Annotated in this window: 196 protein-coding genes, 3 tRNA genes, 1 rRNA gene, 14 pseudogenes and 1 other annotated feature (1 of these 215 cut by a window edge); of the genes and pseudogenes, 114 read left to right on the top strand and 100 right to left on the bottom strand. The window is 65.4% G+C overall.

Annotated features, from left to right (window positions below):
• Positions 1-34: 34 nt before the first annotated feature.
• From RSPPHO_RS10065 to RSPPHO_RS10055, 3 genes are all read right to left on the bottom strand, one after another.
• Positions 35-1501 (bottom strand): sigma-54-dependent transcriptional regulator, encoded by a 1467-nt coding sequence (locus tag RSPPHO_RS10065; RefSeq protein WP_157879349.1) that lies wholly within the window; start codon positions 1499-1501, stop codon positions 35-37.
• 93 nt (positions 1502-1594) lie between these two features.
• Positions 1595-2077: a M67 family metallopeptidase gene (locus RSPPHO_RS10060; protein WP_069187574.1), complete on the bottom strand. Its 483-nt coding sequence runs from the start codon at positions 2075-2077 to the stop codon at positions 1595-1597.
• A complete protein-coding gene (locus RSPPHO_RS10055; RefSeq protein ID WP_051013813.1) occupies positions 2067-2552 on the bottom strand; it encodes a hypothetical protein in 486 nt (161 codons plus the stop codon). Before RSPPHO_RS10055 ends, RSPPHO_RS10060 begins: the two co-directional genes overlap by 11 nt.
• A 48-nt stretch (positions 2553-2600) precedes the next feature.
• Here RSPPHO_RS10055 and RSPPHO_RS10050 point away from each other — a divergent pair, with 48 nt between their 5' ends.
• Both RSPPHO_RS10050 and rpoH read left to right on the top strand, forming a co-directional pair.
• On the top strand, positions 2601-3596 hold the full coding sequence (locus RSPPHO_RS10050; protein WP_041795014.1) for an RluA family pseudouridine synthase: 996 nt from the start codon (positions 2601-2603) through the stop codon (positions 3594-3596).
• A gap of 183 nt (positions 3597-3779) precedes the next feature.
• Positions 3780-4652, top strand: a complete 873-nt coding sequence (gene rpoH, locus RSPPHO_RS10045) for an RNA polymerase sigma factor RpoH (RefSeq protein ID WP_041795012.1) — start codon at positions 3780-3782, stop codon at positions 4650-4652.
• Positions 4653-4754: 102 nt separating this feature from the next.
• Here the strand turns inward: rpoH and RSPPHO_RS10040 are convergent, their stop codons facing one another.
• The 12 genes and pseudogenes from RSPPHO_RS10040 to RSPPHO_RS09990 form a co-directional block, all read right to left on the bottom strand.
• A complete protein-coding gene (locus tag RSPPHO_RS10040) occupies positions 4755-5321 on the bottom strand; it encodes a hypothetical protein (RefSeq protein ID WP_014415135.1) in 567 nt (188 codons plus the stop codon).
• A gap of 7 nt (positions 5322-5328) precedes the next feature.
• Positions 5329-7356 carry a protein kinase family protein gene (locus RSPPHO_RS10035; RefSeq protein WP_014415134.1) on the bottom strand — a complete coding sequence of 676 codons (2028 nt, stop codon included), beginning with the start codon at positions 7354-7356 and terminating at the stop codon, positions 5329-5331.
• Positions 7357-7487: 131 nt separating this feature from the next.
• Positions 7488-8777 (bottom strand): adenylosuccinate synthase, encoded by a 1290-nt coding sequence (locus RSPPHO_RS10030; RefSeq protein WP_014415133.1) that lies wholly within the window; start codon positions 8775-8777, stop codon positions 7488-7490.
• Positions 8778-8844: 67 nt separating this feature from the next.
• Complete coding sequence (locus RSPPHO_RS10025; protein WP_014415132.1) at positions 8845-10008, bottom strand: ATP phosphoribosyltransferase regulatory subunit; 1164 nt, start codon at positions 10006-10008, stop codon at positions 8845-8847.
• Positions 10009-10295: 287 nt separating this feature from the next.
• A complete protein-coding gene (locus tag RSPPHO_RS10020; RefSeq protein ID WP_014415131.1) occupies positions 10296-13001 on the bottom strand; it encodes a glycosyltransferase family 2 protein in 2706 nt (901 codons plus the stop codon).
• A 320-nt stretch (positions 13002-13321) separates the two neighbouring features.
• Positions 13322-13732, bottom strand: coding sequence for a hypothetical protein (locus RSPPHO_RS10015; RefSeq protein WP_157879175.1), 411 nt, complete (start codon positions 13730-13732; stop codon positions 13322-13324).
• A gap of 15 nt (positions 13733-13747) precedes the next feature.
• Positions 13748-14458, bottom strand: a complete 711-nt coding sequence (locus RSPPHO_RS10010) for an ABC transporter ATP-binding protein (protein WP_014415129.1) — start codon at positions 14456-14458, stop codon at positions 13748-13750.
• Complete coding sequence (locus tag RSPPHO_RS10005; RefSeq protein ID WP_014415128.1) at positions 14442-15251, bottom strand: ABC transporter ATP-binding protein; 810 nt, start codon at positions 15249-15251, stop codon at positions 14442-14444. The genes RSPPHO_RS10010 and RSPPHO_RS10005 overlap by 17 nt, the downstream gene beginning before the upstream one ends.
• On the bottom strand, positions 15248-15679 hold the full coding sequence (locus RSPPHO_RS21540) for a branched-chain amino acid ABC transporter permease (protein ID WP_277905199.1): 432 nt from the start codon (positions 15677-15679) through the stop codon (positions 15248-15250). Before RSPPHO_RS21540 ends, RSPPHO_RS10005 begins: the two co-directional genes overlap by 4 nt.
• 154 nt (positions 15680-15833) lie before the next feature.
• Positions 15834-16058 (bottom strand): annotated as a pseudogene (locus RSPPHO_RS21535) (ABC transporter permease subunit); the annotation flags it as partial.
• A 161-nt stretch (positions 16059-16219) separates the two neighbouring features.
• Positions 16220-17092, bottom strand: coding sequence for a branched-chain amino acid ABC transporter permease (locus RSPPHO_RS09995; RefSeq protein WP_014415125.1), 873 nt, complete (start codon positions 17090-17092; stop codon positions 16220-16222).
• A 250-nt stretch (positions 17093-17342) separates the two neighbouring features.
• Positions 17343-18491 (bottom strand): ABC transporter substrate-binding protein, encoded by a 1149-nt coding sequence (locus tag RSPPHO_RS09990; protein ID WP_051013812.1) that lies wholly within the window; start codon positions 18489-18491, stop codon positions 17343-17345.
• Between the two features lie 364 nt (positions 18492-18855).
• Here RSPPHO_RS09990 and RSPPHO_RS21965 point away from each other — a divergent pair.
• A pseudogene (locus tag RSPPHO_RS21965) lies at positions 18856-19548 on the top strand (response regulator); the annotation flags it as partial.
• A gap of 214 nt (positions 19549-19762) precedes the next feature.
• The gene (locus RSPPHO_RS21020; RefSeq protein ID WP_014415123.1) at positions 19763-20359 is read left to right on the top strand and encodes an Hpt domain-containing protein; all 597 of its coding nucleotides are present in this window, start codon (positions 19763-19765) and stop codon (positions 20357-20359) included.
• 6 nt (positions 20360-20365) lie between these two features.
• Here the strand turns inward: RSPPHO_RS21020 and RSPPHO_RS09975 are convergent, their stop codons facing one another.
• From RSPPHO_RS09975 to RSPPHO_RS09965, 4 genes and pseudogenes are all read right to left on the bottom strand, one after another.
• Positions 20366-21145, bottom strand: coding sequence for an undecaprenyl-diphosphate phosphatase (locus RSPPHO_RS09975; protein ID WP_041797112.1), 780 nt, complete (start codon positions 21143-21145; stop codon positions 20366-20368).
• 143 nt (positions 21146-21288) lie between these two features.
• Positions 21289-21474 (bottom strand): hypothetical protein, encoded by a 186-nt coding sequence (locus RSPPHO_RS21015; protein ID WP_242390470.1) that lies wholly within the window; start codon positions 21472-21474, stop codon positions 21289-21291.
• Positions 21455-23179, bottom strand: a complete 1725-nt coding sequence (locus RSPPHO_RS21010; RefSeq protein WP_051013811.1) for a HAMP domain-containing protein — start codon at positions 23177-23179, stop codon at positions 21455-21457. The genes RSPPHO_RS21015 and RSPPHO_RS21010 overlap by 20 nt, the downstream gene beginning before the upstream one ends.
• A 312-nt stretch (positions 23180-23491) precedes the next feature.
• Positions 23492-25085 (bottom strand): annotated as a pseudogene (locus RSPPHO_RS09965) (peptide chain release factor 3).
• Positions 25086-25344: 259 nt separating this feature from the next.
• On the opposite strand from RSPPHO_RS09965, the gene RSPPHO_RS09960 reads away from it, so the two are divergent.
• The 4 genes from RSPPHO_RS09960 to RSPPHO_RS09945 are packed head-to-tail and all read left to right on the top strand — an operon-like array spanning position 25345 to position 29854.
• A complete protein-coding gene (locus tag RSPPHO_RS09960; RefSeq protein WP_014415119.1) occupies positions 25345-26304 on the top strand; it encodes an ABC transporter ATP-binding protein in 960 nt (319 codons plus the stop codon).
• Positions 26301-27125, top strand: coding sequence for an ABC transporter permease (locus RSPPHO_RS09955; RefSeq protein WP_014415118.1), 825 nt, complete (start codon positions 26301-26303; stop codon positions 27123-27125). Before RSPPHO_RS09960 ends, RSPPHO_RS09955 begins: the two co-directional genes overlap by 4 nt.
• 42 nt (positions 27126-27167) lie before the next feature.
• Positions 27168-28541 (top strand): glutamine synthetase family protein, encoded by a 1374-nt coding sequence (locus RSPPHO_RS09950; protein WP_051013810.1) that lies wholly within the window; start codon positions 27168-27170, stop codon positions 28539-28541.
• 8 nt (positions 28542-28549) lie between these two features.
• Positions 28550-29854, top strand: coding sequence for an NAD(P)/FAD-dependent oxidoreductase (locus RSPPHO_RS09945; protein WP_041795009.1), 1305 nt, complete (start codon positions 28550-28552; stop codon positions 29852-29854).
• A gap of 41 nt (positions 29855-29895) precedes the next feature.
• On the opposite strand, the gene RSPPHO_RS09940 is transcribed toward RSPPHO_RS09945, so the two are convergent.
• The 5 genes from RSPPHO_RS09940 to aspS form a co-directional block, all read right to left on the bottom strand.
• Positions 29896-30369, bottom strand: a complete 474-nt coding sequence (locus RSPPHO_RS09940) for a diheme cytochrome c (protein WP_014415115.1) — start codon at positions 30367-30369, stop codon at positions 29896-29898.
• 16 nt (positions 30370-30385) lie between these two features.
• Complete coding sequence (locus RSPPHO_RS09935) at positions 30386-31297, bottom strand: DUF1924 domain-containing protein (RefSeq protein WP_014415114.1); 912 nt, start codon at positions 31295-31297, stop codon at positions 30386-30388.
• Positions 31294-31659, bottom strand: coding sequence for a hypothetical protein (locus tag RSPPHO_RS09930; RefSeq protein ID WP_051013809.1), 366 nt, complete (start codon positions 31657-31659; stop codon positions 31294-31296). The genes RSPPHO_RS09935 and RSPPHO_RS09930 overlap by 4 nt, the downstream gene beginning before the upstream one ends.
• Before the next feature lie 363 nt (positions 31660-32022).
• Complete coding sequence (locus RSPPHO_RS09925) at positions 32023-32679, bottom strand: HAD-IA family hydrolase (protein WP_014415113.1); 657 nt, start codon at positions 32677-32679, stop codon at positions 32023-32025.
• A 3-nt stretch (positions 32680-32682) separates the two neighbouring features.
• Positions 32683-34485 carry an aspartate--tRNA ligase gene (gene aspS / locus RSPPHO_RS09920; protein ID WP_041795007.1) on the bottom strand — a complete coding sequence of 601 codons (1803 nt, stop codon included), beginning with the start codon at positions 34483-34485 and terminating at the stop codon, positions 32683-32685.
• A gap of 499 nt (positions 34486-34984) precedes the next feature.
• Here aspS and RSPPHO_RS09915 point away from each other — a divergent pair, with 499 nt between their 5' ends.
• From RSPPHO_RS09915 to RSPPHO_RS17850, 3 genes are all read left to right on the top strand, one after another.
• A complete protein-coding gene (locus RSPPHO_RS09915) occupies positions 34985-36055 on the top strand; it encodes a cysteine protease StiP domain-containing protein (RefSeq protein ID WP_014415110.1) in 1071 nt (356 codons plus the stop codon).
• Positions 36052-36972 (top strand): HpcH/HpaI aldolase/citrate lyase family protein, encoded by a 921-nt coding sequence (locus tag RSPPHO_RS09910; RefSeq protein ID WP_051013808.1) that lies wholly within the window; start codon positions 36052-36054, stop codon positions 36970-36972. The genes RSPPHO_RS09915 and RSPPHO_RS09910 overlap by 4 nt, the downstream gene beginning before the upstream one ends.
• Before the next feature lie 164 nt (positions 36973-37136).
• Positions 37137-38186, top strand: a complete 1050-nt coding sequence (locus RSPPHO_RS17850) for a hypothetical protein (RefSeq protein ID WP_014415108.1) — start codon at positions 37137-37139, stop codon at positions 38184-38186.
• 81 nt (positions 38187-38267) lie between these two features.
• Here RSPPHO_RS17850 and RSPPHO_RS09900 read toward each other — a convergent pair whose 3' ends face one another.
• Positions 38268-39104 carry an OmpA family protein gene (locus RSPPHO_RS09900; RefSeq protein ID WP_041795004.1) on the bottom strand — a complete coding sequence of 279 codons (837 nt, stop codon included), beginning with the start codon at positions 39102-39104 and terminating at the stop codon, positions 38268-38270.
• A gap of 231 nt (positions 39105-39335) precedes the next feature.
• Between RSPPHO_RS09900 and rlmN the strand changes: the two genes are divergently transcribed.
• On the top strand, positions 39336-40514 hold the full coding sequence (rlmN, locus tag RSPPHO_RS09895; RefSeq protein ID WP_051013807.1) for a dual-specificity RNA methyltransferase RlmN: 1179 nt from the start codon (positions 39336-39338) through the stop codon (positions 40512-40514).
• A gap of 47 nt (positions 40515-40561) precedes the next feature.
• Here rlmN and RSPPHO_RS09890 read toward each other — a convergent pair whose 3' ends face one another.
• The 3 genes from RSPPHO_RS09890 to RSPPHO_RS09880 form a co-directional block, all read right to left on the bottom strand.
• Complete coding sequence (locus RSPPHO_RS09890; protein ID WP_157879173.1) at positions 40562-41932, bottom strand: glycosyltransferase family 39 protein; 1371 nt, start codon at positions 41930-41932, stop codon at positions 40562-40564.
• 223 nt (positions 41933-42155) lie between these two features.
• Entirely contained in the window at positions 42156-42584 is a 429-nt protein-coding gene (locus RSPPHO_RS09885) for a GtrA family protein (protein ID WP_051013805.1), read from the bottom strand.
• On the bottom strand, positions 42581-43636 hold the full coding sequence (locus tag RSPPHO_RS09880; RefSeq protein ID WP_242390469.1) for a glycosyltransferase family 2 protein: 1056 nt from the start codon (positions 43634-43636) through the stop codon (positions 42581-42583). Before RSPPHO_RS09880 ends, RSPPHO_RS09885 begins: the two co-directional genes overlap by 4 nt.
• A gap of 241 nt (positions 43637-43877) precedes the next feature.
• Here RSPPHO_RS09880 and RSPPHO_RS09875 point away from each other — a divergent pair, with 241 nt between their 5' ends.
• From RSPPHO_RS09875 to RSPPHO_RS09865, 3 genes are all read left to right on the top strand, one after another.
• Entirely contained in the window at positions 43878-44825 is a 948-nt protein-coding gene (locus tag RSPPHO_RS09875) for a ChbG/HpnK family deacetylase (RefSeq protein ID WP_014415102.1), read from the top strand.
• Between the two features lie 35 nt (positions 44826-44860).
• Positions 44861-46504 carry an AMP-binding protein gene (locus tag RSPPHO_RS09870; RefSeq protein ID WP_014415101.1) on the top strand — a complete coding sequence of 548 codons (1644 nt, stop codon included), beginning with the start codon at positions 44861-44863 and terminating at the stop codon, positions 46502-46504.
• A 199-nt stretch (positions 46505-46703) separates the two neighbouring features.
• Positions 46704-47240, top strand: coding sequence for a cytochrome b/b6 domain-containing protein (locus tag RSPPHO_RS09865; protein ID WP_014415100.1), 537 nt, complete (start codon positions 46704-46706; stop codon positions 47238-47240).
• Here the strand turns inward: RSPPHO_RS09865 and RSPPHO_RS09860 are convergent.
• Positions 47218-47772, bottom strand: coding sequence for a YchJ family protein (locus RSPPHO_RS09860; protein ID WP_339325379.1), 555 nt, complete (start codon positions 47770-47772; stop codon positions 47218-47220). The genes RSPPHO_RS09865 and RSPPHO_RS09860 overlap by 23 nt on opposite strands.
• Positions 47773-47971: 199 nt before the next feature.
• On the opposite strand from RSPPHO_RS09860, the gene RSPPHO_RS17845 reads away from it, so the two are divergent.
• The 4 genes from RSPPHO_RS17845 (at position 47972) to RSPPHO_RS09835 (ending at position 52894) form a co-directional block, all read left to right on the top strand.
• Positions 47972-50062, top strand: a complete 2091-nt coding sequence (locus RSPPHO_RS17845) for an ATP-binding protein (RefSeq protein ID WP_051013804.1) — start codon at positions 47972-47974, stop codon at positions 50060-50062.
• Positions 50063-50347: 285 nt separating this feature from the next.
• On the top strand, positions 50348-51700 hold the full coding sequence (locus RSPPHO_RS09850; RefSeq protein ID WP_014415098.1) for a hypothetical protein: 1353 nt from the start codon (positions 50348-50350) through the stop codon (positions 51698-51700).
• 170 nt (positions 51701-51870) lie between these two features.
• Positions 51871-52431, top strand: a complete 561-nt coding sequence (locus RSPPHO_RS19915) for a hypothetical protein (protein ID WP_157879171.1) — start codon at positions 51871-51873, stop codon at positions 52429-52431.
• A 205-nt stretch (positions 52432-52636) separates the two neighbouring features.
• Positions 52637-52894 carry a YjhX family toxin gene (locus RSPPHO_RS09835; protein WP_014415095.1) on the top strand — a complete coding sequence of 86 codons (258 nt, stop codon included), beginning with the start codon at positions 52637-52639 and terminating at the stop codon, positions 52892-52894.
• A gap of 42 nt (positions 52895-52936) precedes the next feature.
• Here the strand turns inward: RSPPHO_RS09835 and RSPPHO_RS09830 are convergent, their stop codons facing one another.
• Entirely contained in the window at positions 52937-53809 is an 873-nt protein-coding gene (locus RSPPHO_RS09830; RefSeq protein WP_041794990.1) for a LysR family transcriptional regulator, read from the bottom strand.
• Between the two features lie 148 nt (positions 53810-53957).
• Between RSPPHO_RS09830 and RSPPHO_RS09825 the strand changes: the two genes are divergently transcribed.
• The 3 genes from RSPPHO_RS09825 to RSPPHO_RS09815 all read left to right on the top strand — a co-directional run bounded on the left by RSPPHO_RS09825 (position 53958) and on the right by RSPPHO_RS09815 (position 56356).
• Entirely contained in the window at positions 53958-55046 is a 1089-nt protein-coding gene (locus RSPPHO_RS09825; RefSeq protein WP_014415093.1) for a TDT family transporter, read from the top strand.
• Between the two features lie 363 nt (positions 55047-55409).
• Positions 55410-55898: a GNAT family N-acetyltransferase gene (locus RSPPHO_RS09820; RefSeq protein ID WP_242390468.1), complete on the top strand. Its 489-nt coding sequence runs from the start codon at positions 55410-55412 to the stop codon at positions 55896-55898.
• On the top strand, positions 55895-56356 hold the full coding sequence (locus tag RSPPHO_RS09815; RefSeq protein ID WP_051013802.1) for an Rrf2 family transcriptional regulator: 462 nt from the start codon (positions 55895-55897) through the stop codon (positions 56354-56356). The genes RSPPHO_RS09820 and RSPPHO_RS09815 overlap by 4 nt, the downstream gene beginning before the upstream one ends.
• A gap of 131 nt (positions 56357-56487) precedes the next feature.
• Here RSPPHO_RS09815 and RSPPHO_RS09810 read toward each other — a convergent pair whose 3' ends face one another.
• Together RSPPHO_RS09810 and RSPPHO_RS09805 are read right to left on the bottom strand one after the other, a co-directional pair.
• Positions 56488-57090: a LysE/ArgO family amino acid transporter gene (locus RSPPHO_RS09810; protein WP_041794983.1), complete on the bottom strand. Its 603-nt coding sequence runs from the start codon at positions 57088-57090 to the stop codon at positions 56488-56490.
• A gap of 89 nt (positions 57091-57179) precedes the next feature.
• Positions 57180-58736, bottom strand: coding sequence for a CYTH and CHAD domain-containing protein (locus RSPPHO_RS09805; protein ID WP_051013801.1), 1557 nt, complete (start codon positions 58734-58736; stop codon positions 57180-57182).
• A gap of 228 nt (positions 58737-58964) precedes the next feature.
• Between RSPPHO_RS09805 and RSPPHO_RS17835 the strand changes: the two genes are divergently transcribed.
• From RSPPHO_RS17835 to RSPPHO_RS09785, 4 genes are all read left to right on the top strand, one after another.
• Positions 58965-60800: a PAS domain-containing sensor histidine kinase gene (locus RSPPHO_RS17835; protein WP_051013800.1), complete on the top strand. Its 1836-nt coding sequence runs from the start codon at positions 58965-58967 to the stop codon at positions 60798-60800.
• Positions 60801-60981: 181 nt separating this feature from the next.
• Complete coding sequence (locus RSPPHO_RS09795; RefSeq protein ID WP_014415086.1) at positions 60982-61272, top strand: YggT family protein; 291 nt, start codon at positions 60982-60984, stop codon at positions 61270-61272.
• A 32-nt stretch (positions 61273-61304) separates the two neighbouring features.
• The gene (locus tag RSPPHO_RS09790; RefSeq protein ID WP_041797075.1) at positions 61305-61613 is read left to right on the top strand and encodes a DUF167 domain-containing protein; all 309 of its coding nucleotides are present in this window, start codon (positions 61305-61307) and stop codon (positions 61611-61613) included.
• 69 nt (positions 61614-61682) lie between these two features.
• Entirely contained in the window at positions 61683-62312 is a 630-nt protein-coding gene (locus RSPPHO_RS09785; protein WP_041794981.1) for a hypothetical protein, read from the top strand.
• Between the two features lie 56 nt (positions 62313-62368).
• Here RSPPHO_RS09785 and RSPPHO_RS09780 read toward each other — a convergent pair whose 3' ends face one another.
• Complete coding sequence (locus RSPPHO_RS09780) at positions 62369-63418, bottom strand: hypothetical protein (protein ID WP_014415083.1); 1050 nt, start codon at positions 63416-63418, stop codon at positions 62369-62371.
• 265 nt (positions 63419-63683) lie between these two features.
• On the opposite strand from RSPPHO_RS09780, the gene RSPPHO_RS09775 reads away from it, so the two are divergent.
• From RSPPHO_RS09775 to RSPPHO_RS09765, 3 genes are all read left to right on the top strand, one after another.
• Positions 63684-65459 carry an ABC transporter ATP-binding protein gene (locus RSPPHO_RS09775; RefSeq protein WP_014415082.1) on the top strand — a complete coding sequence of 592 codons (1776 nt, stop codon included), beginning with the start codon at positions 63684-63686 and terminating at the stop codon, positions 65457-65459.
• Positions 65460-65612: 153 nt separating this feature from the next.
• Positions 65613-68489, top strand: coding sequence for an EAL domain-containing protein (locus RSPPHO_RS09770; RefSeq protein ID WP_157879170.1), 2877 nt, complete (start codon positions 65613-65615; stop codon positions 68487-68489).
• A 19-nt stretch (positions 68490-68508) separates the two neighbouring features.
• Positions 68509-69222 carry a molecular chaperone DnaJ gene (locus tag RSPPHO_RS09765; RefSeq protein WP_041794978.1) on the top strand — a complete coding sequence of 238 codons (714 nt, stop codon included), beginning with the start codon at positions 68509-68511 and terminating at the stop codon, positions 69220-69222.
• Positions 69223-69252: 30 nt separating this feature from the next.
• Here the strand turns inward: RSPPHO_RS09765 and RSPPHO_RS09760 are convergent, their stop codons facing one another.
• On the bottom strand, positions 69253-69699 hold the full coding sequence (locus tag RSPPHO_RS09760) for an RrF2 family transcriptional regulator (RefSeq protein ID WP_014415079.1): 447 nt from the start codon (positions 69697-69699) through the stop codon (positions 69253-69255).
• 81 nt (positions 69700-69780) lie between these two features.
• On the bottom strand, positions 69781-70713 hold the full coding sequence (locus tag RSPPHO_RS09755; protein WP_041794972.1) for an SDR family oxidoreductase: 933 nt from the start codon (positions 70711-70713) through the stop codon (positions 69781-69783).
• Positions 70714-70815: 102 nt separating this feature from the next.
• Here RSPPHO_RS09755 and RSPPHO_RS19910 point away from each other — a divergent pair, with 102 nt between their 5' ends.
• Positions 70816-71757 (top strand): lipid-binding SYLF domain-containing protein, encoded by a 942-nt coding sequence (locus RSPPHO_RS19910; protein ID WP_157879169.1) that lies wholly within the window; start codon positions 70816-70818, stop codon positions 71755-71757.
• 8 nt (positions 71758-71765) lie between these two features.
• Positions 71766-73268, top strand: coding sequence for a cobyric acid synthase (locus RSPPHO_RS19905; RefSeq protein WP_157879348.1), 1503 nt, complete (start codon positions 71766-71768; stop codon positions 73266-73268).
• On the opposite strand, the gene RSPPHO_RS09740 is transcribed toward RSPPHO_RS19905, so the two are convergent.
• Positions 73243-73986, bottom strand: a complete 744-nt coding sequence (locus tag RSPPHO_RS09740) for a DsbA family protein (protein WP_014415076.1) — start codon at positions 73984-73986, stop codon at positions 73243-73245. The two genes, RSPPHO_RS19905 and RSPPHO_RS09740, sit on opposite strands and share 26 nt — an antisense overlap.
• Positions 73987-74133: 147 nt before the next feature.
• On the opposite strand from RSPPHO_RS09740, the gene RSPPHO_RS09735 reads away from it, so the two are divergent.
• Positions 74134-74325, top strand: coding sequence for a DUF4169 family protein (locus RSPPHO_RS09735; protein WP_014415075.1), 192 nt, complete (start codon positions 74134-74136; stop codon positions 74323-74325).
• A gap of 47 nt (positions 74326-74372) precedes the next feature.
• Here the strand turns inward: RSPPHO_RS09735 and RSPPHO_RS09730 are convergent, their stop codons facing one another.
• The 9 genes from RSPPHO_RS09730 to RSPPHO_RS21960 form a co-directional block, all read right to left on the bottom strand.
• Positions 74373-75044 (bottom strand): pyrimidine 5'-nucleotidase, encoded by a 672-nt coding sequence (locus tag RSPPHO_RS09730; protein ID WP_014415074.1) that lies wholly within the window; start codon positions 75042-75044, stop codon positions 74373-74375.
• Between the two features lie 96 nt (positions 75045-75140).
• Complete coding sequence (gene argB / locus RSPPHO_RS09725) at positions 75141-76070, bottom strand: acetylglutamate kinase (protein ID WP_014415073.1); 930 nt, start codon at positions 76068-76070, stop codon at positions 75141-75143.
• 27 nt (positions 76071-76097) lie between these two features.
• Entirely contained in the window at positions 76098-76790 is a 693-nt protein-coding gene (yihA, locus tag RSPPHO_RS09720) for a ribosome biogenesis GTP-binding protein YihA/YsxC (RefSeq protein ID WP_041797063.1), read from the bottom strand.
• Between the two features lie 32 nt (positions 76791-76822).
• The gene (gene yidC / locus RSPPHO_RS09715; protein WP_014415071.1) at positions 76823-78574 is read right to left on the bottom strand and encodes a membrane protein insertase YidC; all 1752 of its coding nucleotides are present in this window, start codon (positions 78572-78574) and stop codon (positions 76823-76825) included.
• Positions 78575-78630: 56 nt separating this feature from the next.
• A complete protein-coding gene (yidD, locus tag RSPPHO_RS09710; protein ID WP_014415070.1) occupies positions 78631-78966 on the bottom strand; it encodes a membrane protein insertion efficiency factor YidD in 336 nt (111 codons plus the stop codon).
• Entirely contained in the window at positions 78963-79439 is a 477-nt protein-coding gene (locus RSPPHO_RS09705; protein ID WP_157879168.1) for a ribonuclease P protein component, read from the bottom strand. Before RSPPHO_RS09705 ends, yidD begins: the two co-directional genes overlap by 4 nt.
• A gap of 66 nt (positions 79440-79505) precedes the next feature.
• The gene (gene rpmH, locus RSPPHO_RS09700) at positions 79506-79640 is read right to left on the bottom strand and encodes a 50S ribosomal protein L34 (RefSeq protein WP_014415068.1); all 135 of its coding nucleotides are present in this window, start codon (positions 79638-79640) and stop codon (positions 79506-79508) included.
• Between the two features lie 129 nt (positions 79641-79769).
• Entirely contained in the window at positions 79770-80654 is an 885-nt protein-coding gene (locus RSPPHO_RS09695; RefSeq protein WP_014415067.1) for a leucyl aminopeptidase, read from the bottom strand.
• Positions 80608-80994, bottom strand: coding sequence for a M17 family peptidase N-terminal domain-containing protein (locus tag RSPPHO_RS21960; protein ID WP_014415066.1), 387 nt, complete (start codon positions 80992-80994; stop codon positions 80608-80610). Before RSPPHO_RS21960 ends, RSPPHO_RS09695 begins: the two co-directional genes overlap by 47 nt.
• A gap of 14 nt (positions 80995-81008) precedes the next feature.
• On the opposite strand from RSPPHO_RS21960, the gene RSPPHO_RS21955 reads away from it, so the two are divergent.
• A complete protein-coding gene (locus RSPPHO_RS21955) occupies positions 81009-81257 on the top strand; it encodes a winged helix-turn-helix domain-containing protein (protein WP_041794970.1) in 249 nt (82 codons plus the stop codon).
• 38 nt (positions 81258-81295) lie between these two features.
• On the opposite strand, the gene RSPPHO_RS09685 is transcribed toward RSPPHO_RS21955, so the two are convergent.
• Positions 81296-82711, bottom strand: a complete 1416-nt coding sequence (locus RSPPHO_RS09685; RefSeq protein WP_157879167.1) for a hypothetical protein — start codon at positions 82709-82711, stop codon at positions 81296-81298.
• Between the two features lie 149 nt (positions 82712-82860).
• Entirely contained in the window at positions 82861-85959 is a 3099-nt protein-coding gene (locus RSPPHO_RS09680) for an ATP-binding protein (RefSeq protein WP_081581713.1), read from the bottom strand.
• Between the two features lie 177 nt (positions 85960-86136).
• Between RSPPHO_RS09680 and RSPPHO_RS09675 the strand changes: the two genes are divergently transcribed.
• A complete protein-coding gene (locus RSPPHO_RS09675; protein ID WP_051013798.1) occupies positions 86137-88482 on the top strand; it encodes an ATP-binding protein in 2346 nt (781 codons plus the stop codon).
• Between the two features lie 61 nt (positions 88483-88543).
• Here RSPPHO_RS09675 and RSPPHO_RS09670 read toward each other — a convergent pair whose 3' ends face one another.
• Entirely contained in the window at positions 88544-89080 is a 537-nt protein-coding gene (locus RSPPHO_RS09670; protein ID WP_081581711.1) for a DUF4159 domain-containing protein, read from the bottom strand.
• Between RSPPHO_RS09670 and RSPPHO_RS09665 the strand changes: the two genes are divergently transcribed.
• The 9 genes from RSPPHO_RS09665 (at position 89052) to RSPPHO_RS17825 (ending at position 102933) form a co-directional block, all read left to right on the top strand.
• The gene (locus RSPPHO_RS09665; RefSeq protein ID WP_041794969.1) at positions 89052-89570 is read left to right on the top strand and encodes a hypothetical protein; all 519 of its coding nucleotides are present in this window, start codon (positions 89052-89054) and stop codon (positions 89568-89570) included. The two genes, RSPPHO_RS09670 and RSPPHO_RS09665, sit on opposite strands and share 29 nt — an antisense overlap.
• Positions 89571-89581: 11 nt before the next feature.
• Positions 89582-90016, top strand: a complete 435-nt coding sequence (locus RSPPHO_RS09660; protein WP_014415060.1) for a hypothetical protein — start codon at positions 89582-89584, stop codon at positions 90014-90016.
• Between the two features lie 119 nt (positions 90017-90135).
• The gene (locus RSPPHO_RS09655) at positions 90136-90354 is read left to right on the top strand and encodes a hypothetical protein (protein ID WP_157879166.1); all 219 of its coding nucleotides are present in this window, start codon (positions 90136-90138) and stop codon (positions 90352-90354) included.
• Positions 90344-94834, top strand: coding sequence for a phage tail tape measure protein (locus RSPPHO_RS09650; RefSeq protein ID WP_041794966.1), 4491 nt, complete (start codon positions 90344-90346; stop codon positions 94832-94834). The genes RSPPHO_RS09655 and RSPPHO_RS09650 overlap by 11 nt, the downstream gene beginning before the upstream one ends.
• Positions 94770-98654 (top strand): hypothetical protein, encoded by a 3885-nt coding sequence (locus RSPPHO_RS09645; protein WP_162138093.1) that lies wholly within the window; start codon positions 94770-94772, stop codon positions 98652-98654. The genes RSPPHO_RS09650 and RSPPHO_RS09645 overlap by 65 nt, the downstream gene beginning before the upstream one ends.
• A 1-nt stretch (position 98655) precedes the next feature.
• A complete protein-coding gene (locus RSPPHO_RS09640; protein WP_041794964.1) occupies positions 98656-100200 on the top strand; it encodes a hypothetical protein in 1545 nt (514 codons plus the stop codon).
• A gap of 391 nt (positions 100201-100591) precedes the next feature.
• Complete coding sequence (locus tag RSPPHO_RS09635; RefSeq protein ID WP_041794962.1) at positions 100592-101074, top strand: hypothetical protein; 483 nt, start codon at positions 100592-100594, stop codon at positions 101072-101074.
• Positions 101071-102477, top strand: coding sequence for a hypothetical protein (locus RSPPHO_RS09630; RefSeq protein ID WP_014415053.1), 1407 nt, complete (start codon positions 101071-101073; stop codon positions 102475-102477). Before RSPPHO_RS09635 ends, RSPPHO_RS09630 begins: the two co-directional genes overlap by 4 nt.
• A gap of 9 nt (positions 102478-102486) precedes the next feature.
• Positions 102487-102933, top strand: coding sequence for a hypothetical protein (locus tag RSPPHO_RS17825; RefSeq protein WP_014415052.1), 447 nt, complete (start codon positions 102487-102489; stop codon positions 102931-102933).
• 645 nt (positions 102934-103578) lie between these two features.
• Here the strand turns inward: RSPPHO_RS17825 and RSPPHO_RS09620 are convergent.
• Both RSPPHO_RS09620 and rrf read right to left on the bottom strand, forming a co-directional pair.
• Positions 103579-103655, bottom strand: a tRNA-Met gene (locus RSPPHO_RS09620).
• Between the two features lie 52 nt (positions 103656-103707).
• Positions 103708-103822, bottom strand: a 5S ribosomal RNA gene (gene rrf, locus RSPPHO_RS09615).
• 69 nt (positions 103823-103891) lie between these two features.
• Positions 103892-104677 (bottom strand) — a sequence feature (23S ribosomal RNA rRNA prediction is too short).
• A 185-nt stretch (positions 104678-104862) separates the two neighbouring features.
• Here rrf and RSPPHO_RS09610 point away from each other — a divergent pair.
• The gene (locus tag RSPPHO_RS09610) at positions 104863-107109 is read left to right on the top strand and encodes a methyl-accepting chemotaxis protein (RefSeq protein WP_014415051.1); all 2247 of its coding nucleotides are present in this window, start codon (positions 104863-104865) and stop codon (positions 107107-107109) included.
• Positions 107110-107165: 56 nt separating this feature from the next.
• On the opposite strand, the gene RSPPHO_RS09605 is transcribed toward RSPPHO_RS09610, so the two are convergent.
• From RSPPHO_RS09605 to RSPPHO_RS09595, 3 genes are all read right to left on the bottom strand, one after another.
• Positions 107166-107618 (bottom strand): hypothetical protein, encoded by a 453-nt coding sequence (locus RSPPHO_RS09605; RefSeq protein ID WP_014415050.1) that lies wholly within the window; start codon positions 107616-107618, stop codon positions 107166-107168.
• Between the two features lie 160 nt (positions 107619-107778).
• The gene (locus tag RSPPHO_RS17820; RefSeq protein ID WP_014415049.1) at positions 107779-108669 is read right to left on the bottom strand and encodes an OmpA family protein; all 891 of its coding nucleotides are present in this window, start codon (positions 108667-108669) and stop codon (positions 107779-107781) included.
• Between the two features lie 260 nt (positions 108670-108929).
• On the bottom strand, positions 108930-109343 hold the full coding sequence (locus RSPPHO_RS09595) for an acyl-CoA thioesterase (protein ID WP_014415048.1): 414 nt from the start codon (positions 109341-109343) through the stop codon (positions 108930-108932).
• Positions 109344-109440: 97 nt separating this feature from the next.
• On the opposite strand from RSPPHO_RS09595, the gene parE reads away from it, so the two are divergent.
• Both parE and RSPPHO_RS09585 read left to right on the top strand, forming a co-directional pair.
• Positions 109441-111432, top strand: coding sequence for a DNA topoisomerase IV subunit B (gene parE / locus RSPPHO_RS09590; RefSeq protein WP_041797052.1), 1992 nt, complete (start codon positions 109441-109443; stop codon positions 111430-111432).
• Positions 111432-111872 carry an SRPBCC domain-containing protein gene (locus RSPPHO_RS09585; protein WP_014415046.1) on the top strand — a complete coding sequence of 147 codons (441 nt, stop codon included), beginning with the start codon at positions 111432-111434 and terminating at the stop codon, positions 111870-111872. The genes parE and RSPPHO_RS09585 overlap by 1 nt, the downstream gene beginning before the upstream one ends.
• Before the next feature lie 86 nt (positions 111873-111958).
• Here the strand turns inward: RSPPHO_RS09585 and RSPPHO_RS19895 are convergent, their stop codons facing one another.
• Positions 111959-112594 (bottom strand): DUF4167 domain-containing protein, encoded by a 636-nt coding sequence (locus RSPPHO_RS19895; protein WP_051013795.1) that lies wholly within the window; start codon positions 112592-112594, stop codon positions 111959-111961.
• A gap of 702 nt (positions 112595-113296) precedes the next feature.
• Positions 113297-114244, bottom strand: a pseudogene (locus RSPPHO_RS09575) (primosomal protein N' family DNA-binding protein); the annotation flags it as partial.
• A gap of 113 nt (positions 114245-114357) precedes the next feature.
• Between RSPPHO_RS09575 and fsa the strand changes: the two are divergent.
• The 13 genes from fsa to RSPPHO_RS09510 all read left to right on the top strand — a co-directional run bounded on the left by fsa (position 114358) and on the right by RSPPHO_RS09510 (position 125320).
• The gene (gene fsa, locus RSPPHO_RS09570) at positions 114358-115014 is read left to right on the top strand and encodes a fructose-6-phosphate aldolase (RefSeq protein WP_014415043.1); all 657 of its coding nucleotides are present in this window, start codon (positions 114358-114360) and stop codon (positions 115012-115014) included.
• A gap of 28 nt (positions 115015-115042) precedes the next feature.
• Complete coding sequence (locus RSPPHO_RS09565) at positions 115043-115756, top strand: DUF484 family protein (protein WP_157879165.1); 714 nt, start codon at positions 115043-115045, stop codon at positions 115754-115756.
• Complete coding sequence (locus tag RSPPHO_RS09560) at positions 115726-116742, top strand: tyrosine recombinase XerC (RefSeq protein WP_014415041.1); 1017 nt, start codon at positions 115726-115728, stop codon at positions 116740-116742. Before RSPPHO_RS09565 ends, RSPPHO_RS09560 begins: the two co-directional genes overlap by 31 nt.
• A gap of 148 nt (positions 116743-116890) precedes the next feature.
• Positions 116891-117637 (top strand): YebC/PmpR family DNA-binding transcriptional regulator, encoded by a 747-nt coding sequence (locus RSPPHO_RS09555; RefSeq protein ID WP_014415039.1) that lies wholly within the window; start codon positions 116891-116893, stop codon positions 117635-117637.
• Positions 117637-118140 carry a crossover junction endodeoxyribonuclease RuvC gene (ruvC, locus tag RSPPHO_RS09550; RefSeq protein ID WP_014415038.1) on the top strand — a complete coding sequence of 168 codons (504 nt, stop codon included), beginning with the start codon at positions 117637-117639 and terminating at the stop codon, positions 118138-118140. The genes RSPPHO_RS09555 and ruvC overlap by 1 nt, the downstream gene beginning before the upstream one ends.
• A complete protein-coding gene (ruvA, locus tag RSPPHO_RS09545; RefSeq protein WP_041794958.1) occupies positions 118137-118778 on the top strand; it encodes a Holliday junction branch migration protein RuvA in 642 nt (213 codons plus the stop codon). Before ruvC ends, ruvA begins: the two co-directional genes overlap by 4 nt.
• Positions 118779-118781: 3 nt before the next feature.
• The gene (ruvB, locus tag RSPPHO_RS09540; RefSeq protein WP_014415036.1) at positions 118782-119813 is read left to right on the top strand and encodes a Holliday junction branch migration DNA helicase RuvB; all 1032 of its coding nucleotides are present in this window, start codon (positions 118782-118784) and stop codon (positions 119811-119813) included.
• A 64-nt stretch (positions 119814-119877) separates the two neighbouring features.
• Positions 119878-120309: a YbgC/FadM family acyl-CoA thioesterase gene (locus tag RSPPHO_RS09535; RefSeq protein ID WP_242390466.1), complete on the top strand. Its 432-nt coding sequence runs from the start codon at positions 119878-119880 to the stop codon at positions 120307-120309.
• Positions 120290-121312: a protein TolQ gene (gene tolQ, locus RSPPHO_RS21000; protein WP_014415034.1), complete on the top strand. Its 1023-nt coding sequence runs from the start codon at positions 120290-120292 to the stop codon at positions 121310-121312. Before RSPPHO_RS09535 ends, tolQ begins: the two co-directional genes overlap by 20 nt.
• 5 nt (positions 121313-121317) lie before the next feature.
• Positions 121318-121785, top strand: a complete 468-nt coding sequence (gene tolR, locus RSPPHO_RS09525; RefSeq protein ID WP_014415033.1) for a protein TolR — start codon at positions 121318-121320, stop codon at positions 121783-121785.
• 19 nt (positions 121786-121804) lie between these two features.
• On the top strand, positions 121805-123283 hold the full coding sequence (locus RSPPHO_RS09520; RefSeq protein WP_041794956.1) for a YhdP family protein: 1479 nt from the start codon (positions 121805-121807) through the stop codon (positions 123281-123283).
• Position 123284: 1 nt separating this feature from the next.
• Positions 123285-124700, top strand: a complete 1416-nt coding sequence (locus tag RSPPHO_RS09515; protein WP_157879164.1) for an AsmA-like C-terminal domain-containing protein — start codon at positions 123285-123287, stop codon at positions 124698-124700.
• The gene (locus RSPPHO_RS09510) at positions 124697-125320 is read left to right on the top strand and encodes a c-type heme family protein (protein WP_014415030.1); all 624 of its coding nucleotides are present in this window, start codon (positions 124697-124699) and stop codon (positions 125318-125320) included. The genes RSPPHO_RS09515 and RSPPHO_RS09510 overlap by 4 nt, the downstream gene beginning before the upstream one ends.
• A gap of 172 nt (positions 125321-125492) precedes the next feature.
• Here RSPPHO_RS09510 and RSPPHO_RS19890 read toward each other — a convergent pair whose 3' ends face one another.
• The 6 genes from RSPPHO_RS19890 to RSPPHO_RS19885 form a co-directional block, all read right to left on the bottom strand.
• Positions 125493-125669, bottom strand: coding sequence for a hypothetical protein (locus RSPPHO_RS19890; protein ID WP_157879163.1), 177 nt, complete (start codon positions 125667-125669; stop codon positions 125493-125495).
• A 20-nt stretch (positions 125670-125689) separates the two neighbouring features.
• Positions 125690-126367, bottom strand: coding sequence for a tRNA lysidine(34) synthetase TilS (tilS, locus tag RSPPHO_RS09505; protein ID WP_051013792.1), 678 nt, complete (start codon positions 126365-126367; stop codon positions 125690-125692).
• Positions 126357-127199 carry a tol-pal system protein YbgF gene (gene ybgF / locus RSPPHO_RS09500; protein WP_014415028.1) on the bottom strand — a complete coding sequence of 281 codons (843 nt, stop codon included), beginning with the start codon at positions 127197-127199 and terminating at the stop codon, positions 126357-126359. Before ybgF ends, tilS begins: the two co-directional genes overlap by 11 nt.
• Positions 127200-127365: 166 nt before the next feature.
• Positions 127366-127854, bottom strand: a complete 489-nt coding sequence (pal, locus tag RSPPHO_RS09495; RefSeq protein ID WP_173391173.1) for a peptidoglycan-associated lipoprotein Pal — start codon at positions 127852-127854, stop codon at positions 127366-127368.
• Positions 127855-128031: 177 nt separating this feature from the next.
• Complete coding sequence (tolB, locus tag RSPPHO_RS09490) at positions 128032-129321, bottom strand: Tol-Pal system beta propeller repeat protein TolB (protein WP_422610594.1); 1290 nt, start codon at positions 129319-129321, stop codon at positions 128032-128034.
• Between the two features lie 222 nt (positions 129322-129543).
• Positions 129544-130299, bottom strand: coding sequence for an energy transducer TonB (locus RSPPHO_RS19885; RefSeq protein WP_014415025.1), 756 nt, complete (start codon positions 130297-130299; stop codon positions 129544-129546).
• 270 nt (positions 130300-130569) lie between these two features.
• Between RSPPHO_RS19885 and cimA the strand changes: the two genes are divergently transcribed.
• Together cimA and RSPPHO_RS09475 are read left to right on the top strand one after the other, a co-directional pair.
• Positions 130570-132168 (top strand): citramalate synthase, encoded by a 1599-nt coding sequence (gene cimA / locus RSPPHO_RS09480; RefSeq protein WP_041794947.1) that lies wholly within the window; start codon positions 130570-130572, stop codon positions 132166-132168.
• A gap of 20 nt (positions 132169-132188) precedes the next feature.
• Positions 132189-133004, top strand: coding sequence for an RNA methyltransferase (locus RSPPHO_RS09475; protein WP_014415023.1), 816 nt, complete (start codon positions 132189-132191; stop codon positions 133002-133004).
• On the opposite strand, the gene RSPPHO_RS09470 is transcribed toward RSPPHO_RS09475, so the two are convergent.
• The 4 genes from RSPPHO_RS09470 to RSPPHO_RS20540 are packed head-to-tail and all read right to left on the bottom strand — an operon-like array spanning position 132931 to position 134916.
• The gene (locus RSPPHO_RS09470; protein ID WP_014415022.1) at positions 132931-133461 is read right to left on the bottom strand and encodes a biopolymer transporter ExbD; all 531 of its coding nucleotides are present in this window, start codon (positions 133459-133461) and stop codon (positions 132931-132933) included. The two genes, RSPPHO_RS09475 and RSPPHO_RS09470, sit on opposite strands and share 74 nt — an antisense overlap.
• On the bottom strand, positions 133458-133877 hold the full coding sequence (locus RSPPHO_RS09465; RefSeq protein WP_041797033.1) for an ExbD/TolR family protein: 420 nt from the start codon (positions 133875-133877) through the stop codon (positions 133458-133460). Before RSPPHO_RS09465 ends, RSPPHO_RS09470 begins: the two co-directional genes overlap by 4 nt.
• On the bottom strand, positions 133874-134611 hold the full coding sequence (locus tag RSPPHO_RS09460) for a MotA/TolQ/ExbB proton channel family protein (protein WP_051013788.1): 738 nt from the start codon (positions 134609-134611) through the stop codon (positions 133874-133876). The genes RSPPHO_RS09465 and RSPPHO_RS09460 overlap by 4 nt, the downstream gene beginning before the upstream one ends.
• Before the next feature lie 47 nt (positions 134612-134658).
• On the bottom strand, positions 134659-134916 hold the full coding sequence (locus tag RSPPHO_RS20540) for an energy transducer TonB (protein WP_014415019.1): 258 nt from the start codon (positions 134914-134916) through the stop codon (positions 134659-134661).
• A gap of 193 nt (positions 134917-135109) precedes the next feature.
• On the opposite strand from RSPPHO_RS20540, the gene RSPPHO_RS09450 reads away from it, so the two are divergent.
• The 5 genes from RSPPHO_RS09450 to RSPPHO_RS19875 all read left to right on the top strand — a co-directional run bounded on the left by RSPPHO_RS09450 (position 135110) and on the right by RSPPHO_RS19875 (position 137903).
• On the top strand, positions 135110-135490 hold the full coding sequence (locus RSPPHO_RS09450; protein ID WP_014415018.1) for a 3TM-type holin: 381 nt from the start codon (positions 135110-135112) through the stop codon (positions 135488-135490).
• A gap of 261 nt (positions 135491-135751) precedes the next feature.
• A tRNA-Pro gene (locus tag RSPPHO_RS09445) sits at positions 135752-135828 on the top strand.
• A 71-nt stretch (positions 135829-135899) separates the two neighbouring features.
• Positions 135900-136196, top strand: a complete 297-nt coding sequence (locus RSPPHO_RS09440; protein ID WP_014415017.1) for an ETC complex I subunit — start codon at positions 135900-135902, stop codon at positions 136194-136196.
• A 55-nt stretch (positions 136197-136251) separates the two neighbouring features.
• Positions 136252-136328: transfer RNA gene (locus RSPPHO_RS09435), tRNA-Arg, on the top strand.
• Between the two features lie 219 nt (positions 136329-136547).
• Positions 136548-137903, top strand: coding sequence for a hypothetical protein (locus tag RSPPHO_RS19875; protein WP_157879160.1), 1356 nt, complete (start codon positions 136548-136550; stop codon positions 137901-137903).
• A 57-nt stretch (positions 137904-137960) separates the two neighbouring features.
• Here RSPPHO_RS19875 and RSPPHO_RS09430 read toward each other — a convergent pair whose 3' ends face one another.
• The 3 genes from RSPPHO_RS09430 to RSPPHO_RS09420 all read right to left on the bottom strand — a co-directional run bounded on the left by RSPPHO_RS09430 (position 137961) and on the right by RSPPHO_RS09420 (position 139065).
• Positions 137961-138284, bottom strand: a complete 324-nt coding sequence (locus tag RSPPHO_RS09430; RefSeq protein ID WP_014415016.1) for a type II toxin-antitoxin system PemK/MazF family toxin — start codon at positions 138282-138284, stop codon at positions 137961-137963.
• Positions 138281-138502, bottom strand: a complete 222-nt coding sequence (locus RSPPHO_RS09425; protein WP_041794943.1) for an antitoxin MazE family protein — start codon at positions 138500-138502, stop codon at positions 138281-138283. Before RSPPHO_RS09425 ends, RSPPHO_RS09430 begins: the two co-directional genes overlap by 4 nt.
• A 233-nt stretch (positions 138503-138735) precedes the next feature.
• Entirely contained in the window at positions 138736-139065 is a 330-nt protein-coding gene (locus tag RSPPHO_RS09420; protein ID WP_014415014.1) for a DMT family transporter, read from the bottom strand.
• 254 nt (positions 139066-139319) lie between these two features.
• Here RSPPHO_RS09420 and RSPPHO_RS09415 point away from each other — a divergent pair, with 254 nt between their 5' ends.
• Both RSPPHO_RS09415 and glmS read left to right on the top strand, forming a co-directional pair.
• Positions 139320-140432, top strand: coding sequence for a THUMP domain-containing class I SAM-dependent RNA methyltransferase (locus RSPPHO_RS09415; RefSeq protein WP_041794941.1), 1113 nt, complete (start codon positions 139320-139322; stop codon positions 140430-140432).
• A 174-nt stretch (positions 140433-140606) separates the two neighbouring features.
• Entirely contained in the window at positions 140607-142430 is a 1824-nt protein-coding gene (gene glmS / locus RSPPHO_RS09410) for a glutamine--fructose-6-phosphate transaminase (isomerizing) (RefSeq protein ID WP_041794939.1), read from the top strand.
• A 58-nt stretch (positions 142431-142488) separates the two neighbouring features.
• Here glmS and RSPPHO_RS09405 read toward each other — a convergent pair whose 3' ends face one another.
• Positions 142489-142746, bottom strand: coding sequence for a helix-turn-helix domain-containing protein (locus RSPPHO_RS09405; RefSeq protein WP_051013786.1), 258 nt, complete (start codon positions 142744-142746; stop codon positions 142489-142491).
• 326 nt (positions 142747-143072) lie between these two features.
• Between RSPPHO_RS09405 and RSPPHO_RS17805 the strand changes: the two genes are divergently transcribed.
• Together RSPPHO_RS17805 and RSPPHO_RS09390 are read left to right on the top strand one after the other, a co-directional pair.
• Entirely contained in the window at positions 143073-144218 is a 1146-nt protein-coding gene (locus tag RSPPHO_RS17805; RefSeq protein ID WP_051013785.1) for a pentapeptide repeat-containing protein, read from the top strand.
• Positions 144219-144223: 5 nt separating this feature from the next.
• A complete protein-coding gene (locus RSPPHO_RS09390; RefSeq protein WP_041794937.1) occupies positions 144224-144820 on the top strand; it encodes a chemotaxis protein CheD in 597 nt (198 codons plus the stop codon).
• 66 nt (positions 144821-144886) lie between these two features.
• Here the strand turns inward: RSPPHO_RS09390 and RSPPHO_RS09385 are convergent, their stop codons facing one another.
• A complete protein-coding gene (locus RSPPHO_RS09385; RefSeq protein WP_014415009.1) occupies positions 144887-145651 on the bottom strand; it encodes a TSUP family transporter in 765 nt (254 codons plus the stop codon).
• A gap of 255 nt (positions 145652-145906) precedes the next feature.
• On the opposite strand from RSPPHO_RS09385, the gene RSPPHO_RS09380 reads away from it, so the two are divergent.
• Complete coding sequence (locus RSPPHO_RS09380; RefSeq protein ID WP_014415008.1) at positions 145907-146239, top strand: PadR family transcriptional regulator; 333 nt, start codon at positions 145907-145909, stop codon at positions 146237-146239.
• A 58-nt stretch (positions 146240-146297) separates the two neighbouring features.
• On the opposite strand, the gene RSPPHO_RS09375 is transcribed toward RSPPHO_RS09380, so the two are convergent.
• Genes RSPPHO_RS09375 through RSPPHO_RS09365 form a run of 3 tightly spaced genes read right to left on the bottom strand, consistent with a single transcriptional unit; the run spans position 146298 to position 150554 of the window.
• Complete coding sequence (locus RSPPHO_RS09375; RefSeq protein WP_014415007.1) at positions 146298-149102, bottom strand: AsmA family protein; 2805 nt, start codon at positions 149100-149102, stop codon at positions 146298-146300.
• The gene (locus RSPPHO_RS17800; RefSeq protein ID WP_014415006.1) at positions 149074-149589 is read right to left on the bottom strand and encodes an AsmA family protein; all 516 of its coding nucleotides are present in this window, start codon (positions 149587-149589) and stop codon (positions 149074-149076) included. Before RSPPHO_RS17800 ends, RSPPHO_RS09375 begins: the two co-directional genes overlap by 29 nt.
• A 32-nt stretch (positions 149590-149621) precedes the next feature.
• Complete coding sequence (locus RSPPHO_RS09365; RefSeq protein ID WP_014415005.1) at positions 149622-150554, bottom strand: alpha/beta hydrolase; 933 nt, start codon at positions 150552-150554, stop codon at positions 149622-149624.
• A gap of 101 nt (positions 150555-150655) precedes the next feature.
• Here RSPPHO_RS09365 and cysQ point away from each other — a divergent pair, with 101 nt between their 5' ends.
• From cysQ to RSPPHO_RS19870, 5 genes are all read left to right on the top strand, one after another.
• Positions 150656-151477, top strand: a complete 822-nt coding sequence (cysQ, locus tag RSPPHO_RS09360; protein ID WP_051013784.1) for a 3'(2'),5'-bisphosphate nucleotidase CysQ — start codon at positions 150656-150658, stop codon at positions 151475-151477.
• Positions 151474-152412 (top strand): L-threonylcarbamoyladenylate synthase, encoded by a 939-nt coding sequence (locus tag RSPPHO_RS09355; RefSeq protein WP_041794933.1) that lies wholly within the window; start codon positions 151474-151476, stop codon positions 152410-152412. Before cysQ ends, RSPPHO_RS09355 begins: the two co-directional genes overlap by 4 nt.
• Before the next feature lie 160 nt (positions 152413-152572).
• Positions 152573-153817, top strand: a complete 1245-nt coding sequence (locus RSPPHO_RS09350) for an ABC transporter substrate-binding protein (RefSeq protein WP_041794931.1) — start codon at positions 152573-152575, stop codon at positions 153815-153817.
• Positions 153814-154803, top strand: coding sequence for a trypsin-like serine peptidase (locus RSPPHO_RS09345; RefSeq protein WP_014415001.1), 990 nt, complete (start codon positions 153814-153816; stop codon positions 154801-154803). Before RSPPHO_RS09350 ends, RSPPHO_RS09345 begins: the two co-directional genes overlap by 4 nt.
• A gap of 857 nt (positions 154804-155660) precedes the next feature.
• Complete coding sequence (locus tag RSPPHO_RS19870; protein ID WP_157879159.1) at positions 155661-156107, top strand: hypothetical protein; 447 nt, start codon at positions 155661-155663, stop codon at positions 156105-156107.
• A gap of 77 nt (positions 156108-156184) precedes the next feature.
• Here RSPPHO_RS19870 and RSPPHO_RS09335 read toward each other — a convergent pair whose 3' ends face one another.
• The 3 genes from RSPPHO_RS09335 to RSPPHO_RS09325 are packed head-to-tail and all read right to left on the bottom strand — an operon-like array spanning position 156185 to position 159317.
• Entirely contained in the window at positions 156185-157618 is a 1434-nt protein-coding gene (locus tag RSPPHO_RS09335; RefSeq protein ID WP_041794927.1) for a hypothetical protein, read from the bottom strand.
• Positions 157615-158907 carry a KGGVGR-motif variant AAA ATPase gene (locus tag RSPPHO_RS09330; RefSeq protein ID WP_014414999.1) on the bottom strand — a complete coding sequence of 431 codons (1293 nt, stop codon included), beginning with the start codon at positions 158905-158907 and terminating at the stop codon, positions 157615-157617. Before RSPPHO_RS09330 ends, RSPPHO_RS09335 begins: the two co-directional genes overlap by 4 nt.
• The gene (locus RSPPHO_RS09325; protein WP_041794922.1) at positions 158904-159317 is read right to left on the bottom strand and encodes a hypothetical protein; all 414 of its coding nucleotides are present in this window, start codon (positions 159315-159317) and stop codon (positions 158904-158906) included. Before RSPPHO_RS09325 ends, RSPPHO_RS09330 begins: the two co-directional genes overlap by 4 nt.
• Positions 159318-160212: 895 nt before the next feature.
• Here RSPPHO_RS09325 and RSPPHO_RS09320 point away from each other — a divergent pair.
• The 3 genes from RSPPHO_RS09320 to RSPPHO_RS09310 are packed head-to-tail and all read left to right on the top strand — an operon-like array spanning position 160213 to position 165826.
• Positions 160213-163455: a PAS domain-containing protein gene (locus tag RSPPHO_RS09320; protein WP_014414998.1), complete on the top strand. Its 3243-nt coding sequence runs from the start codon at positions 160213-160215 to the stop codon at positions 163453-163455.
• The gene (locus RSPPHO_RS09315; protein WP_041794920.1) at positions 163452-164672 is read left to right on the top strand and encodes a response regulator; all 1221 of its coding nucleotides are present in this window, start codon (positions 163452-163454) and stop codon (positions 164670-164672) included. The genes RSPPHO_RS09320 and RSPPHO_RS09315 overlap by 4 nt, the downstream gene beginning before the upstream one ends.
• The gene (locus tag RSPPHO_RS09310) at positions 164672-165826 is read left to right on the top strand and encodes an HD domain-containing phosphohydrolase (RefSeq protein WP_014414996.1); all 1155 of its coding nucleotides are present in this window, start codon (positions 164672-164674) and stop codon (positions 165824-165826) included. Before RSPPHO_RS09315 ends, RSPPHO_RS09310 begins: the two co-directional genes overlap by 1 nt.
• A 48-nt stretch (positions 165827-165874) precedes the next feature.
• On the opposite strand, the gene RSPPHO_RS09305 is transcribed toward RSPPHO_RS09310, so the two are convergent.
• Positions 165875-166588: a DUF6901 family protein gene (locus RSPPHO_RS09305; RefSeq protein WP_014414995.1), complete on the bottom strand. Its 714-nt coding sequence runs from the start codon at positions 166586-166588 to the stop codon at positions 165875-165877.
• Positions 166589-166782: 194 nt separating this feature from the next.
• On the opposite strand from RSPPHO_RS09305, the gene RSPPHO_RS09300 reads away from it, so the two are divergent.
• Positions 166783-167211 carry a cupin domain-containing protein gene (locus tag RSPPHO_RS09300; RefSeq protein WP_041794916.1) on the top strand — a complete coding sequence of 143 codons (429 nt, stop codon included), beginning with the start codon at positions 166783-166785 and terminating at the stop codon, positions 167209-167211.
• A gap of 44 nt (positions 167212-167255) precedes the next feature.
• Here the strand turns inward: RSPPHO_RS09300 and ftsY are convergent.
• The 4 genes and pseudogenes from ftsY to RSPPHO_RS09280 all read right to left on the bottom strand — a co-directional run bounded on the left by ftsY (position 167256) and on the right by RSPPHO_RS09280 (position 172240).
• Positions 167256-168652, bottom strand: a pseudogene (gene ftsY, locus RSPPHO_RS09295) (signal recognition particle-docking protein FtsY).
• Between the two features lie 113 nt (positions 168653-168765).
• A complete protein-coding gene (gene mtaB, locus RSPPHO_RS09290) occupies positions 168766-170049 on the bottom strand; it encodes a tRNA (N(6)-L-threonylcarbamoyladenosine(37)-C(2))-methylthiotransferase MtaB (protein ID WP_041794914.1) in 1284 nt (427 codons plus the stop codon).
• A complete protein-coding gene (gene dapF, locus RSPPHO_RS09285) occupies positions 170046-170888 on the bottom strand; it encodes a diaminopimelate epimerase (RefSeq protein WP_041797015.1) in 843 nt (280 codons plus the stop codon). Before dapF ends, mtaB begins: the two co-directional genes overlap by 4 nt.
• Positions 170889-171091: 203 nt before the next feature.
• Entirely contained in the window at positions 171092-172240 is a 1149-nt protein-coding gene (locus RSPPHO_RS09280; protein ID WP_051013783.1) for an adenosylcobinamide amidohydrolase, read from the bottom strand.
• A gap of 279 nt (positions 172241-172519) precedes the next feature.
• Between RSPPHO_RS09280 and RSPPHO_RS09275 the strand changes: the two genes are divergently transcribed.
• The 5 genes from RSPPHO_RS09275 to RSPPHO_RS09255 all read left to right on the top strand — a co-directional run bounded on the left by RSPPHO_RS09275 (position 172520) and on the right by RSPPHO_RS09255 (position 177583).
• The gene (locus tag RSPPHO_RS09275) at positions 172520-173581 is read left to right on the top strand and encodes a methionine ABC transporter ATP-binding protein (protein ID WP_041794909.1); all 1062 of its coding nucleotides are present in this window, start codon (positions 172520-172522) and stop codon (positions 173579-173581) included.
• Positions 173550-174227 carry a methionine ABC transporter permease gene (locus tag RSPPHO_RS09270; protein ID WP_041794907.1) on the top strand — a complete coding sequence of 226 codons (678 nt, stop codon included), beginning with the start codon at positions 173550-173552 and terminating at the stop codon, positions 174225-174227. Before RSPPHO_RS09275 ends, RSPPHO_RS09270 begins: the two co-directional genes overlap by 32 nt.
• Before the next feature lie 237 nt (positions 174228-174464).
• A complete protein-coding gene (locus RSPPHO_RS17795; protein ID WP_051013782.1) occupies positions 174465-175019 on the top strand; it encodes a prepilin peptidase in 555 nt (184 codons plus the stop codon).
• A 73-nt stretch (positions 175020-175092) separates the two neighbouring features.
• Entirely contained in the window at positions 175093-176844 is a 1752-nt protein-coding gene (locus tag RSPPHO_RS18925) for a type II and III secretion system protein (RefSeq protein ID WP_081581703.1), read from the top strand.
• A gap of 22 nt (positions 176845-176866) precedes the next feature.
• Positions 176867-177583: a prepilin-type N-terminal cleavage/methylation domain-containing protein gene (locus RSPPHO_RS09255; protein WP_041794903.1), complete on the top strand. Its 717-nt coding sequence runs from the start codon at positions 176867-176869 to the stop codon at positions 177581-177583.
• 56 nt (positions 177584-177639) lie between these two features.
• On the opposite strand, the gene RSPPHO_RS09250 is transcribed toward RSPPHO_RS09255, so the two are convergent.
• The gene (locus RSPPHO_RS09250; RefSeq protein WP_157879158.1) at positions 177640-177888 is read right to left on the bottom strand and encodes a sulfurtransferase TusA family protein; all 249 of its coding nucleotides are present in this window, start codon (positions 177886-177888) and stop codon (positions 177640-177642) included.
• Between the two features lie 135 nt (positions 177889-178023).
• On the opposite strand from RSPPHO_RS09250, the gene RSPPHO_RS09245 reads away from it, so the two are divergent.
• On the top strand, positions 178024-178365 hold the full coding sequence (locus RSPPHO_RS09245; protein WP_041794898.1) for a rhodanese-like domain-containing protein: 342 nt from the start codon (positions 178024-178026) through the stop codon (positions 178363-178365).
• Positions 178366-178478: 113 nt separating this feature from the next.
• Positions 178479-178994, top strand: a complete 516-nt coding sequence (locus tag RSPPHO_RS09240) for a universal stress protein (protein ID WP_041794896.1) — start codon at positions 178479-178481, stop codon at positions 178992-178994.
• 624 nt (positions 178995-179618) lie between these two features.
• On the opposite strand, the pseudogene RSPPHO_RS09235 reads toward RSPPHO_RS09240, so the two are convergent.
• Positions 179619-180002, bottom strand: a pseudogene (locus tag RSPPHO_RS09235) (IS5/IS1182 family transposase); the annotation flags it as partial.
• 74 nt (positions 180003-180076) lie between these two features.
• Between RSPPHO_RS09235 and RSPPHO_RS09230 the strand changes: the two are divergent.
• Positions 180077-180688 (top strand): annotated as a pseudogene (locus tag RSPPHO_RS09230) (IS256 family transposase); the annotation flags it as partial.
• Here the strand turns inward: RSPPHO_RS09230 and RSPPHO_RS09225 are convergent.
• The 5 genes and pseudogenes from RSPPHO_RS09225 to RSPPHO_RS09205 all read right to left on the bottom strand — a co-directional run bounded on the left by RSPPHO_RS09225 (position 180675) and on the right by RSPPHO_RS09205 (position 185983).
• Positions 180675-181244, bottom strand: a complete 570-nt coding sequence (locus RSPPHO_RS09225) for an IS5/IS1182 family transposase (protein ID WP_014414979.1) — start codon at positions 181242-181244, stop codon at positions 180675-180677. The pseudogene RSPPHO_RS09230 and the gene RSPPHO_RS09225 overlap by 14 nt on opposite strands.
• 124 nt (positions 181245-181368) lie before the next feature.
• Positions 181369-182331: a glycosyltransferase family 2 protein gene (locus RSPPHO_RS09220; RefSeq protein ID WP_041794894.1), complete on the bottom strand. Its 963-nt coding sequence runs from the start codon at positions 182329-182331 to the stop codon at positions 181369-181371.
• A 296-nt stretch (positions 182332-182627) separates the two neighbouring features.
• Positions 182628-183340, bottom strand: a pseudogene (locus tag RSPPHO_RS18365) (transposase).
• A gap of 849 nt (positions 183341-184189) precedes the next feature.
• Positions 184190-184345: pseudogene (locus RSPPHO_RS18920) on the bottom strand (IS481 family transposase); the annotation flags it as partial.
• 294 nt (positions 184346-184639) lie between these two features.
• Positions 184640-185983: pseudogene (locus tag RSPPHO_RS09205) on the bottom strand (IS1380 family transposase).
• 162 nt (positions 185984-186145) lie between these two features.
• On the opposite strand from RSPPHO_RS09205, the pseudogene RSPPHO_RS09200 reads away from it, so the two are divergent.
• From RSPPHO_RS09200 to RSPPHO_RS21950, 5 genes and pseudogenes are all read left to right on the top strand, one after another.
• Positions 186146-187415: pseudogene (locus RSPPHO_RS09200) on the top strand (IS256 family transposase).
• A 176-nt stretch (positions 187416-187591) separates the two neighbouring features.
• Positions 187592-188554 carry an ABC-three component system protein gene (locus RSPPHO_RS09195; protein ID WP_041794892.1) on the top strand — a complete coding sequence of 321 codons (963 nt, stop codon included), beginning with the start codon at positions 187592-187594 and terminating at the stop codon, positions 188552-188554.
• The gene (locus tag RSPPHO_RS09190; RefSeq protein ID WP_041794890.1) at positions 188541-188789 is read left to right on the top strand and encodes an ABC-three component system middle component 8; all 249 of its coding nucleotides are present in this window, start codon (positions 188541-188543) and stop codon (positions 188787-188789) included. Before RSPPHO_RS09195 ends, RSPPHO_RS09190 begins: the two co-directional genes overlap by 14 nt.
• Positions 188776-190569, top strand: a complete 1794-nt coding sequence (locus tag RSPPHO_RS09185) for a DUF2326 domain-containing protein (protein ID WP_014414973.1) — start codon at positions 188776-188778, stop codon at positions 190567-190569. Before RSPPHO_RS09190 ends, RSPPHO_RS09185 begins: the two co-directional genes overlap by 14 nt.
• Positions 190570-190791: 222 nt before the next feature.
• Entirely contained in the window at positions 190792-192555 is a 1764-nt protein-coding gene (locus tag RSPPHO_RS21950; protein ID WP_422610573.1) for an IS5 family transposase, read from the top strand.
• Between the two features lie 66 nt (positions 192556-192621).
• On the opposite strand, the pseudogene RSPPHO_RS21945 reads toward RSPPHO_RS21950, so the two are convergent.
• From RSPPHO_RS21945 to RSPPHO_RS09165, 3 genes and pseudogenes are all read right to left on the bottom strand, one after another.
• A pseudogene (locus tag RSPPHO_RS21945) lies at positions 192622-192852 on the bottom strand (IS5-like element ISRhru5 family transposase); the annotation flags it as partial.
• Positions 192853-192982: 130 nt separating this feature from the next.
• The gene (locus RSPPHO_RS18910) at positions 192983-193276 is read right to left on the bottom strand and encodes a type II toxin-antitoxin system RelE/ParE family toxin (protein ID WP_081581701.1); all 294 of its coding nucleotides are present in this window, start codon (positions 193274-193276) and stop codon (positions 192983-192985) included.
• On the bottom strand, positions 193264-193542 hold the full coding sequence (locus RSPPHO_RS09165; RefSeq protein ID WP_041794886.1) for a CopG family ribbon-helix-helix protein: 279 nt from the start codon (positions 193540-193542) through the stop codon (positions 193264-193266). The genes RSPPHO_RS18910 and RSPPHO_RS09165 overlap by 13 nt, the downstream gene beginning before the upstream one ends.
• A 262-nt stretch (positions 193543-193804) precedes the next feature.
• Between RSPPHO_RS09165 and RSPPHO_RS09160 the strand changes: the two are divergent.
• Positions 193805-193987 (top strand): annotated as a pseudogene (locus RSPPHO_RS09160) (IS481 family transposase); the annotation flags it as partial.
• On the opposite strand, the gene RSPPHO_RS09155 reads toward RSPPHO_RS09160, so the two are convergent.
• From RSPPHO_RS09155 to ptsP, 6 genes are all read right to left on the bottom strand, one after another.
• Positions 193984-194586, bottom strand: coding sequence for a FecR family protein (locus tag RSPPHO_RS09155; RefSeq protein WP_041794882.1), 603 nt, complete (start codon positions 194584-194586; stop codon positions 193984-193986). The pseudogene RSPPHO_RS09160 and the gene RSPPHO_RS09155 overlap by 4 nt on opposite strands.
• A 135-nt stretch (positions 194587-194721) precedes the next feature.
• Positions 194722-195543, bottom strand: a complete 822-nt coding sequence (locus RSPPHO_RS09150; protein WP_041794880.1) for an amino acid kinase family protein — start codon at positions 195541-195543, stop codon at positions 194722-194724.
• Between the two features lie 13 nt (positions 195544-195556).
• On the bottom strand, positions 195557-196369 hold the full coding sequence (locus tag RSPPHO_RS09145) for an amino acid kinase family protein (RefSeq protein WP_041794878.1): 813 nt from the start codon (positions 196367-196369) through the stop codon (positions 195557-195559).
• Between the two features lie 299 nt (positions 196370-196668).
• Entirely contained in the window at positions 196669-198393 is a 1725-nt protein-coding gene (locus RSPPHO_RS09140; protein WP_014414967.1) for a PTS fructose-like transporter subunit IIB, read from the bottom strand.
• Between the two features lie 105 nt (positions 198394-198498).
• Positions 198499-199440, bottom strand: a complete 942-nt coding sequence (gene pfkB, locus RSPPHO_RS09135) for a 1-phosphofructokinase (RefSeq protein ID WP_014414966.1) — start codon at positions 199438-199440, stop codon at positions 198499-198501.
• An 11-nt stretch (positions 199441-199451) separates the two neighbouring features.
• Positions 199452-201914 carry a phosphoenolpyruvate--protein phosphotransferase gene (ptsP, locus tag RSPPHO_RS09130; RefSeq protein ID WP_014414965.1) on the bottom strand — a complete coding sequence of 821 codons (2463 nt, stop codon included), beginning with the start codon at positions 201912-201914 and terminating at the stop codon, positions 199452-199454.
• A gap of 108 nt (positions 201915-202022) precedes the next feature.
• Between ptsP and RSPPHO_RS09125 the strand changes: the two genes are divergently transcribed.
• Both RSPPHO_RS09125 and RSPPHO_RS21530 read left to right on the top strand, forming a co-directional pair.
• Positions 202023-203423 carry an ABC transporter substrate-binding protein gene (locus RSPPHO_RS09125; protein WP_197535597.1) on the top strand — a complete coding sequence of 467 codons (1401 nt, stop codon included), beginning with the start codon at positions 202023-202025 and terminating at the stop codon, positions 203421-203423.
• Complete coding sequence (locus RSPPHO_RS21530; protein WP_014414963.1) at positions 203420-206083, top strand: PAS-domain containing protein; 2664 nt, start codon at positions 203420-203422, stop codon at positions 206081-206083. Before RSPPHO_RS09125 ends, RSPPHO_RS21530 begins: the two co-directional genes overlap by 4 nt.
• Positions 206084-206149: 66 nt before the next feature.
• Here the strand turns inward: RSPPHO_RS21530 and RSPPHO_RS09115 are convergent, their stop codons facing one another.
• On the bottom strand, positions 206150-206857 hold the full coding sequence (locus RSPPHO_RS09115) for a response regulator (RefSeq protein ID WP_041794866.1): 708 nt from the start codon (positions 206855-206857) through the stop codon (positions 206150-206152).
• 335 nt (positions 206858-207192) lie between these two features.
• On the opposite strand from RSPPHO_RS09115, the gene RSPPHO_RS09110 reads away from it, so the two are divergent.
• The 5 genes from RSPPHO_RS09110 (at position 207193) to RSPPHO_RS09090 (ending at position 213711) form a co-directional block, all read left to right on the top strand.
• Positions 207193-207669, top strand: coding sequence for a hypothetical protein (locus RSPPHO_RS09110; protein ID WP_157879157.1), 477 nt, complete (start codon positions 207193-207195; stop codon positions 207667-207669).
• Positions 207670-207744: 75 nt separating this feature from the next.
• A complete protein-coding gene (locus RSPPHO_RS09105; RefSeq protein WP_051013781.1) occupies positions 207745-209445 on the top strand; it encodes a methyl-accepting chemotaxis protein in 1701 nt (566 codons plus the stop codon).
• A gap of 274 nt (positions 209446-209719) precedes the next feature.
• Positions 209720-210850, top strand: coding sequence for a phosphatidylserine decarboxylase (locus tag RSPPHO_RS09100; RefSeq protein WP_014414959.1), 1131 nt, complete (start codon positions 209720-209722; stop codon positions 210848-210850).
• A 246-nt stretch (positions 210851-211096) separates the two neighbouring features.
• Positions 211097-213178: a methyl-accepting chemotaxis protein gene (locus tag RSPPHO_RS09095; protein WP_014414958.1), complete on the top strand. Its 2082-nt coding sequence runs from the start codon at positions 211097-211099 to the stop codon at positions 213176-213178.
• Between the two features lie 185 nt (positions 213179-213363).
• Positions 213364-213711 (top strand): hypothetical protein, encoded by a 348-nt coding sequence (locus RSPPHO_RS09090; protein WP_014414957.1) that lies wholly within the window; start codon positions 213364-213366, stop codon positions 213709-213711.
• Positions 213712-213759: 48 nt separating this feature from the next.
• Here the strand turns inward: RSPPHO_RS09090 and msrB are convergent, their stop codons facing one another.
• Positions 213760-214164, bottom strand: coding sequence for a peptide-methionine (R)-S-oxide reductase MsrB (gene msrB, locus RSPPHO_RS09085; protein WP_051013780.1), 405 nt, complete (start codon positions 214162-214164; stop codon positions 213760-213762).
• A gap of 228 nt (positions 214165-214392) precedes the next feature.
• On the opposite strand from msrB, the gene RSPPHO_RS09080 reads away from it, so the two are divergent.
• The 6 genes from RSPPHO_RS09080 (at position 214393) to RSPPHO_RS09055 (ending at position 221342) form a co-directional block, all read left to right on the top strand.
• Positions 214393-215967 (top strand): ABC transporter ATP-binding protein, encoded by a 1575-nt coding sequence (locus RSPPHO_RS09080; RefSeq protein WP_014414955.1) that lies wholly within the window; start codon positions 214393-214395, stop codon positions 215965-215967.
• Positions 215964-217046 carry an ABC transporter permease gene (locus RSPPHO_RS09075; protein ID WP_014414954.1) on the top strand — a complete coding sequence of 361 codons (1083 nt, stop codon included), beginning with the start codon at positions 215964-215966 and terminating at the stop codon, positions 217044-217046. Before RSPPHO_RS09080 ends, RSPPHO_RS09075 begins: the two co-directional genes overlap by 4 nt.
• A gap of 1 nt (position 217047) precedes the next feature.
• Complete coding sequence (locus RSPPHO_RS09070; RefSeq protein WP_041794863.1) at positions 217048-217974, top strand: ABC transporter permease; 927 nt, start codon at positions 217048-217050, stop codon at positions 217972-217974.
• Between the two features lie 37 nt (positions 217975-218011).
• Positions 218012-219088: a BMP family ABC transporter substrate-binding protein gene (locus RSPPHO_RS09065; RefSeq protein ID WP_014414952.1), complete on the top strand. Its 1077-nt coding sequence runs from the start codon at positions 218012-218014 to the stop codon at positions 219086-219088.
• A gap of 277 nt (positions 219089-219365) precedes the next feature.
• Positions 219366-220379, top strand: coding sequence for an NAD-dependent epimerase/dehydratase family protein (locus tag RSPPHO_RS17785; RefSeq protein ID WP_051013779.1), 1014 nt, complete (start codon positions 219366-219368; stop codon positions 220377-220379).
• Positions 220380-220532: 153 nt separating this feature from the next.
• Positions 220533-221342, top strand: a complete 810-nt coding sequence (locus RSPPHO_RS09055; protein WP_051013778.1) for a Gfo/Idh/MocA family protein — start codon at positions 220533-220535, stop codon at positions 221340-221342.
• Between the two features lie 16 nt (positions 221343-221358).
• Here the strand turns inward: RSPPHO_RS09055 and RSPPHO_RS21940 are convergent.
• Positions 221359-221757: pseudogene (locus RSPPHO_RS21940) on the bottom strand (AMIN domain-containing protein); the annotation flags it as partial.
• A gap of 782 nt (positions 221758-222539) precedes the next feature.
• On the opposite strand from RSPPHO_RS21940, the gene RSPPHO_RS09050 reads away from it, so the two are divergent.
• The 7 genes from RSPPHO_RS09050 to RSPPHO_RS09020 form a co-directional block, all read left to right on the top strand.
• On the top strand, positions 222540-225134 hold the full coding sequence (locus RSPPHO_RS09050) for an Rne/Rng family ribonuclease (protein ID WP_242390465.1): 2595 nt from the start codon (positions 222540-222542) through the stop codon (positions 225132-225134).
• Between the two features lie 64 nt (positions 225135-225198).
• Entirely contained in the window at positions 225199-225897 is a 699-nt protein-coding gene (gene ccmA / locus RSPPHO_RS09045) for a heme ABC exporter ATP-binding protein CcmA (RefSeq protein ID WP_014414949.1), read from the top strand.
• A complete protein-coding gene (gene ccmB, locus RSPPHO_RS09040) occupies positions 225897-226562 on the top strand; it encodes a heme exporter protein CcmB (protein WP_041794861.1) in 666 nt (221 codons plus the stop codon). Before ccmA ends, ccmB begins: the two co-directional genes overlap by 1 nt.
• Before the next feature lie 71 nt (positions 226563-226633).
• Positions 226634-227353 carry a heme ABC transporter permease gene (locus RSPPHO_RS09035; RefSeq protein WP_014414947.1) on the top strand — a complete coding sequence of 240 codons (720 nt, stop codon included), beginning with the start codon at positions 226634-226636 and terminating at the stop codon, positions 227351-227353.
• Between the two features lie 13 nt (positions 227354-227366).
• Complete coding sequence (ccmD, locus tag RSPPHO_RS09030) at positions 227367-227546, top strand: heme exporter protein CcmD (RefSeq protein WP_041794856.1); 180 nt, start codon at positions 227367-227369, stop codon at positions 227544-227546.
• A 38-nt stretch (positions 227547-227584) separates the two neighbouring features.
• Entirely contained in the window at positions 227585-228034 is a 450-nt protein-coding gene (ccmE, locus tag RSPPHO_RS09025; protein ID WP_014414945.1) for a cytochrome c maturation protein CcmE, read from the top strand.
• Between the two features lie 68 nt (positions 228035-228102).
• On the top strand, positions 228103-229099 hold the 5' portion of the coding sequence (locus tag RSPPHO_RS09020) for a heme lyase CcmF/NrfE family subunit (RefSeq protein WP_041794854.1). It continues 995 nt past the right edge of the window; only the first 997 of its 1992 coding nucleotides appear in the window; it begins with the start codon at positions 228103-228105; the stop codon falls past the right edge of the window.

Raw genomic sequence — 229099 nt, 5'->3', positions numbered from 1 at the left:
GGCAGCCCCCGCGTTACCCCGGCCGACAACCTCCTTATCGCCCGCCCTCTTCCCACATCTGCTTTTTGCGATAGAGGGTGGAGGGACTGACGCGCAGGAGGGCGGCGGCGCGCGGCACGTTCCCGCCGCAGGCCAGAATCGCCCGTTCAATGGCGCGGCGCTCGACTTGCCAGAGCGGTTCGATGTCTTCTTGGCGGGGAATCGCCTCTTCTTCGCGCTCGGGCGGCGGCACGGCGCGGGGCGGGGCGGGGGACTCGACGGACTCGCCCGACAGGTTGAGGGGGGCGGGCAGCATGGTCAGGGTAATTTCGCTGCCCTGATTTAAAACGACGATATTACGCAACACATTGACCAACTCACGCACATTGCCCGGCCAGGAATGGGCCAGCATGGCCTGGGCGGCATCGGGGGTGAACCCGCGAAAGTTTTTGTGCTCCTCGGCGTTGATACGCGCCAGATAGTGGTCGGCCAGTTCCAGGACATCGCCGCCGCGCTCGCGCAGGGCCGGCATCCGCAAGGGAATGACATGCAAGCGGTAATACAGGTCTTCCCGAAAACGCCCGGCCCGCACCTCGGCCAGAGGATCGCGGTTGGTGGCGCAGACGATGCGCACGTCCACCGGGCGCGGTCGATCATCCCCAACCCGCTGCACGACGCCGGACTGCAAGAAGCGAAGGAGCTTGGACTGGAGATTGAAATCCATTTCGCAGATTTCATCCAGAAACAAGGTCCCGCCATCGGCCTGGGTAGCGGCGCCGTCGCGATCGGCAATGGCGCCGGTGAAGGCCCCCTTCACGTGGCCAAAGATCTCGCTTTCCATGAGGTCGCGCGGGATGGCGCCGCAATTGAGTGCGACAAAACGGCCCTTGGCGCGGGGACTGTTGCGGTGCAAGGCCTCGGCAGCCAGTTCTTTTCCGGTGCCGCTTTCGCCGGTGATGAACACGGTAGCGCCGCTGGCCGACGATGCCTCGATGCGGCGATAAACGCGCTGCATGGCCGCCGACGATCCGACGAAGCCCTGGAAGGCGGCAATCCCCAGGTTTTCGCGTAAGGATTCGACCTCGCGAGAAAGGTGTTGATGATCAATGACGTTGCGCAAGGTAACGAGCAAGCGCTCGCGGCTGAAGGGCTTCACCAGGAAATCATCGGCGCCGGCCCGCATGGCATCGACCGCCAGGGCCACCGAACCGTTGGACGTGATGACCACCACTCCGATGGCCGCCGCTTCTGCCCGTATCTTGCGCAAGATGTCCATCCCGCTCATGTCGGGCAGCATGATATCGAGCAAGAGCACGTCAGGCAGGGGCGGCTCGCCGAGACGGCGCAAGGCCTCGGCGCCGGTCTCGACATGGTCCACACGCCACGCCCCGCCGCTTAAATGATCCAGCAGCAACCGGGCTTGCACCGGCGTATCCTCGACCAACAGGATCCGGGGGGGGGGCAGACGCACGCATGAAACGGCCCGAGCCTCCTGGTTCAGGGGGTGACCAAAGGGGGGCATAAACACCCCACGCCCCGCCCTCGACGGCGCGCGGCGAGTATGCCGGGCTCGATCGCCCGGCCCAAGCCCTCATTTCCTTGTAGGGACAGCCTATCACAAATAGGGCGGGAAAGGACAGGCTGGGGAGGCAGGCCCAGGCCCCGATAAAACAATCTCCAAAGCCAGGAAAGCCCCCTGCCCCGCCCCGCAAACTGCAACAAAGGCCGCGACCTCCGCCACGTGGGGGGCCACGATCAGCCAGACCAGCCCCCCCTCGGTGGCCTGGGCCGCATCGCGAGCCGAGGGCCGGGCCTCGCCGCTGGGGTGGGAATGCCAAGATCCCAGCACCCCCCACCCCTCGGCCCGCGCCGCGCGCTGCACGGCCAAGCGGTCGTAAGGGTTAATGGCAAAGCCTGTCTCGGGCCGGGGATCGGTGTTGGCCACCGCCACCCCGGCCTCGACCACCGCCGCGTCGCCCACACGGCGACCGACGAGCAGGCCACAGACCTCGCACGGCAGGGCCTCGCGGGCCCCGGCGACCAAGGCCTCGGCCAAGGTCTTGGGAAGGATCAGGCGCCGCAGCGGATCAGCCGCCACCACCGACCACCACCCGGCCCAACACGGCGCCGGTGGCAAGATCGACGATCACGAGGCGCGACGGCCCGTCGCCGATTCCGACCTCCACCACCAGCCGCGTCCCGCTGACTTCATAAGAGCGCAGCTCGGTCTCCACGGGCTCGGTCAACACCACCGTGCCAAAAGCGCCGGCCGGCCCTGGGAGCGGAGCCGTGGACGGGGCAGCGGGCGACGCGACAAGACCAGACCACGACCCGGCGATCTGCCCGGGCGCCGCCGGCTGGGTCGCGGGGCCCGGCCAGGGCGTCGCCGGCGGCGCGGCGGAAACGGGGGCAGGCGCGGCAGGCGCAAGGCCGGGCTCCGGCGCCGGCACCCCGGACGCGCTTTCCTTGGCCGGACGGTGCCAGTCATGGACCAGCCCGTAGCCCAGCAGACCGAGGCCGCCTACAATAAAAAGTCCCATGATCGCGACCAGGGCCTTGACCGCCTGGACCATCCGCATCCTCCCTTGATTTCCATCCCGGGTCCGGGCCACGCTTGGCCCATGTCCGACACACACTCTCTTCCAGAGTCCGGGACCGCTCCCGGACCAACCGACACCGTTCACGAACGCATCGCCCAGGCGGACGACGCGGGCAAACGCGTGGACAAATGGCTGGCCGAGGCCGATACGGGCCTCTCGCGCGCTAGGCTGCAAGCCTTGATTGCCGAGGGCCGCGTCACCTTAGACGGGGTCATCCTAGGCGACGCGGCCCGCAGGGTCAAACCAGGGCAAGTCGCGCGTATTGAGGAACCGCCGCCCGTTGACGCCCTCCCCGTGCCACAGGCCATCGCCCTTGACGTGGTGTACGAAGACGAAGACCTGATCATCCTCAACAAGCCCCCTGGCTTGGTCGTGCATCCGGCGGCGGGCAACCCGGACGGAACCTTGGTCAATGCCCTGCTCGCCCACTGTGGGGACTCCTTGTCGGGCATTGGTGGCACGCGCCGGCCGGGCATCGTGCACCGGCTCGACAAAGACACCAGCGGCCTGATGGTCGCCGCCAAAACCGATCTTGCCCACCAGGGCTTGGCCGCCCAATTCGCGGCCCACTCCCTGACCCGGGCGTACAAGGCCTTGGTGTGGGGCCTGCCCCGGCCGCCTCACGGTCAGGTGGAGGGGGCCATTGGCCGCCACCCTACCCACCGCCAGAAAATGGCCGTGGTTTCCAAGGGCGGCAAGCACGCCCTCACCCATTATCGAGTCCTGCGGACACTGGCTKGGGCTGTCTCTTTGATCGAGTGTCGGCTTGCCACCGGCCGGACCCATCAGGTGCGGGTCCATATGGCCCATCTCGGCCATCCCCTGCTTGGCGATCCTCTCTATGGTCGTAAGTCGCTGCCCAAAGGCCTGGACCCCCGGCTGGCAAACTTCGGGCGTCAGGCCCTGCATGCCTATCAAATCGGCTTTCGCCACCCGCGCGATGGCCGGGAAATTCTGTTCGAGTCCGAACTTCCTGCAGATATGACAGCCCTCCTTACTCTCTTGGAGAGTATTTAACACCCAAAGCTTCTTGACCCACCCCCGTCCTGGCCCTATCCTAAGGTCTAGGGGAAAGGAGAAAAAACCAACCGGCCGCGTGATCCCGACAGCGCCCCCGATCGTAAGGAGCCATGAAGAGCCCGACGGGGGCACCGGTCACGCGCCAACAACAAAAACCGGAACGGCACAGGAGGAGTGGTCATGGCGAGCGCTACAGTCGGACTGATCAGGGGCCCCGAAGGCAACCTCACCCGCTACTTGCAAGAAATTCGCAAGTACCCCATGCTGACCCCCGAGGAAGAATACTCCCTCGCAACCCGCCTGCGCGACAGTGGCAACACGGAAGCGGCGCATCGGCTGGTGACCAGCCATTTGCGTTTGGTCGCGAAAATTGCCATGGGTTATCGGGGCTACGGCCTCCCCATGGCTGAAGTCATCAGTGAAGGTAACGTGGGGTTGATGCAGGCCGTCAAGCGCTTCGACCCGGAGCGGGGCTTCCGCTTGGCGACCTATGCCATGTGGTGGATCCGGGCCTCGATCCAGGAATACATCCTCCACTCGTGGTCCCTGGTCAAAATGGGGACGACCGCCGCGCAAAAGAAGCTGTTTTTCAACCTTCGCAAGATGAAGGGCAAGCTTCAGTTGATGGAAGACGGCGATATGAGCCCGGAAAACGTCAGCTTCATCGCCACCGCCCTCGGCGTCCCGGAAAACGACGTGATCTCCATGAACCGGCGGCTCGGCAGCCCCGACCACTCCCTCAATGCCCCCGTGCGCGCCGACGCCGAGGGGGAGTGGCAGGACTGGCTGGTCGATGAAACCGACAGCCAGGAAACCCGTCTTGCCCAATCCGAGGAAATGCAGCAGCGCCACGGCCTGCTGACCCAGGCGATGACCCATCTCAACGACCGCGAGCGCGCCATCTTGAGCGAGCGGCGCCTGCGCGACGAGCCGACGACCCTGGAGGATCTGTCTCACCGCTACGGCATCTCCCGCGAGCGCGTGCGCCAAATCGAGGTGCGGGCGTTTGAGAAGCTTCAGTCGTTCATGCAAGCGCACGCGGCGCCGGCGTGAGCCCTGGGAGCGAGGGATCTGGGGAGGCTGCGACTCCCCAGCCTTGCCTTTCCCGAAGATTAAGGCCGGGGAGGCGCGGCCTCCCCAGACCCCTCGGTTCCTTTATTTTTTGGGCGACGGCGGTTTGACAGCGCCAGAAGTTTCCCCTTCGCCGGGCGGGCCGAAGTCACTCACCCGGCCACGGCGCATGAACTCGGCCACCGCGTGGTCGGCGCCCTCCTTGACCTCCGGGCCCCAGTCCTCAATCAGCTTGACCTGCTGGGCCTTCAGCGCCTCGATCCGGCGGTTGGCCGTGAGGGCCATGAAGGTGCCAAGAAGCTGGGGAATGGACGAATACAGCAGCCAGCCAATCCCCGCCGCCCCATAAATCACCATGATGGCAAAGACATCGGTGATGATCTCCAGGGCACGGGGAATGGTGTGTCCCGTGGTCCACAGCTCGGCAATAAAGGGAACCGTGCCGGCCAGATTGACGCCGCCCACCGCCAGCCAACTCAAGCGGGCAATGGAGCGATCGACAATCCACGCCACCCCGGTGGGCAGCATGGCCACCGCCAACAGCACCACGGTCGGGATGGAAATCAGGACGAGGGGCGCGAGGGCCACAAGGACCCCCAGTTTGCCACCCAGACCGAAGCCCTTGTCTTCCGGTTGCGCCGTCTCGTTCATGATCGACCTACACCAAAGAGATGATGGTAACGATGATGATGCTCAAGGCGGCGATGGCCACCGAAACGGTGGCGGCGGTTTGCTGCCCCAGCTTTTCGGACTTTTCGCTCACCCGATAATTGCCACTCTCCAGGGCCGCCACCTGTTGCGCCGCCTGGGCATATTGGCGCCGGGCCACGGCAAACCCATCGAAGTCGGCTTGGCGCTCCTCGGGGTTGTCGAGAAGGTGATACAACTCCACAAGGCTGCCCTTGCGCACCACCTTGGGCATCTCCTTTTCCAGCCGCTTGCGGCGCTCGCGGCTATGGTAGCCCTCAAGGACCGGCGCCATCAGGCCGGCAATCCACTCGGTGAGGCTCGGCAAGGATTCCGGGCCCAGCTTCCACTGCAAAACCGCCAGCAGACTGAGGCCCCCCAGGGCGGCCTTGCGGGGATCGGGATCGTTATAGGAATGAATCTGCGCCATGGTGTCGCGGGGATAGCGCGCGGCAATATAGGCGGTGATGTGACGGTCGGCCGGCCATTGCTTGCGGTCGGCCTTGACCGCAGCCCGCTCCAGGGCCGGTAGCAGATCTTTGATCTCGACCACACACTGGTCAAGCAGCAAGGCGCTGCGGCAGGCCAGGGCCTCGTTGAGTTCATACAAACAGCGCTCAACCCCGCCGCCCTTGGAGGTCTGCACCAAATAACTGCGCAGGTCGCGAAACTCGCCGTCGAACCGGGTGTAGTCGAGTTGGAAGTCGTCTTGTGCCGCGACCCAGGTCTTGGCAAAGTCGCGCATGATCATATCGACATAAGGCCGCACATCGCCCCGCAGGGCCAAGGTACAGGCCAAAGCGGTTCCCAGAGCCTCCATGTGCATGCGTATCTTGTTGCAGCGCACCGGCGCGACCGGGTCCATCAAGGTCAGCACCGCCGCCATGGCCAGATCACGAATCGGCCCCGCTTCCTTGGCCGTGGCATTGGAGGCACGCACGATGTTGGACACCGAATCGGCAAGCTCGGTCATTTCCAGACCACGGCGCAACCACGTCTCGACCTTGTTCTCCATGATGGGAACCGCGCCCGCTTCCCAGTCGCGCGCCAGCGCGTGGGCCAGGGAGCGACAGGTGAAATACTCATCCCCGCGAAAGGAAAACGGCCGCTGCGAACGCTTGTCCTGCTTGGTCTGCAAGGGCATGGTTCGCCGGCCGTTGAGCCACAAGTCGATGGCGTCCAGGGTCCAGCGCTGCGCCGGATCGTCCACCAGCAGGCCTCGGGCCAGTTCGATGACGGCCAGCGGCACGCGCTCCTCGCCCACCACCGAGGCATAGGAGCCGTTGCTGATCTTGCTGGTGAGGATTTCGTCGTCGGTGAGGTCCGAGCGCGTGTTGTGGCCCACCGACAAGGTCACCAACGTGGCGCCCAGGGCATACATGTCGGCGGGATAGTAGCCGGCCCCGCGCCCCTCGGGGTTGGCCATGCCCCCCTCGATGGTTTCGCAGATCATCGGCTGGTCATAGCCCGGGGGCGAGGTGGCGCAGTCGCCCAGGGCAATGCGGGTCTGCTCGCGGTCCATCCAATACAGGTTAGTCGGGCGGATGGCCCGGTGCACCACCGAATGCAAGCGCAGTTCGCCCAAGGCGGCCACCAGGGGCTTGAGCACCAGCTTGATGAAGTGCTGGTCGGGGACAGGCTGGAACACCTCGCCCATGTCGCGCATGACCCGCCCGCCCATGGGCCGTTCGTAGACCACGGCCATCACGCGGCCATCGAGGGCGGGCCAGTCCACCACCCCCCACTCCATCAGCGGCAGCAGGCCGGTCGCCGAGACGCCACGCAAGGTCCGCATCACGCCCACACGCGGCGGCAAGGGACCGTCAACGATCAGGGCATACACGGGACGTTGGGGGTTGCGCCGATCGCTACAGGCAAAGGCCCGGGCATTGGGCATGTCGAGAGCGGCCAGCGGCTTCGAGGGATCAATCTCGAAGCGCTCGCGCAACACGACGGGCCCGGATTTTACATTGTTTGTCGCCTTGGGTTCCTGCGCCATGGTCTCTCCCGGGGTGTTGCGCGCGTGGACGCCGCGGCCCCTACAGTAGCGGAGGGGAGGCCCTCAAGGGAAGACCTGTCCAGTCTCCCCAGCTCCCCCCGCGCGACTTTGGCTTTACAGACCCCAAGGCCTCAGGCCAGGAACGGATCTTGGACGAGAATGGTATCCTCGCGTTCGGGACTGGTGGACAGCAAGGCCACCGGCGCCCCGATCAACTCCTCCAGGCGCCGGATATACTTGACGGCCGCCGCCGGCAGATCGGCCCACGAGCGCGCGCCTCGGGTGCTCTCCTGCCAGCCGGGCAACGACTCGTATACCGGCGTCACCGCCGCCTGGGCCTTCATCGAGGCCGGCAGGTAGTCGAGCAGCACACCGTTCAGGGTATAGCCCACGCACACCTTGAGCGTCTCCAGGCCGTCGAGCACATCGAGCTTGGTCAGGGCGATGCCGCGAATGCCGCCCACCTGAATGGACTGGCGCACCAGCACCGCATCGAACCAGCCGCAGCGCCGCGGCCGTCCGGTGACGGTCCCGAACTCGTGGCCCCGCTCGCCCAGCAGGCGGCCCACCTCATCGGTCAGTTCGGTCGGGAAGGGACCGGCCCCCACCCGGGTGGTGTAGGCCTTGGTGATGCCCAGCACATAGCCGACCGCCCCGGGACCGACGCCGCAGCCGGTAGCCGCGTTGGGCGCCACGGTATTGGAGGAGGTCACGTAGGGGTAGGTGCCGTGATCGACGTCCAAAAGCGCGCCTTGAGCCCCCTCGAACAGAATCTTGCGCCCGGCGCGCCGCGCCGCCTCCAGGTCACGCCACACCGGCCCGGCAAAGGGCAGCAGACGGGGCGCGATCTCCAACAGCGCCGCCATCAGGCTTTCCGGTTCCAGTTCCGGCTCGCCTAACCCCCGCAGCAAGGCATTGTGATGGGTCAGCAACCGGTCCACCTTAAAGCGCAGCACATCGGCATCGGCCAGATCGCAGACTCGAATCGCCCGGCGCGCCACCTTGTCCTCGTAAGCCGGACCGATGCCCCGCCCGGTGGTGCCAATGCGCGCCTCACCGGCCGCCGCCTCGCGCGCGCGATCCAAGTTGCCATGCAGCGGCAGGATCAGCACAGCATTCTCGGCCACCCGCAAGACTTCGGGCGTGATGCTCACCCCCTGGGCGCTCAGGCGTTCGATCTCGGCAAACAAGGCCCAGGGATCGATCACCACCCCGTTGCCAATGATGGACGGTTTACCGCGCACCACACCGGACGGCAGCAGGCTCAGTTTATAGGTCATGCCGTCCACGACCAGGGTGTGCCCGGCGTTGTGACCGCCCTGAAAGCGCACCACCATGTCGGCGCGCTCGGACAGCCAGTCCACCACCTTGCCCTTGCCCTCGTCCCCCCACTGGGAGCCGACCACGGCCACGTTCGTCATTGCTTGCGATCCTGTCTTTCAAAGGGGGGAGCCGTGCGGGCCTCCCCTGTTCCGTCTGTCGTCGCGATCAGGGCGCGAGCGGCACCGGCCGGCCATCGGGCCCCAGAAAATGCGTGCAGTGGAGGCGCCGGGCCTCCTCGGGGCTGGCCGGACCCGCCAGGGTCGGCACGGTCACAAAGCCCTCGGCCTGCAAGGCGCGGCGCGCCTCTCGTGGCAGGTCGTTCTCCACCAGCACTCGCGGCGGGACCGGCGCACGGCGGGCCACATCCAGCACCGCGTCCAAATACAAAGTGGCGCCGCAGCAGGCTTCGTCCCGATCGGCCAAAACACTGTGGTACGCTCCGCCCCGGCCCAGTTCTCCCCGGGCGCCCCGGGCAAACAACGCAAAGGCGCTGCCCGTTTGATACTCGAAGCCGTGATGCTCCAGGGGATCCAAGGTCAGGTCATGAGTCGGCAACGCCTCTTGCACCTGACGAACGAGGCGCACCAGAGAATCGCGCAAGGCCGCCGCTTCGGGCGGCAGGGCCAGGGCGGCCAGGGGCGCGAGGCTGCGCTCGGCCGGCCCGACACAGGCCGCCAAATCGACCAAAAGGCGAGCCTTCTCGGCTCCCACCGTCTGGCTCACGGCCACCAGATCCTTCTGCTCCAACAGGTCGCGCACCTCGGCGGCCTCAGCGTCCGACAGTCCTAGGGCCCGGGTCAGGGCGGGGACCAGCGGCGGGCAGATCAGATCAATGGCAACCGACGTGACCTCGGCTTGGTCCAGGGCCTCGACCGCCAGCAACAACACCTCGGCCACCGCCGCCTCGTCGGCAGCGCCAATCAGCTCGAAGCCGGCCTGGGTGAACTGGCGCTCGGGCCGCAGTTGCGAACCGCGCACGCGCAGCACCTGCCCGACATAAGCCAGCCGCAAGGGCCGGGGCGCGCCCGCCAGACGGGTCCCGGCGATGCGGGCCACCTGGGTGGTCATGTCCGAGCGCAAGCCCATCATCCGCTGGGTGATGGGATCCATCACGCGGAAGGTTTGGGCGGCAGCGGTCCGCCCGGCTCCCGAGAGCAGGCTTTCCTCGAACTCGATCAGCGGCGGTTTGACCCGCTGATAGCCGTTGGCCAGGAAGGTGGCGACCAGCCGCTGGGCGGTTTGGGCCTCGTCCTGGGCATCGGGCGGGAGAAGATCGCGCAGGCCGTTGGGCAGCAGCGCATGGGCGGCAGGCAGGGGAAGAACGGTCATGGCGCGCTGTGATGGGAGGAGGGATCAATCGGAGAAGCCGTTGGCTTCTCTATTCCTTAGCGCGGATCCGACCCCGGGTGCAAGCAAACCCGGCACGGACAAGGGCGATCGGGGGACAGGGGCGTCTGCCCGGGAAAGATAAAAGGGAAGGCTGGGGAGGCTTGCCTCCCCAGACCCCACATTCCCGCTGGCCCTTCGCCTTGGGAGAAACCCCAGGAACGGAGGGGTCTGGGGAGGCAAGCCTCCCCAGCCTTCCCTCACATGCCCGGGCACGGTCAACGAAGCGCTCAACCGGCCTCGTTGACAGGGTCAGCCTGTTGCGCCTCGGTTTTCTTGCGGGCGTAGTTCTCCAGCAGGCCCATGAAGGGGGCGGCCAGATAGGGCATGCTCATCACCGCCAGGGCGATGGCATACACGAACACCTCGTCCACCTGATTGAAGTTGGTGAACCACAAGATCGCCGCCGAGATCACCAAGGCCACGCCCAGAGCCGTCTCGGCCCGGTTGATGGACCGGGCCTTGGCTTTAGCCTTATGCTTGGCCGCGCCGCCCTTGTCGGTGCGCTGGAACGGCAGGTTATCGCCGATCAACGCCTTGAACACCGCGCTGGCCACCGTGAACTGCAAGCTCATCGCGGCGACGGCGGCGCGCATGGAGCGCACCGGCGAGATCTTGACCCGCAGGCGATAGAGCAGCACGGCGTGGGCCACGTGCACCACCACGGCAGCGATGGCCGGAGCCATCAGGGCGGTGATCGGCAGGTGTGCGCCAATGAACAAAATCACCGGCACCCACAGCAGGCTGAAAATCGCCACCGCCACGCCCAAGGCATCCGACAACCAGACGGCCCAGCCGGTGACAAAGCGCATCTTCTGGGCCGGGGTCAGGCCAGGGACACCGGGCAGCATGTAGCGCCAGTGCTTGCGGATGATCTGCACCGCGCCATAGGCCCAGCGGTTGCGCTGGGTTTTGTAGGCCTTGTAATCGTCGGGCAGCACGCCCCAGCCATAGCGGCGGTTGGTGTAATGGGCGAGGTAGCCGGCCTCCAGCAGACGCAGGCCGAGCTCGGTGTCCTCGACGATGGTATCAGTGGCCCACGACCCCACCGCCTCGAACGCCGAGCGCCGGATCAGCAGCATGGTGCCATGGGTGATGATGGCATTGTCCTCGTTGCGTTGGACCATGCCGATATCGAAAAAGCCGGCATATTCGTCGTTGAGGAAGGCCTTAAAGGCGTTCTCGTCGCCGTCGCGATGGTCTTGCGGCGCCTGCACAATAGCCACCTTGGGATCGGCAAAGGTGGGGATCAGGTCCTTGAGCCAGTCCGGGTGCACCATGTAGTCGGCGTCGATCAGGCCAATAACCTCGGCGTCCTCGGCCATGGAGGGCAGCGCGGCATTGAGCGCCCCGGCCTTGAACCCCGCAACCTTGGGAATAAACACAAACTTGAAGTGCGGCCCCAACTCTTCGCAGCGCGCCTTCACGCTCTCCCAATAATAGGGTTCGGGCGTGTTGTTGATGATCACCAGCGCCTCAAAGTTGGGGTAGTCCAAGGCGGCAACGCTCTCCAGGGTCTTGATCAGCATATCCGGCTCCTCGCGGTAGGCCGGAATGTGAATGGACACCTTRSGGAAGGTGTGGGCGGCCAGGGCGGCGGGAATATCATCGACCACCAGACCATTTTCGTCGGTCTTCAAGGCCCGCGCCCGTCGCCCGTGGAGCCCGGCCTCGCCGCCCACACCGCCCGTAGAGAGCGGGTTGAGCAACCGCATGGGCCGGTGCCCCAGGGCGACCTCGCCCATCTCGGCGACCTTGGTCAAGACCACCACGGCCAGGATCAGCATGAGGATCAGACCGGTGGCCCAGCCAAACGCCGCCCCCACATTGAGGTAGGTATCGAGCGGGAAGACCAAGGCGAGGCCGGCGGCCACCCCCATGGCGTTGGCCACCAAGGCGAAGGTGAAGGCCTCACGAAACCGCGCCCGGCCTCGGCGCAGCCCCAAAAGCGACAACAAGGCGCCGGCGATCAGGGCGGCGATGGCCGCCGGACGGTAGTTCTCCTCAACCAAGCCCTGGAGCGGGAACTTGGGAGAGCGGTCGGCCTTGAATAGGCCCCAGTAGGGACCGACCGAGCCCTCGTTGGTCTTCCAGGGCTGGTCAAAAGCCTCGACGATATTATAGGCGACGCCCAGGCGTTCGGCCTCGTTGATGAAGTCGCGCAGTACCTTGGCCTGGGTCACGGGATCAGGCTCGGCGGCGCGGTCGTTGTAACCGCGCGACGGCCAGCCGAACTCGGCAATCACCACTCGCTTGCCCGGAAACGCCTTGCGCAGTTCATCGTAGCGCTTGAACGCATACTCTACAGCATAGCTGGCCGGGATCCCTTCCCAGTAGGGCAGGATGTGGGCGGCAATGAAATCAACGTTGCTTGCCAGTTCCGGGTGGGCCAGCCAGATATCCCAGGTTTCACCCGTCGAGATATCGACCTGCCCCCGGGTCCGGCGTTTCATGTCGCGGATGTGGCCGATCAACTCATCAACGGTGAATTCTTTGCGCAAGATGGTTTCGTTGCCAACGATCACCGCCTTGACCGAGTGGCTGGAGCGCACCGCCTCGACGGCCGCGTCCATTTCCCGGACATTGAGGTCGTCCTGGGCCGAGACCCAGGCGCCCACCGTCACCTGGAGGCCCTCGTCGGCCGCTACCTGCGGCAACAACGCCTCGGCAACCCCAAGTGCCGAATACGTGCGGATCTGGCGCGACACGCTGGCCAGCAAGGCGAGGTCCACCTTCATGCGGTCAACAGTGCTAGGATCGTTCAACTCGGTCTTGGGGTCGTTGCGGTACGGCGTATAGGACACCGAGCGCAAAAGGCCGACCACATCGGCCGGCGTAACCACTTGGCGCACGGCCAGCCAGCCGGCCGCGTGGATCGCGGACGCCAGCATGACCGCGACAACGACCTTCACGGTCGGGATGAAAAAACGATTCATGGCCGTTTCGGCTCCCCAACGACGTCGGTCCCGCCGACGTCCGATTCATCTTTGTTCTTACCTCAGGCCCTCTTGAAGGATCGCTAATGCGCGAGCCCCAACGGCGAGGGCGAGCTTTTTTGGAAAAGACGGGGGAAACGGTCTGCCCTGCAAGAGGAGGCGCACGACGCTCTCGACCCTTCCAGCGGACCCTTGGGAACCCTCCCCCGGGAGGGCCTCCCGGGGAAGAAAGGAAGTCGCCCCCCTGGAGCGACTCCTTATCCCTTCCCGACTGGTTCTCGCGACCGAGTGCGGCCGGTTTGGTCGCGCGAACCAGCGAGTTACTGCTGCTGCATGGGGGTGACGGGGGTCGGCGTCTCCCCTGCGGCCGGGGGCTCGGCGGCGGGCGGGGTGAATTCCTGGGCGGGATCAACCCAGCACGCGCTGGCGACCTCCGCCAACGAGGCCCCCTCGGTCGCACGAGCGGTGGTTTGAGCCACCGGCGAGCGCGCCACGCAGGAGAAGGCCTCGCCCAAGCGGTACATGGGGCAGCCAAAGCGATCGTAGAAGGCGACGAATCGCTCGGCCATGTCGGCGTCATCGCGCGCGAGCAAGGAAATGACCCGTTCCCCCGTCCAGACACATTCGGCGCTCAACGCCTTGTCGGCGGGGCGCACCGGCACCGGGGGGCTGGGGCATCGCCCCAGGTGGGGTCCGGGGCGACAGCCCCGCGTTCCCCGACGGCGCAGCACCCCGCCCCTCCCCTCTCAAAGCCCGAGGTAGGCGGCGCGCATGCGGTCGTCTTGGATGAGGTCGGCGGCGGGGCCGGCCAGGGTGACGTGGCCGCTTTCGAGAACGTAGGCGCGGTCGGCGATGGACAAGGCGCCGAAGGCGTTTTGTTCGACCAGCAAAACGGTCATGCCGCGGTCGCGCAAGCGGGTGATGACGTCGAAGATCTCGTCGATCAAGGCGGGGGCGAGGCCCATGGTCGGTTCATCGAGCAGCAGGCAGACCGGCTCGGCCATCAGGGCGCGGGCGATGGCCAGCATCTGTTGCTGTCCCCCCGAGAGACTGCCGGCCGGCAGGGCGCGTTTTTCCCGAAGCATGGGAAAGAGCGCGAACGCTTCCTCCATGCCCTGACTCATACGGCGGCGATCGGTGGACCAAGCACCGAGGCGCAGGTTGTCGTCCACACTGAGTTCGCCGAAGATCTGCCGCCCCTCGGGCGACTGCGACAGTCCCAGCCCGGCCCGGCGGTGTCCGGGAACCCGGCTCAGGGACTGGCCGCGAAACACGACCTCGCCGCCGGTGACGGGCTGCACGCCGGAGAGACAGCGCATCAAGGTAGTCTTACCGGCACCGTTGGCCCCGACCAGGGCGACGATCTCGCCCTCGGTCACGTGCAGGTCGATGCCGTGCAGGACCTCGATGCGGCCATAGGCCGAGCGCAGGGCCCGGGTTTCAAGCAGAGGCGCCATAGCGAGCCTCCCGTTCGATGCGGCCGTGACCGCCCAGGTAGGCGGCGATCACCTCGGGATGGTTGATGATGGTCTCGGGCGGCCCCTCGGCGATGCGAGTGCCGCGATCAAGCACCACGATATGGTTGGACAGCCGCATGACCATTTTCATGTCGTGCTCCACCAGCAAGATGGCCAAGCCCTCGCCGGCCAGCGCCAAGATCAGGTCGTCGATCTCTTGGGTCTCCACCGCATTGCAGCCCGCGGCCGGTTCGTCGAGCAGCAGGAGGCGCGGGGTGGTGGCCAAGGCGCGGGCGATCTCCAGGCGCTTGAGCTGGCCATACGACAGCGCCCCGGCATCCCGCCCGGCCAGATCGGCCAGCCCGACCCGCTCCAACAAAGCCAGCGAGCGCTCGCGCGAGGCCCGCGTCACGGCGCGCGAGGCCGGCAGGTGCAACAAGTCGGCCAGCCAGCCGCCCAAGGTACCGCCGCCCTCGGCCAGATGGCAGCCGGTCATGACGTTTTCCAAGACGGTCATCTGCTGGAAGACTTGCAGGTTTTGAAAGGTCCGCGACAAGCCGCGCCGCGCCAGGGCCTCGGGCGGTGCCCCGGTCACCTCCTGGCCGTCGAGCAGCACCCGCCCGGCCGAGGGGCGATACAAGCCGGAGACCATGTTGAACAAGGTGGTCTTGCCGGCACCATTGGGGCCGATGATGGAAACGATCTCGCCCGCCTCGACGGCAAACGACACCGCATTGACCGCCGCGATGCCGCCAAAGTGAATGGACAGGCCGTCAACCTGCAACAAGCTCATCGCGGGATCCTCCCGAAGCGGGCTACCAGCCCCGGCACCAATCCCTGGCGCAAAAAGATCATGACCAGCATCATGACGAGGCCGAGCACCGTCATTTCGTAATCGCGAAACACGCTGAGAGTCTGGGGCAAGATGGTGAGCAGGGCCGCCCCGACCACGCCGCCGACCACGCTGCCCGCCCCACCGAGAACGGTCATGGTCACCAGTTCAATGGAGTGCATAAAGCCCGCCATGCCCGGGTTGACGAAGCCGTTGAACAAGGCGGTGAGCGAGCCGGCCACCGAGGCATACACGGCCGACAAGGCAAAGGCCCGGCCCTTGGCGCGCGCCACATCGATCCCCATCACCCGGGCCGCCACCTCGCTGTCGTGCAAGGCTCGCAAGGCGCGCCCGGTAGCGCTCTCGCGCAGGTTCAGCGCCCCCCACACTCCCAGCAGCAACACGGCTGCGGCCAAAAATGTACCAGCCCTGAGCCGGGGTCAGGGGCAGGCCCCAGGCCTTGAACCACGCCCGCAAGGGCAAGGTGGGGGCGGTCATGCCATCGGGCCCCCCGGTCAGCCAGCCCTCGTTGGTCAGGACCATGCCGATCAGAATGCCAAGCCCCAAGGTCGCCACCGCCAGATAGTGCCCCTTGAGCCGCAGGATCGGCCGACCGACCACCAGAGCCAGCGTCCCCGACACCCCAGCCCCGAGAACGATCCCGCCCAGCGGCCCAATCCCCAAGCTGGCACTGCCCACCGCGCAGGCGTAAGCGCCCAGGCCAAAGAATCCGGCATGGCCCAGGCTCACCTGCCCGGCGTAGCCCATCAGCACCACCAAGCCGGTTACGGTCAGGCCGTTGAGAAAGACTTGGGTGGCAATGCGGTAATAATAGGCCGAGGGAAAAAACAGCGGCGCCACGGCCATCAACAGCAGCAAAATACCCAGGATGCGGACCTGGGGCGACAGAGCATCAAACCAGGCCCGCATTACACGCGCTCCACGGTCTTGGGGCCAAACAGGCCGCGCGGCATCAGGAACAGGACCACCAAGATCACCAGAAAGGCGGTGGCGTCCTTGTAGGCCGAACTGACATAGCCGGCGGCAAAGGCCTCGATCAGCCCCAAGCTCAAGCCGCCGACGATCGCCCCCACCGGAATGCCCATGCCGCCCAACATGGCGGCGGCAAAGCCCTTGAGCGCCACACTCACCCCCATGTCGGCGGTGGTCATGGTGATCGGGGTGATCAGCACCCCGGCCAGCGCGCCAATCGCCGCCGACAGGCCAAAGCTCAACAGCAAGGTCGCGCTGGTGTTGATCCCCACCAACTGGGCGGCCAAGCGGTTGCTCGCCGTGGCCAGCACCGCCTTGCCCGGCAAAGTCCGGGTCAAAAAGGCGTGCAGCACCGCGAAGATCACCGCCGCCCCCCCAAGCACCCACAGGCTTTGCGGCAGCAGCGCCGCCCCGCCGATCAACAGCGGATCCTCGCCGGTAAAGGCGGGAAAGCGGTGGATTTGCTTGTCAAACACCGCCTGGGCCGTGCCGCGCAGGAAAATCGAGGCGCCCATGGTGATGATGATGATCGACACCACCGAGGCCCCTCGCGCCGGCTCGATGGCCAAGCGGTAGAGCAGCACCCCCAACAGAGCCGTCGCCCCCACCGCCACCCCCGCCGCCGCCGCCAGGGGCAAGCCGGCTTGAGCGGCAAACACGGTGATCATACCGCCCAGCATCACAAATTCACCCTGGGCAAAATTAACAACCCCAGAGGCGTTATGAATCAAGGTAAACCCCAGAGCCACCAAGGCATAAACCGCCCCAACCGTGAGCCCCGAAAAGAGAAACTGCAAAAATTCGGCCATTCATCGTGCCCTTTACAGGAGGGGTCTCCCTTGATCCAAGGTGACGCGGGGCTGCCGCCCCGTGCCCCGCCTGGGGCGATGCCCCAGACCCCCTTTTTCTTCTGTCCATGCCCCTCCACCCTCCCCTCCTCTTGAAAAGCGCGCTTTTCAAGAGGAGGGGAGGGTGGAGGGGCAATAAATAAAAGAAAGCGGAGGTCTGGAGGCTCTCGCCCCAGGGGGGGGCCGGGGCGACAGCCCCGCGTTCCCCGGTTCAGGGAACCAACACCCAATCACCGCCCTTAATCTCAAGCAACCGGAAGGCGGTTTCATCCAGACCCATGTGGTCGGTCGGCGACAAGGTGACGCGCCCGGCGGTGCCGATGAAGTCGCGGGTTTTTTCAATCTCGTCGCGCAGCGCCGCCGGCTCGGTGCTGCCGGCCCGCTCCAGGGCGGCGACCAGCATCTTGTAGGCGTCGTAGGCATGGCCGCCGAAGGTCGAAACCGGCTGGCCCGTGGCCTTTTCGTAGGCGGTCTTGTAGCCCAGAACCACCGGCTTTTGCGGGTCCGCCTCGGGCAGCTTCTCGGCCACCAGCAGCGCGGCGGCCGGCAGGCGCACGCCCTCGGCCGCCGGGCCAGCCAGTTCGATAAACGACTTGGAGGCCACGCCGTGCGACTGATACAGCGGCACCTCAATCCCGACCTGACGGTAGTTCCGCGTCACGATGGCCGGGCCCTGGCCAAAGCCCGGGTTCAACACCGCCTGAATCCCGGCCGTGTTCTTGATGTTGGTCAACTGCGGCGTCATGTCGGCGTCTTTGGGGCCATAGGTCTCGTTGGCCGCAATCTCGATGCCAAACCTGCCGACCACCGCGAGGCACTGCTCTTGCATCGACTTGCCAAAGCCATCGGTGCCCGAGATCATGGCGATCTTGGTGAAGCCCCGGGCCTTCATGTCGGTAAAGACCTTTTCGCAGGCCATGCGGTCGGTGTGGGGCGTCTTGAACACCCACTTCTTGACCGGATCAATGATCACCACGGCGCCGGCCAGCGAGATAAAAGGAATCTCGGCCTGCTCAAACAACGGCACCACCGCCATGGTGGTTCCCGTGGTCGAACCGCCGATCACCGCCACCACCTGATCGTCCTCAATCAAGCGCGTGGCATTGGTGCGGGCCTTGTCGGGGTCGCTCGCGTCGTCGTAGTGAACCAGAACAACCTTTTCGCCCTTGATGCCGCCGTTGGCGTTGGTCTCGGCGACCAGCATCTCCAAGGTCCGGGCCTCGGGGTCGCCCAGGAACGAGCCCGGGCCGGTCACGGATAAGGTCGCCCCAATCTTGATGTCGGCCCAAGCCGGGGCCTGCCCCCCGAAAACCGCCGCCGCCGCCAGGCAGCACAAAAGGGGCGCGTGTCGCAGACGCATGCTGTCCTCCCCTCGCACCAAGGCCCGCGCGGGTCTCTCGATGCGGTTTTTTCCTTGTTGGCTCCAAGCCCCGAAGGAAGCCGCCCCGGACCCCGGCAGCCGCCCCGCCCCAGGGACGTCGCATGATAGGGATGCCCTAGGCGCATAACAATACCCCGAGACGGCGCCGGGTTTTTTGGTGCACACGCGAAAGCGCCCTCGCCTCCTCCCGGCCAAAGGTACTCAAGGACGCCCCCCTCCCCCGCCGCAGAAGGATTGCGGCCCCAAGGCGATTGAGCTAAGGGATCCTGCCGCCCCAAAACGGTCATGAAGCTTTGCCCTGTGCGTGAAGATCATCGACGATCATCCAGATGCCCGCGAGGCCATGGCCTGCGCGGCCCTGACCCTGGGCTGGCGGGCCGAAACCGCAGCCTCGGGGAGCCAAGCCCTCGCCGATCTCGCGGTCCGGCCAACGTCACGGCCCGGCCTTGACGCCATCGTAATTGATGCCCGGATCACCACGCCCGATGCCCTCACCACCGCGCGCGCCTTGCGCTCGCAAAAAGGGCTGGCCTCGACCGCTTTGATCTTTACCACCACGAGCTGCACCCGCGAAGCCGTCTTGCTGGCCCCGGGCGCCGAGATGATCGACGCCCTCCTGACCAAGCCGGTCACGGCCTCCGCCTTGCGTAACGCCGTTTTGGAAGGCCGAGCCCGACGCCAGGGCCATCTGCCCTCGCGCCTGCCCTTTGGGGGACCCGGCCCCGAGGAAGGACCGCGTCTGGCGGGGATCCGCGTCCTGGTGGCCGAGGACAACGCCCTCAATCGCGAGGTCGCGCGGCGGGTCCTGGAACTGGAAGGCGCCCTTGTCACCTTGGTGGAAAACGGGCGCGAAGCCCTGAGCCGGCTCTCGGCCGTGCCTGGCGCCTTCGACGTGGTGCTGATGGACATCCAGATGCCGGTCATGGATGGCCACGAGGCCACGCGCCGCCTGCGCCATACCCGCGAGATTGCCTCGGTGCCCGTGGTCGCCCTGACCGCCGGGGCTCTCGATACCGAGCGAAATACCGCCTACGAAGCCGGGGTGGACGATTTCATCGCCAAACCCTTCGACATTGACCAGATGGTGGCGGTGATCCGCCGCCTCGTCCCCCCATCGGCCCAGGCGCGCAGAGAAAGCGGGGCCGTCCCCAAACGGCGGGGCCTGTTGCCGCTCGCCCCTCCCCTGCCCGGCATCGACGCGCTCCAAGCCGCCCTGCGCCTGGGGGGGAGACCAGGGCCTGTTCGTCACCTTGCTGCGCCATCTGGCCCAGGATTTCGCCGAGGTTCCAGCCCAAGCCCGCGCGGCCCTGGCGGTGGGCGATCCGGCCCAAGCGGCTCGTCTGCTGCATGGCCTGCGTGGTGCCGCCGGGACCCTTGCAGCCATCGAGATCGCTACCGTGGCCTCGGCGCTGGAGGCCCAGATCCGCGACGGCCACACCGCCGAGACCGAGACCGACTTCCTGCGCCTGGAAATTGCCCTGACCCGCTTGATCGAGGCCATCCGAACCCATGGGCTGGACCAGAGCGGAACCGATCCCCGGGCCCGGGGACAGGCTTTGACGGAATCCCTACTCGACGCCCTTGACACCCAGTCCCTGAGTGCCCTGCCCCAGGCCGAGGCCCTGCGGACGGACCTCGCGACGGTGCTGCCGCCGGGGGTGTGGGAGAGCCTCATGCGCGCGATTGAGGGCTTACGCTTTGCCGAGGCGGCCGCTTTGCTGCGCCGGTCACTGGATCCGGGGAGGAAGGAAGGCTGGCCAGACCCCTCGGCGCAGGAGACGCATCACGTAACCGAGGGGTCTGGGGAGGCCGAGTCTCCCCAGCCTTCCCGTCCCCCCTCGCCCTAAGACGGGTTACAGCAACAACACACCGATCATAACGCTGCCCAGCACGATGCGATACCAAGCAAACGGCGCGAAGCCATAGCGCCCGATAAAGGCAACCGCCGCTTTGACCACTACCAAGGCCGTGACAAACGCCAAGCTAAATCCGGTGGCGATCAAGCCCAGATCATCAAAACTCAAAACATCGCGATTTTTATAAAGCGAATACACCGTCGCGGCGACCATGGTGGGGATGGCCAGAAAAAACGAAAACTCCGCCGCCGTTTTGCGCTCCACGCCCATGAGAAGGGCCCCCATGATGGTCGCCCCCGAGCGCGAGACGCCGGGAATCATGGCGATCACCTGGAAAAAGCCGATTCGCGTGGCCAGACTGGGGGAAAAGTCCTCAATGGCAAACACCCGGGGCCGCCGGACCAGCCGCTCGATGGCCAAAATGGCCACGCCCCCGACCAGCAGGGCCACCGCCACCACCAAGGGGGTATCGAGCAGCTTTTTGACAAAGGGATAGGCGACGGCACCGATGAACAGAGCCGGGAGAAAGGCCAGGAACAAGGTCCGCACGAAGGCCCGCTCGCGCCGATCACTCCACAGGCCCACGGCGGCGCGGCCCAGACGCCGGGCATAGACCACGCACACGGCCAAAATCGCCCCCAACTGGATGACGATTTCAAAGGTCTTGCCCGGTGGGGCCGGGAAGTGGAGGAGGTCCACCAGCAAAACGAGATGGCCGGTGGAAGAGATGGGCAGAAACTCGGTCAGGCCCTCGACGATACCGAGGAGGGCTGCCATGAGAAAAGCATCCAAGGGTTTGAACTCCGACAAGACAAAGGCCGGAGAGGCGCAGCCCCCCAGACCCCTCGTTGCCAGGAACCATACCCTTTCGCGCGGGGTCTGGGGAGGCCGCGCCTCCCCGGCCTTTCTTCTTTTTCCGCCTACCGCCCCAGCTCTTCGCGCAGCAGCTCCAACTCAAGCCACGCATCCTCGGCGGCCGCCAACTCGGCCTGGGCGGCGACATGGCGATCGGCCTTGGTTTGGTGGCCCTTGGGATCGCGGGCATAAAGGGCCGGGTCGGCCAGGGCCTTTTCCAAGGCCGTCAACTCAACACGGAGTTTTTCCATCTCGCCCGGCAACTGCTCCAACTGGCGCTGCTGCTTGTAGGACAGCCGCCCCGGCTTGGCCGGACCGGCGGGTTTTTCCCCCTTGGGGGCCGACGCCTTGACAACGGGGCTGCTGGCCTTGCGCGCCCACGGCGCCCCCCCTCCGTCCGGCCGCTTCCTCCAGGGTGTGGAGCTTTTCCGCCGTGCCCTCGGTTTCGCCCACGGCGCGGCGCGCGACCTGCGACGCCTGGGCCACCTGGCGCCCGATCTCGGCAATCGAACTGGAGAGTTCCTCGGCAGCACTCGCCACCGCTTCCACGTTGGCGGTCACATGCTCGGCGGAGGCCGAGACCTGGCCCGCCTCGTGTCGAGTGGCGTCGGCGCCCCGGGTCATGTTTTCCGCGGTCATTTTCATGGAGGAATCCGCCTCGCCCAGGCTTTCGAGGATCCCGATCATGGTGAGGTCGAAATCGCGCAATAGCTGTTCTAGGCGTCGGGTGTTCTCGGCCTTTTGCGCTTGGTCGCGCCGTTCGGCTTCCTTCAACTCCTCGGCGTGGAGCAAGCCGTTGCGGAAGACCTCCAAGGCGCCGGCCATGTGGCCGATTTCATCCCCGCGCTCTAGACCCGGCACCGTCACGCCCAGATCGCCATCCGACATCTGACGCATGGTCCCCGTGATGGCCCGCACCGGGCGCACCATGCGATAATATTGAATCCAAACAACCAAGGCGATCATCACCGTGCTCGACAGCAGCGCGACCCCAATGATGGCATAGGACAGGAGCTTGGCTTCTTGAAGGTTGTGAGACACCACGTCGCGTTCTTCGTTGAACCGGGCAAACAAAGAGCGCTCCAGGGTGATGAAGGCCTCCAGTGCCGGCGCGTCGTCGATCAGCATGGCGTCGTTGATCGCTTCGGCGCTGGCGCCGCGTTCGAACAGGCCGGAGATCCCGCTTACTTTTTCTTCGTAGTGGGCGACCACCGTTTCGATGGCGGCCAACGCTTCTTCCTCGCGCGGGGTGACGCCGAGGGTCCGGTAGGCTTCCAGACCGTCGCGGCCCATGGCGATGGCCACCAAGATGTCGGTGACCTTGTTGTCGTCACGGTTGAGGATGCAATCACGCATCAGGTGGATTAACCCGCCGAAGCCCAGGGAGGCCCGGATCTGCGCCAGAATTTCCGTGCGGCTGCGCTGGCCCGCCGCCCCGTGCTTGTCGCCCAGCACCGCCGACTGCAATCGGGCAATGGCCGCCAGGGCCGGGGCATCATCAATGGGCAGCGTTTGGTGGATGGACTGGGCATCGGCCCCTTGGGCGATCAGAGTCGGAATCCGGGCTGTCGATCGGCGGTACTGCTGGATCACCGCCTGCAACTCATCCAGGGCCTGGGCTTCCTCGGGGGAGGGGCCGGCGGCTCGATAGTCGTGAATCGCCCCCAAGACGGCGCCCGCCGCGGCCTGGATGTCTGCGCGCAGTCCCTCTTCCTTGCGCAAGACATAGGCCTTGTAAAAGTCAATCATTCCGCCATACCCCAACGAGGCAATGGCTTTTTCCAGGGCGACCCCTTTGGGGGCGGTGGCATCCTGATACGCTCGCCAGAATTTGTCGGTATTACTGACCTTGCTCTGGATTCCCACGGCAAAGACCCAGAACAGGGCCCCGACCAGCACCAAAATCGCGACCATGAAGCCGCTTAACGCTCGAAAACTAACCTTGGAAAGAATCATGGTGAGGGAGTCCTCGCCGCGTAGGGGTCCGAGAAAGGGGACCCGGGGAGACGGAAAAACCTCAAGGCCTATCGTTATGACGGAGGCTTGGTTTTTCGATCAGCCGGCGCTTCCGGCCTGTCATCGTTTTGTCTTTAGACAGACTACTCTTATTGCACCGCATTTCAATAAAAACTAAAGTCACAGTCCGGCAGTCGTCACGGATTCAGAATGGATTATATCTAAAGAGAGGGGGAGGGGGGCTTTCCGGGGGGGGGGAATCCCCGGAAAGCGGTGTTCAACAAATCCAAGAAGTGAGTCCAGTTCTTGGCTTCAGGCGACGTATTCTTTGGTCTTGTGGAAGCGAATCTTGGGATAATCCTCGCTGGCCCGGTCAAGATGCCAAGCATTGCGTGCGAGAAACACCGGGTCCCCATCGTGATCTTCGGCCAACGACCCTTGGTTGGCGTCGAGAAAGATCTTGAGGGTTTGTGAATCTTCCGCAGTAACCCAACGCGCGGTGTAGAGTGTTGTGGCTTCAAACATCACGGGCACGTCATATTCCGTGCGGATGCGATCGGCCAGAACGTCGAACTGCAACGCTCCCACCACGCCGACGATCCAGTCGGTGCCGATCAAGGGCCGGAACACCCGGGCCGCCCCTTCCTCGGCCAGTTGTTGCAGGGCCCGGCCCAGGTGCTTGGCCCGCAAGGGGTCGAGCGGACGGGCCTTTTGCAGCAGTTCGGGGGCAAAGCTGGGGATGCCGGTAAAGCGCAGGGCCTCGCCCTCGGTCAAGGCGTCGCCAATGCGCAGTTGGCCATGGTTGGGCACGCCGATGATGTCCCCGGCAAAGGCCTCTTCCGCCAGTTCCCGGTCCTGGGCCAGAAACAGCGTGGGATTGTGCATGGTCATCTGCTTGCCCGAGCGCACGTGGGTCAGTTTCATGCCCCGCTTGAAATGGCCCGAGCACATCCGCACAAAGGCAATGCGATCACGGTGTTTGGGGTCCATGTTCGCCTGGATTTTGAACACGAAGCCCGACACCTTGCTCTCGGTCGGGTGGATAGATCGCGACGCCGTCGGCTGGGGGCGCGGCGAGGGCGCCATCTCGGCCAGCCCCTCCAGGAGTTCGCGCACCCCGAAGTTGTTCACGGCCGAGCCAAAAAATACTGGCGACAGGTGACCCGCGCGATAGGCGTCGATGTCAAGGGGCGAACACAGGGCGCGGGCCATCTCGACGCTCTCGCGCAGTCCGGCCAGCGCGTCGGCGGGCAGCAAAGCGCTGAGTTTGGGGTCGTCCAGGCTGTCGCAAGCCTCGCCCTCGCGCGGCAGGGCGCCCTTGCTGCCTTTTTCCATCAGCACCAAGCGGTCTTGCAGCAGGTTGTAGCAGCCCAGAAAATCCCGGCCCATGCCGATTGGCCAACTGGCCGGGGTCACGTCGAGGGCTAGGGTCTGCTCGATCTCATCTAGAAGGGTGAAGGGGTCCTGGCCGTCACGGTCGAGCTTGTTGATGAAGGTAATGATCGGCACGTCGCGCAGGCGGCACACCTCGAACAGCTTGCGCGTCTGCTCTTCAATGCCCTTGGCCGCGTCAATCACCATGACCGCGCTGTCCACGGCGGTCAGCGTGCGATAGGTGTCCTCGCTGAAGTCCTCGTGGCCCGGGGTGTCGAGCAGGTTGAAGGCGTGGCCAGCGTAGTCGAAGCTCATCACCGAGGACGCCACGGAAATGCCGCGCTCCTGCTCGACCTTCATCCAGTCCGATCGGGCCCGGCGTGCTTCGCCCCGCGCCTTGACCGCGCCGGCCAACTGGATCGCCCCCCCGAACAGCAACAGCTTTTCGGTGAGGGTGGTTTTTACCCGCGTCGGGGTGGGAGATGATGGCGAAGGTACGGCGGCGCGAAATCTCGTCGGCGATGGCGTTCATGGAGGTCCGCAATGACTTGGGGCAGGGACGGAAGACGGGGGGCCGGGCGCGTGGGCGTCGCAACACGACACCCGGGGCCTCGGGGCGCCAGAGTCTGGCAAGCTGGCGTTTAGAAGACCAGCCCTTTTTTCCGCGCCGCTTCCAGAGTAGGCTGCGGGCCAACGATCAGGTCGAAACGGATCATCATGGCTCGCTCTCCTGCTCCTACCCTGTCTCGCCTTGCCTGCCCAGGTCCTCTTGCGCGTGAGGGAGGCCTTCAATGATACGTCTGGAGGGGCTAACCCACGCCTATCCCGGCCGCAAAGGCGCGCCACCCCGTCTGGCGCTGAGCGCCTTGTCCTTGCACGTGCCAGCGGGCACCTTGACCATTCTGGCCGGGCCCAACGGCAGCGGCAAATCCACCTTGTTTCGCATTTTGTGCGGTCTCGCCCTGCCCAGCGCCGGACGGGTGCTGGTGGGGGGCCGCGACTTGTTTGCCGAGCCCGGCCCGGCTCGCGCCCTCATGGGGGTGGTGTTCCAGTCGCCGGCCGTGGATAAACATCTCAGCGTGGCCGAAAACTTGGCCATGCATGGCCGCCTTTATGGCCTTTCGGGCGCCACGCTGGGCGAGCGCGCCGCCGAGGCCCTGACCTGGACCGGGCTGGAAAAGCGTCTGGACGACAAGGTTGGCACCCTCTCGGGCGGCTTGGCCCGGCAGGTGGAACTGGCCAAATGCCTGATGAGCCATCCCGCCGTGTTGTTGCTCGACGAGCCGACCACGGGCCTCGATCCCGCTGCCCGGCGCGCGTTTTTGGATGTGCTGCTGCGCATCCAGCGCGAGCGCGGCATGACCGTGCTGATGACCAGCCACGTCTTCTCCGAGGCCGAGGACGCCGACCGCGTCGCCATCTTGCGCAACGGTCACCTTTTGGCGCACGACAGCCCGGCTGCTTTGCGCCGGCAGTTGGGCCGCGACATGCTGGTGGTCAACGCGCCCGCCGCCGCCGCCTTGGCGCCCCGGCTGGAGGCGGCCCTGGGGGTGGCGTGTGTGCGCTACGGCGACGAGCTGCGCATCGAGACCTTGCCGCCCGGCGGGCCGGTGCCCTTGATCGACCGCATTCTCTCGCACTTCCGCGACGAGATCAGCGCCGTGGCCGTGCGTCAGCCGACCTTGGAAGACGTTTTTATCCACATCACCCGTCAGCCCGGGGATGATCTCCCCACGGAGGCCTGCGCATGAGCGTCGTTCTTGCTGAAGCCGCCGAGCCGGCCCGTCCCTTGACCGGCTTATGGGGGGCGTCCCTGGCCCTGGCGTGGCGTGAGGTGGCCCGCTTCTTGCGCCAGCCGTCGCGCTTGGCGGGTACGGTCGGCCAGCCCCTGGTGTTCTGGCTGGCGCTGGGCACCGGCTTGTCGCCGTCGTTCCAGGCCGCCGGGCAGCAAGGTGTCAGTTACACCGAGTATTTTTATCCCGGCATGCTCATGATGATGGTGCTTTTCGCCGGGGTGTTTTCGACCATCACCGTCATTGAGGACCGCGATCAGGGGTTCTTGCAAGGCGTGTTGGCGGCGCCGGTCTCGCGCTTGTCCATCGTGTTGGGCAAGGTCGGCGGGGCCGGGGCCATCGCCTTGATGCAGACGTGTTTGTTGCTGCTGGCCGCCCCGTTGGTTGGCTTTCCGGCCGGTCCGGTCTCGTATCTCATGATTCTCCTGACCCTGATGGTGCTGTCGCTGGGGTGCACCGGCTTGGGGTTTTTGGTGGCCTGGGGCATGAGTTCGACGTCGGGCTATCACGCCGTCATGATGCTGGTCATGATGCCCTTGTGGTTCCTCTCGGGCGCCTTGTTCCCCATGGAGGGCGTGCCGGCGGTGTTGGAAGGCCTGATGTGGGTCAATCCGTTTACCCACGGCATGATCATCTTGCGGGCGCCATTCTATCATGAGCCTTTGCAGGTGCTGACTGATCCGCTTTACTGGCGTTCGGCTGCGGTGGTTCTGGTAACCGTGACTTTGGTGCTGGCAGGGGCGGCTCGGCGGGTGGGCCGGCGCGACCGCGGTGTGTAGGCGGGCCTTGTGTCCGTTGGAGAAAACAACAAAGGAGCCATCATGCTGCCGATCGGTTTTTCTCCCGCTCATGTCGCCGCTTTTTTTCACCGTCACCCCGACATCGAAATTCTTGAAGCCTTTGTCGTCGATGTAAACGGCGTGCCGCGCGGGAAGTGGATCCCGCGCGACCGCGCCGAGGATGTGCTGGTCTCGGGCATCAACCTGCCGCGCTCCATTTTGGTACTGGATGTCTGGGGCCGCGATGTGGATCGGGCCGGGTTGGCCCATGGCACCGGGGATCCCGACGGTCTGTGCCTGCCGGTCGAGGGGTCCTTGTGCCCCATGCCCTGGGTCGAACGCCCCATGGCCCAGGTCATGCTCACCATGTCGGATGATGATGGCCTGCCGTTTTTTGCCGATTCCCGGCAGTTGCTCGACCGGGTGCTGGATCGCTACCGCGCCTTGAATCTGACCCCAGTGGTTGCAACTGAGCTTGAATTCTACCTAATAGACCGCCACCGCACGCCTTTGGATCCGGTGCGTCCGCCGAAGTCCGAGCACGGGCGTTGGCAGGCTTGGCAAACCCAGGTGCTCTCCATTGCCGAGTTGCACGACAACGGGCCCTTGCTGTCGGACATTGCCGATGCCTGCCGGGCGATGGCTGTGCCTGCGGACTCGACCTTGCGGGAAAACGGCCCCGGCCAGTTCGAGATCAACCTGAAACATGTTGCCGATGCCTTGGCCGCCGCCGACCATGCGGTGATGCTCAAGCGCATCGTGCGCGGCGTGGCCGCCCGCCACGGCCTGGATGCCACCTTCATGGCCAAGCCCTACGGCGACCACGAGGGCAGCGGCATGCACATCCATTTCAGCTTGCTTGATGCCGAGGGCAAGCCGGTGTTCGCCGGCCCGCCCGACCAAGCTAATCTCTCCTTGCGCCACGCCGTGGGGGGCGTCCTCAAACACATGGGGGACTGCATGGTGCTGTTTGCCCCCCACAATAACTCCTATCGCCGCTTGTGGCTCTCGGAGCACTCGCCGACCGTGGCAAGCTGGGGCTATGATAACCGCAATGCTGCCGTGCGGGTGGTCACCTCTTCGCCCAACGCCAGCCGGTTGGAAAACCGGGTGCCCGGGGCCGACGTCAACCCCTATCTGGCCATCGCCGGCCTGCTGGCCAGTGCCCACCATGGGCTGGTGGCCGAGATCGAGCCGCCGCCCCCGGCTCGGCCCAGCGATCCGGTGCCTGATTCCCAACGGCTGCCGGTCATCTGGGAACGGACGATCGAGCGCTTTGCCAGTTCGTCGTTCATTGCCGACTATCTGGGGGAGTCCTTCCGCTCGGTGTTCGCCGCCACCAAGCGCCAGGAACTCGACGAGTACCGCCTGCGCGTGACTGATGTGGAATACGACGCTTACCTTCGCACTGTGTGAGGTTTCCGATGCGTCCCTTGCCGCCGCCCGCCCCGCATGCGCCCTCCTGGTATGCCGCCACCGCGACCTTGGCCCCGGAACGCCCAGCGTTGCGCGGCGGGACGCGGGCGGATGTGTGTATCGTCGGCGCCGGCTTCACCGGCTTGTCGGCGGCTCTCGACTTGGTGGGCAAGGGCCACGAGGTGGTGCTGCTGGAAGCGGCCCAGGTCGGCTGGGGTGCCTCGGGGCGTAATGGCGGGCAGCTCGTCAATGGCTATTCCCGCGATCTCGACACCATTCGCGCCCGCTATGGGGTCGATGCCGAGCGCGCCTTGGCCGGCATGGCCCAAGAAGGCGCGGCGATCATCCGCGAACGCATCGCCCGCCACGGCATTCCCTGCGACTTGGTGGACGGGGGCTTTCATGCCGCCTTCACACCGCGCCAGATGAAGGGGCTGGAGGCTTTCAAGAAAACCTGGGAGCGTCATGGCCTGGGCGGCCTCGACATGGTGGACCGGGCCGGGGTTGGGCAGTACGTGGCCAGCGATCGCTATGTGGGCGGCATGATCGACCACCTCGGCGGCCATTTCCACCCCCTCAACTACTGCCTGGGGGTGGCCCGCGCCTTTGAGGCGGGGGGAGGGCGGCTCTACGAGGCCTCGCCGGTCATCGACATTTCGCCGCTGGCGGCGGGTGGGGTCGAGGTTCGGACCAGTGCCGGCACCGTGCGCGCGGACATCGTGCTCGTCTGCGGCAATGCCTACCTCAAAAACGTTCTGCCGGCCCTGGAGGGTGTGGTCATGCCGGTGAGCAGTCAGGTTGTGGTCACCGCGCCCTTGACTCCCGGCACCGTCGAAGCCCTGATGCCGGCCAACGCCTGCGTCGAGGATTGCAACTATGTCCTTGATTACTATCGCCGCACCCCCGATGACCGGATCTTGTACGGCGGGGGCATCCACTACGGAGGCGGCGACCCCGATGATATTGCCGCCGATTTGCGCCCCCGTCTCGCCAGCACCTTCCCGAGCCTTGCCGAGGTCCCCCTTGAGTACGCCTGGAGCGGGACCTTTGCCCTAACCCTGACCCGGATTCCGCACATCGGCCGCCTTTCGCCCTCGATCTGGTTCAGTCACGGCGACAGCGGCCATGGGGTGACGACCACTCAACTTTTGGGACGGCTCCTGGCCGAGGGGGTCCATGGCCAGCGCGACCGCTTTGATGCCTTTGCCCGACTGCCGGCCCTGCCATTTCCGGGGGGGCGAACCTTCCGGGTGCCTTTGACCCGCCTCGGGGCTTGGTACTATTCCTGGCGGGATCGCTTGGGGATCTCATGAAGGGAGGGGTCTGGGGAGGCGAGCCTCCCCAGCCTTCCTTCCTAATCATCCTCATACCATCCCTCGGCCGCCCGCTTGTGACAGGCCGGGCAATTGATCAAGGTCATGGCCTGGGTCTGTTTCAGGCGCTCTGGCGTAATCCGTCGGTGCTCGCGCACGAACTCCGGGTTCTCGCTGATCCGCTGCGGCATGCCGCCGGGCTTAACCCAGGACAAGAACTCCCGCGACAGGCCCGCAGGGCGGGTATCACCAGCGTTGGCCGTCAAGTAGGCGCGAATGGCGGCAACCGATTCCGGCGGCAGGGAGGCGTTATCCCCAAAATGGTCGTCCAGGGTGTCCATCATCTTGTCCCAGGACCGGGCCGGCAGGAACCCAGCCTGGAAAGCCATGTGACACTCGCCGCATTCCTTCAGGGTCAGGGGGTCAGTGACCGGGGGGACCCAGTCATCGCCGCCGGCCCACAGGGTCCCGGGCAGCAGACTCAACACCAGGGCTCCTGCAAATACCATGCGCATTCGTCTTCTCCCTCGGTCAGCGGTTGATCATGAAGGTGGCGAAGTCGCCCTGTTCTTGTGCGGTGCAAGAGCGCCCCATCACCGTGTCGCAGTCCCGCGAGAAGCGCTTGTCGAACTGCTTGAGATCGGTGAACCGCTCCGGGTTGGCCGAGACCGCCATGGGGTCGATGGCCCGGCCGGTCTTAGCATGCTTGCCCGAGGTGCGTGGATCGCTGGTGTGGCAGGACGTGCATGAGGGCAACTCGGGATTAGTGGTGTGGCGCGCCGTGAACAGGGCTTCGCCGCGCTTGGCATCAAAGCCGCTGAAGCTCGGGTTTTCGGCCTTAGCCCGCTTGGTCAGTTCGGCAAGCAGACTTTGGTGGGCCTCGCCTGCCTGAGCGCCTGGGGCAAAGCCGGCAATTCCGAGGGCCAGCGCGCCGATCACCCCGACGCTGGCCGCCCCTTTGGCCACTCCCTTGGCCGAACGCCGGGCCAGCAGGCCAACAACGATGACCAGATGGGCGAGGACCACCCAGGGCATGATTTCACCCAACCACTCATGCGGCTTTTCCATCACCTTCAGCCAGTCGGCACCGATGCCGCTGAGGCCAGCCAGCCCCAAGGCTGCCACCAAGGCGACCGCCATCCACGGCCGCAGCAGGGTGTACACACTGGGACGGGTCCAGCGCTGGGCCTTGAGCTTCGCCAAGGGCGGCAGAGCCGGGCGACGCAAGGTGAGGGGACCCTTGGCCCACGGGCTGAGGGCTACGGCGAGGCGGGCAACTGCCAAGCCGGCGAACAGGTAGCCGGAAAACTGGTGCAAGGTGTAGGTATCCTCATCGGCGCTGAGGTAGGCGACCACCCCGGAGCCCAGAAGCCCGGCGTGCCAGACGCGCCAAACCTGAACGGGCCAGTTAGACGGAAGAAGACGCTGCATCAACGGGCTCATCGGACGTTCTCCTGACGGGGGGGGGAGGAGGGGGAGGAGGGCTGGAAGGGAACCGCAGACCAGGACCGGCCCCGATCGTCGTCATCATCGTCATGATCGCGATCCCGGTGGTGGTCGCGGCCCTCGCGACGCTCGTGCTCATCCCGACCCTTCCCGAACCGGTCCCCTTGGGCGGGGGCGCCGCTGCTTGGTGCGAGGTATCCGGTGTCCTGAGAGGCGGCGGCGGGGGCGGCCACAGGAGCGGGGGCGCTGGGCGTCTGGGCGTTGGCCGGGGTCACGAGGCTGGACCACGCCAGCGCGGCGGCGCCAATCACGGCGGTGGCTCCAACGCCTTGCAGGAAGATCTTGGTGAGCATCATCATCTCTCCGGGGTGTCTCTTGATGTCAGGGATCCTGCCATCCTCCCCGTGAACCCGTCGTGAGCCCCCCGTTCATTCTCGGTTCATGGACCCGAGCCCTAGTCTCCCTCTCAAGCGGCCCCCCCTTTTCCTAAGGACGGAGGGCCTGGGAGCCCGCCTCCCAGCCTCCCTGCTCTCAGGTCCCCCCCCCTTTTTTCTTCTGTTCATGAGCCATCCCCCACCCCCCCCTTTTTTKKAAAAGACGCGCTTTTCTAAAAAAGGGGGGGGATGGCTCAATCAATAAAAAGAAAGCGGAGGTCTGGAGGCGTCAGCCTCCAGGCGGGGCCCGGGGCGGCAGCCCCGTGTTGCCGAAGCAAAACACCCCCTCTACTCGGCGAGGAAGGCCCCGACGTCGGTGAAGGAGTCGGCCACTTTCCAGGCTCCGGCGGCGGTGAGGGCTTCGACCGGGTGGCTGCCCCAGGACACGCCGATGGGGCGCACGCCGGCGCGGCGCGCCATTTCGATGTCGTAGGTGGTATCCCCGATCATGACGGCGTGTTCGGCGTCTTGGCCCAGGGTGGCTAGGGTGTCTTGGATCATCCAGGGATCGGGCTTGCCCGGGCCGTCGTCGGCGGTGCGCACGCTCAGGAAGCGGGGGCCCAAGCCGTGGCGTTCGAGAAAGGCCAGCGCGCCCCGGCGTGACTTGCCGGTGGCGAGGGCCAGCAAGACGCCCTGCCGGTCGAGGCTGTCGAGAAGGTCGAGGGCGCCCGGGAACAAGGGCTCCTCGAAATCCGGCCGGGCGCGTCGCGTGAAAAAGGCCTCGCGATACGCCTCGGCCAGCCGGGCATGGCGCGCCGCGTCCGCGTCGGGCAGCAGGCGCTCCATGGTTTCCAGCAAGGACAAGCCAATGACGCCGCGCACCGCCGCCGCCGATGGGGCGGGAAGCCCCTCGGCGGCAAAGGCGTCGGTCATGGCGTTGATGATGTTGTGCTGGCTGTTGGCCAGCGTCCCATCGACGTCAAAAATGACCAGACGAACGGCCATCCCTCAGCCCTGCCGCTCGACCGCGACGGCCTTGACCGGCGGCGGGGCCAGACGGATGTGCAGTTCCTTGAGCTGCTTCTCGCTCACCGTGTTGGGGGCTTGCATCAAGAGGTCCTGGGCCTGCCCGTTCATCGGGAACAAGATGACCTCGCGGATGTTGGGTTCGTCGGCCAGCAGCATGACAATGCGGTCGATGCCCGGGGCCGAGCCACCATGCGGCGGGGCGCCAAACTTGAAGGCTCGCAGCATGCCACCAAAGCGCGCCTCGACTTCTTCTTGCGAATACCCGGCGATTTCAAAAGCCTTGTACATGATATCGGGCCGGTGGTTCCGAATGGCGCCCGAGGACAGCTCGATGCCATTGCACACGATGTCGTACTGGTAGGCCTTGATGTCGAGCGGGTTCATGGTCTCCAGGGCTTCCATTTCGCCCTGGGGCATGGAGAACGGGTTGTGGCTGAACTCGATCTGCCCGGTGTCTTCGTTCAGCTCGTACATCGGGAAGTCGATGGTCCAGCAGAAGCGGAACACCCCGGTCTCGCGCAGGCCCAGGTCGTCGCACAGGCGCTCGCGCACCTGACCGGCAAACTTGGCGGCCTTGGTGACCTTGTCGCAGGCAAAGAACACGGCATCGCCGGCCTTGAGGCCCAAGGCGGCACGGATGGCTTCGACCCGGTCGGCCTCCAGGTTCTTGGCGATCGGCCCCTTGGGACCGGCTTCCTCGTAGACCACGTAGCCCAGGCCACCGGCCCCGGTCTCGCGAGCCCACTCGTTCAGCTTATCGTACCAGCCGCGCGGCCGGCCGGCTGCGCCCGGCGCCGGAATGGCCCGCACCACGGCGCCGGCCTCGATCTGCCGCGCAAACAGGCCAAAGCCGCCAGCCCGGAAGGCCTCGGTCACGTCGGCGATGCGCAAGGGATTGCGCAGGTCGGGCTTGTCCGAGCCAAACTCCAGCATGGCTTGGTCGTAGGGAATGCGCGGGAACGGCGGCGGCGTCACCGCCCGGTCCTGGCCAAATTCCTCGAACACCCCGGCCAAGACAGGCTCAATGGCGGCGAAAACATCTTCCTGGGTGACAAAGCTCATCTCGAAATCGAGCTGATAAAACTCACCCGGCGAGCGGTCGGCGCGGCTGTCCTCGTCGCGGAAACACGGCGCGACCTGGAAGTATTTGTCGAAGCCGCTGACCATCAACAGCTGCTTGAACTGCTGCGGCGCCTGCGGCAGCGCATAGAACTTGCCCGGATGCAGGCGCGACGGCACCAGGAAGTCGCGTGCGCCCTCGGGGCTCGACGCCGTGAGAATCGGAGTTTGGTATTCCAGGAAGCCCTGGTCAGTCATGCGCCGGCGCAACGAGGAAATCACCTTGGAGCGCAACACCATGTTGGCGTGCACCTTCTCGCGGCGCAGGTCGAGGAAGCGATAGGTCAGGCGCAGGTCTTCCGGGAACTCCTGGTCGCCGGCCACCAGAATCGGCAGAACCTCGGCGGTCGAGAGCACCTCGGCCTCGCGGGCCCGCACCTCGACGGCGCCGGTGGCCAGCGTCGGGTTCACGGTTTCCGGCGTGCGCGCTACCACCACACCGGTGATGCTCACCACGCTTTCGACCCGCACCGCTTCGAGGGTGGGAAACACCAAGTCGGCGCTGTCGCACACCACCTGGGTGATGCCGTAGTGGTCGCGCAGGTCGATGAACAGCAGGCTGCCGTGGTCCCGCTTGCGGTGGACCCAGCCGGACAGCCGCACGGTCTCGCCCACCAACGCGGGGGCAGCCTGGGCACAGGTGTGGGAACGATAACGATGCATGGCTGGGGCCTTCCTGAAGTCCTGATTTGGTGCGGGAGGGGACACCCTTGCATGGCGTTTGTCAAGGGAACCGGGGGTCGGGAACGGAGGCATCGGGGCGGGGGGCGGGAGAAAGAAAAGAGGAAGGCTGGGGAGGCGAGCCTCCCCAGACCCCTCCAATCCCTTACCGCGACGGGCCAGCGGGAACGAGGGGTCTGGGGAGGCTCGCCTCCCCAGCCTTATTTTTCTCAGGCCACGGCCGCCAAGCGGTTGTAACGCGACCAGCGCAAGGTCATAAGCACGGCCACGACGCCAAGGCCGCTGGCTAAACCGATCCACACCCCCGGNGCCCCCCAGCCCACGCTGAAGGCTAGCACAGCCTGCCCGAGCCCCATCTGACCATCGGGGTGGGCGATGCACTAACCGATGTCGGCTTCCTCGCCCTGTGCGACATGGCCATGATGCCTAAGGACTCGCAGGTCCTGGCGTTTCTGCGGGCCGCCCTGGCGCGGGGGACACCATGAGCCGAGGGTTCAGCGGGAGTTACGACCCGGCCGATGTCACCTTCTTGCTCACACCGCTCCAGCCCCGTCTCGTGGACGTGGCCACCAAAGAAGCCTTGATCCAAGGCGGCGGCCATTATTCGGAGATGCTCTCGCCCGAAGCCCCGCCGACCCCCGCCCACCGGGAGGCCTTTCACGCCGCCTTGGCTCTGACCCGGGAGCGGGTGGGCCGCGATGTCGCGCGTCTGGCCCGGGCCCTGGCCGAGCGGCCTGGGAACGAGGTCGTGCTGGTCAGTCTGGCCCGCGCCGGCACCCCCCTTGGCATCTTGCTGCGCCGCGCCCTGGCCGCCCTGGACCGGCCGGTGGTCCACTACTCGGTCTCGATCCTGCGCGACCGAGGCCTGGACGCGGTGGCTCTGCGCCATATCCTGGCCCACCACCGCGCCCCGGATGTGGTGTTTGTCGATGGCTGGACGGGCAAGGGCACCATGGCGGGCGAACTGACGCGTGCGCTGGCCCGGGATCTGCCTTCCTTGGTTGGCGCCCCCCTGGCCGTGGTCTCGGACTTGGCCGGCGTGGCCGATCTGGCGGCCGGGGCCGATGACTATGTCATCCCCTGGGCGGTGCTTAATGGCATCGTCTCGGGGCTGGTCAGTCGCACGGTGCTCGACCCCAGCCTGGGGCCCGATGACTTCCACGGCTGCCTGCGCCTGGACGCGCTGGCGGCGGATGATCTATCGCGCTGGGTGGTGGATACCTTGACGCAAGACGTCCGGGCTGCCCTGCCCCACACCCCCAGCGCCGTCTGGCCCGAGACGGAGCGCCAACGGCTGGCCCTGGTCGCGGCGGCATTCCTGGCCCGCTGGCCCGAGCGCGATCGTCTGTTGATCAAGCCCGGGATCGGCGAGGCAACCCGGGCGCTGTTGCGCCGTGTGCCCGAGCGTTTGCTCGTCCAGGACCCGGCGCTCCCCGATACCCGCCACCTGATTGCCTTGGCTGAGGCACAGGGGGTGGCGGTGGAGGTCGAGAAAGCGATGCCTTATCGCGCTTGCGTTTTTGTCAAACCCCTGGGAGGCGGCGCCCCATGAGCCTTTCCCCCCTGGCGCTTGGAGCCAGCCTGTATGCCCCCGCCACTCGCCCGGACCTGCTGGCCGTTGCCAGCGGCCAGCGCCTGCCCGGCGTGCGCTCGGTGATTTTGTGCACCGAGGACAGCGTGCGCGAGGAGCATGTGGAAGCGGCCCTCGACACACTGGCCGCCACCTTGCGTCGGCTTGGTCCCGAGGGCCCCTTGCTGTTCATTCGCCCCCGCACCCTCGAGGTGTTGGCCCGCCTGCTGGCCCTGCCCGGGATCGAGCGGGTGCGCGGCTTCGTGCTGCCCAAGGCCACGCCTTCATTGGTGCAGGCCGCTGTTGCCTTGCTGCGTCCGGGCAGCGCCCACGTCTTGATGCCCACCTTGGAAACGGCCGAGGTGTTTGATCCCCAGGCGATGATTGCCCTGCGCCGCCTGTTGTCCCAGCCGGACTTGCGCCCGCGCATTCTGGCATTACGCATCGGCGGCAACGACTTGTTGAACCTGCTGGCCCTGCGCCGCCGCCCGGGGCGAACCCTGTATGACACGGCGCTGGGCCCGGTGGTGGCGTCGCTTGTCACCACCTTTCGGCCCCATGGCTTTGCCCTGACCGCCCCGGTGTTCGAGGACTTCGGCGACGTGGACACCTTGCGCGCCGAGGTCCGCCGCGACCTGGAGCATGGCCTGATCGGCAAAACGGCGATCCACCCCGCCCAGGTCGCCCTCATTGAGCGGGAGTACCGGGTGACGCGCTCCGAGGTAGCGATGGCACGTCGGGTTCTCGACGAAAATGCTCTGGCGGTCTTCCAGATCGAACGCGTGATGTGCGAACCTGCCACCCATACCGCCTGGGCCCGGCAGATTCTCGCGCAGGAAGCCCTCTATGGTCTGGTGGACATGCCGATGGTAGAGGGATCAGACCCGGTCTTGGGATAATGAAGAGAAGGCTGGGGAGGCGAGGCCTCCCCAGATCCCTCCATTCCTGGGACCTCCCCAGCCTTCCCTTTCCTTCAAGGACCCTATCCCTAGGCCTACTTGTGTTTTACGCGACGCCTCGCATACAAAGAGCTTCTTGATCAGCGCACAGAAGGAGCGGCGTCATGACGGCGGGAGCGGCACGGCCCACACGCACGGGCCAGGACACCGGGTCGGGCCTGCCCCTGGAACGCGAGCCCCAGGACGACACCTCTCTCCCCCAAGACCCCTCGCTGGACACCGACAAGGAAAACGAAGGGCAAACCGAGCCCTTCCCCGATCGCGATTTCGACCCCGGCTCGCCCTGGGCCGACACCCCGGAAGATCTGGTGATCTCGGGGCCGCAGGTCAGGTCGCAAACCCCGCCCCCGGCCGCCAAGAGACCACGGGGCTCGTTCCTGCGGCGCCCCATCGATCCCCTCCCGCTCGACGATCCCCCCGCCGCCCCGCCCCCCGAGGCCAAGCCGGCCAAAAACGCCAAACCGGCCGCCAAGGCCAACAAGGGACCGGTCAAGTTCCGTGAGGCCGATGACAACCGGGAGGCCAAGGGCTGCGCCACGGTCTTGGTGCTGATTTTGGTGGGCGTCGGCGGGTGGTTTTTGCTCAAGGACCACCTGGATTTTTCCGCCAAGTCCCTCCCCACACGCGACGAACCGCCCCCCCTGACCCACGTCGAGGCGCTTAAGAACAAGACGGCGGTGGACTACGAAGCCCAATCCAAAATGGTGCTGGGCCGCAAGCTCACCGCCCCACCGGAAGAGCCGCCGGCCGCCGCCCCTCCCCACGAACCGCGCGACCCCGGCCTCAAGGCCAGCGTGGCCGAGATGACCGCTGCGCCAGAGGCCACCAGCCTGGATGCAGTGATGAGCGCTCTTGCCGCGCAGGAAGTCTGTTACGAGGGGCGCAAGGCCCGGCGCGAACCGAGTTTGTATGGATTGGCGGGCGGGTTTGGCGTGTCCTTTGCCGACCCTGCGACCCCGGCCGGCCCGCCCCGTCTGGAGTTCATGCCGCCGACCGATGGCACCGCCGCCGTGCTGTATTACGCCAGCTTCAGCGAGGCGCCGATCAAGGGGTTTGAGGGCCGCGAAGCGCGCAGCGTGGCCAACGCGCCCCAGGCCATTTCCCGGGTCATCTTGTCGTGGGTGTCCGAAGTGGCCACCGGGACGTGTCGCTGACCAAGAGAAAGGCTGGGGAGGTGCGGCCTCCCCAGCCCCCTCGGGGCGGTTTTACTTTTCGCCAGCCCCATCGGGGCGGTTTTACTTTTCGAAGGAGATTTCAACCCGGCGGTTTTGGGCCTCGGCCACACCGCGCGGCGTGTTGACCGCCAAGCGCTCCTCGCCATAGGCCTCCAGGGTCATGACCTCGGCGGCGATGCCCCGCCGCACGAGGCTGCGGGCGACGGCTTCGGCGCGGCGCTGGGACAACAAAATGTTGGCCTCGGCCGAGCCGGTGGTGTCGGTGTGCCCCACGATCAGCAGGCGGGCCGGCCGTTCCTTGCGGAAGGCCTGGGCCACGCTATCCAAGAGCCGCTCGGACTCTTCCGACAAGACCACGCCGCCCTTGTCAAAATGAACCAGGGTCAGACCGGGCGCCTCCCCAGCCGGAGCTGCGGCCAGCGGAGCCGAGGTCTTGGGCAGGGCCCCAAGGGCGATCTGGAAATTCTGCTTGCACTCGTTGATGCGTTCGGGCTGGCGACCTTCCTCGGCCTCCTCTGCCCAGCAATCAAAGCTCACCTGCGCCTTGGCCGCCAGGGCGGGGGCCTGCTTGGCGCCCTCGGCCAAGACGGCGATCAGCTCGGCCCGGGCTTTTTCCAACTCGGCGTGATAAGCTTTCAGGTCGCGTTCGGCCAGTCGGGTGGGCTCGGGGGTTCGGCCGAGAGCGGCGGCGCGCGCCTTGCCGGTATAGTAGGCCACGGAGGACCAATCGCCGCCGCCTTGTTCGTACTCGGCGAGAGCCACATAGCCTTTCTGCAACTCAGCATCGAACGGACCACCCGCCGGGGCCAGCTTCGCCACACCCGCGTAATCCCAGGTCTCTGCGCAGGCGGTCAGGAGACCGACGGCAACGACGCTGACCGCAACCTTCCTCAGCATGCTCTCTCTTCCTTCCTTTCCGGGTGTCAGACACGCACCCCAAAAAAAAGCGTGGGACGCCAACGCCACCACGTTTTTCCCAACGACATTCTCCTGGCCGCCGTTTTCCTTCGTCAGGAACGGTGATGCAAGAGACCGAGATCCCCCCGTGCGTCGGGTTGAGGGAGCGTGCCTCCTCCTCCCCCAGGGAAAGGACTTCCCCCCCGGGCTAAACGGTCCTATATCGATGTCATGACACTTCTCGAGCCGCAAGGCCTTATACAGCAAAACGACACGCGGGTGAACCTTATCGGTCTGTCGCGGGAAGATTTAGGCGCCCTGTTGGCGCGCTGGGGCGAGAAGCCCTTTCGCGTCAAGCAGCTTTGGCACTGGATCTATCACCGTGGCGAGACCGATTTCGCCCGCATGACCAGCCTGGGCGGGGTTCTGCGCGAGCGCTTGCAGGCCGAATGCACGCTGACGCGCCCTACCATCGTGCGCACCCAACGCTCCCAGGACGGCACCATCAAGTGGCTGCTCCGCTTCACCGATGGCCAGGAAGCGGAGATGGTTTACATTCCCGAGGACGATCGGGGCGCGCTGTGCATCTCCTCGCAGGTGGGCTGCACCCTCACTTGCCGCTTTTGCCACACCGGGACCCAGCTTTTGGTGCGCAACCTCACCGCCGCCGAGGTGGTGGGCCAGGTGATGGTGGCGCGCGACACCTTCGACGAATGGCCCTCCCCCATTGACGAGTCACGCATGCTCTCCAACGTGGTCGTCATGGGCATGGGGGAACCGCTGTACAATTACGACGCTGTGGCCACGGCCTTGCGCATTATCATGGATGGCGAGGGCATTGCCCTGTCGCGCCGGCGCATCACCTTGTCCACCGCCGGGGTGGTGCCGTTGATCGCGCGCTGCGGCGATGAGTTGGGGATCAAACTGGCGGTCAGTCTCCATGCGCCGACCGATGCCCAGCGCAACGAGATCATGCCCATCAACCGCAAATACCCCCTGGCCGAGCTGATGGCGGCCTGCCGCGCCTATCCGGGGGCCAGTAATGCCCGGCGCATCACGTTTGAATATCTGATGCTCAAGGACTTCAACGATTCGGACGAGGATGCCCGGACCTTGATCGACTTGGTCGAGGGCGTGCCGTGCAAGTTCAACCTCATCGCCTTCAACCCCTGGCCCGGCGCCCCTTACCAAACGCCCTCGGTGGCGCGATTGGAGCGCTTTGCCGCGCTGTTGAACGATGCCGGCTACTCGGCCCCCATCCGCCTGCCGCGCGGGCGCGACATTCTGGCGGCGTGCGGCCAGTTGCGCAGTGACTCGCAGCGCGAGCGTCTAAGCCGCCACAAGGCTCGGCTCGCGGCTGGGCTGGCGGATGACCACGGGCTGGCTGATGACGACGCGGCTGCCACGTAGGAAAAGAAGGCTGGGGAGGCTTGCCTCCCCAGACCCCTCCCTTCCTTCTAGGGGGTGGGGCGTTGGTCGAGGGCAAAGGCCAGCGGCGTGCCCCAGCGCTCCAAGCGCACCACGGTGTGGTTGTTGGGGGTTGGCTGGGGGCAATAGAACTGGCTGGTGCCCAAGGTGAAGTCCGCTTCCTCGTCGCGGTCGATAGCGACGAGATACGGCGGGAAATAGTGATCGGCCGACGTGGGTTCGCCACACACCCACACTTTCCAGGGCTCCTTGGGATGATCCAGGCCCCGACGCTCCATTTCTTGGACAAACAAGGCGGTCAGTTCGCGCAAGGACGTGCCCCAGTATTCCAGCTCGAACTTTTGATAGGCACCCCGGACTCCCCCGGCGAACAGATTAAAGTCGATGTACTGATAGGGGTGCAGTCCCACCATGCGGCCGACCGGCAGCGAGAGCCCAAGGGACAGCACCGCGACCCCGGCCCAAACCGCCCGTCGCCCCCAGCCCCGTACCAACACCTCCAATCCCCGGTCCAGCACCAGAGCCGCCAAAACGGTAAGCGGCGGCACCATGAACAGGAAATGGCGGATGCCGTTATAGGCCACCGGCCGGGCGAGCATGGCGTAGAGCAGCGGCACCAAAACACACAGCGCCAGGAGAAGGCGCTGGCTCCCGCCGATGCTGCCCAGACTGCGCGGCTGCTGGACGGCATAGCCCACGCCCCACACGGCGGCGACCATAGCGGCAATGACGGTGATCTCGGGCAGCTTCAGCGCCAGCAAGGTGGGAAGATACGAGGCGGGCAAATCGGTGGTGGGGACAAGCAGGCCGTGAAACGGCAGGAGGGCGTAAAAGGGAAAGCGGGAAAAGACGTCCATCGCCTCAATGAGATGGGTCGGCCCCAAGGCAACCCAGGGCCACACCACGGCCATGACCAACGCAGCCACCGGCAGGGCCAGCAGCAACCGCCCAGCCATGCCCACGGCCTGCCCGAGGGCCCTGCCCCAGCGCCCCGGCCCGGCGTCACCCAGCGCCCGGGCGACCAAGGCGAGGACAAGGGGAGGCCCTAGAATCAAGCCGCCAATCCGGGTCCCCAGCATCAGCCCGAGCGCCAGTCCCAGCCCCCCGATCAACACAAAGGATGGGCGCGGCCAGTCGCGCAGAACGGCGCACATCGCCCAGACCACGGCGGCGGCGGCGGCGGCAAAGGGGATGTCTTTTGGATTGGCGAACATGTCGCCATACCAAGCCGGTGTGCAGGCCAGCAGGCCCAGGGCGATCAAGCCAACCCGCGCCCCCCCGACAAGGCGGGCCAGCCGCCACGTCACCGCCAGCCCGATCACGCCGACCCCCGCCCCCAACGCATGGCGCAGATCATAGACATCGCCGGGCACAAGACGGGACAGCAGGGCAGCCAGCATATCGAAGGCCCCGCCGTAATAATGAAGATTGGAAAAGAGGAAGGCACTATGATCCTTAAATCCGGATTCATAGTATCGCAACAAGTAAAACCCATACGCTTTTTGGACAGGTTCGTCCCAGGAGATGCCGTACTGCCCCGAGGTTGCCAGGGCAAGACAGAGAAGGCCAGTCAACAGAAGAAGCGCACCCCTGTCCAACCAGCGCTCGACAACAGGACCCATATCAGGTTTCACATCCCACAAACAACCGGCGCGATACGGTGTAGTTCCAGAAGAAGCCGGCAAGAATAGCCAGTCCCTTGGCGGCCAGCACGGGCAGCACCAAGGAGGCGGCCATCAACACCACGGTGCTGATCCCCAGCCCCCCGCCATTGGCCAGGACAAAAATCATGGCCTGACGCCACGACGGCGTGAAGCCCCCCGACCGACCGGCGCCGCGAAAGGTCCAAAGGCCATTGAGAAAGTAGCTGTTGGTCACGCCGACCGCAAACCCGGCGACATTCGCCAAGGGCAAGGACACCCCAGCTTGAGAGTGGAGCGTCAGGAAGACCGCAAGGTCCAAGCCAGTATTCACAACGCCGACGAGGCCAAACCGGATGAGGTCGAGCCAGCGCCCGGGAATCACCGGGATCCCCCCGCGGCCCCGGGTCACGAAACGGCCACTCCCCGGCGCTCGGCGTTGTCGCGCTCCGCGTCCCCCGGCGAGACCTCCCCGGCAGCGGCCCACCGTCCGCTTAAGACAGCGGCACCGGGATCGCGCCCTTTCTCGTCCTCGGTGGGGGGCGCCAGGGGATCGAGGTCCTCGGCCACCAGGAACAAGGGACGCTGTTTGACCTCGGTAAAGACCCGTCCCAGATACTCGCCAATGATGCCAAGGCCGATCAGTTGGACGCCGGCAAAAAAGGTGATGGCGATGATCAGGGAAGGAAAGCCCGGAAGATCCACCCCATACAGCAAGGTGCGGATGAGAAAATGGGCCGCATAAATCAGGGCGCACAGCGAAACGGCAGTCCCGACATACGTCCACATGCGCAAGGGCAGCGTACTGAATGCCGTAATGGCATCAACGGCAAAGCGCCATAGCGCCCCCAGCCGCCAGCCCGAGGTCCCGCCAGCCCGTTCCCCGACCTCGAACGGCACAGCCAAGGAGCGAAAGCCGATCCAGGCATACAGCCCTTTGGTAAAACGCGTGCGTTCCACCAAGGTGTTGAGGGCATCGACGGCGCGGCGGTCCATCAACCGGAAGTCCCCCGCCCCGGCCGGCAAGTGGGTTTGGGAAATCGCCGCGAACACGCGATAAAAGCTGCGCGCCGCCCAACGCCGCAGCCACGTGTCAGTCTTTCGGCTGGTCCGCTGCCCGAAAACCACCGGCCAGCCCTCCCGCCAGTGCTGAACGAAGGCTTCGATCAGCTCAGGTGGATGTTGCAAGTCCGCATCCATCAAGACGACCGCCTGACCGCGCGCACGCTGCAAGCCGGCAGCCAGCGCCGCTTCCTTGCCAAAGTTGCGCGAGAGGGCAACAACGCGCACCCGTGGCTCCCGCAGGCGCAAGGCCTTGAGGCGTTCCAAGGTGTCATCGGTGCTCCCATCATCGACACACACGATCTCGGCCGGTTCTCCCACACGATCGAGAACGGGGGAGAGGCGGGCGAACAGGGCTTCCAGGGAAAGAGACTCGTTGTGCATGGGCACAACGACCGACACGACGCAGGCTCTTGTCATGATGGTCCCACGGACGAGAAGCACAACCAAAGTCCCAAGCCCTCTTCGTACCTTGCGCCGCCTCGGGGGACAAGATAAATGCGGGAGCACCGCCGGAAGCCCCCCCCATGCTTTCGCCCCATGACTCGGGGGACCTTGGGAGGCCGCCCCTGCGCGGCTTTTCCTCCCCCCTCGCCCCTGACAAGGGCACGCCCGACGCCCGCATCATGAAAGGAGGCCGGTCATGCCTACCGCACGCCATCTTGTTGTATCCGCGGACGACTACGGGCTGGCCGACAGCGTCAGCGACACCATCCGGGCCCTGATCGCCGACGGACGCCTGAGCGCCACCGGCTGCATGTGCGTGTTTCCCGACTGGCCGCGCCACGCCCGCGCCCTCGACGGCTTCGACCGATGGGCCGACCTGGGCTTGCATCTGACCCTGACCGATCACACGCCCCTGACCAAGTGCCCCCGACTCGCGCCGGGCGGGCGCTTCCCCCCCTTGACACAGTTGGTACGGGCCTGCCTGACGGGACAGCTTCCCCAAAACGAGGTCCAAGGCGAGATCCAAGCCCAGATCGACGCTTTCGCCCAGGCACGCGGCCATCTGCCCCACTTCATCGATGGACACCACCACGTTCATGGCTTCCCGGGGGTGGCTCGGGCCCTTTTGACGGTGGCCGGGGCCGATCTAGCGGCGGGACGGCTGTGGATCCGCGATTGCTGGGAGCAAACCAACCGAATAATCCGCCGGCGCGTGGCGCTGCCCCGGGCCCTGATGATCCGGGGGCTCACGACGCCCCTGCACCAAGCGATTGTCCGGCAGGCCTTGCCGGCCAACCAGGGTTTTACAGGGGTCCATGGGTTTCGTCCCGAGACCGACTATGGCGGGCTATTTCGCCGATTTTTGATCGGGGCAGACTCGGGGACCCTGATCGGCTGCCACCCGGGGCGGGTGGATGCGAGCCTGCGGGCACGCGACTCCTTGACCACGGCCCGCGAACAGGAAGCGGCGTACTTCGCCAGTTCCCAGTATCTCCAGGATCTGGCGACGGCGGGGGTCCGCTTGGCCCGTCCCCGTGCGTGTTGGGGGCCGGCAGAGGGCGCGCCGACGGCGGAGCAGCGGGGAGAAAAAGGGGAAGCCCCCCCGGCTGCCCCTGGACAGCGGGCCAAGGCTCCCCCATCTTGAATGGGTCTTAAATAAGGCGCGCGGGAGGGGCTGGCATGGCGCTCGACAGGACCGCGACAACCTACACGGACCTTGTTCGCGGGTTCGCCTGGACCATCCCCGAATATTACAACATCGGCGTGGATGTCTGCGACCGCCACGCCCTCAGTCCCGCCCGCGCCAACAATCCGGCCGTGATCGCCGAAAACGATCGGGGCCAGATAACCACCATGACCTTTGCCCGCCTTAAAACAGGCTCGGATCGCTTGGCCAACGCCCTGCGCGGCCTGGGCATCAACAAGGGCGACCGGGTGGCCGTGCTCCTCCCCCAGCGCCCCGAGACCCTTCTCACGCTGATCGCCCTTTTCAAGGTGGGGGCGGTGGCGGTCCCTTTGTACTCCCTGTTCGGGGCCGAAGCGTTGGCTTGGCGTCTCATTGACGCCGGCGCCGAAGTGGTGGTGACTGACAGCGTCGGCGCCCAACGGGTCTTGGATCTCGCCCTCCCCACAACGCCCGCCGTCATCTCGGTCGATGCCGACGCGCCGGCCGGCGTGCGTCGTCTCGACGAGTTGTTGACCCGGGCCACCGAGTACGCCGCAGCCGCCGACACCTTGGCCGATGACCCCGCCTTGCTCCTGTACACCTCCGGGACCACCGGTACCCCGCGGGGCGCCTTGCTGGCGCAACGCACCCTTCTTGCCCATCTCCCCGGGGTCGAACTTCCTCACGGGTTCCTACCCCACCCCGATGACCTGTTCTGGACTCCCACGGACTGGGCGTGGATCGGCGGTCTTCTCAACCTGATTTTGCCAGCCTTGTACCATGGCATTCCTGTTCTCGCCTGCCGGGGCAACCGCTTTGACCCCGAGGCCGCCCTGGCCCTGATGGCTCGCCATCGGGTCCGCAATGCCTTCCTGCCGCCCACGGCCTTACGGCTTTTGCGCCAGCTTCCCCCCGAGCGGGTACGCGGGGTGTGCACGCTGCGTTCGATCGCTGCCGGAGGCGAGCCCCTGGGGCCTTCCCTGCTCGACTGGGGCCGCGACACGTTGGGCGTGACCATCAACGAAGTCTACGGCCAAACCGAGTGCAACATCGTCATCTGCAATTCCCACGGACTCTTTCCGGTCCGGCCAGGATCCATGGGACGAACCGTCCCTGGCCATCGCGTGGCCATCATTGATGAGCACGGCCAGGAACTCCCCCCGGGCCACCTGGGCAAAATTGCCATCCATCGTCCCGACCCGGCCATGTTCCTAGGGTACTGGAACAATCCTGAGGCGACCGCCGAAAAGTTTGTGGGGGATTGGATGATCACGGGCGACGTCGGACGTCAGGACGCGGATGGGTACTTCTGGTTTGTGGCCCGTGAAGACGACGTGATTATTTCTTCGGGCTATCGCATCAGCCCGGCCGAACTCGAGGATGTGCTGGGACGCCATCCGGCGGTGGCCCAGGTTGCCGTCATCGGGGTCCCGGATACCGCCCGAGGCTCGGTGGTCAAGGCTTTCGTCGTTCCGCGCGACCTCTCCATCCTGGACACCCCTCTTGGCCGGGCCGGCCTCGCCCGCGACATTCAAGACCACGCGCGCAGCCGCTATGCCGCCCACGCCTATCCCCGTCAGGTGGAGTTTCTGGAAGCCTTGCCCACCTCGGCCACCGGCAAAATCCGCCGGCGTGAGTTGCGGCAGCAGGGGGGATGAACCGGAGATGAACGGTGCTCTCACAAAGGGTTCATGCCCCGCGTCCTAGGGTGAGCCGGTGGTTCCCCTTCATAGGAGGCTTGCATGACCTCATCCTCTTCCACCGACACTCTCACCGTCTGGGATCCGGTGGTCCGTCTGGGCCATTGGATGCTGGTGGCCTGTTTTTGCCGCCGCCTATCTCACCGAAGACGATGCCTTGAAACTGCACACCATGGCGGGCTATCTGATCGCCACGGTCGTGATCTTTCGCGTGGTCTGGGGGTTCATCGGCCCGCAGCACGCCCGCTTCAGCGATTTCGTGAAGGGGCCGGGCGCCGTGTTAGGCTACCTGGGGGGCTTGACCCAGGGCAAGAGCCCTCGGTACGTGGGTCACAACCCGGCCGGGGGCGCCATGGCCGTGGCGCTGCTGGCCTGTCTCGCCGCCACGGTTTACACCGGGATGGTGGTGCTGGCCGAGGAAAAGCACCAAGGCCCCCTCGCCCCCTTCTATGCCCAGCCGGCGGCGGCCAGCGTGTCGATCATTCCCGAGGCCCGGGCCGACGATGACGACCATCGAAGCAAGGACAGCCGGGGCAAGCACGGCAAGGAAAGCGCGATGGAAGAGACGCACGAGTTTTTTGCCAACCTCACCTTGGTGCTCATCGGGTTTCACCTGATCGGGGTTGTCAGTTCCAGCCTCGCCCACCGGGAAAACTTGGTGCAAGCCATGATTACTGGGACGAAAAAGCCCTAAAACAAAGAAAGGCTGGGGAGGCGAGCCTCCCCACGACCCCTCGGATCCTTAAGCGCCGCAGCACTTTTTGTATTTTTTTCCTTGAGCCGCAGGGACAAGGGTCGTTGCGCCCGACGCTGGCGACCCGGCGCGGTGGTGCCTTGGGATTGACCTCGCCGCCGCTCACCCGCCACTGGCCGTCCACCCGAGTGAAAAAAGCGCGCTCGTGGTGCAGGCAGGTCTGACCATTTAAGCGAAAACGCGCCACATACTCGACCACACCGTCGTCATCGTCGGGGCCGCCGGCCTCGGTGGCACGGACATCCAGGCCGTCCCAGCGGGCCTGGGCCGAGACGGTCCGCGCTTCCTCGGGGTCGATGTCCTGGCGGGCCTCCTCGGTCATGGTGCGCAGCAGATAGTCAATATCCCCGCGACAATATGCCGTATAGCGCGACCGCATCAAAGCCTCGGCGGTCGGCGCGGGAGCGCCCGCCAGCAACGCCCCGCAACATGCCTGATCCGTCAGGCCCGATCCGCATGGGCAATGGGTCATGGGTGCCCTCCTCTTCCCGGTATCGGTGTGTTCCGAAAGGGGGTGCCATACGCTCTTGGCGCCCCGAAGGAAAGCAAAAGCATGCCGTTTTCCCACGAAAATCGACAGAGCGCCCCCACCCGGCCTTTCGTTGGCCCTCCCTTTGGCTTACCTTAGAGGGTGGGATCCGGCGGGTTTGTTGGTCCCCGGGAAGACGCTCATGGATACCACGCGCGGACGGTCGTCGTCCCCTCTCCTTAGCTATTTCAGCGCCGCCACCATCGGTATTGTCGTGGTCCTTGGGCTGGGCGAAATCCTTTACGACTACACCCAAACCCGCCAGCATGCCTTCCAGGATCTCGACACCTTGGCCCATATCGCCGCCGAAAGCGTGGGCGACCATGTGCGGGCCATCGACACCATGCTGATCGACGTCGATCGCCAAGCCCTGGACGCCGCGACCACCGGCCGCGAGCAGGCGTTCTTGTCCTACATGATGGCCCGGGCCGAGCAGCAAGGCGAAGTGCGCACCTTGTCGGTCACCGATGCCAACGGCCTGTTTCGTTTCACCACCCGGCCTGAGCTCCAGGCCTTCGACGCCAGCCAGCGCCCCTACTACACCGCCCCTCGCGACGCGGCCAACCGCGGCGGATTGTTTCTGCAAGGGCCGCTCGTCACCTCGACCGGCGCGGTAGTGGTGTTTGCCTCGCGGGCCCGCACCGCCCCGGGCGCATCGGGAACGTGGGCGGGGGTGGTGGTGGCCTCCCTGCCGCCGCCCATTTTTACCGATATCCTGACAACCGTCGCCAAGCCTGGTGGTTTTTCCCTCCTGATGGGCCAGGATGGCACCATGATCTCCCACGTGCCCGATCAGGCCGGCCATGTGGGCAAGCGGCTGCCGTGGCCCGACACACTCAGCACCCATCTCGCGTCGCACGGCGGCCCCACCCATGCCACGGTCCCCCTGGAGGATGGGACAATGGCGCTGTTGAGCCTGGAAACCACCCCTTACTCGGCATTGGTGGTGGCGGCAGGTATCAGGGAAGACGACGTGTTCCGGCCCTGGGTGCACGAGAGCATCATCAAGGCCGGCGCACTGGGGTTGCTGGCCCTGCTGGCGATCTTGACCTTGCGGCGCATCTCCCACCACGAAGTCGCCCTGGTCAACGAGCGCAACTTTGCCCGGCAGGTGGTCGAGAGCGCCAACGTCTTGGTGGTGGGAATCGACCGGGACGCCCGGGTCCGCCTGTTCAACGAGGCGGCGGAAAAACTCACCGGGTACTGCCGTGCCGACGTGCAGGGGCAGCCCTGGTTCGACCGCGTGCTGCCTCCCGACAGCGCCGCCGTGGCCCATGCCCGGTTCCAGGCCTACTTGGCGGGAACAGCCCCCCTGCCGCGTCAAGTCGATGCCCCCCTCATCACCCGCAAGGGAGAAGAGCGCCTGCTGTCGTGGAGCATCAGCGCCATCGACGGCCAGACAATTGTAGCCCTGGCCTTTGGCATGGACATGACCGACCGGCTGCGCGCCGAGGCGGCCTTGTCCCTGGCGCGCCAGGCTGCCGAGAGCGCCAGCCGGGCCAAGAGCGCGTTCCTGGCCAACATGAGTCACGAGATCCGCACCCCCCTTAATGCCATTTTAGGCTTTGCCCACCTGCTGGAGCGCTCGGCTCTAGATTCCGACCAGCGCGAGGGGGTGGCCCGCATCACCCAGGCGGGCCGGACCTTGTTGTCCATTGTCAATGACATCTTGGATTTCTCCCGGGCCGAGTCGGGACGCCTCACCTTAGAACATATCCCCTTCGCCCTGGAGGAGGTCCTGGATGCGGTCGGCACCTTGATGTCGGTCAACGCCGGCACCAAGGACCTGGAACTGGTGATCGCCACCGCCCCCGATGTCCCCACGGCCTTGATCGGCGACCCCTTGCGCTTGCAACAAATCCTCATCAACCTGACCGGCAACGCCCTCAAGTTCACCGACCACGGCGACGTGACCTTGCGGGTCGAACGCTCGGGCCAGACCGAAACCCGGGTTCGCCTGCGTCTTAGCGTCCGTGACACGGGCATTGGCATCCCGGCCGATGCCCTGCCCACCCTCTTTAACGCCTTCACCCAAGCCGACACCTCAACGACACGACGTTTTGGCGGCTCGGGCCTGGGGCTCGCCATCACGCGGCGTCTGGTCGAACTCATGGAGGGTACCTTGGGGGTGGAAAGCCAGTCGGGCCGGGGCAGCCTGTTTTGGGTCGATCTGCCCTTCGAGGTCCGCCGTCAACCCGTCTTATGGCGCGTCGTACAACTGGACCGATCCTAGCGAGGTAGAGAAGACACTTGGCGGCGCCGCTGTAGTTGATGAGAGGCCAGCGTACCGCGAACATAGCGTGACGTTCGAGGCGCTAACTGACGCAGAAGCTTTTGGTAAAATCGAAGAAATTCAACGCCGGCTAGGTGTTAGTGGAGAGCTGGTTCTGCTTCCAGACGTAGACGATATTGCCAGGGCGCATAAACGCAACATTTTTTGTCGGTTAAAACCGTCTCCTGTCGAATTTAATATTTACGGCCGCCAAAAAACGTCTTTTACATTTGAGGAGGTAGTTGGATGAGTATAAATCAAGCAGATATTGACCGCCTAAAAGACCGCACCGGTGCTGACTACACAAACGGTCTCCACCGGCAAAATTTTATTCCAGACTTGCAAGCTGCCGCTCGCCTGGGGCAAGGCGTGGCGGAGGCCGCCGTCAGCGTGGCTACGTCGGCCTCGACCGCTACTACCAAAGCGGCCGAGGCCGCAGCGTCCGCTCAAGCCGCCGCTGCGTCGGTTGCAGCGGCAGGGCTCCCCCCCACGCTTGGTCCAGCCGGATCAGTCCTGACCAGCACGGGCACCGGCGCCGTGTGGCGCTACGATCCAGAGGATGACCCGGCCGCCCAAGTGATCGGCGTCGCCCTTGTGGCGACGGGCGGCGGCACCGGTACTTGGGCACGGGTGGACAAGGGCGGCAACACTCTGTCGGGCAGCGATTACGCCCAGGGGGGCGCGGCATTCAACGCGCATCCCGTGTGGGGTGGGATGGTCCCTGCGACCCTGGACGGCCAGCTCATGGTCCGCGTCCCCGCGTTCTACTATCGCGTGGCCCCGGCCCCAACGGGCAGCGCACAGGCCGGGAAGACCTGTTGGTGGATCAGCGATCGCCCCCTGGATGGCTTTGTGCTCCATCCGGCTTTTTACAAGGATGGCGCGCCGGTCAATCAGTTTTGGGTTGGCAAGTATCAAGGCAGCGACAGCGGCGGCACCAAAGTGGCTTCTGTGGCTGGGGTTATGCCACTAACCAATATCTCCTTCACCGATTACCAAGCCCGATGCGCTGCCCGCAACACGGGGGGTGTGACGGGTTTCATGCTGTGGTCGGTCTACCAGTGGGCGGCCCTGCAGATGTTGGCCGTTGTCGAAATGGCCAGCACGGAAAGTCAAGGCCTCTTGGGCTCCGGCCGGGTGGCCGAGGGGGGTGTCGCCGCTGTGGACGCCGCCGACGTCGCGAGCGCGACCTATCGGGGCATCGTCGGGCTGTGGGGAAATGTGTGGCAGTACTGCGACGGTATACGCGTTCAGGCATCGTCGGGTGTCCTCTCTGTGTGGGACCGTCAGGGCAACAAAGCGTGGGTGGACACCGGGACGGCGCGGGCCGCCTCAGGGTACCCCGTCAGCTTTTTTTCCCACGCCGGCGCAGCCCACAATTTTCGCGACCTATTTTTGCCCGCTACAGTGACCGATACCGCCAACCTCGCGAGCGTGCCCGATTACACCCTGAGCACGTCAAGTGCGGCCCTGGAACGGATCGCAGCGTGTGGCGGCACCTATAGCACCGGGTCCGCCGCTGGGTTGTGGGCGGTGGCCCTCACTGAGTCCGACACCACCTTCTACGCCAACACCGGCGGCCGCCTGGCCAAGGTGTGAGGAGGACACATGTACGCGACTGCTAAAGGCGCCATTATCGAAGCTTTACCGCCCGATTTGGCTGACTCCAGCGACGACACCCTAGCCGGCCACGGAATCTACCACGTGCGCGAAAGCACCCTGGCGTCTTTCGATTCGGCCACGCAGGCCCTGACCATGGACGGCGCCGCTTGGGGATATCTGATCTTCAAGCCGATGCCGCAAAACGGCCCGACCGTCTCGATGTCCGAAGCCATGGCCGAGATCAACGGGCCTCCTTGCCCTCGGTGCCCGACTTCGGTGGGGTCGGAGCCTCGCTGCGCACCCGCCTGCGCGCGCTCGGCGACAAGATGGCCCAGTCCGACCAGGAAAAGGCCGCGCGGCGCGCCGAGGCCGACGCCCAAACCGAAGCCCAGCAAGAAACCGACGCCGCCGCCACCAGCCTGTCGGGCAAACTGTTCCCCTCACACCTGATCTTCAAGCCGATGCCCGAGAACGGCCCGACCGTCTCGGTCTCCCAGACCATGGCCGAAATTCGCCAAAGCCTGGGCGGCAAGGTCGATGCCGAGGGCCAGCCCCTGGCCCTGGCCATCGCCCGCAAGGCGTTCCCGGCCCACATCATCTTCAAGAAGCAGGTCGAGCAACTGCGCAAGCTGAAGGAAGACGACACCCCGGCCCAGGACACCAAGGCACCGGACGCGGTAACAGACCGAGGGGTCTGGGGAGGCCGAGCCTCCCCAGCCTTTCCTTGACAGACACCCCCGCAGGGTTTTACCTGGGCCTTGATTCCCGATCATCGGGATCCCTGAAGTCTCGAGGGTTTATGTTGGAGTCGGCGGGAACGCGCTGACGGTTTCGCTTCGGCGAAGCCGGTCATGGCCTAGAAGGATCAACCGTGTTCAGCAAGGACACGGGCATCTCTAGGCTTGTGCGTTTTTTGCTCAGGCTTTCGCCATCATGAACCTTTCCAAAAACGAGCAGCGCGTGCTGCACGTCCTGGCCCAGGGCGGGCTTATCCAAATCGTGCGTGATGATGACGGGACCCTTCTCGCGGTCGATTGCGTGACTCGGGATGGTCTGTTGTTGGGTAATTGCACCGTCGAGGTGTTTCGGGCCCTCAAGCGCAAGCGCCTGATCGGCTCCCACAACGGCGGCCCCTACCGCCTTTTGCGCTCCGGCCGCGTCGCGGTACGGTCCCAGCCCGATAATCGGTAGGAAAGGCTGGGGAGGCGCGACCTCCCCAGACCCCTCGATTCCTTAAGTGCCGATCCCGTTGAGCAAGGCCCGGGCGGCGTGGCTGAGGGTGCGGGCCGGGTGGTGGAGGCTGGAGAAGGCGCGGTCGGGAAGGGTGTAGCGGGCGCGGACCAGTAAGCCAGCCTCGAGACCGGCAGCGGCGACCGAGGCCGAAAGGGCGGTGGCGCCGAAACCGGCTTCGACGGCGGCGCGCACGGCCTCGTTGGACGGCAAGACCATCCCCACGGTCGGCGCCGTGATTCCAAGATCGGTGAGCGCCGCCTCAAACACCGCGCGGGTGCCGGAGCCGGATTCGCGCAAGACCCACACGGCGTCGCGCAGGTCGGTGGGGGTCAGGGAGCGGCCGTCGGCCCAGGGGTGGCAAGGCGCGACAACGATGACCAATTGGTCGCGAGCCACCGGGGTGGCCACAAGGTCGGTACGCTCCAACGCGCCCTCGATAAAGCCAAGATCGGCCGCGCCCTCGGCGACGGCGGCGGCGACACCGGCGGTGTTGGCGACGGTCAGCGCAAGGGTCAGGCCGGGCGAGGCCAGCCGCAAGGCCACCAGATGGCGGGGCAGCCAGTAACCGGCAATGGTCTGACTGGCGGCGATCCGCAGGGTCCCGCGCCGCAGCCCGGCGAGTTCGGCCAGGGCCCGATCGGCGGCGTCGGCCTGGGCGAGGACCTGCCGGGCCTCGATTAAAAACACGCGCCCCGCCTCGGTCAACACCACGCGCCGCCCCAGCCGATCAAACAACCGCACCCCGTGACGCGCCTCCAAGGTGGCGATGGCATGGCTGGCCGCCGACTGGGCCAGATTGAGTGCGGCCGCCCCCTGGGTGACGTTCTGCCGCTCGGCCACCGCCACAAACACCCGCAACTGATCGAGCGTCATCCCCCTCTCCTTATGAATAAAACCGATCACCCTTACCACAAACCCCCATTGGATCGATCACCCCTCCCCCGGCTAAACCCAGGGAAGGAAGGCTGGGGAGGCCCCGCCTCCCCAGCCTTCCTTTTCCTTCCTTTCCCTGGAGCCCCCCATGCCCTCCCTCACCCGCTCCTTCACCCCCAACTGGTTCGCCGTAACCATGGGAACCGGCGTCCTCGCCCTGGTCTGGCCGCAACTGCCCTGGCCGCTGCCCGATGCCTTTGCCGTGGGCCGGGTCCTATGGGGCGTGGCCCTTGTCTTGTTCTGCGTGTTCAGCCTGCTCTACGCCGCCCGTTGGCTGCTGTACCGGCGCGAGGCCCGCGCCGTGTTGCACGATCCCGTGGGCTCCTTGTTCCTGGGAACCATCCCGATGGGCCTGGCAACGGTGGTCAACGGCTTTTTGGTGTTTGGCGTGCCGCTGTGGGGCGAGACGGCGGTGGCGGTGGCGCGAGTCTTGTGGGGGCTCGATGTGCTCCTGGCCCTGGCCTGCGGCCTGGGGGTGCCTTACCTGATGTTCACCCGCCAGCAGCACCGCTTGGAGGTGATGACCGCTGCGTGGCTGCTGCCGATCGTGGCGGCCGAGGTGGCGGCGGCCAGCGGCGGCTTGCTGGCGCCGTTTCTGACGCCCGAGGCGGGGACGGCGGTTTTGGTGGGCTGCTATGTGTTGTGGGCGTTTTCGGTGCCGCTGGCCTTGTCGGTGCTGGTGATCTTGGTGCTGCGGCTGGTGCTGCACAAGCTGCCGGAACGGACCATGGCGGCGACGGGGTGGCTGGCGCTGGGGCCGATTGGCACGGGGGCGTTGGGACTGCTGGTGCTGGGCAACGCGGCGCCCTCGGTGTGCCAGACGACCTTGCCGATGCTGGCCGAGGTGGCGCCGGGCCTGGGTTTGGTGGGCGGCTTGGTGTTGTGGGGCTATGGGGCGTGGTGGCTGCTGCTGGCGATGCTGAAGACCGGGCATTATTTGCGCCAGGGCCTGCCGTTCACCATGGGCTGGTGGGGCTTTACCTTTCCGCTCGGGGTTTACACCCTGGCGACCCTGGCTCTGGCCCGGGCGACCGACCTTGCGGGATTCGCCTGGGCCGGCCAGGGCCTGGGGCTGATGCTGGCGGGGATCTGGGCGGTAGTGAGCGGTGCCACGCTCCTGGATGTTGCACGCAAGGTGAGAGCGGCGCGCCCCTCGGTGGCGGTGCTTGCCCCGTAGAGCCTCGGGGACGCCGCAAAGAGAGGGCAGAATCGGAGGAGACCCCGCCTCCCCGGCCTTCTCTTTGCGGTTCCTTATATGCTACTTTATGAAACTACCCGCCTTTGCCCGCCGTCAACTGTCGCAAAACGAGAAAAACCACAAGAACAGCCTCCTGATCCATGCCTTTCCGGGCCAAAACGCCGGAAAGTCACGGCACACCCGTTGACCCGAGGGCAAACTGCGTATACCTCACCAGCGCAATTCCGGGCACGACGCCTCGCGGCGTCGCCTTTTTCGCGCCCCACCGTGGGGGCGACCGGGCCTTTGTCCCGCACGGCGCCGGCGTGCCCCCCCCTCTTTGCCCCGTGGAGACAACGGCGCGTGGATACATCTGCCTATAAACGCATGGGGTCGGGTGGTACCCCGACCTTGACCATCCGCCCGGCGACGGCGGGGGACATCGAGCCGGTCGTGAGTCTCGATGCCCAGATTACCGCTGTTTCCAAACCCGAGTATTGGCGTGATCTTTTTGGGCGCTATGGCACCCAGGAGGCCGGCCGGCATTTCCTGGTCGCCATGCTCGACAACACCTTGGCCGGTTTTATCATCGGCGAGGTCCGCGCCTGGGAGTTCGGCTCGCCGCCGTGCGGCTGGGTTTTTGCACTGACCGTGGATCCCGAGGGCCGGCTGCGCGGCGTGGGCACCAACTTGTTCGAGGCCATCTGCGGGCGCTTTCGCGACGAAGGCGTGACCAAGATCCGCACGATGGTTTCCAAGAACGGCGACGCCAAGACCTTGATGTCTTTCTTTCGCAGCCAGGGCATGATGGCCGGGCCCTTCATCGAGTTGGAGAAGGACCTCGCCCCATGAAACTCCAGATGTCGACCCGCTACGCCTTGTATGCGGTGATGGAACTGGCGGCGCGCCCCGAGCAGCAGGTCTCGGCCGCCGAGATCGCCGAGAAATACGGCATCTCCTCCAATCACTTGGCGAAGGTGCTGCGGACCTTGGGCCGCGCCGGTCTGGTGGAGGCGGTGCGCGGCATGGGCGGGGGCTACCGGTTGGCCAGCGACGCCAAGCGAATTACCTTGCTCGACATCATCGCGCTGTTCGAGCCGATCGGCTCGAAAACCTCCGGGACCCGGGAAGCCGGGGACACCACGGCCGAGGGGCAGGCTTTGCGCCGCGTGCTGTGGGAGATTGAGGACATGGAGCGCGCGACCTTGGAGTCGATTTCGCTCACTACCATGCTGAAGCTGGTGCGGCCTGTCGAAGTGCTCGATCCGCCGCCGCCGCCGTTGCGCCGGCCTGGGGTGGTCGTCGCCTGACGACGTGAAAGCAAGGCTGGGGAGGCTGGCCTCCCCAGACCCCTCCGTTCCTGGGATATACCTCGCCCGATGGGCCTGCAGGACTGTGGGGTCTGAGGAGGCCAGCCTCCCCAGCCTTCCCTTTAGTTTTTTCACTCCAAAACCAGCAGCTTGATCGCAATGCTGGCCATAATAACGGCAATCACCGCCTCCAAGCCACGCCAGCACGCCGGCGAGGCCAGCCAGCGGCGCAGGAAGCGCGCCCCAAATCCCAGCGCAAAAAAGAACACAAACGACGCCGTGACCGCCCCGGCGCCAAACCACGGCTCGTCTCCGGGAAAACGGGTCGAGAGCGTACCCAGCAAAACCACGGTGTCGAGATAGACATGCGGGTTGAGCCAGGTCAGGGCGAGGCAGGTGGCCAGGGTTCGCCCCAGTGGCGCCGGCGTGTCGGACGCCAAAGCCAACGCCGCCGCCGGCCCGAGGGCGCGGCGCAGACTGAGCGCGCCATACCACAGCAAGAACGCCGCGCCGCCGTAACGCAGCACCGGATCCAGCCAGGGCAGACTTTGGATCAGGGTTTGGAAGCCGCCGACGCCCAGGGCAATCAGCAGGGCATCGGACAGGGCACAGGCCAGCACTACCGCCAGCACATGCTCGCCCCGCACCCCCTGGCGCAGGACGAAGGCGTTTTGGGCGCCGATGGCGACGATGAGGCTGAAGCCCATCGCCAAGCCGGTGAGATAGGAGTCCATGATGGAGGAGAGGGTCCTGATCGGGGGGAGGAAGACAAAAAATAAGGCTGGGGAGGCGGCGGCCGCCCCAGACCCCTTGGTTTTTGGGGTTAGTCGTCCCACGGGGGGGTGAGGCGGCGCACGGTGGCCCAGGTCTCGCGGGCTCGTAGGTCCACGCTGTCGCGTTGGCCTTCCAGCAGGCCGGCGATCCGCCCAGCGCCAAAGGCCAGCACCGGGTCGCCCGAGAGCAAAGCGAGGTGGCCCAGGCGATGGCGCGCCACGGCGGCATCGTTGGCCTGCCCCAAGGCCTCCTGGGCGTCCTTGAGGGCCCGCAGAGTGTCGCGCACCGGGCGCTCGGCATAGAGCGGGGCCAGGACCTCCAGGGCGTAGCGGATTTTTTTGATGCGCACCCGCAGGGCATGACGGGCCGGATCGGGCAAGGTGTCGAAGCCACGTCCGGCCCGACGCATGCGCCGCCAGCGCCGCTCCAAGGCCGCTTCGGCCAAAGCCCCCAGAGCCGGGGCGGACGGCAGCGGCCCCGGAGCGTCGAGCCAGTGCGACAGCCGCAAAATCAAGGTGGTGAAGCGCGGGCCGCACACCGCCGCTTGGGCCGCCGCGCGCAAGGCGTGTTGCTCGCGCCGGCCCTGCTCCAGCAAGGAGGCGAGACCGGGATCCCCCTCCAGACGGGCGGCCAGGGGGGGCAGGATCTCGGTCAGGAAAACATCCAGGTCGCGGGCTGGCCCCAACACCCCCATCACCCAGCGCAAGTCGGCGACCAGAGCGGCGGGGGCCGGACGGGCCGGGCCGAACAGGGTGAGCACCGAGCGCAGACGGCGCAGGGCGACCCGGGTTTGGTGGACGCCGGCCACCGCCTCGACCTCGTCATCGGACAAAAGACGGGGCGCCTGGGCCAAAAGCTGCCCCAGGGCGTTGGCGCCAATGCGCCGGGCCGCCTCGGCCGCGCCCAAGCCGGCGCCAAGAGGGCCGACCGGCGGCGGCGGCGGAGCCGGCACCCGGCGGGGCGGCTGGCCGGTGAGCAAGGCAGCACCGCGGTCGGCCTTGGTATGGGGCGACACGGTGAGGGGAGCCACCTCGCACAAGGCCAGGGCCAGGGGAAAGAGGCCGGAGGGCGGCCCGGCCTTGACCTCCAGTTCCACTTCCAGCAAGGGCTCGCAGCGCCCGCCGGCCCGGATTTCTCCCACGTCCAGGGCCAGTTCCACCAAGGTGGTACCTGACCTCACCGTTTTGAGGGTTCGCTGAAAATCGGTCACCACCAGGGGGAGCAGAGGGGCATCGGCGATCAAGGCCGTCACCGCCGCCGTGGGCGCACCCGGCGGCAAGCACGCGAGATCGGGGGTCTCGCCGCTGACCGGCCCCTCCCATTCGCCCCGCACGTGCACACCGGCCACGGCATGTCCCTGGGTTTTTATCGCCTGCCAGCGCTGGCCCTCTTCCTCTCGCACCCGCAGGGCATAGCCCGCCCGCCCCAGGGCCCCCGCCGGGGTGTCGAAATAGCGCGTCACCAAGCGTCGGGTGGCGACCGGCGCGTCGGGCTCAGGGGAAAACAGGGGGTGGGCAAGAAGGGCGGCAAGATAATCGGGGGGACAGCAAAGTTTCAGTTCTGTTTCAGTCGTGGCGGTCGTAGGGGAAGCAAGCGGGGCATCCATTGTCGGGCGGGGCTCCTGTTCTTCGGGCTGGGGGACAAAGAATTGTCCTGTCCCGGCCCAGGGACGATGACTTGTCACGCCCCCAGGATCAAGGGGTTGACGTCGATCGAGGTCGGAGGGAAAACGGCATATGGGACAAATTTCCCTTTTTCATCGCCCCAGGCCACCACGTCGCCGGGTGGGAGGAAGAGGGCGATGTTCCTGATCCCAGGGATAAGGATCCCCCCGATGGCTGACGACAAGGAGAGCGAGCGGGCCCGGCGTGCCGCGCTGGCCGTGCAGGGGACCGACCTTGAAATCTACTGGTTCAAGCCCGATGGCACCCTCCTGGATGCCAACCAAGCGGCCTGTCTGGCGACCGGCTATAGCGAAGCGGAACTCCGAGAGATCACGGTCTTTGACCTGGACCCGCGCTGCGCCCCGGATCGGTTGCATCAGGCCTTGGCCAAACTTACCCATGGACCGGTGGTGGTACTGGAAACCCTCCACCGCCGCAAGGATGGCAGCACCTATCCGGTAGACGTGACCCTGGTATGCCTCGACGCCAAGGAGGAACTGTACTGCGGCTTTGCCAAGGATGTTTCAGAGCGTCGCTTGGCGCATGACCAGATCTCCATGTACAAAGACATTCTGGACTTTGCGGGCGAGGCGATCTTCTGGGTCAATGAAGAGGGGCGCATCGTTTATGTCAACGAGGCTGCCTGTACCTTGTTGGGCTATGATCGCCTCGACCTGCTCGCCTTGAATGTGCGCGATCTCAACATCGCCATGACCCCGCAGATCTGGCGCGACCACTGGATGTCGATGAAAATCCGCCGGCGCGCTGTCTTTGAAATCTGCCTGCGCCGGGCCGATGGGCATGGGATCAATGTCGAGATCTCGTCCAATTTTTTCGTGGGCCCCATGGGCGAGGTCAGCGTGTCCTTCGTGCGCGATGTCACTGAGCGCAACGAAAACCTGCGCAAAATCAAGGAAACAGCCAACCTGCTAGGCGAGATCCAGAAAATCGCCGACATCGGTCACTACGAAGCCGATTTCATCAACGATATCATTCGGACTTCGGACTCGGTGCACAGCATGTTCGGCACGCCGGCCACCCCGTTCACCACCTTGGGGCGCTGGCTCGATCTGGTCCACCCCGAAGACCGCGAGGCCCTGCGCCACATGGTGGTGCACGAGGTCATAGAGCACGGCCGCCCCTTCGAGGCCCAGTATCGCATCATCCGCCCCTCGGACGGCCAAGTCCGCTGGATGTACAGCCGGGGTGAGGTGCTGCGCGATGCGACGGGCAAGCCCCAGCGCATGATCGGCCCCATCCAGGACATCACCGAGCGCAAGCAAGCTCAAGACCAGATCCAGCAGACCGTGGACGCCCTGACCCGCTCTAACGTTGAGTTGGAGCGCTTCGCCTATGTCGCCTCCCACGATCTGCAAGAGCCCATTCGCAACATCGTCGCCTACTCCCAACTTCTGGCCCAGCGCTACCGGGGGCGTCTGGATGCCGACGCCGACGAGTTCCTGGGCTATATCGTGGGCGGCGCGAAACGCATGCACGCGCTGGTACTCGACCTCCTGGCCTACTCCCGGCTGTCGGCGGCCGGGCAGCCGTTTCGCATGGTCAACCTAGGGCGGGTGGTCAACGCCGTGTGCGATGATCTGCGCATGGCGATTCGCGACAGCGGCGCGCGCATCACCACCGGCCCCCTGCCCTTGGTGTATGGCGACGAGATCCAATTGGTGGCCCTGTTCCAAAACCTGATCGGCAACGCCATCAAGTTTCGCCGCCCCGACACCCTCCCCGCCATTTACGTGGGCGCCCAGCGCGAGGAACGGGCCTGGGTTCTGGAGGTGATCGACAACGGTATTGGCATGGACCCGGCCTTCCTCGACAAGATTTTCGTGATCTTCAAGCGCCTGCATACGGCCCAAGCCTATCCCGGCACCGGGATCGGGTTGGCGGTGGCCAAGCGCATCGTCGAGCGGCACGGCGGGGCCATCTCGGTGGAGAGCACCCCCGGCCAGGGCAGCCGCTTTTGCGTGACCTTGCCCGATCCAGTGACGTGAAGGGAGGCCCCCAGGATCGGAGGGGCCGGGAGAGGCAAGCCTCCCCAGCCTGCCTTTTTTCCAGCCCCCCCCGATTGCCCTGTTGGACAAAGAAGGCGCCCTTGCGTCACTCCTTGGGCCAGATTATGGTCGCCCTGCCTTTTTTGCATTTATCCCGTGACCTCAACCGGAACCCGCGCTCATGGAAATCGTTCTTTTTGCTTTGCTCCAGGCCATCTCCTTCCTGATTGTCACGTATATCTGGACCCTGATCGCCGCCGCCGTGCTGAGTTGGCTGACGGCCTTCAATATCGTCAAGGCAACCAACCCGACCGTGGTGTCCTTCATCCGCTTCCTGGATCTGCTGACCGAGCCGGTCTTGCGTCCCCTGCGGCGCGTGCTGCCCACCATCGGCCCCGTGGACCTGTCGCCGATGGTGGTCATCTTGGTTCTGGTGGTGGTCGAGAGCTTGATCCAGGCCATTTTGCGGTGATCCCCCCCGCCTCCGGCGCGCTTCCGTGGAGCGTGCACGAGGACGGTGTGTGGATCGCGGTTCGCGTGACGCCCAAGGCCCGCCGGGTCGGCGTCACCGGACTGGCCCGCGAGGCCGACGGGACCCTGGTGCTCAAAGCCGGGGTCTCGGCACCGCCGGAAGACGGCAAGGCCAACGCCGCCCTGGTGGAGCTGTTGGCCAAGAGTTGGGGTGTCCCCAAACGCGATGTCACGGTCATTCAGGGGCTGACGGATCGCCGCAAGGTCGTGCGTCTGGCCGGGGCGGTGCCGCAGGTGCTTGAGCGGCTGGGGCCCTGGTTCGAGGCGCTACCGCGCCTGTGAGAGACAGTGCGTTGGCAGAAGAAAAGGCCGGGGAGGCGGGGCCTCCCCCAGACCCCTCCTGTCACAGGCATGATCCTGCGGGAGCGTCCGGGGATTGCCACCGTGCTGGTCGCGGTGCTTTTGGTCGGCCTGGGGGCTCTCCTGGCGGTGCCGGGGTCCCGGCCGTTTCACGCGTTGGAGCGCCAGCGTCAGGCCCAGCAGCGCCTTGCCGCCGCCGAGCGGGCGCTGGTGGCGTTTGCCGTGCGCGAAGGGCGCCTGCCGCGTCCGGCCACGCCGGGCCGCCGCGACGAAGGGCCCGAAGGCACGACGGCCGTCCTGGTTGGGGTCCTGCCCCTTGATGCCCTGGATCCCGTTGAGGGCGTTGATCCCTGGGGCCGCACCCTGACCTATGCCGTAACGGCGGCCTTGACCCGGCCGGGCGCCTGGAGTGCCGGGACGTCGGGTCTGTTAGCGGTGGAAAGCGATCACGCCCCGCCTCGCACCACCTTGGATTGGGTTTTGGTCAGTCACGGCGCCAATGGGCACGGTGCTTGGCGCCCCCCTGGCCCCCGCGACCCCCTGCCGGACGGCCCACTCGAACGCGACAACCTGGGCCAAGCCCCAGATGCGGACCCTGCCCACTTTCAGGAGCGGCGCCACGACCGAGGACAAGCGGAAGGATTTGACGATGTCCTGCGGGCCGGCACCCTGCCCCGCTGAAGGAAGGCGCGAGGGGTCTGGGGAGCCCCCGGCTCCCCGGCCTTTTTGCCGTGGCGTTAGCCGAGGGCGGCCAGCATGGGGGCGCTGTCTTCGATGCGCTTGATGTTGTCGAGGCCCTGGCGCATTTCGCTCATGATGAACTCGGCGCGCTTGATGGGCCCGCCCGAATTTTGCTTGGGGAACAGACGGATCCAAGCGTTCATCTTCACGGTCAAGCCGCACAGAACGCCTCCGATGGTGGTGTGATACGCCTCGATCAAGGCCTTGACCTTGTGGAAGCGCTCGGCGGTCAGGTCGTCCCACATGGACTTGGTAGAGCGGTCGAAATTCTCGAAGCGGCCGGTGATCCCCGCCGACAGCTCGTTCATGGTGCTTTCCATCATCGACAGGGTGTTGAGCAGATTGGGGTCCTGGCGAAGCTGGTAGTTATTACGCAACTGGTACATTGAGCTGATAAAGTTCTCGAGCAACGGCGCCAGCAGGTCAAGGCAGTTGCGGTAGTAGGAAAGGGAAAGAAAGATATCGCCATAGTCCTCCAGGAATTTTGGCACTTCCTGAATGGTAATGCCTAACTTGTCGGCCATTTGCTGGAGGCGCTGCTTGGCTTTTTTGATGTCAGGATCGCGAAACAGCTTCACCACGTCATCGAAGCTATTGATGACCAAGTTGTCGTCCCCATAGATTTGCATGATCAGGGGATAGGTGAACTTGGTCATGTAGCTGGTGAGCTGCTGGCTCTTTTCCTCGGAGAGCTTGAGGGCTTCCTGATTGCTGATGGGAATCCCCGCTTCGCGCAGGAGAATACGCAGCGAGTAAACATCGTAGCTTTCCAGGGCGCCTAGCTTGGAGAGCATGATCATGTCGGGATGAACGCCCTGCTCCGGGTCCCAGCCGAAGAGTTTGGGCAAATCCCGAATCTCGATCTGGCCACTGCCCGTCTCGATATCGCCGAACATTTCGATCACGCTGCGCAGGCGCGCGTTTTTGATCATGCGCGCGCGCCTCAGGGCGGGCGTTTCCAGCGGAATGATATCCAAAGGCAGCGCAAAGAGGGAATCCATGTCGCTGTCTTCGATCGGATTCAGCTTACGTTCTTCGACGATCATGTCGGAGTATCCATGTCAAGGGCAGGTCATGACTTTAACCAAACGTCGAGCTTCTGTCTTGGGCAAAACAGGGCCTTGCCAAGAAACCGCAGAGAACGGGGCTCCGCGGTCGGTGATAGCAAAAAAAGACAGGCCGGGGAGGCAGGGCCTCCCCAGACCCCTCGCGTCCTCTCGCGGGCTGCTCAGGACGCCGGGGCCTGGGTGGACGTGATGCCTGGGCGCTGGTAAGGTCCGGTCCTTTCCTCTCGCCAAGGAAGACCCGCCCGTGGTTTTCGACCGCCTTGTTTCCCCTTCGTCGGCTGCGTTGCTTGCGCGTCTTGCGCGAGATTTTGTAAAACCCCGGAGCGTCCTGATCGCCTGGGCGGTGGCTTGGATGCTGGTGCTGGCCGGCGCCACGGTCTTTGTCGCTCACATGCTGGAGCCGGCCATCGACGGGGTGGTCAAGGGCGGCGAGCCCAACGCCTTGTGGGGCATCGGGCTCACCATTGTGGGCGCGTTTGTCGTCAAGGCCGTTTCCAATTACTTTGCCACCGTTTTGGTGGCGCGCGCTGGTCTCGAGGCGGTGGCGGACGCGCGACGCCGTCTCTACGCGCATCTTGCCGGTCTGGATCTCGGTTTTTTTCAGGCTCACCCGGTTCCCAGCCTCGCAGCCCGCTTTACTGTGGATCTTTTTCAACTGCGCTATGCGGTATCGGACGGGCTGACCAGCCTGGGGCGTGATCTGATGACCTTGGTGGGGCTGGTCGCCTACACCTTCTGGCTCGATCCGGTGATGGCGGCCCTCGCTTATGGGGCGCTGCCGCTGGCCATCGTGCCGATTGGCCGGCTGGGCCGGCGGGTGCGCCGGGCGGCGGGGCGGACCCAGGCCGAACTGGGCCGGCTCAACGCCCGCCTGACCGAGACGCTGCGCGGCATTCGCATGGTCAAGCTCTATGGCGCCGAGGCTGTCGAGCGCGAGCGGGTGCACGGCCTGATTGGCACCGTGCGCAAACTGACCTTCCGCGCCGAGCGCACCCGGGCTCTGGTGACGCCGATCATGGAATTGTTCGTGGGCATCGCGGCCGGCGCGGCGGTGCTCTATGGCGGCGAGCAAGTGTTGGCGGGCCGGGTCAGTGCCGGCGCGCTGGCCTCGTTCCTGGGCGCCTTGATGCTGGCCTATCAGCCGGCCAAGCGGCTCGCCAACCTGCACACCTCGTTGCAAGAGGGGCTGGCGGCGGCCGAGCGGCTTTATGAGATTTTGGACCGGGCCCCCCTGGTGCAAGAGGCGCCCGAGGCCCGCCCGCTGGTTCCGGGATCCGGGACCGTGCGCCTGGAGACGGTCTCGTTTTCCTATCCGGCGCGCGGCGAGGCGGGCGGGCCGGCCGCGTTGGACGACGTCTCCTTGACCCTGGCGCCGGGGCAGGTGGTGGCCCTGGTCGGCCCCTCGGGAGCGGGCAAATCGACGGTGCTCACCCTCATCGCCCGCTTTTATGACCCAAGCGCCGGGCGGGTACTGGTGGATGACCAGGATGTGCGCACCGTCACCTTGGCCTCGCTGTGGGAGCGCCTAGCCCTGGTGGGGCAAGACGTGGTGTTGTTTGACGACACGGTGCGCGCCAACATCGCCTATGGCCGACCCGATGTGCCCCTGGCGGCGATTGAAGCGGCGGCGCGTCAGGCGGGCGCCCACGACTTCATCATGGACCTGCCCCAGGGCTACGACACGCCGCTGGGCGAGCGTGGGGCCCGGCTGTCCGGGGGGCAGCGCCAGCGGTTGTCGATCGCGCGCGCGTTCCTCAAGGACGCCCCCATCCTCCTGCTCGACGAACCGACCTCGGCCCTGGACGCAGCCTCCGAACAGGTGGTGCAGGAGGCCCTGGCCCGCCTGACCCAGGGCCGCGCCACCTTGATCATTGCCCATCGCCTGGAAACCATCGCCCACGCTGACCGGATCCTTGTGATGCAAGACGGGCGGATCGTCGAACAGGGATCCCACACCGATCTCGCCGCCCGTGGTGGCCTCTATACCCGCCTGCTCACCGCCACCCGCACCGGCGCTTAGGGAGGAAGGGGGCTGGGGAGGTTCGGCTCCCTCGCCTTCTTCTCTCCCCCTAACCCCTGGTTTCCGGTGTAAAAAGACGAAATGCCCCGGAAAAAGCCGTCGCCTCGCTCGGGGGCTTGGCCTATCTTGGGCACGAGGGAAAAGACGCGGGGGATGTCATCCGTGAGAGTTGGTCTGGTGGACGGCGAGCAAGTCTGGGCAGCGGCCGCCGAGGCCGTGCCAGAGGGCCTTTTGGTTCTTGATGACACCGCGCGCATCGTGGTCTTCAATCAAGCTGCCGAGCGTTTGTTCGGTCGCCCCCGCGCCAGTGTCCTGGGGCAAGGCTTGGCCACCGTGCTGGGGGATAAGACCCCCTCCCTGACCGCGCTGGTGGGACGTGATCCTGCCCAGTTGATCCCGGGCCAGCCCAGCGACAAACGCTATTTTAGCGTACATGGCATCGACGACACCCTCCTGACCCTGGAAATGACCTTCAGCGTCCTCGACCTTGACGGTCGGCGCCACGTGGTGGCCCTGGCGCGCGAGGCTCCTTTGCTGCCCAGCGGGCCCGACACGTGGCTGGAAACCGAGGAACGCCTGGGGAACTTTGCCTCCAACATGCCGGGTATTGTTTTTCAGCGGGTCATGCGCCCGGATGGCACCTTGTATTACCCTTTTTTTTCCACAGGGCTCGTGGACATCTTGGGTTTCCAGCCCGAGGAAATGACCCTGGCCCGCGACGGCTGCCTGGATGCCATCCACTGGGCCGACCGCGAGACGTATCTGGAGACCTTGCGCCGCTCGGCCGCCACCTTGACCCAATGCAGCGAGGAGTTCAGGGCCATTGCCCGCTCCGGCGAGGTCAAATGGCTGTCTGGCACCGCCCAACCCCAGGTCATGCCCAACGGTGACGTGCTGTGGGACGGCGTGCTGATCGACATCACCGACCGCAAGCGGGCCGAGTTATGGCTTGAGATGATCATGAACCATGCCGCCGATGGGATCGTGACCATCAGCGAGGATGGCCTGATCGAGTCGGCCAACGCCGCCGCCGGGTCGGTTTTCGGTACCCCGGCCGCGGAGCTGATCGGGCGCTCGGTGGGGATCCTCATGGCCGACACCGAGCCGGCCTGGAGCGAGAGCCTCTTGCAGCGCTACGTCCTGACCGGCGAGGGGTCCTTGATCGGCGCCGGCCCGCGCGAGCTGCGAGGCCAGCGTCGCGATGGCAGCGTGTTCCCTCTGGAAATGGCGCTTTCCGAAGTCCTGACCGAGGGACGGCGCATTTTCATTGCGGTCATTCGCGACATCACCCAGCGCAAGGAAACAGAAAACGCCCTGATTGCCACCCAGGAACGCTTGCAAAACATTGCCGACAACGTTCCCGGTCTGGTGTTTCAGCGCTTGCTGACCCCCGAGGGCGAGCTGCGTTTTTTGTATCTTAGTAATGGGGCGCGCGAAGTACTGGGCTTCGAGCCACAGGAACTGTTGGAAGATGGCCGCTTGTTGCTCGACGCCATGGCGCCCGACGATCGCGAGGTGTTCTTGGAGGCGCTCAAGCAGTCGGCGACGCGTCTGGAGCCCATGGAAGATGATATCAAGGTCCTGAGCCGCACCGGCGAAGAGCGCTGGTTACGGGGCTGGTCCCGGCCCTACCGCCTGCCCGATGGCGCCGTGGTGTGGGAAGGTGTCAGTCTTGACGTCACCGACCGCAAGCGGGCCGAGGGTCGGCTCACCTTCCTCGCCTATTATGATCCCTTGACCGGCCTGGGCAACCGCTCGCTCTTCGTCGAGCGCTTCGAACGTGCCCGGCTTTTTGCCCAGAACATGGGCACCTCGGTGGCCGTGCTGTCGCTTGGCCTCGACCGCTTCAGCATCATCAACGCCACCATCGGTCACACCATGGGTGACAAGGTGCTGATCGCCGTGGCGCGCCGCTTGCAACAGGGGCTTGATGCCGGGGCCATTGTCTGTCGCGCCGGCGGCGATCGCTTCTTGGTGCTGCTGACCGGCATTGGCGCCCTGGCCGATCTCCACGAGGCTGTGGAGAACATTCAAGCCTCGTTTGAGACCCCAATCGAGGTCGGCGGCCAGCAGTTTGATCTGACCGTGTCCATCGGCGCCGCTGTCCACCCCCGCGACGGCCAAGAGGCCGAAACCCTGATCATGCACGCCGACGCCGCCTTACACCGCGCCAAGGAAGACGGGGGGCGCGGCTTCTTGCTCTTTACCGAGGAAATGGGCACCCGCGCCGCCAAGCTGATGACCATGCAGCACAAGCTGCGCCGCGCCCTCGACCGCCAGGAATTCGTCGCCTTTTTCCAGGCCCAGGTCGATGTCGCCTCCGGGGAAATCATCGGCTGCGAGGCCCTGGCCCGCTGGAACAGTCCCGACGACGGGATGGTCTCCCCCGGCGTGTTCATTCCGGTGGCCGAGGAATGCGGCCTGATCGACGCGATCTGCTTGCACATCCTCACCGACTCCTGCCGCTGGCTGGCCGAGTGGAGCAAGCGCGGCCTGCCCGAGATCCCGGTCGCCGTCAACATTTCCGGCCGGCAGTTCCACAACTCCCGCCAACTCCTGACCATCGTCGATCAAACCCTGGCCGAAACCAGCGTGCGCCCCAGCCTGCTGGAGTTGGAACTGACCGAAAGTTCGGCCATGAACGATCCCGAGAACGCCATCAACGTGGTGCGCATGTTCCGCGACCGCGGCGTCTCGTGCTCTATCGACGACTTCGGCACCGGCTATTCCTCACTGTCGGTGCTCAAGCGCTTCCCCATCCGCAAGCTCAAGATCGACCGCAGCTTTATCATGGACGTGACCAAGGACCCGAACGACGCGGCCATCGTCCAGGCCATTGTCGCCCTCGCCCATGCCCTCAAGCTCAAGGTGGTGGCTGAGGGGGTCGAAACCCTGGAACAACTGGCCTTCCTGCGCTCCATCAAGTGCGATGCGATCCAGGGCTACTTGTTCTCGCGGCCCCTGCCCGGCGAGGCCATGGCCGACCTGCTGGCGCGCGGCAAGCCCCATCCGCAGCCCGTTGTGTCCTAGGGCGGGTGTCGGCACGACCATGGCAGCCGAGGTCAAGCATTCCTACACGATTCCCTGCCCCTCGACCTTTCGCGACGCGGCCCTGGCCCTGGCCGACCAGCGTCGCGTCAACGTGGCCGACTTGGCCCGCTCGGTCATGCTGGTGGTGCCGGCCCCCGAGATCGAGGCGTTTCCCGATCCCGGGGAGCCGCCGCCTGGCGATCGGGAAATCGTTGTGCTCAAGTCCGGGCCATCAGCCGGGCGCCCCTGGCGGCGCAAGCCTCGGCTCCAAGTCCGCATGGCCACCGGCTACACCGTGCCGTTCGTGCGCCAAGCCCTGGCGATTGCCTTGGCCCTGGCTACCGGCGATGTCGTGGTCTCCGTTGGCAATGGCGCCCCTTTGGAGCGCCCTCCCCCGCCGCCCCGGCCCGACCCGGCCCTGGTCGCCGAGATCGAACTCCTGCGCACCGAGGTCGAGGTCCTGCGCCGCGAACGGGACAAACTGGCCAGCATGGTGCCGCTGCTGGTCGGCGACCCTTTGCCCGGCGGCGTCGGCACCCGCCAGGACGCCCTCTATGTCATGGGCTTCGCCCCGGGGTCGTGGCCGGACGCCGCGCAGGTCCGCAGCCGCTTTCGCCACCTCGCCACCATCCTCCACCCCGACAGCGGACTGGGCGATCACGACCGGATGAGCCAGTTAAACCAAGCCATGAGCGTGTTGCGCGAGCAGGGGGAGCGCCCCCGCGTCACCTGATCTGACGGCCGTTCCTCGGTTGCGGATTTCTTAGATATAATAAACGAAGTCGTGCGTTTCGCCGCGGCGGGCGAGGAGGCCGGTCAAGGTGGTATTGTCGAGGATCTCGGCCATGGCGTCGCGCACGTCGAGCATCAGGGCGCGGATGGCGCAGGCCTGAACGTCGCCGCAGTCGTCGCAGGGGCGAAAGGCGGTGCGGCTGGCGCAGGGGATGGGGGCGATCGGGCCATCCAGCACGCGGATCACGGTGCCGATCATGATCTCATCGGGATTTTTGGCGAGAAAATATCCGCCACCGCGTCCCTTCTTGCTGCCAACCAGCCCGGCGTTGCGCAGTTCCAGCAAAATGGCATCAAGAAATTTCTTGGAGATTTCTTCTTTTTCCGCGATCTCGGCGATGAGCACGGGACCTTGGGCCGCGTTGTCGGCCAGGTACATCAGGGCCTTAAGGCCATATTTGGCTTTGTTGCTGAGCATGAGGGCTTCCCAGGAGAAGAAGCCCTTTCATGGCCCAAATTACCTATAATGTCAATAGCAATTATAGACAAAAGCCGCGCGTCACAAACACTCTGGCGTGCGCAGCGGCGGCGGCCCCGGCGGCACCCCCCCGGTTTCCTCGCGCAAGATCGCCTCCAGCCCCTGACGGAACGTGGGATACAGCAAGCGCAGGCGTAAGTCATCCCAAAGGCGTTCGTTTTGTACCCGGCGATGATCGGCCCAGAAACTCAGGGCCATGGGCGACAAGGAGGGGGCCACGCTCTCGAAGGGCTCGGCCGGCAGGAGCGGGCGGCCCAGGAGTTGGCAGGCATAATCCAGCACTTCGGAGGGCTCGCAAGGCTCGTCGTCGCACAGATTGTAAATCGCCCCGGGGTCGCCATCAGCCATGCTCGCGCGCACAATCAGGCCGATGTCATCGACGTGGATGCGCGAAAAGACGTGGCCGGGGCGGGTGAGGCGCCGGGCGCTGCCAGCGCGCAACTGGTCGAAAACCGAACGGCCCGGGCCATAGATGCCGGCCAGCCGCAGAACATGAACGGGCACGTCGGCCTCGCGCCAGAGATCAAGCCACGCCTCCTCGGCGGCCACGCGCCAGCGGCTGCGCTCCTGGGTGGGACGGGGCGGGGAGCCCTCATCGACCCAGCCGCCACCCGTGTCGCCATAGACCCCGGTGGTGGAAAAATAGCCGACCCATTCCGGGCGCTGCTTAACCAGGGCATGGGCATGGTGACGCAATACGGGATCGCCCTGGGCGTCGGGGGGCACCGAGATCAACACATGGGTGACGCCGTCCCACGCCTCGTCGGGCAGAGGCGCTTGGCCGTCGAACCGCCACAGGCGCGCCCCGGGCAGGACCTGGGCGCGGGCGGCTTGCATGTCGGACGAGCGCGAGGTTCCGCTGACCCGCCAGCCGTCGCGCAACAGTCCTCGGGCCAGACGGGTGGCCGCGTAGCCCAGACCAAAACACAACACATGACCCGGAAATGCTGTCATTGTCTCATCCTCTTCGTCCCTGGCGGGACGCTTGCACCCTGTGCCGCGACGGGCGACTGTAGCCACGCAAGCCTGTGGACAGCAAGAGAGCAGAGGTCAGCCATGCGATTGGTCGTTTTTTCCTGCCGCCTCCTGTTGGGTCTGATGCTGGCCCTGCCGGGGGGGAGGGCATGGAGCCAGTCCCAAGGACCGATTCCCCTCGTCGGGTCGGGCGGATCCCCGGCCTATGGCCAGGAGTTCGGTACCGCCCCGGCGCCGGCGTCCGAGGCCCTGCCCGAGCGGGAAGTGGGGCGGGCGCCGACGCCCTTGACCCCCGAGCCGGCCGGCGACGGCGCAACAACCAGCGGCAGCTTCTCCTATTCGACCGACACCCCAGCGGCGGCGCCGCGTGCCACCGAGGCCCCAGGAACCGGCGCCCCCCTGTCATCGGCCGCGCAGGAGGAAGCGCAGGCCCTGATGAGTGCCGCACAAGCCACTATCGAACGCCTGACCCGCGACAGCGGCTTTCAAGACACCCTCAAGGACTTGCTGCGCCGGGCCCGCGGTGTGCTGATCGTTCCGGCCTTTTACAAGGCGGGCTTTTTCCTGGGGGCGGCCTACGGCAACGGGGTTCTCATGGCCCGCCTGCCCGATGGCTCGTTATCGGACCCGGCGTTCTACCGGCTGACGGCCGGGTCGTTTGGCTTTCAGATCGGCATGCAGAGCAACGAGATCGTCATGGTCTTGATGACCGAGGCCGGCTTGCGCGCCGTCATGGAAGACCGCTTCAAGGGCGGCGCCACGGCCAGCGCTACGTTTTTCCTGATTGGCGGCGGGGCCGATGCCTCGACCACCACGGCGCTGGGGCAGGACATTTATGCCTTTTCCCATTCGGTGGGCCTGTTTGGCGGGGCCGGCCTGGAGGGAACGGCGATCGAGCCGCGCCCGGTGTGGAACGAGGCGGTGTACGGCGGAGGCGCCACCCCGGCGGCGATCGTGCTGCAAGGCGTGGCCCGGACCCCCCGGGCGGCGGCGCTGCGCCAAGCCGTGCCGGGGTTCCCGTGAGCGCCTTGATGCTGCAAGGCACCGGCTCGGATGTCGGCAAGTCCTTGCTGGTGGCCGGGCTGGCCCGGGCCTTGACGCGGCGCGGTCTGCGGGTGCGGCCGTTCAAGCCGCAGAACATGAGCAACAATGCGGCCGCCACCCCCGACGGCGGCGAAATCGGCCGGGCCCAGGCCCTTCAGGCCCGGGCGTGCGGTGTGCCGCCCAGCGTGCACATGAACCCGGTGCTGCTCAAGCCCCAGAGCGAGACCGGCGCCCAGATCATCGTCCAAGGGCAGGTGTGGGGCAGTAGCGCGGCGCGGCAGTATCGCAGCCTGACCCCCTCCTTGCTGCCCGCCGTGCTGGAGAGCTTCGCCCGGATGCAGGCCGAGGCCGATGTGGTGCTGGTGGAAGGGGCGGGCAGCCCGGCCGAGGCCAACCTGAGGGCCGGGGATATCGCCAACATGGGCTTTGCCGAGGCCGCCGACGTGCCGGTGATTCTGGCGGTGGACGCCAGCCGGGGCGGCGCGGCGGCCCAGGCGATTGGCACCCATGCCCTGCTCTCGGCTTCCGAGCAAGCCCGGGTGCGCGGCGTGGTGCTCAACAAAACCACCGGAGCGGCGCCGGAGGCCTTGGCGCTGATTGCCACGCAAACGGGGTGGGCCGGGCTGGGGGCGGTGCCGTGGTTTGCCCAGGCGGCCACCCTGCCGGCCGAGGACAGCGCCAGCTTGCGTCCCGACAGCGGCGCCGACAATCCGCTTCAGGTGGTGGTGCCGCGCCTGCCGTGGCTGGCCAACTTCGATGATCTCGACCCGTTGCGGGCCGAGCCCGATGTCCACCTGCGCTTTATCCCACCAGGATACCCCCTGCCGGCCGATGCCGATTTGATCGTGCTGGCCGGCAGCAAGGCGACCCTGGCCGATCTAGAGGCCCTGCGCGCCCAGGGCTGGGATGTGGATCTGCGGGCTCATCATCGGGCGGGGGGGCGGATCTTGGGGCTGTGCGGCGGCTATCAAATGCTGGGGCGCTCGGTGGCCGATCCTCAAGGGGTTGAAGGGGCCCGGCAGGCGGCCGAGGGGCTGGGGCTGCTGGCGGTCGAGACGGTGCTGGAGGGGCCCAAGACCGTGCGCCCGGTGCGGCTGCGCGATCGCCTCTGGGGGTGCCCGGTGACGGGCTATGAAATCCACCTGGGGCGCACCCAGGGGCCCGATACCGCCCGGGCCTGGCTGGGCGAGGGCAGCGCGCGCTCGGCCGAGGGGCGGGTGATGGGGACGTATGTCCATGGCTTGCTGGCCGCCGATGATTTTCGCGCGGCTTTGCTGCGCTGGGTCCGCCCCGGCCGGCGGGCGCAGCATCATGACTGGGAGGGGCGGGTCGAGGCGACGTTGGAGGCCTTGGCCGATCATGTGGAGCGGGGGATGCGGATGGATCGGATTTTTGGCTTTGGTGGGGGGGTGAGGGGGAAAAAGGAAGGTTGGGGAGGCGGGCCTCCCCAAACCCCTCTGTTCCTTATTTTTGGCGGGCGGAGGCGATGAACTCTTTGAGGGCTTCGGGGGACAGGGCGCCGGGCACCAGATGGGAGCCGATCACGAAGGCTGGCGTGCCGGAGATGCCCAGGGACTGGGCCATCTGGAAGCTGTTGGCCAGCAGCAGGTCCACTGCCGGGCTCTTCATGTCCTTTTTGAGTTTGTCCACGTCCAGGCCCTGGGTCTTGGCGATCTGGAGGACGCTCTCCTCGGTCATCTTGCCCTTGGCCTCCATCAGGGCCTTGTGCAGGACCTCGTACTTGTTTTGGGGAATGGCGGCCAAGGCGGCGCGGGCGGCGGTCACCGACTCGGGGCCGAGGATCGGCAGTTCCAGCACCACGAGGCGCACCTTGCCATCGGCCTGGAGGGTCTGCCAAAGATCGGGGAACACCCGCTTGCAGTAGCCGCAATTGTAATCGGAGAACTCGACCACCGTGACATCGCCCTGGGCGTTGAGCAGATCCGGCAGGCCCTCGGGGTGGGTCAGGGCCTTGCCCAGGTCGCGGATCACGGCAGAGGAGCGGTCCATCTCGGCGCGCTGTTCCCGGTCTTGCAAGGCCTGGACGGCGTCCTTGAGCAAGGTGGGATCGTTGACCAGGGTGTCCCGGATCAGCGCCTTGACCGCGTCTTGCTGCTCGGGGGAGAGGGGGGACTGGGCACCGGCGGCGGCGCTCCAGAGCACGGCGGCCGCCAACACGGCACCGGCGAGGCGAACGGAAGACTGCATGGCAGACGAGTCACCTTATCTTGAGGAAAAACCAGCCGGCAGTGTGCGGCAACCCCCTGCGGCCCACAAGGTCCGAGGGGTCTGGGGAGGCCTCGCCTCCCCCAGCCTTCTTTTTCACCACACTCGCGAGCAAACCAGGGAGACATCATGGCCGAGATCATCAACCTGCGCCGCGCCCGCAAGGCCCAAGCCCGTACCGCCGCCGACCGCGAGGCCGAGGCCAACCGGGCCTTGTTTGGCCGCACCAAGGCAGAGCGCGTCCAGACCACCAAGGAGCGCGAGCGCGATGACCGGGCTTTTGCCGGGCATCGTCGCGATGAGCCTGAAGAAAAAGGCTAACAGGAAGGCTGGGGAGGCGGGGCCTCCCCAGACCCCTCACTCACAGCCTAGTCGGCCCAGGCGGTTAGCCAAGCGGCCAAGTCGTCGGTGACGTGGTGGCAGTGGGGGAGGGTTTCGGGGGTGGTGGACTGGCCTTCCCAGGACGACCAGTGGACCGTATTGCGGACCAAGACGGTGGTCATGCCCAGGGCATGGGCGGGGGCGAGGTTCTTTTCCAGGTCCTCGACCATGATCGCCCGGGCGGGGTCGATGCCGAGCTGGTCGATCAGCCGCGCATAGGTCTCGGGGTGGGGTTTGGGGATGTAGTCGGAGGCCACGATATCGAAAATGGCCTCGAACAGGTCACGCAAGCCCAGGGCGCACAGCACCCGGTCGGCATGAAAGACGCTGCCATTGGTGAACACCACCTTGCGCCCCGGCAAGCGCTCCAAGGCACGGCGCAGCACCGGGTCGGGGGCCAGCACCGAGTGGTCGATGGCATGCACGTCGGCGAGAAAAGCCTGGGGATCAACTCCGTGCTCCAGCATCAAGCCGCGCAGCGAGGTGCCATACTGGTGGTAATACTGCTTTTGCAGCCGAAAGGCCTCGTCGGGTCCAAGGTCGAGGGTGCGGCTGATATAGGCCTTCATCCGCGTGTCGATCTGGGTGAACAGATCGACGCTGGCCGGATACAAGGTGTTGTCGAGGTCAAAGACCCAGGTGTCAAACGTCCGCCCCATGGTGTCTCCTTGGTCTGAGCGAAGCCCCTCGGGTCGAGGGGTCTGGGGAGGCCCCGCCTCCCCAGCCTTTCCCTTTTCCCTTGCGGCGGCCCCGCGTCAGGGAACCGCCCGGATCAAGGTGCCGGCCCCCTGGGGCGTGAAGATTTCCAGCAGCACGGCGTGGGGCACCCGGCCATCGACGATCACCGAGGCGTTGACCCCGGCTTCGACCGTCGCGATGCAGGTCTCGACCTTGGGGATCATGCCGCCCTTGATGGTGCCATCGGCCATCAGCAGGCGGGCCCGTTCGATCGACAGATCTTGGATCAGCTTTTTGTCGCCATCCAGCACGCCGGCCACGTCGGTGAGCATCAGAAGGTGCGACGCCTTGAGCTCGGCGGCGATGGCGCCGGCCGCCGTGTCCGCATTGATATTGTACGTCTCGCCGCGCTCGCCAATGCCGATGGGGGCGATGACCGGAATAATATCGGACTGGCGGAATTGCTCTAGCACATGGGGGTTGACCGCCATCGGCTCGCCGACAAAGCCCAGATCCAGCTGGCGCTCGATGCTGGAATCGGGGTCACGCACCGAGCGGGTGAGCTTGCGCGCTTGGATCAAGCGGCCGTCCTTGCCCGACAGGCCCACGGCAAAGCCGCCGGCTTGATTGATGTTGGTGACGATGGCCTTATTGATCGAGCCGGCTAGGACCATCTCGACCACGTCCACGGTCGCGGCGTCGGTCACCCGCAGGCCGTCGATGAAGGTGCTCTGGATGCGCAGGGTATCGAGCATGCGCCCGATCTGCGGACCGCCGCCGTGCACCACCACCGGGTGCATGCCCACCTGCTTCAGCAGCACCACGTCGCGGGCGAAGATCCGGGCCAGCGCCGGGTCGCCCATGGCATGGCCGCCGTACTTAATAACAATCGTCTGGCCGGCGAACTTGTGCATGTAAGGCAGAGCCTCGGACAGCACGCGGGCTTTTTGCGGCCAGGACAGGTCATCGGGCAAGGCGACGGGATCGTCGGGGAGAGGGCTGGACATGGACGGTCTCCTCCGTTGTCAGGAACCTCAGGCGGGAAGGGCCAAGGCGGCGAGCTGGGCCCGCAGCTCAGGAATGCCGGCTCCCGTCTCGGAACTGGTCAACAGCACGTCGGGATGCGCGGCCACGTGGCGGGCCACGGCGGCGGCCACCGTAGCATGGGTGGCGCGGGCCACGGTGGGGCCGAGCTTGTCGGCCTTGGTCAGCACCACCTGATAGTTGACGGCGGCGCTGTCGAGCATGCCCATGACCTCGAGGTCGTTGGCCTTGAGGCCGTGGCGGGCATCAATCAGCAAGCACACCCGGCGCAGGGCCGAGCGGCCGCGCAGATAGGCCATGACCAAACGGGTCCAGCGCTCGACCTGGGCCTGGGGAGCACGGGCAAAGCCATAGCCCGGCAGGTCCACCAGCATCAGGGCGGCCTCATCGCTGTGGGGGGGGCCCAAGCGGAAGAAGTTGACCTCCTGGGTGCGGCCGGGGGTGTTGGACGCCCGGGCCAGGGTCTTGCGCCCGGTTAGGGCGTTGACCAGGGACGACTTGCCCACATTGGAACGGCCGGCAAAGGCGACCTCGACCAGGGGATGGGCGGGCAGATGCTCCATGCCCACGCAGCCCTTGAGGAAGGTGCATTCCTGAGCGAAGAGCCAACGGCCTTTCTCGAGGGCCTGGGCCGCCGCGTCGGCGTCGGCAAACGCGGCGGGGGCAGATCCCCCGGAGATCAGCTCTCCGGGGGCTGCGGGGGTCTTGGGCTCGCTCACGCGGCGGCCGCCCGCTTTTGCTTGCGGTCCAGGCGCTTCATGATCACCCACTGCTGGAGGATCGACAGGGCGTTGTTCCATGTCCAGTAGATCACCAGACCAGCCGCAAAATGGCCCAGCATGTAGGTGAAGATAAAGGGCAGCAGCATCATAATCTTGGCCTGGGTCGGATCCGTCGGCGTCGGATTGAGCTTCTGCTGCACGTACATGGTCAGGCCCATGATGCACGGCCACGCGCCGATCATCAGGACATTGGGCGGATCCCAGGGGATCAGGCCAAACAGGTTGAACAAGCTGGTCGGGTCAGGCGCCGAAAGGTCGTGGATCCAGCCGTAGAAGGGCGCGTGCCACATCTCGATGGAGACGAACAGAACCTTGTAGAGCGCGAAGAACACCGGAATCTGCACCAAAATCGGCAGGCAGCCCGACAGCGGGTTGACCTTTTCCTTTTGGTACAGGGCCATCATTTCCTGGTTCAGGCGTACCCGGTCCTCGCCGAAGCGCTCCTGGAGCTTTTTCATCTCCGGGGCCAGCAGCTTCATCTTCGACATCGAGACGTAAGACTTGTTGGCCAGCGGATAGAACAGGATCTTAAGCACCACGGTGAAGGCCAAAATAGCCAAGCCCATGTTGCCCAGGTAGCCATGCAGGAACTTGATCGCCAGGAAGAACGGCTTGGTCAGAAAGTAGAACCAGCCAAAGTCAATGGCGAGGTCGAAGTTAGTGATCTGAAGGCCGTCTTGGTAGCGATCAAGCAGGTCCACCTTCTTGACGCCGGCGAACAGATGGTTCTCGACGCTGATGGTCTGCCCCGGCGCCACCGTCACGGCGCCGCCCATGAAGTCCACCTGATACCCATCGGTCCCGGCGCGCGGCTGGAACAAGAAACGGGTATTCACCGCCGTCTTCTGGTCGGGGACCAAGGCGGTCAGCCAGTACTTGTCGGTGATGCCGATCCAGCCGCCCGTGGTCGGCTGGGCGATCAGGTTCTCGTCGTCCTTCAGGTCCTTGTACTTGACTTCCTTCAGCGCGCCATCAAACACGCCGAGCGGGCCTTCGTGCAAGATGTAGTAGCCCAGGGTCGGCGGCGTGCCGGTGCGCGAGATCAAGCCGTAGGGATACAAGGTCACGGCCTGACCGCCCGTATTCTCCACCGTTTGGGTGATGGTGAACATATAGGCGTCGTCCAGCACGATCTTGCGCACGAAGCGCAGGCCTTGGCCGTTGTCCCACGTCAGGGTGACGGGCTTGTCCTGGGTCAAGGTGGTGGCGTCGCTCTGCCAGGGCGTATCCGCCCCCGGCACCGCCACGCCCGCCTGGGCCGGGGTCCAGCCGAACTCGGCATAATACGGATTGGGCGCGCCCGTGGGCGAGAGCAGGTCAATTTCCGGGCTGGTGGGATCCACCTGCTCGGTATAGCCCCTGAGCGTGAGGTCGTCGAGGCGCGCGCCTTGCAGACGCAGCGAGCCGCGCAGGGCCGGCGTCTCGATAGCGATGCGCGCGCCGGCTACGGCCTGGGCGCGCGTTTGCACGACCGCCGAGGCCTCGGGCACGACCGACGCCCCGGGGCCCCCGGGAGGCACCATCGCCGTTGGCGCTGCCGGTTGCTCGGGTGGAGTCAGGGGAGCGGCCGCCTGCGGTTGCCCCGTCTCGGGCGACGAGGTCTTGGGCGCGAAAAAATACTCGTACCCGAAGAGCACCGCCATGGACAGCACAATGGCGACAATGAGGTTACGCTGTTCCGGCATGTGTTCCGTCTTTCCAGGTCAACGGGTTTGCGTCCCGGCAGGGCGCCGGGGGACCCTCAGGCGCGGCCGTCGCGCTTTGAGGAAAGGCTCTCCGCGGACGCCGGGGCGGCATCCGGTCTCCGGCGTCGGCGCAGCCAGCGCGGCCGGGGATCGTCGGGGACGGGATCGTATCCCATGCCCCCCCACGGATGGCAACGCGAAATCCGAAGCATCCCCAGCCACACGCCCCAGAAGGGCCCGTGCCGGACAATGGCATCCTCGGTATAGCGGCTGCACGTGGGATCAAAACGGCATTGCTGCCCGATCAGGGGCGACAAGATCAGGCGGTAGAGGCGGATCAGCCCGATCAACGGCAGGGCCAGCACCTTGTTGAACAGCCGCAGAACGCTCATCGCTTCATGCCCAAGCGGCTTAAGGCCGCGCGAAGATCGGCCACCAACAGATCAAACGGCCGCGTCACGGTGGTGGCCCGGCCAATCAGCACATAGTCATGCCCCGACTTGGCCTCGGCGGCCAACACCAAAGCGGCCGCAGCCCGCAGCCGACGCCGTGCCCGATTGCGCTCCACCGCCCCGCCAACCTTACGGCTGGTGGTGAAGCCCACGCGGATCTGGGCCGCTGGGGCCGGCGCCTCTTGCGGGTCGGGAACATCGCGCCCCCGACGCGCCGCTGTTGCGCGGGGCTGCGGCGCCGCCTGGAGCACCAGACCGGGCGCCGCCCACTTGGAGCGTCGCGCCGCCACACGCAAAAAGTCGGCCCGCTGCTTCAAGCGGCCGACCGACAGATCAGACATCCCGGGGCGATCCCCCTGATGCGGTGGGGGAGGCGCGGCCTCGGGTGTCCCGGCAGTGCCGGACCCGGTCATGGTCCCTCCCCCCTGCGTCCAGAACAAACTTTCCCCGCCGGACAGGGCCCGGAGGGGACACAGGGCTTAAGCGGACAGACGCTTGCGGCCCTTGGCACGACGCGCGGCGAGCACGCGACGCCCGCCCACCGTGGCGCTGCGGGACAAGAAACCGTGACGGCGCTTGCGCACCAGACGGGACGGTTGGTAGGTACGTTTCACCGGTCAACACTCCGTACTCGGCGCCTCGGCGCCGTTTAAAGCCATCGCGAGCGGGGTTCTATACTCTTCCCCTTGCCCCGGGTCAACGCCGGATTCCATACCGGGCTCCCCGGGGCAAGCGGCATCGGGTTACGCCTCCAACGCTTGGAGGTAGGCGTTGAGCAGGCGCACCCCATAGGCGGTGCCGCCCTTGGGCACGGTAGCCGTGTCCTTCTTGCTCCAGGTCACGCCGGCGATGTCCAGGTGGGCCCAGGGGGTTTTATCGACAAAGCGCTGGAGGAACTGGGCCGCCGTGATCGCTCCGCCTTCGCGTCCGCCCGAGTTCTTCATGTCGGCGATGTCGGAATTGATCTGCTTGTCGTAAGCGTCGCCGAGCGGCATGCGCCAGAGGGTTTCGCCCACCTGCTGGCCGGCATCCATAAGGCCCTGGGCCAAAACCTCGTCGTTGCAAAACAACCCGGCATGTTCCGAGCCCAGGGCAATGATGATGGCCCCGGTCAGGGTGGCCAGATCAATCATCCGCGCCGGCTGGAAGCGCTCGTTGGCATAGTGCAGCACGTCGGCCAGCACCAAACGCCCTTCGGCATCGGTGTTGATGACCTCAATGGTCTGGCCGTTCATCGAGGTGACCACATCGCCCGGGCGCTGGGCGGTGGCGCTGGGCATGTTCTCCACCAGACCGCACAGGCCGACCACGTTGATCGGCGCGCGGCGCAGGGCCAGGGTCTTCATCACCCCGGCCACCACCCCGGCCCCGGCCATGTCCCACTTCATGTCTTCCATACCGGCCGAGGGCTTGATGGAAATGCCGCCCGAGTCGAAGCACACGCCCTTGCCCACAAGCGCCGTGGGCTTGTCCTCGGCCTTGCCGCCGTTCCACGACATCACCACCAGACGCGGGGCCTGGGCGCTGCCCTGGGCTACCCCCAGCAGGGCGCCCATGCCGAGCGCCTTCATCGCCGTCTCGTCAAGCACCTCGACCGTCAGGCCCACCTCGGTCAGGCCCCGGCACACCTCGGCAAAGGACTCGGGGTAAATGACGTTTGGCCGGCTCGCTGACCAGATTGCGGGTCAGGAACACGCCCTGCGCCAGCGCCTCCAGGGGCGCAAACGCGCTCTGGGCCGCGCCGGGGTCAAGGGCATGGATGCCCACGTCCGTCAGACGCGGCTTGTCTTCCGGCTTCTCTTTGGTGCGGTATTTGTCGAAGCGATAGGAGCGCAACCGCGCGCCCAGCGCCACGTGCGCCGCCACCTGGGCGGGATCCACGGTCGGGGCCAGCGCCGGCTCGGCGGCAATCTGCGCCTCGGGCTCGCCAGCCAGGGCCGCCAGGGCGCTTCCGCCAAAGGCCTCCAAGGCACGGACCTCGCTTGGTCAGCAAGCAAGATCTCTCCAAGCGGGCGCTCGGGCGTCCCTTGACCCCGTATGACCGCCGCATCGACGTGCACATCAGCGCCATCCGGCAAAAGCTCGGCCAGCGCGAGGATGGGCGCTCGTGGATCCAAACAGTGCGCGGCGCCGGCTATCAACGTGGTGTGCGACTACCCGCCCCGCCCTCTCAAGTGAGTCGGAGGGGTCGTGGGGACGGCCGCCGCCTCCCCAGCCTTTTCTTTTTTTAAGGCTGGGGAGGCGCGGCCTCCCCAGACCCCTCGGTCACTTAAAGAGTCTTGGGGCGGGCGACGCGTTCGACTCCCAGTTCGTAAATGGCGCGGGGTTCGGTCATCTCTGGGGCCACAGCAAGGCCGCCCAGGTTGCCAAAGCCCAGGTCCATGGCCAGCCGGACCTCGTCGAGGGTGCGCAAATCCCAGGCATAGGTTGAAACGCCCTGCTCGCGGGCAAACCGGGCAAAGGCGGCGAGGACCCGGCTCCGGCTGGCGGTGTCGGCGCCGTGGCGGCTGATGTCGTTCAGGTCGATGCCGAGCAGGCGGACCTCGTTGAGCGTGCCCCGCAGGTGGTCGAACTGATCGGGTACCGCACGCACCGCGACAAAGCGGGCGAGGCGGCCCAGGGCGGAGACAATCTGCGGCAGGCGGCTGGCCGGCAGGCTGTCCAGAAGCCCGACCAGCTCGAAGGCCACATGCTCGCGCTTGCCGTGGTCCAGCAGCTTGGACAGCAAGCTGAACATGTCGTTGCGGGCCTGACCGGTGAACGATTTAAAATGTAGGGGCAGCACGATCACCGGGGTGGTCTTGTCGCCTTTCAGGGTTTTTGAGGCCTTGATGGCCTCGGCAATGACCTTTTTGTCCACCTCGATGCCCAGCGGATCCAGATAGCCGCCATTGAGGGTCCACTGTCCCGCGAACACGCCGTAATCGGTGGTGCGGTAGGGTTGAATCTGGAAGGCGAACACCAGTTGGCTGGCCGGGTTCCACACCGGGCGGAAGCGCACGTCCAGGCTTTCGTAAACGCGGGCCTGCGGCGTGATGGGGCCGGTCTCGCCGCGTCGGCGCAAGGTGCGCACCCCGATCTCGTCGGGCAGGCGCTCGTCGAGGATGCGGGTGATGTTCTCCAGGCTGGGAATGGTGCCCTGTTCCATCAGTTCTGAAAGCGTGACCACCGCCGCCTTGACGCCAAAGCCCCGCAGATTGTCCGCCTGCTCCCCCAGGAGGCGGCGGCGGACCACTTCGGTGATCCCCTGGATTCGGGTGGCGGCGGCTTGCATGCCCAAGCCCGGCAGCAAGACCAGATAGGAGTCGTCGTCCTGGCGGCAATAATAATCGTGCTCGCCCAGGTGCTGGCGCAAGATGCCCTCGGTGATCATCATGGCCTTGCGCGACAGGCGGTGCCAGTCGTCGCCAAAGGCCTGTTTCATCTCGTCGAGGCTGATGACGTGGAGTTTCGAGACCGCCGAGTCCCCTCGGTCGGTCAGATAGGCCTTGAGGAGGTCGTCCAGTGCCATGTGGGGCGATGACGCCCGGGCCATGAGCGGACGGGCCGCTTCCGCCGAGGCTTCCTCGGTCGCCGGCGCCAGCTTTTCGGCCACATGGCGCAAGCGGGTCGCCAGCCACGTCACAAAACCACCGGACGCTCCGCTGCGTCCGGCACTGTCCGATTTGCCCGCCTTGTCCGCCATGCCCATCCGTCTTCAAGGGTTGGCCCGGGACCGCCGCATGATCATCGGGCCCTCCTTGCATAGCCCAAAGACGATCCCGGGCCAAGGCCCCAGGGAAGGCGAGGTCTGGGAAGGCCCCGCCACCCCAGCCCTGGCTTGGGACACGCCGCTTAGGGGACTTGCTGTCGCTGCAACTCGTCCGCGGTCGCCTTCACGGTGTCGGCAAGGCGGGCCGCCTCGGTGCGGATGGCAATGCCGGCGCCGCTTGCCAGATCACCGCGCAAGCGCAAGGCGAGGGCGGCGCTGTCGTGCAGGCCCAGGGCGGCCAGGGTGGCCACCAAGCCATGGAGGAGGGCAGCGGCCTCGGGAAAGTCGCCTCGGTCGAGGGCGTCGGGCAACGCGCAAGCCCCCCGGCGCAACGAGGCCTCTGCGGCAACACAATAAGCCGCGAGGTCGCCGCCCAGCGAAGCCCGCAGGCTGGCCAGGGCCACCGGATCAAGCAGAACCTGGCGCTCTGCGGGGGAGGGAGGGGCGGGGGGCGAGGGGGCGAAGGCGGGGGACGAGGGGGCGAGGGCGGGGGACGAGGGGGCGAGGGCGGGGGAGCGAAGGGATGGCGCGCGGGCCACCTCGGCCAGCAAGGTGCGCAACCGGCGGATGTTGAGGGGTTTGGGCAGGGTCTCATCCATGCCTGCCGCCAAAAAGCGCTCCCGGTCTCCCGGTAGGGCGTCGGCGGTGAAGGCGATCACCGGCACCTCGCGAACTGGCCGGCCATCGGGGAAAACCACGGCCGGATCAAGGGCGCGCACGGCGCGACAGGCGTCAAGGCCGTCCATGACCGGCATTTGAATGTCCATCAGCACCACGTCGAACGGTCCCCGGGTGTGAAGGAGATCAAGGGCTTCCCGGCCGTTGGTGGCAAGCTCCACGTCATGGCCCAGGCGCTCCAAAACGGCTTGGGCCAGGATGCGGTTTTCCGGGATGTCCTCGGCCACCAAAATCCGCAGGGGCTTGGGGGGTGCATCGTCGGGCGCCTTTGGGGACGCGTCCGGGGACGGTGGGACGCTTGCGCCGGGATCTTGGAGATCGGGGCCCCCCTCGGAATCCGGCAGCGGGAGGAGCGGGAGATCCAAGGTGAAGACGCTGCCCACGCCCAGCGTGCTCTCGACGCGAATGTCACCGCCCATCAGCAAGGCAAGGCGCTGGGAAATGGCGAGGCCCAGACCGGTTCCGCCATGCCGACGGGTGGTCGAGGCATCCAGCGGCGAGAAGGGGGCGAACAGTTCACCCAGCCGGTCGGCGGCGATGCCGGGGCCGGTGTCCTCAATTCGAAAACGCAGCCGCTGGCGCTTGGTCCCGTCTGCCGGTCCCGCCTCGACGCTGATGCCCACGCGGCCTCGGTCGGTGAACTTGATGGCGTTGCCCAGGAGATTGATCAAAATCTGGCGCAGGCGTCCCGCATCGCCCGCGTAGCACGACGCCAAGGTCGGGTCCAGGCTCACCTGGAGGGGCAGGTGCCGGGCACTGGCCGGGACTCCACACAGGCTGACCACCGCCTGGATCTCGTGGGCCAGGGAAAACGGCTTCTCGTTCAAGGTCAGGCGACCGGTATCGAGGCGGCTGAAGTCGAGAATGTCGTTGAGGAGGCTAAGAAGGTGCTCGCCGGCGCGCTGGATGGCCCGGGCTTGGTCGGCCTGCGGGTCGGACAGGGGGCTGTCGAGCAAGAGGCCGGTCATGCCGATCACCGCGTTGAGGGGCGTGCGGATTTCATGGCTCATGGTGGCCAGAAACTCGGCCTTGGCCCGGGCGGCGGCTTGGGCGGCGTCGCGCGCGACCACCAGTTCTTCACGGTGGGTGATCAGGTCTTCGTTGGCTCGCCCCAGCCGGGCCCCGACGGTCGCGATCACGGCGGCAGTTTCTTGCAGTTCGCGCAAGGGGAAGGGGGGCGGGGTCTGGTAAAAATGCCCCTGGGCGATGCGCTGGATCATCCGGCTCACCTCGGTGAGGGCCTCGGCCAGATGCCGCGTCATCCCCCGGGCCCGCGCAAAGAGAAACGCGAGAAACGCTAGATAAAACAGGCATAATCCAGCCGCCATGGCATAGCCGACCCGGGTGAAGGCCGTCTCCAGGGCCAAGAACTCGCCCAACACCGTGTCGTGATGGGCCACCAGCAAGAAGGTCCAGTCGGCGCCGTCAACCCGGGCCCAGGCGATGAGTTTGCGCTGGCCGGCCAGGGGAACGGACATCACGCCCCGCTCCTGGGTGCGCAGGGCGGCGACCAGGGCCGGGGGGTCCCCCCGCCGGAACAGGTTGACCTCGGGCGAGGTGAAGGTGTCGCTCTCGACCGCGCCTTGGTAGCGGGCGGTGTCGAGCGGGCGCATGCCCCAATCGGCGACCCCGGCCTCGGGCATGGCGAGCAAGCCGCCCTGGCGGTCGAGCAGCAGGCCGTAGGCGCCAAAGGGTAGGCTGGCCGTGAGCACCTGATGAATGAAGGTCCTCACGGTGAGATCGACCCCGGCCACCCCTTCCAAGGCGGTGCCGCGCAGGATCGGGGCAATGGCCGAGACCATCCAGCCCTTACCTGCGGGATCCAGGTACACATCGGTCCAGACGACCCTGCGCTCGGGATTATGGGCGGTATCCGCCTCGTAATAAAAATTGTAACTGGGGATGTCCATGCCGGGAGGATACTGGGACAGGACATCGAACGGGGGATAAATCCGGTTCATCGAATCCCAGGTATTGATGTAAATCTGGTCGATGAGCGGCTGGGTCGTGCGGATGTCTTGCATCAGGGGATCAAGCGCCGCCGAACACACCGCCTTGGCCCGTTCGCGCGGGCCGATCGGGACGTGGCCCGAATAGAACAGCGCGGCTTGGGTCCCCGTGGCCTGGGTCGAGAACAAAACACCCTCGGGGGAGAGGGCGAGGCGGGCCTCTTCGGTCGGGTCGGGCGCGCACGGGGCCGCCAGAACCCGCGCGCTCTGGGCGGCGTAAAGCTGCACGGTGTGGGCCACCCCGGCCAGCCGCTCGGCGATCGCCCCGGCCTCGTGGCCGGCCACGGTGTGGAAGTCATCGGTCAGGGTGCGTTCGAGTAGGGCCAGCCCGCGTTCGGAGCCAATGCCGTGGGACACCGCGTAGATCAGTAAAAAAAGAAGTTCAATGAACACAAGGGGAATGAGGGCGGTGCGCAGGTAGCTGCCCCACAGCCAGGAAAACACCGAGCGCCCGGGGGCACCCGTGGTCTTGGGCCCGTCCTGCTCCTGGCTCATCTGTCGTACCCCGTGTCTGGCGCCACCCCTGCCGCCCCCGGAAGGCCTCACGGTGATCCCCGAGATGGCAAGGATTTAGCAAAATTCGTGCCGGGGAGGTCCTCCTTGCGTTCCCGTCGGGAGTGGGGTCCTATGCCCTCCTCACGACCTTCGCCCTCCCATTTTGGGGCTGCTCGCATGACAGACGCGAATGACGATCGGTACCTGAGCCTTCTCAAGGCGTTGTCCGCTCCGATCTGGGTGTATGGCTTCGCGTCGGGCCATATCGAATGGGCCAATCCGGCCGCGCTCGTCTTCTGGAAAGCCGACTCTCTGGAGGGCCTGCGCCAGCGTAGCGTGCGGCCTCAATCCGGCGCCGCCCGGGCGCGAGTCGAGCAGTATGCGGCACGTTTTGCAAACGGCAATGCAATTTGGGAGGACTGGACCTTCTATCCCCGCGACGAACCCGTGGTCGCCCGCTGCCATTTCCGCGGTGTGTCCTGGGAGGGTCAGTCTGCCATGCTCGTCGAAGTCCGCGCCCAGGAGGGTGAGTGCGGCCAAAGCCACGACGACGCCCGGCGTGCCGTCGAGACCCTGCGCGAGGTACCTGTTGTCATTATGCTGATCCTGGCCGATGGCACCTTGGTTTCCCAGAACGTTGCCGCCGATCTGTGCTTTGGGTCTCTGGAGCAGGGCGGTTTCAAGGATCGCTTCGTCGAGCCCCAGGAACGCGAGGCCCTGCTGCGCGAGGCTCTGGAGCAAGGCGAGGCCCCGGCCCGCGTCCTGGCCGTTAATACCCGTGCCGGCATGGCGTGGCACGATGTGGGCGCCCGCCGGGTGCGCGATCCCGCCACCGCCGCCCCGGCCCTGCTGCTGCATGGCCTGGACGTCACCGAGCGCCGCTTGCACGAGGAGGCTTTGCGCGAAACCGAGGAGCGCCTGCGCCGTCTCGCCCATGATCTGGCCTTGGCCCGCGACGAAGCCGTGCGCGCCGATGCTGCCAAGTCCGAATTCCTGGCCACCATGAGCCACGAAATCCGCACGCCCATGAATGGCATCTTGGGCCTGACCGAGCACCTGCTGGAAGGTCCCGTGCTCCCCGGCCAAGCCGAGCGCCTGGGGGCCATTCGCGACTCGGCCGAGGCCTTGCTGACCGTGGTCAACGATGTGCTGGATTTTTCCCGCCTGGAGGCCGGACGTCTGACCCTGGAGATCCGGCCCTTTGCCCTAGGCCCCACCCTGGTCGCTGTCTTAGAGCCGCTGCGGCCCCATGCCCAGGCCAAGGGGCTGACCTTGGATCTTGCCCTTGATCCTACCCTGCCGCCCTGGGTGGCGGGCGACCCCGGGCGCTTGCGCCAGATTCTGATCAATCTCGTGGGCAACGCCCTCAAGTTCACGGCCCGGGGGTCGGTGCGCCTGGAGGTCGCGCCCGGGGTCACGATGCCGGGGCGGGGACCCAATGATCTCCTGTTCCGGGTCAAGGATACGGGAATCGGGATCGCCCCCGACGTCCTGCCCCGCCTGTTCCAGCGGTTTTCCCAAGCCGACCCCGCCATCACCCGCCAGTTCGGCGGATCGGGGCTGGGGCTCGCCATCTGCCGTCGGCTGGCCGAGGTCATGGGCGGCCATATCCAGGCCGAGAGCACGCCCGGCCAGGGCTCGGTGTTCACGCTGTGCCTGCCTTTGCCGGCTGCCGCCCCCGAAGGTCCGCCGCCGCCTCCCCCGGCGGAGCCCTTGCCGGCCGCCCCCGGGGGCCGACCCTGGCGGGTGTTGATCGCCGAGGATCACGCCATCAATCGAACCGTTCTGGCGGGCCTGTTGCACTCCCGGGGCCTTGAGGTCGAGTTCGCCGAGGATGGGACCCAGGCGCTGCACAAAGGCCTGACCGGGACCCACGACATTATTTTCATGGACATGCGCATGCCCGGTCTTGATGGCCTGGAAGTTACCCGGCGTCTCAGGGCCCAGGGCGGCGCGCTGGCCCGTGTGCCCATCATTGCCGTGACCGCCAACGCCTTCGATGACGATCGCGCTGTGTGTCTGGCCGCTGGAATGAGCGCCTTTTTGCCCAAGCCGGTACGTCGCGATGCCTTATTTGCTACCGTGCGCGCGCAGTTGAGCGAGCGTCTTGCCCTGTCGTGCGATCTGGAGAGCTCCCCGATGCCCCGGCCCCCCGCGAGTGCCGACGATGCCGGTCCCGTGTCCGATCTCCTGGACCTGTCCCACGCTGTGGAACTGGAGGACGACCTGGGGATTGAGGTGCTCATCTCGATGACCCGCAGTTTCCAGACCTCCGCGCCTGAACGTGCCGCCCGTCTGGCCGCCAGTTTGGAACGCGGCGATGTGGAAGGCGCCCGCACCGAGGCCCACACCCTCAAAGGGGTGGCCGCCACCTTGGGGCTGGCCCGCCTGCGTGATGTCACCGCCCGCATTGAGCAGGCCTGCCGCGTCCCGGATCTGGTCCAGGCCCGCGTCCATGCGGCCGACCTGTCCCCCCTCGTGGCCACCAGCCTGGGCGCCCTGGCCGACCGCTATCTCGTTTAAGCCCCATGACCGAGGGGTCTGGGGAGGCCGTGTCTCCCCGGCCGTCATGTTATTGACCCCCCTACCGCCCCAACCGCTCCAAGATCGCGTTCATGTGAACCTGATCCCCCTTGTAATTGCCGGTCAGGGCATAGATCACCAAGTTGACCCCGAAGCGATAGGCCAACTCGCGCTGTTGGGCTCCCCCGGGGATCACCGCGAACAGGTAGCCGCGCTGGGCTTCATGGGCCCAGGCGCCGGCCCAATCCGCATCGCCCAGCAGCACGGGGGCCACGTCGTCGTTATCGCCCCCTTCGGCGATCCAGGTCGTGGTGCCGGCAAGGCGGCCGGGCAGGGCGTCGAGCAGATAGAAGCTGCGGGTCAGGACGTGTTTCTCGGGCAGGGGATGGAGCGGCGGGATGTCGAGGCCGGCGACCAGGGGTTGGGGGTCGGCGCCGTCGCGGCCATCAAGCACCAGCAAGCCGCCGGCCCGCAGATACCGGTTTAAGCGCTCGCGGGCCAGCGGCGGCAAGGGAGCCTGTCCCGCCGTCACCGGCCAGTACAGCACCGGGTAAAGCAAGGGATCGTCGGTGCGCAGGTCCAGGCCCTTTAAATTCACAGGGCGCGGGCTTTACAGTGAGCCTAGCGCAGCACTGCTCGACACCGCCGACTTCTCGGCAGTCAAAGACCCAGAAGTCCTGGATGCGACCACGTTTGCCCTCCAGGTGGGTGAGGTTGACCTGGGGGCCGTCGGCTGGGTCCCCGTCGGGCAGTCCCTCACCCTGAGGGGTGGAGGCGAGGTTAAAAGCAAGTCGCGCACGAGCTACGACGCGGTCGAGGTCACTGACCATGCCCTGTCCGGCGAGGTGCTTTTTGAGGCGCCCGAGCTGGCGACCTATAACCCGTGGGCGCACCTCGACGGGTACCAGCGGATTATTGCCACGCGCGGCACTCGCCTAGGAGAGCGATGCGAGGTGTGTATCTACAACGCCCAAATCGGCAAAATATCCACCCGCGATGACAATGAAGACTGGATGATGACGCTTCCTTTCACCGCACGACCGCAAGATGGTGGTGGTGACAACGAAGTATCAATCCGGTTTTTTTAGGAGGAAACCTCATGTCTATTGTTTTCGTTGTCCCTGCAGCGGGGTGGACTTTTACTTCGGTGGTGGATCTCACCCTCCCCTCGGGCGAGGTGCAGTCCTTGCCCATCACCTACCGCGCCCTGCCACCTCGTCAGTACGCTGACCTGTTGGAGGCCAATGTCCGGGGCGACCTGCCCAACCCGGACCTCGTGCGGAGCATCGTCACTGCCTGGGGCGCGCAGGACGAGGCCGGCGCCCCCCTGAGCCTCAACGACGAGCGTGCTACCGCCGCCCTGGAACACGTGTGGGTGGCGGGGCCGGTCCTCGCTGAGTACCAAACGGCCCTCAGCCGAGCGATGAGAAAAAACTCGCAGACGTCGGCCGAGCCTGGGCCCGAGCCGGCTACGCCCCCCGCGCTCTCGGCGACCGAGAGCGGGACGGTCTCGGGCGAGACCTTGCCGCACTGACCGGCGGGGCGGCTGCTCTCCCGCCGCCGCCCTCAGCCCCGCCGGCGGCTGAGGTCGAGGTCCACCCCGACCACGCCGACGCTGTACGGCTTTTTTTGCTCGCTCAAAGAGAGTGGGTGGTGTCCGACTACTCCGGCACCCCCACTCGTTTTGATCTCCCTGCCGCACTCGCACTGTGGGAGGCCCTGGGCTGGCCCGTCCGATCGGGCCGCCTCGCGCCCGACCTGGCCCGCGTCCAGGTAATTACCGACGCCGCGTTGGCCGAAAGCAACACCCTCCTGGCCGCCCGACGAGAGCGGGAGGCCCGAGCCCAGCAGAGGTACCGCCGTGGCCGGTAGCGCACACCAGACCGTCAGTCTCACTCTAACCGCTGACGCCTCGGGCCTCCTGGGCCCCCTGCGGGCGTCGGGCGAGGCGTGGCGCGTTTGGACGGCGGCCGCTCAGGGGGCTGGGGTGGCGGGTCAGGCTACTGCCTCGGCCGTGGCGGCGGTAGGGGCGCAAGCCGCGACGGGCGCTCAGGGCCTGGAGCGGGCTGCCGCGACCGCCGCTGAGGCCGGGCGCGCCCTGGCCGGGACCAGCCAGGGCGCCGCCGCTGCCGGCCGGACCCTCGCTGAGACGGGGCGGGCTGCCGCTGCCGTTGGGGCGCAAGCCGCGACGGGCGCCCAGGGTCTGGGGCGTGCCGGCGCCGCCGCCACCGAGGCCGGGCACGACCTGACGGGGGTCACCAAGGCAGCTACCACCACCGGCCGGGCCCTGGCCGAGACCGGCGCCGCCGGCGCCAAGGCGGCCCGTGACCTTGGGCGCCTCGACGGGGCGGCCGCTCCCTTGGCTCGGGCTGGGGAGGCCGCGACCCAGACCGGGGCACGTCTGCGCGAGGCCTCCGACCTGACCGCCACCCTGGCCCGGGCGGCGGTCGCCTGGGGCGGGGTTCAGGTCGTCGATCGGGCTGTGGGGTCCTGGACGCGCTACGAGTCCCAGCTCGTGGGCGTCGGCAAGGTGGCCGACGTGACGGGCCCGGCTCTGGCCAACCTCGGCAAAGAGATCACCGCGCTAGGGCGACGCCCCGAGCTGGGTGCGACGACCGACGAGTTGTTGACCATCGCACAGAGCGCGGGCCAGCTGGGCGTCGCAAAAGAGGATATCGCAAACTTCACGGCTGAAATCGCCAAGGTCCAAGGCGCCAGCGACTTGACCGGCGAGGCCGCCGCCGCGTCGTTTGCCCGCATCCTAACCTTAACCCACGGCGCCGCCGCGTCGGTCGGGCGCCTGGGCTCTGCCGTGGTAGCGCTTGGCAACCAGTATGCCGCGACAGAGTCTGAGATTACCTCGGCCGCCCTGCGGCTGTCGCAAGACCTCTCTATATATAATGTGTCGGCGTCCACGGTTGTCGGTCTGGGGGCCGCGCTGGCCACGCTCGGCGTCTCAGCCGAGCGTGGGAGCGGGGCCCTTGCACGGGCCTATGCGGCGGTTGATCAGGCGCTCCGTCGTGCCGGCGAGGGCCAAACGGCGCTGGCCAAACTCACCGGGCAGTCGGCCGCCGACCTCAAGACGGCGTGGGGGCAGGACACGACGGGCGTTGTCTTGCAACTCCTGCAAGGTCTGGGCCGTCTCCAGGGCGCCGGCGGGGACGTGGCGGCCGCCCTAGCCCATATGGGCCTGACCGCCACAGAGGACGTCAGTACCCTGGGCGCCCTGGCGACGTCCGTTGGCACCGTGACGCAGGCGGTCGGCCTGGGCAAAACTGCGTGGACCGAGAACACCGCCGCAACAAAAGAAGCAGAAGCGGCAGGAAAAACGGCAGAAAGCCAGTTAAAAGTATTTCAAAATCGCATCGAAGAACTACAAATTGACCTTGGGAAACAGCTAACCCCGGCGCTGCTGTCGGCTGGCGACAGTCTGACCGCCCTACTGGGTGCGGCTCAGGAGACTGGGACCCTCGAAAGCGCGGCCGCCGGCCTGGGGGAGGCGGCGCGCTGGCTGGTGGCGCCACTGGGTGCTGCTGCCAACAACCTCGATCTGGTGGTGGCGGCGGCGGCGGCGCTGACGACCACGGCGCTGCTGCCGACGCTCACGGGGTGGGGCGCGGCGGCCGGTACCTTTGCGGTCAACGCCCGCGCCGCCGCCGCCGCCGCCGGAGGCTTGGCGACGGCAGCCGGGCGCTTGGCCGCGCTACAGTCGGTGGGTGGCGGCCTGCTGGCTGCGATGGGGGGGTGGGCGGGGCTGGCTTTGGTCGCTGGCGTAATGACCCTGGCCGGGGGTATCGCCTACCTAGCCGTCCAGGAGGACGACGCATCGAGGGCGGCCCGTACCCACACGGCCGCCCTCGACGCCGTCAAACAGGCCAACGAGGCCGTGGCCAAGGCAGCAAAAGCGGCTACAGACGAGACCAAAAACCAAACCGAAGAAACGAAGAAACAAACAGAAGAAGCGAAGAAGCAGGCAGTCGCGCTTGTTGAGACTGCCCGTCTTAAGCTCCAAAATGATATTGACGAAGCCGCCCGCGTCAGCGCAGCGGCGGGAAAAGACCTGCAACGAGCGCTCAACCAAGTTGGCGCGGGTGGTGCGGACACCCCGTTTAACAGCCTGATTGACCGCTACGACGCGGGGCGCCTAGCGATTGAAGAGTTCCAACAACAGGTTGCGTCTATCGGCTCTGACATGCCCGACTGGCGGGCCGAGGCCACCCGCCTGACAACGTTGGTGCAGGCTCTCCTCGATGCGCGACTGGCGGCGGCGAATGCCGATAAGGCCTTGGACCTGTTTAATCGCCGCGCCAAAACCCCGCTCACACGCGACCCGACACACGACAACGGAGGCCCTGCCACCCCCAGTCCCGCCCCCAAGGCACCGGCGTCCGAGGACTGGACGCTACCCACCAAGGGCACCAAGTCGGACCCTTGGGGCGACTGGGTCAAGGACACCAAAGCCGCCACCGCCGCCTCCCTCGCCCTGGCCGACGCCGTGGGTAAGGGCGCGACGGCCACGCAGGTGGCCGAGGTGCAGGCGGAGGCGGAGGCGCAAGCGACGCGCCTTGGGGTCCAGCATAAGGGTGAGATCGTCGACCTCCTGAGTAAGGAGGCCGCCGCTCGTCGGGTGCTGGCCTCTCGCCAGTGGGCCGACGACACCGACGCGGAGACGGCGGCGACGCAACGGCTCACCAAGGCGGCGCTCGAAAGCCAGGAGGCTCTCGAAGAAGCGGTAATTGTTAATAAAATTATAGCGGAGCAACGCAGACAAAACGTTGAAGCGTTGTCTGAGCAAGGAAAGGCTATTGAAAAGAGTGTAAGACAACAAGAAAAAACAAATAAAAATAATGAAAAAGCAACATCATTAAGCAAAATTAACGAAGAAACAACCGCCTACCAGAAGCAAGTTATTTGGCTTCGCCAAGTCTCTCAATTGCGCGCCGTCTCGGGCGCGGAAATGGAGCAAGCGCAAGAGCTGGCGCGCCGCAACATTGACTTGTCGTCCGGCGAAGCAAAGCAGGAACTTGCCGCCGCCAAGGCCCGATCCGAGGCGGCCCGCGCCTGGGCCCGCGAGGCCGCTGAACGGTCGTCGTGGGCCGAGGGCGCCAAAAACAGCCTCGACGACTTTGTAACCGCCTCCAAGGATAGTGGCGCCCAGGCGGCGGCGGCGTTTGGAGGGGTCTTCTCGTCTTGGTCATCCGACCTCGCTGACTTCCTCGCCGACTTTGATTTTTCAATGAAATCAATGGGGAAGCTGTTCGGCTCCTTTGGCGACGCCGTCTTGCGCGAGGCGGCCCGGGTGGTCTCGTCGCGCACTGTGGGTGCGGCTGCCGAGCTGGTCGGCGACTTGTTTTTTGGTAGTAAAAACAGCGGCGGCGGCAGTAGCGGCGGAATACTGAGCGGAGTTATTTCCGGCGTCGGGAGTTTTGTTAAGGGCATATTTGGCTTTGCTGATGGCGGCAAAGTAACGGGCTCGGGTGGCCCTCGTGAAGACCGAGTACTCGCGCGCCTCTCGCCCGGCGAGTACGTTGTCAACGCCGCCGCGACGGCCCGTCACCATGAGCTTGTCCGCGCCGTCAACGACAACGACGACGTTGCAGTGTCCCGCGCTGCTGCCTCCTGGCTCAAAGCCCACACCCTTTACCCGGGCGACTCTGAGCTGGCCCACGTCACACCGCGTGAGGCCGCCCTGCTGCGGCGCCTCGGGGGGCGCGGCGTGCTCAACCCGGTCACGGGCCTGCGCCAGTACCTGGAGGGGGACACCGGTGGGGTCGGCGACACCGGGTCGGGCCGAGACTCAGGCGGATCAGATGGCCCGGAGAATATGGGCCGCGACCGGGGCACGGTCTCGGCGGCCGACGCCGTGGGGGCCACCGGGCGCGACCGTGCCGCAGGCGTGAGCCGAGGCGGCAGCGACCGCTCCGCCGTCAGCGGCTGGGCCTCACTGACGGGTCGGTATAGCGACCTCATGGAGGCGGATCGGCGCGCTGTCGAGGCGCTGGGGGGGCTACACCAGTACAACGTCAACCGCGCGTCCCTGGCAATGCGCACCGCCACCCCTGACCTAAGCGACAGCCTCCAGGCCCGCGCCCTAGACTTTGCCGGGGTCGGCCACCCGGGCGGGCTCCTTGACTCCGACCTCACCCACACGGTGGTCACGACGCTGGCCGGCGTGCTGGGCGGCCCGTTTGCGGCTGCGGCGGTGGCGCTCGTTAATGACGTGCGACGCGGGCAGCTCAACGTGTCGTCGGTGGGTGGTGCGGTGKGGGGGTGCGGCGGGTGGCGCGGTGGGGGGGCTGGTGGGCCGGCTGGTCGGGCAGGCCGCCATGGCCTCCGGGGTCGGGCTCGATAGCCTTACCGGCGCCTCGACCCAGGTCTCGGCGGCGGCCGCCACCCCCGGCGAGGCGGGGACACAGGCGCGCGCCGTCGCCGAGGGTCTGCGTGAGATCGCCGAGCGGGGCGGTGGGGCGGCCGACGTGGCCCGCGCCAGCGCCGAGGCCCTGGAACAAGTGGCCGCCGTTGATCCGGCTGCCGCCGACGCCATGGCCCAGGGCGTCGCCCACGCCCTCGCTCACACCGCCGAGCGGGTGGCGCACTGGCGGGGTGAGCTGGAGGCCGCCTCCCCGTGGGGCGACGAGACCACCAAGGCCGTCGCTAGCGCCCGGCAGCAATGGGATGAGTTTGCGGCGTCGCTGACGACTACTCTCGACGCCGCCGCCAAGGCCGGTGAGGGCGAGTACGCCCAGGCCGCTGTCCGGGGGCTGCTCACTGACTTGGCCGCGCTCGACCGCTCGGCGGCCGGCGCCTCCGAGGTGCAGGTCAAGGCCGCGTCGTTGCGGGCGGAGTTTGACCGGCTCGCCGGCATTGTGGTGGGGTTTGGGTTAGATGCTCAGACCACTGTCGTCGGCCTAACAAAGTCCTTGGACGGCCTTAGCCGGCAGGTCCAGAACGACCTTTTGGGTCAGATCGACAGCCTGACCAGTGGCATCGGCTCGTCCTTGCGGGACCTGACGACGTCGTACCGCGAGACCGTGGCCGACCTCCAGGCTCTGTCCACGACCGGCGCGGTAGAGGCCGGCGCGGCTGGCCGGGTCATGCTGTTGGGTGCCGCCAAAACCCTGGGCCTGGAGCTGTCCGGCCTCGCCCAGCTCTCGGCCGAGCAGCTAGCCCGGGTCGTGGCAGGCCTCGACCCGTTGCCACCCGCCCTCGACGAGGCGGCCCAAAAGGTCGTGGCGCTGCGCACCTCGGCCGCTGACTTGGCCTCGGTGCTGGAGGCGGCCGGGGTCGAGGCTGGTGTGGCGGCCGGGGCGTGGTCGCGGCTCTCCAAGGCGACGGCCGACGCCGCCATCAAAAGCACGGCCAACCGCCTCGCGGGCAAGGCTTACCTGACCACGCTAGAGGAGACCGCCGCCGAGGCCGAGGCCTCGTGGTGGGAGCTGGCCCTGGCGGGGGGTGACTGGGCCCAGGCCGCTACCAACGCCGCTGGTCTGGTCGCCGAGAGCGTCGCCGACCTGTCGGCTGACGAGCTGCGGGCTCTGCGCCGGGAGTATGAGGCGGCAGGCACGGGCGCCGCCCACTACCGTACCGTCATGGCCGGCCTGACCAAGGCCCTGGGGACTGCAACCGAGGCCGCCGCAAAGGAGGCGGCCAACCTTAATAAGGACCTGGCTGACCAGCTGGCCGAGGCCAAGGCGGGCGACACTGTCGAGGACCAGCTCGCCCTCCTTGAGCGCGAGTGGGCGGAAAAGAGGCAGGCCTACCTGGAGCAAGGCGCCGACATGGCGCTTGTTTTTGAGCTACAGGGCCTTGCCATTAATAAAATCATCAAAGAATTTGCAGAAAAAGCGGTAGAAACGGAAAAAGAAGCACAACAAGACCGGCTTGCGGCTCTCAAAGATTCTTACGATAAAGCCAAGACGTTAGCCGATTACGGCACGTCCACAGGTCAAACGCTGCGGGCTTATGTCGACAGCCTGCGGTCCTCTACCACGAGTGTCTCGCCCCGCGAGGCTTACCGAGCCGCCCAGGAGACCTTTGCTGGTGCGCTGGGCGTTGTCGCCACCTCTAAAAATGAGACACTTGTCAAGCAGGCGCTAGAGCGTCTCCCTACTCTGGCGGACGCTTTCTTGGCCGCTTCGCGGGAGGCGACGGGTGGGTCAGCAGTACACGCGGCCGACCGGGCTTGGGTCGAGGCGTCGCTAGGCGCTATCGCCGAGATCTTGGGCGTCAGTGCCTACGACCCCGACGCCGAGCAGACGGCGATCCTGACGGCCCTGCGTGACCACGCCGCGAGCATCGCCTTGCAGACCACAGCGGCCGCCAATTTGCTGGGCGACCTCACGCGGGGCTGGCGCACGCTCGACCCTGCCGGGTGGCGGGCCGAGCTGGCGACCCATGGGGCGGTGTCCGAGGCGGTCGCCGCCCAGACCTGGGCAGCGGTCGATCGCAACCGCGACGCTGTGTTGGATGCCGGCGAGGTCCAGGCGGCATATGCCCTCCAGTCGCTCCTCAGGAGCGACGCGTTGGCTGGAGGCCTGGGGGCTCTGCTCTCCCAGGGTGTTGGCGACGGTGTCCGCCTCGACACCTTGCGCGGCGCTGTGCTGGAGCGGGGCGTGGCCTCGGAGAGTGCAATCGTCCGCCTCCATCAAGCGGTGGATGCTGACGGCAATGGGATGCTCTCGGCCCTCGAGATCACCAACGCCCTGGCGTGGCAGTCCCTGACGACTGACGGCGTGGTCGCCAACACCCTCGCGGCCCTCGACGGTCGTGCAGCCGCCATGGCCGCCAAGCTGGCGGCGTGGGACACGGACAGTGACGGAGGGCTGGGGCTCAAAGAGTTTACGGCGCTCGCTGCCCAGTACGGCGCTTCAGCAGACGAAGCAAAGCGTATATTTACCTCGCTAGACGGCACAAACAAGGGAATACTTTCTGTCGCCCAGCTGACGGCCGACGGCACGTGGGCGACCGCCCTGCATACTGGCGACTTAGGACCCCTTGCTAAGGATGACGCGTTATACTCGTCCATGCTGTCGCTTTTTGGCGGTGGCGGATCAAGCAACTACTTGTCGCAGCTTGTCGCTGCGCAGGCGACGGCCAACGGGCTGCTCGCCCAAATCGCTGCCGCCGAGGCGGCCGGAACCGCACCGGGCCCCGGGGCGGGCGGGACTGTCGCGGTGCCCCGGGCCCTGGCCACGGCCGACGTGGCGCAGCTCGCGGCACAGTACTTAGCCGCTAACCCTGACGTTGCATCGGCGACTGCGCGCAATCCGAAAGAGCTGGCGTCCTCGTGGTGGGGGGCGCTGGGCGACGCCCGCGCCTACACGAACGACTCGGCAGGTGGGGGGGTCTTGTCCGTGACATACGACCCCCAGACCGGCATGAGCGTGCCGACATCGCCCATCGACTGGGGGAGTGCCACGCTTCCGTCCGACGCTACGTCGTTGGCCCTCGCCCATTACTGGCGCTATGGGGCGGCCGAGGGCCGCACCCTGTTTGAGGGGGAGGGTCGTACTGACCTTAAAACGCTACACGGTTGGGCGCAGGCGTACGCCGAAAGAAATACAGATGTATATGAAGCATGGAAGGATGACCCAGGGCAGCTTTCCGAAATAACAGTCAAAAAAGAAAACGGTATTACGAATATAATGCATGGAATAGATCTGAACTTTGATGATTTTATGCTAACTCACTGGTTAACGTACGGACAAAAAGAGGGTCGTTCTTTTGCAGATGGCGGCAAAACCCCGGGCCCGGGTAAAGTGCAGGGTCCGGGCGGCCCACGTGATGACCTCGCCTATATATTCGCGTCTCCCGGCGAATACGTCTCCACCGCGGCCGCTACGGCCCAGCACGAGGGACTGCTGGCGTCGGTCAATGCGGGCCGGGTGCAGTATCTGGATGTCCTCCCGGCTCTGGTCGCGCCTGTCGTGGTGCCGACGCTCCTGCCCTCGACCTCGGGGTCGATCGATATGAGCCCCCTCCTCGATCGGCTGGACGCGTTGGTCGGGCAGGGCCGGGAGGTACTGGCGCTCGTCCGCGAGGCCGATACCCGAGGGGAGGCACGGGGCGCTCGCGTGGAGCGGTTGCTGTCTCACCTCGCGGAGGCCGAGGCCGACGCGGCGACCTACTTGCGCTGGCTGGGCTCTGCGCTGACGCGTGCCGGGAGGGTGTGAGGTGATCACCAGGCTCCTGGATCTTGATGCCTACCACCTCCCCACGGGCCGGCTCCACCGCTGGCGCCTGTGCACGCCGCCGACCTACCAGCTGCGGGGTGGGCCGTGGCCGGGGCTGTGCTACCTCCCGCTGGTGGTGCAGCCGCCCGAGGTGACGGTGTCGGTCGCCAGCCCGTCCGCCCCGGCCCGCCTGTCGGTCGGTGGCGTGGTCCTCGCCAACCACCTCTGGGGCGGCCCTCGCCAATGGTGGGTCGAAGACGTGGCAACCGGCGCCCTGGTGGAGGTGGCGCTCCCCGGAAGACCACTGACCCCGCTGCTGACGGAGTATGCCGTGGCTGGGCGGCGGGTGGTCGAGCGGCTCATAGAGGTGGGAGGCGCTTATAGCAGTGCCCAGTCTGTCTTTTCGGGGGTCGTTGCTGCCGATCCAAAACAGTCAAAAATTTATCAAATAGACATTGAGGTAATGGGCCAGGAAGAGCTGTGTAATATAGCTCTACAGAGTGACTTGGACGTATACAAAAATGAAGATATATTCGGCGAACACGAAGATGTTCGAGAGTCTCTCAAGGGGAAGTCGCGAGAAGTTGCGCTCGGCGAGTGCGTTGTTGAACCGACGTACCGAGGCACCCGCGACGGCCGGCACGTCTATAGTGTTAACGGTGTGCGCCGGGTGCATGCGGTGGAGTGGGTGAGTAACCGGGGGTCGCGGTATACCCGGGTGGCGGCGGACCCCGGCATCGGCGAGTGGACCGCCGATCTGGCGAGCTCGCTCCTGACGCTCGGCGGTGCCAAGCCGGAGAGCCTGCGAGCCAAGGTCGTGGGGGACGCGCCCGGTGGTGAGTACCTCGCCACACTGGGGCAGGTGGCGGGGCTGGTGCTCGGTCGAGCGGGCCTCCCTGGTCTGCCCTGTGACCTCCACCAGGTCGTGGGTCTCGCCTACGCCCCTGGGGACGCGCCGACTGTCGCCACTGTCCTCGACTCCCTCGCCGCGAGCGTCGCTCGGGGCGGGTGGTACGTGACGCACGCGGGGAGTGTGTGGCTGGGGCGCCTCCCGGGGTTCGGTCCAGCCGTGGCGACGTACCGCGCCGGTGTCAACTGCTCCCCGGCGGTGCCGTCCCTGTCGGCCGGCGGCAACGCCCCCGCGAGGGCTGTCGCCCTCCAGTGGGGCGCGGTGCCCGAGGTGGATGATCTGGCTGATGCCGCCACGGCACAGGACCAGGCCCTGCTGGCCACGACGTGGCGCACCGTCAGGCGGGCGGCCGTGGACGTGGCTGCGGCCTACCCCCTCGCGCGGGAGGTGACGGTCGAGACGGCGCTCCAGCGCGCCACGGACGCCGAGGCCGAGGCCACAGCGCTCCTGACCGATCGGTCCGTCGTGCGCCGCACATGCAGCCTCGACGTGTACGACGGCGCCCCGGGGCTTGACGTTGGCGCCGTCATCCACGTGACAGGGGGTGCCTTGGTCCCGGGGCGGACGTGCGTGGTGCTGGGGCGGGAGTCCAGAGGACGTCTGCGCCGCACCAGTCTGATTGTGAGCCCGCTGTAGGATGGATGTTATGGCTACATTGTTATGCGCCAACAACCTGGTCGGTGACGCGACCGTGACAGGGTCGCCCTGCTTGCCCACTGCACCGCTATCGCTGGTGCAGACCTGGCCCCCGTCGCTGCGCGCGGTGGTCCCAGCTGTGGGTACCGAGGCGGCGCCGATCACCGTGAGTGCGGCGTGGCCGGAGGCGCGGCTGGTGTCGTATGTCGGGCTTTTTGATCTTAATCTCAGGCAATCTTCGCTTGCCTCTCTCCGGATATATGGGGATAGTGCACGATCATACCTAATACATTCCGAGGTTAGACGTGTACTCCCTCCGCTTCATGAGCCTCAATATTATCTTTTTGGGGACGACAATCTTTTTCTTGGGGGGATCCCTGAGCAAGAATACATGAGCGTCCCGACATCTGTGCACTTTGTTTTTGACCCACTCGCCGCGGTTGTTGTGGATATTGCCCTTTGGGGGGAGACGTATACACAGGCAGGCGATAACGACAGTCAGACCGAGATCGGCCTGATCTGGGTGTCTGGGTCGTTGGAGGTGGCCTGTTGGGCAGGAACGAAACACCGGAGAGATCCCCAGGGGCAGAGCGCGTCGGTGCCGGGCGTGGGGGATGCCATCGACCCAGGGTTACCCCGCAGGGGGGCGACGCTGAGGCTCGACGACCTCGACCTCGACGATGCCGGCGCGATAGCCAGTTTTATTTGTTTCGTTGGCGACACGCAACCATATGTGTATATCCCTGATCACCGCGACCCCGCCGTCACGTGGCGGTGGGGAGGGCTCTACCGGTTGTCGTCGGTGACGGAGAGCACGACAACGGAGAGGGGGCGCGTCGCCCTGGACCTACAGCTCAGTGAGGCCACGATATGACTGACGACCCGACGCCCCACATCGCCTACCTCTGGACTATTAATGCGGGCCGCTACAACCAGAGCACAAACCCCGGGGGGCTGGCCGGCCCCGGTGGGATGACCGCCAATTACCCAAGACTCTGTCAAGCCATGTCGGCCGTTGGGGCTGCCACCACCACCGCCGCCACAACCTCCACCGCCGCCGCCACACAAGCCACGACCGCCGCCACCACCGCCACCGCCCGGGCCGCCGAGGCCGTGGCCGCGGCCCAGGCTGCTGCCGCCTCGGCCGCGGCCGCTGGGCTCCCTGCCTCCCTCGGCCCAGCCGGATCAGTCCTGACCAGCACGGGCACCGGCGCCGTGTGGCGCTACGATCCAGAGGATGACCCGGCCGCCCAAGTGATCGGCGTCGCCCTTGTGGCGACGGGCGGCGGCACCGGTACTTGGGCGCGGGTGGACAAGGGCGGCAACACTCTGTCGGGCAGCGATTACGCCCAGGGGGGCGCGGCATTCAACGCGCATCCCGTGTGGGGTGGGATGGTCCCTGCGACCCTGGACGGCCAGCTCATGGTCCGCGTCCCCGCGTTCTACTATCGCGTGGCGCTGGCGCCGCTGGGCAGCGCACAGGCCGGGAAGACCTGTTGGTGGATCAGCGATCGCCCCCTGGATGGCTTTGTGCTCCATCCGGCTTTTTACAAGGATGGCGCGCCGGTCAATCAGTTTTGGGTTGGCAAGTATCAAGGCAGCGACAGCGGCGGCACCAAAGTGGCTTCTGTGGCTGGGGTTATGCCACTAACCAATATCTCCTTCACCGATTACCAAGCCCGATGCGCTGCCCGCAACACGGGGGGTGTGACGGGTTTCATGCTGTGGTCGGTCTACCAGTGGGCGGCCCTGCAGATGCTGGCCGTTGTCGAAATGGCCAGCACGGAAAGCCAAGGCCTCTTGGGCTCCGGCCGGGTGGCCGAGGGGGGTGTCGCCGCTGTGGACGCCGCCGACGTCGCGAGCGCGACCTATCGGGGCATCGTCGGGCTGTGGGGAAATGTGTGGCAGTACTGCGACGGTATACGCGTCCAGGCCACGTCCGGCACTCTCGCGCTGTGGGACCGCTTGGGCAACAAAGCGTGGGTGGACACCGGGACGGCGCGGGCCCTCTCAGGGTACCCCGTCAGCTTTTTTTCCCACGCCGGCGCAGCCCACAATTTTCGCGACCTATTTTTGCCCGCTACAGTGACCGATACCGCCAACCTCGCGAGCGTGCCCGATTACACCCTGAGCACGTCAAGTGCGGCCCTGGAACGGGTCGCAGCGTGTGGCGGCACCTATAGCACCGGGTCCGCCGCTGGGTTGTGGGCGGTGGCCCTCACTGAGCCTGACACCACCTTCTACGCCAACACCGGCGGCCGCCTGGCCAAGGTGTGAGGAGGACACATGTACGCGACTGCCGACGGCACGCTGATCGACGCCCTGCCGGCCGCCCTGGCCGACGCTGCCGACGATGTTCTCGCCGACGCAGGCCTGTTCCATGTGCGCGAGAGCGTCCCCCCAGGCTTTGACCCGGCATCCCAGGCTCTGACGGTTGACGGGGGCGTTTGGGGCTTTGATGTCGGCGGGCCCTGGCCGGTGGTGACGCTGGCCTGGGCCGTGCGCCCCTTGACCGAGGCCGAGCGCGTGGCCCAGGCCCGGGCGCGGCAGCCGGCGCTCTTGCGCCGCTTGCAGGAGATCGACACGGCATCGATCCGCCCGGCGCGGGCCATTGCGGCCACCCTGGGCCAGGGCGGAACCCCCGACCCCGCCGACGTGGCCACGCTGGCGGCGCTGGAGAGTGAAGCGCAGGCCCTGCGTGCGGACTTGGGGCCAGACCCTCCTCTGCGTTAGGCGGGGCTGGGGCGCTCTCAACGCCCCAAGCCGGGGGGGATATGCCCCCCACGACCACACCTCGGCCGCGACGCGGCCGTCCCGCCACCCCTGCAGGGGCGGGAAAGTTGTAAGGTACCGTGGACGTGGAGGACGCCCCCCGTCCAGGAGACGGCAAGCGACGACTAACTCAGTCGCGCCCCTTCGGGGGCGCCTCCCCCTCTTTCCTCGTCCTCACCGCCGAGGCGGCGGTGAGGCTCGCTGCCCTCGCAAGGTACCGGGAGTCCCAGGTTGTGGTGTAGGGGCCTACGCCAGCCCCCCTTGGGGGGCGACTCTCTTCATAAGGTCGCAACCGTCCCAGGGCGGTTGCGACCTTATGTGTCAGGGCCCGGGCCACAACGTGTGCCAAATCGCGCGCCGATTTGTGCCAAATCGCGCGCCGGGCTACAGCGGGCTGGGCGCATAAACTTCCACTGGCCGGTCACCCTTCCCGCCAAAGGTGGCTTATCAACTCAATGGGTCGGTCCTGGCGTACAGAAGCCCCCCGCCGTTTGTTGTATCCCCTGCATGCGCAGGGACGAACCCTTTCCTTGCTGCCATAGCCTTGAAAACAAAAACGCCGCCCCTGGAAAGGGCGGCGCTTAAGGGATTGATCTTTAAAAAACTTGGTTGCGGGGGCCAGATTTGAACTGACGACCTTCAGGTTATGAGCCTGACGAGCTACCGGGCTGCTCCACCCCGCGATAAGGCTATTTGACAGTGTAAAGAGCGTTTCTTTGACAGACGGCTTTGAAGGCCTGGCGGCGACCGACTCTCCCACGCCTTAAGACGCAGTACCATTGGCGCTGAACAGTTTCACGGCCGAGTTCGGGATGGGATCGGGTGTTTCCTGTTCGCCATGACCACCAAGCCATCGAAGCCGTCTGATGATGTCGTTATGGGAATTTACAAGCGCTAGGGCCGGCCTGGCCGCTGCGCGTTTATCAAGCCGATCGGACGATTAGTACCGGTTAGCTTCACGCATTACTGCGCTTCCACACCCGGCCTATTAACGTGGTGGTCTACCACGGTCCTGATAGGGAAACCTGGTTTCGAGGGAGGCTTCCCGCTTAGATGCTTTCAGCGGTTATCCTGTCCATCCTTAGCTACCCAGCGATGCCACGGGCGTGACAACTGGTACACCAGAGGGATGTCCATCCCGGTCCTCTCGTACTAGGGACAGCTCCTCTCAAGTTTCCTACACCCACGGTAGATAGGGACCGAACTGTCTCACGACGTTCTAAACCCAGCTCACGTACCACTTTAATCGGCGAACAGCCGAACCCTTGGGACCTGCTCCAGCCCCAGGATGTGATGAGCCGACATCGAGGTGCCAAACACTGCCGTCGATGTGGACTCTTGGGCAGTATCAGCCTGTTATCCCCAGAGTACCTTTTATCCGTTGAGCGATGGCCCTTCCACGCGGGACCACCGGATCACTATGACCGTCTTTCGACTCTGCTCGAACCGTCGCTCTCGCAGTCAGGCGGGCTTTTGCCATTGCACTCGTCAGCCGATTTCCGACCGGCCTGAGCCCACCATCGCGCGCCTCCGTTACTCTTTAGGAGGCGACCGCCCCAGTCAAACTACCCACCCTATAAGGGTGTTTCAGGAAAAGGGTCAAGGGACTCGGTCCCTTGCGGGGGGGCGGGGCAGAGCCCCGCAGTTTTTTAGTTTTTCAAAGCGTCAGAGTATCGCCTCTCCAAACAGGGTAAACCACCCGACGCCCTCCTGCAAATCTTCCTCGGTTCTCCATTGTCTCTCCCTCTGGACAAGTCGTTTCGTAATCCCAAAAAAGCGCGCGGAAAAGCGCCCCAAGGTGTATAAAAGGACGGCACTAGAACCGACTAATGTCGGGTAGGTGGTTGTTCTTTTGGAGCGGTTTGGCGTGCGGCGGGGGAAGCGAGGGGGATGAAACGAGTGAAATTCATGGGATCAATTCGGGCGCGCGCCGTTCTGGCGTCGGTGGTTCCGTTGTTGCTTGGGGCCGGTTTGTTGTGTGGTCTGTCCTTTTACCAAACCCAAGAAAGCAACCAACGGGCGACACAAGACCGGTTGAATCGCACCGCCGATCTGATTGAGCATCATGTGGCACGACAATCGGCACTGGTTGAAACCCTGGCCGCCGCCCTGGCCGGACTGGAACCCGTGCAAACCCTGACGGCGGCCCGCGACCACGACGGGTTGGTCACGCTGCTACGTCCGGTGTTCAAGGCGGTGTCGGGGGCCTACGAGATCACCCAGATGCAGGTCCATGACCCCAAGGTTATTTCCCTGGCTCGGCTGCATCAAGAAGAGAAGTGGGGCGACGACCTGTCGGGCAAGCGGCCCATGCTGGTCGCGGTCAATAAGGAGTTGAAGCCGCGCGAGGGCATCGAGACCGGGGTGTTTGGCCTGTCGATTCGGGGCGCGGTGCCGGTGATGGCCGGGGGGCGGCACGTGGGGTCGCTGGAAACCGGCTCATTCCTGACCGATGCCTTTCTCAAAACCCTGGTTGGCGAGGGCACCCAGATTGCCGTCTATGGTCCGGGCAAGACGGGGGTGGAGCGCCAAGCCTCGACGCTGGGTGATCGTCCCGCTTTCCTGGACGGCGAGAGTGTGGGGCGCGCGGCGGCCGGGCAAGCGGTCAGCGCCACGGTGGAGCGTGACGGTCGGACCTGGGCGGTGGGGACCCGCCGCCTGAGCGACGCCATGGGGGCGCCGTTTGGTGTTTTGGAAGTGTCCGTGGACATCAGCGATCTGGTGGCCGAGTTTCACGAGGGGGCGATGTGGAGCGCCGTCATCGTCGGCACCATTGTGATTTTGGGCGTGGGCGTTGCGTTGGTGTTTGCGTGGTCTCTGACCGGCCCGGTGCTGGCCACCACCCGGGCCATGGCCGCCTTGTCGGATGGGCGCGATGACATTGTGATCGTGGGCGAGACCCGCTCCGATGAGTTGGGGCAGATGGCCCGGGCCTTGTCGGTCTTTCGCGACGTTTTGGCCGAATGGCGTAAGATGGAGGCGCAAAAGGTCTCGCGCGAAGAGGTTGATGCCCAGAAAATCAACGCCTTGCGGGCCATGGCCGACACCGTTGAAACCAACGTTCATGCCGCCGTGGACACCGTGGCGCAGCGCTCGCGCGAGATGTGTGCCCAGGCTGATGCCCTGAAATCGTCGGCCGGCCGGGTGCAAGATCACACCACGTCGGTGGCTGCGGCCGCCGAGCAGGCTCAGGCCAGCGCCCGTTCCGTTGCCAGTGCCACCGAGCAACTGACCGCCTCGATTGGGGCCATTGGGGAGCGCATGACCCAATCGGCGGCGATTGCCCGCGAGGCGGTGGCGACCGCCAGCCAGACCCAAGGCGTGGTCCGCACCTTGGAGAGCGTGGGCGAGAGCATTGGCGATGTGGTCAAGCTGATTGGCGACATCGCCGCCCAAACCAATCTGCTGGCCCTCAACGCCACGATTGAGGCGGCGCGGGCCGGCGAGGCGGGCAAGGGGTTTGCCGTGGTGGCGGGCGAGGTCAAGTCATTGGCTGGTCAGACCACCCGCTCCACCAGCGAGATCGAGCAGCGGGTGGGAGAAATTCGCAAGGTCTCGCAAGACGTGGCCCACGCCATTGGCCAACTCAGCCGGACCATCGAGGGCATCAACGCCCTAACCGGCGACGTCGCCCAGGCGGTGGTCGAGCAGCAGGCCGCCACCGATGACATCGCCCGCAATGTCCGCGAGTCCTCCGAGGCCACCTTGGATGTCTCGCGGCGCATCGTGGCGGTGGCCGACGAGGCCCGCTCCAACACCGACAAGGCCGACAGCCTGCGCCACGACGCCGAAACCCTGTTAAGCGCGGTGCGGGATCTGGGGGGGCGCGTCACCCAGGTGGTGCGGACTTCGGCGGACGAAACGGATCGGCGGCGTTTCCGGCGCTTCGAGTGTTCCGTGCGGGTCCGGCTGGTCCATGGCGGCGCGTGGCAGGAGGCCCAGTTGCACGATATCTCCCGCCAGGGCGCCTTGATTGTGCCTGTTCAGCCGTTGGCGCAAGGCGAGGCGATTCAGATGGAAATTCCGGCCCTGCACGCGACCTGGACCGCTCATGTCATCGGGCATAGCGATGTGGGGTTGCACTTGGCGTTTGATGAAGAGCATGAGATTGCTTTTCATCGGTTGGGGGTGGCGTAAGGCAGAAGGCAAGGCTGGGGAGGTGGGCCTCCCCAGACCCCTCTTTCTTTTTTCCGTTAGCCGGGCGGCAGTACGGGGACGGGGGAGGCGCGGCGGATTTTCTCGGGGTCGATCCCGAGGGCCCGGTCGAGGGTGTCGGACAGGCCTTTGAAGGGGAGGGTGGTCCGCAGGTAGGCAGTCACGCCGTCGCGCTTGTCCGCGACAATGGGGGCCCAGGTGAAGACCAGGGAGCCTCGGCGCTCCCATTCCTGAATGCTGGGGGTGTCGGCCAGCCGCAGCACCGTTTCCTCCAGATCCGTGGACGGGCCGCAGGCCACCCAGGCGGGTCGAGTCCCAATGATCCACAGCACAAAGACGCCGGCGCGGCCGCGCAAGGGCTGGGGGCGGCTGGCCAAGGCCATGAGGGGGACGTACTTCAGGTTGGCGTTGCGTTTCCAGAAGGGGTCAAGGGGGGCTGGCGGTGGGGCAGGGGACGGTGATGCGCCGAACAGGGAATCCAGGAAAGACATAACGCAGGAGGCCTCCCGTGCCGGATCGTGGGGGTCAGCCGTGTCCCAGGGAAAGGGGGGCTGATGCCAGTTTAGAGCACTCGGGGCTTTCGTCTCTAGGATTGTTGAAAGAAAGGGAAGGCTGGGGAGGCGGGGCCTCCCCAGACCCCTCCATTCTTTGTCAAGGATCGACGCTGATGCGTACCGCCCGGTTTTCGGGGTGGGCCACGTGGGGGCCGGTGGCGACGGGAAGGCGGCTGTTGCCCAGGGCGGTTTCGGCAATCTGGGCCGGGGAGATGCCTGCATGGAGCAAGGCCATTTTAACCGCGCGCACTCGCTGGGCGGCCAGCACGATATTGTGCAGTTCGGCGCCCACGGTGTCGGACCAACCGTTCAGGGAAATAGCCTTGCCGCTCCGGGCCGCGCGGGCCGCGCCGGCGATGACCGCCAGCGATTCGGGGGACAGACGGTCGGATCCCGGGGGGAAGAGGACGACAAAGGCGGTGTCGGTGGTCGAGGGGCACAGGCCCTTGAGGGTCGCCAGCGCGCTTTCCAGGCCGGACGAGAAGCGCTGGAGGGTCGGGCTGACTGGGCTACCGTCGAGGGCTCCCAGCAAGCCATCGAAGGAAAGCTGGGCCACGGCTGAGGTTCGGGGGTCTTTTTCCCGTGTGCCGCACTGGTAGAAAGTTTCCACCAGATCTTCTCGCACCTCATACAGATCCTGATAGGTGCCGCCGTCGCTGCGCAAGGGCGGGGGCAGGGCGCCTCTGAGGTCCCAGGTTTCGGGCAGGTCGGGGGGGACCACGGCGCCCTCGGCGGCCAGCAGGCCTTTGCGGGCCCAGTGGCGAGTGTCCAAGCCGGCGGCGGCTTGTTCCTGGGCGAGGGATTGGTAGCCATCGGCCAGCGCTTTGGTAAAGGGGGAGCCGATCCGCTCCTTGGCGCTCAAGGTTTGGAGCGGCTGGGGGTCGTTCCAGTCGAAGGGCCCCATGGCATGGCCGACCGGGCCGTGGGTTTCACAGGCGGCCAGCATGGTGCCGGCCAATAAAAGCAAGGTGAGTCTCAAGGGGCCCATGGCCTACCCTCCCCGAGGTTTTTTGGGGGTCGATTCTGCCCCCCCTGTTCCTTAAAAGCGCCCGATGCGCCAACACCTTCCCCTTCTTTTTTAAAAAAAAGAGGCGGTCTGGAGGCTCTCGCCTCCAGGCGGGGTCCGGGGCGGCAGCCCCGCGTTCCCAAATCGTGCGGCAGCCCGGCGTTTTCACGAGCAGATCTTTAAGAGTTCGTTAGGGAAGCATACCGGAAAGGCTAGGCAAGGTGTAGCCCAAAAACCCAGGTCTAGGCGGGCCGCGTGTCCGGGTGCCAGGGATGGGGGCGGCCGCTTTCATCAAGGGCGACAAAGACAAAGATGCCCTCGGTCACTTTTTCGATGGCCTCATCGCGATGGCGGCGGACCCAGGCCTGCACCTGAATGGACAAGCTGGTGCGTCCCGAGCGGACCAGTTCCGTATAGCAACTGAGTTCATCTCCCACAGAGACCGGTTTGTGGAAGGTGAAGCCGTTGACCGCCACCGTGGCGACGCGGCATTGGGCGATCTGGCGGGCCCGGGTGCCGCCGGCCAGATCCATTTGCGCCATCAGCCATCCGCCAAAAATATCGCCGTAGTGATTGGTATCGGCCGGCATGGCCACGGTGCGAATGGACAGATGGCCACGGGGCTCGGCGTCGGGGGCGGAGGGGGCATCGCTCACGCTGTTTCTCCTTTGTGGTATTTTGGAGGGGGGTTGCTGTTTTGCTCGGTGCGGGGATCCCTTGCCGATCTCCCGCTTCCGTTCCTATAGTCGGGCCATGAGCGATCTCTTTCAAGACGGGGCGGCGCCGCGTGACGCCAACGCCTACACCGCCCAAGACATCGAGGTGCTGGAGGGCCTGGAACCGGTCCGCCGGCGGCCTGGCATGTATATCGGGGGCACCGATGAGCGTGCTTTGCACCACTTGGTTGCCGAGATTCTCGACAACGCCATGGATGAGGCCGTGGCCGGCCATGCTCAGGTCATCGACCTGGAGATGACGGCCGACGGCTTTGTGACCGTGCGTGACAACGGGCGCGGGATCCCGGTGGATCCGCACCCCCGCTTTCCCGACAAAAGCGCCCTGGAAGTGATTTTGACCACCCTGCACTCGGGGGGCAAATTCGGGGGCAGCGCCTATAAAGTGTCGGGCGGCTTGCACGGTGTGGGCTTGTCGGTGGTCAACGCGCTGTCCGACACCTTGAAGGTGGAAGTGGCGCGCGAACGCACCCTCTGGGCCCAGTCCTATTCCCGGGGGCATCCCCAGGGGCCGCTGGAGCGGGTGGGGGCAGCGCCCAACCGGCGCGGGACCACCATCACCTTCCATCCCGATCCCGATATTTTCGGCGGGCGCGCGCGCTTGAAGCCCGCGATCTTGCACCGGATGGCTCGCTCCAAGGCGTACCTGTTCCGGGGGGTGAGGATTCGCTGGGCGTGTGCGCCGGAACTGTTGCGCGAGGACGATCCCACCCCGGCCGAGGAGGTCTTGCACTTCCCCAACGGTCTGGAAGACTTCCTGGGCGCGGTGCTAGAGGGGCGGCCGCTGGTGGCCGGACGGGTGTTCGCCGGCAAAACCACCTTGGCCGAGGACATGGGCAGCCTGGAGTGGGCCCTGTGTTGGCCCGAGGAGGACGAGGGCTTTTTCAGCTCCTACGTCAACACCATCCCCACCCMCGAGGGCGGCACCCACGAGGCGGGGTTGCGCAATGCGCTGACTCGCAGCCTTAAGGCGTATGGGGATATGGCCGGCAACCGAAAGGCCGCTTCCTTGATGCCCGAGGATGTGGTGGGCGGCGCGGCGGTGATGCTCTCGGTCTTTATTCGCGAGCCCCAGTTTCAGGGCCAGACCAAGGAGCGGCTGGTCAGTACCGAGGCCACCCGGCTGGTTGAGCAAGCCCTGCGCGATCCCTTTGACCACTGGCTGACCGGCGCGCCCGAGGTGGCCAATGCCGTTCTCGCCCATGCCCTGGAGCGCGCCGAGGAACGCCAGCGCCGACGCCAGGCGCGGGAAGCCGGGCGCAAAACGGCGACCAAAAAGCTGCGCCTGCCCGGCAAGCTGGCCGATTGCACGCGCTCGACCTGCCAGGGCACCGAGGTATTCTTGGTGGAGGGCGATTCGGCCGGGGGCTCGGCCAAGCAGGCCCGCGACCGCGAGACCCAGGCCGTGTTGCCCCTGCGCGGCAAGATCCTCAACGTGGCCTCGGCCTCGCTCGACAAGATGCAGGCCAACCAGGAACTGAGTGATCTGGTCGAGGCCCTGGGCTGTGGCACCCGCTCCCGCTTCGACCTGGAGCGGTTGCGCTATGAGCGGGTCATCATCATGACCGACGCCGATGTGGACGGTGCCCATATCGCCAGCCTTCTCATGACCTTTTTCTTCCGCGAGATGCCAGGTTTGGTTTCGGCGGGGCACTTGTATCTCGCCATGCCGCCGCTGTACCGGCTGACCCAGGGCGGTACCAGCGTGTATGCCCGGGACGACGCCCATCGCGAGGAACTTTTGCGCACCCGCTTCAAAAAGGGCAAAGTCGAGATCAGCCGCTTCAAGGGTCTGGGCGAAATGCCGCCGGCCCAGTTGCGCGAGACGACCATGGCCTATGCCACCCGCCAACTCCTGCGCGTGACGGTGCCGGCGGGGCGGACCGAGGAAGACCGCGAGGAGGGCCGTGCCGTGACCCGCCTTGTCGAGGAGCTGATGGGGCGCAAGCCGGAGCTGCGCTTTCGCTTCATCCAGGAAAACGCCCGTTTCGTCGAAGGATTGGATATCTGATGAGCAGCGCCGTCCAGACCGTGTGCGAAATCAACGCGCCGCCGTCCCAGGTGTGGCAGGTCCTGACCGATTTTCCTCGGATCGGGACCTGGAACACCGTGCTTCAGAGCATTCGCGGCCGCGCCGAGACGGGGGCTTTTCTTCTGCTCACGGTCAAGCTGGAAGGGCGGCCGGTGCTGTTCATCCCGGCCCGGGTCACCGAGTGCCGCCCGGAGACCGAACTGGTGTGGCGGGGGTCTCTGCCGGGCCTGTTTGCCGGCGATCATTTTTTTCGGCTTCAGGCCCAGCCCGACAACACCACGCTGCTGACCCATGGCGAGGTGTTTTCCGGCCTGCTGGCCGACACCGTGATGACCCCGGCGCTGCGCGAAACGTCCCGTCGAGCCTATGAAGCCATCAATACCGGCCTCAAAGCCGAAGTGGAACGCCCCCTTCCTTAAGGTCCGAGGGGTCTGGGGAGGCCCGCCTCCCCAGCCTTTTTTATCTTACCGCGTCTACATCTCCAAGCCCGGGCCCTTGAAAAGGCTCAGGCCGGCACGCTCTCGTCGCGGCTGTCCGACACCGCTTCGGGCTCGGCCGCCGGCTGGGCCTCGGCGGCGGGGCGGCGGCGGCGGCGGGGGGCCCGTTCCGGCTTGGGGGCGGGCGCGGCCACGGGCTGGGGTCGCTCGTCGTCCAAGATCACGATGGGTTGGGGCTCAGAGCCCAGGTCGCGCGGTGGCAGGGGAGCCAGATCAGGCTGCTGCCCTTCGCCCGGGCGCGGCTCGTGGTGACGGGGCTCTTGATAGCGGGTGTCGTAGCGGTTGGTGTCGCGCCCGGAGTCCCGTCCCGTGTCCCGGGGATCCTCGTCGTCGAGGCCCTCGTCGTCGTCGTCGAAGGAGCCGGGGGCCTGGGGCTGCTCGTCGGGTTTGATGTAACGGCCGGTCAGGGCATTGAGAACGCGCTGATAGTGGTCGGCGTGTTGGTGGCAGTTTTCGGCCAGGATGCGGTCCCCTTGCGAGGCGGCGTCGCGGGCCATGGCCAAGTATTTTTCAACGAGCTGCTGCGCGTTTCCCCGCACTCGTACCCCGGGCCCATTGCTGTCAAACACCTGATTTCGGTTGGGAGGGCGTTTGCCGTTCATGTTGCGGCTGCGGGGGCGACCGCGCGAGTTCGCGTTTTTCATGGTCCCGTCAAATCTCCACGAAGAGGACTGCTTTTCCACGCTGCTTCCTTGGATTCCGTTGACATCGCGATCCCCGCGCGCGGGGATCCCTTGCCCAGGGGGAATCTCTGTTGCCCGGGCTCCCGGCGGCGCCATGACCCAGGTTGGTTCAGGAATGTCGGCACGCGCCCGGCGGGCCTTGTTGGCCACTGGTTCCGGCGGCCCTTGCGTCGCGTCCGTGTCCCCTCCCGCTCGCCCGGCGGTTTTGGAGATCGGCTTGCGGATAGGGGAAAGCGGGGGTTCTGTCAAGTCCCCGCCCATGTCTTTCCGCTGCGCGCTTTTTTACCCTAGGACTGATGGCTCTCTGTTTCCAGTGATATTTACCCCGGATGCGTTGTTTCAATGGCGAAGGCCCGGATCATCGAGCCGGTCTTGGTGCACCCGATAGGTTTGTCCCGGCCGCAGGACCACCACGGCGTTTTCCCGCGGCCCCCGGCTGACGGCCAAGGTGGCGGTGCCGGGGGTGACCCGCAGGACCCGCACATGGGGCAACAGCGGATCCTCGGGGCCGAGGGGCTGGTCGTTGAGCCACAGCCGCCAGCGCGACGGCCCGGCCCACATCAGGTTGGTCAGCGTCACGTCGCGCAGGTCCCGCCAGCCCGGGGGACGTCCCCAGGGCTCGGCGGGACCTGCGCGACGTGACGCTGACCAACCTGATGTGGCCAAGTCGGGAAAGGGCAAGAACAAGGCAGAACGCGCCCCCACCACCACCGGCGCCGTCCCCCGGGCCACCGCCCGCCACGTGCGCCGCCGCTGGGCTGGGCTGAGTTGGGAGTGCCAAAGGGCAGGCGGCGCCCCGAAGCGCTGGGCAAAGCGCTCGGGCCATTGGGCGGCCAGGGCGATCTCGGGCAGCAGTACGACGCCTTGGCGTCCCTCCCTCAGAACATGGGCCAGGGCCTCGAAATAGACCTCGGTCTTGCCGGCGCCGGTGACGCCTTCGAGCAGCGTGACCGCAAACCCCTGGGGGCGGCAGAGTTGGGCCGCCGCCGCCGCCTGCGCGGGCGAAAGGTCGGGTCCGGGCCGGCTGGAGTCGGGCCAGGGCAGCGGTTCCTCCCGCGCCCGCTCCACCGCCTTCACCCGCCCGGCCTGGGCCAAGGCGGTGACCACGGCGGCACCCACCTTGGCCTCACGCACCAGTTCGGCGGTGGTCAGGGGCCCCGACGCGCGGGCGAGCGCGGCCAGAACCTGCTGGCGCTTGGGCGTCAAGCCCGTAAGGTCGCCGACGTCGGAGGACAGGGCCCAGGCCTTGTGCGGCGGCGGCGGCGTCAGGGCCTCGGGCACACTAAGCGCCAGACGCAGCACCGCCCCTGGCGACTGGACGGTGTACGACGCGAGCCAGTCCACCAAGGCCCGCAGCGGGGCCGGCAGCGGCGGCTCCTGCAAAACGGCCGCGATCGGGCGCAGCCGCGCAAGATCCGGCCCGTCCGGGCTCCCCTGGTCCCACACCACGCCCAGGGCCTCGCGCCGGCCCAGAGGCACCCGCACAAAGGATCCCGGCGCGGGCAGCCTCCCGGCCGGCGCCAGATAATCGTAGGGTCCCGCCACTGGCACGGGCAACAGCACGGGAACCCGCGTCGGGACTGACGGGGTGGTGGCGGGACTATCGGCCATGGGCTACACTCCGGCCCCCTACCAACAGCCGCGACGCGGCGCACCCCGCCAGCCGCCGCCACGCGCCGCGATGCCAAGGGGGGACCTGGGGGGAAGCAACGAGGGATCCGGGCATGAAGTTTTTCATCGATACGGCAAACCTGACCGACATCAAGGAGTTGGCCGCCACGGGGATGGTGGACGGCGTGACCACCAATCCAACCCTGGCCGCGCGCGAGGGCAAGGATTTCCTGACCCTGATCGCCGATATCTGCGCCGTGGTGTCGGGCCCGGTCAGCGCCGAGGTCACGGCCCTTGACGCGACGGCAATGATCGAGGAAGGGCGCCGCCTTGCCCACATTGCCCCCAATGTGACGGTCAAACTGCCTCTGACCCGCGACGGCCTCAAGGCCTGCCGGGTGTTGAGCCACGACGGGGTGATGGTCAACGTCACTTTGTGCTTTTCCCCGGGGCAGGCCATCTTGGCGGCCAAGGCGGGCGCGACCTTCGTGTCGCCGTTTGTCGGACGACTCGACGACCTGTCGCACGACGGCATGGACCTGATCAGCGACATGGTGCGGATTTACGCCAACTATCCCGCCTTCACCACTCAGATTCTAGTGGCCAGCGTGCGTCATCCGTTGCACGTGATCGAGGCGGCCCGCTTGGGCGCACACGTGGCCACCGTGCCGCCCAAGGTTCTGTATCAACTCTTTGAACACCCCTTGACCGACAAGGGACTCAAGGCCTTTCTTGACGACTGGGCCAAGTCCGGTCAGACCATCTTGTAAACCCAACGAAGTCGGGAGGACGTCCCCTATGGGCAAGGCCAGCGACACGGTGTCCCCCACCGGATCGGGAAACGACCCGGACGAAGCCGCCGTCCTTGACTACCTTTTGCGCAATCCTGATTTCCTGAAGGAGCATCCCGACGTCTTGCTGCTCGCCACGCCGCCCCAGCGGTTCGAGTCCAGCGAGGGAAAGGTGGTGGACATTCAGCACGTCATGCTCAAGCGCTTGCAAACCGAAATGGCGGATCTGCAAGATTGCGCCGAGCAGTTGATCATAACCACCCGCTCCAACATGGCCACCCAAAAGGGCACCTTGCAGGCCGCCCTGGCCGTTTTGGAAAGCGAGGGGATCGACGGCCTAGCCCTGACCATCGCCGAGGACCTGCCGTTGTTTCTCGATGTCGATGTGTGCACCTTGCGCATAGAACAGGGCTTGCCGGGGGTCCCTCCCGCGATTGCCACCCTGCCCCCCGGCTTGATGGGGCGCACCTTTGAGACCGACGACATGGCCGCCTTGCGCCCTTTGAGCCCGGCGGAATCGGTGATCTACGGCGCCACGGCCAGCGAGGTGCGCTCCGATGCCCTGGTCCGGCTCACCGCCGCCGACGGGCAACCGCTCGGCATTCTAGCGCTGGGCTCGCGTCTGGAGGGCACCTTCGAGCCCGACATGGCGCTTGACCTTCTGCTGTTTCTTGCCCGGGTGGTGGAAAATTGCCTGCGTCGCCGGATGCCTCCGCGCTAAGGCCGGGGGATGCGCTGGGCCTGGGGGGGGATCCGGTCCTCGGCCCGGTTCTGGCCGCCGTTCCCCTGCCCTGCCCGCCCGATCTCGCCCGCGTCCTCGCCGACTGGCTAGGATGGATGGGCCGCGAGCGCCGGGCCAGCCCCCATACCCTGCTGGCTTACGCTCGCGACCTCGCCGCTTTTTTGGCGTTCTTGCGCGACTATCGCGGGGAGGAAGTCAGTTTGGGGGTGTTGGCGGCCTTGGACGCGGCGGACTTTCGCGCCTATCTCACCGCCCGCACCAATGAGGGCCTGTCGCGGCCCTCGCTGGCCCGGGCCCTGTCGGCACTGCGCAACCTTTTCCGCTGGCTCGACCGCGAAGACCACATCCACAATGCCGCGCTGGACAGCCTGCGCACCCCCAAGCTGCCCCAGGCGGTGCCCAAGGCCCTGAGCGAGGAGGAAGCCGCCGAGACCTTGGCCGCCACCCGCGACTTGCAAGACGAGCCCTGGGTGGCCAAGCGCGATCTAGCCTTGTTTACCTTGCTGTATGGCTGTGGCCTGCGGTTGGGGGAGGCCCTTGATCTCGATCGGGGCGACTGGCCCCGGGGGGAGGTGCTGCGCATCCTCGGCAAGGGCCGCAAGGAGCGGCTGGTGCCGTTGTTGCCGGTGGTGAGCGAGGCCCTAGACGACTATCTCGAGGCCTGTCCCTTCCCCGGGGGGCCGGGGACGCCCCTGTTTTTGGGGCAGAGGGGGGCACGTCTCAACCCCGGGGTGGTGCAACGCCAGATGCGGCGGCTGCGGGCGCTGTTGGGTCTGCCCGAGTCGGCGACGCCCCATGCCTTGCGCCATAGTTTCGCAACCCATCTGTTGGCCCATGGGGGTGACCTCAGGACCATTCAGGAACTGCTGGGGCATGCCAGTTTATCGACGACGCAGCGTTATACGAAGGTCGATTCGGTCGGGCTGGCGCGGCTGCACCGCGAGACTCATCCCAGGGCCCGCTGAAAGGCCGGGGAGGCGCGGCCTCCCCAGCCCCCCTCGTCTCCCAAGGAAAAAAGCCCGGGTTTCTTTCCCTCGGGACACCTGCCATAGTGGGGGCGCTCCCCCGGCCGGGGGAAATCCCACATCGCGATAGAGACAGAGCAAGCCGACTATGGCCGGTCATTCCAAATTCAAGAACATCATGTACCGCAAGGGCGGGCAGGACGCCAAACGCGCCCAGGCCTTTACCAAGCTCGCCCGCGAAATCACCGTGGCAGCCAAAATGGGCCTGCCTGATCCCGATTCCAACGCGCGTCTGCGCGCGGCCATTATCGCCGCGCGCGCCCAGTCCATGCCCAAGGACAACATCCAGCGCGCCATCGACAAGGCCACCAACTCGACCGATGGCGCCAATCTGGAAGAAATGCGCTACGAGGGCTATGGCCCGGGCAATGTCGCGGTGATCGTGGAATGCCTCAGCGACAACCGCAACCGCACCGCCGCCGAAGTGCGCGCCGCCTTCAACAAGAACGGCGGGACCATGGGCGAAACCGGCTCGGTGGCCTTCAACTTCGACCGGGTCGGCCTGATCCACTACCCGGCCAAGGCCGGCGAACCCGATGCGGTGCTGGAAGCGGCCATCGAGGCCGGGGCCGATGACGTGGAGTCGAGCGACGACGGCCACGACATCTATTGCAAGCCCGACGATCTGGCCGCCGTGACCCGCGCCCTGGAAACCAGCCTGGGCGACGCCGAGATCTCGCGCTTTGACTGGCGGGCCAAGGCCTCGGTGCCGGTGGATGCCGAAACGGCGCCGCTGCTCATGAAGTTCCTGAACGCGCTCGACGACAGCGACGACGTGCAGCGCGTGGCCGCCAATTACGAAATCGACGATGCCGTCATGGAAAGCCTGGGCTGATGCGGGTGCTGGGGCTCGATCCGGGCTTGCGCGTCACCGGGTGGGGCGTGATCGAGGCGTGGGACAACCGCCTGCGGCATGTGGCCGACGGCGTGGTGCGCTCGGACGAGTCCCTGTCGCTGGCCGAGCGGCTGGCCCAGTTGCATCAAGGCATCCTGGCGGTGATTGCCGCCTACGCCCCCGAGAGCGCCGCCGTTGAGGAGACCTTCGTCAACTGCAATCCCGCCTCGACCCTCAAGCTGGGGCAAGCCCGGGGCGTGGTGCTGCTGGCCCCGGCCCTGGCCGGGATCGCTGTCGCCGAATACCAGCCGAGCGTGGTCAAGAAGGCGGTGGTGGGCACGGGCGGCGCGGCCAAGGCCCAGGTGGGGATGATGATCCGCACCTTGCTGCCCGGGGCCGTGCTGGAGGCCGCCGACGCCGCCGACGCCTTGGCGGTTGCGGTGTGCCATGCCCACGCCCACGCCGGGCAACGATCGTTGCGGCGCGCGGGAGGCGGAGCATGATCGCCAAGTTACGCGGCCTCGTCGAGGCGGTGGGCGAGGATTGGGTGGTGATCGACGTCAACGGCGTGGGCTATCAGGCCTTTTGCCCGAGCCGGGTGCTGCGACGGCTGCCCATGGTCGGCGAAAGCACGACCTTGTTCATCGAAACGCATGTGCGCGAGGACCATATCCACCTCTTTGGCTTTCTGGAGGCGGCGGAGCGGGCGTGGTTTCGCCTGCTGTCCACCGTGCCCGGGGTGGGGTCCAAGGTGGCGCTGGCCTTGTTATCGGTGCTCTCGGCCGAGGCCTTGGGCCAAGCCATCGTGGCCGGAGACAAAGCGGCCCTGACCCGAGCGGCCGGGGTGGGCCCCAAGTTGGCCCAGCGCATTGCCGCCGAGTTGAAGGACCGGGCCGTGGCCCTGGGCGCTCTGGAGAGCGCCGCCCCCCGGCTGGCCCTGGCCGATGGCCCCGCCCCAGCGGCCGAGGCGAGCGGGGGAAGCCGGGGGGTGGGCGAGGATGCCCTGAGCGCCCTGGTCAATCTGGGCTATGGCCGGGCCGAGGCCTTGGTCGCGGTGGCCAGGAGCCAAGCGGCCCTCGGCCCCGAGGCCCCTTTGTCGGCGGTGTTGCAAGCCGCCTTGCGTGAGTTGGGAAGAAGCTGATCCATGGCCAACGCTGACGCCGAGCGCCTGGTGTCCGGCAAGCGGCGCGAGGGCGACGATGTTGCCCTGCGCCCGCAGACTCTGAACGACTTCGTGGGCCAACGAAGGGTGCGGGAAAATCTGGCGGTGTTCGTCAAAGCCGCCCGTGATCGGGGCGAGGCCCTGGACCATGTGCTGTTTCATGGCCCGCCAGGCCTGGGCAAGACGACCTTGGCCCAGATCGTGGCCCGGGAACTGGGGGTGGGCTTTCGCGCGACCAGCGGGCCGATGATCGCCCGGGCCGGTGATCTGGCGGCGCTGCTCACCAACTTGGAGCCGCGCGACGTCTTGTTCATCGACGAAATCCATCGCCTCAATCCCGCCATTGAAGAGGTCTTATATCCGGCGATGGAGGATTTCCAGCTTGACCTGATTATCGGCGAGGGTCCGGCTGCCCGTAGCGTGCGCATTGATCTGGCCCCGTTCACCCTGGTCGGCGCGACAACCCGCTCGGGCCTGTTGACCACGCCTCTGCGCGATCGCTTCGGAATCCCCTTGCGGCTTGAGTTCTACGAAACCGAGGAACTGGTGGACATCGTCACCCGTGGCGCCGCCCTTTTGGGGGTGGCTCTGAGCGCCGATGGGGCGCTAGAGGTGGCGCGGCGCTCGCGGGGCACGCCGCGCGTCGCTGGTCGCCTGCTGCGCCGCGTGCGCGACTTTGCCGCCGTGGCCGGTCGCTCCCCCGTGACCGCCTTTGTGGCCGACGCCGCCCTCTCGCGGCTTGATGTCGATGGCGCCGGCCTGGACACCCAGGACCGCGCCTATCTGCGTCGCATGGCCGAGCATTATGGCGGAGGGCCCGTGGGGGTGGAAACTCTGGCCGCCGCCTTGGCCGAGGAGCGCGACACCCTGGAAGACGTGATCGAACCGTTTTTGTTGCAACAGGGCTTTATCCAGCGCACGCCGCGCGGTCGGGTGATGACGGCTCTTGCGTGGCGTCACTTGGGCTTGGCGCCTCCGCCGTCCCCCGATGCCCCCCCGCCCCCGGAGAGCTAAGGCATCGACCCCCGACCCCCTCCCCCCTTCCGGCGTGTGGCGCGACGGCGTCCACCTGTATCCCGTGCGCGTTCACTGGGAAAACACGGACGCGGGCGGCATTGTCTATCATTCACAGTACTTGAATTTCGCCGAGCGGGCGCGTACCGAAATGCTGCGCCTGCTCGGACTCGCCCAGCGGGACCTGATGGACCAAGAAGGCCTCGCCTTCGCGGTGGCCCGACTGAGCCTTGACTACCGGCGCCCGGCGCGCCTTGACGACGCCTTGACGGTGGAAACGCGGATCGTTCATGTGGGCGGCGCGCTCTTGGATCTCGACCAGAGACTCCGGCGCGGCCCTCAGGAACTGACACGCCTTGCGGTGCGCGTGGCTTGTCTGGCCCTGGCCAGCGGCGCACCGGCTCGCCTGCCCGCCTCGGTGCGCGCCTTGCTGACCGGACCCGACCAGGACGGACGACTCGTAAACAGGACGGACGATGGAACCCCTCACCGCTGACGCGATCACGCACTTGGTTTCCCAGGCGGGCGCGGGCGTGACCGATGCCCTTGCACAAACCTTGATCCACCTGGGCGATTCCCTGGGCCATGCCTTGGGTCATGCCTTCGGCGCGGGCCCGGAGGCTCAGGTTCAGCCGCCGGCGCCGCGGGCCCAGCCGGCCCTGCCCGTTGATCGCGAGTTGCTGCCCCAGGCGGCCACGGTGCCGCAGCGCCCCGTGGGCACGGGGCTGCCGTCCAGCGGCACGGCCGGCCCGGTCGCGGCGGCGGCGGCGGGAGCGGGGGTTGGCGCCGCTGCGGCAGCGGCCCCGGCCGCCCCGGCACCGGCCCACCTGTCGGTGACGGGCCTGTTCATGCAGGCCGACATCATCGTCAAAATGGTCATGATGGCCCTGATGGGGGCCAGCGTGTGGTGCTGGGCGATTATCATCGAAAAATTGATTCGCATCCGCGACCTCAACCGCAAGGCGGAAAAGTTCGAGGAAAAGTTCTGGTCGGGCTCGTCGCTGGAAGACCTGTTCGACCGTATCGGCCAGCGCCCGCGCGATCCCATGAGTGCGGTTTTTGTCGCGGCCATGCGGGAGTGGCGGCTGGCGGCCCAGCGTCGCGGGGGGCCGGCCGGTCCGCGCCCGCTGCTGGCCCAGCGCATCGAGCGGGTGATGGGCATCACCATGAGCCGCGAGTTGGACATGGTGGAACGTCGGCTGGGCTTTTTGGCCTCGACCGGCTCGGTGGCGCCGTTTGTCGGCCTGTTTGGCACGGTGTGGGGCATCATGAACAGCTTCGCGGCCATCGGCCAGTCGCAAGACACCAGCTTGGCCACGGTGGCGCCCGGCATCGCCGAGGCCTTGTTCGCCACGGCGCTGGGCTTGGTGGCGGCGATTCCGGCGGTGATCGCCTACAACAAGCTGTCGTCGGATATCGACCGCTACGCCGGCCGCCTGGAAGCCTTTTCCGGTGAGTTCGGCGCCATCCTCGGCCGCCAGCTCGACGAACGGGATTAAGGCTCATGGGCGCTTCGATTGCACCAAGACGAGGCGGCCATTCCCGCCGGCGACGCAGCCACCAGATGAGCGACATCAACGTCACGCCCATGGTGGACGTGATGCTGGTGCTGCTCATCATCTTCATGGTCACGGCTCCCCTGATGACCACGGGGGTGAAGGTGGACCTGCCGCGCGCGTCCACCGCCTCGCTCGGCAAGGACACCGAGGCCCTCACCGTGAGCGTGACGGCGGAGGGCGCCATCTATCTGCAAGATCAAGCCATGCCCGACACGGCCCTGGCGCCCCGCTTGCAGGCGATTACCCAGGCCAACCCCGATGTCAAAATCTACGTGCGCGGTGACGCCGGGGTGAACTATGGGCGGGTGATGGAAGTGATGGGCTTGCTGCGCCAGGGGGGCTTGGAGAAAGTGGCCCTGATCACCCAGCCCGGCCAGCCCGCCCCCCAGACTCCGACCAAGACCCGGCGTTGACGGGCGACAAAGGCTCGCGATGAAACGCGCTTTTTTCATATCCCTGGGCCTGCACGTGCTGCTGCTGATCTTGGTGATCGTCGGCATCCCGTTCAACCGGCGCGAGGTTGTCGTCCAGGAGTCGGTCCAGATCGTCGAACTGGCCGAGATCAGCGACGAGACGACCTCGCGCAGCGACACCAAGACGCCCCTCACTCTCCTCGAGACGCTTCTGGGGCTGGGCGCGGGACGGCCGGTGCGCCTAGCGTTTAGCAACGCCTCCTTCTTGTTCGAGGACCCTGCCCTCGGAGCGCGGCTGGCGATCCGGGATCTGGATGGCTTTTTCGACCGGCAAGACGGGGCCTTCGTGATTACCCTGGGGGCGAGTCTGGATCGGCCCGAGGGCGAGGTGCGTCTTGATGCCACCTTGAATGGGAGCGCCGCCTCCGATCCCCTGGACGCCGCCTTGTCCTTTGCCGGCCTGACCCCCGCCGCACTTCGCGAGAGCGTGGCTCTTTTGATGCCGGGGGTGAGCTTGGCGCTGGGGCCGGTGCGGGCCGGGCGTCTGGCGGGGGATGTGCAAGCCCGCCTCGATCTGCGGGCGCTGGCCGGCCCCGATCCCCGTCTGGGGCTGCTCAATGCCTTCTTCCGCCTGGAAGCTGGGGAGGTGCGCTTGACCCTGTCTGGGAGTCTGCCGGAGACGCCCTGGGAGAAACTGTCCTCTGATCTCGAGGTGCCCCATGTGCTCCTGGCCGGTCGGGCGACCCGGGGCCTGGAAAGCCTCCCCCTCGATCGCTTGGCTGTCGATTTGGGCCATGGCGCCACCTTGGAGGCCCGGGGGGAGGCGCAGGATCTGGCCACGGCGCCCCGGATCAGCCTCAGGCCCGTCATTACCGGCTTAGCCACCGAGGACCTGATCCGGCTCTGGCCACCGTTTGTCGCCGAGGGGGCCCGAACCTGGATGGCGGAGAACCTCTCGCGCGGGCGCGTGCGCGAGGCCGTTCTTGATATCGTTCTGGCCGGGCCCCGTTTGGCCGAGGTGGCCCCCGTGTCGCTTGCCGGGACGGCCGATGTCGAGGGGCTGACGGTCGTTTACCGCGCTCCCCTGCCGCCCCTGGAAGACGTGGGGGGACGCTTGCATCTGGCTCTTGAGGCCATTCGCGTGGATGTGGCGCAGGCGCGGGTGCAGGGGCTGGACGGATTGGCGCTTCAGGGCGGCACGGTGGTTTTCACCGGTCTTGATGCCGAAGATCAGTTCGCCGACATCAAGGCCCGGATCTCGGGGCCGCTGGCCCAGGCCCTGACCCTCATCGACCACGAGCCCCTGGGCTATGCCAAAGCCGTGGGACTGGTGCCAGCCCAGGTCAAGGGCGAGGCCGAAACCGAGATTAGCTTCGCCTTTCCCCTGCTTAAAACCCTGACCTTCGAGCAAGTCAGCTTGGGGGTGAAGGCCCGCTTGGCCGGCGTTGCCTTGCCTCGGGTCGTTTTGGGCCGCGATTTGGGGGACGGGGCTTTTTGAGTTGACGCTCGATCGTCGGGGCATGGACGTGAAAGGGACGGCCACCCTGGGCGGGGTGCCGGCCAGTCTGGAGTGGCGCGAGGCCTTTTCCGGCGACGGGGTGCTCTCGCGCTACCACGCGCGCGCCACCGTCACCGAGGCCCAGCGCCAAGCCCTGGGGATTGTTCTGCCCGCCACCCAGCCCCCGTTGGCCACCGGTGATTTCAAAGCCGACGTCACTGTGGTGCGCGAGGCCGGTGATCGCACAACCTTGGACGCCCGCCTTGACCTGTCGCCCCAAGCCCTGAGCCTAGCGGCGCTCGACTGGTACAAGGCGCCGGGCGCTTCGGCTTCGGCACGTCTTCTCGGGCGTTTTACGCCCGGCCGGGCGACTGTCGATGTCAACCTCACCGCCGAGCCGGGGCTTGAGCTCAAGGTCATGGTGGCCCTTGATCCCGAGACCCGGGCCGTGCGCCGCTTGGAGGTCGAGCGGGCCGCCGTGGGCCAAACGTGGCTTACCGGGGCCGTGGACCTGACCGGCCCCGTGCCAGCGTTCCTCGTCAGTGACGGTGTTTTGGACCTGGAGCCGGTTCTCAAGTATCGCAAAACCTTGCCCAAGGACGACCCCGATACCTTGCCGGCGCTGACCATCGATGCGGGCTTGCGGGCGGTGAGGATGGGAGAGAGGCGGGTGTTGGAACGGGTTTCGGCCAGTTTGGGGCGCACGAACACCCACTGGCGCACGGCCCTGATTCGCGGCACCGTTCAGGGCGGGCCGCCGCTCAGTCTGACCTTGGGACCCTCGGGCGAGGAGCGGGCCTTTTCCCTGGTGACCGAGGATGGGGGAGCGGCCCTGCGCGGTCTTGATGTCATCGACTCCTTGGGCGGGGGAGCCTTGCGGGTCGAGGGGGTCATCGACGATGCCGGACTGGCGCGGGGGCGCATCGACATGACCGACTTTCGTTTGACCCAGGCCCCCGTACTCGCTCGCTTGCTGTCGGTGGCGGGCCTGACCGGGATCTTGGATGCCCTGGCCGGCCCGGGTATCGGTTTTTCTGTGTTGCGCGCGCCTTTTGTTTACAAGGATCCCGACCTTGTTTTAAAGGACGCTCGGGCCTACGGCATGGCCCTGGGCTTGAGCGCGCGCGGCACGATCAACCTCGAGACCGACACCCTGGCTCTTGAAGGAACCCTGGCGCCTGCCTATGCCATTAATAGGCTGGTGGGCCAGATTCCCTTGGTGGGGCAGGCTCTCGTTGGGGGCGAGGGGGAAGGATTGATTGGGGTGACCTATTCCGTGAACGGGACGTTAGACGACCCTCGGGTGGGGGTGAACCCGCTCTCCGCCCTGACCCCGGGCTTTCTGCGCGGGATTTTCGGCCTGTTCGAGGGGCCGGCCCAGCAAACGGCGGAGCCTCCTCTTGGAGGCGGCCAATGAGCCCGCCCGACCCGCCTTCCGGGGGCCGGCGCCGACGCCTTTTGCCCCTCGTGGTGCTGGGGATCAGTGTGGGGGGGATTGGGATCGGTGGCGGCCTCTATGGGTGGCAGGCCGAGCGCATCGACGACGCCTTGCAAACCATGGCCCACGAGCGGGCCCGTGCCTTGTTCGACCTCACCAGTTTGGCCTGGGACTGGAATGTGCGTCATCAAGCCGGCGGCATCCCGCCCGAGCTGCCCATCAACCCGGCGCGGATGGTCCGCGAAATCGGCGACTTGGCCCGGCCCGAGGGCTTGCGTCTGTCTGTGACCAGTCTTGTCCCCCTTGATCCCGCCAACGCCCCCGATGCGTGGGAAGCGGAAAGCCTGCGCTTGATAAACGAGGGGCGCATGAGCGAGCGCCTCAGCTTTTTCCCCGGATCGGAACCGGTCTATCGCTTCATGGCCCCGGTGCCGGCCAAGGCTTCCTGCACGACCTGCCACGGCGATCAGGGGCAGAAGGGAGGGGTCATGGGGGGGGATCTCCATTACCATGCCGGCCCAAGGGCTGCTGGCGGTCGCGACAGCGCACAAAAAAAGAGGCCGCCCTGCTGTTGGGGGGGGGAACTTTCGGGATTGTGACCCTGGCCGGACTGGCGGTGATCCAGGGGCGGCGCGTGGTGGTTGCTTGGCACGAGCGGCGTGCCCTGGAGCGTCTGACCGAAGCCTACCGTCTGCAAGATCATCTGATCGCTGCCCGTACCGAGCAGCTTTCCGCCGTCAACGCCGCCCTTCTCGAGGAGGTGGCTAAGGTTCAGGCCGTACGGCGCGAGGTTGAAGAAAGGGCCAGCATGGCCGGGTCGGGGGCCGCCGCCAAAGCGTCGCGCGGCACGCGGATCCAGCCGGAGCCTTGGGCCACGATCAGGTCGGTCAGGAGCGTGGTGATCGCCTGGGCCAAGCGTGCCCGGTCGTCGCCGGCCCGCGCCGCCACCCCGGCAAGAGCCTTGGCCGTCAGGCCCGCGGCGGCCAGGGGGGGGCCAGAGCCCGCCAGCGGGCGCGTTCAAAGCGGGGGTCCTGGTTCGAGGGATCCTCGTCCCAACTCAAGCCAAGGGCGTGGGCGGTGGCGACAAGAGCGGTCTTGGGAACGTCCAGAAAAGGACGCAGCAGCCGCACCCCGGGGCGATGGGTGATGCTGGCCATTGCGGCGAGGCCATCGGGGCCGCTGGAGCGGGCCAGCCGTTCCAAGACGGTTTCCGCCTGATCGTTTTGATGATGGGCGAGCAAAAGGTGAAGAACACCGCGCGCCCGGCAGGCCTCTTCCAAGGCGGCGTGGCGAAAGATCCGGGCCTCTTCTTGCAGCGAGGTTTGTGGGGGACGATCGGGCCGGGTGAGGATGATGCCCTCGGCCCCCCAGGCCTCCGCCTGCCGCTGCACGCGGGCCGCCTCGCCGGCCGCCGCTGCCCTCAGGCCATGGTTGACGCACAAGGCCACCACCCGGCCACCCCGGGCCCGCGCCCAGCGGCAGGTCAGGGCCAGCAAGGTCAGGCTGTCCACGCCCCCGGACACGGCAACCGCCAGGGCCGGGGCTGGTTCGAACGGTCCCAGCCCCTCCAGTCGGCTGCCAAACCAGGGCTCCAGAGCGGGTGCCGTCTGGGGAAGGGCAGGGACCTTGGGCGGGTCAGCAGCCAAGCCGCCCGATTTCCGACTGGGCACGCCGTTTGATGGCGTCGGTGGCCTTGGGATACTGCCCCTCAAGCCGCCCGAAGGCCGCGCAGGCTTCCCGGGTTTTGTTCAGGTTGGCGAGCGCCAGACCCAGCTTGAGCAGGTTGTCGGGACCTTTGGAGCTATCGGGGAAGTTCTGATAGCCGGACATGAAAGCGACAGCCGCCTGCTCAAAGTCTCCGCGCACATAATAGGTTTCCCCCAGCCAGTACTGGGCATTGCCGGTCAGCTTGCCCTTGGGGTACTTCTGGATAAAAGCCTTGAGCGCTTGCTCCGCCGACGGATAATCCGAGTTCCGCAGCAGGGAAAAAGCGTAGTTGTACTGATCGTTTTCCGATCCGTCTGGCAACGTGCCGGCGTTTGGCGTGGCACTGGCGGTCGGCAGGGAGGTGCTGGAGGCCGGCCCCTGCTTGCCCGGGGGCGTCAGAACGCCGGTGGCGGGCGGGGAGGCCACGGCGCCGGGCTTGGCGGGCGTGGTTTTGCCCGGGGCGGCCGTGCCGGTGTCCCGGGTCGGATTGCCCTCCAGGGCATCCAGGCGATACTCGATATCGCCGACGTTGGATTTCAATTTATCCTGGAGTTGGCGGTTCTGATACAGGGCTTCCTCGACCCGCCCGGTCAGATCCTGGACCAGACGTTCAAGCTCGCCCACGCGGACCTGAAGCCGGGTCACCGTCTCCTGGGTGGCACTGGCGGGAACCTGAGCCTGCGAGGGCGGGCTTCCCAGAAGCACGGCCACCATCAAGGCGGTGCCGCCGGCGAGCCCACGGAAAGCAAAAGGAGGAACGATGGCCGACATGCTGGAACACCCGCGTCGTGACGACTAACAGCAAAACAGCCCCACCATCCGCAGACAAGAAATACGCTGGGCCAGGGCTGGTCCACGGCAAAGGACGAGGGCGCCGCCTCCGCATAACGGAGGACGGCGCCCCATCCAGCTTACTTAAGCGAGGTCGGCCCGCCGCTTATTGCGGAACGGACACGCCACGACGGTTCTGCGACCAGCAGCTCTCGGTGGACTGGGTGCAGGTCGGACGCTCCTTGCCGTAGGTCACGGTCTTGACGCGATTGGCGGCAACGCCCTGCGAGGCCAGGAACTCACGAACGGCGTTGGCACGACGCTCGCCGAGGGCCAGGTTGTACTCGCGGGTGCCGCGCTCGTCGGCATGGCCTTCCACGGTCAGGGAGAAGGTCGGGTAGCGGGTCAGCCAAGAAGCCTGCTTCTGCAAGGTGGCGCGCGCCTCGCTGCTCAGGTTGTACTCGTTGTAGTCAAAGAACACGCGGTCACCCACGACCTGCTGGAACTCGGCAACGGTGCCAGCCGCCGGGCCAGCGGCCTTGGTGGTGGTGGTGGCGGCGCCGGCGCCAGCGCCGCTCGCACCGGTGTCGGGGGTGGTCGAGCAGGCCGACAGCATCATCACGGCGGCAGCGGCCCCGAGGAAACCGTACTTCATCATCGAAAAGAACTCCCGAGTTAAAGCTGTGCGACCAGTCCTGAAAAGTGGCCGGTCGGCTTGGAAAGGGTGGAATGCTGGACGCGCCTCACTCAAGTCCGGAAATTCCGAACCTTTTGTGATCTAAATCGCGGCCGAACACAAGGGGTCCCTGTGCGAACGCACAACGCTGTTGCTTTAAGGCAACAGAGGAGACCACGCTGGATCGGACGCTTCGGTTGACGTCGGGATCATGCGTTCGGCATGACCCGTCAAGTCAATGGTATACAAGCCCGGACGACTGCCGCGCTCCTCGCGGAAATAGGTCAGAACCCGCCCATTGGGCGCCCAGCTCGGCCCTTCCACCAGGAAGCCTTCCGACAGAATCTTCTCGCCGCTGCCATCTGGCCGCATGACGCCAATAAAGAACCGTCCGCCTTTCATCTTGGTAAAGGCGATCAGGTCGCCGCGCGGCGACCACACCGGTGTGGCATAGCTGCCATCACCAAAGCTGATGCGCTGCACCCCGGAGCCATCCGCGCTCATCACGTAAAGCTGCTGCGAGCCGCCGCGGTCCGAGTTGAAGGTGATCTGACGGGCATCCGGCGCATAGGACGGCGAGGTGTCGATCGCCGGATGGTTGGTCAGTCGCGTCGCCTTACGCGTGCGAAGGTCCATCTCGTAGATCTCGGTATTGCCGTCCTTGGCCATGGACATGATCACCTTGTTGCCGTCCGGGGAGAACCGGGGCGCAAAGGTCATGCCGGGGAAATCCCCCAAGAGTTCGCGTCGCCCCGACTCGATGTTGAAAAGATAGACACGAGGCACGCCATTGTAATAGCTCAAGTAGGTGATTTCTTGCGCCGTGGGGCTGAAGCGTGGCGTCAGCACCATCGCCTCGCCGGTGGACAAGGTGCGCTGATTCGCGCCGTCCTGGTCCATGATGGCAAGCCGCTTGGTCCGGTCGTTCTTGGGACCGGATTCGGCGATATAGACGATTCTCGTGTCGAAATACCCACCCTCGCCGGTGATGGCCTTGTAAATTTCGTCAGCAATGATGTGGGCCACACGACGCCAGTTTTCGCTCTGGGTCACCAGGGCCCGGCCGACCACCTGTTCGCCTGCCGCCACGTCCCACAGTCGGAACGACACTCGCAGGCGTCCATCTCCCGTCGGCTGTACCTCGCCTTGCACCAAGCCCTGGGCGCTGAGGGCGCGCCAGTTGGCGAAATTGGGCTGGGTGGCCAGCGAGGGCAGCGACTCGATGAAGGCCGCCTTGTTCAAAACCCGAAACAGGCCCGAGCCTCCCAGGTCATTGGCGATCACCCCGGCCACATCGCGGCCCATTCCCGTGGACTGGGCATCAGAGCCGCCGAAATCGGGAATGGCAATGGGCATGGGCTCGGTCACGCCCCGGGTGATATCGATCACCAACTCGGCGCGCGCCGGCGCCACGGTGATTCCGGCGGACGCCAGAACCAAGGCCATCACGGCAAGGCCAGCGCCCCAGCGGCGCCGCGCCGTCGTCGATCGGATCATCGCAGCTTAATCCTTCCCAGAGACCACCAAAAGGCTCCCCCCTTGTTGCTCGGAGGGCGCCGACTCACGCCAGAATAAGAAGTGTGCGGAACAAAACAAGATCCGGTCCGATGGCCGGATCGCTCTCCTGCGTCCGGCCATTGCACCGTAAATATGGCGCTCCTGAGGCAGCTAATTCACGTCCACCCCCGTGGGGGCGAAGCGCAAGGTAAACCCCTTTTCAAATAAGGGGAACTTGTCTGCCGGAACGGGCAGAGGGCTGGCCCGGCGCACGGCGCGCACCGCGCTGTCGGCGAGCGCGCGGTAGAAAGGATCGGCCGCAAGCGCCGGGTCCAGTAACGCCTTGGCCGTTGCCACCGAGCCATCGGTGGCAATCGTCACCAGCACGTCTACCATCATCTTCTCCACGCCCTTGCCGCCCTTGTTATAGTTCCACATTTTTTCAACGTGGTACCGAATCGCGTCGATCTCGCTCATGGTTAGGCGCTGGGAAATCCGTCCCTGGTTCGAGGCCTGGGTCGAGGAACTCGTCGAGGACGGGGCCGTGGAGGCCGCGGGCTGCGACGAGGCTGACGCCTTGCTCTGTGTCTGGGGCTGCGCCTTTTCCATGCTCTTGACCGTGTTCAGAACCGAATCGAAGGGATCGGCTTCCTTCGGCGGCTTCTGCGGCTGGGGCTGCTTGGGCGGCTCTTTCGGAGCTTCCTTGGGTTTTTCCGGTTTCTTCTCGGGTTCCTTGGGCTTTTCCGGCTCCGGCTTTTTCTCCGGCTCCTTGGGCTTCTCGGGCTCCGGCTTCTTTTCCGGTTCCTTCGGTTTCTCCGGCTCTTTCGGCTTTTCCGGTTCCTTGGGCTTTTCCGGCTCGGGCTTCTTGGGCTCGGGCTTTTTCGGCTCAGGCGGCGGCTCGACCTTGGGCTCGGGCGGCGGCGGCACCGGGGGGGGCGTGGATGACGAAGAGCGCCTCGATGCGTTTTGTCCGACCGTCAAGGCCTTGATGCAGGGGCAGGGGGGCTTGTGACTCTTGAGAAAGTGCGGGTCATTCCGATAGAGGCGTGAGAGAMSGGVGGGTCTGGGGAGGCCCGCCTCCCCAGCCTGCCCTTTTCCTCCCTCCCGCACTTTCACTTGAGGGAGGGAGCCAAAGGAGGCATCCTCCCTGGTTTCCTCATGACGGGATTTACTCCCCCCGGTACCGGACCCAGATGGATGAGCAAGCGCGTCTACCTGTACGACAGCACCCTGCGCGACGGCGCGCAGACTCAGGGCGTGGATTTTTCGGCGGCCGACAAGATTGCGATCGCCCGGGAGCTGGACGGACTGGGGATTGACTACATTGAAGGCGGCTGGCCCGGGGCCAACGATACCGACGACGCCTTCTTTGCCCGTGCTCCCCACATGGTCCGGGGCCGGCTGGCGGCCTTTGGCATGACCCGGCGGGCCGGGCGCAGCGCCGACAACGACCCGGCCTTGCAAACCCTGTTGAGCAGCGGCGCCCCGGTGGTCACGCTGGTGGGCAAGACCTGGGATTTCCAGTGTCGCGTTGCCCTGGGCGTGGAACTGGACGAAAACCTGCGCATGATCGCTGACTCCATCGCCCTCACCGCCCAGCGGGTCGATCAGGCGGTGTTTGATGCCGAGCACTTTTTCGACGGCTACAAGAGCAACCCTGAGTATGCTGTGTCCTGCCTGCGCACGGCGCTCGATGCGGGCGCCCGTTGGGTGGTGCTGTGCGATACCAATGGCGGCACCTTGCCCAGCGAGGTCGAGGCCATCGTGACCGCCATCACCCGGCAGTTGCCCGGCGACCGCCTGGGTATCCACTGCCACAACGACACGGAAAACGCGGTGGCCAATTCGCTGGCGGCGGTGCAAGCGGGGGTGCGCCAGATCCAGGGCACCTTGAATGGCCTGGGCGAGCGCTGCGGCAACGCCAACCTGATCAGCATCATCCCCAGCCTGATGCTTAAGATGGGCTTCGAGACCGGCCTGTCGAGCCACGACCTGACCCGGCTCAAGCACGTTTCGCGCCTGCTCGACGAGCGCCTCAATCGCGCCCCGGACCGCCGCGCCCCTTACGTGGGCGACAGCGCCTTTGCCCACAAGGGCGGCTTGCACGTGTCGGCGGTGGAGCGCGATCCGCGCTGTTACGAACACGTCACCCCCGAGTCGGTGGGGAACACGCGCCAGATCCTGGTCTCTAATCAGGCCGGCCGCTCCAACGTGATGGCGCGCTTTCGCGAGATTGGCCTCGACATGGAGGCCAGCGATCCCCGGATCGGCAGCCTGCTGGAGACCATCAAACGCCTGGAGGCGCAGGGCTTCGCCTTCGATGGCGCCGAGGCTAGCTTCGAGTTGCTGGCCCGGCGCGAGTTGGCCGAGGTGCCCGAGTACTTTCGCCTGACCAGCTTTCGGGTCATCGACGAACGGCGCTGGAACGCGCGCGGCGAGTTGATCACCCTCTCGGAAGCCACGGTCAAAATGGACATCCAAGGCGAGCGCCACATGGTGGTGGCCGAGGGCAACGGCCCGGTCAATGCCCTGGACGCCGCCTTGCGCAAGGTGTTGGTGCCGGTCTATCCGGTGCTGGCCGACCTGCGTTTGGTGGATTACAAGGTGCGGATCCTGACCCCCGACGCGGCCACGGCGGCCCTGACCCGGGTCATGATCGAAAGCGCCGATGCCGAGGGAACCCGCTGGACCACCGTGGGGGTGTCGTCCAACGTCATCGACGCCAGCTTCAACGCCTTGCAAGATGCGCTGACCTACCGCTTGTTCAAAAGCGGTCAGGTCCCCCATCCCGGCTGAGTTTGTAAGACGAGGACCCCGTGGCAGGAACTGACCACACCCGGGCGGCTGTGATGGCCGACCCTGAGCGCGCGCCCGTCATCGTGCTGGTGCGGCCCCAACTGGCGGAAAACGTCGGGATGGTGGCCCGCGCCATGCTCAACTGCGGCCTGACCCGCCTGCGCCTTGTCGCCCCGCGCGAGGACTGGATGGCGGAAAAGGCCGTGGCGGCCGCCTCGGGCGCCGATGCCTTGCTGCGCGACGCCCAGCCTTTCGAGACCGTCGAGGCGGCGATTGCCGACTTGCGCCGGGTCTACGCCACCACGGCGCGGCGGCGCGATATGATCAAGCGCGTGCTAACCCCGCGCACGGCGGCGGCCCACCTGCGGGCCTTTGCCGACGTGGCCGAGCCGGCGGGTGTCTTGTTTGGTCCCGAGCGTACCGGTCTTAACAACGACGACGTGGCCCTGGCCGATGCCGTCATCGAGGTGCCGCTCAACCCGGCCTATTGTTCGCTCAATCTGGCCCAGGCGGTGCTCCTCTTGGGCTACGAGTGGTTCCAGGCCGCCAGCGACGCCCCCCCCGAGCAGTTGGTGGTCAATGCCACCCGCCCGGCGACGCGGGCCGATCTCTTGGGCTTCTTTGCCCACCTGGAGCGCGAACTTGATGCCTGTGGCTTTTTGCGCAATGCCGAGAAACGCCCGGGCATGGTGCGCAATATCCGGGGCCTGTTCGAGCGCGCCGCCCTGACCGAGCAGGAGATCCGCACCTTGCATGGCATCGTCAAGGAACTCCGTCACGGTCGGCCCGAGGCCCGGAGCTTGACCGAAGAGCCGCGGGAGACCTCCCAGGGGTGATCGCCCCTGGCTCCTGGGGGGGGGCCGGGCGTCTCCCTCCCCGGTCCAGAAACCGCTCGGTGCCGGTCACGGCAAAAGACGGCACGCCGTGGCGCTGGACGGCGGCCAGAACCGCCATGACCGGCGCAAACGCTCCCCGGCCATCGGCATCAAAATGAAGCGGGGGCGGATGGGGCTGGGCCACCAGGGCGGCGAGGTGGGCGTCCAAACTGGCCCGGTCGGGGAGGGCCTCCCCCTGCCAGAACACCGTGCCCGTCTCATCCACCCACACCCGGACCGCATCGGACGCGCTGGCGCCGGGCGCGGCCCGAAGCCCCAGTGGGGTCAGGTGCGGCAGGACCGGGAGGGTGACGATGATCATGATCAGCAACACCAGCAAGACGTCGATCAGCGGCGTGGTGTTCATCTCGCCGAGGGGCCTGGGGTCGGGGTCGCCCTCGAACAGGTCAGGAGTCATGCGCCGGGCTCCGCGGGCTGGGTGATGAAGCCAATCCGGCTGAGGCCGGCGCGTCGGCAGGCGGCCAGCACCCGGCCCACCGCCGCATAGGGGACCTCGGCGTCGGCGCGCACATGAACCGGGGGCACCGGTTGGCGCCCCGCCACCTCCTGGAGGGCGGCACTCAGGGCCGGCCCCGCCACCTCGGCTCCCGCCACGCTGACCCGCCCGTCCCGATGCACCACCACGCTAACGCTGTCCCTGGCCTCCTCGACCGGGCTTGCGGTCGCGTGGGGCAGACGCACGGGGGCCTGGGTCGCGACCACCGGTACGGTGATCAGGAAGATGATGAGCAAGACCAGCATCACGTCCACCAGGGGCGTGGTGTTTAAGGTGGCGATGGGCTCGGGGGCGTCATGGACCGGCTCGTCGATCATGGCCTGCCCGCCCCGGGCCATCGCCCGGACAAAAGAGCGCTCTCGATATCGGCGGCGAACAGACGCAAGGGGTCGATCGTGTTTTTGCCCGAGCGGATCAGGGCATTGTAGGCCAGCACCGCCGGGACCGCGACCAGGAGGCCAAGGGCCGTCATGATCAAGGCCTCGCCCACCGGCCCCGCCACCGTCTCCAGGGAGGCCGGGACGGTGCCTCCCAAGGCGGTCAGGGCCCGATGAATGCTCCACACCGTGCCAAACAGCCCGACAAAAGGCGCCGTGGCCCCCACGGTGGCGAGGAGGGTCTGCCCTTCTTGCACCCGGCTTTGGGTTTCGGCGATCACGCGATGAAGCGCGAGGCCCAGCCAGGTGTGGCGATCGACCCCCGTGACCTGGCCCGCGCGGAACAAGGCGTCGGCCTCCTGGGCGGCTTCGACCAAGGCGGCCTGGGGGGAGCCTGGCACCAGGGCCGCAAGCCCGCCCCCTGCCCAGAAGCGGGCGACCCGCCCTGCCTGCCGGGCCTGCTGGATTCCGCCCAGTGTGCGCACAACGATGACGGACCAACTCGCCACCGACATCGCCAGCAGCACGATCAAGGTGCCCAGGGCCACCCCGTCGCCCTGGACCCAAAGCGCGGCCAAGCGTTCGGCCGGAGGGGCGGGAGGGAGTGGGTCCGCCAGGGGCACGAGCGGCTCGGCCCAGGCCGGACTCCCCCCCCCGATCAGCGCGATCCCCAAGGCTCCTCCCCCGCGAAGGAGCCTCCGCCACGAGACGCGACACATGTCTAATCCTCCAGTTTCCACACATAACGCAGGCGTGCCCACGTCGGTTCGCGCCGGCCGTCCAGGGTGGCCGGCTGAAAGCGGCAGCGCCCCAGAGCCTCCAGGGCCGCGGCATCAAGGCGCGGGAAACCACTGGAGCGCTCGACGCGCTGGTCAATGACCGCCCCCGCCGTGTCGATCAGCAAGGCCAGGACCACCACCCCACTCTCCCCCGCCCGACGAGCGGCGGCGGGATAGCTGGGTTTGCGGCACTCGATCACCGCCGGGGTCGGGGGCGGGGTCGGGGCCGGGGCCGGGGCGTTCCCCGGGGGCTGGCGGCCCCTCGCCCGTGGGACCCGAGGGGCCGGGGGCGGCGGGTCCGGTGTTTTCGGTTGCCGGGGCCGGTGAGGTCTGCGGGGCTTGTGGCGCCGCGGCCGGCGCCGGGCGGGCGCGGGCGGGCTTGCGCTGAACCGCTTGCCGCGCCCCTTTATGGCTTTCGGGGTGCTGGCGGTGATGGCCTGGGCGCCCTTGGACCCGATCGGCTTCGCGGAGGCCATGCGGGTCTACGCCCTGGTGCCCGAGTGGTTGACCGGCCTTCTTGGGGGTGTGGCTGCCTTTTACTTCGCGGCGCGGCACCTCGAGAAGCGCCTGGACGCGAAGAGCGTTGCGCCCGCCGAAGTGGCCCAGGTGATGGCCGACGTGGCCGCGCTCAAAGCCATGGGCGCCCCGACGCCCCCACCGGAAGCTGCGTCGATGGGCGACGGGGATTTTCGATTTGCAATGAGCAGCCCGGAGCCAATGCCGGATGGCGCCATCGCCGAATGGAACCGTCGGCGCAAGGCGGGGCGCCACTGATCTACGCAGAGTTTGTACCCTTCCGGCGAACTGTCCGGTGATTCCGGTCGGTTCGCCGGGCATTTTGTCCGTATGTCAAGCGGCTTGGTGTGGACAGCCACGTCAGTACCTCTTGGAACGTTTGAGGAACGCGTCTTCGGGAATTTTTCGGGACAAAATCCCAAAACCCTCGGATTCCCTCAGAAAAAGCCGCGTTTGTTCACGTTGGGGCGCTTGCCTTTCTCGGAGAAAACCGTTAGCTCTCAGGGGTGCCGTCGTCGCCGGGGCGTAGCTCAGCCAGGTAGAGCGCCAGCTTTGGGAGCTGGATGCCGGAGGTTCGAATCCTCTCGCCCCGACCACTCGGGCCCCCACCGGTGTGAAAGGGAGGCGGCGACAATCGGGTGGCGTGACACGATAAGGGGAAGGGACCATGGTTCGCGTGCGCATTTACCAGCCGGCCAAAACCGCCATGCAGTCGGGCAAAGGCAACACGCGTCAGTGGGTTCTGGAGTTCGAGCCGACCGAGCGCCCGCTCAACGATGCCTTGATGGGGTGGGTCGGTTCGGGAGACGTCAACCGTCAGATTCGCCTGAGCTTCGCCTCCAAGGCCGAGGCCCTGGCCTATGCCAAGCGCAAAGGGTACGTGGCCCAGGTGCGTGATCCCCAGGTCCGGTCCCCGCAGCCCAAGTCGTATGCCGACAATTTCGCTTTTCAGAAGATTTCCTAAAAATTTTGCTGGACGTGCGGCCCGGAATCAGAAAACTTCCACCGCCGTTCCGTAAGCGCCCTTAGCTCAGCTGGATAGAGCAACGGCCTTCTAAGCCGTAGGTCACAGGTTCGAATCCTGTAGGGCGCGCCACTCTCTCAAAGCACGCATGGCCCCCTTGGTGGGGTCTTTCGTTTTTTATGTAGCCACAATGTAGCCAGCGGGCGAAGCGTTTTCCCCGGCCCGGATCAGCGTCCAAGGGTCACGATCTCTTTTGGAATTCGAGACCGCCGACGATCCGAGAGACTTTTTTAACAGCCTGCTATCGGCCTCTTATTTGACTTCGAGAGATGCGATTTTGAGAGGGATGAGATGACACTAGCATCTGATCTTAAATCTCTTGTTGATGAGTTGGATCGTGTCCATAGAGGCGATAAACCTCGGTGGAAAGAAAATGGTCTTCCAAATTTTACCCACGCAGAAAATGGATCTGTACGATACTTTAATCAGTCGTCACTTAACGCGATATGGAGCATATCAAAGATCCTCTATAACAATCTTCCTCCCGAATCTCCTAAGATTGAAATTAAAGAATACGCAAATATTATTCGCCAAATCATCGCAAATATGCACGCTGCTGGCGATTTTTTAGGTTTCGATGAAGGTGATCAAGGAAAGATTATACCAAGATTTAGATCTCTTGTTCATGAGAGACTCATTCTTATGTCGCAAGAGTACACCCACTATTTTCCTGCGCATACCATTGGTGTAGAGGAGAGGGCTCCGTTCTCAATCGGCCCAGTGACAGTATTTAATCGTCTTCATTGGTTGGATTCCGTTGATATCCCAATAAGCTCAAAAGAAAACAGCCAATGGAAAGAATTTATTAATAAAAAAATTAATGAAAACCATGAAAATATCGAGTTATGCAGAGATTCTGAGGAAATTTACAATTTTCTTTTAGAGGGATCTGCTATAATTAAGGTTATTACTCGCGGCTACGAAGAAAAAATTTCTGAAAAATTTGCTAGAATAATCGCAAAATCTTCTCTTGACGCCATATCGCTTGCTGTTGGTCGAGAAGATTGTTTCTGCCAGCAGTTAATTCATGGGGAACGATTTTATCCGAGAATGGTGTATACTCTAATAGAAAAAAACGATCGCCGATGGTCTCGTGTAATATCCAAGGGGAGGATCTTTTGCATTCTGTCGCCAAATCAAATTGATGCGCTATTAAAAGAAAATAATAATATTATCAGTGGTTTTGGCGAAATTATTGGGGGGGTTCTCGATCCATCAAATTACAAACACCCCAAGCTCGCCAATCGCTGGGTTACCGCACTGGATTGGTTTGGTGAGGGGTGTCGCGAATCAAATGATGCCATTGCGGTAGCAAAGTTAGCAACCTGCCTAGATGTACTATCCGGTGGAGGACAGTGTCCTGGTATAACAAGCATGGTTGCGCACTTAACAGGCACCAACCGAGATGAAGAAGTAACGCGATTCCCTTCGCGCACCTTAAACAACCTTATTCAACTGATTTATAATGAATGTAGATCAAAAACGTTGCATGGAGCGAACAACGATAGACTGAGGCAGCTTTTTGAGATTAGAAGTTGTTCTGTAAAAGTGGCGAGAGTATCTCTTATTGAAATTGCCGAAAGACTGAGGGCATATCAAGGGCCAGATGAAAGTAAGGGCAATCATAATATTTTTGTAGGGATTTGATGTTTCAGGTTGACCTCTCCGGCTTCGGGGAAAGGCATAGGGTTTTTCAATAGCCTGCTAGGCAAACCCCAGGAATACCGCCAGAGCTCGGTTGACAGCGAGCAAGGTCCCGTCATCGACCCGTCCGAACCCCGGGCCGATCTTTGTCACGGGGACCGTCATCGGCTTGTCGATCATGATTTGAGAAGGCTTCAACAGCCCGTTTTCCGGTGTCGGGTCGAGCATCAGCCGGATCAGAGGTGCGTCAACCAGGGTGCCGGTCAGCAAAAGGACCGCGCGGGTGGCGCTCTGGTGGAATTGGTCGGACTGGATAATCAGAGCGGGGCGTGGCTTTCCGAAGTCCCCTTGCAGGGCAATCGTGACCAGATCCCCGCGCTTCACTCTGTCCAGCCCTCCATCTTCGCAAGTGCGGCCTCCATGAAGTCTTGCAGGTCTTTGTCGGCGGCATCGCTTTCGGCAGTCAGGGCCGATTGCCGGCGGCATTCCTCGGCAAAGCCGGGGCGCCGGGTGTCGGGTACCCAAATCTGAATCGGGCGCATCCCGGCAGCCCGCAGGCCTGCTCGATGCTTGCTCACCCGCCTCGTCACGCTCGATGACATGGGCGTTTTCCTTCCTTATACCGTTTCATGAAACATAATCCGGTAGGGGGCGAGATGCAAGGGGGGCTTGTCGAGCCTCCCTCGGTTCCTGGTCCAGGGCTTGGCACGATCCAGCGGGCCTTTCCCCTTGTTGGCCCGGAACACGTCGTTATCGGGCTCCCTCAGCGGGAAGACCGGTCAGCCGATCCCGCTTGGGTCTGGCAACCGGTTTTGTGTTCCATGTGGAAGGTGGATCAGGAGTCGGTCGAGGAGGGGAAGGCGTTCATGAGGACGACGCCGGCGACGATCAGGGCCATACCGATCAGGGCCGGTGCTTCCAGTTTCTGGCCGTAGAGAACCCAGCCGACGGCGGTGATGATGACGATCCCGAGGCCGGACCAGATGGCGTAGGCGATGCCCACGGGAAGGGTTTTTAAGGCGTGGGACAAGGCGTAAAAGGAGACCAGATAGCCCACCACGACTAAGGCCGAGGGGGCGAGGCGGGTAAAGCCGTCGCAGGCTTTGAGGGCCGACGTGGCGATGATTTCGGCGCCGATGGCGACGGCGAGATAAACCCAGTGCATGGTCTGCCTCTATTATGGTCGAGTCGTGCTGGGGACAGCATACGGGAAAAAGGGAAGGCTGGGGAGGCGGGCCTCCCCAGACCCCTCCGTTCCGGGGGACTGGTCTCGCTCGCAGGGCCCATGGGAATGTGGGGTCTGGGGAGGCCCGCCTCCCCAGCCTTCCTTCGCCTCTCGCCCGTGCCAGGGGTTGGAACACCGCGGGGCGCGGGATAAGCTCCGGGAGGCAACCGCCCTTTCCCCCACAGACAGGCACCATGACAGACACGAGCTTTGAGATTTTTTTGGTCACGCCCCCTGGTCTTGAGGACGTGCTGCGGGCCGAGGTGGCGGCGTTGGGGTTTGGTGATCCCCAGGTGGTCAAGGGCGGCGTGGTAATCCAAGGGGGCTGGCCCGAGGTGTGGCGGGCCAACCTGGAGGTGCGCGGGGCGAGCCGGGTGGTGGCCCGGGTGGCGGCTTTTCGCGCCATGCACTTGGCCCAGCTCGACAAGCGGGCGCGCAAGGTGGCGTGGGGGAAGGTCCTGCGTGCCGATGTGGCGGTGAGTGTCGAGGCCACCTGTTCGGGCTCGCGGATTTATCACGCCAAGGCGGCGGCCCAGCGCCTGGAGCAAGCCGTGGCCGAAACGCTGGGGGTGCCGGTCAGTCCCGAGGCGCCGATCCGGGTCATGGCGCGGCTCGACGACGATTGGTGCACCCTCAGCGTGGACACCTCGGGGGAACTGTTGCACCGGCGCCAGCACAAGGAAGCCGTCAACAAGGCTCCGTTGCGCGAGACTTTGGCCGCCTTGTTCCTGCGGGCCTGCGGCTATGACGGGCAGGAGGCGGTGGTGGACCCGATGTGCGGCTCGGGCACCTTTGTGATTGAGGCGGCGGAAATGGCGGCGGGGCTGCCGCCCGGGCGCTCGCGGACCTTTGCCTTCGAGCAGATGGCGACCTTTGATCCCGAGGCCTGGAGCGCCTTGCGCCAGCGGGCGAGTGAGCCGCTATCGGGCGTGCGATTCTTTGGCAGCGATCGCGATCCCGGGGCCATTCGCATGAGCCGGGCCAATGCCGAGCGGGCCCAGGTGGCCGACGTCATTCGCTTTCAGGAGCGCCCGGTCAGTGACCTGTGGCCTCCCGCTGGGCTGGCGCCGGGGTTGGTCATGGTCAATCCGCCGTATGGTACCCGCCTGGGCGATAAGCGAGAGCTGAAGGGCCTTTATCAAACCCTGGGGCGACGGCTGCGCTCTTACTTTCAGGGCTGGCGGGTCGGCCTGATCACCAGCGAGGCGACCTTGGCTCAGGCGACCGGCCTGCCGTTCCTGCCCCCCGGGCCGGTGATTTCCCACGGCGGCGTTCCGGTTCGGCTCTATCGCACCGATCCTCTTTGAGGGACCGAGGGCGTTCGCGCTTCCTTTCAGCCTTTGCTCCCGCTCCCCTGGCGCCAAAGGCGATGGTTGAAGGCCCCCGGCAACGGGGGTAGCATCCCCCAGCGCCCCAAGGCGACGTGCTCCGGGACAAGACGCCCGAGCCCCCCTCTTTATTCAAGCGGATCAAGGGATACCATGTGCGGGATCGTCGGTCTTATCGGCCGTACTGACGCAGTGCCGCGGCTGATGGAAGGGCTGCAACGCCTGGAATATCGCGGCTACGACAGCGCCGGCATTGCCACGCTGGTTGAAGGCAAGATCGAGCGTCGTCGGGCCGAGGGCAAAATTGCCAATCTGCACGCGCGCCTGACCCAAGACCCCCTGGGGGGCACGACCGGCATTGGTCATACCCGCTGGGCGACCCACGGCGTGCCGGTTGAGCGCAACGCCCACCCCCACTCGGATGGCCAGGTGGCGGTGGTGCACAACGGCATTATCGAAAATTACCAGGAGCTGCAACGCGAGCTGCGCGCGGCGGGCTGCGTGTTTTCGTCCGATACCGACAGCGAGACCATCGTTCATCTAATCAGCGCCGGGCTGCGCCAGGGTCTGGATCCCCAGGCCGCCACCCATGCCGCCTTGCAACGGCTGGAGGGGGCGTTCGCGCTGGGCATCTTGTTCGCGGGCCACAATGATCTGTTGATCGCGGCGCGGCGCGGGAGCCCCCTGGCCGTGGGCCTGGGCGAGGGGGAAATGTACCTGGGCTCGGACGCCCTGGCCCTGGCCCACCTCACCGACCGCCTGATCTATCTGGAAGACGGCGATTGGGCCGTGCTGCACCCCGATCGGGTGGACCTTTACGATCTGGAGGGCAAGCCGGTCGAGCGGCCGGTGCATGTCACCGGTCTGTCCGGCGCGGTTCTGGGCAAGGATGGCCACCGCCATTTCATGGCCAAGGAGATCTTCGAACAGCCCCAGGTCATTGGCGACACCCTCAACGCCTTTCTCAACCCGGCCGATGGCAGTGTCAGCCTCCCCGCCTTGCCGTTTGATCTGGCGGACGTCGAGCGAGTGACCCTGGTCGCTTGCGGCACTTCTTATTATGCTGGCATGGTGGCGCGCTACTGGATCGAGCAGATTGCCCGGGTGCCGGTGGACATGGACGTGGCCTCCGAGTTCCGCTACCGCTCGCCGGTATTGCAGSCCGGGGGGCTGGCGCTGTTCATTTCGCAGTCGGGGGAAACCGCCGATACCTTGGCCGCTCTGCGCTATTGCAAGGACCAGGGGCAGCGCGTGCTCTCTTTGGTCAATGTGCCGGAAAGCAGCATGGCGCGGGAATCCGACGCGGTGTTGCCGACCTTGGCCGGTCCCGAGATCGGGGTGGCCTCGACCAAGGCCTTCACCACTCAATTGACGGTCCTCGCCTGTCTGGCCCTGGCGTTGGGCCGGGCGCGCGGCACCTTGAGCCGCGAGCGCGAGGCCGTCTTGTCCCATGCCTTGGCCGAGGTGCCGGCCCGGGCCGCCGACGTGCTGAACCATGACGGGCGCATCCGCGCCATTGCCGCCGACATCATGCACGCCCGCGATGTGTTGTACCTGGGGCGGGGGTCGCAGTTTCCGGTCGCCCTGGAAGGGGCCCTGAAGCTCAAGGAAATCAGCTACATCCATGCCGAGGGCTACGCCGCCGGCGAGATGAAGCACGGCCCCATCGCCCTGATCGACCATAACCTGCCGGTGGTGGTGCTGGCGCCCTCGGATGCTTTGTTCGACAAGACCGCGTCCAACGTCCAGGAGGTGGTGGCGCGCGGTGGGCGGGTGGTGTTCCTGTCCGATGCCCGGGGTGTCGAGCGCATGGCGCAACAGGCGGTGTTCACCGTGACCTTGCCCGAAGTCGATCCCTTCGTTGCCCCGATTCTGTACGCCATTCCCGTTCAGTTGCTGGCCTACCATGTGGCGGTGCTCAAGGGCACCGACGTGGACCAACCGCGCAACTTGGCCAAGTCGGTGACCGTGGAATAAGCCCCTTAAGGATCGGAGGGGTCTGGGGAAGGCCCCACCTCCCCAGCCTTCCTTGGTGTCATCCGCCGCCCCTCTCCCCCGGCTCAATAAAGTACTCCGCGACCAACCGCCCGTCTGGGTCGCGCACCATGCGAGAGCGCACGGGATACCCCGCCTGTTTCAAATCCCACACCCGGGCCGCCAGCCGCGAGCACCCATACAGGCGTCGGGCTTCGGCCTGACTGAGGGCGCCGCCTCGTTCGAGGTGGCCCAGGATTCCTTCTTGCTGCGAGGCGTCCTGGCGCAGGGCGGGTGGAAGGGGAGGGGCTGATCGCATGGCATGGATCCTTCGTGGCTGGTCACGCTCAAGGGCGATTTGATGACGTTATATCATTGTTTGGTTGGAATCACGTTAAAACTCGTCATGATTAAGTGATCCAGTTAGGGGGGGAGAAGAAGGGAAGGCCGGGGAGGCGGGGCCTCCTCAGACCCCTCGTTCCCGCTGGCCCTTCACCCCAGGATTGGAGGGGTCTGGGGAGGCCCCGCCTCCCCGGCCTTCCTCTTTCTTGACCCGATTGCCCTGTGTTTGGTACCGCGTGCCAGTGGCGGGCGGCGCAGGATTCGTTATACTCAAACGGAAGTCATGAAGAAGGCGGCGCTTCCATGGATAAAACGGCGTTACAACGCGCCCTCGACGCACACCGGCATTGGTTGATGGGGGAAACGGGCGGGGCCCGGGCCGACCTGTCGGGGCAGGATTTGCGCGGGGCTTCCTTATGGGGATCCGATCTGCGTCAGATTATCTTGCGCGGCGCGGATCTCACCGAAGCGAATCTCGCCCAAACCGACCTGACGGGGGCCGATCTGTTTCAGGCGCGGCTCGATGGCGCCGACCTGCGCGGCACGAAGCTGGCCATGGCCGAACTGCGCGGGGCGTCGTTTGCGCGGGCCAAGTTGGCGGGGTGCGATCTCACGGGCCAGTCGTTCCGGCGAGGCTTGCGCTTTGAAGGCGATGGTGCCCCCGAGGCGATCGCCCAAAACCTGTCGGGGGCCGATTTCACCGGGGCCGTGCTGGTTGGGGTGGACGCCACGGGGGCCGATCTCTCGGGGGCGATTTTTGTCAACGCCTTGCTTGACCACGCCAACTTGTCCCAGGCCGATTGCCAGCGCGCCGATCTGTCGGGCGCCCGCCTGTCGGGCACCACCTTGTCGAACGCCAACCTCAGCCACGCCCGCTTGACCGGCGCCCAGCTTGACCAGACCGACTTTGGCGGCGCCCGCCTGACCGACGCCGACCTGTCGGGGGTTGACCTGACCTCCTCGACCCTGGCCGGGGCCGACTTGTGCGGGGCGCGGCTGGAAGAGGTCTTGTTGCCGCAAAAGGGCGAGATCGAGTTGGGGTTGATCCAAAAGACCCTGGAACGCCACCTCCAGTGGCTGGCCAACGGGGCCGGTACCGCCGCCGACCTGTCGGGCATGGATCTTTCGGGCCTCGACCTCTCGGGCGCCAACTTGGCCGGGGCCAATCTGGCCGGGGCCTTTTTGGCCCGCACCACCTTGCGCGGTGCCTCCTTGGTGCTGGCCGACCTGTCGGGTGCCGTCTTGAATGGGGCGGACCTGCGTGATACCGATCTGCGAGGCGCCAGCCTCAAGCAAACTGATTTGACCGATGCTCGCCTCAGCGGGGCCCGGACGGGGAAGGCGCCGTTGCGCGATTATCAGGGACGACCCACGGGGCAGGTGGTGACGACGGATTTCTCCGACGCTCAAGGTCTGCCTGCGACCTCCCCGGCAGCGGAGGAAGCGTGATCCCCATGACCAATGATCCTACGATCTCCCGTCGGCGGGTGGTCGATCCCCGCACCGGCTCCACGTTGATCCGCCTCCAGCGCAGCGAACATCATGTCTCGCGGGTGCTCAGTGAGGTTTTGTCCTGCGAGATCGCTGCTTGCGTGGCGCTGTGTGTGCACGATGGCCAGCGCTCCTTGGGGGGCATGATGTCGGTCTTGCTGCCGGCCCGCTCGCAAGATGCCATGGTCAGCGCCGCCTGCGAGCGCTACGGCGTCCATGTCCTGGAGCGCCTCTTTATTGATCTGGAACGCGCCGGCGGGCGCCGGACCCGGCTAGAGGCCCGGCTCTACGGCGGGGCCGAGCGTGACCCGGCCGACCTGAGCGCTGGCCCGCGCACCGTGGCCCTGATTGAGCGCGTTTTGGAAGAATGGGGAATTGTTATCAGTGAACAAGACACCGGCGGATTGAACGTTCGTCGCGTCCAGTTTTCCCCGGTCACCGGCCGGGCCCGGGTGAGTGTGCTCGATGAAGTGCGCGCCGATCAAATTCTTCTCCAGGAAGTCCGCCGCGCCCCGGTCCTGATGCACGGGCCCAGCGGCACCATCGAAGTCTACGAATAACCAACCATCCTTTTCCAGGAGCGAGGGGGCTTGGGAGGCCCGCCTCCCCAGCCTCTCTTCTGATCTCTAAAGGACTCCAACACACAAAAGCCCGCCAAAAACCACCAAAAGCCCCCGGGTCACCGTATGGACCGCTTGGTCCGTCATTTTCCCCACCACCCGGGTTCCCACCGCCACCCCAAGGGCGGCGGCGATAATGGCACTGGCGAGCAGGGCAGGGGGAGCACCGGCCAGGGCATCGGCGGCGCTCAGGCCATAGACCAGGACTCGGCTGGTATCGACCAGGGCGGCGGTGACGGCGCCGGTAGCGATGAAAGCGGTTTTGTCGAGCCCAACGCGCGATAAAACCGCCGAACGCAGCGCCCCTTGAATGCCCGACACCCCCCCGAGGAAACCAGAGAACAGCCCCCCCACCGCCACGGGCAGGCTTTGACCAGTACGGGCGATGGGCCGATCGCCCAGAGCAAACGCAATGAGGATCAGGCCCACTGCGACGTTGAGGGGCTTGACGGTCATCAAGACGTCGGCTCCCCAGGGCACGGCAAGCTCGGGGCCGGTTCCCAAAACCACCAACGCCGAGGCTCCAGCCAGGGATCCCGCCACCGCCGGCAGGCCAAAGCGCACCACGATCCCCCACTGCGCCGCGCGACCCGTGGCCAGAAGCTTAAAGCCGCTCTGAAGCAAATGAACCAGCGCCGCCGCCGCGATCGCCGTGGGCAGCGGCATCATCAAGGCAAAGGCGGGCAGGAGAACGGTTCCCAGGCCAAAGCCTGACACCAAAGACACGCTAGAGGCGATCATGGCCGCGAGGCTAACCAGAAGAATGTCCATCCCACAGCTCTCCCAAAGTTAAGAAGGGGCGCTGCCCAGAGTACCCTCGTATATCGAAATTCGATAACGAAAAACGTCTAAAGCCCCTCCCAACCCGACAGAAAAAAGGGGCTGGGGCATCGCCTCAGGTGGGGGCCGCGTTCCCCACTCCCCTTCTCCCCTTCTCCCCTCTCCCCTTCTCCCCTCTCCCCGCTTTTTTGTTGCGACCCCCGATGCCGGGAGCGAGACCCAAACCAGACACAAAGGAGGACGCTCGTGGACAAGGATCTCTTTGCGGGCCTGATCCGGCTGCATATCTTGCTGCACGCTGCCAAGGCGCCGGTCTATGGCGCCTGGATTATTGAGGAGCTGCGCCACCATCAATACGACATAAGCCCGGGAACGCTCTATCCCATGCTGCATGGCTTGGCCGCCAAGGGCTATCTTAGCGTCAGCGCCGAAGGGACCGGCAAGCGCGCGCGCCGCCTGTACACCCTGACCCCCGAGGGGGCCCAGGCCTTGGGCGAGGCGCGGGCCAAGGTGCGCGAGTTGTGGCGGGAGTTGTTTGAGGACGACGAGGACGCCGCTCGGGGGGGGGAGCGGGAGTAAAGGGAGAAGGCTGGGGAGGCCGGCCTCCCCAGACCCCTGCGTTCCTTGACGCTCTTGGTTAGCGGGGGGGCGGTGGCAAGGTTTCCAGGACGGGGCGGGGGGCGACGGGGGCGGCGGCGGGGACCGGGTCGTCGTCCTGCGGTCGGGGTGTTGCCGGGAGGGAGGCGACGCGGATCACGGGGCGATCCAGGGAGCCGCTCACGGTCACGGGCAGGGGGTCGGGGAGTTTAACGCCCTTGAGGGGTGTTTTGCCCTCCAGGGGCAGGTGTCCCGCCGCCGTGATGCTCCAGGTCGCCAGATCCAGGGCGCCGGTCAGGCGGCCATGCGGGCCCAGGGTCAGGGGATCGAACGCCACCACGCCCCGTTCGATGGTGAGCGGGCCGCTCACATCGGTTCCCGGTGCGCCGGTGACGCGATTGATCAGCCCCAAGGCCTCCAGAATAACGCTTAGACCCCGTCCGGTACCGGGCTCGCCCCGCCAATCGGCCTGTTTGAGGTCGAGCCGGCCCGTTCCGGCCAGGGAGCCCACCACGGCCCGTACCGAGGCGCCCTGGGCGGTCAGGGCTAGGTCAAAGCCCAGGCGGCCCCGCGCCAGGGCAGAAGGGCCGGCTTGATCCAGGGCGATATCCCGGCCCTCAAGGTCGAGGGTCCAGCCCGGTACTGGCGCCACGCTCAGACGTCCCTTGCCGAGCAGGGAGCCCCCTCCGATCCTGGCCTTGCCGTCGGTCAGGGTCAAAACGCCATCCTCAAGCTGGAGGTCAAGGCTGGGGGTTTCAAAGACCAGGGTGTCCCAGCGCACCCGCCCGGCGTCCAGGGTCACGGTGGCGTTGACCAAGCCAAGGGCGTCCAGGGCGAGCGGCGTGTCCGGCCACGGCGTGGCGGGGCCGCTGCTGGTCAGGGCCACCGGTATGACGGTGAAAGCCCGGGGAGGCAGGCGCCCGGAGGGGAGCAGGGCGGCCGCCCGTTGCACGGGCAGGAATGGCGTCAGGTCAAGGTCCGGGCTTTGCAACTGCCCGGACAGGCGCGGTCGCAGGGCGAGCACGGTCAGGTCGAGGGTGCCCGTGACCTGGGTCGGTCCCACCGAAGCCTCAATGTTTTTCAAGGACAGGCCAGAGAGCACGCCACCGCTGAGTTGGCCTTGGAAGCGCAGGGGCCCCAAGGGACCGCGCAGCGAGGTCTCGGGCGCAAGGGTCCGCACCAGGGCCTGGGTGTCGGGATGGGCCAGATCCAGGCCAAGATCAATGGTCGGCAGGCCGGAGACAAGGTTGTTAAGGGTGCCACTGACCTGAAGATCAAGGTCCGCGAGGTGGGTGGTGCTGTCCAGAGACAGGGCGCCCAGGGGGCCGTCAAGCACAGCGGAAACCGCCAGCGGCCCCTCGGTGAGAAATGCCGGCGACGCAAGGCGCAAGGCGTGGAGGGTCCGAGCCGGGGTGGGCACCGTCACGCCAACCCCAAAACCGTGGAAAGTGGGCTGCCCCCCGAAGCCCGAAAGTCCGCCTGTCAGGGTCAGGGCGGCTCCTCCCAGGGCCCGGGCCACGCCCCCTTGGGTTAGGTTAAGCCGCCCCTGGATGAGGGAGCCTTGCAGGCTGACGCCCTCCAGGGTCTCCTCCCCCACGATCAGCCGTCCCACCCGGAGGTCCAGGTTGGCGTCAAGGGCGTTGAGGCCGTCGAGGCCTGCGAGCCATAGGCCCGGCGCCCGGGGCGGGGGGGACGGGCGGTAGGCGTCGAGGTTGAGGGTGTCGGCGATCAGGGTCAGGCCCAGCCCGGGCCGCTCCCCCGGCCGCAGCACCGCCGCCCCGCGCACCGTGGTCGTGTCAAGGGTCAGGGTCAGGCTGGTGAGACGGATCAGGTCCGGGGATCCGGTGAGGCTGGCTTGCAGGTCCAAGGCGCGCAGCCGCTCTCCTGGCACGGTGCGTGCGTCAAAGCCGGCCCAGGCCAGCAAGGCCCGCAAGTCGTTGGAGGTGGCCGTGAGGCCGGCCTCCAAAACCGGCTTACCGTCCCGCGCGACAAGCCGGCCCTGCGCCTCCAGGTCGGAGGCCCCGGGGAGGCGGGCTTTGAGGCGGGGCAGGGACAGCGTCCCCTTAGCCAGTTGCGCCGTCACTGCCACGTCGCGCAGGGCACTGCCCTTAAGCAACACGGCATCGGCGCTCAGGTCCAGGGAGGCTTCCAAGGCTGTGGGCAGGGTAAAGGCGGGGGTCGCTTCGGGGGCGGGCAGGGGGACGGAGAGGCCGTCCGGGGCTTCCGGGGGAGGGGGCGGGGCGCTGGTTGTCTCGTGGCCCGGACCCAGGCGGGTCCAGGCGTCAAGGTCAAGGCGGGTCAGGCGCAGCGCCGAGCTCAGGCGGGGAACGGCCCCCAGACTGACCCCGAGGGAGCCCCGCGCCTCGGTGGGGCCCACCCGAATCACCAAGTCGTCCAGGGCCAAGCCGTCTGGCGCCGCACTCAGCCGGGCGTTGAGGCCGGCCTTGCCGTCCAGGGGCAGGGGCAGGGCCGGCAGCGTGGCGTTCAGGCGTTGGGCCAGGGTTTGCGCCAGCCGGGAGGCATTGTCGATGCCCAGGCCCAGGGTTCCGCTCAGGGCAAGCGGCGCAACGCCGACGCTGCCCGTGTACTCCGCGCGAACGCCGCCGGCAGGAAAATCCACGCTCAGGGACAAGGCGCGCGACGGGTCAGCGGTCGGGGCGCCCAGCGTGCCTTTCAAGGTCAGGTCCAGGCCCCGGGTGGTCAGGCCGCCTTGTACGCTAAAAGACCCGTCCTCGGCTTGCGCGCGAAAGGTCAGGGCGAGGCCGGTGATCATTTCATCAATGTCGGAGGCGGGTAGGCGCAGGCGCACGGTGCCATCAACCACCCGGACGCTGTGAAAAGCCACCGCCAGCCCGCCCAGGGCCAGCCCACCCAGGGGCGGGGCGGGGCGGGCTTCGCCCGAGGGGGGGTAAGGGGCCTCCGGCCGAGCCGCCCCCTCCCACCCCCGTCTTCAAGATCCAGTTGCGCTGTCCGTTGGGGAGTTGTTCCAGAAGCAGGGTCGGGCGGATAATCTCAACGGCGCTGGCCTCGACCCGGCCGTGCAGCAGAGCCGGCAGCGACAGGCGGACCCGCAAGGCCTCCATCGAGGCCATCACCGGGTCACGGGCATCGGGAAGGTTGGACAGCGTGACGTTTTCCGCCGCCAGAGCTGGCTGGGGGAAGAGGCGCAAAGACAGGTCCCCATGCACCGTCAACGTGCGGCCGGTGATGTTGCGGACTTCGTCGGCAAGACGGCCGCGATACTGGTTCCAGTCGATCAGTGACGGCAGAACCAAGATCGTGCCAACGAGCAAGATCAGGCCCAGCACGAGTCCTGCCAAAAGGGTGCGCATCCGCCCTGTCTCCCCCAGCCCATTCGGAAGACCTAGTGTAGCGGAGGTCTATCCGGGTGCAAGGCGGGTTGGGCCGGCGCGGCTTCCCCAGGCACCTCGTTTCCCGGGGGGCCGCCAAGGGCCTCGTGGATCCAGGCCAGAATTTCGTCTTCATGGCGGGAGAAACCCTCGGGATCATCGTGTCCCACCTCGGGCAGGCGCAGGACCCGGGCGTGCGGAACCACCCGGGCCAGAACCTCGGCATGCCACGGGGGGACCGTGGTGTCGGAGTCGCCGTGCACCAACAGCAAGGGGGCCCGCACCCGGGGGGCGGTGGTGACGGGAGCGATGGTGTCAAAGCGAAAGCCGATGGACGCCTGCACTACCGCCAAGATCACCGGCCAAAAGGGCCAGCGCGGGATCCGATAGGCCGCCATCCACGCTTCCATGATCGGTCGGGGATGGGAGAACGCCGCAAGCGACACGACCGCCGCCACCTCGGCATCGCGGGACGCGCACAGGAGAACAGCGCCCGCTCCCACCGAGTGCCCAAGCAAGACCAAAGGCCCCAGGCCCCGCCGGCGCAAAAAAGCCAAGACGGCCTCGGCGTCCTCGGCAAAGCGCGGCAGGGAGGCAAACGTGTCGTCGTCGCTGCCGCCGTGCCCCCGCGCATCGAACAAGACGGCGTTGAACCCCGCCTTGAGAACCGGCGGCACCAGGACCAGCATGTGCGAGGCGCTGGCCCCCCAGCCATGCACCACCACCACCACCGGCCGTCCGGGGTGGGGCAAAAACAGCAAGGTGTCCAAGCTCTTGCCGCGAACACCGCGCACACGGACCCGCTCCGCTGTCAGGCCCAGGGCCTCGGGGGTGGCAACCGGCGCCCGGTCGCGGATGCGAAAGGCGCGGATCAACCAGGCGCGCAGCCCCCCAAGACCCGCCACCACCCCGGCGCTCAGGGTCAGGCCGGTGGCCAGGGCGCTCATGACCCCGGCCTTTCGCGGTGCAAAATAGGCGGGGAAGTGCTCTTGACAGGGCGCTCCCGCCCGCCAAAACTCCTTTTCCCCTCATGGTTATGAAGACTTCCATGGTTCATGCGACTGATTCCCTGATAGCGGGCGCGCCCGACCCGGCCCTCCTCCAACGCCTGCTGGCCCTCGCCCACGACGCCGGCGAGGCCATTTTGGCCGTCTACACCACCGCGTTCGACGTGGGAACCAAGGCCGATCGCAGTCCGGTGACCGAGGCCGACACCCGGGCCGAGGCGGTCATCCTGGAAGGCTTGGCTCGTCTCACCCCGGACCTGCCCGTGGTCGCCGAGGAGTCGGTCGCCGCCGGCCGGGTGCCGACCCTGACCGGCGGGCCCTTCTGGCTGGTGGACCCTCTCGATGGCACGCGAGAGTTCATAAAACGCAATGGCGAGTTCACCGTCAACCTGGGTCTGGTCCACAAAGGGTGCCCAGTGTTCGGCATTGTCCACTGCCCGGCGCTGGAAATGACCTTTTGGGGCTATCGTCCCGCCGACAACAGCAAGCCCGGAGCGGCCTTTCTACGCGGTCGTCACGCTACTCGTCCCCTGCATTGTCGCAGCGTGCCCGCCGCCGGTGCCACGGTGATCGCCAGCCGCAGCCACGGCAACGACGATGCGATGGAACTCTTTTTGCGTGATCTGCCGGTGGCCGGGCGGCTGCTGGCGGGCAGCAGTCTCAAGTTCTGCCGCATCGCCGAGGGTCTGGCCGACCTGTATCCCCGCTTGGGCCCCACCTCGGAGTGGGATACCTGTGCCGCCCACGCCGTGCTGCGGGCCGCCGGCGGCTCGGTGCGCACCCTGAACGGACAGGACCTGACTTATGGTCAACGGGACGGGTTCTTGAACCCCCATTTCGTGGCCCGGGGCCTGGAGGCGTGAGCGAGGCCTCCCAGCGTCTGGCCGAAGCGGCGGCGCGGCTGGCCCAGGGCGGGCTCGTCGCTTTCCCCACGGAAACCGTGTACGGCCTGGGCGCCAACGCCCGCGACGATCATGCGGTTGCCCGGATTTTTGCGGCCAAGGGACGCCCGCGCTTCAATCCTCTCATCGTGCATTATCCCGACGCCGAGGCCGCCTGGGCCGACGTGGTGCCCGAGGCGCGGGCCTTGCGACTGGCCGAGCGCTTCTGGCCCGGTCCCTTGACCCTGGTTCTACCGCGCCGTCCCGAGAGCGCCTTGTCCTTGCTGGTCTCGGCCGGCCTGCCCACGGCAGCGGTGCGGGTGCCGGCCCACCCGCTGGCCCGCGACCTGCTGCGGGCCTGCCACGTGCCGGTGGCGGCGCCCAGTGCCAACCCCTCGGGGCGGGTCAGTCCGACGACGGCCCGCCACGTCGAGGAGGGCCTGGGGTCCCTGGTTGATCTCATTTTGGACGGCGGCCCATGTGCGGTCGGTCTGGAAAGCACGGTGCTCGACCTTTCGACCGGTCGGCCCGTTTTGTTGCGCCCGGGCGGCATCGACCGGGCCACCTTGGCCCAGGTCTTGGGCGAGTCCGTCGAGAGCGCCGACACCTCGGATCACGACGACACCGCGCCCAAATCCCCAGGCCGCCTTCTGCGCCACTATGCCCCGGCAACCCCCGTGCGTCTCAATGCCACCTCTGTGACCCCGGGCGAGGTTCTGCTGGGCTTCGGGCCGGTGGCGGGGGCGGCCTTGAACCTCAGCCCCCGCGCCGATCTGGTCGAGGCGGCGGCCCACTTGTTTGCCATGCTGCGCGCCCTCGATACCCTGGGGGCCTCGGGCATCGCCGTGTCGCCCATCCCGGAGGCCGGCGTGGGAGAGGCCATCAATGACCGCCTGCGTCGGGCCGCCCGCGGGTGAGTGGAGGGGCCGAGGGAGTTGGGGGGGGGCTCCGTCTCCCCGGCCTTCTCGCGGCCTTGCGCCGATCCCTTGCTTGACAGGGGCCGCCCCAGTCGAAACTCTGCGCTTCAGGGGCCAGCGCGAGGGGCCGGCCCCGACCACACGGGGGAGACACCTGACCATGTCCATGTCCTCGCCGCGCCTGAATCGGCGCGACTTTCTCACCCTGGCGGGCGCCGCCACGCTTGCGGCTCCCTTTATCGGCCGGGCGCGAGCGGCCGAGCCGGTGCGGATTGGCGAGATCAACAGCTATAGCCGGATCCCAGCCTTCACCCTGCCGTATCGCAACGGCTGGACCTTGGCCGTGGAGCAGGTCAACGCGGCCGGCGGTGTGCTGGGGGGGCGCATGCTGGAGGTCATCAGCCGCGACGACGGCGGGGATCCCGGGCAAGCCGTGACGGCGGCCCAGGAACTGGTGGCGGGCAATGGCGTGCACGCCCTGGCCGGCACCTTCCTCTCCAACGTCGGCCTTGCGGTGGCCGACTTTGCCGCGCAGCGCAAGACCCTCTTCCTGGCCGCCGAGCCCTTGGCCGACGCCATGACCTGGGAAAAGGGCAACCGCTACACCTTCCGCCTGCGCCCCAGCACCTGGATGCAAGCCACCGTCCTCGCCCGCGAGGCGGCCCGCCTGCCGGCCAAGCGTTGGGCCACGGTCGCTCCCAACTACGAGTACGGCCAAGCCGCGGTGGCGCGCTTCAAGTCTTTGCTGCAAGAGCTGCGCCCGGATGTCACCTTTGTCGGCGAGCAGTGGCCGGCTCTGTTCAAGCTGGATGCCGGCGCCACCGTCCAGGCCTTGGAAGAGGCCAAGCCCGATGCCGTCTTCAACGTGCTGTTCGGGGCCGACCTGCCCAAGTTTGTGCGGGAAGGATCGCTGCGCGGGCTGTTCGAGAACAGGACAGTGGTCAGTCTGCTGACCGGCGAACCCGAATACCTCAATCCCCTGGGCGCCGAGGCCCCGGAAGGGTGGATCGTCACCGGCTATCCTTGGTACGACATCGACACCCCAGCCCACCGCGCCTACGTGGACGCCTACAAAAAACGTTGGAACGAGGATCCCGTGTTGGGCTCCCTGGTGGGCTACAACACCTTCAGCGCCTTGGCGGTTGCCTTCCAGGCCGCCGGGAGCACCGACCCCGAGGCCCTGGTCAAAGCCTTCAAGGGGCTGACCTTCAGCGCCCCGATCGGGGATATTACCTTCCGCGCTGCCGACCACCAGTCCACCATGGGGACCTGGGTCGGCCGGACCGCCGTGCGCAACGGCAAAGGCGTGATGGTCGATTGGACCTACGTCGATGGTACCGACCTGCTGCCTCCCCCGGAAACGGCCGCCTCGTGGCGTCCGGCTGAAGCGGCACCGGCCCAATGAGGCCCGGGGCAAGGAGGGGCTGCCGGCCAGGGAGTGTCGGCCTTGCCGTCCTCCTTGCCCTGATCGCCGCTCGCGCCGAGGCCCAGGTCGCGGGCGCGTTGCCCGAAGAAACCGACGCCCAGATGCGCCAGCGGCTCAAGCCTGGCATCAAAGGCGAGGATAATCGGGTCGCGGTCGATGCCACCACGTGGCCCTGGGTGGCGGTGGGGCGCGTCAACCGCTCCGATGGCGCGTTTTGCTCCGGGGTTCTGGTGGGGCCGTCTCGGGTGTTCACCGCGGCGCATTGCCTGTGGAACAAGCACACCCAGGCTTGGATGCCCCCCTCGGGTCTGACCTTTGTCGCGGGCTATCAACGCGGCGCCTGGGTCGCCCACGCCAAGGTTCGGGCCACCCGGCCGTCTCCCACCTATCGTCCCGCCACCGGGCAGGGGAGTGATCCGGCCGCGGATTGGGCCATCCTCGACTTGGCCGAGCCTCTCGGGGCGACCCTCGGCTTTTTTGGCACCCAACCCGGTGCTCTGCGCGGCGCGCGGTTGACCCAGGTGGGCTACAGCTTCGACCGGCGCCATGTGCAAACCGCCGATATCGGATGCCGCTTGCTCGGGCAGCAGCAGAGCGGGGCGATGCTGCATAATTGCGATACGGTCAACGGGGACTCAGGCTCCCCCTTGTTCTTGTGGACTCCCGAGGGGCCGCGCGTGGTCGCCTTGCACGTGGGGACGGTACGCACCCAAGGCGGGGACAGCTTGGGCGTTGCTGTTCCGGTGGATCGTCTTGATCCCACGGCTCTGGCGCCTGGGTCAGGCTCGGCCGCTGTCGATCAGGGCTTGGCCGCCGTCATGTTGGGCAAGCTCGGGTATGACACCACCGCCGGGTTCCGCCGGGCCATTGGCAGTGCGCGGACGCAGGAGGGATTAAGCCGGGAGGAGTTCGCCACCTTGTTGTCTGGGACGGCACCGCCGGCGGGAAGTCGGGAAATAAAGTGAGGGGTCTGGGGAGGCCGCGCCTCCCCGGCCTTATTTTTCGGGAAAGGCAAGGCTGGGGAGGCGCGGCCTCCCCAGACCCCTCGATTTTTGGGCTTGCGCTCCCTGAGCGAGGTCCTTATAACCCGCCCTCCCGACGCACCGACAACGGCGCCGAGGGGTTTCGGAGGAGAGTTCTCCGGGTTTTGCAGCGGCTTTTTTCCTTTTGGGAACAACGGCTAAGCGGATCCGGGAAAAAGGGCTTGACGCTGAAACGCGGTGGGGAGTAGGTTCTGTCCCTTCCGGGTTGACCGACCGGGTCGCTGTGGCGGCCCTGAAAAAAGTGGTTGACACGGTGGGGCGGTGCTAGTAAAAACCGCCGCCTTGGTGACGACGAACGAAGCATCGGACGATGTGACGGTAGTCGAAACTAAGTGCTTAGTCAATATTGCCGGTTCGCCGGTCTGCTGTTTGACATTGTAAAAGAAAACGCGATCGAAAGAGATGGGCGGGCGGCTCTCGGGGAACCGGGGCTGTCGGAAGAGAGATCTTCCTCAACCGCTCATCTTGAGTAAGACGAAAAGAATATCGACTCGTTCGATACCTTTGAAGTTCTTATGGCCAAGTATAAGTGATTGAGAAAAGGCTCGGCTTTCGAGGTTAACTTGAGAGTTTGATCCTGGCTCAGGACGAACGCTGGCGGCAGGCCTAACACATGCAAGTCGAACGCATCCTTCGGGATGAGTGGCGCGACGGGTGAGTAACACGTGGGAACGTACCGTTGGAGTACGGAATAATCCTTGGAAACGAGGACTAATACCGTATACGCCTTCCATCATATCAAGAATGTTGAGGAGCTTCTTATAAATTTTCTCAAGTCAATGACGGATGATGCCATCTTTATCATGTATGACTATTTTGGTCCGGTCAGAATGCAGTGGGATCATCGTGTCATTGATATCGCAAATTCTCTCATGAGGCGAATTCCCCTGTCATTAAGAGAGAAGCTTCCCGAAGTTCAAAGAACGGGGATTTATGAATTTTTGCGGTGCGATCCATCGGAAGGTGTCTCTGGTGGTAATGTTCTGGAGATTGCTAAATCTATTTTTGAAGTTGTCGAAGAAATAAATATGGGTTCTACGCTCGGTCATCCGATGTTTGCTTATAACGCCAGTTTGTTTGATATGAATAATGTTGGTGACAGGTCGATTGCTGAGATCGTCATTGAGTTCGAGAGTATCTTGGTGGAAGAGGGGATTATTCAATCCGATATCAAGCTTGTCATCTGTCGGGCCAGAGCGGATGTTTCCCTTTTTTATAAACAATAAGGCTCGATGATATCTCGCTGAAGAGAAGGCTGGGGAGGCCGCGCCTCCCCAGCCTTCCTTCAAGTGCTCTGGGCGAGTTAGGTGCGGGGCTTAACCCCTCCCTTGCGGCCTAGGCCAAATCCCACCCGGTAGAGATCCGGCATGTCCAGGCGCTGGTCTTTGCGGGTGACAAAGATGCCAAGACGCTCCAGGTCCTTGCGAACGCCGTCCCAGCTTTCCGCATGCTGGGGCGGCAGATGATCGGAGGGGATGCTGCCGGGGCCTTGTGGGAACGCCGCCTGCCACGTCCTGATCACCGCCTCCTCTTCGCAAGGAACATTCATGCCGCGTAGCGGCTGCATGGCGGCGGGGACCCAAGGGTCATCTTCGGCGACTTGCTCCACCCTGATTTTCGATGCTTTCTGAATGCCTCGTTTCAGGCTTTCGTAGTGAAGGGCTAGGGGGTAATCGCTGTAACGTGAGCTATCCTCAGCCGCGCCCAGAATGGCCGCTAGAAATGAGCGCGGCGAGGTCCTGCCGTGGCCGTCTGCCAAGTGACTAACACTCCAAACATAAGGGACACCTCGGCGAGCGTCTTTCCCCATCTTGTCGCCTGCTAATGCCTCGAACCAGTCTCGCAGGAGAAAATCATTCGATGCCAGATTATGCGAAAAAAACCAAGTTCTACCTTGTTTTTTCGGCGTAACTGTAGGAATCAAGATCCATTCTGGTAGTATTGAGCGCAGGCACTCACCGTGTTTTCCCGGCGCATTGATCAGGCGTTGCCACAGCATGGCGTGCAAATCCTGCTCTTCCCAGGTCAAGTCAACACTGGTTGCCGTGATCTTGGAGGCATCGACAAACGACGTCACAGTGCGTTCCATCTGATCCGGGCGCAAGAACACCTTAGCCCGGATCTGGCTGAAGCCACGCAGCCATAAGGAAAGTTGCAGCAGGTCGCGAACAATACGGTTCATGGTATCCCAGTCGTGGCTCGTCCTGTCCAAGGCGTCGAAGAGGATGAGACCGAACTGATTGTCAGCGGCCAGCTTTTGGTTAGCTGTTTCGGCAAGGTGGGCAACCTTCTCGGGGTTTTGTTCCGCCCAGTCCACGGTTTCGTTCCACGACCCCTCAGGAACAGGGGCGTGGGTTAAGCCCGCGAGCCATCGCACCACGACGGCCCGCCAGACCGCAGAGGGATTATGCCCCAGGCCCAGCAGGGCTTTAAACGTGTCTCGGTCTGGATAGGTCTGGATGCTCGATTTGGCCGCATGGCCGACGTGGATTGTGGTTTGGGTCAGTTCGGGAAGCTGGGCGCCGATGAGTTGGCGCAACGAGGCATCGCTCAGGGCGGCCGTCCAGAATGACTTGCCGACCCCACGCCCGCCGATGACCAGCACAGCGTCCCGTGCAAGCGCCTTGCGATGCGCCTGCGGGATGTAGAGGGTCCCCGGGAGAGGGGTTTCTCCGGTATTGTCCAACTCGAACGGGGCGGCCTGAATAGCCTGCCGAATGCTTTCCGGGGAGATCATGGCCGGCTCTCCTGACCGATTGCGCGCTCCACGAAGTCCAGAACCATCTCGAAAACCGCCTTGACCTCTTTCTCCTCAATCTGAGTCATCCGGTTCTGGAGGCTGAGGAGACCATACCAGCCGCGATTCCAGCGAATTTGTAAAGGAGAATGGGGAGCGTTGTCGTCGTCTTGGTCATAGCTCCACTCGCCGACGGCTCCAGGCGCGACTTGATCATAGGTCTTCTCGAACAAGGCATAGGAATCTTCGCGGAACGCCGCAAGATACTCCAAGCGGCGCTCATCGTCCGGGACCAACCCGGCAACCATTTGCAACCGCTCCCTGATCTTGGTGATGACCCCACGCTGGTGCCAGTGGGAGAACAAGGCGTTGTACCCGGTCCAGGTTTGCTGTCCCTGGATGGCGAACAGTAAGACGGTGTGTGCGCCGAGATCGGTCACGCACGCCGCCGCCACCTCGTCGATCCCGGCCCGAGAATCAATCAAGATGACATCGGGTTGAAGCCGCTCTTCCAAGCGCTTGACAAGGCGATTGAGGCGCTTGGGCCAGGACTCCGGTGCCTCACCGCTGGCCTTGGGCATCCAGACGCGCCCGAGCTTGGAGACATACTCCCCGAAAACCCGACCATGCGCCGGAACGAGAGAGATGGACCCTGGCGTCTGGAGGGGGCTGGTCGCAACCATATCCTCTAGGAGCACCTCCCCGTTATCGACCAAATCTTCGACCAGCCAATCGGTAATCCCGTATTCGGGGAGGCGATCCTCCGGCAGCAAGGTGCTGGAAAGGCCCGGAGATTCCAGGTCCAGGTCTAGAACCAGTACCCGGCGCCCCTGTCGGGCCAGGGACCACGCGCTGGCCGCGAGCGCCGTCGAGCGCCCCACCCCTCCCTTGATGGAAAAGAACACAAGGCGCGGTGCTCCAGAAGCGACCTCGGCAATGCTTTCCCAACGGCTATCGGTGGCGAGCCGGTCGATCACCCTTATGTTGCTTAAGGTCTCGTCGAGCGGAAACGCGGCGGTTCCCAGGCCGGCCTGTTCGGGGGAGGCCTCATAGAGGAGGCCTGACTTAACAGGATAAGCATGTGGGGCGATCCGATCCGCCACCTCTTGGTACACCGTAAAAAGGGCCTGTTGGAGTTCCGGCTCTGTCTCAACGCGTTCTGGCACGATGAAACGCACCCGCCCATTGAGGTCGCGGTTGACCCTCAGCCAGTCCACCCGAGCCATCACGTCGTGATGGTTTTKGAGCACCTCAGTCGTGATGGGGAGGATTTGGTCAAAGGTCGTCATATCAGCCCGTCCAACTGCGCTTCTTTAAGCAACGTGCGAACAGCGCGCGCCCCTTCTTGATGACGCACCACCCTTTCTTCCGCAAAATTTTCCTGATGAGCATAGCGTTGGGAGATATCCCAGTCGTCAAAGGAAATCGGGGTGGGCAGGGCGTACTTCGCCCCTTGACCGTACCCCTCACGGTAGCTTTCAAAGCGCGCCCAGAGTCCGTTCGCATGGTGCCTGTCTGACTTATTTTGCGGGCTTCCCTTCGCGTCCGTCTGCATCCCGAAGGCCACCATTAGCCGCTTGAGCCCGCACTCGACCGCCACCCCATAGAGATGGTCCGCATTCGCCCAGCGTCCCGCATCGAATAAACGCTCTGCATCGTCCATATGCCGCCCAGAAGCATCCATAAAATCGGCTTCCATTCCGCCCACGGTATTAGTCCTCGTTTCCAAGGATTATTCCGTACTCCAAGGTACGTTCCCACGTGTTACTCACCCGTGCGCCACTCATCCCGAAGGATGCGTTCGACTTGCATGTGTTAGGCCTGCCGCCAGCGTTCGTCCTGAGCCAGGATCAAACTCTCAAGTTAACCTCGAAAGCCGAGCCTTTTCTCAATCACTTATACTTGGCCATAAGAACTTCAAAGGTATCGAACGAGTCGATATTCTTTTCGTCTTACTCAAGATGAGCGGTTGAGGAAGATCTCTCTTCCGACAGCCCCGGTCCCCCGAGAGCCGCCCGCCCATCTCTTTCGATCGCGTTTTCTTTTACAATGTCAAACAGCAGACCGGCGAACCGGCAATATTGACTAACCACTTAGTTTCGACTACCGTCACATCGTCCGATGCTTCGTTCGTCGTCACCAAGGCGGCGGTTTTTACTAGCACCGCCCCACCGTGTCAACCGCTTTTTTTCAGGACTGCCACACCGGCCAAAACCAGCAAGGCGCCCCGGGCGGTCAACCCGGAAGGCAAGGAAACTACTCCCCGCCCCGTTCCAGCGTCAAGCCCTTTTTCCCGGATCCGTTTAGCTGTTGTTTCCAAAAGGAAAAAAGCCGCTACAAAACCCGAGGAGCCTGCCCCCGAACCCCCTCGGCGCCGTTGCCAGTGCGTCGGGAGGGCTGTTTATACGGGGGTGGCGCCTGGGGCGCAAGCGAAAAAGAACGAGGGGCTGGGGGAGGCTCTCCCGGCCAAACCTTCCCATCGCCCTCATCGGCACAACGTTTCCCTGTGAAGGGAAAAGTAGATCTCCAAAAGGCTTTGTGTCATCCCTACCTTAGTTGGTGACAACGGATCCCCAAGGGCGCGTGGTGCGGCCATGACAAACCCTGAACGCTTTCCCCCGACTTCGACATCTCCAGTCCCCCTGGAAGGGCTCGGCGATGTCCTGGAGGAATTGTCCTGCATCTTGTTCCGACGCACCCTCAGCCCGGAGGGGCGCCTGTCCTACCCCTTTTTGTCACGCAACACCGAGGCATTGCTGGGATTTGCTCCAGAGGACATCAGCTTTGGGGGGCAGGACGGTCGGGATATCGTGCTGCCCAGCGACGGCCCGGCCCTGAAAGCCGCGCTGGCCGTGTCATCACAAACTTTGTCTCGATGCCATGAGCAGTTTCGCGTCGTGACCGCCACCGGTGAAACCCGCTGGCTCCGAGGATCCGCCAATCCCCTCCTCCTTCCTGACGGGACCGTCCACTGGAATGGCATCTGGCAGGATATTTCCACCTGGATGCGGGCGGAGCACGACGTAAAAAACGGCACGGTGTCGCGTGAGGGAATGCTAGTGGTCCAGGCTTCGGGAGTGATCGCCTGGGCTAATGGGGAGATGGCGCGGCAGTTTCACGTCCCGGCGCACAGCTTAAAAGAACGCTCCCTGGGCGATCTTTTTCCCGAGGCCCGGGCCAGAAAGCTCTCCCCCTACCCCTGCGGAGCGGCGAAAACGCCTGTCGGCCTGACAGCACGCCGCTTGGACGGCACCACTTTTCCTTTTGTGGGCACCATAACATCAGTTGTGGTGAACGAAGAGGAAAGTTTTCTCCTTGTGGGCACGAACGCTCTCCACGAGCAGGATCCGTTACGGGACACTTTGGCCTCGCCTGACGTTGTTCTGGACTGGTTTTGGGAAACAGACGCTCAAGACCATTTGACGTTTTCCTCTGAACAAATTGGCCGTGTTCTTGGAGTCAAGCCTTCTGCTTTGATTGGTCACTCCTGGTTCGAGATCGGCCTTGACGATGAGCCGGGTTTTGCTCTTGTGCTGCGAACGTGCCTGGAAGCCCGGGTGGGATTTGCCGATCTCGTCTTTTCCGTGGGACCTGAGGGCGGGCATGACCGACGGACCATCCGATTGAGCGGCCAGCCTCTTTTCACCCCGGATGGGTTCTATTGCGGATATCGCGGCGTGGGAACGGACATTACCCGCGAGGTGCGGGCCGAGCGACGAGCCGAACGGGCACAGCAACAACTGACCGATGCGATTGAAAGTTTTTCTGGCGCTATCGCTGTATACGATGCTCAAGACCGACTGATTATTTGCAACCCCGCTTACAGTGACAGCTTTGACCCTAGCCACGAGTTTGTTTATCCCGGCCAGAATTTTGAGACAATTTTGAGGGAGTGCTATAGCCGGGGAATCTTTGACCTGACCGACATTGACTTTGACCAATGGATCGCTCGTCGCCTGGAGCGCCATCGGCACGCCAACGGCGAAGGGCTTGTCGTCAAGCTGGCCGATGGCCGCTGGATGTTGAGCCGGGAATGCGCGACCCAGGAAGGAGGAGTCGTTTCCATCAGAACCGATATTACCGAACTCAAAAGCCGCGAGCAGGACCTGGACCGCTTACGGCGGCGCTATGCGCTGATCTTGGACTCCACCGGAGAGGGGATCGTTGGTCTGGATGCATCGGGCCGGGTCCATTTCGCCAATGGCATGGCCGGCAGTATTTTCGGCCAGGTCCCTAACGCCATGATTGGCTGTTGCTTCCAACGCCTGATCACGGGCGTTGCCGTCTCTAACCCGTGCTTGCCGGAGACGGCCCTGCCCCCTTCCCCGGTCATGGTGGCGTTTCGCGCTGGCCTTGCGGGACAAGTGAGTGATGAAATCCGGCGCGGCGACAATGGGCAAACGGTGCCGATAGATTTTTTTGTCGCCCCTTTAATCGAGGACGATGCTCCGGCTGGGGTTGTTTTGGTCTTTCGCGACGCCACCGAGCGCCTCAAGTTCGAGGCCTTCCGCGAACAGCAGCAACACGCCTTGGAGCAACAGGTTTCGGCCCGGACGGCTGATCTGAAGCGCGAAATCACGGTGCGTACCCGGGTCGAGTCTGCCTTACGCGAGTCAAGAGAACGCCTGAAGGGCATCACCGACAGCTTGTTCGAGGGCGTTGTTGTGGTGGATGCCCAGGGACAAGTGGTGTTTGCCAATCCCTCGGCGCGACAGTTCCTGGAGTGCGGGGAGATCGAGGGCCACCCCCTCGACAGTGTTTTGCAGGTACGAAGCCCCTTGGGGCCCCTGCCCTTCGCCCTGTCTCCTTTTCACACCGTGTTAAGCGAAGGAACGACGGTTCGCGACGATGATGCTGTGTTTCAGGTTTCTGAAAACAAGCGCCTGGACGTTGCCTATGCCTGTTCACCGCTAGGAGAGGAGGCCCCCCCGGAGGCTGCGGTCATTTCTTTCCGCGATATTCAATCGCTCAAAAAAGCCCAGCGTGAATTATTTCAGGCCTCCCGCCTATCCAGTGTTGGCCAACTGGCGGCCGGGGTGGCGCATGAAATCAATACGCCCATTCAGTACATTGGGGACAATCTAAGGTTTATCGAGGAAGCAATCGTCAAACTTTTTGGACTTATTGAAACCGCCCAAGACCTGATCGCCCGCACCACCATGGGCACGGCGGATCCCGATGGCTTACAGCGGGCGATTGCCACCTTCCAGACCAGCGCGACCCGAGCCAAGTTGCCGTTTCTGAGTGCCGAGGTTCCCGTAGCGGTCTCGGAGTCCCTGGACGGCGTTGAGCAGATCAGCCGCATCGTCTTGTCGATGAAGGATTTTTCTCATCCAGGGACGAGTACCAAAACCATGACAGACCTGAACCGGGCCTTGGAAAGCACGCTGACGGTCAGTCGTAATGTCTGGAAACACGGGGCTGAGGTCGTGCGGGACTTCGATCCCGCACTGCCCCCTGTCCTTTGTCATGCGGGGGAGATCAATCAGGTTTTTTTGAACCTTGTCGTCAACGCCGTGCACGCCATTGAGGCCTCGGGCAAGCCTCTGCCGGGAACCATTACCATTACCACCCGGCGTGACGGCCCCATGGCCCTGATTCGTGTCTCTGACACGGGTACCGGGATCCCCGAGGCCATCAAGGATCGCCTGTTCGACCCGTTTTTCACGACCAAGGGAGTAGGAAAAGGCACGGGCCAAGGGCTCGCGATTTGTCGTGACGTTGTGGTGGGCAAGCATGGCGGCACGATGGAGGCGAGCGGCCCGGTGGGAGAAGGGGCGACGTTTGTCGTCCGGCTGCCCATTGAGGGTAACGATGAGAATGGATCTTGGGAATGACCGACCGACTGCGCGTCATGTTCGTCGATGACGAACCCCACATCCTGCGCGGCCTGCAACGCTCCATGGCGCGCATGGAGGATCGCTGGGATGTGGTCTTATGTGCCTCGGGAGCCGAAGCCCTGGCTTGGATGGACGAGAACGGTTCTCTGGATGTGGTTGTTTCGGACATGCGCATGCCCGAGATGGATGGAGCCGACCTTCTGGAGCGCGTACGGGCCCGCAGCCCCGAGACGCTGAGGGTCATTCTTTCCGGGTATGCCGAAAGCGAGGCGGTTCTGCGCACCGTGGGCCCGGCCCATCTTTATCTGGCCAAGCCCTGCAGCCCCGCCCTCCTCGAACAGGCCATTGTCCGGCCGGTCGCCTTGCGCGAGCGCATGACGGATCCCAGCTTGCGGGCCGTGTTGGCCGGATTGTCGCATCTGCCCAGTCTTCCCCAGGTTTTTCTGGAAATCGATGCCGAACTCCGCTCACCACAGGCGTCGGCCCGCTCGGTGGCGGCAATCATTGGTCGGGACATGGCCATGACCGCTGAGTTGCTGCGTTTGACCAACTCGGCGTATTTTTCTCTCGGCGCCCCGGCCGCAACGCCCTTGCAGGCCATTCGCGCCTTGGGGCTGGAAACCGTCCAAACCCTGGTGCTCAACATCGGGATTTTCCGCCAACTCAATAGCGGCCGGCAAGACATTGCCCCAGCGCTGGAGGCCTTGACCACCTACAGCTTGGCCCTGGCCGGAGCGGCGGAACGAATCGCCCTGGCGAATGGGGCCGATGGTGCCCTGAGCAAGGTGGCCCACTGCGCCGCCATGCTCTCGCACATTGGCACTGTGGTATTGCTGGAGGCCCATGCCGACGCCTACCGCACCGTGACCCAGAGCCTGAGACCAGGGGAATCGCTGGAAGCCGCCGAACGCAAGGTTTTTCATGCCGACCACGCCCTGATCGGCGCCTACCTTCTGGGGCTTTGGGGCTTTGCGCCGCCAGTGGTCGAGGCTGTGGCCTATTCCGGCTGGCCGGGCGAGGTGGGCGGCGATCCGGGACCCTTGCTGGTGGCCTTGCACGCCGCTCGGGCCTTGGGGCCGGTGTTTCCGCTGGTAGCGCCTCCCGTGGAGGCCCGCCCTCCCCTCGACCGCGAGAGCTTGGCGCGTTTGGGCCTTGACGACAAAATCCCTACCTGGACCACGTTGGTCGCACGCTCTGCTGACGAGGTGGTGTAATGGACGACCGGATTTTGGTGATCGACGACGATCACCACCTGCTATCGGCCCTGCGCCGTCAGCTCAGCGACACTTTCGAGATCACCACGGCACAAGGTGGCGAGGAGGCCCTCGCGGTCGTCCAAGAGGCGGCCAAGACCCAAAAGCCCTTTGCCGTGGCGCTGTGCGACATGCGCATGCCAGGGCTTGATGGGATCGAGACCTTGAAGCGGCTGCGTGATCTCGCCCCCGAGACGGTGCGCATGATGCTCACCGGCAATGCCGATCAACAAACCTCCATTGAAGCGATCAATCAGGGGGCGATTTTTCGTTTTTTCACCAAGCCCTGCCCGCCCGATCGCCTACGCGAGGGATTGTTGGCCGGGGTCAAGCAGTACCGGCTGATCACCGCCGAACGCGACCTCCTGGAAAAGACGCTGGCGGGCAGCGTGCGGGTGTTGGTCGATGTGGCCTCGCTCAACGACCCGGTGGCGGCCGGCACCGCGACCCGCCTACGCGAATGGCTCCGCTTGTTGACCAGCGAGTTCAAAATGCCCCATCGCTGGCAACTGGATATTGCGGCATCCCTTCTCCCGATTGGCTTGGTCGCCTTGCCCCCCGAGTTGTTGACCAAAAGACGCCAGGGAGAACCGTTGACCGACCTGGAGCGCTCCATGTTCGAACACGTTCCCGAGGTGGCACGTAATCTGGTGGCCAACATCCCCAGACTCGCGCCGGTGGCAGAAATTCTCTACCTCCAGGACAAAGGCTTCGATGGCTCGGGATTTCCGCCGGACGGTCCGCAAGGCAAGGACATCCCGCTTGATGCGCGGCTGCTCAAGATCTTGAAGGATATCGCCGAGGCGGCCGAGGGGGGACCGCTGACCGTTGATATCCTGAAAAGCCTGGACAAGCGACGCGACCAATACGACCCGACCTTATTACCCAAGGTCCGGGCCTGCCTTCAGGCGCTCGGCGAGGCAGCTCCCTCGGCGTCGATCGAGGTGGCACTGGCCGCCCTGCAACCGGGACAAATGGTGTTGTCCGATATTCGGTTGAGCAACGGACACCTGATTTTGGCGGCCAACACCCAGCTTTCGCCGGCCCAGATCGAGCGCCTTCGCAATCTAAGAAAGATCTTCTCGTTTATCGAGCCCATTAAGGTCCGCATTTAGGGGCAGGGCCTGGGGAGGCGCGCTTCCCCAGACGGGCCTTCGCCCGCCTCAGCCAGAAGGCCGCTCCACCGGGGCGAAAATGACCCGCAGCTCGGCCAAAGCTTCTTGCACCACAAAGGGCACGGCCTGGGCGAAGGTATCGAGAATAATAATGGCATTGACCAGGGCATCCTTGTGAAAGGCACTGCGCACCCGCTCGGCCATGCCCCGGTTGACGGTGGCGACCTCGGCATAGCGGGCCTCCAGGTCGTCCACCGACACCCGTTGCTCCCCAGCGCCGCCGGCCCGCAGATAGTTTTCCAGCAGGTGGAGGGAGAAGGCCCGCACCAGGGTCTCCTCTTCGCTGGCAAACGGCAGATGGAAGCGCGCCATGGGGCGGAAAAACGCCAGGGTCGGGCACCCCGAGGTGGCGCCGATCAAGCCAACGATCGAGGCCATCGCCTGCTGAAGGGAGACCTGGGCGACCACCGTGCGCTGTTCGGTCACCACTTCCACAATGGAGCGTTCATAGGAATAGAACGCGTCGAAGCGATGGACAAACCCATCCAAAGCGCGGGCGAAAGGACACCACGGCGTCTGGGTTCCCAGTAACGGACACTGGGGACAGGGATGGACCGTCAAGCGGGTCCAGGGGGACGGGGACCCCGCCGGATCCAGGGGGTGGAGTAGGAAGGTCTCGGGATCAAAGGTCAGCGAAATACGCTCCACCTGCCCCGAGGCGAGGTGAAACACGTAGGTCACCTCGGGTAAAGCGGGGGCCATGGGGACCTCCTGCGGTGAAATCTCGTATCCCTGAGGAAGGATACATCAGGCCCCGCCTTCTGCCTATGGGGTCCGCGGGGCTTGCCGCCAGTGTGGGAGCCCCCCTTCTTTTATTAATTGGCCCCTCCCTCTTCCCTCCCGTACCCTCGTCGTGTGGCCTCCCACGGCGGGAAGCCCGAAGGGGGAGAGCGTTGATGCGTCCATGGCGTACCCTGATGATTGCGGGAGGGGCGCTGGCCCTGAGCGCCTCCCAAGCCTGGGCTGAGGGATCAGTCTCGGTTGTCGAGCGCCTCTCGACACGGGTCACGGCCGCCGGCCAGCCCCTGGTTTTACCCACCAAGGATGCCCGGTTGATTGTCACCGACTACACCATTGCTCCGGGCGCGACCTTGGCAGTGCACAAGCACCCCTTCTCCCGCTTTGCTCTGGTGGAGGAAGGGACGCTACGGGTGGAACGCACCGCTGACGGGCACGTTTTCGACTATAAGCCCGGGGATATCGTCGTCGAGATCGTGGATGAGTGGCACCGTGGGACCAACACCGGGACCACGCCGGTTCGCCTCGTGGTCTTTGATCTGGTCGAAGGGGAGACCAAGCCGACCCAGGTCCAGACCACCCCCTAGGGCAACGCCCCGAGGGACTTGGGGAGGCCCCGCCTCCCCAGGCTTTAGTGCAAGCGCTCCAACCCCATCAGGCTGCGCGCGAAATCGGTGGCGGTGAAGGGCCGGAGATCCTCGGCCCCCTCGCCCACCCCGACATAATGGACCGGCAGCTTGAAGCGATCGGCCAGCGCCACAACCACGCCCCCTTGGCCGTGCCGTCGAGCTTGGTCATGACGAGGCCGGAGACATCAACCATCTCCTGGAAGACCTTGACTTGCTGATGAGCGTTCTGCCCGACGGTGGCGTCAAGCACCTGAAGGACGGTGTGGGGAACCTGGGGATCGATTTTGCGCAAGACGCGCACGACCTTCTTCAGCTCCTCCATCAGCTCCATCTTGTTGTGCAAGCGTCCGGCGGTATCGATCAACAGCACGTCCACGCCCTCGGCCCGGGCCCGTTCCAGGGCATCGTAAGCTAGGCCCGCCGCGTCGGCGCCGGTATCGCGGGCGATGACCGGACAGCCGGTGCGCTCGCCCCAGACCTTGAGCTGCTCCACCGCCGCCGCGCGGAAGGTATCGCCGGCGGCGAGCATGATCTTGTGCCCATCGCGTACCAGTTGGTTGGCGATCTTGCCGATGGTCGTGGTCTTGCCCGAGCCGTTGACTCCGACCACCAGCACGACGTGCGGCTTGAGGCTGGGGTCGAAGACCAGGGGTTGGGCGACCGGCTCGAGAATGGTCGCGATTTCGGCGGCCAGAAACTCGCGGATCTCGTCGCCGGAAATCTCCTTGCCAAAGCGATTGCGCGACAAGTTCTGGACAAGGCGCGAGGCGGTCTCGGCGCCCAAGTCGCCGGTGATGAGCAGATCCTCCAGATCCTCCAAGGCCGCCGCATCCAGCTTGCGCTGGGTAAACAGGCTGGTGATCCCCCCGGCGAGGCGGCTCGACGACCGAGACAGACCGTCACGCAGCCGGGCGAAAAAGCCGGTGGGCTCCTCGACGGCCGGGGTCTCGACGGCCGGGACCTCCTCCACCAACGGCGCCAGATCCCTCGTCTCGATGTCCAAGACCAGGGGCGGAAGCGGCTGGGAGGGAAGCGGGGTCGGGACGACGGGCTCGGCGGAGATCGGCGCCGCCGGCTCGGCCTGGGGCGCGCGGGTCAGGACCGGCGGAACGACGGGGTGTACCCGCCCCAGGGCTGGCCGTATTTCGGGGGCCGGGGTCTCAACACCATCGAAAACCGTTGGGCCGAAGATATTGCCCCAGAAGCCCTTAGCCGGGTCCCAGCGCTCGGGACGCACGACAGGACGGCGCACCGTGGCGGAGCGCTTTACGGGAGGCAGAGGGCGCCCCTGCCGGGCGGCAAACCCAAAGGCAACGGGCCCCAACAGGTTGCCCAGCACGCCCTTGTCGCGCTGCCAACGCTCGCGCTCGGCGGGTTCGGAAGGGGCGGTACGCCGCATCGGCAGCGAGGACGAGGCCTGTCGCCGGCCGGCCCCGCCGGCCTCGTCAAAGGTCTGGGGCCCCAGAATCCGGGCCCAAAAGCCGCGCCGCTCGCGCTTGGCGTTCTGGTCGCTCACGAAACCGTCTCTCCAATCAGGTGGGAACCATCCCCGGCAGCCAACCGCACCCGAACAAGGGTGCCCGCCGCGATCGAGGGATCCAGATGGACGGGGATATAGGCCTCGCCATGGCCGAACCCGGACCGCTCGACCAACACCTGGTCCTCGGTCCCAACGCGCCCAGCCAGGAGCGCGGCAAAGGCCCGCTCGCCGGCCTGGCGCAGGGCCTGGGCCCGGGCCTTGACCGTCGCAGGGGCCACCGGCGGCATGCGAGCCGCCGGCGTTTCCGGACGCGGGCTGTAGGGAAAGACATGCAAGTGGGTGAGGCCGGCCTCGTCGATGAGCGCCAGCGTCTCGGCCTGATGTGCCTCGGTCTCGGTAGGAAACCCCGCGATGAGATCGGCGCCCAGCGCCAGATCGGGCCGCAGCGCGCGCAGGCGCCGCGCCAACGCAATGACATCGCCGCGCAAATGGCGCCGACGCATGCGCTTGAGGACAAGATCAGCCCCGGCCTGAACCGACAGGTGCAGGTGGGGCATCAGGCGCGGCTCGTTGGCCACCACATCAAGGAGCGTGGCATCAAACGCGGTGGGATCGAGGCTGGAGAGGCGCAACCGGGCCAAGCCGGGCTGGGCGGCCAGCAGACGCCGCACCAGGAGCCCCAGCCCCTCCCCGTCCCCGAGGTCACAGCCCCAGGCGGCGAGATCCACCCCAGTCAGCACCACCTCGCGCACGCCGATATCGACGAGACGCGCCACCTGATCAATCACCGCCGCGACCGGCACCGAGCGGCTGGGGCCCCGGGCCAGGGGAATGACACAGAAGGTGCAGGCGTGATCGCAGCCCTGTTGCACCTGAACGAAGGCGCGGGTTCGCCCGTCGAGATCGCCCAGACGGGGCAGGTCAGCGCCGGCGGCCTGGGCGATGTCCTCTACCTGGACCCGATCGCCGGGGCTGGCGGGACCACCCGCGAGGGCGCGGTAGCTCTCGGCCTTCAGCTTTTCCTGGTTACCGAGAACGTGATCCACCTCAGGCATGTCGGCCCAAGCGCGGGCGTTGATTTGGGCGCCGCAGCCCGTCACGATGACCAGGGCGTCGGGGTTTTCGCGGCGCACGCGGCGGATGGTCTGGCGCGCCTGCCGTTCCGCTTCCCGGGTTACGGCACAGGTATTGATGATGATGGCCTGCGACAGCCCGGCCTGGGCCGCCTGTTCGCGCATCATTTGGGATTCGCTGGTGTTCAGGCGACAGCCGAAGGTCACCACGCGCGGTGCGGGGGGCGGGGTGGGCACGGTCATGGGGTGAACCCGGGATCCAGAACGCCGGAATACACCCGGGTGGCCGTGCCGGCCATGACAACGTGCGAATCGCTCTCGCGCCACGTAATGGTCAAGGTCCCGCCATCAAGCACGACATCGGCGGTTTCGCCGGGAACCAGCCCCCGGCGCCGCGCCGCGATAAGGACCGCGCAGGCACCGGTGCCACAAGCCCGGGTGATCCCAACACCGCGCTCCCACACCCGCATGCGCAAGGATCCATCGGGCCGCTGGTGTACCACCTCGACGTTGACGCGCCGGGGGAACAGGGGATGGTGCTCGACCAGGGGCCCCCAACGGTCCAGATCCACCGCCTCGGCCTCGGGCACAAAGAACACGGCATGGGGATTGCCCACCGATACGGCGACCGGCGCGCTCAACGGCCCTACCGCAAGATCGAGAGACAGCGTGTCGGCCGGACCGGCCAGAGGTATCTGATCCCAGGCGAGACGGGCCGGCCCCATGTCCACGGCCACCCGCTCTTCGGAGGCCGCTTCGGCCACGATGGGCCCGGCCAAGGTGTCCAGACACACGGGCGCGCCCTTGGTTTCGGCCAGCAGCACGGCCCCGACACAGCGCGCCGCGTTGCCGCAGCTTTCGACGACCTCGCCATCCGCGTTGCGAATGCCCATGAAGGCCCAGCCCTCGGCCCGGGGCGGCTCGATGGTGATGAACTGGTCGCAGCCAATCCCGGTGCGACGATCGGACAACGCCCGCACCAAAGCTGACGTTGGAGTGAAAGAAGTATGCCGGGTGTCAACGATCACAAAATCGTTGCCCAGCCCGTGCATCTTCAGAAATGGCGTGCCGGGTGTGATCATGGCCCCGTTATACGGTCCCAAAAGGCCGGCTGTCCACACTCTCCCTCGGGCGGGGAGCGTGTTTCGAGCGGCTTGTTTCTTGTGGCAAAGAGCCCTGTTCGCACAACGGGGAGGGGCAAATGGCTAAGCGGGGGTGCGCGGCCAACGGGGCGTCGGGGCGGCTCGCAGGGCGAGCCCAAAAAAGTCCACAGGCAAAACGGCCGTCATGATGACCACTTGTCAGCAAACCCCAGCGCCATGGCGCGCCCGATCACGCCCACGAGATCAAGGGCCTCCCCCGCCGCCAAGGCGCTATGATACGCCGGCCAGCGCTCAATCCGACCGGACAGGGCACACGCCACCGAAGCGCCAAGGGCAAGCGCGATCACGGGCCACGCGGTGGAGGCCACCACGCCCCACTGCCCCTGATCGTGGGCATGGATCAGAGCCAGGACGGCAGCGACGGTTGGCGGGTCGCGTTCAAGGACCTCGCTGTTGGCCCGAAAAACCTCGGCCTGCTCCGCCGTCAGATGCTGGCCGACGCGAAGCGCCAAGGTGCCCGGCGCGAGGCCAAAGCGTTCGAGCAGCCGGCCGACCGCCCCCTGACGCACCGGGGTCAGGTGGTTTTGGCGCGCCAGGGTCTCGCGCAGGGCCTCGGCGGTGGCCCGGGCGATCAGTTCGCCCAAGACCATGCCATGGCCGGCGGCGCTGAGGGCATACCCGGGCCGCTCGGGGGCGACGACGACCATCTGGTCGGTGCCGGTGCCGGTGGCGAGGGTGGCGGACAGGCGCGAGGGGATGGACAGTTCCTGGAGTGCCGCCACCTTGGCCTCGGTGGCCATCATGACGGCGCGCACCAGGGCACCCGGGGTGAGCGGTCGGTTGACGGCCAGCATCAGATTGATGGTGCCGGGCCGAGGCGACGCGTCACCGCTGCCAGTGCGGGGATGAAAGCCGGTCTCGTCCTCAACCAGGGAGGCCGGATCGCCGGCCCGCGCCGCATTGCCATCAACGCCGCCGGTGGCGAGAGCCAAAACGGCCAGCGCCCCCTCGCGGTGGCAGGCCATGCCAAAGGCGTTCATGTTGGCCGCCGTCACCATGCCGGTGGCGGGACCGGCGTCGGCGAGGCCATGGCGGGCCAGCAGCCCTTCCTGATAGGCCTCGGGCGCCGTGCCCAGGGTTTCCAGACCGGGCACAAAATGCCCCACGGGTTCGCAGCCCTGATGATTGAACACCAGCCCCACCCCGTCCTCCAGCCCTCCCTTCACCGCCCCGGTCGAAAGGACCCGATGCGGGACCAAAAGACGCAGAGCAAGGATCTTTCCCAGTCGCTCCACCGTGAGAGTGTCCTCAAAACGCGCCAAAATCATCATACCAACCCCGCAGGTGAACCTTCCCGCTGGTGTGCCCCCCTGCCCCCACCCCCTGCAAGCAAAACCCACCCCTCCCCCTCCTCCCCGAGGGGTCTGGGGAGGCCGCGCCTCCCCAGCCTTCCTCTTTCCCCTTCCCTCCCTCACCCCTAAAAAAATTCATGCACCCCTCCGCGAAACCCGAAAAAGCCTACTTAATCCATCGACAGATAAATTTACCCCTTGACCCCCCTTCAGCACCCCCCTACCCTCCGGTGTCTGATGTTGCTGGAGGACACAACCGTGATCGTTACCGAGAGCCTGACCAAGATTTTTCCCGGCCCCCAGGGCCCCAGCGAGGTCTTGCGGGGCATCTCCTTGAACATCGGCAAGGGAGAGGTCTTCGGGATCATCGGGCGCTCGGGCGCGGGCAAGAGCACCCTGGTGCGCTGCCTCAATTTGTTGGAGAGACCCACCAGCGGCAAAGTGTGGATTGGCGACCAGGAGATGACCGCGCTCACCGAGGCCGAGCTTCGCCGCGCACGCCATTCCATCGGCATGATTTTTCAGCATTTCAACCTGCTCTCGTCGCGCACGGCGGCCGAAAATATCGCCTTGCCGCTGGAGTTGATCGGCATGCCACGCCCTGAAATCCAGGCGCGGGTCAGCGAGCTTCTGGATCTGGTGGGCTTGCGCGAGCGGGCCGGCGCTTATCCGGCCGCCCTGTCCGGGGGACAGAAGCAGCGGGTGGGCATTGCCCGGGCCCTGGCCTCCAAGCCTTCGGTGTTGCTGTGCGACGAGGCAACCTCGGCCCTGGATCCCGAGACCACCAAATCCATCTTGAGCCTGCTTAAGGACATCAACCGGTCGCTGGGCCTGACCATCGTTTTGATCACCCACGAAATGCCGGTGGTGAAGGAGATCGCCGACCGGGTGGCGGTCCTTGATCGCGGCGAGGTGGTGGAACAGGGCCGCATCTTCGATGTGTTCACCCAGCCGCGCCACGCGGTGAGCCGGGCCTTTGTGCAGGAGGTCTTGAACCGGGATCTGCCCGAGATCTTGCTGCCTCGCCTCGCCCCGCCCGGAACCCGCGAGCCCAGCACCCCGGTGATCTGGCGCATCACCTTCACCGGCCCGTCCGCCAACGAGCCGATCCTCTCCGACCTCGTGCGCCATTTCGACCTGTCGTTCAACATCTTGCATGGCCACATCGACTACATCCAGGGCTTACCCTTCGGCACCTTGGTGGTGGAAGCCCATGGACCGGTGGCCGCGCGAGACGCAGCGCTCGCCACCCTTGCCCAAAAAAATCTGACCGCGGAGGTCCTTGGTCATGTCGCCGACACTGCTGCCGCTGCTGCTTGACTCCCTATGGGAGACCCTCGTCATGGTGGGGGCTTCCAGCGCCCTTTCCGCCCTTTTGGGGATCCCCCTGGGTGTGCTGCTGCTGGTAACAAACCGGGGGCAAATTCTGGCACGCCCGCTGTTCAACCAAGTTCTGGGGATGATCGTCAACGCCACGCGCTCGACGCCGTTCATCATCTTGATGGTGGCGATCATCCCTCTCACCCGCCTGATCGTGGGAACCTCCATTGGCACCGCCGCCGCGACCGTGCCGCTGGTCATCGCCGCCACCCCCTTTGTCGCCCGGCTGGTGGAAGCCTCGTTGCGCGAGGTGGACGCGGGACTGATTGAAGCGGCCCAGGCCATGGGCGCCACGCCGCAACAGATCATTTGCAAGGTCCTGATCCCCGAGGCCCTGCCCGGCATCATCGCCGGCCTCACCATCACCGTGGTCAGCCTGATCGGCTATTCGGCCATGGCCGGTGCCGTGGGCGGGGGCGGCCTGGGTGACCTCGGCATCCGCTACGGCTACCAGCGCTTCCAACCCGAGGTCATGATCGCCGTGGTGGTGGTGCTGATCGCTCTGGTCAGCTTGGTGCAAACGGCCGGCGACCGCTTGGCCCAGCGGTTGAACAAACGCGCACCGCAGGGACGACAGGCGGCCTGAGCGCCAGACCCTGCCCCCCTTTCGTATTTGATTTACAAAACAAAAATGGGGTCTGGGGCATCGCCCCCAGGCGGGGCTTCGGGGTGGCAACCCCCGAAGGGTCTCCCCACGCGCCCCCTGTCCTGGAAGGGTCTCTTCGATGAATGCCATCCTCCCGCCCCGTCCAGCGTACTCCTTGCGCGCTGGGTTCCTGGGCGCCGGGCCCCGGGGTCCTGGGTTGGGCAGGGCTTGCGCTGGATGGTGGGGCTGGGGCTGGGGCTGGGTGCCGGCGCGGCCGGCGCCACCCTCGGCTTTCCCGGTGGGCTGGCCGGGGTGGGGCTGGTCAGTGTGATCCTGGCCGTGGCCTTGATCGACCTGGATCACGCGGTGGTCCACGATTCCCTGGCCCTGGCCCTGGTGTTGCAGGCGGTGGCTTGGCGCTGGTCCCTGGAGGGCCTGACCCCTGACCCGCTGGTCCGGGGCCTCCTGGTGTTTCTCGCCGCCCAGGCGATGCGCTGGCTTTATCGCCGCGTTCGGGGGCGCGAAGGCCTGGGGGGCGGGGATCCGGCGGTGATCGCGGCGGCGGCCCTGGCCGTGTCGTGGGACTCTCTGCCGCTTTTGCTCAGTGGGACCGGGGGGCTGGCCCTGGGCCACATCGCCTTGCGCGCCGCGGTGTCTCGCGTTCGAGGCGAAAGCGGTCCCGTCACGTGCCCCCTAGCCCCCTCCCTTCTGGCAACACTCTCGGTTCTCTTGAGTCTTGAGCTTATTACTCGTGGTCACATGCTTTCGTTTCGCGTGTTTTTTGGCGCCTGATGGGGTAGACATCCCAAAGGTACAGCGGCAAGGCGAGCCCCCCCTCGCCCCAGCCAGGAGGAACGCAAACGGCATGGTGACACGGCATGGGGCCAGGATCGTCTGGGGGATGGTGATGGCGCTGGGCACCCTTGGGGCGTGCGCGCCCTTCGATCCGGCCACCGGGCTGGAAAAGGAAGACTATCGCGCTCTGGCCGGTCGCAAAACCCCGGTGCCGGACAGCGAACCGCCGATCCCCTCCCTGATCGTTCCCGTCGCGCCTCCCTTGCCGCCCCCGGAAGACAGCCGACGCGTCACCCTGATCGCCGAAAAGCCCACGGCGCTGACCACGCTGTTGGTAGATCTAGCGCGAGTCGCCGACTTGGACCTGGACATGGAGTCCGGCATCACCGGCCGGGTGGTCATGGCCGCCCGCGAGCGTCCGCTGCCCCAGGTGATCGAGCGGCTGGCCGACCTTGGCAACCTTTCGCTCACCTTGGACAATGGGGTCTTGCACGCGGCCCCCGACCGCCCGACCCCCGCGACCTACCGTCTGGACGTTCTCAACTTGGCGCGCTCGGCGGAAAGCAGCGTCTCGACCTCGACCGATGTGTTCGCCCGCGTGTCCAACAAGAGCCAAACCGCAAACAGCGGCAACAACGCCTCGGAAAGCCGGGTGGCCTCGCACGCCAGCGCCGACCCCTGGGCCGATATCGCCGATAGCTTGAGCCAGATCCTGGGCGTGCAGGAAACCCGGTCCCGGGCCGAGCGGGCGGCCCGGGCGTCGGCGTCGGATGCCGCATCCCCCGACCCCAAGGAGGGCACCCGCGCCAACGGCGCCCTCTCCCCGGCGGACCCTGTGAGCGAAACCGGTTCGGACGACAAGACAAAACGGGCGCGCGGCAGCTTCAACATCAACCGTCAAGCGGGGGTGTTGAGCGTGATCGCGACCCGGGCCCAGCATCGGCAGGTCAAGGCCTATCTCGAGAGCATTCGGCACTCTCTGGCCACTCAGGTGTTGATTGAGGCCAAGGTCTTGGAGGTCTCGCTCTCCGATCAGTATCGGGGCGGCATCGACTGGGCGGCGCTGGGTGACAACCAACACCTCACTGTGGTGTTGCCCGGGGCCGATGGCGTGGTCTCGGCCCCCCTGACCGACACGCTGGCGACCCTGACCCTGGGGGGGGCGGCCAGTGTGGGCGGGGTGGAGCTGTCGGCGCTGGCCCAGGTCATCAGTCGCTTCGGAGCGGTGCGCACCTTGTCGAGCCCGCGCATGACGGTGACCAATAACCAGACCGGCGTGCTCAAGGTGGCGCAAAACGAAGTCTATTTCGCCATCGACACCAACACGACCATCAACGACAAGGGCACCTTCAACACCTACTCCAGCCAAATCAACACCGTGCCCATTGGCCTTGTCATGACGGTGCAGCCCAGTGTGGATCCAGATCTGGGCCGGATCACCCTTGGATTACGCCCCACCATCTCGCGCATTGCCTCGCAGGTCGCCGACCCGGCGGTGTCCTTGCAAAATCTCGACGTCGAGTCCCTGGTGCCGGTGGTTGAGGTGCGCGAGCTCGACTCGGTGGTCAGCATCGACAATGGGGCCGTGGTCGTCATGGGCGGCCTGATGCAAGAACGCCAAGACAGCACGCGCCGTGGGCTGCCCTGGCTCCAGGATGTCCCGGTCTTGGGGTCACTGTTTCGCACCGACCTTTCAACCACCGAAGTGGTCGAGTTGGTCGTGCTGTTGCGGGCCAGCGTCATTGGCGGCAACCACGCCGCCCCGGCCGATCGCACCCTCTATGAGACCTTCGCCCCCGATCCCCGCCCGCTCTCGTTCTGACCCCAGCAGGACCTCCCCTCGCATGTGCCTTCCGCGCCCTCCTGCCGCCCGCGACGGTTTCACCCTGATCGAGATGTCGGTCGTGCTGGTGCTGGTGGGCCTGCTCATCGGCGGCGTGCTCAAGGGGCAAACGCTCATCGACAGCACCCGCCTCAAGATGACCGTGAGCCAGTGGGAGGCGGTGCGCGCCGCCTTCATGGCCTTTGAGGATCGCTACGGGGCCCTGCCGGGCGATGCGCCAGAGGCCACGGTCTACATCGGAGGGGCGCACGTGACCAACGGCAACGGCAACGGGATCATCGGCCCGGCGGGGCTTGGCGTCAGTGGCGCGGCCGGTGACGAGTCCTCCCGCGCCTGGGAGCACTTGGCCGCGGCCGGCTACCTGAGCGGGGTGCGCCTGGACGCGGGCAATACGGTCGAAACATCAAGCCTGCCGGCCCGCTTGTCGGGGCTGTCCTTTGTCATCATCCACGGCCGCTTTGGCACCACCGCAGGCACCGGGCATTGGCTGCGGTTGCAAGACACGCCCAGCGGGGCGCCCACCCGCAACGTGTTGTCGGGGACCCAGGCGATGGAAATCGACAGCCGCTACGACGATGGCAATGCCGATTCGGGGTTTATCGTGATGAGCAGTTTTCCGGGCAGCGGCGTGGGCATCGCCGATGCGTGTAAAAACGCCGATGGCACCTATGCCAGCGGGGCGGCCCAGGTATGTACCCCGGTGTTTTTTCTGCAATGAGCGCGGCCGCCCCTGCTGTCTCTTGAGCGGGATCCGGGAGCCCCGGCGGCGGCGCCTCATCCAGTCTTGCGCACCCGGTGATGCCAGACGCCCTCGGCGTCCTGGACGCTCTCAAGCAACGTGTCGCCGGTTTGGCGGCAGAAATTGCGAAAATCGGCGACCGAACTTGGATCGGTGGCCAGGATGTCCAAAATCGCCCCCACCGGCAACCCCTGGAGCTTTTTTCGCGCGCGCAGCACGGGAAGAGGGCACGTCAGACCGCGAGCATCCAGGATGTCGCAAACGGGATTGGGGTCACTCATCATACCGTCCTTTCTAAGCTCACTTATTCCATAGAAATTTAGGGCTTTCCATCCAGCCCCGGATCCCGTAAAGTTCTGTTCCTCCATGGTATGGAAGCCCCGAGACTGTTGGGCAAGGTGGCGAAGGAAGGAACAACGATGTCCAGCGTCAAAGTCAGCATGGCCGCTCCGCACGAAGTGCAGACGTGGGTTGAGAACGGATCCGCTATGGTTTTTGACGTGCGCGAGCCGCACGAATATGCCGCCGGACACATTCCCGGGGCGGTCTCCAATCCCCTGAGCCAGTTTGATCCCCGCAAGGTCCCGCACGATCCGTCACGCCATATCGTGCTGAATTGCCTCTCGGGGGCGCGGTGCGGGGTGGCAGCTCAGCTGTTGGAGCGCGCCGGATACACGGGATCCTTGCACCGACTGCAAGGAGGGCTGGTGGCATGGCGCCAAGAGGGAGGCCCCCTCGAAAACAGCTCGCTCGAACACTGATGGCGATTTGGTGCGGCGCGGCAACCGCAGGGGGTTGTCAGCCTCCTCAAGCACCGCCATCCTGAACGTTGAGAAGAGCGGCTTACCCGCCGGAGACTCAAGGGAGGTCCCCCATGCTTATCCTTCCCGATGGTCCCGATCCCCGCTACCACGCCGAAACCCAGGCCGATGAGCGGACTTTTTTGGTTGTGGTCGATGACTCCGTCGAAATGCGCGCCGCGCTGCATTTTGCCGCGCGCCGCGCCCAGGGCACCAATGGTCGCGTCGCGCTGGTCAGCGTCGTCTCGCCCCCCGATCTCGGACCGTGGATGTTCGTGGGCTCGCTCATGCGCGAGGAGGCACGAGAGAAAGCCGAACAGCTCGTCCACCGCGCCGCTTCCGTGGTGCGGATCGAGCGCGGCGAAACCCCCACGGTGCACATCCGGGAAGGGGAGATCTTGACCGAGGTTCTGCGCCTCATTGACGAAGATCCCAGCATTTCCATTCTGGTGCTCGCCACCGCCCCCGCAAGCGACGACCCGGGCCCGTTGGTCCGAGCCCTGACCGGGCGCCACGTCAATCGCCTGCGCATTCCCCTGACCTTGGTCCCGGGCTGCCTTACCGACGAGGAAATCGACCTTTTGACCTGACGCTGATCCTCGGCGCAGCCCTCGCGGACACAGGCTGGGGAGGCACAGCCCCCCCACCCCCTTCGCTGACCCGACGCCCCCGCACGAGGGGGCGACAAAGAGTCGGCTTGATCGCCTCATGCCAGAGGCGAAAGGGTGGGACTTTGTCCAAAGGCCAGGGACACCGCTTTTCCCGAAAAGACAAACCGCCCCTAAAAGGTCTAAAGTCTGTGGGCTTCTGCTGGAGAAAGCAGACCGACATCAGGGAGCGGTGCCCCCCTCCCGCCCCATTGACGCGCAGGAAAGGACCAAGGCATGGCGGACGGCGCCCCTCCCCGACGCCCCGGTGGCCGTGACGACCCTTTGTCGAGCGAGGCACGACGACGCACCCTGGCGTCGATGCTGCACCCCGGGCCGCCGCCCCCCGCCGACGATTGGACCGAGGCACCACCCGAAGCGCCGTTAGCGGGAGGGAGCCCCGACGACGCGCCGCGTTCCCCCAGTCGCGGCCCAGCACGCCGCGATCCGCCGGCGCGCCGGCCAGCCCATACCCTGGGACAAGCCCTGGCCGATCAAACCCGGGTACTGCCGCCCGCCGACGACACGTCGTCCTCGTCCCTCCCCTCGTCCTCGTCCCTCCCCTCCGTCGAACACCGCGAACAGCTTCTCGATCGCGTTGGCCTCGGTCAGCGTCTCGCGGAACAGCCAGATCGTCTTGGCGTCCGGCGCCTTGTCCGCCAGCCCTAGGCCGAGAAAGCGTTTGAACGTCAGGCGGTCGTTGATCATGAACTCCGCCTGATCGTCGGACAGGTTGTACAGCGCCTGAAGCACCAGGATCTTAAACATCAAAACCGCGTCATGGGGCGGACGGCCGCCCCGGGCTCGGTCGCTGCGGTTCAACGCCTTGTCCAGCCGGTAGCGGAACGCCTCGAAGCTCACCACCCTCAGCAGCTTCTCCAGCGGGTCGCCCGCCTTCGACAACTCCGCATACCGCTCTTCAAGATCGAAGAACCCAGGCTGCCGACCCATCGTTCCCTCCAACACGGCCTGGGGCTTATTGAATCAGCAGACACCGCTCAGAGCCAGGGTTTTTCGAGGTGTCCGGCCGGTCGGAAGCGGAACCCTTCTGGACAGATTTCCTGCGCAAACTGAACCGAAGGGGCCTGAAAGGCGTCAAATTGGTCATTTCAGACGCCCATGAAGGCATCAAATCCGCCGTTTCCAAGGTATTTTGTGCCACTTGGCAGCGCTGTCGCGTCCATTTCATGCGGACTATTCTTTCTTATGCTGGCAAAAACGCTCGGCGCGTCGTGGCCGCCTTTATCGGAACGGCTTTCGCCCAAAACGATGTCGCTTCGGCCCGGGCGCAGTGGCGTCAGGTGGCAGACCAACTGCGCCCCAAGGTCCCCAAGCTTGCCGCCTTGCTTGACGAGGCCGAAAGCGATGTCTTGGCGTACATGACCTTCCCCAAGGAGCATCGGGCCAAAATCCACAGCACCAATCCCATCGAACGCCTCAACGGGGAGATCAAGCGCCGCACGGACGTCGTGGGGATCTTTCCCAACGAAGCCGCCATCACCCGTCTGATCGGGGCCATCTTGATGGAGCAAAATGACGAATGGGCCGTCCAGCGTGCCCGCTATATGACACTGGAATCCGTCGCCCCCTTGGGCGATGATCCCCTCTCATGCTTGCCGTCCGTCACGGCGGCCTGATCACTCCGGCCAAACCTCCCGGAAAGAAAACGGCGACCACCCTATTACACCACGCAATGGGACACGACCTCTGTTCGACCTCGGTATTGCGTTGGCGCGGCGCCGACACCAGCGTCGCGTCGACGATCTGCCCCGACATCGGCAGATAGCCCGCCTCGCTGATCGCCCGGTCGAGCCGCTGGAACAGATCGTCAAACGCACCGGCCGTGATCAGCGCTTCGCGGAAGTCCCACAGAGTGTTGGCATCCGGCACCGCATCGCCCGGCCCCAGGCCGCAGAACCGCATCCAGCTCAGCCGGTCGCGCACCAGATACGTCGTCCGACCCAGCGCCAGACCGTGCAGCGACTGCAAGACCAGCATTTTGAATTTCAAAACCGCGTCGAAGCCGGGCCGACCGCCCTTCGAGGGCGCGCTCCGTCGCCGGACCGCACGCTCCAGAACCGGCCGGAACAGTTCGAAATCCACCGTCTTCGACAGCGTCTCCAGCGGATCGCCCTCCGCCGAAAGTTCCGCCAGACGACGCTCGACATCCCAGAACCCAATCTGAACCGCCATTGTCGCCCCCCAATAGCCGATCGCCTATGGAATCACGAACCAGACCCAGACGCCAGTTTCCGGAGGTGTCCAGCTTTGATTACCGCTGCTCTAAAATCCGTTCTGTGATCCACCGATACCAAGGTCAGAGTAGAGGACTCACGTCTGCGATACGCGCCCGCAGGCGCTGTAGCACCGTGGGATCGCTGTCAACACGCTGGCCATGCTGGTTGGCAATCCGCAGAGCAAACTCGCTGGTAGCCTGAATGAACAGAGCCATTTCGTTAGCGGATTCGGTGTATTGCAGATCCCCTCCCATGTAGGGTAACGGATCGAAGACCAAGTCGTCGCGCTGATCGATGACCTGAACCATGAAAACATCAGGACTGTCCTTGAGCAGTTCGAACATATGTCGGTAGCTTGCCCCAATCCCTGTGTTTTTGGCGTCTGTGCCGCTTGCCTCCATCCGCAACCAGCCTATCATGGCCTTGCGCGCCAACTGCCAAGGGCTTCGGGCATTGAAGTGCGAGAGAACCACATCCGCTTGATTGCGGCACGGCAATACACCGCCCTCAGCCTTGAGGTAATGCTGTCCGGCTGAAATCGTTGGCCGCACCCCACCGCAATGGCGGTAAAACACCTTTGGGATGAGAGGCATGGACGGCCATCGGTGTGTGATCCGTTTCACAACATTAGCCTGCCCCGACGCTAACTGCTCTGCTAGTGGGTGGTAGTTTTCCAACAGGACGTTAATCCCCTGCTCATTGTCTGGCGTAGCGTTGAGCCAGTCGCGAAACGCAAGGTTCGGGGTGCGGATGCGGATGAACTCGTCGGTATCGAGGAAAAGAACCCAGTCAGCCTTGAGGTGCCCGACCGCAATTTCGAATAGCCAATTGGAATGCAGGTCTAGGGCCAACACCTCGTCAATGTGCTGAAAAAGATGTAGTGGGAGGCCTTCAGCCCGCAATGATCGTAGAATTTCAAGGCTCCGATCAACGGACCCATTGTCAAGAACAACCATTTCATCAACAAAGTGCAATGTATGTCGAACGAATGACTCGATAATATCACCTTCATCTTTACAGCGGGTTACTGCGACGATATGCATGTTTCTCTCCTCATCTGCTTGAGTATATAGCGCATTGCGCCTTGACATCCCGCTTCCGCGTAACTGCTCACGGGGTTGGCTGTTTGGCGATCAAGGGAGGGCGAATTTTCCGCTGACGAGGTCGCAGACGGCGTCGTAATCGGAAGCCCCTGAGAGGCGAGCGGACACCTCGAAGAACCGAGTTTTTGGACGGTTTGGATAGGAAAACGGGGCGCCCGAGCTGAGACTGGGGGCTATTTCGGTCTGAATTCCGTGGTATTTGGGCCGTTACGGCCCCCTCTTCGGCCTTTCGGCCGTCATGCGGGCGCAGTTCTCCCGTCCCACCAGACTAGGCGGCGCATGTTGTAGACGAGATTGGCCATGCCGATCTTGGTTTTGGCCCTGGCGATGCCGATGGTGCGGACGAAGAGGGCCATCGGCCCTTTCTGGCACGCGAAGACATGCTCGACGGCCGAGCGCACCTTGGAGCGGGCGGCGTTGGCCTTAGCGTGGGCCTGTGACAGTGGTTTGCCCGGTGCCCGGCGAAAATGGACCTTCGAGCGCAGGCCCCGTTTCGCCATGAACTCCTCGTTCTTGCGCGAGCGATAGGCGGTATCTGCCCAGACGTCGGCACCAGTGTTGCCGCTGTCGAGCACCTCGCGGAAGCGGCGGCTGTCGTGCTCTCGGTCAGCGTCTCGCGGAACAGCCAGATCGTCTTGGCGTCCGGCGCCTTGTCCGCCAGCCCTAGGCCGAGAAAGCGTTTGAACGTCAGGCGGTCGTTGATCATGAACTCCGCCTGATCGTCGGACAGGTTGTACAGCGCCTGAAGCACCAGGATCTTAAACATCAAAACCGCGTCATGGGGCGGACGGCCGCCCCGGGCTCGGTCGCTGCGGTTCAACGCCTTGTCCAGCCGGTAGCGGAACGCCTCGAAGCTCACCACCCTCAGCAGCTTCTCCAGCGGGTCGCCCGCCTTCGACAACTCCGCATACCGCTCTTCAAGATCGAAGAACCCAGGCTGCCGACCCATCGTTCCCTCCAACACGGCCTGGGGCTTATTGAATCAGCAGACACCGCTCAGAGCCAGGGTTTTTCGAGGTGTCCGAGCGACCAGTCTGATCCGTGCTGTCGGCGCGCCGAGAATCGAACCGTGGTAACGGCGACCCGGGCATCAGAAACGAACGCCAGATGAGGAGCAACCCCTTCGAAGCCAGGAGAGAAACCCGCGCCGATAAGCCCCCCATCATCCCCTGGAAATCGGCATGGCGGACCGGTCTGGACTCGATATGCGCGATCGAAATCACGGCCGGGTTCGGAGCCGGAAATACCGTCCAGCTTGGCCGCCAGGAGACTGTTTTTGCGTCAGGGATTGAAGCCCGAAGGGCCGAGACGCACCAAGGCGGCTCGGTTTATGAAAGCCCGGCGCGCGGGGCTTTCACGCGCGGACGTCATCATATTTATGGACGCATCTCCATGATTTTCCTCCATGGAGGCTCTTCGTCTACAACCGGATTGCGCCTCAGGTACGTCATTCAGCGCATTCATCTGCGACCCTGGAGCCGACATCCCCCCACGCGCCGCCCGCAATCAAAAGTGATATTTATTGCATTGTCTACGACCAAGATTTGCCGTTTATTTTGTACTGTGGATCGTCAAAGGGGAGATTGGTGGGTGGACCCGAAGATAGTCACATTGGGGTGCACCCCGGATTCCTGCTTCGCGGCCAATGCAAATTGTTGTTTTGGTGAACTCCGTAGTTATAAGTACATCATAGCAGAGCGCCAAGCATACCGAAATAGCAGAGCGCCAAGCATACCGAATTCGCTGCGGCGGGACGCACGCTCAGACCTTGCGCCCGGGCGTGATGGATAGCGGGGCGCGCATCCTCGGTCGTGCCGCGCTTGCGCCACTTGGCGACGGTCTTCGGATTCAGCCCATATTGCTCAGCAAGGGACCGGGTACTTTCTTTCGACGCTTGGAGCTCGGCTCGAACACGCGGCGTCGTGCGGGCGCTGCTGTGAAGTATTCCTGCCATAGTGCATCCTCCCCCTGACGGGTCAAGAATGCACCATCACACCCCGGGACTGCACAGATTCCGGCGCTCCGATCAGCGCAACGGCCTCCTCGCCAACGGCGATCTGCACCACTATGATCCTAGCCGCCTTTATTCATCTCTCCCCTGGCCCCTCCCTACCGATGGGCCTTCCCCTTTCCTTTTGATTGAGCGCAAACAGGCCGCCGTCGCCGATCGAAGGGATCTGGCGCGGTGTGGTTCGGTCTGGGAGGTTGAGGACGACGGGCGGGAGTCTGGGGCACATCGCCCCGTTGGTCAGGTGACCAGACGGGGGAGCCGTCCGAGGACGAGGCGCAGGATATCCTGGTATGGGGTGGCGGAGGGCAGATGGACCTTGATGACGGTCTTCATCTCGACCACCCTGGCGGCCATCTTGATCAGGCGGAGTCGCACGGTGTCGAACTGGGCGACGCGCCAGACTGAGCGTTTCGGCATCATCCCGCGCAGGCTCCACAGCAGCCAGTAGGCCCCAGCATGAAGGAACAGGCGGAGCTGATTGGCGGTGGCCTCGTGGCACGAGGTGCGGTCGGCGGCGAGGTGGGTCTTCCAGGATTTGATATGGTTCTCGGCCTATCCGCGCTGGCAATAGAGGCCCTGATACAGCGAGCGGCCATCGCCGCCGGTCAGATTTGTGACGATGAAGCGGGTGTCGGTGCCGTCGGGTCCGGCCTCGACGCGGGCGACGATCCGCTCGACCCGGCTCCAACTGGCGGCGGCATCGAAGAATTCCTTGAAGCGGCGGACCTTGTCGTCGCCCGGAGCATCATCGAACCGCTTTTGCGTGCTGGTTTCCAGGGCCGCCACATGGGCGCGCAGTCGGGAGGTTGGCGCCAGACCCAGGATGAAATCGACCCGCTCGGCCCGGCACCAGTCCAGCACCTCCGGGGTGCAGTAATGGCTCTCGCTACGCAGCAGAATGCCGGTGCCCGGCCAGTTGGCGCGGATCGCGCGGAGCAGGCGACGCAGAAAGGCGCGGATTTCCGTCCCCTTGGGTCGTTTCGCCGGGCGGAGCATCGCTGCGACGAAACGGCCCTCGCCATCAAACACCACGATCGGCTGGAAGCCGTATTCGTCGTAATGGGCATTGAACAGACGCAATTGCTGTCCGCCGTGGACGGTGTCGAAGGTGTCGTCAATGTCCAGCGTGATCCGCTTCGGCACCTGTCGGAACGAGGCGCAATACAGATTGACCATCGCCCGCCCCATCCGCAACAGCGCCCGTTGGTCCGGCAGTTTTTCGAAACGCGAGATGGTCGGTTGCGAGCATAGCGCTCGCCCCGACGACGGGGCCTAATCGAGCGCCATCCGGAATACCGGGTCATCGCGAAGTGCGGTGGCGTCGTTACCATCCTCGTATCCGGCGGCAATCATCAGCAGCCGGAAGCGAATGATCTCGGCGAGCGGATGCACTGTCTAGCAGGGGCGGCGAGGATCGACGATGCACCCCGCCAGTCGCTCCGCCACCCCCAACCGGGACTCAATTTCGCGCAAAGCCAGGACACCAGCGTCAGACGACAACAAACCCCCGTCAAACCGGGCGACAACCGGTTTCTCACCTGCGGGTGACAGACCGGGTAACAGCAGGGCACGATCAATCATGGCGGGTATGGGCTCAGAAAACACCAGGACAACGCTTCGACACCCAAATCCTATGGCCGTTTAACGAGCTATGGGGGAAAATGGGTGATGACGGTCTAAAGAAGGCGGCGTATCGAGACGGGTAACCAGCCTGTCAGAACCTCCTGAAAGGAGCGATACGCCATGAAGGAAGACAGCACTTTGGTTCGCCTTCGTCAGCCCGATGAGGTTGACGACCCGTTGACCGAGATTCTGCGCCAAGGGGCACGGCGCCTGTTGGCTCAGGCGGTGGAACAAGAGGCCGAGGCTTTTCTGGCCGGAATGAAGGTCTGCAAGCTGGCCGATGGCCGCGACCGGGTGGTGCGGCACGGTCACGGACCGGCCAGGCAGCTCCAGACCGGGATCGGGCCGGTGGCGGTGTCGCGGGTGAAGATCCGCGACCGGGGCGCCCAGTGGGACGGATCGGATCCGTTTCACCTCGGCGACCCTGCCGCTGCGGGCGCGTCGGACGCGCAGCCTGGACGCACTGTTGCCCGCCTTGTATCTGCGCGGGATTTCGACCGGCGACTTCTAAGAAGTGCTGTCGGCCCTGCTCGGCAAGGAGGCGCCGTGCCTGTCCCCATCGGTGATTTCCCGACTGACGGCGGAGTGGTCGGGCGAATACGAACGCTGGCAAAAGCATGACCTGTCGGCACGACGCTATGTGTATGTCTGGGCGGACGGGGTCTCTCTCCAGGCCCGGATGGAAGAGAGCGCCGAATGCATGCTGGTGCTGATCGGCGCCACCCCGGAGGGCCGCAAGGAACTGGTGGGGTTCCATATCGGCGTTCGCGAGAGCGCACAGAGTTGGCGTGAACTGCTGGTCGATCTGAAGGCTCATGGGCGGCTGGCCATCGCTCCAGAGTTGGCCGTCGGGGATGGCGCGCTGGGCTTCTGGAAGGCGATGGAGGAGGTGTTTCCCTCGACCTGCCACCAGCGCTGCTGGCTGCACAAGACCGGCAACGTTCTGAACAAGGCGGCCAAATCCGTCCAACCCGGCATGAAAAAGGACCTTGCCGAGATCTGGATGTCACCTGACCGGGCGGCGGCGGAGAAAGCCATCAACGTCTTCGCCGCCAAATACGGCACCAAATACCCCAAAGCGACCGAATGCCTCGAAACGGACCGGATCCCCCTGCTGGCCTTCTACGATTTCCCCGCCGAGCATTGGGTGCATCTGCGCACGACCAATCCCATCGAAAGCGTCTTTGCCGCCGTCCGGCATCGCACCGTCCGGACCAAGGGCGCCTTGTCGCCGAAGACCGCCAAATTGATGGTCTTCAAGCTGATCATGGCCGCCGCCAAGACATGGCGCCGTCTCAAGGGCGAAAATCAGTTGCCCAAGCTCATCAGCGGCGTCAAATTTATCGACGGGGTTCAGAGTGCCGAGGCCGTTTCTCAAACCGCCGCCTGATCCGGCCCGTCACCCAGATTCACGCATAGCTCCCGTTTAACGGCTTGTGCCACATCCGCCAGCAGACCTGGATTTTTTCAGGCTAGTTCCCTGCTGGCGAGCCCATATGTTACCTGCAAAATGACGCGGTTGTGACGGTCTCCGATCATCGACATCAAACCCTATGGACGCCCGGTATGAAATTCGCCTATGAGGACCTGAGCGAAGATCAGTTCGAGACGCTGATCGTGCTGCTGTGCCAGCGGTTGCTCGGCCTGTCGGTAAAGGGCTTCGCCAAGGGACCGGATGGTGGCCGAGACGCGAAATTCGTCGGCACGGCGGAACTCCACCCAAGCAAAGCCGCGCCCTGGAGCGGAACGATCATCATCCAGGCCAAGCACACCAACGGCTATAATCGGCATTTCGGTGAAGCGGACTTCCACAGCCCGAATTCGAACGACACGGTGATCGGCAAGGAAGTGCCGCGGATCGCAAAGCTCCGCAAGGGAAACCAACTCGATCACTACATGCTGTTCGCCAACCGCCGTTTGGCCGGGAATGCCGATCAGAACATCACCAGCCACATTGCGAAGGAATGCGGTCTTCCGGAAGGCTCGATCTACCTTTGCGGAGTCGAGCAGCTTGAACTTTATTTGCGGCAATTCCCAGAAGTTGCCGCACTGGCCGACCTTGATCCGGTCGACTCTCCGCTCATCGTGTCACCCGACGAGTTGGCAATCGTCGTCCAGGCGATTGCCAGCCACGAGGCTGATCTGTCGTCGGTCCTCGATACGCCGCCCGGCGAGCGGACCTCTTACGAACAGAAGAACGTCCTCAATAACATGACTCCCGAATATGCGAGAGAGCTCCGCAAACGTTATTTGAAGGATACCGCGCAGATACGGGCGTTCCTGGCCGCACCTGAAAATCTGGAAATTCTCAAATCGTATGAAGCGACAACCGAGGAGTTCCAGATGAAGATCATCTCGAAACGCAAGGGATTCCAGAATTTTGACGCGGTGATGGAATATTTGCTCGACCTTCTGTTCCAGCGTGACCCCATTCTGCGCCAACGTCAGCACAAGCGCCTGACCCGCGCTATCTTGTTTTATATGTACTGGAACTGCGACATCGGGGAGGTTGCCGATGCTGAGGCCTAGCAAGCATGCTCATCCTGACCGCACCGTCGTCAACGTGGCGTTGCTGCTGCTCACCCGGCTGCGCGCCCATCGTCTGTGCGAGTATGGCGCTCTGCGCACCTATGTGCGCAAAGCCGTGGTCGGAGGTGATGTGCTGTTCTTGCCATCGCTCAACTTCCTCTATCTGCTTGGGCTGATCGAGTATCATCCCAAGACCGACGCCATCGAATATGTAGGTCAGAATGAAGCCCTCTAAGCTTTATTCCAACCGGCCGGCGATGTTTGCACCGGTCGAGTTCAAACCCGAACTCAACGTCGTCCTCGCGGAAATCCGGCGACCGGAGAATCGTGACCTTGACACCCATAACCTGGGGAAGACGACGCTTGGCCGCCTGATCGATTTCGGCTTCCTCGCCGGCCGGGACGCCAAGTTCTTTCTGTTCAAGCATCTCGACCGTTTTGGGGAATTTGTCTTCTTCCTTGAGATCGAATTGCTCGACGGAACCTACGTCACGGTTCGCCGCAGTGTCGCTGAAGCATCGAAGATCTCCTTCAAGAAGCACAGAGCCCGGCATCAGGATTTCTCGACGCTGCCCGACCTCGAATGGGATCATGTCGATGTCCCCTTCGACCGCGCCAAGGACTTGCTCGACAGCTTGCTCGACTGGCGGGTGCTGAAACCTTGGCATTACCGGAAAGGATTGGGGTATTTTCTCCGGTCCCAAGAAGATTTCCGCGATGTCTTCCAGCTTCGGCGGTTTGCGAACGCGCACGCCGATTGGAAACCCTTCCTTGCCCATATCCTTGGTTTCGACGCCGATCTGATCACCCGGCATTACGACAAGGAAGACAAGCTCAAGGAGGCCGAGCAGAAGGCGACCACGGTCCGCCAGGAACTGGGTGGTGAGATCGAAGACGCCGGCAAGATCGACGGGCTTCTCCTGCTCAAACGCCAAGAGGTTCAGAAAAAGCAGCAGCTCCTCGACGCATTCGATTTTCGGAGTCAGGACAAAGCGGACACCAAACAGCTCGTCGACCAGATCGATGAGCGGATCGCCGTCCTCAACCAGCGTCGCTACTCGCTGACCCAAAACCGTAAGAAGGTGATCGCTTCGCTTGAGGAGGACCAGATCCTCTTCGATCCGGAGGCAGCGAGCGAATTATTCCGCGAAGCGGGTGTGCTCTTCGCGGGCCAGATCAAGCGCGATTTCCAGCAGTTGATCGCTTTCAACAAGGCGATCACCGACGAGCGGCGCTGCTATCTGATCGAGGAACGCGCCGAGATCGAGGCGGAACTCAAGACGGTCAATGCGGAGTTGAACGCACTCGGCAAACGCCGATCCGACATGCTGGCCTTCCTCAGCAGCACCGACTCATTCGCCAAATACAAGCATCTGTCCAACGAACTGGTGACCCTGCGGGCCGACATCGAGGGGCTCGAACGACAGCGTGAATTCGTCCACCGTCTTCAGCAGCTTCGGAGCGATATCCGCAGCCTGACCGAGGAAAAGACACACCTGGAGGCGCTGATCGAGGCCGATGTCGAGGCCAGGAATGCGGATGAGGACAGCCTGTTCTCACGCGTCCGCCTGTTTTTCAACGAGATCGTCGAAGAGGTCATCGATCAGAAGGCCCTGCTCAGTGTCGTGGTCAATCAACAAGGCCACCTGGACTTCCGCGCGGAGTTGCTTGATGACACGGGCATTGCCACCAGTGCCGACCGTGGGTTCAGCTATAAGAAACTCCTATGCATCGCCTTCGACCTCGCGGTGTTGCGCGCCCATCTGGACGATGCGTTTCCGCGCTTCGCCTTTCATGATGGCGTGCTCGAATCCTTGGACGATCGAAAGAAGGTGAATCTGCTTGGAGTGATCCGGCGCTACTCCACGCTCGGGCTGCAATCGATCATCACCCTCATCGATTCGGACCTGCCGCCACTCGACGATGATGTCCCGACCTTTGATCCGTCCGAGATCGTCCTCCTCCTTCACGACGAAGGTGACGATGGCCGCCTCTTCAGAATGAGGCCTTGGTAGAGATCCTCATCACAGGACAACGCCATCGCCGATAAGTCCGCAGGTCAAGCGTTACCGGCGCCGAACGGGATGGTCCTCCCGATGCCCGGCGATGCTGCGCGTTGGCCGAGCGCCGCAAACTCTCCCGCTCGGCCAGCGTCAAGCCGCCGGACACCTCGAAAAACCCTGGCTCTGAGCGGTGTCTGCTGATTCAATAAGCCCCAGGCCGTGTTGGAGGGAACGATGGGTCGGCAGCCTGGGTTCTTCGATCTTGAAGAGCGGTATGCGGAGTTGTCGAAGGCGGGCGACCCGCTGGAGAAGCTGCTGAGGGTGGTGAGCTTCGAGGCGTTCCGCTACCGGCTGGACAAGGCGTTGAACCGCAGCGACCGAGCCCGGGGCGGCCGTCCGCCCCATGACGCGGTTTTGATGTTTAAGATCCTGGTGCTTCAGGCGCTGTACAACCTGTCCGACGATCAGGCGGAGTTCATGATCAACGACCGCCTGACGTTCAAACGCTTTCTCGGCCTGGGGCTGGCGGACAAGGCGCCGGACGCCAAGACGATCTGGCTGTTCCGCGAGACGCTGACCGAGGCCAACGCGATCGAGAAGCTGTTCGCGGTGTTCGACGCCAAGCTGAAGGAAGGCGGCTATCTGGCGATGTCGGGGCAGATCATCGACGCCACCATTGTGGCGGCGCCGCGTCAGCGCAACGACGACGACGAGAAGCAGGCGATCCGCGAAGGGCGCATCCCTGACGGCTGGGAAGAGACCCCGCACAAGCTGGCCCAGAAGGACAGGGATGCTCGCTGGACCCTGAAAAGGGCCAGAGCGAAGACGCCGAAGGCGGAAGGCGCCAAGGGCGTCGAGATCGCCATCCCGATATTCGGTTACAAGAACCACATCTCGACCGACCGGCGCCACGGCTTCATCCGGCGCTGGGCGGTGTCCTCGGCCGCCGAGCACGACAGCCGCCGCTTCCGCGAGGTGCTCGACAGCGGCAACACTGGTGGGGGGGCGCGCGCCTTGGCGCCGGGCTGGCTCCGGGGCCGGGTTCTGCTCAACCTCGATACGGAAGCGTGGGGGARGTTCTTTGTCGGCTGTGCCGGCGGCTGCGACGTCGCGGTCAGCGGCGAGCTTCCCACCGGGCCCGGTCCGGTGGCGGCGCAGGGCTGGCGCCTGAGCGTGGGCGGCTTGGCTGGCGGGCACTCGGGCTGTGATATCGCGCTTGGCCGAGGCAATGCCAACAAGATCCTGGCCCGCGTGCTGCACGCCCTGGCCCAACGCTTCCCGCTCCATCTGCGGGCCCTGGCCGGGGGCAACGCCCGCAACGCCATTCCGCGCGACGCCTGGGCCGACGTGGCCCTGCCAGCCGGGGTGGGCAGTGAGCTTGATGCCTTTTTGGACGACCAGCGACGTCGGATCCAGACCGAGTTGGGCGCCACCGACCCGGGCTTCAGCCTAGTGGCCAGCGCCGCGCCGGTGGGACCGGGGGTCAGCGGCCCCGCCCTAGCGCGCTTGCTGGCCTCGATGACCGCGGCCCCTTATGGCGTGCGACGCTTCAGCACCTCGTTTCCGGGCGTCGTGGAAACCTCCAACAACCTGGGCGTTATGCGCCTGGAAAACGGCTCTTTCTCGGCCAACCTGATGGTCCGCTCCCTGGTCGATGCCGAAACCGAGCGCTTGGGGGAGGAAATCAAAACCCTCTTTACCCAGGCGGGATTCCACAGCGAGGTATCGGGGTTTTATCCCGGCTGGGAACCCCAGGCCACCTCGGCGCTGCTGGCCTTGTGCCGCGAAGTCTTCGCCCAGGAGTTCGGAACACCAGCCGGCGTACAGGTCATCCACGCCGGTCTGGAGTGCGGGCTGATCGGGGCCAAATACCCGGGCCTCGACATCGTGTCCTTTGGACCGACCATTGTGGGGCCCCATGCCCCGGGGGAACGGGTCGAGATTGCCAGCGTGACAAACGCCTGGGCTCTCCTCAAGGCCCTCCTGGCCGCCTTGTAAAAAAGGAACGCAGAGGCCTGGGGAGGTCCTCCCGCCCCAGCCTTCTTTTTTTCTTAGGCCGTAGCCTCATAAGCTCTGGCACCACAGCCGTGCCGAGATAAACTTGAGGGCGGCGAGAAAATTGTCGGATCGTTTGTCGTAACGGGTTGCGATCCCTCGGAACTGTTTGATGGGATTGAAGAACCGCTCCACGACGTTGCGCTGTCGATAGACCCAGCAGCAGAAGACGAAGGAGCCCTTCCGATTGGCTTTAGGAGGAATGTTGGCCCACGCTTTCCGGCGGAGGGCGACGGGACGTCCTTTCGGCGCAGAAATTCGTGTTGTGGTTAACGTTAATCGCTCTGCCATAGTCAGTTCAGGCACAATCAAAATTTCGTATGTAATTATAAAGGCGTGCGTCTCATGTTCATCGGTTCAAAGCGAACCTTCAATGGCATCCAGATTCCCGCTGATGGCGGATCACGAGAATGATCACCGCATCCTCGTCAATCCGATATCGCGCGACATAGCCGCTCTCGCCGAAGTCGATGAGCCATTCTCTAAACTGTTCTGGCAAGTCATCGATCATCCGGCCAAGATGAGGATGTATGCTAAGGATCTTTACGCCCTGGCGGATGGCTTCACCGGCGCGACGTGCAGCGTCAGGGTTCTTCGGTCGCAAAAAATCCCGCAACCGTTGCAGATCCCGGATTGCTGCCGGAGCAAATCTTACTTGTGACATTCGGGCGCGGGCAACTCTTTGTCATTTCCCCAGCTCTCCAGCCAGCGGTCCACCTCTTCAGCAGTCGCGTGAAGGCCGGTTTCCTGAAACTCTTCCCAAGCCCGCACTGTGTCACGCCGCAATGCCTCACGCTTCTCCTCACGTTCGACATACTGCAAGATCGCTTCCCGCATGATCCAATGCGACGTGCGTTGCCGCGCTTCGGCAAGATGCCGGACGCGGCCTTTCATATCGTCATCGAGCTTGATGGACGTTGCAGATGCCATGTGAGCCCCCGAACCAAAAGGTAATACCTATTGCTACCATATCGTATCTTAGGCCGTTTTGTCTAGGGTTAGCCCCGGAGTGTGATGGTGCATTCTTGACCCTTCAGGAGAAGGATATGGCAGGAGCACTTCACGGTAGCGCCCGCACAACGCCGCAGATACGCCGATGGGGCCGCACATGCCGCGCAGCAGAGTGCTCACGCCAGCCGAAGAGGCCATGGTGGTCGAGTTCCATCGATTCCTGCGAATTTCGCCATGCCGATACGAAGACCTGGAGAGCCTGAAGGCCCATATCCTCGCCTTCGTGACTGCATACAACTTTGCCAAGCACCTCAAGGCATTGCGCTGGAGAACGCCCTTTCAGAGCATCTGCAATACCTGGACAAAAGACCCGTCAATCTTCAGAATCAACCCACACTCCCTCATTCCGGGACCGCATACCTAAAACGCCACGGCCTGATAAGCCCGCTCCCGCTTCCCCTGCGGCCACACAACCGGCGCACTGGGCGGTTGATCACGCGAGCGCACCGCCGTGCCTTGCCCCGGGGTGTCCAGTACCACCGATCCGGCGTCGGTACTCACTGTCACCCGCCCCTCTTGCACCATGACCTCGAACACATCATCAAGGGTGCCTCCCCAGACGACGGTGCCGCGAATGCCAATGGTCGCCAGGGGCGTTCGGATCTCCACGCCGTCATCGAGCTTCCGCCCGCCGCGCCACTGAAACGCCCCGGCCAGCACGGAAACCACGCCCGCAGTCTGATCGGGCGTCATCACCAGATCATCGACCCGCAGCCGCGCCGCCTCCCCCAGGATCAAGGTGGCGCCATCGTCCATCTGCACGGCCAGACGGCCCGCCGTGCCCGTTTCCAGCATCTCGTCCTTGAACACCGGCGACGCCAGGGCAAGGGGGCGCGGCGCCGCGAGATCGACCTGAGCCGTTGCCTGCGGCCGCACCGCCACCACCGTGCCCACCGGATCGCTGGCCAGGGCGGGCATCGCCCAGCCCGCGATCATGGCTGCGATAACAAAAAGCTGGCGCATGCGCGTTTCCCTCCTTGGCCATAAGGGAGCCTCCCCAGATCCCACGTTCACGCAGGCCCGGTCGCGTTGAGGGAAGCCCCAGGTTCGGAGGGGTCTGGGGAGGCAAGCCTCCCCAGCCTTCCCTTTCCGAGGGCCCTAGTGGGCGTGCAGGACCGTCCCCACGTGCTGCCCGCGCAAGGCAGCGGTCAAGCGGCCCGGCACAAGGCCGTTGATGACCTGGACGCTTTTGACGTGCCGCGCCCGGGGCATGATGTCGAGCAAGGCCCGGTCCACCGGCAGAGGGCCCGGAGCCTTGGCCAACTCGCTGGCGGTCGTCTCGGCGATCAGACGGGCCTCGCCCGCCTTAGGCCCCTGCGGATCCTCGGTATAGATCCCGTCCACGTCTTCAACAATAACCAGCCCCGCGGCGCCGAGGGCATCGGCCACCAGGAAAGCGCCGGTATCGCCTCGATGGATCGGCAGGCGCGAATCCGGGAATTCGTGGGTATGGTAGGGAGGAAAGGCGCTGGAGACGACGGCCCGAGCCGCCATCAAGTGGATGCCCAGTTGATTGGCCACGGTGGGACGATCGACATAGGACACCCCCTCGGGGGCAAGCAAGGAGGCAAGGATGGTCCCGTTTTGCCCGGCTTCGCTGGCCGCCAATGGAGCAAGCGAGCCCACGGGCAGACCCAAATCAAGCCCCACGCTGTACACATGACGGGCGCGCACGCCGGCGCCAGTCAAGATGAGAAGACGATATTCAGGCAAGAGCCGGCGAAGTTCGTCAACAAGGGGCAAAATAGCCTCGCGGCCCCGGTCCATGATGGCCCGCCCCCCGATTTTCACCACCCGGAGCCAGGGCAGCAGGGGAATGGGCTGACCGCCGGCCACCGGGCTGGTGAGCGAACCGTCAAGGAGGGTCTGGCGCGCAAGCGCCGAGGTGACATGCTTGATGCTGCTGGTCGGGTTGGTCATGGCAAGACCCCTCTTAGGCCGCGGTGATGATGGTCCCGACATGCTCGCCGGCGAGCGCGCGGGTCAGGTTCCCAGGCACGAGACCGTTCACGATCTGGACCTCGCGCACGTGGCGGGCGGCTTTGAGCAGATCAAGCACCGGAAACTCCAAGATGGAGTCCTGCAACCCCCGAGCCTTCATTTCGTCCACCGTGATGCGGGGAATAAAGGTGGCTTTCTTGTCGGTCTTGGGATTGCCGGTATAAAGGCCGTTCTCATCCTTAACGTAGATCATCGCCTTGCAGCCGAACTGTTCGGCCAACAAATAACAGCCGGCATCGGTGCGGTAGGGCGGGATCACCCCCTCGGCCGGCGGACGGATCCATAGATTGTAGGGCGGCATGCCGCTGAACACCACGGCGTTGACCTGGGTGAGAAACAGCGGGACCGAGGACAAGCCGGCATTACTCACCGAGGAAATCCCATGCTTGGCCAGCAGTTGCCCCAGCATGGCGGCATTTTGGTCGGCGACGGACGCGCCGAGTTGGGAGAGGACGCCTGCGGGCAGGTCAAGCCCGGCAGCAATCGAATACAGGTGGCGGGCGCGGGTGCCCGCCCCGGTGCCGATCAGCATTTTGTGAGCGCTGCGCGCGGCAACGATCTCGTCCACCAGGGGATAGACGGCGGTGCGACCGCGATCAATGACGCTTTGCCCCCCAATCTTGATCACCGTGGCCTCGGGGAGAATGCGGTAATCCGGCGCTTGCTCGGCGGCGGCGAGCAGCTCGGGATCGCTCAAGGAGCCCTGCATCAACAAGGTTTCGAGCGCCGTTATCGTATCTGCCATCAAAGGGCCTCCCTCTTTGTTTGGTCAAAGATAACGCGATCGCTGCAACTCGCAAGACTTCTTTGTCTATTTTTTTGGACACTTTATGTAAGAAGACCATAATTTTCCATAATTTCATAGAGTTAACAAGCGCTATACTGTTGCGGTGCATAACGCTTATCCAGAAAAGGCGAGCCCTGCTGACTATACATTTGCGCGCATGAAGCCGTGGGACGCCAGACGTGACGGGAAACAAGAAAGGGAAGCTTGGGGAGGCGCGCCCCCCAAGCCCCTCGGTCTTCTGGTTTGTCCGAACGGCGTTAAGGGGTTTGTGGCAGGGGTTTCTTTAAAATGACCAGCGACGCGGTGGTCACCAAGGTGCCGGCGAGGATGGCCAGGGCATACTGGGCCAAGTTGCCGACCGCATTGGGAATCGCCAAAACGAAGATACCGCCGTGGGGAGCCATCAAGGTACAGCCAAGGGCCATGGACAGCGCACCGGTCACCGCCGAGCCCAGGATGAGCGACGGGATCACCCGGGCGGGGTCTTTGGCGGCGAAGGGGATAGCCCCTTCGGTGATAAACGACAGCCCCAGCATGGCCGCAGCCTTGCCGGCTTCGCGCTCGTCGGGCGTGAAGCGGTTGCGGGCGATCAGGGTGGCGAGGGCAAGGCCCAGCGGCGGGGTCATGCCAGCGGCCATCACGGCGGCCATGGGGGCGGTGGTGCCGGTGGTCAACAGGCTGACGCCAAAGGCATAGGCCGCCTTGTTGACCGGCCCGCCCATGTCCACGGCCATCATGCCGCCCAGCAACAAGCCGAGCATCACGGCGTTGGTGGTGCCAAGGCCGGAGAGAAAGCCGGTCAGACTGGTCATGAGATAAGCAACAGGGGTGCCGATGACGTAGACCATGCCCAAACCGACCACCAAGGTGGACAGCAAGGGAATGATCAACACCGGCTTGAGCGTCTCCAGAGCGGCCGGCAGGGTGATCTTGTCACGCAGCCAGCGCGCGACATAGCCGGCCAGGAAACCGGCGACGATCCCCCCCAAAAAGCCCGCGTTGAGATTGACAGCCAGCATGCCGCCAATCAGCCCCGGGGCCAAGCCCGGACGGTCGGCGATGGAGTAGGCGATAAAGCCGGCCAGCACCGGGACCATAATCTTGAAGGCCGCCCCGCCGCCAATGCTCATCAAGGCCGCCGCCAACGTGCCCTCTTGCTCGAAGGCCTTGATCCCGAACACAAAGGACAAGGCAATCAGCAAGCCCCCCGCCACCACGATGGGCAGCATGTAGGACACGCCCGTCAGTAGATGCTTGTAGGGACCGCTGCGCGCCGCATGGGAGGCCTTCGCCGCCTGGACCGCCTCGCGGTAGGCCGGTTTGGCGGCCCCAAGAACCGTGGCCTCGGCCATGGCTCGGGACAGGACGTCCTGGGGATGCTTCACCGCCTCCCCCACCGCCGCCTTGTAGACCCGGCGCCCCTGAAAGCGTGTGTCGTCCACGTGGGTATCGGCGGCAATGATCACGAGGTCGGCGCTGGCAATGTCCGCCTCGCTTAACGGGGTTTTGGCCCCCACCGACCCTTGCGTTTCGACGTGGAGGGTGTGACCGGCGGCGGCCGCCGCTTTCTTGAGGGCATCGGCGGCCATGAAGGTGTGGGCGATGCCGGTGGGACAAGCGGTCACGGCGACGATGGTCAAGCCTTGCTGCACCAAAGCGGGAGCGGCAACATCCTCCCAGGCCGCCCCCAACAAACGAGCCAAAACAAGTTCGGGATGACGGATGGCCTCGCTGGTCGAACACATCCCCATCCGCTTGCCGGCAAAGCGGCTTTCATCCACCCGAATATCCGCCGCGATCAGAACGACCTCGGCTTTGGCAATCTCGGCCTCACTCAAAGGATGCTCAATGCCCTGGGCACTCTGGCGCTCGACACGCACGGTGTGGCCTCGCCGCCGCGCCGTCGCTTCCAGCGCCTCGGCGGCCAGATGGGTGTGGGCAATTCCCGTGGGACAGGCCGTCACGGCAACGATGAATGTCATGGTTTCCTCCGGGACTGGACTAGCAAACCAGGAAGGAGGGGTCTGGGGAGGCCCGCCTCCCCAGCCTTCTCTCTTTTTTCTAAACCTCTCAGGACAGGCCGCCCCTTACACCGCAAGCACGCCAACGCTCACCTGCGCGGCCAAGGCCTCGATCCGCGCCAGAGCCGGCAGGCGCGGACCAATTTCGCCCAAGGCCCCCAGGGAAAACCCGGTCGCCAAGCGCGCCGCTGCTTCCCCCCCCATCCCCAGACCTTGGGCATGAACAAAGCCGGCGACCATGGCATCCCCGGCGCCCACGGTGCTGACCACGGCAACCGACGGGGGCTCGACCAGAAACACGCCCTCCGGGTCACACACCACCGCGCCTTCGGCCCCCATCGAGACCACCACCCGCCCCACTCCCCGCGCGCGCAACCGCTGGGCAGCGGCCGCCACGGCCTGAGCCGTGGGCAGAGGCACCCCCAGCAACTCTTCCAGTTCGGCACGGTTGGGCTTGATGAGGTCGGGACCAGCGTCGAGGGCGGCGGCCAGGGCAGCGCCGCTGGCATCCAGCACCACCAGGGCTCCGCGATGATGCCCCCAGGCGGTCAACTCGGCGTAGGTGGTCTCAGGCAGCCCCCGGGGCAAGCTGCCCGAGAGAACCAGGATTTCCAGACCCGAGGCCCTCTCCTCCAAGCGGGCCTTGACGGCGTCCAGGGCATCGGGGCCCACGCTGAGGCCGGGATAGTTCAGGTCAGTGACCGCGCCGCTTAGGGTGTCGATGATCTTGAGATTGGTGCGGGTCGCCCCGGGCACCCGAACGCAGGCATCCGTGATCCCGGCGGCGGCGAAATGGCGGGCAAAAAGCGCGGCGTTGGCGTCGCCAAGAAGGCCGGTCAGCACCACCTCATGGCCGACATGGGCGAGGAAGGAGGCCACATTGACTCCCTTGCCCCCCGCATCGTCCCGACTGGACACAACCCGGTTGACAGCCTCCAGACGAAAATCGGCCACCTGCACCGTCTGATCGACCGCGGCGTTCAGGGAGACGACGACAAGGCGAGACATGACACTCTCCTTCAGACCAGGGCCCGCACGGCGGCGGCATCAAGACAGGCCAGGGCACGCTGGGCCAAAGCCCGGTTGTCGGCCAGGGCCTGGGTGCGGATCTGCGCCTTCACGGCGGCAATACTGGGAATGGAAACACTGAGTTCGCGCACCCCCAGGCCGGTCAGCACGCTCACCCCCAGGGGATCGCCGGCAATGCCGCCACAGGCCCCAACCCAAATGCCGGCCGCGTCGGCCGCACGCACAGTCTGGTCGATCAGACGCAAAACCGCCGGGTGCAGGCCGTCGGCCTTGCGTGCCAAGGTCGGATGCATGCGGTCCATGGCCAGGGTGTATTGGGTCAGGTCATTGGTGCCGATGGAAAAGAAGTCCACCCGGCGCGCCAGTTCGGGAGCCATTGCCACGGCCGAGGGCACCTCGATCATGATGCCAATCTCGACAGGCGCGGCCCCCAGCTCCTGGCGCACGCTCTCGGCCAGGGCACGGGCCGCCTCCAACTCCTCGACCAGGGCAATCATGGGAAACATAAGGCGCACCGGCCCCTGCGACGCGGCGCGATAAATGGCGCGCAACTGGGTGCGAAACACGTCCTCATGGGCGAGACAAAACCGGATGCCCCGCTCGCCCAGGAAGGGGTTAGCCTCGGCCGGCTGGCTGAGATAGGGAATGGTCTTGTCGCCGCCAACATCCAAGGTGCGGATGATCAGGGGAAGACCGTTGAGGGCCTGGACCATGCCGCCGTAGATGGCCACCTGCTCGTCCTCGCTCGGAGCGGCATCGCGATTGACGAACAGGAATTCGGTGCGCAATAGGCCAACCCCCTCGCCCCCGGCGGCCACGGCGCGGGCCGCCTCGTCGCCATCGCTGATGTTGGCCACCACCTCAATGCGCTGGCCATCGGTGGTCAGGGCCGGCTTGTAACAGTCGCGGCGCTCAAGGGCGCGGCGGGCCTGGACTTCCCGACGCTGCCGCTCGGCCCAGGCGCGATCGGCCCCGGTGGGCTCGACCACCAAAACACCCTGGGCGCCGTCGATCAGCACCGGCTTGCCGGACGCCAACTCCAAAATGGCCTCGCCCATGCCCACCACCGCCGGAATATCCAGCGACCGGGCGAGAATAGCGGTATGCGACGTTGGGCCGCCGCTGGCCGTGCACAGCCCCAGCACCAGGGCCGGGTCGAGGTGCGCGGTATCGGAGGGAGTCAGATCCTCGGCAACCAAAATGCACGGCACGGTGGGCAGGGGGCTTTCGTCTTCAAGGCGATCGGCCAGCAAGCGCAACACACGGCGCCCGACATCGGCCAGATCGACGGCGCGTTGGGCCAAGACAGGATCCTTCATGCCAGCCAGCATTCCGGCCCGCTCGACATAGGTGTGCTCCCAGGCAAAAGCCGCACTGCGGCCCTTGCGGATCATGACCAAGGCGGCATCAATCATTTCCGGGTCTTCCAAGAACTCCTGGTGAGCCCGGAAGATCCCGGCGCGGGCGGCCCCGGTTTTTTTCCAAACGTCGGTATACAAGTCGTTGAGCTGGCGGCGCGCCGTGGCAAGGGCCCGGTCAAGCTTCTCAAGCTCCAGGGCCGGGTCGCGGGCGGTGGCGGCATAAACCAGACGCTCGCGGGCAAAGCGAAACACCGGCCCCAGGGCGCAGCCGGGCGACGCCGCCACACCCGAAAACACCCGCCCCTCGTAGGCCACGGCGCTGACAACGCCGGCCGGGGTCGCGACGGCCTCGGGCTCGTCATCAAGACCGCTTGCGAAGGCGTCTTGCACGGCCGTCAGGGCCTGCTGGGCATCGGGGCCCTCGGCCGATACCCGCAAGACGGCCCCAGGGCCGGCCCCCAGGCGCAGCAGGCCCCCCAGACTGCGGGCGTCGGCCACCTTGTCGCCGTGGCGCACACGGACCTGGGCCTGGAACCGCTTGGCCACGCCGACCAGCGCGGTGGCAGGACGGGCGTGCAGGCCATGGGCCCCGGGNACCGTGATGTCGAAGCCCTGGGCGAGATCTTCGGGGGCGGGGGTGACGGCAGAAACCGACGCTTGCGGCCGCTCACCGGTCAAGCGGGCCACGATGTCGTTGGGGTCGGGGGTGGTGGCCAGTCGAAGGGCCTCGGCCGGGTCGCCCAGAACATCAGTCAGGGCCGACAAGATCGCTAAATGCTCGTCGTTGGACGCGGCAATCCCCACCACGAGGTGAACCCGCTCGCCCGCCCCCCAGTCCACACCCTCGGGCACCTGAAGGACGGCCAGCGCCGTTGCATGAATCAGCGCGCGGTCGCGGGGCAGGCCATGGGGAATGGCGATGCCGTTGCCCAGGAAGGTATTGGCCACCTTTTCGCGGCCCAGCATGCTCTGGGCGTAACGGGGATCAACTTTTCCCGCAGCGACCAGCAACGCGACAACGGCCTCGATCGCCTCAGCCTTGGTGGCGGCGCAAGCACCGGTCTTGACCAGTGCGGGGGTCAGCAAAGCCATGGTTTCCTCCCGGTCGTGTTCGTGTCAGGCTCGGACGAGGTCTCCAGGAAACACCGGCTCCATGAACCGATGATGTCACGGGTTGGACGAGCGTTTGTAATATTTGTAATGATCTTCCAGGTCGCGCTGGCTTCCGGTGGGGCAGCCTCGACGCTGCATGTTTTGACCCGCGACGGCGAGCCTGTGGCCTCCCCGACCCGGCGCCACGCGGCGAGTTTCACAACCCGGACAGGCATTGCCGTCACGGTTGAACAACGCCCCTTCGACGATCTTTACGACGCGATCATGATCGGCTTCGTCACCAACACACTGCGCGCCGATGTTCTTGTGATTCCATCGGGATGGCTGCCGGACTTCGCCCCCTATCTCAGCCCGCTCCCGGCCTCCTTGAGGGCCAGTGACACCGTCACCGGGATCCACCCGGCCTATCGCGGCCTCATGCGCTGGGAGGACCGTTGGCTGGCCCTGGGGCTGGATGGCGACATGATGATCGGAGTCTATCGCCGCGACCTGTTCGAGGATCCAAAGACGCAAGCCGCGTTCCAGGCACGCCACGGCCACCCTCTGGCCCCGCCCACGACGTGGGACGAGTATCTGGAGATCGCCCGCTTTTTTCAGGGACGCCCGGGCCCGGAGGGCCGCCCCCTGGCTGGCACCTTGGAGGCCTTCGCCCCTGGAGGGCAACGTGTGTGGAGTCTGTTTGCCCACGCGGCGGCCTTTCTGCCCGAAGGACTTTTTTTCGATCCTCTCACCCTGACCCCGGCCCTGACCACCCCGGGGTGGCATCAGGCCCTGGAGGACGCCAAAGCGGCCCGCGCGGCGGGACCCGCGGACGCCGACCACATCACCAGCCATGACGTGCGCACCCGGTTCGCCCAGGGCGAGGCGGCCATGGCCCTGGACTGGAGCGATATCGGCGTCCTGGCCACCGACCCCCAGACCTCACGGATCCATGGCTCGGTTGGCTTTTTTCCCCTGCCTGGCAGCCGGAGGGTGTGGACCTCCCACGGGTGGCAAGACCTAGCCTCCCCGCGCCGCGTGCCGTTCTTGGGGTTCGGGGGCTGGATTGCCGCAGTCCCGGCCAGCGCCGCAGATCCAGAGGCGGCGTGGGCCTACGTGGCGTGGCTGGGCCGGCCCGAGGCCAGCGCCGCCGACGTGCAAGAGGGACGCTCGGGTTTCAACCCTCACCGCTTCGACCAGTTGGACCCCGCCGCCTCCTGGCCGTCCAGAGACCCGGCCGACGTCCGAGCCCTCCTGAGCCTGCTCAAGGAGGGCCTCGACGCCCCCGAAGTGATCCACGACCTGCGGCTGCCCGGCCTGCGCGCCTACCTTGCGGCTCTCGACCGCGCATATCACCGGGCACTGGAGGGCAGCGCCTCCTCCGAGGATGCCCTCCAAGAAGCCAGCCGGACGTGGGAAGCGTTGAGTGACCGACTGGGGCGAGCCAGTCAACGCACCCACCTTCTTCGGGAAATGTCCTCTTCCCCGTCCGGGAATCCGCCCCCATGACCGCCCGTCCGCGCTTTGGCATTCAAGCCCGTCTGCTCTTGATCCAGGGTTTGGCGGCCCTGGCCGTGATCAGTGCCGGCGCGGTGGCCCTGCTGGCGTTGGACGATATCCAAGACGAGGTGCAAACCCTGACCCAGCGCGACTTGCCGGCAGCAACGGCGGCTCTCGACCTGGCCCGGGTGGTCCAGCGCCTGCAAACGCAAGGGGCCTCCCTGATGGCCGCCGGCACCCCGCAGGACCGGGCGGCGCAGCAACAGCGCATCAAGGCCGATGCCCTTGCCCTGCGCCGCGCTCGCGACCCCCTCCAAGCGCAGCCCGCCCCGCCCGGCGCCGACCAGTTGGACCCCCTGGCGGCAGCGCTCGACACGGTGCTTTGCGAATTAGGCCTCGTCTTGGACCAGGAGGGCGCCCTGGCCAACGCGCTGGATCAGGAACGTCAACGGGTGCTGGCCACCCAGGACCGGTTGCGCCAGATTCTGGGGCCCTCGATCTTGGCGGTGTCTGCGATTACCAACCGCCCCACGCCTGGGGATCTCGCGGTCTACCGCGCCGCCGTCCAGGCCCAGGCCCCGCTGCTCTCGGCCGAGCGCCTGATCGACGCGGCGGTAGCCCAGATTTTGCTGGCGGCCGACGCCGAAACCCCGCAAGCCCTGACCCGCGCCCAGGAGGCCCACGCCCGGGCCTGGGGCGCCCTGCCCGCCCTGGTCGCCACCTTGCCCGCGGGCTTGCGCCCCGGGGTGTTGGAGGCCCTCGGCCGGGACCCCTTGATGTTTCTCTTACGCCGCCAAGCCCTCGACGCCGCCGCCCACCGCCGCGCCCTGGTGCAGCAGACCCAAACCTTGTCCCAAGCCCTCAAGAACCTGGGCGACCGCCTAGCCCTGGAAACGACCGACACCATGGGCAGCGTCACGACGCATTTGGGGGAGACGATCCGCACCAACGCCCTGGCCCTGATGCTGGCCTGCCTCGCGCTGTTGCTGCTGGCAACCGTGGTTTCCTTTTTCGCGGTGGTGCGGCCGGTGGGACGGGGCTTGGCTGGGGTAACCGACGCCATGTCGCGCCTTGCGGCCGGCAACCGCGACGCCCGGGTGCCAGCCCTGGAGCGCGCCGACGAAATCGGCGATCTCGCCCGGGCGTTCCAGGTCTTCAAGGACCAAGTATTTCGCCTGGAGGTCATGGACCGGGAACTGACCGAGAAATCCCACCTGCTGGTCGCCACCTTCGATACCATGAACGACGGCTTTTCGGTGTGCGATGCCGAGGGACGGCTGGTGGCCTGGAATCCGCGTTATCCCGACCTGTATGGCCTGGAGCGGGAAACGCTCAAGGTGGGCCTGCCGCTCGCCGATATCCTGGCAGACCTGGAAACGCGGGGCGCCCAGGCCCGGACCCCCGATGGCCGCCCTCTTGAGATGCCCAGCCTAGCCCAGGGGCGGACCACCGTGAGCCGGCGCTGCGAACTGCACTTAGCAAGCGGTGCCGTGGTCGAGTTGCGGTCCAATCCCATGCCCCGGGGCGGCTTTGTCACCATCCATACCGACGTGACCGAACAACGCGCTACCGAGCGCAGTTTGCGCCAAGCCCAGAAAATGGAGCTGGTCGGCCAGTTGACCGGCGGCATCGCCCACGACTTCAACAACATTCTGACCGTGATCCTGGGCAACCTCGATATCCTGGAACACGCCCTGGACGGCCCCTTGCGCGAGCGCGCCCTCAAGGCCCGGGGCGCGGCGCAGCGGGCGGCCCGGCAAGTGGAGCGGCTGATGGGTTTTGCCCGGCGCCAGACCCTGGTGCCCGAGAGCGTGGCGGTCAACACCCTGGTGGCCGCCGTTCACGAGCTTCTGGGCGAGGGGCTGGGGCCGGGCCTTGTCCTCGACACGGATCTGGCCGCCGATTTGCCCCAGATCTGGGTGGATCCGGGGCAGTTGGAAAACGCCCTGGTCAACTTGATTGTCAACGCGCGCGATGCCCTGGCTCACGGCCCCCAAGGACAGCAGCCCACTGGGACCGAAAGCGGCAGGATCCGACTTGCCACCCGCCCCGACCCCACCGGTGTGGCGCTGATCGTGAGTGACACCGGCCCCGGCATGACCCCAGAGGTCCTGGAACGCGCCTTGGAGCCGTTCTTCACCACCAAGCCCCCGGGGAAGGGCACGGGGTTGGGACTCTGTATGGTCTATGGCTTCGTCACCCAATCCGGGKGGCGCCTGCTCCTGGACAGCCGACCCGGTCAAGGGACCTCCGTCACCTTGCTTCTCCCCGCCGAGGATCTGCCGGACGAGGCCGCCGAAGAGGTCCCCCGTGCCGACCCCGAGGCCCTTGTTCTGGTCGTGGATGATGACCTGGAAGTTTTGGAAATCACGGCAAGACAGTTGCGCGACCTGGGCTATCCCGTGATCGCGGCCCCCGATGGGCCGAGCGCCCTGGCCATCCTCCAGACAACCCCGGAGGTGCGGTTGATGGTCAGCGATCTGGCCATGCCTCCCCCTCTGGATGGCCCGGCCCTGGCCCAGCGGGTGCGGGCGGTGCGCCCCGATGTGGCGATTGTCTTCACCTCGGCCCATCCCGCGGGTCTCGCCCCCCCGGGGGCCGAGGTCCTGGCCAAGCCGGTTGCACCGGCCCGCTTGGCCCGGGCCCTGGCGCAAGCCCTGACGCCTTAGGGCACGGTGGGCCGTCGCAACAAAGAAGGCAGGGGACCCTGCCCCACCCCCTCCAGACACGGGCCTTCAGCCGCGCGTCACCTCCACGTCGAACACATAGCCCACGCCACGCTCGGTTCGAATCAGGGTGGGGGCCTGCGGGTTTGATTCAATTTTGCGACGCAAGCGCAAAATCAGGACATCAATGGTCCGGTCAAACACATCGGCTTCATCGGAGCGGGTGCGTTCCAGAAGCTGGTCGCGGCTCAACACCCGTCGGGGAGACGCGGCAAAAACCTCCAGCAATTGAAATTCGGCACAGGTGAGATGAACCGGCCGGCCATCGGGAGCTTGCAAGGTCCGCGCGCTCAGATCCAAGACCCACCCGGCAAACCGGCGCCGGTCGTGGTCGTCGGCCACAATGGACCGAAGCCCGCCAGAGCGGCGCAAGACAGCCTTAATCCGCGCGATCAACTCACGGGGGTTAAATGGCTTCACCACATAGTCATCGGCCCCGATCTCCAGCCCGACCACCCGGTCGATGTCCGACCCCAGACCGGTCAGCATGATGATGGGGATCTCGGAGCTTGCCCGCAGGCGCTGGGCCAGCGCGAGACCGTCCCCATCGGGCAAGCGAATGTCGAGCAAAATCAAATCAGGGACATGACGCGCGAGAACCTCTTCCAAGGCGCGGACACTCGCGGCCTCGCATACCTCCCATCCCTGGCGGCGCGCTTCAAAGGCCACAAGGTCGCGAATATCGGAATCGTCATCGACAATCAGCACGCAGGTCATGGTGGTTCCGCCGCCCCCCGGGATTCGAGCCTTTTGGGGGTAAGGCATCCCGGGCGATTAGGCAACCCCAGGGGCGTCGCGCCAAATCAATTAAAAATTGAACTTAAAGACACAATACCAACGCTTAACGCCTTTCCCTCAAGGACATAAGGCAACCGGGAAGCACCGAACCCCCTTAAAAGTTGGACCTATGAACACGACGACCACATGGTCGCACATGTTTAAATTTCACTAGGGCCGTGACGTGGGTTCGATTATAAATATACCACTCATTGGATGCTCTCCATCATCGCCACCATGGCATGGTTGGAGGTTGTTTAGGTCAAGGAAGCACTATGATGAAAGTGTGGGCCTCTCTCGCCTTTGGCGTGTTGACGATGGGCTTGGCCGGACCGGCTCTGGCGTTTGACCGCGTTGACGTGGACGCTGTGCGTGACAAGGCGGTTAAAGTGATTGATGAAAAGGGCCTAAAAGACGGAGCGGCTTATCTGGGAGACCCGGCCAACGGTTTCCTCGACCTCAAGGGACCGGGCCTGCACACGTGGGCGGTGACCCGGAAGGGCACCATTGCTTTTGACCACTCCGGTCAAACCCAGCCGGACATGGACATTTCCAATCTCACAACCGTGGACGGACAAAACGTCACCACCAAAACCTTCTCCTATGCCGACAAACCGGAAGGCGGCGGCTACGACGATCAATCCTGGCCGCATCCGGTAACGGGGGCGATGGGAACGGCCTATGTGTCGTGCAAAACGCCCACCACCCAGCGCGATGTGGCGATCTGCGCGATGGCTTGGCCCAATCAGTAAGCGCATTGCGTGTTCGCAGGGGGGGCGGAGCCGGCGGCCTCTGCCCCTGAGGCCCCGGCTGGCAGGAAGCGTCCCATGAGCTTGTTCGAAAGAACGTCCGTCTCGTTCAAAATCTTCCTGGTTCCCGGCCTTTTGATTGTCTTTTTGATCGTTCTCACCCTGACGGCCTTGCGGGGATACCACTCCAATCTGACCGGGGCGGAAAACCTGCGTGACATCGCTCTCAACAAGGTGGCCCTGGCCAACGACCTGACCGCCACGGGCTATCGGATGCAGGGCAACTTGTTCCGACTGACCTCCTTTGGCCTGATGAAGGCGCCGCCCGAGCAGATGGAGCCGATTTTTACCGCCATTGATCAGGATCGAACACGGATCGACACCGCCTTCGCCCGCTTGCAGCAAACAGACATGAGCGATACGGATCGCCTTGATCTGGAGCAGATGGCCCCTTTGTTGCAGCGCTTCAGTCAAAATGCCGGCAACGCCTTAAAGACCGCACGAAGCAACCCTTCGTTCGGGGCGGCGGTGGTTCGGGCTGCCGGGATTGACTTCGATGCCTTCGTGGCCCGGATGGGCCAGTTCAGCCAGCGCCAGCAAGACCTGTTCAACAGCACGGTGGAAGAGGCGGTGGTCGGCGTCAAAACGGCGCAGTTGACCTTTGTTGGCGTGTTCGTGGGCGCGGTGGCGATCGCCTTGCTGGCGACCGTCATCGTGGGGCGTTCCATCTTGGTGCCGGTGCGCTTGGTCACGGACACCATGGGTCGGCTGGCCGATGGCGACTTGACGGCTCAAGTCCCCCCCAGCAGTCGCCGCGATGAACTGGGCGCCATGCTCCGGGCCGTGGCCACCTTCCGCGACAACCTGGAGGACGTGCGCGACCGATTGGCACGCCAAGCCGAAAGCCAAGCCGCGCAGCGGGAAAAGGACCGGGCGGTTTTCGTCTCCGGCTTGGTGGATCGCTTCAACGCCACGGTCGTTAAGTTGATTGGTGACCTTCAGGTCGCGGCCGACGACCTGACCGCTGGCGCAACGCAGATGCAGGCGGCCACGGCCCGCTCGGCTGATGAATCGCGCTCGGTGCTCCTGGCGGCCGAGGATGCCACGGGCAACGTGGCGAGCGTGGCCTCGGCGGTGGAGGAACTGTCGCTGTCCATCGGCGAGATGAGCCAGTCCATCGCACGCAGCGCCGAAATCATTGGCGATATCCGCCAACAAACCCTGAGCGCTGGCGAAACAGTGCGGGGCTTGGCGAGTGTGGCCGTCGAAATCGGCACGATCACCGACATTATCAACAACATCGCCGCTCAAACCAATCTACTGGCCCTCAACGCCACGATTGAGGCAGCGCGGGCGGGCGAGGCCGGCAAGGGCTTTGCCGTCGTGGCAACCGAAGTCAAGAGCCTCGCCACCCAGACCATTTCGGCAACGGCAGAGATTGCCCGGCAGATCGCCGCGATCCAAGGCACCACGGATGATGTGGTGCACGCCATGCAGGCGATCACCGATCGTGTGGAAGAGGTGAACGGCATCGCCACCTCGACGTCGGCCAACATTCAGCAGCAAAGTGCCGTGGCTCTGGAGATCGCCCGGACCACATCGTCGGTCTCGGCGGCAACCGGACAGGTCTCGGGGAGCGTGAAGTCCGTGTCGCATCTTGTTGTTGAGGTTGAGAAAATTGCTGGCAACGTCCTGGATCGCGCTCGCCTTGTCGCCGACGGCTCGGAAGGCCTGAACCAATCGGTTGATCGCCTTGTCCACGACCTGCAAAAGGGGTGAGCGATCCCCCCGCCTTAAAAAACCCCACAGAAAAAAGGTTGGGAAGGCACTCTCACGACCCTCATCACATGGGCACTTTCCCCATCCGAAGAACCAAGCAGGCCCTCTTTGTGTCTTTAAGATGAATTGTTGCATCAAAAGATTATTAGTAGTATTTTAACCGCGTTTCAGGAATTTCCTGATTCTTTCTCCTCTCGGCCGAGGTGGATTTCCCGTTGATGGATGCCTGACTCCCCCTTGGGAGACGGGACAGGAACTCCGCGAGGTCATCATCATGCACAAAGTCGTAGAAGAACTGCGAAGCCTGATTGCCGAAAACAATTGGGAAGATAAGTTTGATGTCGCGATTCGTAAAGCGGGAAGCTACAACATCCCCCAATTGCGCCACATCAAAACTCTGGAAGATTACTTGACCTGGATGGACAATCTTCTCCAGTGGCAGCCGATTGAAAACTATCTTGGGCGAGAAATTTACAATAGAATCTGTGAATTTTACTTCATCCTGAATCAGGAACCGGTGCGCGGTTTGCAAAACAGAGTGATCCCGGCGCAACAATCGGCCCCCCTGACCCCGCTCTCGCAGTGGATTGTGGCCTTTGCCGATGCCTGGGGTGAGTACCTGGACACCCCAGAGTCCATTAGCGATGCGTCGATCCTGACGTTTTACGCCTCGCCGCCGTTCAACATGGACGAGTATATGCCGCCCCCCAGCGGCTACCGCACCTTCAACCAGATGTTCGCCCGCCATGTGAAGCCGGGCATGCGCCCGATTGCCGCCATTGGCGACCCCAAGGTGATCACCGCAGCGGCGGATTCCACCTTGGTCGGCTGGTGGCAGATCAACGAACACTCCAAGATCCGGGTCAAGGCGCTGGAGTGGTCGATCATGGAACTCCTGGACGGCAGCCCCTACAAGGAGCGGTTCAAGGGCGGGGTGTTCATGCACAGCTTCCTCAACACCACCGACTACCACCGGCTGCACGTGCCGGTACCGGGAACGGTTCTGGAATCCAGGGTGGTGCTGGGGCAGGCCTATCTCGACGTCCAGGCCGTCCCCATCACGGGAAACACCGCCGGAGAATTCCGGGTTGCGGCCGTGCGCACGTTTGACGCGCAGGACGGAACCGGCTACCAGTTTGCCCAAGCGCGCGGTCTTCTGGTGATGGACAGCCCGATCGGGCTGGTGGCGGTCCTGCCCATTGGCATGGCGCAGGTGTCGTCGGTGGTCATGACAGCGGAAGTCGGCCGCACCTTGCACAAGGGCGAAGAGTTCTCTTACTTCCAGTTCGGCGGCTCGGACCACGTTATTTTGTTCGAGGCCAAAAGCAACGTCACCATCGTGGCCCAACCCAACGTTCATTACAACATGGGCCAAACCATCGCCCTCGCCTATCCTTCCCTTTAACAGCGAATCCTTTAATCATCAGAGGGGTCTGGGGAGGCAAGCCTCCCCGGCCTTTCTTTTTTGTGCGGAAATCCCCACCTCCCCCTTGTCGAAACGATTGCAGTTTCCACCTCATCCGGCATACTTGTTCCTCTTTTGAAACAAGGCTGGTCGCCGCCCCCGTTCGTTTCGGCCCATGACCTAACCCGTTGTCTTTCAAAGAAAAACAATAATGATACACCATGACTCTCGGGAGGGAGCAACGCTGTGAGCGTCGGAGTATCTTTGAAACTTGAAGGCAAAATCATCGCCTGCGCAACCCTGGCCGTTGTGCTCTGCGCCATGGCCATCACGGGCGTGACCTTATGGCTCTCGCGCCATGCAGCGGAACGCACGGCGATGGTATTGGTCAACGAGATTGCCGAAAATCAGGGAGGACGGATCCGCCTCGACCTCTCGTCCGCCCTGGAGCGGGCCCGCGCCATCGCCACCGTGACCCAGGCGGAAATGGCCGAACCGGACCCACGCCGCGCGGTGGTGAACCGGGTCATTCAGCAGATCGCGGATCAGAACCGACACTACGCCGGCACGTGGCTGGACATGGCCCCCAACGCCTTCGATGGCCGTGACGCCGCGTTTGCCACCCGCTCGGGCCCCGAGATCCTGGGCCTGCCGGAAAACGGCCGCATGAGCCTGCTGTGGCTGCCCGAGGGCGACCGGGTCAGCGCGGACGACAGCGCGGGCATTGAGTTCGAGGAGGTCAAGGAAAAGGAATACTACAAGGCGGCCGCCTCCACCCGCTCCGACGTGGTGACCGAACCCTACCTTGATGATCAAACCCGCCTGCTGATGGCCAGCGCGGCGGTGCCGGTGTTGCGCGACGCCCAGGTGGTCGGCGTGGCCGGCATCGACTTTTCCCTGAGCGGCCTGACCGACATGGTGGCGGCCCAGCACCCGTTGGGGGCCGGGTATCTGGCGGTGATCTCGGCGGGCGGGTTGTATGTGGCCCACCCGCAGGCCGACAAACTCGCCAAGCCGGCCGACGATCTTCCCGACGATGTGCGCCGCGCCGCCATGCAGGGCCAAACCTACGGGCGCATGATGGCCCTCGACGGCAAGGACCATTATGTCCACCTGTTTCCCATGCGCTTTGGCACCTCCAACCGGCCGTGGGCGGTGTTGGTGGTGGTGCCACGAGCCGCGATCATGGCCGAGGCCAACCGCCTGACCGAAATCACCCTGGCAATCGGCTTGGTCGGGGTTTTTCTGGCCAGCCTCGGCGCCTTGGTGGTGGGGCGCGGCATTGCCAAGCCGGTGAAGGGCATGACCGTGTCGATGAGCGCGCTGGCCGGGGGCGATACCAGCATCACCATCCCGGCCATGGCCCAGCAAGACGAAGTGGGCGAGATGGCGCGGGCCGTCGATGTATTCAAACAAGCCATGATCCGCACCCAGGCCCTCGACGAAGCCCAGCGCCGCGACTGGGCGCAAAAGGAAGCGCGGGCCCGCGCCCTGGAAGCCCTGCAACACGAGTTCGAGCACCAGGGTGGCACCCTGATCGCCGCCCTCGAAAGCGCTGCCACCGACCTGGAGCGAACCGCGCGCGGCCTGCACGGCATTGCCGACCAGACCACCCAGCAATCAGTGGCGGTGGCGGCCTCGGCCGAGCAGTCCACCGGCAACGTCGAGACGGTGGCGGCGGCCACGGCTGAACTCAGCATGTCGATTGAAGAGATCCGCGCCCAGGCAGCGCAAGCCACCGAGGTGGCCCAAGCGGCTCTCCACGACGCGCGACGCACCGATGCCACTGTCGATGCCCTGGCCGGCAGCGCCCAGCGTATCGGCGACGTGGTGAGCATGATCCGCACCATCGCCGAGCAAACCAACCTGCTGGCGCTCAACGCGACCATCGAGGCGGCACGAGCCGGCGAGGCGGGCAAGGGCTTCTCCGTGGTCGCCGGCGAGGTCAAGTCCTTGGCCAACCAGACGGCCCGCGCCACCGAGGAAATCGTCGGCCAAATCGAGGAAATCCGCGCCATCGCCGCCCGCTCGGTGCAGTCGATCCAGGAGATTGGCAGGACCATCGAAGGCATGCACGCCATCGCCGCCGCCATCGCCGCCTCGGTCGAGCAACAACGCTGCGCCACTCAGGAGATCTCCCTCAACATCCACCAAGCCGCCGACGGCGCCCGCGAGACAGCCAGCCGAGCCGGCGAGATCCGCGAGGGGGCGGGCGCGACCGAAGGAGCGGCAAGCACCGTTCTCGCGGCGGCCGGGCAGGTAGCGCGGCAGTCGCGCGATCTGAATGTGCAGATGCAGCAGTTTTTACGCGGGGTTCGGGAGACGTAAGGCTAAGAAAAAAGAGGAAAAGGCCGGGGAGGCGCGGCCTCCCCAGACCCCTCGGGGCGGAAAGAATGCTGAGAGGATCTTTTAAAACTTTATTCTAGAACATAATTACGCCACCTAATGCGCCTTGACATGCCGATTTAAACCGACATCCTGGGGTGGAATGACACCCCCAGGAGATCGCGCCCATGTATCGACTGCTTGCTCTCGCCACCGGACTGTTCCTGCCCTCCCTGGCCTTTGCGGTTGGGGAAGAGGCGATGGCGACGCGGTTTGGCAACACGGTGGTGGTTCAGGACACCCTGGCCACGTCGCGCCTATGGTTTCAACCGGACCACACTTTTCGGGGGTCGAATTGGCTGATGGATGTTGGTGGCACGTGGTCGGTCAAGGAGGGGACGATTTGTCTGCATTTCGATGAGACGCCGCCGTTTCGCTCCAACCCTGAATGCGGCCGGTTGACGGCGCGGCAGGTGGGGGACACGTGGGAGGAGGAGGGGCGGACGTATCAGCTTTTGGAGGGGGTTCAGAAGTGACAGGAAGGAAAGGCTGGGGAGGCGGGCCTCCCCAGACCCCTCAAAACGTTAGCTGCCCTGAAGGTCGAAGCGCAGCACGGCGCCGTTGATGCAATAGCGCAGGCCGGTGGGGGCGGGGCCGTCGTCGAAGACGTGGCCGAGATGACCGTCGCAGGCGGCGCAATGGACCTCGGTGCGCACCATCATCAAGGTATGGTCGCTGGAGGTAGCGACGGCCTCGGGGTTGGCGGGACGGGTGAAGCTGGGCCAGCCGGAGCCGCTATCGTATTTGTCGTCCGAGCGAAACAAGGTGGCGCCGCACCCGGCACAAGAATAGGTGCCCGGGCGTTTTTCGTCATTCAACGGGCTGGTGAAGGCCCGCTCGGTGCCGTGGTGATGGAGGATTTCCACCTGTTCGGGGGAGAGGGTGCCGCACGACGCCCGGTTCCCCCCGCCGCATCCACAGTTGCTCATCAATGAAAACCCCGTGATAGTCAGGGATATCGCGCAAAAGACGAAAGTCCCTGATGATTCTTCCCGACAAACGCGTCGGTTTTTTTGATGTGGGGAGAAATGGGGGGCTCTCCAAGGGGCGAGGCTTGCATGCCATCTGGTCAGGGCGGCCGGGCAAGATTATGAATTCGCCATCCGCCGGAGCGCCTGCCGCGCCGGTGCCCGTTTTCCCCGCACCAGAGTCGTCGCATGGACCTTGCCTCCTCCCCTCCGCGCTTGCAGTTGCAAGGCATCGTGAAACGCTACGCTGGTCTTGTGGCCAACGACCACGTCAGTTTGGCGCTGGCCCCGGGGGAGATCCACGCCCTGCTGGGCGAGAACGGGGCGGGCAAGAGCACTCTGGTGAAGATCATCTATGGCGTGGTGCGTGCCGACGCCGGCACCGTGCTGTGGGAGGGCCAACCGGTGCGTATTGCCTCGCCGGCCCAGGCGCGGGCCCTGGGCATTGGCATGGTCTTCCAGCACTTTTCCCTGTTCGAGTCCATGACGGTCACCGAGAACGTCCAACTAGCGCTGGACGGCGAGCGCGACCCGGTGGGGCTGGCGCGCCGGGTGGCGGAGGTGGGCGAGCGCTACGGCTTGGCCCTGGATCCTCAGGCGCGGATTTGTGACCTGTCGGTCGGCGAGCGCCAGCGGGTGGAAATCGTGCGCTGCCTGCTCCAGGAGCCCCGGCTGTTGATTATGGACGAGCCGACCAGCGTACTGACCCCGCTGGAGGCCGATGCCTTGTTCGTCACCTTGCGGCGCCTCGCCGAGGAGGGGGTGACGATTCTCTACATCTCGCACAAGCTCGACGAAATCCGCGCCTTATGCCACCGAGCGACGGTGCTGCGGGCCGGCCGGGTGGTGGACACCTGCGACCCCCGGGACAAGTCGGCCCGTGAGCTGGCGCGGATGATGATTGGCGAGGACGTGGGCCTGCCCGAGCGCCGCGACCCCACCGCCCTGCCCGCCGCCCGCGCCGGGCATCCCGCCTGCCTGGAGATTGATCACCTGTCGCTGGCCGCCGATTCGCCGTTTGGAGTTCCCCTTGAGGACGTGAATTTGCGGGTCTATCCGGGCGAAATTGTGGGCATTGCCGGGGTGGCGGGCAACGGTCAGGCCACCTTGCTGGCGGCGCTGTCCGGCGAGCGGCCGGCGGCGCGTCCCGAGGCGTTGCAGGTCGCCGGCACCCCAGTCGGCCACCTGGGCCCGGCGGCGCGGCGCGACTTGGGGCTGGCCGTGGTGCCCGAGGAACGCTTGGGCCGGGGCGCGGTGCCTGAGTTGTCGCTGGCCGAGAATGCCTTGCTGTCGAGCTATCGCGCCGGAGCCCTGGTGCGCCGGGGTGTGATCGACCGCCGCCGGACCCACGGGCTGGCACGCACCATCATCGAGCATTTCGGGGTGCGGGCTGGAGGGTCGCGGGCTTCGGCAGGCAGCCTGTCGGGGGGCAACCTTCAAAAATTCATCATTGGCCGCGAGCTGATGCAAAAGCCGCGTCTTCTGGTCGCCAGTCAGCCGACCTGGGGCGTGGATGCCGGCGCGGCGGCGGCCATTCACCGTGCGCTGCTCGACCTGCGGGACACGGGGGCGGGCTTGTTGATCATTAGCCAGGATCTCGACGAGTTGTTTGCCATTGCCGACCGCATTGCCGTCCTGTGCGCCGGGCGCCTGTCGCCGACGCGTCCGTGCCACGAGGTCAGCCTGGAACAGGTGGGCCTGATGATGGGCGGCCTGTTTGACCCGCCCCCGCCCCTCGCCCCCGCTCAGGAGGCCCTGTCGTGATTCGCCTGCCCCACCTTGAAGCCCGGCCCGAGCCCTCGCCCGTGTGGGTATGGGCGGCACCGCTGGCCGCCGTGGCCCTGACCTTTCTTGTGGGCGGGCTGCTGTTCAGCCTGCTGGGCAAGGATCCGGTGGCAGCGCTGTCGGCCTTTTTCCTGACGCCCCTTAGCAGCGTTTACAGCCTCACCGAATTGGGGGTGAAGGCGGCGCCGCTGGCCCTGATCGCCGCTGGCCTCGCCGTCGGCTTTCGCGGCGGGGTGTGGAACATCGGCGCCGAGGGCCAGTTGACCCTGGGCGCCATCACCGGCGGCGGCGTCGCCCTGGCCCTGGGCCACAGTGACAGCATTTTTGTGTTGCCGGCGGTGATCGTCGCCGGGATCGTGGGGGGCATGGCCTGGGCCGCCCTCCCCGCCCTGCTGCGCACCCGCTTTCATGCCAGCGAAATTTTGACCAGTCTGATGCTCACCTACGTGGCCCAGTTGCTCTTGAGCTGGCTGGTGCATGGCCCCTGGCGCGACCCGAGCGGCTTCAACTTTCCGCAAACAGCCATGTTTAGCGCCTCGGCCACCTTTCCTCTGCTGATCGAGGGTACCCGGTTGCACCTGGGGGTTGGGGTGGCGGTGCTGGTGGTGGGGGCCGTATGGCTGCTGCTGGGACGGGGCTTTCTCGGCTTTCAAATCAAGGTCATGGGTCTGGCGCCGCGCGCCGGGGCCTATGCCGGCTTTCGCCAAAACCGCCTGATCTGGTTTGCCTTGCTGCTCTCGGGCGGCTTGGCGGGGTTTGCCGGATTGGCCGAGGTGGCGGGCCCAATCGGTCAGTTGACCCCCAGCATCTCGCCCGGCTACGGCTTCACGGCGATCATCGTGGCCTTTTTGGGCCGGCTGCACCCAGTCGGCATCCTGGTCGCCGCCCTGTTCATGGCGCTCACCTACCTGGGCGGCGAGACCGTCCAACTGATGATGGGCCTGCCGCTGGCCGTCACCGGGGTCTTCCAAGGCCTGATCTTGTTTTTCCTGCTGGCCGCCGACGTTTTGATCAAATACCGGGTGCGCTTTCGTGCCCGTCTGCCCGAGGACGCCTGAGATGGATGCCGATACCCTGAGCGCCGTGGTCAGTGCCATGGCCCGCGCCGCCACGCCGCTGGCTTTGGCCGCCCTGGGCGAACTGGTCACGGAAAAGGCCGGCGTGCTCAATCTGGGGGTCGAGGGCATGATGCTGATGGGCGCGGTCAGTGCCTTCGGGGTCACGGTGGCCACCGGCAATCCGGTGCTGGGGATCCTGGCGGCGATGGCGGCCGGGATGCTCATGGCCTTGTTGTTTGGGGTGCTGACCTTGAGTCTCAGGACCAATCAGGTAGCCACCGGCTTGGCCCTGACCTTGTTTGGCATTGGGCTCTCGGCGTTTGTCGGGCGGAGCTTTGTTGGCACGCCCCTGACCGCCCTGCCCGGCCTCTCCGTGCCCGGATTGAGTGACCTGCCCGTCATTGGCCCGGTGCTCTTTGGCCAAGATCCGCTGGTCTACGTCTCGGTGACGGTGATCGCCTTGGTGGCCTGGGGCTTGTCGCGCACCCGCACCGGCCTGATCGTGCGCGCCGTGGGCGAAAATCACGATGCCGCCCATGTGCTGGGCCACTCGGTGCTGGGGATCCGCTATGGCGCGGTGCTGTTTGGCGGGGTGCTGGGCGGACTGGCGGGGGCTTACCTGTCGCTGGTCTATACCCCGATGTGGGTGGAAAACATGACGGCTGGGCGCGGCTGGATCGCCCTGGCGTTGGTGGTCTTTGCCACCTGGAAGCCCTGGCGGGTGCTGGCCGGAGCGTGGCTGTTTGGCGGGGTGACCATCCTTCAACTCCACGCGCAGGGCCTGGGGGTCCAGGTTCCCAGCCAAATCATGTCAATGTTGCCGTATCTTGCCACCATCCTTGTCCTGGTCCTGATCTCGCGGGACGCGACCCGGGTCCGGCTCAACGCGCCGGCCTGCCTGGGCAAGGAGTTTTATCCCGACCGGTAAGCGTCGCGCCCGGTCCAGAGGAAAGGGAGACACCCCTTTGAAAAAGAATATCGTCCGGTTGGTCGCTGCGGCGGCGGTGGCTGTGGGGCTCACCGCCCCGGTCGAGGCCGCCGACCCGTTGAAGGTGGGCTTTGTGTACGTTGGCCCGGTCAGTGACCACGGCTGGTCCTACCAGCACGACCAGGGCCGCAAGGCGGTTGAGGAAGCCTTTGGTAGCCGCGTTCAAACGGCGTTCGTTGAGAACGTCCAAGAAGGCGCCGATGCCGAGCGCGTCATCCGCCAGTTCGCCGCCAATGGCTTCGACCTGATCTTCACCACGTCGTTCGGGTTCATGAACCCAACCTTGAAGGTGGCGCAGCAGTTCCCCAAGGTGAAGTTCGAGCACGCCACCGGCTACAAGCGCGCCGACAACGTGGCGACCTACGCCGCGCGGTTTTATGAGGGCCGTTATGTCATCGGCGTGATGGCCGGCCTGCTGACCAAGTCCAAGACCATTGGCTATATCGGCTCCTTCCCGATTCCCGAGGTGGTGAGCGGCATCAACGCGTTCACCCAAGGTCTGCGCAGCGTCAACCCGGACGCCGAAGTCAAGGTGATCTGGGTCAACTCCTGGTACGATCCGCCGCGCGAGCGCGAAGCCGCCGAGACCCTGGTCGCCCAGGGCGCCGACGTGCTGACCCAGCACACCGACAGCCCGGCCCCGGTCCAGGTGGCCGAGGAAAAGGGCATCGTTGCCTTTGGTCAAGCCACCGAGATGTCGCGCTTCGCCCCGAAGGCGCACCTGACGGCAATCGTGGACAACTGGCGCGATTACTACAAGGCGCGCGTCCAGGCGGTTCTGGACGGCACCTGGAAGTCTGAAGACACCTGGGGCGGCCTTGCCACCGACATGGTGCACATGAGCCCCTACAACCCCTCCCTGACCCCCGAGATTGTCGAAAAGGCCGAGGCGGCGCGTAAGGCGATCATGGACGGCACACTACACCCCTTCAAGGGCCCCCTGGTTAATCAGGCTGGGGAAGAAGTGTTGCCAGCCGGTCAGGCCCTGGACGACGCCAAGATCCTGTCCATGGACTGGTATGTGAAGGGCGTCCAAGGCGAGTTGCCCAAGTAAGCCCCCGGACCAGAGGGACCTGGGGAGGCCTGCCTCCCCAGCCTTCCCTATTTTTCGCCGTCCTCCGATTCCCCCCTGTCGCCTTGTGCGTGATCTCTTTCCGGGCGTGTTTAAGATCGTATATAAGAACGCCAACGTCGCCGGTCCTCGAGACGGAAAGGCACGCCAGATCATCCTCCAGTCTGAGGGGACTGGAGATCATGCAGGCCGGCCCCCCCGACCGGGACCCCTGGCCTGAAGGGCTCAAGCAAAGAACGTGACGAGAGGGGAAACGGACATGCGTACAATCCTGGTCACTGGCGCCGCGGGCTGTCTGGGCCGGCACGTGAGCACGCATCTCGCGAGCCTGCCCGAGTCTCAGGTGCGCGCGGGCACCCGCGTGGACGGGCGGCCGGCCCCCACGGGCGAGGGCCTGAGCGCCGTCGTGGCCGATGTGAAGGATGCCCGCACCCTGGAAGCGGCGTGCACCGGCGTTGACGCGATTGTCCATTGCGCCGCCGGCGACCGTCAGGTCCTGGTCAACGGAACCCAGGCTGTTCTCAACGCCGCGCGGTCCAAGGGCGTGCGCCGGGTCATTCATCTCTCATGCAGCACTGTTTATGGCTCGGCGAAGGGGGCGGTCAGCGAAGAAACGCCCCTGGTCACCGGCCTGGGCGATGAAGTGGGCGCCGCCGTGCTCAAGGCCGAGGCCGAGGCCCTGTGCCGGGCCGCCGCCGCCGAGGGCCTGTCGGTCGTCATCTTGCGCCCCACCGTGGTCATGGGCCCGGGCAGCCCCTTCTGGGCCGGAACCCTCGCCCAGCGGCTGGCCAACCGGGTGTGGGGAACCATCGGCAAGGTGGGCAACGGCACCTGCTCTCCGATTGATCCGCGCGATGTCGCCACCGCGGTGGCCGCCGCTTTGGACGCCGACGTGGCGCCGGGTACGGCCTTCAATCTGGCCGGCCCTGACACCTTGTCCTGGAATGCCTTTTTCGCGAAATACAACGATGCCCTGGCCCTGCCCGACGTGCGCGAGATCCAGCCGGAGTCGCTGGGCGTGCGCGTGCTCCAGGCCGGCCCGGCCAAACTGATTTCGCGGCACCTGCCCACCTTGAAGTCCAAGAAGGTGGAGAACACCTTGCTGTCCGCCCCGGACTTCGGCGAACTGGACCTCTACCGCCTTGTCGCCACCTACCCCACCGACAAGGCCCAGCGCGCCCTGGGATGGACGGCGGTCCACGGTGTTAAGGACGCCGTGGAGAGCGCCGCCGCCTGGGCCAAGGCGGAAGGGCTGACGCGTCGCACATTTTAGGCATAAGGCCCCGCCGACGCGCTCGGGGGTATCGCTGGCCCCCAGGTGACGTGCCTTCCGACCACGTCGGCGTGTCCTCCTTTTGGACCGTCTTGCCCCTTGGGGCAGGACACCCCACTTTGGTGTTGATGGAAACCGGGAAGGATCCTCCGCATGAACATCGCGTTCGTCGGCTGTGGGTATGTCGCCGACCTTTACAAGCAGACCCTGGGCAGCCACCTCGACCTGCGTCTGTTGGGGGCCTTCGATCTTGACGCAGAGCGGTTGACGGCCTTTGCCACCGCCCATCAGGTGAAGGCCTACGCCACCTTGGACGAGCTTCTGGCCGATCCTGTGCTCGACGTGGTCGTCAATCTGACCCCGTCGCGCTTCCATGCCGACGTGACCCGTACCGTTTTGGAAGCGGGTAAGCACGTCTACTGCGACAAGCTGCTGGCCCTTTCGCTCGACGAAGCCCGCGCCCTGATCGAGTTGGCCCAGTCCAAGGGCCTGCACCTGGGCGTCGGCCCGGCGACCCACCTGTCCGAGGGCGTCCAGACCCTGGCACGCAGCCTCAACAGCGGCAAGATCGGCAAGCCCCTCGCGGTCCATGCCGAAATGGTCACCGGCTTCGCCTGCGCGCCGTGGAAGAGCGTGTCGGGGGCTTCCTGGCCGGTGCCCGAGGACGTGGCGGTCGGCGCCGTTTTGGAAAACGCCGGCACCCAAATCGCCCCGCTGGTGACCCACCACCAGCCGGAAGGGTCCCGGGACGCAGATCGACGGGCCCGCCCACCGGGACAGCCTCGGCATGGACGCCCCCCGACGTGGGCGCGGGGGCCGTCGGTGCGGGCGGGGTGGGAAAAGCGCCCTGGGCGGGGGCTAGGCCCGCAGCGCGGGTCGAGGGTTCGGGAGTCACGGACTTCGGCGCGACGGGCACCGGGACCTTGCCCACGGTGGCGAGAAAGGCGCTGCGATCGACACTGACCAGATCCACCACCAAGCGCCAGCCAAAGCCACCCTGGGGTTCGAGCAGAAAATCCTTATCGACGATGGCGGGCCCGGTGAGGTCGATCACGACGCGCGAGACCCCGGGGTCGCCAGGACCGGTGCGCACCGCGCGCACGGTGCCCAGGGCGGCGGGCGCGCTCGCGCCATCAAACTCCACCTGGGGAAGATCAAGAATCAAGCGCGGCGGGGCGTCGAGGGCAAAGGTCCGCCACGTCACCCGCTCGGAGAGATCGACCACCAGCCGGGTGGTCTTTTCCTGGAGACCGAGACGCAGTCGGGTCGCCCGTGCTTGGGCCCAGCCGGGACGGGCCGCGAACACGCCGACCACGAGACCCGACGCTCCCGCAAGGAGCGCACGGCGGCTCAATCTTGTCAGCCTTCTTTCGGTCATCGCCGTATACCCGATCCTGCCTGGGATACCATCCCCATCCCCGCGCGCCTCTTGTAGGGACCGGCGCCTTTGGTTGCAAGATTCCAACGCAACACACTCTTCCTATCCCATGAATCTGAAAATTTTCTTGCTGCCACGTCACGGGGGCCTCTGCCCTTAAAATATCACCGCCCGCCCCCAAAGGGAAAATAAGATGGTTGTGGTCCGGGCGCCTGGGCAGTATCCTAAGGGCGAGATTCCGTTGATGGGTCTTGTTCGAGACTCCCGGCGGCGCAAGCCGGAGGTGTTGCGAACAGCGGGAAGAGTGGCCTGCCAGCGTCTTTTGCCCATGGCTTTGTCCGAGGGCAGGACAGGACAGGCGTCGAGCCCGGATCCGTCAAGCGGTTTTGACCGACAACAGTTTCCTTTCGGCCGGGTCGCCCGGGCCCAAGGAGTTAAGGCGCCCCGCGCAAGGTGCCCCTGCATCAAGGATGCGATGGAGCAGATGGTGAGGAATAGACCCGCAGAGGCTTGGAGGGACGCGTTTGTTCTTTCCCAGGCGCCATGCGCGGGTTCTTTGTTCTCTCCCGGTCATGCCCCGTGTCTTTCCCTTCCACATCGCCAGAGCGTGCCTTTGTCCCCGCCCGGGAGGAAGGCCGTCGCGCCCCGAGGGGGGACGCGAGGACCGTGGAAGAGAGGGGAACCCCAGGCGCCTCCCGCCTCCTGCCCGCCCCAGACCCGCCGATCCCGACAGATCGACCGCCCGGCACGCCCGGATCCGGTCCCGCGGAGACGGCTTCCTAATGACCAAACGTATGTTGATCGATGCCAACCACCCCGAGGAAACGCGGGTGGTTGTCTTGGATGGGACTCGACTCGATGAATTCGATGTCGAGACCTCGACTAAAARGCAGCTAAAAGGCAACATCTACCTCGCTAAAATTGTCAGGGTCGAACCTTCCTTGCAAGCTGCCTTCGTGGATTACGGCGGCAATCGGCATGGCTTTTTGGCCTTTAATGAAATCCACCCCGACTATTACCAAATTCCTCTGGCCGACCGGGAGCGCCTGATCGCTGAACAGGTCGCGCTCGCCGAAAGCGAGGACGACGACGACGAGGACGGCGCCGACGCGGAAGACGGCGACACCGCCGAGAACGGCCTCTCCGGGGAGACCGATGCCAGCAGCGTTGAAGAAGCAACGCCCCAGCGCCGCTCCCGTCCGCGTCCTTCCCGTTCCTACAAGATTCAAGACGTCATCAAGCGCCGACAGATCGTCCTGGTTCAGGTCGTGAAGGAAGAGCGCGGCAACAAGGGCGCGGCGCTGACCACCTATCTGTCGCTGGCTGGCCGCTATTGCGTCTTCATGCCCAACACAACCCGGGGCGGTGGTGTGTCGCGCAAGATCACCAGCGCGGCCGACCGCAAGCGCCTCAAGTCGATCATGAGCGAGCTGACCGGCCCCAAGGGCAGCGCGATCATCTTGCGCACGGCCGGCTCCGAGCGCTCCAAGGCCGAGATCAAGCGCGATCACGATTACCTCCTGCGCACCTGGGAGACCATCCGCCAGACCACCTTAACGTCGCGGGCGCCCTGCCTGATCCACGAGGAAGGCAGCCTGATCAAGCGGGCCATCCGCGACATTTATAGCCGGGACATCGAGGAGGTCCTGGTTGAGGGTGAGGCCGGCTACCGCATGGCCAAGGACTTCATGCGCATGCTGACCCCCTCGCATGCCAAGCGGGTTCAGCCGTACACGGACGCTTCCATGCCGCTGTTCCACCGGTTCCAGGTGGAAAGCCAGATGGACGCCATGCTCCAGCCGATCGCCCAGTTGAAGTCGGGCGGCTACCTCGTCATCAACCAGACCGAAGCTCTGGTGGCCATTGACGTGAACTCGGGGCGCTCGACCCGTGAGCGCAACATTGAGGAAACGGCGTACAAGACCAACTTGGAGGCGGCCGACGAAATCGCCCGGCAACTTCGGTTGCGAGACCTTGCCGGCCTGATCGTCATCGATTTTATCGACATGGACGATCCCAAGTACAACGCCGCCGTCGAGCGCCGCCTCAAGGAAGCGCTGCGCCACGACCGAGCGCGCATCCAGATTGGCCGCATCAGTGCGTTTGGCCTTCTGGAAATGTCGCGCCAGCGCCTGCGGCCCAGTTTGATGGAAACCAGCTTCCAGCCCTGCCCCCATTGCCGGGGCGCCGGGGTGGTGCGCTCGGTGGAATCGACGGCCATCCACATCCTGCGCATCATTGAGGAGGAGGGGGTGCGCCGGCGCTCCTGCGAGGTCACGGTGTTCGTGCCCACCGCCGTGGCATTGTATATCCTGAACTACAAGCGCTCCACGCTGGCGGCGATGGAGCAGCGCCACGACTTTACGGTGCTGCTGCAAGGCGACGACAGCTTGATCATCCCCGATCACCGGATGGAGCGGGTCAAGGCCGAGACGCCGCGCCGCGAGACGCCTGCGCTGGACCTTCCGGCGCCGGTCGAGGAGCCCGAGGACGAGATCCCCGAAGAGGAAGAGGACGACGAGAGCCTGGAGGCCGCCGGCGGCGAGCCCTTGGTCGAGACCGACACCGAGACCGACGCCGACACCGACGAAAACGGCTCGCGCAAGCGCCGGCGGCGGCGGCGGCGGCGGCGGAAGGAACAAGACGGCGAGTCCCTGAGCGCCGAGGCCCCCGTCGTGACCGAAGAGGACACTGACGAGGACGCCGACGAGACCGCCGAGGAAGAGCCGACTGGCCCTGAGGAAACCGCCCCGACGCCGGAAACGGCCGAAGAGGACAGCACGTCGGAGCGGCGGCGCTCTCGGCGGCGGCGGGCTCGGCGGCGCGAGCGGCCGATGCGCGATGACCTGCCGGCGGCGGCCCTGGTGGATCCCGAGATGGCCGACGAAATCATCGGCACCTTGCCGCCCGACCAGGACGAGCCGGAGCGCCCCGCGGAGATCCGCACCATTGTGATCGAAACGGTGGACGCCCAGGCCTCGGCGATCGAGGACAGCGCGCCGCCTCCCCCGGAGGCGCCGCCCTCCCCGCCGCTGGAAGAGCCGGAGCCCTTGCTCCCGAAGGGGCAGGACGCTTTCCTCCCGGAGGGGCAGGACGCTTTCCTCCCGGAGGGGCAGGACGCTTTCCTCCCTGCCGCCCCCGAGGAAGCCCCCCCCGGTGGCAAGCGCACCAACACCCAGCGAACCTGCCTCTACGGCCCCGGCGCTGGATCACCCCTGGGCCGAAGCCGCCCCGGCCCCGGTTCCGGCCGCCGCGCCCGAAGGCCCCCCCCCGCCGCGCCGGGTCGGCTGGTGGTCACGGCTGATGCCCTCGTAACACCTCTAAGGAATCGAGGGGTCTGGGGAGGCCACGCCTCCCCAGCCTTCCTTCTGCCCTGAAGGCCGACGGCCCCTCGATCCCTTCCTTCCCTTTCAGAAAGAAATGCTCTAAACGGGGCGGATCATGGCAGCCACGATCGACACCCCCCGTTTCGCCGCGCCCGCCCCCTTCGCCGGGCATGGCCTGCTTTGCGTGCGCGGTGAGCGCGCCGTGTTCGCGGCCCTGGAGTTTCGCCTGGAGCCCGGAGGCGCCTTGATGCTGGTGGGCCCCAACGGCGCCGGCAAGTCGTCCTTGCTGCGGCTGATGGCACTGTTGCTGCGCCCGACGGCCGGGACGCTGACCTGGGACGGAACCGACGTAGCCGAGGATCCCGAGGCCCACGGCGAGCGCGTCCGCTATGTTGGTCACCTCGACGCCATCAAACCGGTCTTGGACCTGCGGGAAAACGTCGCCTTTTGGGCCCGACTGGCCGGGGCGGGCGAAACCTACCTCGACGAGGCCCTGGCGACCTTCAATCTCAGCCACTTGGCCCACCTGCCCGGCCGCATGCTCTCGGCGGGCCAGAAGCGCCGCACCAATCTGGCCCGGCTGATTGCCGCCCCCGCGCCGTTGTGGCTGCTGGATGAACCAACGACCGCCTTGGACCGGGCCTCGATTGGCCTCCTAGAGGGGGCTCTGGCGCGTCATCGGGCCCAAGGTGGCATGGTCGTGCTCTCGACCCACCAGGATATTGCCCTCCCGGGGGCGGAGATCTTGGCGGTGGATCGTTTTATGCCCGATCTTGAGCGATCCGGCGCTCTGTTTTGGGGAGACGCGCCGTGATGGGGGTTTTTGGAACGGTTCTGGCGCGCGACCTGCGCTTGGCGCTGCGCCAGGGCACCGACAGCTTGATGGTGGTTGCCTTTTTTGTGGTGACGGTGGTGCTGTTCCCCTTTGGCGTGGGGCCGGAAACGGCGGTCTTGGAGCGGATCAGCGCCGGCGTGTTGTGGGTAACGGCGCTTCTTGCGTCCATGCTGTCCCTGGACCGCCTGTTTCAGCAGGAATACGAAGACGGCAGCCTGGACCTGCTGACCCGGGCCCCGGCATCGCTGACGCTCATTGTCACCGCCAAGATCGCCGCCCACTGGCTGACCACCGCCTTGCCCCTGTTGGCTGCGGCCCCCCTGCTGGCGGTGCTCTTGCAAATGCGCCCTGAGGGCTTTGGGCTGATGCTGGCGGCGATGGCGCTGGGCACGCCGACCCTGAGCTTGGTGGGCGCGGTGGGCGCGGCCTTGGTGTTAGGGGCGCGGCGGGGCGGTGTTTTGGTCTCCTTGCTGATTTTGCCCTTGTACGTCCCCGTTCTCATTTTCGGGGTGTCGGCCGTGGATGCGGCCGTGATGGGGTTTGCCTATGGGGCGCAGTTGAAGATCTTGGGGGCCATGTTGCTGGCCGCGCTGGTCTTGTGCCCTCTTGCCACGGCCCTGGCGCTGCGTCAGGCCCTGGAATGAGCGTCCTGGGCGGACTGGAAACCGCCCGGTTCCTTCGCTAAGGTGTAGCGACCCGAAACCGAGATCGCCCCATGCACAAATTTGCCAATCCGACTCGCTTTCTCAAGATCAGTCGCGTGGTCCTGCCGTGGAGCGCCGCCCTGACCGGGCTGTCCTTGCTGGTGGGGCTGGCGTGGTCTTTGGTGTACTCCCCACCGGACTACCAGCAAGGCGAGAGCGTGCGCATCATGTATGTGCACGTTCCCTCGGCCTGGATGGCCCTGTTTGCCTATGTTTTCATGGCGGTGGGCTCGGCGGTGGCCCTAATCTGGAAGCACCCGCTGGCCGATCTGGCGGCGCGGGCGGCGGCGCCGCTGGGCGCGGCCTTCACCTTTTTGTGCCTCGTCTCGGGCGCCCTGTGGGGCAAGCCGATGTGGGGGGCTTGGTGGGTGTGGGACGCGCGCCTGACCTCGATGCTGGTCTTGCTGTTTTTGTACCTGGGCTACATGGCGCTGGCCAACGCCTTTGACGACGTGACGCGCGGCAACCGCGCCGCCGCCATTTTGTGTTTGGTCGGGGTGGTCAACATTCCCATCATCAAGTTCTCGGTGGACTGGTGGAACACGCTGCACCAGCCGGCCAGCGTGATCAAGGCGGGGGGCCCGGCGCTTGATGCCTCGATTTTGGGGCCCTTGCTGGTGATGGTGCTGGGCTTTCAGCTTTTGTTCGTGACCCTGGTTCTGGTGCGCATGGAAAGCGGCATTGCCGCCGCCAAGATCCGCGCCCTGGGCCAGCGGGCCCTGGCCGGCTAAGGGAAGAGCGCAGATGGACAGCCTGATGACCTATTTTGCCATGGGAGGCTACGCGCTTTATGTGTGGCCAGCCTATGTGTTGTGCGCGGTCGTGGTGGGTGGCCTCGCGGTGCACGCCTGGACCGAGCGCCGACGCACCCTGGCCCTTCTGGACCGGATGCGGACCCTGAGCCGGGACCGTGAGCCGTCCTGAGGGCCGGGCGCCTGTCATAACGAGGGAGAACGCGACCCGTGACCCGCAAAAAACGCCGCTTGATGTTCGTGCTGCTGGGCCTTCTGGTCTTGTTCACGGCGGTTGGTTTGACCCTGGCGGCCTTGAAGGACAACTTGGTGTTTTTTTACAGTCCCACGGACGTCAAGGAAAAGCACATCGAGGAAGGGCGCCGCTTCCGGGTGGGCGGCCTCGTGGAACAAGGGAGCGTGGTCAAGGAGGGCGAGGTGGTGCGCTTTGTCGTCACCGATCTCGTCAACCGTCTGCCCGTCACCTACACCGGCTTGCTGCCCGACCTGTTCCGCGAGGGTCAGGGCGTGGTGGCCGAGGGCCGGCTGGGCGACGACAAGGGCTTTATCGCCGAAACCGTGCTGGCCAAGCACGATGAGAACTACATGCCCCCCGAGGTGGCGGAATCGCTCAAGGCCTCGGGCAAGTGGGAGCATGGCCCCCCGTCCCCGGGCCAATAAACCGCGTCCCCCGCGCTTGCGGGCCGGGGGACGTCGCGTCTTTTTCTCCGGCTTTGGAGATGATGTCCATGATCGCCGAGTTCGGACACTTCTGCCTTGTCCTGGCTCTGTGCGTGGCCGCCGCCCAATCCCTGCTGCCCCTGTTGGGCGCGCGCCATGGCAACGTGGCCTGGATGGAGGCGGGGCGCCGTGCCTCGTTTGCCTTGTTCCCCCTGATCGCCGCGGCGTTTGGCGCCCTGACCTATGCCTATGTGGTCAGCGATTTTTCCCTGGTAAACGTGATTGAGAACAGCCACACCGACAAACCCTTGCTGTACAAGGTCTCGGGCGTGTGGGGCAATCACGAGGGGTCGTTGCTCCTGTGGATCGTGATCTTGGCGGCGTTTTCGTTTGCCATGAGCCTTCTGGGGGGCAGCCTGCCGCCGGCCTTGCGGGCGCGGGCTCTGGCGATTCAGGCGCTGATCATCACCGGGTTTTTGCTGTTTATCCTGTTCACGTCCAATCCGTTTTTGCGCGTGCCGGAAGGAATGGCGCCGATCAACGGCCAGGGTCTCAACCCGATGCTGCAAGATCCCGGCCTCGCCTTCCATCCGCCCATGCTGTATGCCGGGTACGTGGGCTTTTCCATGGCCTTTTCCCTGGCCATCGCCGCCTTGATCGAGGGCCGGGTGGACGCGGCTTGGGCGCGCTGGGTGCGCCCGTGGACCCTGATCGCCTGGGTCTTCCTGACCCTTGGCATCGCCCTGGGCAGTTGGTGGGCTTACTATGAACTGGGTTGGGGCGGCTGGTGGTACTGGGATCCGGTGGAAAACGCCAGTTTCATTCCCTGGCTGGCCGGCACCGCCTTGCTCCATTCGGCCATCGTGGTGGAAAAACGCGACAGCCTGAAGGCCTGGACGGTGTTTTTGGCCATTGTCACCTTTTCGCTGTCCCTGGTCGGCACCTTTTTGGTGCGCTCGGGCGTCATCACCTCGGTGCACGCCTTTGCCACCGACCCGACGCGCGGCCTGTTCATCCTGATCTTGCTGGCTGTCACCATCGGCGGCTCGCTCACCTTGTTTGCCG

It is taken from the genome of Pararhodospirillum photometricum DSM 122, assembly GCF_000284415.1.
GTDB lineage: Bacteria > Pseudomonadota > Alphaproteobacteria > Rhodospirillales > Rhodospirillaceae > Pararhodospirillum > Pararhodospirillum photometricum.
This window is presented reverse-complemented; position numbering and strand designations above follow the sequence as displayed.

Bases quoted from the DNA above. Each gene is read 5' to 3' on its own strand.
- RSPPHO_RS09770 (WP_157879170.1), top strand. From the start codon at position 65,613: ATGTCATCCGTGAGAGTTGGTCTGGTGGACGGCGAGCAAGTCTGGGCA.
- RSPPHO_RS09155 (WP_041794882.1), bottom strand. From the start codon at position 194,586: ATGCGCCAGCTTTTTGTTATCGCAGCCATGATCGCGGGCTGGGCGATG.
- RSPPHO_RS19870 (WP_157879159.1), top strand. From the start codon at position 155,661: ATGACGGATGATGCCATCTTTATCATGTATGACTATTTTGGTCCGGTC.
- RSPPHO_RS09420 (WP_014415014.1), bottom strand. From the start codon at position 139,065: ATGCACTGGGTTTATCTCGCCGTCGCCATCGGCGCCGAAATCATCGCC.
- RSPPHO_RS09760 (WP_014415079.1), bottom strand. From the start codon at position 69,699: ATGCTCAGCAACAAAGCCAAATATGGCCTTAAGGCCCTGATGTACCTG.
- RSPPHO_RS17795 (WP_051013782.1), top strand. From the start codon at position 174,465: ATGGTGGGGCTGGGGCTGGGGCTGGGTGCCGGCGCGGCCGGCGCCACC.
- RSPPHO_RS09115 (WP_041794866.1), bottom strand. From the start codon at position 206,857: ATGACCTGCGTGCTGATTGTCGATGACGATTCCGATATTCGCGACCTT.
- RSPPHO_RS09125 (WP_197535597.1), top strand. From the start codon at position 202,023: ATGATCTTCCAGGTCGCGCTGGCTTCCGGTGGGGCAGCCTCGACGCTG.
- msrB (WP_051013780.1), bottom strand. From the start codon at position 214,164: ATGAGCAACTGTGGATGCGGCGGGGGGAACCGGGCGTCGTGCGGCACC.
- RSPPHO_RS17845 (WP_051013804.1), top strand. From the start codon at position 47,972: ATGGATACCACGCGCGGACGGTCGTCGTCCCCTCTCCTTAGCTATTTC.
- RSPPHO_RS09585 (WP_014415046.1), top strand. From the start codon at position 111,432: ATGAGCAGCGCCGTCCAGACCGTGTGCGAAATCAACGCGCCGCCGTCC.
- pfkB (WP_014414966.1), bottom strand. From the start codon at position 199,440: ATGTCTCGCCTTGTCGTCGTCTCCCTGAACGCCGCGGTCGATCAGACG.
- ccmA (WP_014414949.1), top strand. From the start codon at position 225,199: ATGGCAGCCACGATCGACACCCCCCGTTTCGCCGCGCCCGCCCCCTTC.
- RSPPHO_RS09270 (WP_041794907.1), top strand. From the start codon at position 173,550: ATGTCGCCGACACTGCTGCCGCTGCTGCTTGACTCCCTATGGGAGACC.
- pal (WP_173391173.1), bottom strand. From the start codon at position 127,854: ATGAAGTACGGTTTCCTCGGGGCCGCTGCCGCCGTGATGATGCTGTCG.
- RSPPHO_RS09250 (WP_157879158.1), bottom strand. From the start codon at position 177,888: ATGATGAGTGACCCCAATCCCGTTTGCGACATCCTGGATGCTCGCGGT.
- RSPPHO_RS09915 (WP_014415110.1), top strand. From the start codon at position 34,985: ATGAGCCGAGGGTTCAGCGGGAGTTACGACCCGGCCGATGTCACCTTC.
- RSPPHO_RS09815 (WP_051013802.1), top strand. From the start codon at position 55,895: ATGAAACTCCAGATGTCGACCCGCTACGCCTTGTATGCGGTGATGGAA.
- RSPPHO_RS09900 (WP_041795004.1), bottom strand. From the start codon at position 39,104: ATGCTGAGGAAGGTTGCGGTCAGCGTCGTTGCCGTCGGTCTCCTGACC.
- RSPPHO_RS17800 (WP_014415006.1), bottom strand. From the start codon at position 149,589: ATGCGCACCCTTTTGGCAGGACTCGTGCTGGGCCTGATCTTGCTCGTT.
- rpoH (WP_041795012.1), top strand. From the start codon at position 3,780: ATGGCGAGCGCTACAGTCGGACTGATCAGGGGCCCCGAAGGCAACCTC.
- RSPPHO_RS09105 (WP_051013781.1), top strand. From the start codon at position 207,745: ATGAGCTTGTTCGAAAGAACGTCCGTCTCGTTCAAAATCTTCCTGGTT.
- ruvA (WP_041794958.1), top strand. From the start codon at position 118,137: ATGATCGCCAAGTTACGCGGCCTCGTCGAGGCGGTGGGCGAGGATTGG.
- RSPPHO_RS09245 (WP_041794898.1), top strand. From the start codon at position 178,024: ATGTCCAGCGTCAAAGTCAGCATGGCCGCTCCGCACGAAGTGCAGACG.
- rlmN (WP_051013807.1), top strand. From the start codon at position 39,336: ATGACACTTCTCGAGCCGCAAGGCCTTATACAGCAAAACGACACGCGG.
- RSPPHO_RS10005 (WP_014415128.1), bottom strand. From the start codon at position 15,251: ATGAGCTTGTTGCAGGTTGACGGCCTGTCCATTCACTTTGGCGGCATC.
- tolQ (WP_014415034.1), top strand. From the start codon at position 120,290: ATGGAACCCCTCACCGCTGACGCGATCACGCACTTGGTTTCCCAGGCG.
- RSPPHO_RS09950 (WP_051013810.1), top strand. From the start codon at position 27,168: ATGCTGCCGATCGGTTTTTCTCCCGCTCATGTCGCCGCTTTTTTTCAC.
- RSPPHO_RS09765 (WP_041794978.1), top strand. From the start codon at position 68,509: ATGGCAGCCGAGGTCAAGCATTCCTACACGATTCCCTGCCCCTCGACC.
- RSPPHO_RS09195 (WP_041794892.1), top strand. From the start codon at position 187,592: ATGAAATTCGCCTATGAGGACCTGAGCGAAGATCAGTTCGAGACGCTG.
- RSPPHO_RS21015 (WP_242390470.1), bottom strand. From the start codon at position 21,474: ATGGAAAAACTCCGTGTTGAGTTGACGGCCTTGGAAAAGGCCCTGGCC.
- ruvB (WP_014415036.1), top strand. From the start codon at position 118,782: ATGGCCAACGCTGACGCCGAGCGCCTGGTGTCCGGCAAGCGGCGCGAG.
- RSPPHO_RS09850 (WP_014415098.1), top strand. From the start codon at position 50,348: ATGAGTATAAATCAAGCAGATATTGACCGCCTAAAAGACCGCACCGGT.
- RSPPHO_RS09805 (WP_051013801.1), bottom strand. From the start codon at position 58,736: ATGGATGCCCCGCTTGCTTCCCCTACGACCGCCACGACTGAAACAGAA.
- RSPPHO_RS09465 (WP_041797033.1), bottom strand. From the start codon at position 133,877: ATGATCGACGAGCCGGTCCATGACGCCCCCGAGCCCATCGCCACCTTA.
- RSPPHO_RS09350 (WP_041794931.1), top strand. From the start codon at position 152,573: ATGTCCATGTCCTCGCCGCGCCTGAATCGGCGCGACTTTCTCACCCTG.
- RSPPHO_RS09220 (WP_041794894.1), bottom strand. From the start codon at position 182,331: ATGCATATCGTCGCAGTAACCCGCTGTAAAGATGAAGGTGATATTATC.
- RSPPHO_RS10055 (WP_051013813.1), bottom strand. From the start codon at position 2,552: ATGGTCCAGGCGGTCAAGGCCCTGGTCGCGATCATGGGACTTTTTATT.
- RSPPHO_RS09080 (WP_014414955.1), top strand. From the start codon at position 214,393: ATGGACCTTGCCTCCTCCCCTCCGCGCTTGCAGTTGCAAGGCATCGTG.
- RSPPHO_RS09825 (WP_014415093.1), top strand. From the start codon at position 53,958: ATGCCCTCCCTCACCCGCTCCTTCACCCCCAACTGGTTCGCCGTAACC.
- cimA (WP_041794947.1), top strand. From the start codon at position 130,570: ATGAGCAAGCGCGTCTACCTGTACGACAGCACCCTGCGCGACGGCGCG.
- RSPPHO_RS10030 (WP_014415133.1), bottom strand. From the start codon at position 8,777: ATGACGAACGTGGCCGTGGTCGGCTCCCAGTGGGGGGACGAGGGCAAG.
- RSPPHO_RS09835 (WP_014415095.1), top strand. From the start codon at position 52,637: ATGAACCTTTCCAAAAACGAGCAGCGCGTGCTGCACGTCCTGGCCCAG.
- RSPPHO_RS09610 (WP_014415051.1), top strand. From the start codon at position 104,863: ATGAAACGAGTGAAATTCATGGGATCAATTCGGGCGCGCGCCGTTCTG.
- RSPPHO_RS09660 (WP_014415060.1), top strand. From the start codon at position 89,582: ATGTCTATTGTTTTCGTTGTCCCTGCAGCGGGGTGGACTTTTACTTCG.
- RSPPHO_RS19895 (WP_051013795.1), bottom strand. From the start codon at position 112,594: ATGAAAAACGCGAACTCGCGCGGTCGCCCCCGCAGCCGCAACATGAAC.
- RSPPHO_RS19905 (WP_157879348.1), top strand. From the start codon at position 71,766: ATGCTGCAAGGCACCGGCTCGGATGTCGGCAAGTCCTTGCTGGTGGCC.
- RSPPHO_RS09555 (WP_014415039.1), top strand. From the start codon at position 116,891: ATGGCCGGTCATTCCAAATTCAAGAACATCATGTACCGCAAGGGCGGG.
- RSPPHO_RS09945 (WP_041795009.1), top strand. From the start codon at position 28,550: ATGCGTCCCTTGCCGCCGCCCGCCCCGCATGCGCCCTCCTGGTATGCC.
- ybgF (WP_014415028.1), bottom strand. From the start codon at position 127,199: ATGTCGGCCATCGTTCCTCCTTTTGCTTTCCGTGGGCTCGCCGGCGGC.
- RSPPHO_RS09310 (WP_014414996.1), top strand. From the start codon at position 164,672: ATGGACGACCGGATTTTGGTGATCGACGACGATCACCACCTGCTATCG.
- RSPPHO_RS18910 (WP_081581701.1), bottom strand. From the start codon at position 193,276: ATGTCACAAGTAAGATTTGCTCCGGCAGCAATCCGGGATCTGCAACGG.
- RSPPHO_RS19875 (WP_157879160.1), top strand. From the start codon at position 136,548: ATGACACTAGCATCTGATCTTAAATCTCTTGTTGATGAGTTGGATCGT.
- RSPPHO_RS09385 (WP_014415009.1), bottom strand. From the start codon at position 145,651: ATGGACATTCTTCTGGTTAGCCTCGCGGCCATGATCGCCTCTAGCGTG.
- RSPPHO_RS09305 (WP_014414995.1), bottom strand. From the start codon at position 166,588: ATGGCCCCCGCTTTACCCGAGGTGACCTACGTGTTTCACCTCGCCTCG.
- RSPPHO_RS09150 (WP_041794880.1), bottom strand. From the start codon at position 195,543: ATGACCAACCCGACCAGCAGCATCAAGCATGTCACCTCGGCGCTTGCG.
- tolR (WP_014415033.1), top strand. From the start codon at position 121,318: ATGGGCGCTTCGATTGCACCAAGACGAGGCGGCCATTCCCGCCGGCGA.
- RSPPHO_RS09925 (WP_014415113.1), bottom strand. From the start codon at position 32,679: ATGGCCGTTCGTCTGGTCATTTTTGACGTCGATGGGACGCTGGCCAAC.
- RSPPHO_RS09960 (WP_014415119.1), top strand. From the start codon at position 25,345: ATGATACGTCTGGAGGGGCTAACCCACGCCTATCCCGGCCGCAAAGGC.
- RSPPHO_RS09630 (WP_014415053.1), top strand. From the start codon at position 101,071: ATGACTGACGACCCGACGCCCCACATCGCCTACCTCTGGACTATTAAT.
- RSPPHO_RS09795 (WP_014415086.1), top strand. From the start codon at position 60,982: ATGGAAATCGTTCTTTTTGCTTTGCTCCAGGCCATCTCCTTCCTGATT.
- RSPPHO_RS21010 (WP_051013811.1), bottom strand. From the start codon at position 23,179: ATGATTCTTTCCAAGGTTAGTTTTCGAGCGTTAAGCGGCTTCATGGTC.
- RSPPHO_RS09930 (WP_051013809.1), bottom strand. From the start codon at position 31,659: ATGATGATGCTCACCAAGATCTTCCTGCAAGGCGTTGGAGCCACCGCC.
- RSPPHO_RS10010 (WP_014415129.1), bottom strand. From the start codon at position 14,458: ATGGCGCCTCTGCTTGAAACCCGGGCCCTGCGCTCGGCCTATGGCCGC.
- RSPPHO_RS10035 (WP_014415134.1), bottom strand. From the start codon at position 7,356: ATGGCGCAGGAACCCAAGGCGACAAACAATGTAAAATCCGGGCCCGTC.
- aspS (WP_041795007.1), bottom strand. From the start codon at position 34,485: ATGCATCGTTATCGTTCCCACACCTGTGCCCAGGCTGCCCCCGCGTTG.
- RSPPHO_RS09860 (WP_339325379.1), bottom strand. From the start codon at position 47,772: ATGACCCATTGCCCATGCGGATCGGGCCTGACGGATCAGGCATGTTGC.
- RSPPHO_RS17835 (WP_051013800.1), top strand. From the start codon at position 58,965: ATGGCTGACGACAAGGAGAGCGAGCGGGCCCGGCGTGCCGCGCTGGCC.
- RSPPHO_RS09035 (WP_014414947.1), top strand. From the start codon at position 226,634: ATGCACAAATTTGCCAATCCGACTCGCTTTCTCAAGATCAGTCGCGTG.
- RSPPHO_RS17805 (WP_051013785.1), top strand. From the start codon at position 143,073: ATGGATAAAACGGCGTTACAACGCGCCCTCGACGCACACCGGCATTGG.
- RSPPHO_RS09345 (WP_014415001.1), top strand. From the start codon at position 153,814: ATGAGGCCCGGGGCAAGGAGGGGCTGCCGGCCAGGGAGTGTCGGCCTT.
- RSPPHO_RS09070 (WP_041794863.1), top strand. From the start codon at position 217,048: ATGGATGCCGATACCCTGAGCGCCGTGGTCAGTGCCATGGCCCGCGCC.
- RSPPHO_RS09705 (WP_157879168.1), bottom strand. From the start codon at position 79,439: ATGACCGGGTCCGGCACTGCCGGGACACCCGAGGCCGCGCCTCCCCCA.
- argB (WP_014415073.1), bottom strand. From the start codon at position 76,070: ATGTCCAGCCCTCTCCCCGACGATCCCGTCGCCTTGCCCGATGACCTG.
- RSPPHO_RS09185 (WP_014414973.1), top strand. From the start codon at position 188,776: ATGAAGCCCTCTAAGCTTTATTCCAACCGGCCGGCGATGTTTGCACCG.
- RSPPHO_RS09510 (WP_014415030.1), top strand. From the start codon at position 124,697: ATGAGCCCGCCCGACCCGCCTTCCGGGGGCCGGCGCCGACGCCTTTTG.
- ccmD (WP_041794856.1), top strand. From the start codon at position 227,367: ATGGACAGCCTGATGACCTATTTTGCCATGGGAGGCTACGCGCTTTAT.
- RSPPHO_RS09935 (WP_014415114.1), bottom strand. From the start codon at position 31,297: ATGAGCCCGTTGATGCAGCGTCTTCTTCCGTCTAACTGGCCCGTTCAG.
- RSPPHO_RS09740 (WP_014415076.1), bottom strand. From the start codon at position 73,986: ATGCAGTCTTCCGTTCGCCTCGCCGGTGCCGTGTTGGCGGCCGCCGTG.
- yidD (WP_014415070.1), bottom strand. From the start codon at position 78,966: ATGAGCGTTCTGCGGCTGTTCAACAAGGTGCTGGCCCTGCCGTTGATC.
- RSPPHO_RS09995 (WP_014415125.1), bottom strand. From the start codon at position 17,092: ATGGCCGAATTTTTGCAGTTTCTCTTTTCGGGGCTCACGGTTGGGGCG.
- RSPPHO_RS09785 (WP_041794981.1), top strand. From the start codon at position 61,683: ATGATCCTGCGGGAGCGTCCGGGGATTGCCACCGTGCTGGTCGCGGTG.
- RSPPHO_RS09140 (WP_014414967.1), bottom strand. From the start codon at position 198,393: ATGACATTCATCGTTGCCGTGACGGCCTGTCCCACGGGAATTGCCCAC.
- RSPPHO_RS17820 (WP_014415049.1), bottom strand. From the start codon at position 108,669: ATGGGCCCCTTGAGACTCACCTTGCTTTTATTGGCCGGCACCATGCTG.
- RSPPHO_RS09755 (WP_041794972.1), bottom strand. From the start codon at position 70,713: ATGACAGCATTTCCGGGTCATGTGTTGTGTTTTGGTCTGGGCTACGCG.
- RSPPHO_RS09635 (WP_041794962.1), top strand. From the start codon at position 100,592: ATGAGCGTCCCGACATCTGTGCACTTTGTTTTTGACCCACTCGCCGCG.
- RSPPHO_RS09325 (WP_041794922.1), bottom strand. From the start codon at position 159,317: ATGGAAGCCGATTTTATGGATGCTTCTGGGCGGCATATGGACGATGCA.
- RSPPHO_RS09190 (WP_041794890.1), top strand. From the start codon at position 188,541: ATGCTGAGGCCTAGCAAGCATGCTCATCCTGACCGCACCGTCGTCAAC.
- RSPPHO_RS09470 (WP_014415022.1), bottom strand. From the start codon at position 133,461: ATGACTCCTGACCTGTTCGAGGGCGACCCCGACCCCAGGCCCCTCGGC.
- RSPPHO_RS17825 (WP_014415052.1), top strand. From the start codon at position 102,487: ATGTACGCGACTGCCGACGGCACGCTGATCGACGCCCTGCCGGCCGCC.
- tolB (WP_422610594.1), bottom strand. From the start codon at position 129,321: ATGGCCTTGGTTCTGGCGTCCGCCGGAATCACCGTGGCGCCGGCGCGC.
- RSPPHO_RS09975 (WP_041797112.1), bottom strand. From the start codon at position 21,145: ATGGCAGCCCTCCTCGGTATCGTCGAGGGCCTGACCGAGTTTCTGCCC.
- RSPPHO_RS09415 (WP_041794941.1), top strand. From the start codon at position 139,320: ATGACAGACACGAGCTTTGAGATTTTTTTGGTCACGCCCCCTGGTCTT.
- RSPPHO_RS17850 (WP_014415108.1), top strand. From the start codon at position 37,137: ATGACGGCGGGAGCGGCACGGCCCACACGCACGGGCCAGGACACCGGG.
- RSPPHO_RS09255 (WP_041794903.1), top strand. From the start codon at position 176,867: ATGTGCCTTCCGCGCCCTCCTGCCGCCCGCGACGGTTTCACCCTGATC.
- RSPPHO_RS09300 (WP_041794916.1), top strand. From the start codon at position 166,783: ATGCGTCCATGGCGTACCCTGATGATTGCGGGAGGGGCGCTGGCCCTG.
- RSPPHO_RS09780 (WP_014415083.1), bottom strand. From the start codon at position 63,418: ATGATCGTCGAAGAACGTAAGCTGAATCCGATCGAAGACAGCGACATG.
- RSPPHO_RS09405 (WP_051013786.1), bottom strand. From the start codon at position 142,746: ATGCGATCAGCCCCTCCCCTTCCACCCGCCCTGCGCCAGGACGCCTCG.
- ruvC (WP_014415038.1), top strand. From the start codon at position 117,637: ATGCGGGTGCTGGGGCTCGATCCGGGCTTGCGCGTCACCGGGTGGGGC.
- RSPPHO_RS09955 (WP_014415118.1), top strand. From the start codon at position 26,301: ATGAGCGTCGTTCTTGCTGAAGCCGCCGAGCCGGCCCGTCCCTTGACC.
- RSPPHO_RS18925 (WP_081581703.1), top strand. From the start codon at position 175,093: ATGGTGACACGGCATGGGGCCAGGATCGTCTGGGGGATGGTGATGGCG.
- RSPPHO_RS09890 (WP_157879173.1), bottom strand. From the start codon at position 41,932: ATGCTGGCTGCCCTGCTGTCCCGTCTTGTGCCCGGCGATGTCTATGAT.
- RSPPHO_RS09675 (WP_051013798.1), top strand. From the start codon at position 86,137: ATGACAGACGCGAATGACGATCGGTACCTGAGCCTTCTCAAGGCGTTG.
- RSPPHO_RS09680 (WP_081581713.1), bottom strand. From the start codon at position 85,959: ATGAGCCAGGAGCAGGACGGGCCCAAGACCACGGGTGCCCCCGGGCGC.
- yidC (WP_014415071.1), bottom strand. From the start codon at position 78,574: ATGCCGGAACAGCGTAACCTCATTGTCGCCATTGTGCTGTCCATGGCG.
- RSPPHO_RS09225 (WP_014414979.1), bottom strand. From the start codon at position 181,244: ATGGCGGTTCAGATTGGGTTCTGGGATGTCGAGCGTCGTCTGGCGGAA.
- RSPPHO_RS09735 (WP_014415075.1), top strand. From the start codon at position 74,134: ATGGCCGAGATCATCAACCTGCGCCGCGCCCGCAAGGCCCAAGCCCGT.
- RSPPHO_RS09810 (WP_041794983.1), bottom strand. From the start codon at position 57,090: ATGGACTCCTATCTCACCGGCTTGGCGATGGGCTTCAGCCTCATCGTC.
- RSPPHO_RS09055 (WP_051013778.1), top strand. From the start codon at position 220,533: ATGAACATCGCGTTCGTCGGCTGTGGGTATGTCGCCGACCTTTACAAG.
- RSPPHO_RS09875 (WP_014415102.1), top strand. From the start codon at position 43,878: ATGCCTACCGCACGCCATCTTGTTGTATCCGCGGACGACTACGGGCTG.
- RSPPHO_RS17785 (WP_051013779.1), top strand. From the start codon at position 219,366: ATGCGTACAATCCTGGTCACTGGCGCCGCGGGCTGTCTGGGCCGGCAC.
- RSPPHO_RS09240 (WP_041794896.1), top strand. From the start codon at position 178,479: ATGCTTATCCTTCCCGATGGTCCCGATCCCCGCTACCACGCCGAAACC.
- RSPPHO_RS10025 (WP_014415132.1), bottom strand. From the start codon at position 10,008: ATGACCGTTCTTCCCCTGCCTGCCGCCCATGCGCTGCTGCCCAACGGC.
- mtaB (WP_041794914.1), bottom strand. From the start codon at position 170,049: ATGACCGTGCCCACCCCGCCCCCCGCACCGCGCGTGGTGACCTTCGGC.
- RSPPHO_RS09110 (WP_157879157.1), top strand. From the start codon at position 207,193: ATGATGAAAGTGTGGGCCTCTCTCGCCTTTGGCGTGTTGACGATGGGC.
- RSPPHO_RS09280 (WP_051013783.1), bottom strand. From the start codon at position 172,240: ATGATGATTTTGGCGCGTTTTGAGGACACTCTCACGGTGGAGCGACTG.
- ccmB (WP_041794861.1), top strand. From the start codon at position 225,897: ATGGGGGTTTTTGGAACGGTTCTGGCGCGCGACCTGCGCTTGGCGCTG.
- RSPPHO_RS09730 (WP_014415074.1), bottom strand. From the start codon at position 75,044: ATGGGGCGGACGTTTGACACCTGGGTCTTTGACCTCGACAACACCTTG.
- RSPPHO_RS09425 (WP_041794943.1), bottom strand. From the start codon at position 138,502: ATGTCATCGAGCGTGACGAGGCGGGTGAGCAAGCATCGAGCAGGCCTG.
- RSPPHO_RS09685 (WP_157879167.1), bottom strand. From the start codon at position 82,711: ATGGCGGACAAGGCGGGCAAATCGGACAGTGCCGGACGCAGCGGAGCG.
- RSPPHO_RS10040 (WP_014415135.1), bottom strand. From the start codon at position 5,321: ATGAACGAGACGGCGCAACCGGAAGACAAGGGCTTCGGTCTGGGTGGC.
- cysQ (WP_051013784.1), top strand. From the start codon at position 150,656: ATGGTTCATGCGACTGATTCCCTGATAGCGGGCGCGCCCGACCCGGCC.
- RSPPHO_RS09440 (WP_014415017.1), top strand. From the start codon at position 135,900: ATGGTTCGCGTGCGCATTTACCAGCCGGCCAAAACCGCCATGCAGTCG.
- RSPPHO_RS19910 (WP_157879169.1), top strand. From the start codon at position 70,816: ATGCGATTGGTCGTTTTTTCCTGCCGCCTCCTGTTGGGTCTGATGCTG.
- RSPPHO_RS10065 (WP_157879349.1), bottom strand. From the start codon at position 1,501: ATGCCCCCCTTTGGTCACCCCCTGAACCAGGAGGCTCGGGCCGTTTCA.
- RSPPHO_RS09605 (WP_014415050.1), bottom strand. From the start codon at position 107,618: ATGTCTTTCCTGGATTCCCTGTTCGGCGCATCACCGTCCCCTGCCCCA.
- RSPPHO_RS09165 (WP_041794886.1), bottom strand. From the start codon at position 193,542: ATGGCATCTGCAACGTCCATCAAGCTCGATGACGATATGAAAGGCCGC.
- RSPPHO_RS09910 (WP_051013808.1), top strand. From the start codon at position 36,052: ATGAGCCTTTCCCCCCTGGCGCTTGGAGCCAGCCTGTATGCCCCCGCC.
- RSPPHO_RS09090 (WP_014414957.1), top strand. From the start codon at position 213,364: ATGTATCGACTGCTTGCTCTCGCCACCGGACTGTTCCTGCCCTCCCTG.
- RSPPHO_RS09565 (WP_157879165.1), top strand. From the start codon at position 115,043: ATGGGCAAGGCCAGCGACACGGTGTCCCCCACCGGATCGGGAAACGAC.
- RSPPHO_RS09100 (WP_014414959.1), top strand. From the start codon at position 209,720: ATGCACAAAGTCGTAGAAGAACTGCGAAGCCTGATTGCCGAAAACAAT.
- RSPPHO_RS09145 (WP_041794878.1), bottom strand. From the start codon at position 196,369: ATGGCAGATACGATAACGGCGCTCGAAACCTTGTTGATGCAGGGCTCC.
- RSPPHO_RS09990 (WP_051013812.1), bottom strand. From the start codon at position 18,491: ATGCGTCTGCGACACGCGCCCCTTTTGTGCTGCCTGGCGGCGGCGGCG.
- RSPPHO_RS09390 (WP_041794937.1), top strand. From the start codon at position 144,224: ATGACCAATGATCCTACGATCTCCCGTCGGCGGGTGGTCGATCCCCGC.
- RSPPHO_RS09830 (WP_041794990.1), bottom strand. From the start codon at position 53,809: ATGACGCTCGATCAGTTGCGGGTGTTTGTGGCGGTGGCCGAGCGGCAG.
- fsa (WP_014415043.1), top strand. From the start codon at position 114,358: ATGAAGTTTTTCATCGATACGGCAAACCTGACCGACATCAAGGAGTTG.
- RSPPHO_RS09320 (WP_014414998.1), top strand. From the start codon at position 160,213: ATGACAAACCCTGAACGCTTTCCCCCGACTTCGACATCTCCAGTCCCC.
- RSPPHO_RS09520 (WP_041794956.1), top strand. From the start codon at position 121,805: ATGAAACGCGCTTTTTTCATATCCCTGGGCCTGCACGTGCTGCTGCTG.
- RSPPHO_RS09940 (WP_014415115.1), bottom strand. From the start codon at position 30,369: ATGCGCATGGTATTTGCAGGAGCCCTGGTGTTGAGTCTGCTGCCCGGG.
- RSPPHO_RS09335 (WP_041794927.1), bottom strand. From the start codon at position 157,618: ATGATCTCCCCGGAAAGCATTCGGCAGGCTATTCAGGCCGCCCCGTTC.
- RSPPHO_RS09870 (WP_014415101.1), top strand. From the start codon at position 44,861: ATGGCGCTCGACAGGACCGCGACAACCTACACGGACCTTGTTCGCGGG.
- dapF (WP_041797015.1), bottom strand. From the start codon at position 170,888: ATGATCACACCCGGCACGCCATTTCTGAAGATGCACGGGCTGGGCAAC.
- RSPPHO_RS09365 (WP_014415005.1), bottom strand. From the start codon at position 150,554: ATGAGCGCCCTGGCCACCGGCCTGACCCTGAGCGCCGGGGTGGTGGCG.
- RSPPHO_RS09315 (WP_041794920.1), top strand. From the start codon at position 163,452: ATGACCGACCGACTGCGCGTCATGTTCGTCGATGACGAACCCCACATC.